The 230,686-nt window shown below is 73.8% G+C and carries 183 protein-coding genes, 1 tRNA gene, 2 pseudogenes and 1 riboswitch (2 of these 187 only partly in view); of the genes and pseudogenes, 82 read left to right on the top strand and 104 right to left on the bottom strand.

From position 1 onward, the window contains the following. On the bottom strand, positions 1–67 hold the start of the coding sequence (locus tag ACSTA4_RS16690) for a LysR family transcriptional regulator (protein ID WP_416028142.1). 872 nt of this gene lie to the left of the window's left edge; only the first 67 of its 939 coding nucleotides appear in the window; the start codon lies at positions 65–67; its stop codon lies beyond the left edge, outside the window. Positions 68–276: 209 nt separating this feature from the next. Between ACSTA4_RS16690 and bla (ACSTA4_RS16695) the strand changes: the two genes are divergently transcribed. The 4 genes from bla (ACSTA4_RS16695) (at position 277) to ACSTA4_RS16710 (ending at position 4,056) form a co-directional block, all read left to right on the top strand. Next, positions 277–1,194 (top strand): class A beta-lactamase, encoded by a 918-nt coding sequence (gene bla, locus ACSTA4_RS16695; protein WP_444960076.1) that lies wholly within the window; start codon positions 277–279, stop codon positions 1,192–1,194. Positions 1,195–1,256: 62 nt separating this feature from the next. Next, entirely contained in the window at positions 1,257–2,210 is a 954-nt protein-coding gene (gene bla, locus ACSTA4_RS16700) for a class A beta-lactamase (RefSeq protein ID WP_444960077.1), read from the top strand. A 320-nt stretch (positions 2,211–2,530) separates the two neighbouring features. Further along, entirely contained in the window at positions 2,531–2,881 is a 351-nt protein-coding gene (locus ACSTA4_RS16705) for a DUF3817 domain-containing protein (RefSeq protein ID WP_378642365.1), read from the top strand. A 143-nt stretch (positions 2,882–3,024) separates the two neighbouring features. Then, entirely contained in the window at positions 3,025–4,056 is a 1,032-nt protein-coding gene (locus ACSTA4_RS16710) for a phosphatidylinositol-specific phospholipase C domain-containing protein (RefSeq protein ID WP_444960078.1), read from the top strand. A gap of 24 nt (positions 4,057–4,080) precedes the next feature. Here the strand turns inward: ACSTA4_RS16710 and ACSTA4_RS16715 are convergent, their stop codons facing one another. Next, complete coding sequence (locus ACSTA4_RS16715; protein WP_444960079.1) at positions 4,081–4,557, bottom strand: hypothetical protein; 477 nt, start codon at positions 4,555–4,557, stop codon at positions 4,081–4,083. A gap of 446 nt (positions 4,558–5,003) precedes the next feature. Here ACSTA4_RS16715 and ACSTA4_RS16720 point away from each other — a divergent pair, with 446 nt between their 5' ends. Next, positions 5,004–5,810, top strand: coding sequence for a peptidoglycan recognition protein family protein (locus tag ACSTA4_RS16720; RefSeq protein ID WP_444960080.1), 807 nt, complete (start codon positions 5,004–5,006; stop codon positions 5,808–5,810). Between the two features lie 60 nt (positions 5,811–5,870). Here ACSTA4_RS16720 and ACSTA4_RS16725 read toward each other — a convergent pair whose 3' ends face one another. Next, a complete protein-coding gene (locus ACSTA4_RS16725) occupies positions 5,871–9,056 on the bottom strand; it encodes an ATP-binding protein (protein WP_444960081.1) in 3,186 nt (1,061 codons plus the stop codon). Positions 9,057–9,163: 107 nt separating this feature from the next. Between ACSTA4_RS16725 and ACSTA4_RS16730 the strand changes: the two genes are divergently transcribed. From ACSTA4_RS16730 to ACSTA4_RS16750, 5 genes are all read left to right on the top strand, one after another. Next, positions 9,164–9,925, top strand: coding sequence for an SDR family oxidoreductase (locus ACSTA4_RS16730; RefSeq protein WP_444960082.1), 762 nt, complete (start codon positions 9,164–9,166; stop codon positions 9,923–9,925). Between the two features lie 72 nt (positions 9,926–9,997). Beyond that, positions 9,998–10,444: a MarR family winged helix-turn-helix transcriptional regulator gene (locus tag ACSTA4_RS16735; RefSeq protein ID WP_416028157.1), complete on the top strand. Its 447-nt coding sequence runs from the start codon at positions 9,998–10,000 to the stop codon at positions 10,442–10,444. A gap of 122 nt (positions 10,445–10,566) precedes the next feature. Next, a complete protein-coding gene (locus tag ACSTA4_RS16740) occupies positions 10,567–11,076 on the top strand; it encodes a hypothetical protein (RefSeq protein ID WP_444960083.1) in 510 nt (169 codons plus the stop codon). Positions 11,077–11,178: 102 nt separating this feature from the next. After that, positions 11,179–12,264, top strand: coding sequence for an S-(hydroxymethyl)mycothiol dehydrogenase (locus tag ACSTA4_RS16745; protein WP_248770756.1), 1,086 nt, complete (start codon positions 11,179–11,181; stop codon positions 12,262–12,264). Beyond that, entirely contained in the window at positions 12,261–12,893 is a 633-nt protein-coding gene (locus tag ACSTA4_RS16750) for an MBL fold metallo-hydrolase (protein ID WP_444960084.1), read from the top strand. Before ACSTA4_RS16745 ends, ACSTA4_RS16750 begins: the two co-directional genes overlap by 4 nt. Positions 12,894–12,977: 84 nt before the next feature. On the opposite strand, the gene ACSTA4_RS16755 is transcribed toward ACSTA4_RS16750, so the two are convergent. Next, positions 12,978–14,051 (bottom strand): hypothetical protein, encoded by a 1,074-nt coding sequence (locus tag ACSTA4_RS16755; protein ID WP_444960085.1) that lies wholly within the window; start codon positions 14,049–14,051, stop codon positions 12,978–12,980. 584 nt (positions 14,052–14,635) lie between these two features. On the opposite strand from ACSTA4_RS16755, the gene ACSTA4_RS16760 reads away from it, so the two are divergent. From ACSTA4_RS16760 to ACSTA4_RS16770, 3 genes are all read left to right on the top strand, one after another. After that, a complete protein-coding gene (locus tag ACSTA4_RS16760; RefSeq protein ID WP_444960086.1) occupies positions 14,636–16,009 on the top strand; it encodes a multidrug effflux MFS transporter in 1,374 nt (457 codons plus the stop codon). A 59-nt stretch (positions 16,010–16,068) separates the two neighbouring features. Beyond that, entirely contained in the window at positions 16,069–16,581 is a 513-nt protein-coding gene (locus ACSTA4_RS16765; RefSeq protein WP_248770761.1) for a pyridoxamine 5'-phosphate oxidase family protein, read from the top strand. A gap of 141 nt (positions 16,582–16,722) precedes the next feature. Beyond that, the gene (locus ACSTA4_RS16770) at positions 16,723–16,932 is read left to right on the top strand and encodes a hypothetical protein (protein WP_017567061.1); all 210 of its coding nucleotides are present in this window, start codon (positions 16,723–16,725) and stop codon (positions 16,930–16,932) included. A 39-nt stretch (positions 16,933–16,971) separates the two neighbouring features. On the opposite strand, the gene ACSTA4_RS16775 is transcribed toward ACSTA4_RS16770, so the two are convergent. The 5 genes from ACSTA4_RS16775 to ACSTA4_RS16795 form a co-directional block, all read right to left on the bottom strand. Next, positions 16,972–17,724: a nucleotidyltransferase domain-containing protein gene (locus tag ACSTA4_RS16775; protein ID WP_444960087.1), complete on the bottom strand. Its 753-nt coding sequence runs from the start codon at positions 17,722–17,724 to the stop codon at positions 16,972–16,974. Positions 17,725–17,755: 31 nt separating this feature from the next. Continuing rightward, entirely contained in the window at positions 17,756–18,475 is a 720-nt protein-coding gene (locus ACSTA4_RS16780) for a DNA alkylation repair protein (RefSeq protein ID WP_248770763.1), read from the bottom strand. Between the two features lie 91 nt (positions 18,476–18,566). Beyond that, on the bottom strand, positions 18,567–19,424 hold the full coding sequence (locus tag ACSTA4_RS16785; RefSeq protein ID WP_444960088.1) for a SigB/SigF/SigG family RNA polymerase sigma factor: 858 nt from the start codon (positions 19,422–19,424) through the stop codon (positions 18,567–18,569). A 503-nt stretch (positions 19,425–19,927) separates the two neighbouring features. Then, positions 19,928–20,854, bottom strand: a complete 927-nt coding sequence (locus ACSTA4_RS16790; protein WP_444960089.1) for a cation diffusion facilitator family transporter — start codon at positions 20,852–20,854, stop codon at positions 19,928–19,930. Between the two features lie 190 nt (positions 20,855–21,044). Beyond that, positions 21,045–21,788, bottom strand: coding sequence for a TetR/AcrR family transcriptional regulator (locus tag ACSTA4_RS16795; RefSeq protein WP_444960090.1), 744 nt, complete (start codon positions 21,786–21,788; stop codon positions 21,045–21,047). A gap of 79 nt (positions 21,789–21,867) precedes the next feature. On the opposite strand from ACSTA4_RS16795, the gene ACSTA4_RS16800 reads away from it, so the two are divergent. Beyond that, positions 21,868–23,772, top strand: coding sequence for a CPBP family glutamic-type intramembrane protease (locus ACSTA4_RS16800; RefSeq protein WP_444960091.1), 1,905 nt, complete (start codon positions 21,868–21,870; stop codon positions 23,770–23,772). Between the two features lie 76 nt (positions 23,773–23,848). Here ACSTA4_RS16800 and ACSTA4_RS16805 read toward each other — a convergent pair whose 3' ends face one another. Together ACSTA4_RS16805 and ACSTA4_RS16810 are read right to left on the bottom strand one after the other, a co-directional pair. Continuing rightward, positions 23,849–25,378 carry an acyl-CoA synthetase gene (locus ACSTA4_RS16805; RefSeq protein WP_444960092.1) on the bottom strand — a complete coding sequence of 510 codons (1,530 nt, stop codon included), beginning with the start codon at positions 25,376–25,378 and terminating at the stop codon, positions 23,849–23,851. 223 nt (positions 25,379–25,601) lie between these two features. Further along, entirely contained in the window at positions 25,602–26,429 is an 828-nt protein-coding gene (locus ACSTA4_RS16810) for an alpha/beta fold hydrolase (RefSeq protein WP_444960093.1), read from the bottom strand. A gap of 259 nt (positions 26,430–26,688) precedes the next feature. Here ACSTA4_RS16810 and ACSTA4_RS16815 point away from each other — a divergent pair, with 259 nt between their 5' ends. The 6 genes from ACSTA4_RS16815 (at position 26,689) to ACSTA4_RS16840 (ending at position 32,452) form a co-directional block, all read left to right on the top strand. Next, the gene (locus tag ACSTA4_RS16815) at positions 26,689–27,609 is read left to right on the top strand and encodes a ketopantoate reductase family protein (protein WP_444960094.1); all 921 of its coding nucleotides are present in this window, start codon (positions 26,689–26,691) and stop codon (positions 27,607–27,609) included. A 247-nt stretch (positions 27,610–27,856) separates the two neighbouring features. Beyond that, a complete protein-coding gene (locus tag ACSTA4_RS16820) occupies positions 27,857–29,140 on the top strand; it encodes a VCBS repeat-containing protein (RefSeq protein WP_444960095.1) in 1,284 nt (427 codons plus the stop codon). Positions 29,141–29,277: 137 nt separating this feature from the next. Continuing rightward, positions 29,278–29,697, top strand: a complete 420-nt coding sequence (locus ACSTA4_RS16825; RefSeq protein WP_444960096.1) for a spore-associated protein A — start codon at positions 29,278–29,280, stop codon at positions 29,695–29,697. A 50-nt stretch (positions 29,698–29,747) separates the two neighbouring features. Continuing rightward, the gene (locus ACSTA4_RS16830) at positions 29,748–30,161 is read left to right on the top strand and encodes a spore-associated protein A (RefSeq protein ID WP_444960097.1); all 414 of its coding nucleotides are present in this window, start codon (positions 29,748–29,750) and stop codon (positions 30,159–30,161) included. Positions 30,162–30,215: 54 nt separating this feature from the next. Continuing rightward, the gene (locus tag ACSTA4_RS16835; protein WP_248774602.1) at positions 30,216–30,632 is read left to right on the top strand and encodes a spore-associated protein A; all 417 of its coding nucleotides are present in this window, start codon (positions 30,216–30,218) and stop codon (positions 30,630–30,632) included. A 287-nt stretch (positions 30,633–30,919) separates the two neighbouring features. After that, positions 30,920–32,452, top strand: coding sequence for a BTAD domain-containing putative transcriptional regulator (locus tag ACSTA4_RS16840; protein WP_444960098.1), 1,533 nt, complete (start codon positions 30,920–30,922; stop codon positions 32,450–32,452). Between the two features lie 64 nt (positions 32,453–32,516). On the opposite strand, the gene ACSTA4_RS16845 is transcribed toward ACSTA4_RS16840, so the two are convergent. Further along, the gene (locus tag ACSTA4_RS16845) at positions 32,517–33,374 is read right to left on the bottom strand and encodes an SDR family oxidoreductase (protein WP_444960099.1); all 858 of its coding nucleotides are present in this window, start codon (positions 33,372–33,374) and stop codon (positions 32,517–32,519) included. A gap of 112 nt (positions 33,375–33,486) precedes the next feature. Here ACSTA4_RS16845 and ACSTA4_RS16850 point away from each other — a divergent pair, with 112 nt between their 5' ends. Then, positions 33,487–33,873: a winged helix-turn-helix transcriptional regulator gene (locus tag ACSTA4_RS16850; protein ID WP_444960100.1), complete on the top strand. Its 387-nt coding sequence runs from the start codon at positions 33,487–33,489 to the stop codon at positions 33,871–33,873. Here ACSTA4_RS16850 and ACSTA4_RS16855 read toward each other — a convergent pair. Continuing rightward, positions 33,845–34,612, bottom strand: a complete 768-nt coding sequence (locus ACSTA4_RS16855) for an SDR family oxidoreductase (RefSeq protein ID WP_248770775.1) — start codon at positions 34,610–34,612, stop codon at positions 33,845–33,847. The two genes, ACSTA4_RS16850 and ACSTA4_RS16855, sit on opposite strands and share 29 nt — an antisense overlap. A 129-nt stretch (positions 34,613–34,741) precedes the next feature. Between ACSTA4_RS16855 and ACSTA4_RS16860 the strand changes: the two genes are divergently transcribed. Further along, positions 34,742–35,578, top strand: coding sequence for a helix-turn-helix transcriptional regulator (locus ACSTA4_RS16860; protein ID WP_444960101.1), 837 nt, complete (start codon positions 34,742–34,744; stop codon positions 35,576–35,578). Between the two features lie 93 nt (positions 35,579–35,671). On the opposite strand, the gene folE is transcribed toward ACSTA4_RS16860, so the two are convergent. The 5 genes from folE to ACSTA4_RS16885 all read right to left on the bottom strand — a co-directional run bounded on the left by folE (position 35,672) and on the right by ACSTA4_RS16885 (position 41,930). Beyond that, positions 35,672–36,250 carry a GTP cyclohydrolase I gene (folE, locus tag ACSTA4_RS16865; protein ID WP_444960102.1) on the bottom strand — a complete coding sequence of 193 codons (579 nt, stop codon included), beginning with the start codon at positions 36,248–36,250 and terminating at the stop codon, positions 35,672–35,674. Then, a complete protein-coding gene (locus ACSTA4_RS16870) occupies positions 36,247–36,915 on the bottom strand; it encodes a 7-carboxy-7-deazaguanine synthase QueE (protein ID WP_444964199.1) in 669 nt (222 codons plus the stop codon). Before ACSTA4_RS16870 ends, folE begins: the two co-directional genes overlap by 4 nt. A gap of 331 nt (positions 36,916–37,246) precedes the next feature. Continuing rightward, positions 37,247–37,978, bottom strand: a complete 732-nt coding sequence (gene queC, locus ACSTA4_RS16875) for a 7-cyano-7-deazaguanine synthase QueC (protein WP_444960103.1) — start codon at positions 37,976–37,978, stop codon at positions 37,247–37,249. Positions 37,979–38,131: 153 nt separating this feature from the next. Continuing rightward, positions 38,132–40,930 (bottom strand): AAA family ATPase, encoded by a 2,799-nt coding sequence (locus ACSTA4_RS16880; protein WP_444960104.1) that lies wholly within the window; start codon positions 40,928–40,930, stop codon positions 38,132–38,134. 100 nt (positions 40,931–41,030) lie between these two features. Further along, positions 41,031–41,930 (bottom strand): class I SAM-dependent methyltransferase, encoded by a 900-nt coding sequence (locus ACSTA4_RS16885; RefSeq protein ID WP_444960105.1) that lies wholly within the window; start codon positions 41,928–41,930, stop codon positions 41,031–41,033. A 1,349-nt stretch (positions 41,931–43,279) separates the two neighbouring features. On the opposite strand from ACSTA4_RS16885, the gene ACSTA4_RS16890 reads away from it, so the two are divergent. After that, positions 43,280–43,804, top strand: coding sequence for a 6-pyruvoyl trahydropterin synthase family protein (locus tag ACSTA4_RS16890; protein ID WP_444960106.1), 525 nt, complete (start codon positions 43,280–43,282; stop codon positions 43,802–43,804). Positions 43,805–43,963: 159 nt separating this feature from the next. On the opposite strand, the gene ACSTA4_RS16895 is transcribed toward ACSTA4_RS16890, so the two are convergent. Then, the gene (locus tag ACSTA4_RS16895) at positions 43,964–45,454 is read right to left on the bottom strand and encodes an MDR family MFS transporter (protein ID WP_444960107.1); all 1,491 of its coding nucleotides are present in this window, start codon (positions 45,452–45,454) and stop codon (positions 43,964–43,966) included. A gap of 386 nt (positions 45,455–45,840) precedes the next feature. Next, positions 45,841–46,290, bottom strand: coding sequence for a hypothetical protein (locus tag ACSTA4_RS16900; protein WP_444960108.1), 450 nt, complete (start codon positions 46,288–46,290; stop codon positions 45,841–45,843). A 349-nt stretch (positions 46,291–46,639) separates the two neighbouring features. Here ACSTA4_RS16900 and ACSTA4_RS16905 point away from each other — a divergent pair, with 349 nt between their 5' ends. Then, on the top strand, positions 46,640–47,665 hold the full coding sequence (locus ACSTA4_RS16905; RefSeq protein ID WP_444960109.1) for a phosphotransferase family protein: 1,026 nt from the start codon (positions 46,640–46,642) through the stop codon (positions 47,663–47,665). 51 nt (positions 47,666–47,716) lie between these two features. Here the strand turns inward: ACSTA4_RS16905 and ACSTA4_RS16910 are convergent, their stop codons facing one another. The 7 genes from ACSTA4_RS16910 to ACSTA4_RS16940 all read right to left on the bottom strand — a co-directional run bounded on the left by ACSTA4_RS16910 (position 47,717) and on the right by ACSTA4_RS16940 (position 55,191). Then, the gene (locus ACSTA4_RS16910; protein ID WP_444960110.1) at positions 47,717–48,874 is read right to left on the bottom strand and encodes a glycerol dehydrogenase; all 1,158 of its coding nucleotides are present in this window, start codon (positions 48,872–48,874) and stop codon (positions 47,717–47,719) included. A gap of 370 nt (positions 48,875–49,244) precedes the next feature. Next, positions 49,245–50,735: an aminopeptidase P family protein gene (locus tag ACSTA4_RS16915; RefSeq protein ID WP_444960111.1), complete on the bottom strand. Its 1,491-nt coding sequence runs from the start codon at positions 50,733–50,735 to the stop codon at positions 49,245–49,247. A gap of 230 nt (positions 50,736–50,965) precedes the next feature. Further along, positions 50,966–51,502, bottom strand: coding sequence for a GNAT family N-acetyltransferase (locus ACSTA4_RS16920; RefSeq protein WP_248770782.1), 537 nt, complete (start codon positions 51,500–51,502; stop codon positions 50,966–50,968). Between the two features lie 132 nt (positions 51,503–51,634). Continuing rightward, a complete protein-coding gene (locus ACSTA4_RS16925; RefSeq protein WP_444960112.1) occupies positions 51,635–51,853 on the bottom strand; it encodes a hypothetical protein in 219 nt (72 codons plus the stop codon). Between the two features lie 140 nt (positions 51,854–51,993). Further along, positions 51,994–52,950 (bottom strand): oxygenase MpaB family protein, encoded by a 957-nt coding sequence (locus ACSTA4_RS16930; protein ID WP_444960113.1) that lies wholly within the window; start codon positions 52,948–52,950, stop codon positions 51,994–51,996. Between the two features lie 184 nt (positions 52,951–53,134). Next, positions 53,135–53,836: a response regulator gene (locus ACSTA4_RS16935; protein WP_444960114.1), complete on the bottom strand. Its 702-nt coding sequence runs from the start codon at positions 53,834–53,836 to the stop codon at positions 53,135–53,137. After that, positions 53,803–55,191 carry a sensor histidine kinase gene (locus tag ACSTA4_RS16940; protein WP_444960115.1) on the bottom strand — a complete coding sequence of 463 codons (1,389 nt, stop codon included), beginning with the start codon at positions 55,189–55,191 and terminating at the stop codon, positions 53,803–53,805. The genes ACSTA4_RS16935 and ACSTA4_RS16940 overlap by 34 nt, the downstream gene beginning before the upstream one ends. A gap of 194 nt (positions 55,192–55,385) precedes the next feature. On the opposite strand from ACSTA4_RS16940, the gene purB reads away from it, so the two are divergent. Then, positions 55,386–56,816 carry an adenylosuccinate lyase gene (gene purB / locus ACSTA4_RS16945; protein WP_444960116.1) on the top strand — a complete coding sequence of 477 codons (1,431 nt, stop codon included), beginning with the start codon at positions 55,386–55,388 and terminating at the stop codon, positions 56,814–56,816. Between the two features lie 193 nt (positions 56,817–57,009). Further along, a complete protein-coding gene (locus ACSTA4_RS16950) occupies positions 57,010–57,234 on the top strand; it encodes a histidine kinase (protein WP_416028211.1) in 225 nt (74 codons plus the stop codon). Positions 57,235–57,294: 60 nt separating this feature from the next. Here ACSTA4_RS16950 and ACSTA4_RS16955 read toward each other — a convergent pair whose 3' ends face one another. Next, positions 57,295–58,254: a threonine ammonia-lyase gene (locus ACSTA4_RS16955; RefSeq protein WP_444960117.1), complete on the bottom strand. Its 960-nt coding sequence runs from the start codon at positions 58,252–58,254 to the stop codon at positions 57,295–57,297. Positions 58,255–58,396: 142 nt separating this feature from the next. Then, positions 58,397–58,576, top strand: a riboswitch (cobalamin riboswitch). A 25-nt stretch (positions 58,577–58,601) separates the two neighbouring features. On the opposite strand from ACSTA4_RS16955, the gene ACSTA4_RS16960 reads away from it, so the two are divergent. Genes ACSTA4_RS16960 through ACSTA4_RS16970 form a run of 3 tightly spaced genes read left to right on the top strand, consistent with a single transcriptional unit; the run spans position 58,602 to position 61,806 of the window. After that, positions 58,602–59,648 carry an ABC transporter substrate-binding protein gene (locus tag ACSTA4_RS16960; RefSeq protein WP_444960118.1) on the top strand — a complete coding sequence of 349 codons (1,047 nt, stop codon included), beginning with the start codon at positions 58,602–58,604 and terminating at the stop codon, positions 59,646–59,648. A gap of 8 nt (positions 59,649–59,656) precedes the next feature. After that, positions 59,657–60,748, top strand: coding sequence for a FecCD family ABC transporter permease (locus ACSTA4_RS16965; protein WP_444960119.1), 1,092 nt, complete (start codon positions 59,657–59,659; stop codon positions 60,746–60,748). After that, positions 60,745–61,806 carry a FecCD family ABC transporter permease gene (locus ACSTA4_RS16970; RefSeq protein ID WP_444960120.1) on the top strand — a complete coding sequence of 354 codons (1,062 nt, stop codon included), beginning with the start codon at positions 60,745–60,747 and terminating at the stop codon, positions 61,804–61,806. Before ACSTA4_RS16965 ends, ACSTA4_RS16970 begins: the two co-directional genes overlap by 4 nt. 47 nt (positions 61,807–61,853) lie before the next feature. Here ACSTA4_RS16970 and ACSTA4_RS16975 read toward each other — a convergent pair whose 3' ends face one another. After that, positions 61,854–63,128 carry an MFS transporter gene (locus ACSTA4_RS16975; protein ID WP_444960121.1) on the bottom strand — a complete coding sequence of 425 codons (1,275 nt, stop codon included), beginning with the start codon at positions 63,126–63,128 and terminating at the stop codon, positions 61,854–61,856. A gap of 263 nt (positions 63,129–63,391) precedes the next feature. Here ACSTA4_RS16975 and ACSTA4_RS16980 point away from each other — a divergent pair, with 263 nt between their 5' ends. The 4 genes from ACSTA4_RS16980 to ACSTA4_RS16995 all read left to right on the top strand — a co-directional run bounded on the left by ACSTA4_RS16980 (position 63,392) and on the right by ACSTA4_RS16995 (position 66,675). Next, positions 63,392–64,111 (top strand): methyltransferase, encoded by a 720-nt coding sequence (locus ACSTA4_RS16980; protein WP_444960122.1) that lies wholly within the window; start codon positions 63,392–63,394, stop codon positions 64,109–64,111. Beyond that, a complete protein-coding gene (locus ACSTA4_RS16985) occupies positions 64,108–64,899 on the top strand; it encodes a Rossmann-like domain-containing protein (protein WP_444960123.1) in 792 nt (263 codons plus the stop codon). Before ACSTA4_RS16980 ends, ACSTA4_RS16985 begins: the two co-directional genes overlap by 4 nt. 93 nt (positions 64,900–64,992) lie before the next feature. Further along, positions 64,993–66,015 (top strand): pyridoxal-phosphate dependent enzyme, encoded by a 1,023-nt coding sequence (locus tag ACSTA4_RS16990; RefSeq protein WP_444960124.1) that lies wholly within the window; start codon positions 64,993–64,995, stop codon positions 66,013–66,015. A gap of 66 nt (positions 66,016–66,081) precedes the next feature. Next, positions 66,082–66,675: a flavin reductase family protein gene (locus tag ACSTA4_RS16995; RefSeq protein WP_212644062.1), complete on the top strand. Its 594-nt coding sequence runs from the start codon at positions 66,082–66,084 to the stop codon at positions 66,673–66,675. 186 nt (positions 66,676–66,861) lie between these two features. Here the strand turns inward: ACSTA4_RS16995 and ACSTA4_RS17000 are convergent, their stop codons facing one another. The 6 genes from ACSTA4_RS17000 to ACSTA4_RS17025 form a co-directional block, all read right to left on the bottom strand. After that, a complete protein-coding gene (locus tag ACSTA4_RS17000; RefSeq protein ID WP_444960125.1) occupies positions 66,862–67,530 on the bottom strand; it encodes a maleylpyruvate isomerase N-terminal domain-containing protein in 669 nt (222 codons plus the stop codon). Between the two features lie 100 nt (positions 67,531–67,630). Further along, entirely contained in the window at positions 67,631–68,701 is a 1,071-nt protein-coding gene (locus ACSTA4_RS17005; RefSeq protein ID WP_444960126.1) for a lytic polysaccharide monooxygenase auxiliary activity family 9 protein, read from the bottom strand. Positions 68,702–68,874: 173 nt separating this feature from the next. Further along, positions 68,875–70,215 (bottom strand): cellulase family glycosylhydrolase, encoded by a 1,341-nt coding sequence (locus tag ACSTA4_RS17010; protein WP_444960127.1) that lies wholly within the window; start codon positions 70,213–70,215, stop codon positions 68,875–68,877. A 201-nt stretch (positions 70,216–70,416) separates the two neighbouring features. Continuing rightward, the gene (locus ACSTA4_RS17015; protein WP_444960128.1) at positions 70,417–71,850 is read right to left on the bottom strand and encodes an endo-1,4-beta-xylanase; all 1,434 of its coding nucleotides are present in this window, start codon (positions 71,848–71,850) and stop codon (positions 70,417–70,419) included. Positions 71,851–71,921: 71 nt separating this feature from the next. Continuing rightward, positions 71,922–74,606: a glycoside hydrolase family 48 protein gene (locus ACSTA4_RS17020; protein WP_444960129.1), complete on the bottom strand. Its 2,685-nt coding sequence runs from the start codon at positions 74,604–74,606 to the stop codon at positions 71,922–71,924. 436 nt (positions 74,607–75,042) lie between these two features. Continuing rightward, on the bottom strand, positions 75,043–76,818 hold the full coding sequence (locus ACSTA4_RS17025; protein WP_444960130.1) for a glycoside hydrolase family 6 protein: 1,776 nt from the start codon (positions 76,816–76,818) through the stop codon (positions 75,043–75,045). Between the two features lie 505 nt (positions 76,819–77,323). Here ACSTA4_RS17025 and ACSTA4_RS17030 point away from each other — a divergent pair. Further along, positions 77,324–77,944 carry an FMN reductase gene (locus ACSTA4_RS17030; protein ID WP_444960131.1) on the top strand — a complete coding sequence of 207 codons (621 nt, stop codon included), beginning with the start codon at positions 77,324–77,326 and terminating at the stop codon, positions 77,942–77,944. 22 nt (positions 77,945–77,966) lie between these two features. On the opposite strand, the gene ACSTA4_RS17035 is transcribed toward ACSTA4_RS17030, so the two are convergent. Beyond that, positions 77,967–78,692 carry an SDR family oxidoreductase gene (locus ACSTA4_RS17035; RefSeq protein WP_444960132.1) on the bottom strand — a complete coding sequence of 242 codons (726 nt, stop codon included), beginning with the start codon at positions 78,690–78,692 and terminating at the stop codon, positions 77,967–77,969. 83 nt (positions 78,693–78,775) lie between these two features. Between ACSTA4_RS17035 and ACSTA4_RS17040 the strand changes: the two genes are divergently transcribed. Then, positions 78,776–79,705, top strand: coding sequence for a LysR family transcriptional regulator (locus tag ACSTA4_RS17040; protein ID WP_444960133.1), 930 nt, complete (start codon positions 78,776–78,778; stop codon positions 79,703–79,705). A gap of 106 nt (positions 79,706–79,811) precedes the next feature. Here ACSTA4_RS17040 and pdxA read toward each other — a convergent pair whose 3' ends face one another. The 3 genes from pdxA to ACSTA4_RS17055 are packed head-to-tail and all read right to left on the bottom strand — an operon-like array spanning position 79,812 to position 82,436. Further along, the gene (gene pdxA / locus ACSTA4_RS17045; RefSeq protein ID WP_444960134.1) at positions 79,812–80,834 is read right to left on the bottom strand and encodes a 4-hydroxythreonine-4-phosphate dehydrogenase PdxA; all 1,023 of its coding nucleotides are present in this window, start codon (positions 80,832–80,834) and stop codon (positions 79,812–79,814) included. Further along, complete coding sequence (locus tag ACSTA4_RS17050; protein ID WP_444960135.1) at positions 80,827–81,066, bottom strand: hypothetical protein; 240 nt, start codon at positions 81,064–81,066, stop codon at positions 80,827–80,829. Before ACSTA4_RS17050 ends, pdxA begins: the two co-directional genes overlap by 8 nt. A 47-nt stretch (positions 81,067–81,113) precedes the next feature. Further along, positions 81,114–82,436 (bottom strand): RNA-guided endonuclease InsQ/TnpB family protein, encoded by a 1,323-nt coding sequence (locus ACSTA4_RS17055; protein ID WP_444960136.1) that lies wholly within the window; start codon positions 82,434–82,436, stop codon positions 81,114–81,116. Between the two features lie 23 nt (positions 82,437–82,459). Between ACSTA4_RS17055 and tnpA the strand changes: the two are divergent. Next, positions 82,460–82,841 (top strand): annotated as a pseudogene (tnpA, locus tag ACSTA4_RS17060) (IS200/IS605 family transposase); the annotation flags it as partial. 85 nt (positions 82,842–82,926) lie between these two features. Here tnpA and ACSTA4_RS17065 read toward each other — a convergent pair. Continuing rightward, positions 82,927–83,700, bottom strand: a complete 774-nt coding sequence (locus ACSTA4_RS17065) for a DeoR/GlpR family DNA-binding transcription regulator (RefSeq protein WP_444960137.1) — start codon at positions 83,698–83,700, stop codon at positions 82,927–82,929. Between the two features lie 232 nt (positions 83,701–83,932). On the opposite strand from ACSTA4_RS17065, the gene ACSTA4_RS17070 reads away from it, so the two are divergent. Beyond that, the gene (locus tag ACSTA4_RS17070; protein ID WP_444960138.1) at positions 83,933–84,931 is read left to right on the top strand and encodes a dihydroxyacetone kinase subunit DhaK; all 999 of its coding nucleotides are present in this window, start codon (positions 83,933–83,935) and stop codon (positions 84,929–84,931) included. Between the two features lie 38 nt (positions 84,932–84,969). Next, positions 84,970–85,611 carry a DAK2 domain-containing protein gene (locus tag ACSTA4_RS17075; protein WP_444960139.1) on the top strand — a complete coding sequence of 214 codons (642 nt, stop codon included), beginning with the start codon at positions 84,970–84,972 and terminating at the stop codon, positions 85,609–85,611. Positions 85,612–85,697: 86 nt separating this feature from the next. On the opposite strand, the gene ACSTA4_RS17080 is transcribed toward ACSTA4_RS17075, so the two are convergent. The 7 genes from ACSTA4_RS17080 to ACSTA4_RS17110 all read right to left on the bottom strand — a co-directional run bounded on the left by ACSTA4_RS17080 (position 85,698) and on the right by ACSTA4_RS17110 (position 94,202). Continuing rightward, positions 85,698–87,164 (bottom strand): family 43 glycosylhydrolase, encoded by a 1,467-nt coding sequence (locus ACSTA4_RS17080; RefSeq protein WP_444960140.1) that lies wholly within the window; start codon positions 87,162–87,164, stop codon positions 85,698–85,700. 310 nt (positions 87,165–87,474) lie between these two features. After that, positions 87,475–87,798 carry a putative quinol monooxygenase gene (locus tag ACSTA4_RS17085; RefSeq protein WP_444960141.1) on the bottom strand — a complete coding sequence of 108 codons (324 nt, stop codon included), beginning with the start codon at positions 87,796–87,798 and terminating at the stop codon, positions 87,475–87,477. A 127-nt stretch (positions 87,799–87,925) separates the two neighbouring features. Continuing rightward, complete coding sequence (locus ACSTA4_RS17090; protein ID WP_444960142.1) at positions 87,926–89,026, bottom strand: peptidase C39 family protein; 1,101 nt, start codon at positions 89,024–89,026, stop codon at positions 87,926–87,928. A gap of 37 nt (positions 89,027–89,063) precedes the next feature. Then, positions 89,064–91,166 (bottom strand): iron ABC transporter permease, encoded by a 2,103-nt coding sequence (locus tag ACSTA4_RS17095; RefSeq protein ID WP_444960143.1) that lies wholly within the window; start codon positions 91,164–91,166, stop codon positions 89,064–89,066. Next, a complete protein-coding gene (locus ACSTA4_RS17100; RefSeq protein WP_444960144.1) occupies positions 91,163–92,218 on the bottom strand; it encodes an iron-siderophore ABC transporter substrate-binding protein in 1,056 nt (351 codons plus the stop codon). The genes ACSTA4_RS17095 and ACSTA4_RS17100 overlap by 4 nt, the downstream gene beginning before the upstream one ends. Then, positions 92,215–93,105, bottom strand: coding sequence for an ABC transporter ATP-binding protein (locus ACSTA4_RS17105; protein ID WP_444960145.1), 891 nt, complete (start codon positions 93,103–93,105; stop codon positions 92,215–92,217). The genes ACSTA4_RS17100 and ACSTA4_RS17105 overlap by 4 nt, the downstream gene beginning before the upstream one ends. A gap of 176 nt (positions 93,106–93,281) precedes the next feature. Further along, entirely contained in the window at positions 93,282–94,202 is a 921-nt protein-coding gene (locus ACSTA4_RS17110) for a helix-turn-helix domain-containing protein (protein WP_444960146.1), read from the bottom strand. Positions 94,203–94,619: 417 nt separating this feature from the next. On the opposite strand from ACSTA4_RS17110, the gene ACSTA4_RS17115 reads away from it, so the two are divergent. Beyond that, complete coding sequence (locus ACSTA4_RS17115) at positions 94,620–96,218, top strand: BCCT family transporter (protein WP_444960147.1); 1,599 nt, start codon at positions 94,620–94,622, stop codon at positions 96,216–96,218. Between the two features lie 111 nt (positions 96,219–96,329). On the opposite strand, the gene ACSTA4_RS17120 is transcribed toward ACSTA4_RS17115, so the two are convergent. After that, positions 96,330–97,439: an LLM class flavin-dependent oxidoreductase gene (locus tag ACSTA4_RS17120; protein WP_444960148.1), complete on the bottom strand. Its 1,110-nt coding sequence runs from the start codon at positions 97,437–97,439 to the stop codon at positions 96,330–96,332. A 270-nt stretch (positions 97,440–97,709) separates the two neighbouring features. On the opposite strand from ACSTA4_RS17120, the gene ACSTA4_RS17125 reads away from it, so the two are divergent. Beyond that, positions 97,710–97,868, top strand: coding sequence for a hypothetical protein (locus tag ACSTA4_RS17125; protein ID WP_013153496.1), 159 nt, complete (start codon positions 97,710–97,712; stop codon positions 97,866–97,868). A gap of 105 nt (positions 97,869–97,973) precedes the next feature. On the opposite strand, the gene ACSTA4_RS17130 is transcribed toward ACSTA4_RS17125, so the two are convergent. Next, on the bottom strand, positions 97,974–98,348 hold the full coding sequence (locus ACSTA4_RS17130; RefSeq protein WP_444960149.1) for an ADP-ribosylation/crystallin J1: 375 nt from the start codon (positions 98,346–98,348) through the stop codon (positions 97,974–97,976). 652 nt (positions 98,349–99,000) lie between these two features. Between ACSTA4_RS17130 and ACSTA4_RS17135 the strand changes: the two genes are divergently transcribed. From ACSTA4_RS17135 to ACSTA4_RS17145, 3 genes are all read left to right on the top strand, one after another. Further along, positions 99,001–100,443, top strand: coding sequence for an amidohydrolase family protein (locus ACSTA4_RS17135; protein ID WP_444960150.1), 1,443 nt, complete (start codon positions 99,001–99,003; stop codon positions 100,441–100,443). A gap of 123 nt (positions 100,444–100,566) precedes the next feature. Next, positions 100,567–101,586, top strand: coding sequence for a LacI family DNA-binding transcriptional regulator (locus tag ACSTA4_RS17140; protein WP_248770813.1), 1,020 nt, complete (start codon positions 100,567–100,569; stop codon positions 101,584–101,586). 366 nt (positions 101,587–101,952) lie between these two features. Continuing rightward, positions 101,953–103,155, top strand: a complete 1,203-nt coding sequence (locus tag ACSTA4_RS17145) for an MFS transporter (RefSeq protein WP_444960151.1) — start codon at positions 101,953–101,955, stop codon at positions 103,153–103,155. Positions 103,156–103,357: 202 nt separating this feature from the next. Here the strand turns inward: ACSTA4_RS17145 and ACSTA4_RS17150 are convergent, their stop codons facing one another. Beyond that, entirely contained in the window at positions 103,358–105,604 is a 2,247-nt protein-coding gene (locus tag ACSTA4_RS17150) for a protein kinase domain-containing protein (RefSeq protein ID WP_444960152.1), read from the bottom strand. Positions 105,605–105,771: 167 nt separating this feature from the next. On the opposite strand from ACSTA4_RS17150, the gene ACSTA4_RS17155 reads away from it, so the two are divergent. Next, a complete protein-coding gene (locus ACSTA4_RS17155; protein ID WP_444960153.1) occupies positions 105,772–106,764 on the top strand; it encodes a hypothetical protein in 993 nt (330 codons plus the stop codon). A gap of 85 nt (positions 106,765–106,849) precedes the next feature. Here ACSTA4_RS17155 and paaI read toward each other — a convergent pair whose 3' ends face one another. The 10 genes from paaI to ACSTA4_RS17205 form a co-directional block, all read right to left on the bottom strand. Continuing rightward, the gene (gene paaI / locus ACSTA4_RS17160) at positions 106,850–107,257 is read right to left on the bottom strand and encodes a hydroxyphenylacetyl-CoA thioesterase PaaI (RefSeq protein ID WP_013153503.1); all 408 of its coding nucleotides are present in this window, start codon (positions 107,255–107,257) and stop codon (positions 106,850–106,852) included. Further along, positions 107,254–108,357: a 1,2-phenylacetyl-CoA epoxidase subunit PaaE gene (paaE, locus tag ACSTA4_RS17165; RefSeq protein ID WP_444960154.1), complete on the bottom strand. Its 1,104-nt coding sequence runs from the start codon at positions 108,355–108,357 to the stop codon at positions 107,254–107,256. The genes paaI and paaE overlap by 4 nt, the downstream gene beginning before the upstream one ends. Before the next feature lie 2 nt (positions 108,358–108,359). Next, complete coding sequence (gene paaD, locus ACSTA4_RS17170; protein WP_444960155.1) at positions 108,360–108,881, bottom strand: 1,2-phenylacetyl-CoA epoxidase subunit PaaD; 522 nt, start codon at positions 108,879–108,881, stop codon at positions 108,360–108,362. Then, positions 108,875–109,753: a 1,2-phenylacetyl-CoA epoxidase subunit PaaC gene (paaC, locus tag ACSTA4_RS17175; RefSeq protein WP_444960156.1), complete on the bottom strand. Its 879-nt coding sequence runs from the start codon at positions 109,751–109,753 to the stop codon at positions 108,875–108,877. Before paaC ends, paaD begins: the two co-directional genes overlap by 7 nt. A 225-nt stretch (positions 109,754–109,978) precedes the next feature. After that, on the bottom strand, positions 109,979–110,296 hold the full coding sequence (gene paaB, locus ACSTA4_RS17180) for a 1,2-phenylacetyl-CoA epoxidase subunit PaaB (protein ID WP_061082429.1): 318 nt from the start codon (positions 110,294–110,296) through the stop codon (positions 109,979–109,981). Continuing rightward, complete coding sequence (paaA, locus tag ACSTA4_RS17185; protein WP_444960157.1) at positions 110,293–111,267, bottom strand: 1,2-phenylacetyl-CoA epoxidase subunit PaaA; 975 nt, start codon at positions 111,265–111,267, stop codon at positions 110,293–110,295. Before paaA ends, paaB begins: the two co-directional genes overlap by 4 nt. Positions 111,268–111,365: 98 nt before the next feature. Beyond that, positions 111,366–112,175: an enoyl-CoA hydratase-related protein gene (locus ACSTA4_RS17190; RefSeq protein WP_444960158.1), complete on the bottom strand. Its 810-nt coding sequence runs from the start codon at positions 112,173–112,175 to the stop codon at positions 111,366–111,368. 4 nt (positions 112,176–112,179) lie between these two features. Continuing rightward, positions 112,180–113,073 (bottom strand): 3-hydroxyacyl-CoA dehydrogenase family protein, encoded by an 894-nt coding sequence (locus ACSTA4_RS17195; protein ID WP_444960159.1) that lies wholly within the window; start codon positions 113,071–113,073, stop codon positions 112,180–112,182. Then, positions 113,070–113,843, bottom strand: a complete 774-nt coding sequence (locus ACSTA4_RS17200) for an enoyl-CoA hydratase/isomerase family protein (RefSeq protein ID WP_444960160.1) — start codon at positions 113,841–113,843, stop codon at positions 113,070–113,072. The genes ACSTA4_RS17195 and ACSTA4_RS17200 overlap by 4 nt, the downstream gene beginning before the upstream one ends. Then, positions 113,840–115,075 carry a thiolase family protein gene (locus ACSTA4_RS17205; protein WP_444960161.1) on the bottom strand — a complete coding sequence of 412 codons (1,236 nt, stop codon included), beginning with the start codon at positions 115,073–115,075 and terminating at the stop codon, positions 113,840–113,842. The genes ACSTA4_RS17200 and ACSTA4_RS17205 overlap by 4 nt, the downstream gene beginning before the upstream one ends. 244 nt (positions 115,076–115,319) lie before the next feature. Here ACSTA4_RS17205 and paaK point away from each other — a divergent pair, with 244 nt between their 5' ends. Then, positions 115,320–116,672 carry a phenylacetate--CoA ligase PaaK gene (gene paaK / locus ACSTA4_RS17210; protein WP_444960162.1) on the top strand — a complete coding sequence of 451 codons (1,353 nt, stop codon included), beginning with the start codon at positions 115,320–115,322 and terminating at the stop codon, positions 116,670–116,672. Positions 116,673–116,832: 160 nt separating this feature from the next. Next, positions 116,833–118,164: a hypothetical protein gene (locus ACSTA4_RS17215; RefSeq protein WP_444960163.1), complete on the top strand. Its 1,332-nt coding sequence runs from the start codon at positions 116,833–116,835 to the stop codon at positions 118,162–118,164. Positions 118,165–118,303: 139 nt separating this feature from the next. On the opposite strand, the gene ACSTA4_RS17220 is transcribed toward ACSTA4_RS17215, so the two are convergent. The 3 genes from ACSTA4_RS17220 to ACSTA4_RS17230 are packed head-to-tail and all read right to left on the bottom strand — an operon-like array spanning position 118,304 to position 120,533. Next, positions 118,304–118,675, bottom strand: coding sequence for a VOC family protein (locus tag ACSTA4_RS17220; RefSeq protein ID WP_444960164.1), 372 nt, complete (start codon positions 118,673–118,675; stop codon positions 118,304–118,306). Between the two features lie 47 nt (positions 118,676–118,722). Beyond that, positions 118,723–119,400 carry a response regulator gene (locus ACSTA4_RS17225; RefSeq protein WP_444960165.1) on the bottom strand — a complete coding sequence of 226 codons (678 nt, stop codon included), beginning with the start codon at positions 119,398–119,400 and terminating at the stop codon, positions 118,723–118,725. After that, a complete protein-coding gene (locus tag ACSTA4_RS17230; RefSeq protein WP_444960166.1) occupies positions 119,388–120,533 on the bottom strand; it encodes a sensor histidine kinase in 1,146 nt (381 codons plus the stop codon). Before ACSTA4_RS17230 ends, ACSTA4_RS17225 begins: the two co-directional genes overlap by 13 nt. Before the next feature lie 289 nt (positions 120,534–120,822). Between ACSTA4_RS17230 and ACSTA4_RS17235 the strand changes: the two genes are divergently transcribed. Genes ACSTA4_RS17235 through ACSTA4_RS17245 form a run of 3 tightly spaced genes read left to right on the top strand, consistent with a single transcriptional unit; the run spans position 120,823 to position 122,389 of the window. After that, the gene (locus ACSTA4_RS17235) at positions 120,823–120,993 is read left to right on the top strand and encodes a histidine kinase (RefSeq protein ID WP_444960167.1); all 171 of its coding nucleotides are present in this window, start codon (positions 120,823–120,825) and stop codon (positions 120,991–120,993) included. Next, positions 120,990–121,661, top strand: coding sequence for an ABC transporter ATP-binding protein (locus ACSTA4_RS17240; RefSeq protein WP_444960168.1), 672 nt, complete (start codon positions 120,990–120,992; stop codon positions 121,659–121,661). The genes ACSTA4_RS17235 and ACSTA4_RS17240 overlap by 4 nt, the downstream gene beginning before the upstream one ends. Further along, positions 121,658–122,389: an ABC transporter permease gene (locus ACSTA4_RS17245; RefSeq protein WP_444960169.1), complete on the top strand. Its 732-nt coding sequence runs from the start codon at positions 121,658–121,660 to the stop codon at positions 122,387–122,389. The genes ACSTA4_RS17240 and ACSTA4_RS17245 overlap by 4 nt, the downstream gene beginning before the upstream one ends. A gap of 69 nt (positions 122,390–122,458) precedes the next feature. Here the strand turns inward: ACSTA4_RS17245 and ACSTA4_RS17250 are convergent, their stop codons facing one another. Continuing rightward, positions 122,459–122,998, bottom strand: a complete 540-nt coding sequence (locus ACSTA4_RS17250) for a class IV adenylate cyclase (protein WP_444960170.1) — start codon at positions 122,996–122,998, stop codon at positions 122,459–122,461. Positions 122,999–123,323: 325 nt separating this feature from the next. On the opposite strand from ACSTA4_RS17250, the gene ACSTA4_RS17255 reads away from it, so the two are divergent. Next, entirely contained in the window at positions 123,324–123,821 is a 498-nt protein-coding gene (locus ACSTA4_RS17255; RefSeq protein ID WP_444960171.1) for a hypothetical protein, read from the top strand. A gap of 40 nt (positions 123,822–123,861) precedes the next feature. Here ACSTA4_RS17255 and ACSTA4_RS17260 read toward each other — a convergent pair whose 3' ends face one another. From ACSTA4_RS17260 to ACSTA4_RS17280, 5 genes are all read right to left on the bottom strand, one after another. Beyond that, a complete protein-coding gene (locus ACSTA4_RS17260) occupies positions 123,862–125,061 on the bottom strand; it encodes an L-talarate/galactarate dehydratase (RefSeq protein ID WP_444960172.1) in 1,200 nt (399 codons plus the stop codon). A 31-nt stretch (positions 125,062–125,092) separates the two neighbouring features. After that, the gene (locus ACSTA4_RS17265) at positions 125,093–126,418 is read right to left on the bottom strand and encodes an enolase C-terminal domain-like protein (RefSeq protein ID WP_444960173.1); all 1,326 of its coding nucleotides are present in this window, start codon (positions 126,416–126,418) and stop codon (positions 125,093–125,095) included. Beyond that, positions 126,415–128,070 (bottom strand): aldehyde dehydrogenase (NADP(+)), encoded by a 1,656-nt coding sequence (locus tag ACSTA4_RS17270; RefSeq protein ID WP_444960174.1) that lies wholly within the window; start codon positions 128,068–128,070, stop codon positions 126,415–126,417. Before ACSTA4_RS17270 ends, ACSTA4_RS17265 begins: the two co-directional genes overlap by 4 nt. Then, positions 128,071–128,976 (bottom strand): 5-dehydro-4-deoxyglucarate dehydratase, encoded by a 906-nt coding sequence (gene kdgD, locus ACSTA4_RS17275; RefSeq protein ID WP_444964200.1) that lies wholly within the window; start codon positions 128,974–128,976, stop codon positions 128,071–128,073. A gap of 136 nt (positions 128,977–129,112) precedes the next feature. Next, complete coding sequence (locus ACSTA4_RS17280) at positions 129,113–130,006, bottom strand: LysR family transcriptional regulator (RefSeq protein ID WP_444960175.1); 894 nt, start codon at positions 130,004–130,006, stop codon at positions 129,113–129,115. Positions 130,007–130,164: 158 nt separating this feature from the next. On the opposite strand from ACSTA4_RS17280, the gene ACSTA4_RS17285 reads away from it, so the two are divergent. The 4 genes from ACSTA4_RS17285 to ACSTA4_RS17300 all read left to right on the top strand — a co-directional run bounded on the left by ACSTA4_RS17285 (position 130,165) and on the right by ACSTA4_RS17300 (position 135,565). Beyond that, positions 130,165–131,172 carry a Bug family tripartite tricarboxylate transporter substrate binding protein gene (locus ACSTA4_RS17285; protein ID WP_444960176.1) on the top strand — a complete coding sequence of 336 codons (1,008 nt, stop codon included), beginning with the start codon at positions 130,165–130,167 and terminating at the stop codon, positions 131,170–131,172. A gap of 116 nt (positions 131,173–131,288) precedes the next feature. Then, on the top strand, positions 131,289–132,008 hold the full coding sequence (locus ACSTA4_RS17290; RefSeq protein ID WP_444960177.1) for a tripartite tricarboxylate transporter TctB family protein: 720 nt from the start codon (positions 131,289–131,291) through the stop codon (positions 132,006–132,008). A gap of 9 nt (positions 132,009–132,017) precedes the next feature. Next, the gene (locus ACSTA4_RS17295) at positions 132,018–133,622 is read left to right on the top strand and encodes a tripartite tricarboxylate transporter permease (protein ID WP_444960178.1); all 1,605 of its coding nucleotides are present in this window, start codon (positions 132,018–132,020) and stop codon (positions 133,620–133,622) included. A gap of 656 nt (positions 133,623–134,278) precedes the next feature. Next, positions 134,279–135,565, top strand: a complete 1,287-nt coding sequence (locus ACSTA4_RS17300) for a DUF222 domain-containing protein (protein ID WP_444964201.1) — start codon at positions 134,279–134,281, stop codon at positions 135,563–135,565. Between the two features lie 582 nt (positions 135,566–136,147). Here ACSTA4_RS17300 and ACSTA4_RS17305 read toward each other — a convergent pair. The 10 genes from ACSTA4_RS17305 to ACSTA4_RS17350 form a co-directional block, all read right to left on the bottom strand. Next, positions 136,148–137,188 carry a transketolase family protein gene (locus tag ACSTA4_RS17305; protein WP_444960179.1) on the bottom strand — a complete coding sequence of 347 codons (1,041 nt, stop codon included), beginning with the start codon at positions 137,186–137,188 and terminating at the stop codon, positions 136,148–136,150. Beyond that, positions 137,185–138,060: a transketolase gene (locus tag ACSTA4_RS17310; protein ID WP_019611505.1), complete on the bottom strand. Its 876-nt coding sequence runs from the start codon at positions 138,058–138,060 to the stop codon at positions 137,185–137,187. The genes ACSTA4_RS17305 and ACSTA4_RS17310 overlap by 4 nt, the downstream gene beginning before the upstream one ends. A gap of 68 nt (positions 138,061–138,128) precedes the next feature. Then, complete coding sequence (locus ACSTA4_RS17315) at positions 138,129–139,625, bottom strand: GntT/GntP/DsdX family permease (RefSeq protein WP_444960180.1); 1,497 nt, start codon at positions 139,623–139,625, stop codon at positions 138,129–138,131. A gap of 136 nt (positions 139,626–139,761) precedes the next feature. Further along, positions 139,762–140,658 carry an NAD(P)-dependent oxidoreductase gene (locus ACSTA4_RS17320; RefSeq protein ID WP_444960181.1) on the bottom strand — a complete coding sequence of 299 codons (897 nt, stop codon included), beginning with the start codon at positions 140,656–140,658 and terminating at the stop codon, positions 139,762–139,764. Between the two features lie 50 nt (positions 140,659–140,708). After that, the gene (locus ACSTA4_RS17325) at positions 140,709–141,431 is read right to left on the bottom strand and encodes a FadR/GntR family transcriptional regulator (RefSeq protein ID WP_248770846.1); all 723 of its coding nucleotides are present in this window, start codon (positions 141,429–141,431) and stop codon (positions 140,709–140,711) included. Between the two features lie 206 nt (positions 141,432–141,637). Then, complete coding sequence (locus ACSTA4_RS17330) at positions 141,638–142,987, bottom strand: transporter (protein ID WP_444960182.1); 1,350 nt, start codon at positions 142,985–142,987, stop codon at positions 141,638–141,640. Beyond that, on the bottom strand, positions 142,984–143,709 hold the full coding sequence (locus tag ACSTA4_RS17335) for a hypothetical protein (RefSeq protein WP_444960183.1): 726 nt from the start codon (positions 143,707–143,709) through the stop codon (positions 142,984–142,986). Before ACSTA4_RS17335 ends, ACSTA4_RS17330 begins: the two co-directional genes overlap by 4 nt. Further along, positions 143,706–145,910 (bottom strand): hydantoinase/oxoprolinase family protein, encoded by a 2,205-nt coding sequence (locus ACSTA4_RS17340; RefSeq protein WP_444960184.1) that lies wholly within the window; start codon positions 145,908–145,910, stop codon positions 143,706–143,708. The genes ACSTA4_RS17335 and ACSTA4_RS17340 overlap by 4 nt, the downstream gene beginning before the upstream one ends. Before the next feature lie 121 nt (positions 145,911–146,031). Further along, positions 146,032–147,654 carry an FAD-dependent oxidoreductase gene (locus tag ACSTA4_RS17345; RefSeq protein ID WP_444960185.1) on the bottom strand — a complete coding sequence of 541 codons (1,623 nt, stop codon included), beginning with the start codon at positions 147,652–147,654 and terminating at the stop codon, positions 146,032–146,034. 12 nt (positions 147,655–147,666) lie between these two features. Continuing rightward, positions 147,667–148,740, bottom strand: coding sequence for a LacI family DNA-binding transcriptional regulator (locus tag ACSTA4_RS17350; protein ID WP_416030316.1), 1,074 nt, complete (start codon positions 148,738–148,740; stop codon positions 147,667–147,669). A 209-nt stretch (positions 148,741–148,949) separates the two neighbouring features. Between ACSTA4_RS17350 and ACSTA4_RS17355 the strand changes: the two genes are divergently transcribed. After that, the gene (locus ACSTA4_RS17355; protein ID WP_444960186.1) at positions 148,950–149,999 is read left to right on the top strand and encodes a hypothetical protein; all 1,050 of its coding nucleotides are present in this window, start codon (positions 148,950–148,952) and stop codon (positions 149,997–149,999) included. Between the two features lie 79 nt (positions 150,000–150,078). On the opposite strand, the gene ACSTA4_RS17360 is transcribed toward ACSTA4_RS17355, so the two are convergent. Both ACSTA4_RS17360 and ACSTA4_RS17365 read right to left on the bottom strand, forming a co-directional pair. Beyond that, positions 150,079–150,879 carry an SAM-dependent methyltransferase gene (locus ACSTA4_RS17360; RefSeq protein ID WP_444960187.1) on the bottom strand — a complete coding sequence of 267 codons (801 nt, stop codon included), beginning with the start codon at positions 150,877–150,879 and terminating at the stop codon, positions 150,079–150,081. Between the two features lie 97 nt (positions 150,880–150,976). Further along, the gene (locus ACSTA4_RS17365) at positions 150,977–151,789 is read right to left on the bottom strand and encodes an SAM-dependent methyltransferase (RefSeq protein ID WP_444960188.1); all 813 of its coding nucleotides are present in this window, start codon (positions 151,787–151,789) and stop codon (positions 150,977–150,979) included. A gap of 240 nt (positions 151,790–152,029) precedes the next feature. On the opposite strand from ACSTA4_RS17365, the gene ACSTA4_RS17370 reads away from it, so the two are divergent. From ACSTA4_RS17370 to ACSTA4_RS17380, 3 genes are all read left to right on the top strand, one after another. Then, positions 152,030–152,803, top strand: a complete 774-nt coding sequence (locus tag ACSTA4_RS17370) for a nucleotidyltransferase domain-containing protein (RefSeq protein WP_444960189.1) — start codon at positions 152,030–152,032, stop codon at positions 152,801–152,803. 654 nt (positions 152,804–153,457) lie between these two features. Further along, a tRNA-Arg gene (locus tag ACSTA4_RS17375) sits at positions 153,458–153,531 on the top strand. Position 153,532: 1 nt separating this feature from the next. After that, positions 153,533–155,830, top strand: coding sequence for a transcriptional regulator (locus tag ACSTA4_RS17380; protein WP_444960190.1), 2,298 nt, complete (start codon positions 153,533–153,535; stop codon positions 155,828–155,830). 965 nt (positions 155,831–156,795) lie between these two features. Here the strand turns inward: ACSTA4_RS17380 and ACSTA4_RS17385 are convergent. Next, the gene (locus ACSTA4_RS17385; RefSeq protein WP_444960191.1) at positions 156,796–157,653 is read right to left on the bottom strand and encodes a helix-turn-helix domain-containing protein; all 858 of its coding nucleotides are present in this window, start codon (positions 157,651–157,653) and stop codon (positions 156,796–156,798) included. Between the two features lie 173 nt (positions 157,654–157,826). Between ACSTA4_RS17385 and ACSTA4_RS17390 the strand changes: the two genes are divergently transcribed. Further along, entirely contained in the window at positions 157,827–158,579 is a 753-nt protein-coding gene (locus ACSTA4_RS17390; RefSeq protein WP_013153548.1) for an SDR family NAD(P)-dependent oxidoreductase, read from the top strand. A gap of 171 nt (positions 158,580–158,750) precedes the next feature. On the opposite strand, the pseudogene ACSTA4_RS17395 reads toward ACSTA4_RS17390, so the two are convergent. The 3 genes and pseudogenes from ACSTA4_RS17395 to ACSTA4_RS17405 all read right to left on the bottom strand — a co-directional run. Continuing rightward, positions 158,751–158,867 (bottom strand): annotated as a pseudogene (locus ACSTA4_RS17395) (IS481 family transposase); the annotation flags it as partial. Positions 158,868–158,930: 63 nt separating this feature from the next. Continuing rightward, a complete protein-coding gene (locus ACSTA4_RS17400; RefSeq protein WP_013153549.1) occupies positions 158,931–159,284 on the bottom strand; it encodes a hypothetical protein in 354 nt (117 codons plus the stop codon). Between the two features lie 42 nt (positions 159,285–159,326). Beyond that, a complete protein-coding gene (locus tag ACSTA4_RS17405) occupies positions 159,327–159,719 on the bottom strand; it encodes a hypothetical protein (protein ID WP_013153550.1) in 393 nt (130 codons plus the stop codon). 793 nt (positions 159,720–160,512) lie between these two features. On the opposite strand from ACSTA4_RS17405, the gene ACSTA4_RS17410 reads away from it, so the two are divergent. The 5 genes from ACSTA4_RS17410 (at position 160,513) to ACSTA4_RS17430 (ending at position 186,874) form a co-directional block, all read left to right on the top strand. Beyond that, positions 160,513–183,201 carry an ADP-ribosyltransferase gene (locus ACSTA4_RS17410; RefSeq protein ID WP_444960192.1) on the top strand — a complete coding sequence of 7,563 codons (22,689 nt, stop codon included), beginning with the start codon at positions 160,513–160,515 and terminating at the stop codon, positions 183,199–183,201. 13 nt (positions 183,202–183,214) lie between these two features. Beyond that, positions 183,215–183,640: a hypothetical protein gene (locus ACSTA4_RS17415; protein WP_444960193.1), complete on the top strand. Its 426-nt coding sequence runs from the start codon at positions 183,215–183,217 to the stop codon at positions 183,638–183,640. A gap of 8 nt (positions 183,641–183,648) precedes the next feature. Continuing rightward, positions 183,649–184,146, top strand: a complete 498-nt coding sequence (locus ACSTA4_RS17420) for a hypothetical protein (RefSeq protein ID WP_071622251.1) — start codon at positions 183,649–183,651, stop codon at positions 184,144–184,146. Between the two features lie 410 nt (positions 184,147–184,556). Next, positions 184,557–186,368, top strand: coding sequence for a hypothetical protein (locus ACSTA4_RS17425; RefSeq protein ID WP_444960194.1), 1,812 nt, complete (start codon positions 184,557–184,559; stop codon positions 186,366–186,368). 332 nt (positions 186,369–186,700) lie between these two features. Continuing rightward, positions 186,701–186,874, top strand: coding sequence for a hypothetical protein (locus tag ACSTA4_RS17430; protein WP_017566809.1), 174 nt, complete (start codon positions 186,701–186,703; stop codon positions 186,872–186,874). Between the two features lie 22 nt (positions 186,875–186,896). Here the strand turns inward: ACSTA4_RS17430 and ACSTA4_RS17435 are convergent, their stop codons facing one another. Beyond that, complete coding sequence (locus tag ACSTA4_RS17435; protein WP_416030349.1) at positions 186,897–187,475, bottom strand: TetR/AcrR family transcriptional regulator; 579 nt, start codon at positions 187,473–187,475, stop codon at positions 186,897–186,899. 269 nt (positions 187,476–187,744) lie between these two features. Further along, a complete protein-coding gene (locus ACSTA4_RS17440) occupies positions 187,745–189,151 on the bottom strand; it encodes a GH1 family beta-glucosidase (RefSeq protein WP_444960195.1) in 1,407 nt (468 codons plus the stop codon). A gap of 255 nt (positions 189,152–189,406) precedes the next feature. On the opposite strand from ACSTA4_RS17440, the gene ACSTA4_RS17445 reads away from it, so the two are divergent. Together ACSTA4_RS17445 and ACSTA4_RS17450 are read left to right on the top strand one after the other, a co-directional pair. Then, entirely contained in the window at positions 189,407–190,993 is a 1,587-nt protein-coding gene (locus ACSTA4_RS17445; RefSeq protein WP_444960196.1) for a hypothetical protein, read from the top strand. 15 nt (positions 190,994–191,008) lie between these two features. Further along, positions 191,009–191,776, top strand: coding sequence for a DUF1266 domain-containing protein (locus ACSTA4_RS17450; RefSeq protein WP_444960197.1), 768 nt, complete (start codon positions 191,009–191,011; stop codon positions 191,774–191,776). Positions 191,777–191,789: 13 nt separating this feature from the next. Here ACSTA4_RS17450 and ACSTA4_RS17455 read toward each other — a convergent pair whose 3' ends face one another. From ACSTA4_RS17455 to ACSTA4_RS17470, 4 genes are all read right to left on the bottom strand, one after another. Further along, positions 191,790–192,809 (bottom strand): methyltransferase, encoded by a 1,020-nt coding sequence (locus tag ACSTA4_RS17455; RefSeq protein ID WP_444960198.1) that lies wholly within the window; start codon positions 192,807–192,809, stop codon positions 191,790–191,792. Positions 192,810–192,831: 22 nt separating this feature from the next. Beyond that, complete coding sequence (locus ACSTA4_RS17460; protein ID WP_444960199.1) at positions 192,832–194,004, bottom strand: magnesium and cobalt transport protein CorA; 1,173 nt, start codon at positions 194,002–194,004, stop codon at positions 192,832–192,834. Positions 194,005–194,134: 130 nt separating this feature from the next. Next, the gene (locus ACSTA4_RS17465; protein WP_444960200.1) at positions 194,135–194,845 is read right to left on the bottom strand and encodes an alpha-ketoglutarate-dependent dioxygenase AlkB family protein; all 711 of its coding nucleotides are present in this window, start codon (positions 194,843–194,845) and stop codon (positions 194,135–194,137) included. A gap of 62 nt (positions 194,846–194,907) precedes the next feature. Further along, positions 194,908–196,710, bottom strand: a complete 1,803-nt coding sequence (locus ACSTA4_RS17470) for a hypothetical protein (protein ID WP_444960201.1) — start codon at positions 196,708–196,710, stop codon at positions 194,908–194,910. A gap of 189 nt (positions 196,711–196,899) precedes the next feature. On the opposite strand from ACSTA4_RS17470, the gene ACSTA4_RS17475 reads away from it, so the two are divergent. Continuing rightward, positions 196,900–197,322 (top strand): hypothetical protein, encoded by a 423-nt coding sequence (locus ACSTA4_RS17475; protein ID WP_444960202.1) that lies wholly within the window; start codon positions 196,900–196,902, stop codon positions 197,320–197,322. Continuing rightward, positions 197,322–197,642, top strand: a complete 321-nt coding sequence (locus ACSTA4_RS17480; RefSeq protein ID WP_444960203.1) for a winged helix-turn-helix domain-containing protein — start codon at positions 197,322–197,324, stop codon at positions 197,640–197,642. Before ACSTA4_RS17475 ends, ACSTA4_RS17480 begins: the two co-directional genes overlap by 1 nt. A gap of 10 nt (positions 197,643–197,652) precedes the next feature. Here ACSTA4_RS17480 and ACSTA4_RS17485 read toward each other — a convergent pair whose 3' ends face one another. Next, the gene (locus ACSTA4_RS17485; RefSeq protein WP_444960204.1) at positions 197,653–198,639 is read right to left on the bottom strand and encodes an EamA family transporter; all 987 of its coding nucleotides are present in this window, start codon (positions 198,637–198,639) and stop codon (positions 197,653–197,655) included. 92 nt (positions 198,640–198,731) lie between these two features. Between ACSTA4_RS17485 and ACSTA4_RS17490 the strand changes: the two genes are divergently transcribed. Then, the gene (locus ACSTA4_RS17490) at positions 198,732–199,634 is read left to right on the top strand and encodes a LysR family transcriptional regulator (RefSeq protein ID WP_444960205.1); all 903 of its coding nucleotides are present in this window, start codon (positions 198,732–198,734) and stop codon (positions 199,632–199,634) included. A gap of 65 nt (positions 199,635–199,699) precedes the next feature. Here the strand turns inward: ACSTA4_RS17490 and ACSTA4_RS17495 are convergent, their stop codons facing one another. Beyond that, positions 199,700–200,629, bottom strand: coding sequence for a LysR family transcriptional regulator (locus tag ACSTA4_RS17495; protein WP_444960206.1), 930 nt, complete (start codon positions 200,627–200,629; stop codon positions 199,700–199,702). 284 nt (positions 200,630–200,913) lie between these two features. Here ACSTA4_RS17495 and ACSTA4_RS17500 point away from each other — a divergent pair, with 284 nt between their 5' ends. From ACSTA4_RS17500 to ACSTA4_RS17510, 3 genes are all read left to right on the top strand, one after another. Then, a complete protein-coding gene (locus tag ACSTA4_RS17500) occupies positions 200,914–201,456 on the top strand; it encodes a GNAT family N-acetyltransferase (protein ID WP_444960207.1) in 543 nt (180 codons plus the stop codon). A 222-nt stretch (positions 201,457–201,678) separates the two neighbouring features. Then, positions 201,679–202,920, top strand: a complete 1,242-nt coding sequence (locus tag ACSTA4_RS17505) for a hypothetical protein (protein WP_444960208.1) — start codon at positions 201,679–201,681, stop codon at positions 202,918–202,920. A 137-nt stretch (positions 202,921–203,057) separates the two neighbouring features. Further along, positions 203,058–205,133: an FUSC family protein gene (locus ACSTA4_RS17510; protein WP_444964202.1), complete on the top strand. Its 2,076-nt coding sequence runs from the start codon at positions 203,058–203,060 to the stop codon at positions 205,131–205,133. A 42-nt stretch (positions 205,134–205,175) separates the two neighbouring features. Here ACSTA4_RS17510 and ACSTA4_RS17515 read toward each other — a convergent pair whose 3' ends face one another. Continuing rightward, complete coding sequence (locus ACSTA4_RS17515) at positions 205,176–205,826, bottom strand: cyclase family protein (protein WP_274973574.1); 651 nt, start codon at positions 205,824–205,826, stop codon at positions 205,176–205,178. 238 nt (positions 205,827–206,064) lie between these two features. On the opposite strand from ACSTA4_RS17515, the gene ACSTA4_RS17520 reads away from it, so the two are divergent. The 6 genes from ACSTA4_RS17520 to ACSTA4_RS17545 all read left to right on the top strand — a co-directional run bounded on the left by ACSTA4_RS17520 (position 206,065) and on the right by ACSTA4_RS17545 (position 213,047). After that, positions 206,065–206,763 carry a lysophospholipid acyltransferase family protein gene (locus ACSTA4_RS17520; RefSeq protein ID WP_444960209.1) on the top strand — a complete coding sequence of 233 codons (699 nt, stop codon included), beginning with the start codon at positions 206,065–206,067 and terminating at the stop codon, positions 206,761–206,763. A 379-nt stretch (positions 206,764–207,142) separates the two neighbouring features. Beyond that, positions 207,143–208,489: an FAD-dependent oxidoreductase gene (locus ACSTA4_RS17525; protein WP_248774611.1), complete on the top strand. Its 1,347-nt coding sequence runs from the start codon at positions 207,143–207,145 to the stop codon at positions 208,487–208,489. Between the two features lie 377 nt (positions 208,490–208,866). Next, entirely contained in the window at positions 208,867–211,317 is a 2,451-nt protein-coding gene (locus ACSTA4_RS17530) for a penicillin-binding transpeptidase domain-containing protein (protein ID WP_444960210.1), read from the top strand. Positions 211,318–211,711: 394 nt separating this feature from the next. Then, complete coding sequence (locus ACSTA4_RS17535) at positions 211,712–212,032, top strand: hypothetical protein (protein ID WP_444960211.1); 321 nt, start codon at positions 211,712–211,714, stop codon at positions 212,030–212,032. 87 nt (positions 212,033–212,119) lie between these two features. Next, a complete protein-coding gene (locus ACSTA4_RS17540; protein WP_047870821.1) occupies positions 212,120–212,368 on the top strand; it encodes a hypothetical protein in 249 nt (82 codons plus the stop codon). Between the two features lie 103 nt (positions 212,369–212,471). After that, positions 212,472–213,047, top strand: coding sequence for a CAP domain-containing protein (locus ACSTA4_RS17545; RefSeq protein ID WP_444960212.1), 576 nt, complete (start codon positions 212,472–212,474; stop codon positions 213,045–213,047). Between the two features lie 105 nt (positions 213,048–213,152). Here ACSTA4_RS17545 and ACSTA4_RS17550 read toward each other — a convergent pair whose 3' ends face one another. The 6 genes from ACSTA4_RS17550 to ACSTA4_RS17575 all read right to left on the bottom strand — a co-directional run bounded on the left by ACSTA4_RS17550 (position 213,153) and on the right by ACSTA4_RS17575 (position 218,671). Beyond that, positions 213,153–213,494, bottom strand: coding sequence for a DUF3040 domain-containing protein (locus ACSTA4_RS17550; RefSeq protein WP_444960213.1), 342 nt, complete (start codon positions 213,492–213,494; stop codon positions 213,153–213,155). Between the two features lie 219 nt (positions 213,495–213,713). Continuing rightward, positions 213,714–214,802 (bottom strand): ABC transporter ATP-binding protein, encoded by a 1,089-nt coding sequence (locus ACSTA4_RS17555; protein WP_444964203.1) that lies wholly within the window; start codon positions 214,800–214,802, stop codon positions 213,714–213,716. Further along, the gene (locus ACSTA4_RS17560) at positions 214,802–215,650 is read right to left on the bottom strand and encodes an ABC transporter permease (RefSeq protein ID WP_444960214.1); all 849 of its coding nucleotides are present in this window, start codon (positions 215,648–215,650) and stop codon (positions 214,802–214,804) included. Before ACSTA4_RS17560 ends, ACSTA4_RS17555 begins: the two co-directional genes overlap by 1 nt. Then, positions 215,647–216,453 carry a molybdate ABC transporter substrate-binding protein gene (gene modA, locus ACSTA4_RS17565; RefSeq protein ID WP_444960215.1) on the bottom strand — a complete coding sequence of 269 codons (807 nt, stop codon included), beginning with the start codon at positions 216,451–216,453 and terminating at the stop codon, positions 215,647–215,649. The genes ACSTA4_RS17560 and modA overlap by 4 nt, the downstream gene beginning before the upstream one ends. Then, positions 216,446–216,847 carry a TOBE domain-containing protein gene (locus ACSTA4_RS17570; protein WP_212643985.1) on the bottom strand — a complete coding sequence of 134 codons (402 nt, stop codon included), beginning with the start codon at positions 216,845–216,847 and terminating at the stop codon, positions 216,446–216,448. Before ACSTA4_RS17570 ends, modA begins: the two co-directional genes overlap by 8 nt. A gap of 204 nt (positions 216,848–217,051) precedes the next feature. After that, entirely contained in the window at positions 217,052–218,671 is a 1,620-nt protein-coding gene (locus ACSTA4_RS17575) for a glycoside hydrolase family 10 protein (protein ID WP_444960216.1), read from the bottom strand. A 324-nt stretch (positions 218,672–218,995) separates the two neighbouring features. Here ACSTA4_RS17575 and ACSTA4_RS17580 point away from each other — a divergent pair, with 324 nt between their 5' ends. Further along, positions 218,996–220,276, top strand: a complete 1,281-nt coding sequence (locus ACSTA4_RS17580; RefSeq protein ID WP_444960217.1) for an isochorismate synthase — start codon at positions 218,996–218,998, stop codon at positions 220,274–220,276. 165 nt (positions 220,277–220,441) lie between these two features. Further along, the gene (locus ACSTA4_RS17585) at positions 220,442–220,891 is read left to right on the top strand and encodes a GNAT family N-acetyltransferase (RefSeq protein ID WP_444960218.1); all 450 of its coding nucleotides are present in this window, start codon (positions 220,442–220,444) and stop codon (positions 220,889–220,891) included. 111 nt (positions 220,892–221,002) lie between these two features. Here ACSTA4_RS17585 and ACSTA4_RS17590 read toward each other — a convergent pair whose 3' ends face one another. From ACSTA4_RS17590 to menB, 4 genes are all read right to left on the bottom strand, one after another. Further along, on the bottom strand, positions 221,003–223,027 hold the full coding sequence (locus ACSTA4_RS17590) for a PhoX family protein (protein ID WP_444960219.1): 2,025 nt from the start codon (positions 223,025–223,027) through the stop codon (positions 221,003–221,005). Between the two features lie 528 nt (positions 223,028–223,555). After that, positions 223,556–225,268, bottom strand: a complete 1,713-nt coding sequence (menD, locus tag ACSTA4_RS17595) for a 2-succinyl-5-enolpyruvyl-6-hydroxy-3-cyclohexene-1-carboxylic-acid synthase (protein ID WP_444960220.1) — start codon at positions 225,266–225,268, stop codon at positions 223,556–223,558. Between the two features lie 185 nt (positions 225,269–225,453). Then, a complete protein-coding gene (locus tag ACSTA4_RS17600; RefSeq protein WP_444960221.1) occupies positions 225,454–226,437 on the bottom strand; it encodes an o-succinylbenzoate synthase in 984 nt (327 codons plus the stop codon). Next, positions 226,434–227,273, bottom strand: coding sequence for a 1,4-dihydroxy-2-naphthoyl-CoA synthase (gene menB, locus ACSTA4_RS17605; protein WP_248770885.1), 840 nt, complete (start codon positions 227,271–227,273; stop codon positions 226,434–226,436). The genes ACSTA4_RS17600 and menB overlap by 4 nt, the downstream gene beginning before the upstream one ends. A 220-nt stretch (positions 227,274–227,493) precedes the next feature. Between menB and ACSTA4_RS17610 the strand changes: the two genes are divergently transcribed. Further along, positions 227,494–228,750: an AMP-binding protein gene (locus ACSTA4_RS17610; protein ID WP_444960222.1), complete on the top strand. Its 1,257-nt coding sequence runs from the start codon at positions 227,494–227,496 to the stop codon at positions 228,748–228,750. Positions 228,751–229,335: 585 nt separating this feature from the next. Next, a protein-coding gene (locus tag ACSTA4_RS17615; protein WP_174547966.1) for a sigma-70 family RNA polymerase sigma factor crosses the window boundary here: on the top strand, positions 229,336–230,686 show its 5' portion. 56 nt of this gene lie beyond the right edge of the window; only the first 1,351 of its 1,407 coding nucleotides appear in the window; its start codon is at positions 229,336–229,338; its stop codon lies beyond the right edge, outside the window.

Consider the following 230,686-nt stretch of genomic DNA (forward strand, 5'->3'; position numbering starts at 1 on the left):
CTCCGAGGGTGAAGCTGCCCCTCTCGCTCACGTTCACGAACGCCTTGCAGGCGCCGACGAGGTCCATGACCCTCATGGTATGCCGTTTTGGCATGGAACTGGTCGTTTCTGTCTTGGACAGCATCAGTGCCAGCGGTCAGACTGCTGGTCGAGGCCGCCCGGCAGGGCGGCGCGTGCGGGTTCCCGCACGGCTGACCGGGGGTCCTTCCGTGTCCGGGCCGCCTTCGGGCCCGGCCGAGGACCCGCGCACACCCAGGACAGGAAGAGCAGGCACACATGGTGTTCTCATCCCACCGGCGCACCGGACTCGCGGCCCTGGCCGCGGTCGTCCTCGTCCCCGCCACCGGCTGCGCGGCGGCCAACGGCGCCGCGACCCCCGAGGCGGAGCAGTCGGCCTCTCCGGCGGCCTCCGGCGGTCCCGCCCGGGAGTTCGAGCGGCTGGAGGAGGAGTTCGACGCGCGGCTGGGCGTCTACGCGGTGGACACCGGCAGCGGCGAGGAGGTCGAGCACCGCCCCGACGAGCGGTTCGCCTACGCCTCGACGCACAAGGCCCTGACCGCGGCACTGGTACTCCAGCAGAACACGCCCGAGGAGATGGAGGAGGTCGTCACCTACACCGAGGAGGACCTGGTCGACTACTCGCCGATCACCGAGCAGCACGTGGACACGGGCATGACGCTGATGGAGGTGGCCGACGCCGCCGTCCGCCACAGCGACAACACCGCCGCCAACCTGCTGTTCGAGGAACTGGGCGGGCCGGACGCGTTCGAGGACGAGCTGGAGGCGATCGGCGACGACGTCACCGACCCGGAGCGGCTCGAGACCGAGCTGAACGACTGGACCCCCGGGGACACCAGCGACACGAGCACGCCGCGCGCCATGGCCGGGAGCCTGCGCGAGTTCACCCTCGGCGACGCCCTGCCCGAGGACCGGCGCGAGGTGCTCAACGACATGCTCGTCAACAACACCACCGGCGACGAGCTGATCCGCGCCGGGGTGCCCGAGGACTGGAGGGTCGGCGACAAGACCGGCGCCGGGAGCCACGGCACGCGCAACGACATCGCCGTCATCTGGCCTCCGGAGGGCGACCCCATCGTCCTCGCCGTCATGTCCAGCCGTGACGAGGAGGACGCCGAGTACGACAACGCCCTGATCGCCCGGGCCGCCGAGGTCGTCGCGGAGGAGCTGGCCTGACGCCGCTCCGTGCCGACCGGGCACGGAGACCGGACGTCCCCAGGACAGAAGGAGCAGGGAAGATGTTGCTTTCACCCCTACGGCGCACCGGACTCGCGGCCCTGGCCGCGGTCACCCTCGTTCCCGCCGCCGCCTGCGGGGCGGACGGTTCCGGACCGGCTCCGGGGACGGAGCCCTCGGCCGGGCCCTCCGCCGAGGGCTCGGCCGGGCGGTCGGCCCCGGCCGACCTCTCCTCCGGATTCGCCGACGAGTTCGCGGACCTGGAGGAGGAGTTCGACGCGCGGCTGGGCGTCTACGCGGTGGACACCGGCAGCGGCGAGGAGGTCGCGCACCGCCCCGACGAGCGGTTCGCCTACTGCTCCACCCACAAGGCCTTCAGCGCGGCGCTGGTGCTCCAGCGGAACACGCCCGAGGAGATGGAGGAGGTCGTCACCTACGACGCCGACGACGTGTTCGGCCACTCACCGGTCACCGAACAGCACGTCGACACCGGGCTGCCCCTGGCGGAGGTGGCCGACGCCGCCGTCCGCTACAGCGACAACACCGCCGCCAACCTGCTCTTCGACGAACTCGGCGGACCCGACGGGTTCGAGGAGGCGATGGAGGAGATGGGCGACGACGTGATCGAGGCCGACCGCGTCGAACCCGGCCTGAGCCGGTGGGCTCCCGGTGACACCCGGGACACGAGCACGCCGCGCGCCATGGCCGGGAGCCTGCGCGAGTTCGTCCTCGGCGACGCCCTGCCCGAGGACCGGCGCGAGGTGCTCACGCGGATGCTCGTCGACAACCTGACCGGGGACGAGCTGATCCGCGCCGGGGTGCCCGAGGGCTGGGAGGTCGGCGACAAGACGGGGAGCGGGAACTACGGCACGCGCAACGACATCGCCGTCCTGTGGCCCCCGGAGGGCGACCCCATCGTCCTCGCCGTCATGTCCAGCCGTGACGAGGAGGACGCCGAGTACGACAACGCGCTGATCGCCGGGGCCGCCGAGGTCGTGGTGGAGGCCCTGGGCTGACGGCGCCGGGCTCGGTGCGACCCGGCTGAGGCGACTCGGCCGGGAGAGCTCGGCCGAAGAAGCCCGGTCGAAGGGGCCCGCTGAGGACCCGGGGGCGCGTGCCCCCGGGTCCTCCGTCTCCCCCGGCCTGTGCCCACCAACACGGGCCGGGCCGGAGAGGCCCGTCACCGGTGCGCGCGGAACGCCCGAACGTGTGCTTCCGCACCTTCCGCCCCGGATTCGGCCACTCGAAAACGTGTCCTAGCCTGGGAGCGGTCCGGGCCCGGCGGGCGCCGGGAAACTCCCCTCCTGTCCAGAACCGAGCGAGTCCGAGGAACAGCGTGAGCATCAGTCCCCGTGTCACAGCGATCGTCTTCCGCGTGGTGGCGGTCATCGAGGCCCTGACCTGGATCGGCCTCCTGGGCGGCATGTACGTCAAGTACCTGGGCAGCGGCAGCGAGGCGGGCGTGCACCTCTTCGGCCCCCTGCACGGGGGCGCCTTCGTGCTCTACGTGGTGGTCACCCTGGCCGCCGCCCTGCACCTGCGCTGGAACCTGTGGGCGACCCTGGTGGCCCTGGCCGCCTCCGTGCCTCCCCTGGGCACCCTGGTCGCGGACTGGTGGCTGCACCGCACCGGGCGTCTGGCCCCCCGCGCCGAGGAGCGGGACCGCGCGCCCGAGCCCGTGGCCTGAACCCCCGGACTTCGCGGGGCCCGACGGGACTTCATCCTCCGTTGGGCCCCGCGCCACCTTCCGGAGCATGACCCTTTGCGCACGAGCGGTGACCTGTGGTTGATTGACCACCAGTCAGTGACCCCCAGCGCCGAAGGACCCCCATGCCCTCCGCCCGCACCGCCGCGCTGACCTGCGCCGCGCTCGCCCTCGCCCTGACCAGCGCCCCCTCCCCCGCCTCCGCTGCCGAGCAGGCCCTCTCCCGGACCACCTCCGTGGGCGTGCACAACGCCTACGAGACGGCGACCTTCCCCCACTTCGCCGACGCCCTCGACTCCGGTGCCGGGCTCCTGGAACTGGACGTGTGGACCGACGAGTGGTTCGGCACCTGGCGGGTCAACCACGAACTGGTCGGCCAGCACAACAACTGCGCCGGGGCCACCAGCCCCGACGAACTGCGCCGGGGCGGCGACGGCGACCTCGCCGACTGCCTGCGCGACGTGCGCACCTGGCACGAGACCAACCCCGGCCACCCGCCGCTGCTGCTCAAGGTCGAGATGAAGAAGGGCTACCACGCCGAGGCGGGTCTGGGCCCCGCCGAGTTCGACGCGCTCGCCGACCAGGTCCTGGGCGACGCCCTGTTCCGGCCGGACGACCTGCTGGCGGGCGCCCACGCCACCCTGGACGAGGCGGTGCGCGCCGACGGATGGCCCTCGCGCGGCGCTCTGGCCGGGAGGGTCGTCGTCTACCTGACCCCGGGCACCTTCGAGCAGGGCAACCCCTTCGACGACCTGTGGACCGACGAGGAGCAGGCGTCGCGCCTGCGCGACCTGGCCGCCGAGGGCCGCCTGGACGAGGCGGCCACCTTCCCGGCGGTGCTCGGCGCACGCGGCGGCGACCCGCGCGAGCGCTACGCCGAGGAGCTGCGGCCGTGGTTCGTGGTCTTCGACGGCAGCGCCCCGACCTACACCGGGGGGATCGACACCTCCTGGTACGGCGAGAACGACTACCTGCTGGTGATGACCGACGCCCACGCGGTGTCCCCCGCGATCGACGCGCGCACCCCCTCCCCGGAGGAGGCCGCCGCCCGCGTGCGCGAACTCGCGCAGGCCGGGGCCACCACGGTGACCAGTGACTGGGCGGGCCTGCCCGGGGTGCTGTCCATGGTCGTCCCGCACGGCCCGGGCGTCGGCTGACGCCGGGGCCGTCCGCCGCAGCGCCTACTCGGCTCGCGCCCCGCGCGAGAAGTAGGCGTTGGACGCGGGCAGGAACAGCAGCACGAGGGCGGACAGCCCCAGCAGTCCCGGAACGGCGTAGCCGAGGACGTCGTAGGCCGACATCCCGGCCGGCGGCCACACGATGGCGTCCATGTTCGCGGTGGCCAGGTCCATGAGCACGACGAGGGCAGCGGCGGCGGCGATCAGGAGGCGCGCCCAGTTGCGGCCCCGGCGCACCAGGACGGCGAGGAGGACGCCCACCGCCGCGAACAGCAGCGTGGCGGCGCCGGACACGGCGGCCTGGCGCAGGCCCCCCTCCTCGCCCGAGGCCGCGCGCATACTGTCCAGCCCGGTGGGGGCGACAACGAACACGTTCAGCACCCACAGCACGAGGTCGACGGCGATCAGGGCGAGCAGGAGCAGGAAAGCCGCCTCCACCGTCCCGGGGCGCCCGGTCTTCTCGGCGGTCGTACTCGTCATGGGTCCTCTTCTTCTTCCGCTGGTTCTCCGGGTGGGGGAGAAGGAGCCCGGGGGCACGGGACGCCTGAGTAGTCAGGAACTGTACAGCAAACGCCCGGGCCGGGCAGCGGCGCAGGTAAGGGCGTCGGCGGCGCTCCGGGAGACACCGCCCGGCCCCGACGGGGACCGGCGCCGGGCTCGGGCACCGCGGTTCGGAAAAGACCTGTCGAGGACGACGGAAAAGACGCGCAAAGAGCCGGGGATGGAACAGCGGAAAACGCGCATTCCCGCTCTATCGTTTCTCCGCCGTCTTGTACACCAACGACCTACTTCTACCCATGGGGTCAAAGAGTGGCGTTCTGGCCGGTCACGGCCATGAAAATTCACCGCGTCACACTTTGTGCACCGTGGGTGGTCCGTGTTCTCTTATGGACTGGCAAGTCATGACACGAGCCGAAGGATCACCCATGACCAGAACCCACCGGTCAGGTCCGGACAGACGCACCGTCCTGCGCGGGGCCGCGTTGGCCTCCGGCGCCGCCGTTCTCGGCGGGGCGCTCACCGCGGGGGGCGCGAGCGCCTCCGCGGGGGCGGCCGAACCGCCCCTGCACACCCGGGCCGACTGGGGAGCGCGCTCACCCGCGGGCCGGGTCCAGATCCTGACCACCGCGCCCAGCTACATCGTGGTCCACCACACCGCGACGGCCAACAGCACCGACTACTCGCTCAGCCACGCCTACTCCTTGTCCAGGGCGATCCAGAACTACCACATGGACTCCAACGGCTGGCTCGACACCGGCCAGCAGCTCACCATCAGCCGCGGCGGCCACGTCATGGAGGGCCGCGACCGCAGCTTCGCCGCCATCCGCGAGGGCAGCCACGTCGTGGGCGCGCACGTGGCCAACAACAACAGCACCTGCATCGGCATCGAGAACGAGGGCCTCTACACGAGCGTGAGCCCGACCGGGGCCCTGACCGACGCGCTGGTGGCCACCCTGGCGTGGCTGTGCGGGGCCTACCGGCTCGATCCGCACAGCGCGATCCTGGGCCACCGCGACTTCAACGCCACCGCCTGCCCCGGAGACGTGCTGTACGCGCTGCTCCCGGAGCTGCGCGACGCGGTCGCCGACGCCATGCTGGCACCGGTACTGGAACTGGCAGCCCGCCGCGCGCCCGCCGGGAACGGCCCGACCTACCCGACCGTGCCCGCGGACGAGCCGGACCGGCTGTTCTACCACGGTCCCGCCCGGGGCCCCGACGACTTCACCCGCTGACCCGCCCGCCGGAGCGCTCCGGGTCCCGCGCCGCCCGCGGCGCTTCGGGCCCGGCACCGCTCAGGGCGCGTCGCCGACCTCGGTGCCCGTCGCCTCGCGGCGGGCACCACCCGCACCGATCCGCCCGACGACGCGGTCCACGTCCCAGCGCTCGACCGCCGCCAGCGGCGCACCCGCCTCCTCCCGCAGGGCCGCGGCCCGCTCCAGCAACCGCGTCGCCCGGCCGTGCCCGCCCGCCAGCGCGTGCGCTCCGGCCAGCCCCTCCACCGCCAGGGCGACCGCACGCGGGTCGCCGCTGCGCTCGGCCTCACGCCGGGCCCGTCCGTGCAGTTCCAGGGCCGCGTCCGCGTCGCCGCGCTGTTCGGCGACGAACCCCAGCTGGGTGAGGATGAAGGCGGTCCCGATCCGGCCGTCCGCGCGCCGGTTCCACTCCAGGCGGCGCAGCAGCGACCGCTCGGCCAGGTCCAGGTCGCCCCGGCGGCGGGCGGCCAGGGCGATCCCGGCGTCCGCGAACTGCTCGCCCACCGGGTCCGCGTGCTCCTCGGCCACCCGCAGCGCCCGGGCGTGCAGCGCGTCGGCCCGCTCCAGGTCCGCGTTGAGCAGGGCGACCCGCCCCAGGCCGGAGAGCTTGAGGGAGAACGTGTGCCACAGCCGAAGGCCCTCGGCGATGCGCAGCCCCTCCTCGTGGCGCCGGGTCGTCTCCGCCAGATCACCGCGGGCCTCGGCGACCTGGGCCAGGGTGTCGGAGGCGCGCAGGATCCCCCACCGGTCACCGAGGGCGCGCAGTGCCCGCTCGGCCTCCAGTGCCCCCCGCCGGGCCCCGGCGAGGTCGCCCCGGGCGAAGGCCGCCCGCGCCAGGGTCTCCCGGGCGACCGCCGCGCCCCACGTGTCCCCCGCCCGCACGCAGGCGTCACGGGCCCGCTCCACCCGGGCCGCGGCCCGGACCGGATCGCCCAGCCCCCAGCGCGTGAACTCCGTGAACCAGGTCAGGCGGGCGTGCGCGACCGGGTCGCCCACCCGGGCCAGGTCCTCCTCGACGGTGGCGCTCCACCGCCGGGCGTCCTCGGAGCCGGGTACCGCCAGGGCGGCCCGCCACACCCGTGCCCGGGCGCGGGCCGCGGGAGGTGCGCCGGGCACGGACAGGGCGGCGTCCAGGGCGGCTCGGGCCGCCCCCGCGCGCCCGCGCAGGTACCGGTACCAGCACGCGGCCTCGGCCAGGCGCAGGGCCAGGCGGGCGTCCGCCTCCTCCACCGCGAGGGCCAGGGCCGCGTCCAGGTTCGCCGACTCGCGGTCCAGGCGCCGGAGCCGGTGCTCCTGGTCGGCGCCGCGCAGCCCTTCGTCGGCGTGCTCGGCCAGCTCGGCGAAGTGGGCGGCGTGCCGGGCGCGGGTGCGGCGCGCGTCTCCGGCCTCCTCCAGCCTTTCGAGGGCGTAGGCGGCCACCGACTCCCTCAGGAGGTAGCGGGTCGCGCCGGAGCGGTCGGCGGCCACGACGAGCGAGCGGTCCACGAGCGCCCCCACCAGCCCCAGGACCTCGTGGACGGGCACGGTGTCGGGATCGGAGCACACCGCCTCGGCGGCGGCCAGGTCGCAGCCGTCGGCGTGCACGGCCAGGCGGCCGAGCACGGCGCGTTCGGGCGGGGAGAGGGGCTCCCAGCTCCAGTCGATCACGGCGCGCAGGGTGCGCTGGCGTGCAGGCGCGTCGCGGCGGCCGGCCCCGAGCAGGGCGAAGCGGTCGTCCAGGCGGGCGGCGAGGTCGGCCACGCCCATGTGCCGCAGCCGGATGGCGGCCAGTTCGAGGGCGAGGGGGATGCCGTCCAGGCGTCGGCAGACAGCGGCGACGGCGGGAGCGGTGTCGGTGTCGAGCGCGAACGAGGCCGCGGCGGCCCGGGCGCGCGCGGTGAAGAGCCGTACCGCGCCCGAGGCGGCGAGCGCTTCGGGGTCGTCGGTGCCGGGGTCGGGCAGGTCCAGCGGGGGCAGCGCGTACAGGTGCTCCCCGGCCACGTCCAGCGGTACCTGGCTGGTGGCCAGGACGCGCAGGTCGGGCACCGAGCCCAGCAGGCGGGCGACCGTGTCCGCCGCGGGGCCGACGACGTGCTCGCAGTTGTCGAGGACGAGCAGGGCGTCGCGGCCGCGCAGGAGTCCGGCGACGCGCTCGTGCGGGGCGGCCCCCGGCTGCGAGACGTCGTCGCGGACCCCCAGGGCCGCGGCCAGGAGGGGCACGGGGTCGCCTCCGGGGGCGAGCGCGGCCAGTTCCACGAACAGGGCCGTGCCGGGGCCCAGTGCACGGGCCGCCGCCAGGGCCAGCCGGGTCTTGCCGACCCCGCCGGGGCCGGTGAGGGTGACCATCCGCTGGGCGCCGATCAGGGAGCTCAGCGCCCGCAGGTGGTCGTCCCGGCCGATGAGGTCCCCGACCGGCGCGGGCAGTCCGGCGGCGGGGACGGCCGTCCTGTGCGCGGCGGGGAACCCGGCGGCCCCCGGCGGGGGCGCGGGAGCAGGTACCGGGTCCAAGGACGGGTCCTGCGTCAGGACCGCCCGGTGCAGGGCCGTCAGCTCAGGGCCGGGGTCGATCCCCATCTCCTCGGCCAGACGCGCGCGCAGCCGTTCGTAGGCGGCCAGGGCCTCGCCCTGTCGGCCCGCCCCGTAGAGCGCGCGGACGCGGGCGGCGTGCAGGCGCTCGCGGTAGGGGTGGCGGGCGGCGGTCTCGGCCAGCTCGACGGCCAGCGCGGCGTGTTCCCCCAGTTCCAGACGTGCCTCGGCCCGGTCCTCCAGGGCGGTCGCCCGCAGTTCCTCCCAGTGGGCCGCGGCGGACCGCGCCGGTTCGGTGTCGGCGAACTCGGCCAGCACGGGCCCGCGCCACAGGTCCAGGGCGCGGGTGAGCAGGTCCGCGCGCTCGCGGGGCTCCGCGGCCCGCGCGGCCCGGCGCAGCAGTTCCTCGAACCGTGCGGCGTCCACGTCGTCGGCGTCCAGCAGGTAGCCGGGCGCGCGGTGGCGGACCAGGGAACGGGCTCCGGGTTCGGCGCGTTCCAGGGCTCCGCGCAGTTGGGAGACCCGGGCCTGGAGGACGGCCGCGGGGCGGGCCGGAGGGGTGTCGCCCCACAGGTCCCGCACGAGGCGGTCGGCGGGCACCAGGCGCCCCCGGGCCAGGAGCAGGGAGGCCAGCAGGGCGCGCACCTTGGTGTCGCGGATCCGGACGGGCTCACCGTCGTCGGTCCGCACCGTCAGCGGACCCAGCACCCCGAAACGCATGCGGACAACCGTAGCGATCCCGTAGGACAACCGTGGCGGCCGCCGCCACCGTGGTCCTGTGCGGGGCGGTGAGGCGCCGCCCCCGAACCGAAACGGGGTGACCGGTGATGGGGAACTACGCGGGCAAGCGGGCCGTGGTGATCGGCGGGACGCACGGCATGGGGATGGGCGTGGCCGAGGCGCTGCTCGCCGGAGGGGCCCGGGTGCTGCTGACCGGGCGCAGCGAGAAGAACCTGGAGGAGGCTCGCGGCCGCCTGGGGCCGGAGGCGCACGCGGTGCGCGCCGACGTGGCGGACCTGGCCGACACCGACGCGCTGGCCGAGGCCGTGCGCGCCGCGCTGGGCGGGATCGACCTCCTGCACGTGAACGTGGGGACCGCGGAGCTCGGCCCGTTCGGGGAGGTGACGGAGGAGACCTACGACCGCTTGTTCGCGGTCAACACCAAGGGGGCCTTCTTCACCGTCCAGAGGCTGGCGCCGCTGGTCGCCGACGGCGGGGCGATCGTGTTCACCACCTCGGTGACGAACATGACCGGTACGCCGGGGATGAGCGTGTACACGGGCGCCAAGGCGGCCGTGCTGGGTTTCAGCCGGGTGCTCGCCTCGGAGCTGCTGCCGCGCGGCATCCGGGTGAACACGGTCGCTCCGGGCTTCACCGACACCCCCACGATGGGGATCACGGGTCTCGGGGGAGCCGATCGCGAGGAGTTCATGCGGGTGGGCGACGCGGCCACGCCGATGGGCCGCCACGGCACCGTCGACGAGGTGGCCCGCGCCGTGCTCTTCCTGGGATTCGAGGCCACCTTCACCTCGGGCGCGGAGATCCCCGTGGACGGCGGTCTGGGCCTCGGCCTGAGCACCAGCCTGTAGCCGTTCCGGGCCCCGGTCCGGAGGCTGCCGCGCGGGGCGGATCCGCCCCGCGCGGTGGGGGAGACTGGGGAGGTGAGCACCGAGAACAGCCGCCCCGGACCGCCCGTGACCAGTCCCTCGATCATCCTGCTGACCCTGGCGCGCGGTATCGAGACCGAACTGAACGCCGCGCTCGCGCCCCTGGACCTCACGGTCGCCCGGCTCGGGCTGCTCGGCCACATCTCCGGGGTCGCGGGCGCCTCGTTCAGCGACCTGGCGCGGATGTCGGGGATCACGGTCCAGAGCGTGCACGGCTCGGTGAAGTCGCTGGTCGCCGCGGGCCTGGTGCGCGACCGCACGTCGCGGGCCGGGGCCGCCTCGGCGATCGAGATCACCGACGAGGGTGCCCGCCTGCTGGACGCGGCCAGGCAGGCGGTGGCCTCGGTGGACACCGCGATGTTCGGGCCGGAGGCCGACCCCGTTCAGCGGCGGGTGGGCGAGGCCGTGCGGGCGGCCTTCGGCGCCCCGGACGGTTCCTGAGACCGGCGGTCCGCCGCCGCTCCCGTTTTCCGGAAGTTCCCGGGGTCGTGAACCGACCCCTCCTTCAGGCTGCCTGAATCCCGGGATATGCTTCAGGCACCCTGAAGGAAGAAGAACATCCCATGGAACACCTGCTGCTCTCGGTCCACGTGCTCGCCGCCATCGTGTTCGTCGGCGGATCCACCGTCGCGGCCAGCCTCTTCCCGCGGTTCGCCCCCGCCGCCGTGCCCGCCACCGTGGGCGCCGCCGACCCGGGGAGCGCGGACACGCCCACGGGCGCCCGCTCCCCCGACGAGCGCGACCCGGGCGAGCGCGACACCGCCGTGGCCGCCCTGCTGCACCGCGTCACCCGCGGCTACGCCGTCGCCGGAATCGTCGTCCCCGCGGTCGGGATCGCCCTGGCCCTGCTCCAGGGCCGGATGGGCGAGGTCTGGATCATCGTCTCGATGCTGCTCACGGCCCTGGCGGGCCTGATGCTGGCCGCACTGATCCACCCCCGCCAGCGCGAGGCGCTCCGCGAGCCCGGCGACCCCCGCGCGCTGCGCACTCTGTCGATGATCACCGGGATCTACAACCTGGTGTGGGCGTCCGTCGTCGTGCTCATGATCGTCCGCCCGGGCTCGGGGGCGTGACCGGCGCCCCTGGAGCGGGATAGGTGTGACGCGGGTGGGGAATGGTGCCGGAAGCGGCGCACACCCGCGCCGCCTCCGGCCACGTGTGGGGGTATAGCGAAGATGTCTCAGCGGGTACAAGGGGTGGTCTCCCGGTCCAAGGGGGCTCCGGTGGAGATCACCACGGTCGTCGTGCCCGATCCGGGGCCCGGCGAGGCCGTGGTCAGGGTGCAGGCGTGCGGGGTGTGCCACACCGACCTGCACTACCGCGAGGGCGGCGTCAACGACGAGTTCCCCTTCCTGCTCGGGCACGAGGCCGCGGGCATGGTGGAGTCCGTGGGCGAGGGCGTGACCACCGTCGCGCCGGGTGACCACGTGATCCTGAACTGGCGCGCGGTGTGCGGGGACTGCCGCGCCTGCCGCCGGGGGCGGCACCAGTACTGCTTCGACACGCACAACGCCGAGCAGCGCATGACGCTGGAGGACGGCACCGAGCTCTCCCCCGCCCTGGGCATCGGCGCGTTCGCGGAGAAGACCCTGGTCGCCGCGGGGCAGTGCACCAAGGTGGACCCGCAGGCCTCGCCCGCCGCGGCCGGTCTGCTGGGCTGCGGGATCATGGCCGGGATCGGCGCCGCCCTCAACACCGGCGGCGTGGGCATCGGGGACTCGGTCGCCGTCATCGGCTGCGGCGGCGTGGGCAGCGCGGCCGTCGCGGGCGCGCGGCTGGCCGGGGCCGGACGGATCATCGCCGTGGACCTGGAGGACCGCAAACTCGAATGGGCGCGCGGGTTCGGCGCCACCCACACCGTCAACGCCTCCTTCACCGACCCGGTCGAGACCATCCGCGACCTGACCGGCGGTTTCGGCGCCGACGTGGTGATCGACGCCGTGGGCACGCCCAGGACCTACGAGCAGGCCTTCTACGCGCGCGATCTGGCGGGCACGGTCGTTCTGGTGGGCGTGCCCACGCCGGAGATGCGCCTGGACCTGCCGCTGCTGGACGTGTTCGGCCGCGGCGGGGCGCTGAAGTCCTCCTGGTACGGCGACTGCCTGCCCTCGCGCGACTTCCCGGTGCTCATCGACCTCTACCTCCAGGGGCGCCTGGACCTGGACGGCTTCGTCACCGAGGAGATCGGACTCGGCGAGGTCGAGGAGGCCTTCGCCCGGATGGAACGCGGCGACGTCCTGCGCTCGGTGGTGATCCTGTGAGCGGCGCGCGGGTGGAACACCTGACCACCTCGGGGGTCTTCGCCCTGGACGGCGGGGAGTGGGAGGTCGAGAACAACGTCTGGATCGTGGGCGACCGGGACCAGGCCCTGGTCATCGACGCCGCGCACGACGCGGGCGCGATCCTGGGCGCGGTGGGCGACCGCGAACTCGTGGCGGTGGTGTGCACGCACGCGCACAACGACCACGTCAACGTGGCCCCGGCGCTGGCCGAGGCCACGGGTGCGCCCATCCTGCTGCACCCGGCCGACCGGGTGCTGTGGGACATGACCCATCCGGACCGCGCGCCCGACGCGGAGCTGTCCCAGGGACAGGTCGTCACCATCGCCGGGACCGGGCTGACCGTCCTGCACACCCCGGGCCACGCCCCGGGGGCCGTGTGCCTGTACGCGCCCGACCTGGGCGTGCTGTTCAGCGGCGACACCCTGTTCCAGGGCGGTCCGGGGGCGACGGGACGGTCCTACTCGGACTTCCCGACGATCGTGGAGTCCATCCGCGACCGGCTGTTCAGCCTGCCGGAGGAGACGGTGGTCAACACCGGTCACGGCCCGTCCACGACGATCGGTGCCGAGGCGCCCCACCTCCAGGAGTGGATCGACCGGGGGCACTGAGGGCCGCGGTGCGCGGCCCGCGAGCCGGGCCGCGCCGTCGGTGCCGCGGGCCGCGGCCGGGGACGCACCGGCGCGGCCGCCCGCTCAGGCGGTGCGGGCGGAGGTGAGGCCGGCCCCGTACTCCATGGCGGCGAGCACCGCCGGTACGAACCGCCCGGAGAGCCGCGCCAGCGAGTCCGGGTCGAGGGCGACGCGCAGCGCGCCCGGCGCGAAGGTGGCCAGCGCGCGCCCGACCAGGGGATCGTCCCGGCGGGCGCGCAGGCCCGCCACCGTGCCCGGCCAGTGCCGCTCCTGGACCGCGCCGAAGGCGGCGGCGGTGGTCCAGAGCGCGAACAGCGGCCCGGAACCGGCGCCCAGGTGCTCGGCGCAGTCCCGGCGCAGCTCCCCCGGTGAGGCGCCCCACTCCGCCAGGACCCCCGGTGTGGGCCGGTGGGCCTCGGGCACGTCGTCGCCGGTGTCGATGACCACGGCCTCCCCGGTGTTCCAGCGCAGGAACGGCAGCAGCGGGGGCAGGTCCAGGACCGGCCCGTCGAAGCGGGCGCCCTCCGCCGCGAAGCAGGCCGAGTGCCGGAGCCCGTGTTCGTCGTTGCCCTTGATGCTGGGCAGATCCTCGTGCTCGACCAGGTTGGGTGCCGCGACCAGGGCGGGGGTGCCGCGCTCCCGCAGGAACCGCAGGGCGGCGCGGTCGTCGGAGCGGCCCCCGGCGCCGCGCAGGTAGCGGCCCATGTCCAGGGCCAGCTCGCGCGGCAGGAGCAGGGCGGGGGTCGGCATGTACGGGTTGATCACCGGTACCGCCCCGGCGCCGGTGAACACCGCCCACCGGGCCAGGTAGGCGGTGCGCGAGCCCCATTCCACGAAAAGGGAGAGCGCGGCCTCAGGACGCCTTCTCACCGCGTCGCGCACGGAATCGGCGAAATCCGCGCAGACGCGGACGTCGTCCTGGAGGACGAGGTGGTGGGTGGAGTCGAAGCGTTCCGCGCTGGAGAAGGCGACCTGGGAGGCGCGCAGGGAGCTGGGCGGACCGTCGGGCTCGGGGTCCACGGCCAGGCAGGCGTCCGCGATCCCGAGGGAGTCCAGGACGCGGCGCGCGGCACGCATCCGGCGGGGGTGGGTCATGACGGACGCGGACAGCACGACGGGAGAAAGGGGGTTCGGCATATGCCGAGAATAACCGGAAAACGGTCGAAGGCAAGGCCGGTAGAAATTGTTTTTCTTTCCCCATAAACCCTTACCCGGCCAGATTAGCACACGCCTTGGGGTAATTTCCGTTCCGCGGTTCGCGGCGTGCGGCCACCGGAGGGCGCGACCCCGGTCCCGGAGGCCTGTGAGCTCCTGGTACGCACCCCCCGCACCCGCTCCTTTCTTCACAGGACACGTGCCGCCGAAAGGCATGTTTCGCCCATCGGAACTACCATCGGGTAACCAGGGGGAATCGAACGACACGCGGCCGGGGAATGAGCGGAACACGACGACCAGAGGGCTCCCGTCCCCGCATGGGCGTCGTCACAGCGGACCGAATCCCTTTACCAGCAGGGATTTCCAGGACCGTAATTCGGATCACTCGACGTGTTGGGTAAAGCGGGGATTGCCTGCTCCTAGCCTTGTGTTGGAGGCGGAAGTGATCCCGGGACCCTCTGGTCCTCTCATGGGACTTCTGTCGGCGCCCCGCCCGAAGGCGGTTCACGGCGCCCGCCGCGTACCGCGCACCGCTCGTTGTTACTTCTCCCCGCGTTGGAGCCTCGGTGACCCTTGCTTCCGCACGTCCGAACCGCCGTGCCCAGATCACCCCGGACGTCCAGGTCGTCCCGGACACCCAGAACGTCCCTACCGCAGACAACCCCCTGAACCACCACGACGTGCCGCCGCAGGCCGGACCGTCCCGCCAGGAGGCCACGGCCGCCACGGCGCGCACGCGCCGCCGCACGCTGCTGCTCGTCCTGGTCCTCGGCGTGCTGTCCGCGATCGGCCCGCTCGCCACCGACCTGTACCTGCCCGCGCTGCCCCAGATCGCCTCCGACCTGGGCACTAGCGAGGCCAGCGTCAAGCTCACCCTGACCTCGGTGATGGCCGGTCTGGCCCTGGGCCAGCTCGTCATCGGCCCGCTCAGCGACCGGTGGGGCCGCCGCGCGCCGCTGCTGGTCGGCATCGGCGTGTTCACCGCCACCACCCTCGCCATCGCGGCGGTCGACAGCGTGGAGATGTTCAGCCTGCTGCGCTTCGGCCAGGGGTTGTCGGCCGCGGCCGGCCTGGTCATCTCCCGCGCGATCGTGCGGGACGTGTTCGACGGCGACGCCGCCGCCACCTTCTTCTCCCGGCTGGTGCTGCTCTCCGGCCTGGCCCCGATGCTCGGCCCGATCCTGGGCGGTCAGCTGCTCTTCTTCGGGCCCTGGCAGCTGCTCTTCGCCGTGCTCGGCGCCACCGGGCTGGCGACCTTCGCCCTGGTGCTGTTCGGCCTGCCCGAGAGCCTGCCGCCAGAGCAGCGCGAGCGGGTCAGCCCGCGTGCGCAGCTGCGCGTGTTCGGCCGCCTGCTGCGCGACATCCGCTTCACCGCTCCCACGCTCACGCTCGCGCTGAGCTTCGGGATGAGCTTCACCTACATCTCGACGTTCTCCTTCGTGGCCCACTCGCGCTTCGGGGCCAGCGCCCAGGAGTTCAGCCTGGTGTTCGCGGTGACCACGCTCGGCATGATCATCGGCAACCAGCTGAACGCCTACCTCATCCGCCGGGTCGAGATCCACCGTCGCCTGTTCCTGGGCCTGGCCGGGTCGATCGCCTCGGTGGCCTCGCTGGCGCTGCTGGGGTCCGCGGGCGGAGCGAGCCTGGTGACGGTGACCGTCGCGCTGTTCGTGATGATGGTGTTCACCGGGCTGGTGTCGCCGAACGCCACCGCCCTGGCCCTGGACGGGCAGCCGCCGAGGATCGCCGGAAGCGGCTCGGCCCTGCTGGGCACCCTCCAGTTCGGCATCGGCTCCGGTCTGGCCTCGACCGCCGGGCTGACCGGTCCGGTGACCCTGTCCAGCATGACCGCGGTCATGCTCGCCACGGCCGTGGCCGCCGCGGTGGTCTTCACCGCTTTCGCGGTGCGTACGGGACACACCGCGCCGGCCGCCGCCTGAGTGTCGGTGCGCACGGCTAGTGTGATTCGCTCGTTCAGGCCAGACCCGAGGAGCGCGACGTGTTCCCCAGCCCCCAGGCGCAGTCCCTGACCAGTGAGGCACCCGGTGTGTGGGAGGAGGTGCTCCCCCACCTGGCGGAGTCGGCCGCGACGTGCTGGCTGACCGTGACGCGCGCGGACGACCACCCGCACACCCGGCCGCTGCTGGCGGTGTGGGTGGACGGCCAGCCCTTCTTCGCGTCGGGCGAGGGCACCGCCAAGTCCCGGCTGCTGGCCGCGTCCCCGCAGGTCAGCCTGGCCTTCACCACCGGCGTCATGGACGTGGTGGTGGAGGGCGCCGCCGAGCGGGTACTGGACCCGGACCTGCTGGGCCGGGTGGCCGCGGGCTACGCCGAACGCCACGGGTGGGCCCCGCTCGTCGGGGACGGAGGGCTGACCGGCCCGGAGGGGGCGCCGACCGCGGGCCCGCCGCCCTACCGGGTGTTCACGATCCCCCCGTCCACGGTGTTCGCCTTCCCGGTCTCCGAACTGCCGCACGGGCCCACCAGGTGGCGGTTCGACGTGTGGCCCTGAACCGGGGAGGACGGGCCTTCCGTGAAGGCGGGGGTCTCGGGAGAAGCGGGAGGCGGCACCGGGTGAAACGTCGCGTCTCGCGGGTATAGGTCTGCCGCGAAGACAACCGATCCACCGCCCCCCATCCCCTGGAGGCAGAGCGTGCGAGTACGCATCGTTCTTTCGACCCTCGTCGTCCTGTGGTTGCTCATCGGGCTGATCGCCGCGTTCCAGCGCGGTCTGTTCAGCGACGACGAGACCTCGTGCTCGACACTGGGCCACACCGTCGGAACCATCTTCGTCGGGCCGTTGAACTACATGGGGGTCAACCCGACCATCGAGTGCCCGCCCCTGCCCGAACCCTCCGAGTAGCGGATCCGGCGCCGCGTCCCCGCAGGGGTGCGGCGCCGCTCAGCGTCCGCCGACCGAGGTGGCGCGCCGGAGTTCGGGCCCCAGCGCGTCCGCCAGTTCCGTCCGGACCCGCGCGACCTCGGTGATCAGCAGCGCGGTCAGGGCGCCGAGGGCCCGGAGCAGTCCCTCCCCGGTGAGCGCGCGGACGAGCGTGGCCTCCAGGGAGTCGGTGAACTCGGCGGGCAGCAGGTGCACGCCCTTGTTGAACGCCGTGGGGTGGCCCAGCCGCAGGCACGCCAACGCCACCGTCTGCTCGCGCAGACGGCCGATCCAGTGCTCGGCCTGCCACAGGCGTCCGCGTTCGACGCAGACACGGGCGTGCAGGGCGTGGTGCCAGGAGTGGCCGATCAGCGTGTCCGGGTCCGGTTCCGGGAAGGGCTGGAGTTCGCGCGCGTTCCCGAAAACCGTCCGCCACTGGGGGCCGCGGGGGCCGAACTCGCTCTCGGGGACGAAGGCGACGTCCACCTCCAGGCAGCCGGGCAGGAGGAACACCCGGATGAGACGGGGGCCGGGGACGGGCAGGTCCCAGTGGTGCAGCGTGCCGAACTCCCGGTGGAGCCACTCCGTCCAGTCGGCGGGCACCCCGTCGCGGCCGTCGCGCACGGCGAGGACGAGGTCGATGTCGGACCACCGGTCGGCCGCTCCGTCTGCGCCGGAGCCGGTGAGCGCGGCTCCCGCGACGGAGCCGTCGGCCCTGGCGCGCGACAGCAGGCGCTCGCGGAGCCGGTCGCGCTTCGTCACGTCGGGGGGCATGGCAGCATTCCTCACTCGTTCGCCGGCGCGGTCACAGGGAACGGTAGTGGGCGCGCCGGGAGGGGTCGAGCTTCTCGATCGCGGCGCGCAGCAGGGGGCGCGGGGCCCGGGCGGCGTGGGCGTCGAGGAAGGCCAGCAGCCGGTCGCGGTCCTTGTCCCCGGCTGCACGGAGCATCCACCCCACCGCCTTCTGCACCAGTTCGTGGTCGTCCTCCAGGAGGATCTCGGACAGGGCGAAGGCGTCGTCCAGATCGTCGTGGGCGATGAAGTGCGCCGTCGCCACGATGGCGGTGCGCCGCCGCCACGGGTCGTCCGAGCGCGCCAGGGTGTACAGGACCCCGCGGGGGCGCTCCCGCAGATGGCGGCCGAGGACGTGGTGCGCGGCCAGGTCCACCAGGTCCCAGTTGTTGACGCGGTCGTGGCGGCGCAGGTACAGCTCCGCGAGCGCGGCGACCTGTTCGGGCGTGCTGCGCCGGTGGCGGGCCTTCTTCTCCATGATGCTCATCGCCCCGGCCCGGGCCTCGTGCACGGGGCTGTCCATCAGCTCCTCGACCTGGTCGAGGGGCATGTCCACGAACTCCTTGGCCAGGGCGAACACCGTGCCCATGCGCACACCGACGAAGTAGTCGTCCTCGGGCTGGCGTCCGGCCTCGAAGCGGAAGTAGCGCTGGTACTTGCGGAGTTCCCCGTCGCTGCGGTGCTCGTCGAGGCGCGCCAGGAAGGCTCGGGCGGTCAGCGGTGCGGTGGCCATGGCGGCACGGTAGACGTCCCCGGTGACATTCGGCGTGGACGCCGCCGGGAGGACGGCCCCCGTCGGCGTCCTCCCGGCGGCGCGGTCCGCCTCATCCCCGAGCCCGCCTGTCCTGTTCCATCTCCTCGCGCAGCTGCGCCAGGACGCCGTTGAGGAGTCGGGACACGTGCATCTGCGAGTAGCCGAGGCAGTCGGCGATCTCGGACTGGGTGTGGTCGCCGAAGAAGCGCAGCATGAGGATCTCGCGCTCGCGTTCGGGCAGGCGGGCCAGGGCGGGCTTGAGCGACTCGCGCTGGACCACCAGTTCCAGGCCCTCGTCCTCGCTGCCCAGGTGGTCCTCCAGCCGGGTGCCCTCCTGGCCCTCGGAGTCGGAGGCGTCCGGCGCGTCCAGGGACAGGGAGCGGTAGGACTCCGAGACCTGGATGAGCTCGCTGACCTCGGCCTCGGGCAGCCCCATCTCCTCGGAGAGTTCGTGGATCGTGGGCGTGCGCGCGTGTGCCTGCTGGAAGTCGTTGAGCGCCTGGCGCAGCTTGATCCGGTTCTCCTGGTGGCGCCGGGACACGCGCACGGCCCAGGTGTGGTCGCGGAAGTGCCGCTTGATCTCACCGGTGACCGTGGGCATCAGGTAGGAGATGAACGGCTTGCCGCGGTCGGGGTTGAAGCCGTGGATGGCCTTGACCAGCCCGAGCATGGCGGTCTGCTGCAGGTCGTCCAGCGGTTCGCCCCGGCCGTTGTAGCGGCGGGCGAGCTTGTTGACCAGCGGCTGGTAGAGGACCACGACCCGTTCGCGCAGGTCGTCGGCCCGCGGGTCGTCCCTGTCCAGGGCGTGGAGTTCGGCGAGCATGTCCTCGGCGGTGGGGTCCTCGTCCCAGACCGGTCTGCGCGGTCCGGGGACGGCTGGTGTGCGGTCGAAGGTCTCGTGCGTCGCGTGGGGAACGTTGATGGACAAGAGGAAGCCCCCGGTGTCGTGTCCTGTTGGATGCCTGATGTCTGCCTGGACGGCAGTGGGCGGACGGTACGCCCGCACTGCTGATCGAGGTGGGCGGCCGGGATCCGGCGGGGGATGATCGCGATCTGAGGAGTACGTTCCCTAAGAAATGGGCCCAAAAGCCGCCGGGAGAAAATTTTTCGCCATGCGCCATAAACCGGCCTGCCGTACGCACGCGGCGGTCGGAAAAGCACGGGAAAAAGCACCCGCGCCTCGCGGGGCGCACGAACCCCCACCGGAGCCAGCGACATGTTTTCCCTGTTCAGAGGAGTTGTGGGCATCAGATGCGACTCCACGACCCGCGTGGGGCCCACGCGCTTCCGAGCAATGATAATTTTACTCGAACTCTTGTTCGCTTCATTTTTCCGGCGAAAATAAAAGCTGCCTAAAAAGCCAGCGCGCAGGGCGGGTCTTCCTCGGAACGGGTCCCCCGCCCCGGGCACGGCCCGGGAACACGGGGCGCCTCAGTCCGCGGGCCGCGGGCGCAGCAGGTCGGGTTCGATGTAGATGATCGTGGCGATGGGCACCGCCTCGCGGATCCGCCGCTCCGCCTCGTCGATGGCGGCGGTGACGCGGCGGGCGTCGTCCTCGGCGTCCACGGCCACCTTGGCCGCGACCAGGAGCTCCTCGGGACCCAGGTGCATCGTGCGCATGTGGATGACGGCGTCGATGTCCGCGCAGCCCAGGATGGCCTCGCGGATGAGGCGGATGTGCTCCTCGCTGGCCGACTCACCGATGAGCAGGCTCTTCATCTCCACCGCCAGGACCACCGCGAACACCATCAGCAGCAGTCCGATGGCCCCCGAGCCGAGCCCGTCCCAGACGCCGTTGCCGGTGATCAGGGTGAGGCTGACCCCGGCCAGGGCGAAGGCCAGGCCGATGAGGGCGCCGGTGTCCTCCAGCAGGATCACCGGCAGCTCCGGGGCCTTGGTGCGGCGGATGAAGCCGAACCAGCCGACCCGGGCGCGCGCCGTCCTGGTCTGGCGCATCGCGGTGCGCAGCGCCGTCGACTCCAGGACGGCGGCCACCAGCAGCACCACGACGGGGACCCACTGCCAGGAGGTGATCGGGTGCGGGTCGCGGATCTTCTCCCAGGCCTCGTACAGGGCGAACAGCCCGCCGAGGGTGAACAGCACGATCGCCACCAGGAAGGCGTAGACGTAGCGCTCGTGGCCGAAGCCGAAGGGGTGTTCGCGGGTGGCCGTGCGCCTGGCCCGCCGCCCGCCGACCAGCAGCAGGAGCTGGTTGCCGGAGTCGGCCACCGAGTGCACCGACTCGGCGAGCATCGCCGACGAGGCGGTCAGGAGGTAGGCGACGAACTTGGTCGCGGCGATCCCGAGATTGGCCGCCAACGCCATGACCACGGCCTTCGTGCTGTCCTCGCCACTCACCGCGTCGCCTCCTCGTCAGCCGCGGACCGCACGGCCCGGGAACACGGGGCGGGCGGTCGGCGCGGCCGCACCGGCCGGGCTCGCCCGAGGCGGTCGGGTCCGCGCCCCGGACTGTCCCAGGTTCCGGGGAGCCCGGTGCCCGTGCAAGCACCCCCGCGGCCGTGTCGGGTCGCGGGGACCGGTCGGAGCGCTAGGAGTGTTCGGCCGCGCGGGAGCGCACGCGCAGCTCGATCCCGTCCAGGAGCCACTCCAGCCCCCGCGAGAAGGCCTCCTCCGGGGTCGGGCCCGCGGTGGTCATGCGTTCGACGGCCGGGTAGCGCCCCGTCGCACCCGCGCGGGCGGCCAGGAAGGCGTCCTGGACCGTGTCCCACGTGCGACCGTCGGGGGTGGTCCAGGCCTCGGCCCGGTCGGCCTGGACGACCAGGGCGACGTGCCCGCGGACGTAGCCGTTCACGGCCTCCACGACGGTGAACACCTCGTGGCCGCTCAGGCCGGTACCGTCGAAGATCCGCACGGCGGAGTCGACCCAGGCGAAGGTGTGCGGGCCGACCGGCTGCCCGGTGCCCGTGAGTTCGACGAGCCAGGGGTGCTCGCGGTAGGAGCGCAGGTCCTCGTGGGCCCATGCCCGGACCTTCTCCCGCCAGGTGCCGGCGCGGGTGTGCGGCAGGACCGCCTGGCCGACCATCGCGTCCACCATCAGGGCGACCAGGGCCGACTTGTCGGGGACGTAGGTGTAGAGCGTGGCGGCGCCCACCCCGAGCCGGGAGGCGACCCCGCGCATGGACAGCGCGCCGACGCCCTCCTCCTCCGCAACCAGCATGGCGGCCTCGACGACGCGCTCCACCGTGAGGTTGTGCCGGGGGCCGCGCCGGGGCCGCCGGGGGCCGTCCCACAGCAGTTCGAGCGTGGCCGTGGGGTCGTGGACGTAGGCCACTCTTGCCTCCTCGGGAAAACTCCGTACACTGTTCGAAAAATACCGAACACCGTACGGAGTTTACCCCCGGAAGGCGGCCATGACGGACGAGCCCCGCTCCACGCCCCCATCCGACACCGCGCCCCGCGCCCCCGGGGCCGCACGCCCCCGGGCGGGCCCCGTGGCCCTGGCAGTCCTGGTCTCCGCCGCCGCCACCCTGGTCGGTGTGCTCGCCGCGGCCGCCTCGATGTCGGTTCCGGGCCCGGCAGGAGACCCCGACTCCCTCGCTGCCCTGGCCGTGCGGGCGGCGCTGTGCACGGCGCTGGTGCCGCCGCTGCTGTGGGCCGCCCGCCGCTTCCTGGACCGCGCGCCGACCCCCGTGTTCGGCCTCGTGCCCCGGGGATGGCCCGTCCCGCTGGCCGCCGCCCTCACCGTCCTGCTCGCCTCGGCCGTACTCCTGGGCGCGGCGTGGGCCTTGGGCGCGGCCACCCCGGACACCGGCGCGGTCGGGGACGCCGCCTCGGCCCTGGCCGTGGCCCTGCCCCTGCTCCTGGCGGCCCAGATCCTGCCCGAGGAACTGGTCTTCCGCGGCTACGCGCAGCACCACCTGGGGCTACGGTTCTCCCCGTGGGCGGCTCTCCTCGGCCAGGCCGCCCTGTACACGCTCTTCGCCGCCGCGGTCACCGGCTCGACGGCGCTCTCCGGCGAGGTGTTCCTCCTGGGCCTGTTCCTCGGGGCCCTGAGAACGACCACCGGGGAGGTGTGGACGCCGCTGGCCGCGCGAACGGCCCTGACCGCCGTCGGCGTGCTCGCCGACGACCTCGGTCTGCTCCTGTCCTCCGCTCCGGGTCCGTGGCAGACGGTGCTCTCCCTCGGCCCGGGCGTGGCCGCCTTCTGGGTCGTGTACACGTTGCGCGGACGCACCAGCGGCCGGACGGGCGACCCGTCACCCGACTCCGGCGGGCCGCGCCGCTCCCTGGCGCAGAAGGGGATCCTGTACGACGTCGGCTCCAGCTACCTGCCCGGCCAGCACTCCCGGCCGCGGTGGCGCCCGGAGGTGGTGGACCGGGAGATGCGGGTGATCCGCGAGGACCTGCACTGCACGGCGGTCACCGTCTTCGGCGAGGACGTCGGGCGGCTGGAGGAGGCGGCCCGCCTGGCGCTGGACCGGGGGCTGTACGTGTGGATCCAGCCCCGCCTGGTCGACGCCGCGCCGGGCGAGCTGACGGCCAACCTGGGCCGGGCGGCGGAGGCCGCCGAACGGCTGCGCCGCGACCACCCCGGACAGGTGGGCCTCAACGTGGGCTGCGAGATCAGCCTGTTCGCCACCGGGGTGCTGCCCGGCCGCGACTTTGACCGACGCACGCGCGCGCTGGGGCTGCTCTTCCCTCTGCTGCCGTGGTTCGACCGCAGGCTCAACCGGCTGCTGCGCGAGCTGGCCGGCACCGCGCGCGCGAGGTTCCACGGGCCGCTCACCTACGGTTCTGGCGCCTGGGAGACCGTGGACTGGACGCCGTTCGACGTGGTCGGCGCGGACTACTACCTGGACGAACTCACCCGTGGCACCTACCGGCAGGGGTTGCGGCGGCTGCGCGCCCACGGCAAACCGGTGGTCGTCACCGAGTTCGGCTGCTGTTCCTACGAGGGCGCCCGGGACAAGGGCGGCTCGGGCGCGGACATCCTGGACTGGAGCGACCTGGGGGACCGCAGGATCAGAGGCGGCCACGTGCGCGACGAGCGCGTGCAGGCCGACCTCATCGGCGACCTGCTGGACGTGTTCGAGACCGAGGAGGTGCACGGGGCGTTCGTGTGCATGTTCATCGAGGGCGACTGCCGTTACTCCCCCGATCCCACCCGCGACCAGGACATGGCCAGTTTCGGGATCGTGCGCCCGCCACCGCTGGAGTCGGGGCTGTCCCCCGACGACGGCCACTGGGAGCCCAAGCTGGCCTTCCACACCCTGGCCGCCCGCTACGCCGAGGAGGGGTCCGACCGCGTGGACTGAGTCGCGGCCGTCCACCCGCCGCCTCGGACCCGCCCCCGGCCCGGGTCCGGGTCCGCCGCGGTCGGCGCGGTGCCGGTCAGGCGGTGCGGTCGCGCAGCTCGCGCTTGAGGATCTTGCCGGAGGCGTTGCGCGGCAGCCCGGCCACCACCCGCACCTCCTTGGGAACCTTGAACGCCGCCAGGCGGGCGCGCACGTGCTCCACCAGGTCGTCGGGCAGGGTCTCGGGGTCGGCCTCCCCGGTGGGCACCACGAACGCGGTCACCGCCTCGATCCACTTCTCGTCGGGCGCGCCGACCACCGCGGCCTCGGCCACCCCGGGGTGGGTGTACAGGGCGTCCTCCACCTCACGGGAGGCCACCAGCACGCCGCCGGTGTTGATGACGTCCTTGATCCGGTCCACCACCTCGATGTAGCCCTCGGCGTCGGCGCGCACCAGGTCGCCGGAGTGGAACCAGCCGTCCCGGAAGGCCTCCCGGGTCTCCTCGGGCTTGTCCCAGTAGCCCTGGCACAGCTGCGGCGACCGGTACACCACCTCGCCCAGCTCCCCGGGGGCGACGTCGCGGCCGTCGTCGTCCACCACCCTGAGTTCCACGAACAGGGCGGAGCGGCCAGCGGAGGCGGGGCGCGCGTCGTGCTCCTCGGGGCGCAGCACGGTGGCCAGCGGGCCGATTTCACTTTGCCCAAAACAGTTGTAGAAACCCAGTCCGGGCAGGGTGGAGCGCAGCTTGTCCAGCACCGGGCCGGGCATGACGGAGGCCCCGTAGTAGGCCTTGCGCAGGCTCGACAGGTCGCGCCGGGCGAAGTCGGGGTGGCCCGCCATCGCCACCCACAGCGTGGGCGCGGCGAAGAAGGCCCGGTGCCCGGCCGTCTCGATCCGCTCCAGCAGGTCGGCGGGGTCGGGCGCCTCCACCAGGGTGTTGCGCGCCCCGACCGCCAGCCACGGCATGAGGAAGACGTGCATCTGCGCGCTGTGGTAGAGCGGCATGGCGTGCAGGGGCTCGTCGTCGGCGGACAGGTCCAGGCCCACCACGCAGGACAGGTACTCGTGGACGAGCGCCCGGTGGGTCATCATCGCGCCCTTGGGGCGGGAGGTGGTGCCGGAGGTGTACAGCAGCTGCACCAGGTCGGTGTCGCGGACCTGGGCGTCCAGTTCGGGCACCGGCCCCTCCAGGCTGTCGGCGAGCAGCGAGCCGGGGCCCTCGCGCAGTTCCAGCACCTGTTCCACGCCGGTCTCGGCGCGCAGCGCGTCCACGGCCGGGCGCAGGGCGGGATCGGTCAGGACGACGGTGCTGCCCGACTGCTCCAGCAGGTAGGCCAGCTCCTCCCCCCGGAGGGCGAAGTTGATCGGCACGTGGACCAGCCCCGCCCGGGCGCAGGCCAGGAACCCGATGAGGTAGGCGTCGGAGTTCCTTCCGTAGGCAGCGACCCTGTCGCCCCGGACGGCGCCGAGGCCGAGCAGGCGTGCGGCGGCGCGGGTGACCGCGGCGTCCAGGTCGGCGTAGGTCCAGTCGCGCCCGCCGAAGACCAGCGCGGTACGCCCCGGGGTGCGTGCCGCGCTGCGCCGGAGGACGTCGTCCACGGTGCTGGATGTCGTCGAACCGGTCATGTCCTGCCTCCCGCCCGTCGGTACGGCCCCTGGAGCCGTCGGCAGCACCCATCCTGTGGCGCACGGGCCGCACTGGCAACACCCGGCGGGAGATCGGGGCCCTCAGAAGGCGCCCGCGCCCTCGCGGACCGGCGGCGCGCTCGCTCCTCACGGCCGCGTCCGGCGTCCGCCGCGGCGGGCGGGTCCCGTCGCTCCCCCGCGCGGTCCCGCCCGCCGGAGCGGGTCAGCTCTTGAGGAACTCCAGCAGGTCCTGGTTGAACCTCTCCTTGTCGCCCGGCACGAGGGCGATGCCGTGGGAGCCGCCCTCGTAGACCTTCAGGGTGGCGTCCGGGATGATCCGCGCCGACTTGCGGCCGGTGGCGTCGATCGGCACGACCTGGTCGTCGTCTCCGTGCACCACCAGGGTCGGGACGTCGAAGCGGCGCAGGTCCTCGGTGAAGTCGGTGTAGCCGAAGGCGTCCACGCAGCGCACACCGGCCTCGATGGCCTGGTGCATGGCCATGAACCAGAAGGCGTCCTTGTTGCCCTGGGTGACCTTGTTCCCGGGGCGGTTGGCGCCGAAGAAGCCCTCCGCGGTCTCCCTCCAGAACTGCGAGCGCTCCCGGAGGATGCCGTCCTTGATCCCGGTGAGGACCTCCTCGGGCACCCCCTCGGGGTTGGTGTCGGACCTGACCATGACCGGCGGGACCGCGGACAGCAGGACGGCCTGGCGCACGCGCCGGGTGCCGTGGCGCCCGATGTAGCGGGCGAGCTCGCCACCGCCCATGGAGTGGGCCACCAGCGTGACGTCCTGGAGGTCCAGGTGGTTCATGAGGTCGTTGAGGTCGTCGGCGAAGGTGTCGAAGTCGTAGCCGCTCCAGGGCTGGCCGGAGCGGCCGTGGCCGCGGCGGTCGTGGGCGAGGCCGCGGAAGCCGTTGTCGGCCACCCACTTCATCTGGTCCTCCCACGCGTCGGCGTTGAGCGGCCAGCCGTGGATGAACACGACCGGCCGGCCGCTCCCCCAGTCCTTGTAGAAGATCTCGACGCCGTCGCGGGTGGTCACGTAAGCCATGGGAACCGTTTCCTCCTCCTCGTGCGGACGGGGCGTCACCCCGGGTCGCGCCGTGCTCGCCCTCCGAACGGGGCGCACGGGCCACGACCAGATTGCCCTCCGCTCCGAACTGCGAAAACAGGGGTTTCCCAAGCATGGAACAGGCTTTGCGGGAGTGCGGCGGTGCCGGGGGCCCGGCCCTCCCGCACCGCGCCCTTGCCAGGCGAGATCCCACGGCCCTAGGTTGTCCGTTGTCGTGCAACCACCGGGCGGGAGCAGCATGAGGATTCTTGTCGTGGGAGCCGGAGCGGTCGGCGGCTACTTCGGAGCGCACCTGGTCCGGGCGGGCCGCGACGTGGACTTCCTCGTCCGCCCCGCCCGCGCCGCGCTCCTTCGCGAACACGGTCTGCGCGTGCGCGACGTGCGAGGACGCGTGGAGGTGGTGCCGGTCCGCGCGGTCACCGCCGACCAGGTGGGCCCCGACTACGACCTGGTGATCGTGGCCGTCAAGTCGTACGGGTTCGACGACGCCCTCAAGGACCTGTCCCCCGCCGTGGGCCCGCGGACCGCGGTGCTGCCCTTCCTCAACGGCATGCGCCACGTCGACGCCCTGGTCGACCGCTTCGGCGCCGACCGGGTCTACGGCGGCGTGGCCATGGTGATGACGCGCCTGGGCGAACAGGGGGAGATCGTCCAGGTCGGCACCATGGGCCAGCTGGTCTACGGGCCTCTGGGCGAACACCCCGTCGTCGCGCCGCAGGACGTGCACGCCGCGCTGGACACCGGGGACCACACCGCCACCTCCGCCGCCGACATCCGCCAGGAACTGTGGGACAAGTGGGTCTTCCTGGCGACCCTGGGCGCGTGCACCTGTCTGATGCGCGGCCCCATCGGCCGGGTCAACAGCGCGCCCGGCGGCCAGGAGTTCACCGCCGCCGTCTTCGCCGAGGCCATCGCCGTGGCCACCGCCTCCGGCCACCCGCCGGGCGAGGCGGCCCGCGAGAGGGCCGACGCGGTCATCGCCAACACCACGTCCTCGACCACGACCTCCATGTACTGGGACCTGACCCACGGCAACCCGGTGGAGGCCGACCACATCGTCGGCGACCTGATCTCGCGGGGCCGGGAGCTCGGCGTGCCCACGCCGCTGTTCTCCCTGGCGTACACGCACCTGAGCGTCTACGAGGCGGGCCGCGGGTAGGCTGCTCCCGTCCGCCGACCGCCCCGGTGGTGCTGGCCCCGCCCCGCGGCACGCCGTGGCCCGGTCCCCCGTCACGATCGGAAGTCCCATAGCCCCCCGCCGTCTCGCTCTGCTCCCCTGCGTCCTCCTGCTGTCCGCGTGCGGAGGTGCCCCGGCTCCGGGGACGGGGGCGGAGACGGAAACGGCCGCTCCAGAGGAGGTCCGGGAGTACGAGACGGCGCCCGTGCCCGAGGGGGAGGGCAGTGCCGTGCCCGACGACGTCAACGGCGACGGCTTCCCCGACCTCCTCTTCACGACCCGCTACGACCCGGACCCCGAGGCGGGGTTCCCCTCCCAGCGCCTGATGACCGTCCACGGCTCACCCGAGGGCCCGGATCCGGCCACCCGCACCGTCTGGAACCCGCACACGGTGCTCCCCGTCACCTCCCCGGGGACCGGGGGAGAGCGCACCCGGCCCGGCACGGCCGACCTGGACGGCGACGGCTTCGCCGACATCCCGGTCCTGGCCCACGCCGACGACGAACTGGGGTTCGGTATGGCCGCCAGCGGGCTGGGACCCAGGGCGATCGTGTGGGGCGGCCCCTCGGGCCCCGACCCCGACACCCCTCCCACCCCGATCACGCTCCTCACCGGGGAGGGGTGGCAGGACACCTTCACGGCCCTGGCGAACGGTGACTTCGACGGCGACGGCACCCCCGACCTGGCCGCCGCCAGGGCGTCGGCGGACGGTGAGGCCTCGCGCCTCATGGTCATGTACGGTCCCTTCGACCGGGACGGCGCTCCGGCGCGCAGCGCACAACGGACGGTGAACGCGGAGGTCGGCGGCCTCGTCGCCGAACCCCCCGCCCCCGACGGCGGCACGTCACGGCTGCTGTTCCAGCACGGCGATGACGGAGGGCAGCCCGAGAACACACTGCTGCTGACCGGCCCCGGCGATCCCGCGCGGTGGGAGTCGGTGGAGCTGGTCTCCGGTTCGCTGGCCGCCTTCGGCGACCTGAACGGCGACGGGGAGGGCGACCTCGCCCTGGGGGACAGCGGCAGCCGCAACGACGAACCGGGGTACCGGACGGAGCCGCCCGAGGTCGACCAACGGGTGAACGTCTACCCCGGCCCCCTCACCGCCGAGGCGGCCGACCCCCTCTCCGCGAAGCTGCCTTCGGGCGAGTCCTCCCCCGGCTACGGCGCCAGCCGCGCCATGGCCGTGTGCGATCTGGACGGCGACGGCACCGGCGTCCTCGCGGTCAGCCGCGACGGCCACGGCGTCGACCTGATGCGCCACGCCGGTGACGGGATCGAGGTGGACAGCGCGGAGCCGCTGGTCCGCCGGGGCCCCGAGGACGGCCCCCTCTCCGCCGGAGACGCGGCCGGGCGGGTGGCCGGTCTCTTCTCCTGCGCGGACTACGACGCGGACGGCGCCGACGAACTCGCCCTGGCCCACGACCTCGAAGGCACCCGGGACACGCCCGTGCGCTGGTGGATCACCGGTGACGGGGGCGAGGACGAGGCCTCCTTCGACAGCGCCGCGTTCTAGGGGGTGTTCCGGGCCCGGAAGCGGCGCACGAAGCCGGTACGAAGCGGAACCGAAGCCGGATCGAAGCGGCCCGTGCCACAGTCCTTCCCGGTGTCCGCACAGAGCGGACGCCGGTAACCAGGACGGAAAGCTCCCCCATGTTCAAGAAGTTCCGTACCGCCGCCCTGCTCACGGCTGCGCTGGCCACCGGCTCGCTGGCACTGGCCTCACCCGCGTCGGCGGCGGCTCCCGTGGCGGACTACAACGGTGTCTGCGGCAGCGGCTACGGCGTGGTCAACTACGCCAACATCGGCTCCAAGGGCACGGTCTTCCTCACCTACAACAACTCCAACGGCTACAACTGCGCGGTGACCGTCCGGGCCAACCCGGGCTCGGCGGTGGAGATGACGGTCGGCCTCAAGCGCACCAGCGACCCCGCCAGCGCGGCCGAGGTGGACAGCGGCCAGTACACGACCTACGCCGGTCCGGTCTACCGCAGCGCGGCCGGTTCGTGCGTGGACTGGTTCGGCAACATCAGCGGCACCAACGCCAACCGCAACGGGACCAACTGCGGCTGACCCCCCGCGCGCCGCGACGGGCGGCGCGCCGACGCACGACTGGGAGCACCATGCGCAACCTCCTGAAGAAGGCCGCCACCCTCGCCGCGGCCTGCGGGATCGCCGCGGCGGGTCTGATGGCCACCGCAGCCCCCGCCTCCGCCGCCTCCTACAACGGGGCGTGCGGGTCCGGCTACGGGGTCGTCAACAAGGTCGAGTTCCCCGACAACCGCGGAACCACCTTCCTGACCTACAACAACTCCAACGGCTACAACTGCGTGGTCACCGTGCGCACGAACCCGGGCGCGGCCGCGCCGATGGAGGCGTTCATCAGGATCAACGGCACCTCGTCCTGGAAGAGGGACAGCGGCAACTACACGACCTACGCCGGTCCCGTCTACCTGTCGGCGGCGGGCCGGTGCGTCGACTGGGGCGGCACCATCGGCACGATCACCGAGACCGTCTACCGCACCAACTGCGGGTGAGCCCCGCCCCGCTCCCCTGTCTCCGCACACCCCCCAACCACGATCGGACATGACATGAAGAAGCTCGCGCAGAGGGCCGCGGCCGTCGTCGCGGCCGCCGGTATCGGTCTGGGCGGTCTGCTCGTCAGCGCCTCCCCCGCCGCCGCGGCCACCTACGGCGGCGAGTGCGGCTCCGGATACGGCGTCGTCAACCAGGACAACATCGGCTCCAAGGGCACCGTCTTCCTGACCTACAACAGCTCCAACGGCTACAACTGCGTCGTGGCCAAGCGCAACAACCCCGGCTCGGCCGTGCTCATCGAGGCGGGTCTGTCGATCAGTCCGGCCGGAAGCCACTGGGACGTCTTCGACGGCGGCTACTACACCACCTACGCCGGTCCGATCTACCTGAACGCGGCCGACAGGTGCGTGGACTGGATGGGACGCATCACCGGCACCGAGGGCGGCAAGCGCGGCACCAACTGCGGCTGACCGGACCTTTCACGGGCGGCTCCGGCCGGTGTTGGACCCGGGGCCGCCCGACCCATGCCCGCCTCAGCAGCATTTGTGTCGGTTAGCGCAACAAGCCCGGCATGGGCCGAAACCCAAATTCCCAGGTCACCCCAGAGCCGCTCCGGACACTCTCCGCACTCCTCCCCCGCGCAGGTGGACGGTGCGCCGACGAGTGCCGTATGCTCCGCGACGTTGCGCAGCGGAGCGTTCATCGTGCGTCAGGGAGTTCATGAGTGGAGACCGATCTGTCAGGGATTCGGTATCGCATGCTCGGTTCTGTCGAGGTTCACTCCGAAGGACGTCCGGTCAGCACGGGAGGGCCCAAAAGGCGTACGGTCCTGGCCGCGCTCCTCCTGCGGCCCGGCACCGTCGTCTCCGACAACCGGCTCATCGACCTGGTCTGGAGCGAACGCCCTCCGCGCAGCGCACGGTCCCAGCTCCAGGCGCACGTGCACGGGCTCCGCAAGGTCCTGGGCGCGGACACTATCGTCCGGAGCGCCTGCGGCTACCGGATGACCGTGGCGGCCGAGGCCACGGACAGCGGCGTGTTCGAGCGGCTGCTGGTGCGCGCGCACTCCGAGCGCGCCGCCCACCGCCCCGCCGAGGCGGTCCGGACCCTGCGCACCGCGCTCTCGTTGTGGACGGGCCCGGCGCTGGGCGGCGTCACACCGGCGCTGGCCGCCCACGCGCGCCCGGCTCTGGAGGAGAGGCGGCTGCACGCCCTGGTGGAACTGTACGGCGCCGAGATCGACCTCGGCCGCGGAGCCTCCGCCGTCCCCGAACTGCTCTCGCTGTGCGCGGAGCACCCGACCCACGAACGCTTCGCGGGCCTGCTGATGTCGGCCCTGCACGCCTGCGGACGCACCGGGGAGGCACTGGAGGTCTACGCGACGCTGCGCGAGAGGCTGGCCGACGAGCTGGGCACCGGCCCCGGCGCCCGGCTCCGGCAGCTGCACCTGGACCTGCTCACGGCCGAGCCGGACGGCGGGAGCACGCACGGCGGCGCGCCCGTCGTCCACCGGGTCCGCCCCGCCGAACTGCCCTACGGCGTCGGTGAGTTCGTCGGCCGCGCGGCGGAGCTGTCCGTGCTCGACCAGGCGCTGGACGACGACCGGGGACCCGACAGCTGGCCCGCGGTGTTCCTCCTCACCGGGGTCTCCGGCGTCGGTAAGACCGCGCTGGCCCTGCACTGGAGCCACGCCGTCCGGGAGCGCTTCCACGACGGCCAGCTCTACGTGGACCTGCGCGGTCGCGCCTCCGGGGAGGGGCCCACCCGGCCCGAGGACGCGCTGCGCCAGCTGCTGCGCGGACTGGGCGCGGCCCCCGGGGCCCTGCCGACCGGCGTCGATGAGCTCGCCAAGCTCTTCCGGTCGGTGACGGCCGACCAGCGTCTGCTGTTCCTGTTCGACGACGCCGCCTCGGTCGAGCAGCTCGCTCCCCTGCTGCCCACCGGCCGGGGCAGCGTCGTGCTCATCACCAGCCGGCACCCGTTGACGGGGCTGGTCGCGCTGTTCGGCGCCCGCCCCCTGCCGCTCGACGTGCTGTCGGAGGAGTCCTCGGTCGAGTTGTTCCTGTCCGTGGCCGGGATGTGGGCCCGGGCCGCGGAACTGGCGCTGGTCACCCGGATCGCCGACCGCTGCGGGCGGCTGCCGCTGACGCTGAGGCTGGCCGCGGCCGCCCTCGCCGCCGGGACCTCCGCGGTGGACCTGCCCTGGTCCGACGTCGTGGCCGACCCCGTTCCGGGGCCGTCCGCCGGGCCGCCGCTGACCCTGGCCCCCTCCGACCCGGGCTCCGGCTGAGGGGCGGCGGTCCCGGCCGCTCGCTGGACCCGTCCTCCCCCGGGCGGGGAGGACGGGGCGCGGGTCAGAGCAGGGCGCGCAGGGTCTCGCCGACCGGGGTGGTCGGCCGGCCGATGACGCGGGACAGCTCCCCGGTGGTGGCGGACAGTTCGCCGTCGCGCGTGTTGGTGTCCAGCGCGGCCACGAAGCGCGCGGTGTCCTCGTCCAGCCCGGCCCCGGTCAGGGCCGCCACGTGCTCCTCGGTGGTCAGGTCGCGGTAGACGACCTCGCGGCCGAGCAGTTCGCCCAGGGTCGCGGCGAGGTCGTCGTAGGTCCACGCGGTGTCGCCGGAGAGCTCGTACACGGCGCCCGCGTGCGCCGCCGGGTCGCGCAGCACGGCGGAGGCGGCCTCGGCCAGGTCCCGGCGCGAGGCGCTGGCGGTGCGGCCCCGGCCCGCGCTGCCGACGAAGGCGCCGGTGGCGCGGGCCTGGTCCAGCTGCCGCGCGAAGTTCTCGTTGTACCAGCCGTTACGCAGGATCGTGTACGCGAGCCCGGAGGCGGTGAGGAGCTCCTCGGTGGCCTTGTGCTCGGGGGCCAGGACCAGCGTGGTGTCGGTGGCCCCGGGCGCGCTGGTGTAGACGATGTGCCCGACACCGGCCTGCGCCGCGGCCTCGATCACGGCGCCGTGCTGGCGTACCCTCTCGCCGATCGCGGTGCCCGAGACCAGCAGGAGGGTGTCGGCCCCCTTGAGGGCCTCCCCCAGCGAGGCGGGCTCGTCGAAGTCCGCGTGGACGGTGCGCACGCCCCGTTCGGCGAGGTCGGCCACGCGGGCGGTGTCGCGCGCGGTGGCGGTGATCCGCTCCGCCGGAACACCCCGGTCGAGGAGGTCCTCGACGACGAGACGGCCGAGGTGGCCGGTGGCACCGGTGATGACGACGGACATGGGAGCTTCCCTTCATTGCGGCCGGGCTTTCCGGCCGTCCAGGCGTCCCAACCCTCCTGCTCACCGGCACATTCCAAAAGTCGGGTACCCACCTTTTGGTAAGTTCGCTTCCATGAGCGTGCCACCCGGTTCCCCGACCCCTCCGCGCGGACAGGTCCTGTCCGCCGACTGCCCCTCCCGGCGGCTGCTGGCCGGTATCACCAGCAAGTGGGGGGTCCTCGTACTGGTCTCCCTGTCGCACGGGCCGCTGCGCTGGAGCGAGCTGCTGCGCACGATCGGCGGGATCAGCGAGAAGATGCTCGCCCAGACCCTGCGCACCTTCGAGGCCGACGGCCTGGTGCTGCGCGAGGCCAGGCCGGTGGTGCCGCCCCACGTGGAGTACCGCCTCACCGGGGACGGCCGCGAGGTCACCGACCTGCTGCTGCCGATGGTGGAGTGGGTTCAGGACCACGTCGGCGACGGACCCCGGCTCAGCGCTGGGCGGCGGGACGGACGATGATCTCGTTGACGTCCACGTCCGCGGGCTGGTCGAGGGCGAAGGCGATCGCCCGGGCGATCGCGTCGGCGGGCAGCGCGTTGCGGCGGTAGGTGCGCATCGCCTCCCGCGCGCCCGGGTCGGTGATGTGGTCCGCCAGCTCGCTCTCGACCACGCCCGGGGAGACCGTGGTCACCCTGATGCCCGGGTCGAGTTCGAGCCGCAGCCCCTCGGTGATCGCCCACGCGGCGAACTTGGTCCCCGAGTACACCGCCGACGTGGGCACGACCTCGTGCGCGCCGATCGAGGCGACGGTCACGAAGTGCCCCGAGCCCTGGCGCTGGAAGTGCGGGAGCGCCGCGGCCACACCGTGCAGCAGCCCCTTGACGTTGACGTCGATCATCCGCTCCCACTCGTCCACCAGAAGCGCGTCCATCCGGGACAGCGGCATGACCCCGGCGTTGTTGACGAGGGCGTCCACGCGCCCCCGCTCGCGCACGGTGGCGTCGAGCGCCTCCCGCACGCTGTCGGGGTCGGTGACGTCCAGGCTCCGGTGCTCGGCGCTGCCGCCCGAGTCGCGGATGCCCTGGACGAGTGCGCGCAGGCGCTCCTGCCGCCTGGCCCCGAGCACCACGTGGTGCCCCCCGGCGGCCAGGCGCAGCGCCGCCGCCTCGCCGATCCCGCTGCTGGCCCCCGTCACCACGACCACCTTGCGGGCAGTCTCCCGCGCCTGGTCGCTCATGGTCTTGGCCTGGTCGTTCATGGTCGTCCTCTCCCTGTGTTGACCGGACGCCTCCCAGTCTGGGCGGGACGCCGCGGGCCAGGAAGACCGCGCTGTTCCTGGGTGGAGCGCACCCAGGAACACCGGGCCGCCAGGCCCTACCCTGGTCGCATGGACTCACCTTCGCTCGGCGACTTCCTCCGGAGCGCACGCGCGCGGCTCACACCGCGCGCGGTGGGCCTGCCCGTCCACGGACACCGCCGCGTCGCCGGACTGCGGCGCGAGGAGGTGGCGCTGCTGGCCGGAATGAGCGCCGACTACTACACACGACTGGAACAGGGCCGCGAGACCCGGCCCTCACCGCAGATCCTGGACGCGCTCGGGCAGGCCCTGCACCTGGACGGCGACGGCCGCCTGCACCTGTACCGGCTCGCCGGGCTGGTTCCGCGGCCGGAGGCGCCCGCACCCGCCGAGCGCGCCGACCCCTCGCTGCTCGGCCTCATGGACTCCTGGCACGACACACCGTCGCTGGTCCTGGGCCGCGCCTACGACGTGCTGGCCTGCAACCCCCTGGCCGAACAGCTCTTCCGGGGGTTCCCCTTCTCACGGAACCTGGCGAGGACGGTGTTCCTGGACCCCGCCTCCCGCGCGTTCTACCCCGACTGGCCGGCCGTCGCCGCGAACACCGTGGACGGCCTGCGCCTGGCCGAGGGGGCCTGGCCCGACCACCCCCGCCTGCGCGAGGTCGTCGGGGAGCTGGAGGCGGAGAGCCCCGACTTCGCCCGACTGTGGCGGCGCAACGGCGTGCGCGGCAAGAGGCTGGAGACCAAGCGCTTCGCCCACCCGGAGGTGGGCCCGCTGGAGCTGAGCCTGCACGCCTTCGATGTGCGGTCGGCGCCGGGCCAGGAGCTGGTGGTCTACCACGCCGAGCCGGGTTCGGCCAGCGCGCAGGCGTTGTCCCTGCTGGGCACGCTGGCGGCCGAAGCGGCACGGTCGCGGACGCGGTAGCCGGGAGGGGCGCCGGGGAGCCGGTCCGCGAGAACCGGTCCCCCCGGCGCCCCGGCACCGCTCCGGTCGAACGGGGGGGGGCGTACGCGGCGGTCAGTTCCCGGACAGGGCGATCCTGACCAGCTCGTCGCGGGGCGGACCGTAGTCGCGGAAGATCCCGTCGAAGGCCGAGCACGTCATGAGGGCCGGGGTCCGGATGCCCCGCATGGACATGCACAGGTGCTCGCCGCGACCGATGACGGCGACGTCGTTCGTGTGGGCCACCTTGGAGACCTCCTCGGCGATGTCGCGTACCAGGCGTTCCTGGACCTGGAGGCGGTGCGCGTGGCGATGGGCGATCCGAGCGAACTTGGACAGCCCCAGCACGCGTTCGTCCGGCCGGTACGCGATGGTGAGCACGCACGAGAAGGGCAGGAGATGGTGTTCGCACAGCGACCACACGGTGACGTCGGAGACCATGACGATCTGTCCGTCGGTGTGCAGCGGGAAACTGGTCTCGACCCGGCCGGCCCGGTAGTCGCTGAACTCCCTCCACCATCGGGCGAAGCGCTGCGGGGTGTCCCGCAGCCCACTGCGGTCCGGGTCCTCACCGATCTCGATGAGGAGCTGCCGCGCCACGTCCTCCAACGGATCGCGCACGGCGGGGTCATGGGGTAGGTCTGCCAGCGTCATACACCTCTCCGATCGCCCCACAGCATGATGTGCAGTCTGGTGGTCAGATTCCAACCGCGGGCCATGACGGGATCCCGCAGCCGGACGAGGGACCTGTCCAGTGCCTCCCGGGTCCGCCCTTCCGGCATCACCCAGACCGGCCCGATGCCGTACCGTTCGACGAGCGCCCCGACCTCGTCGAGGTCGGCCTCGGTACGGCAGACGAACTTGAAGGCGGTTCCCGGCACCGCGGCGAGGGCCGCCAGGGCCGGGCCGACGATGCGCCTGTCCTCCGGGTCCCCCGAGTGGGCCAGTTTCGGTGACACGTTGAACCTGACCAGCTCCGCCAGTCGGGGTTCGGGGATGATCGTTCCGTTGGTCTCCACCTCGATGTCGTGTCCCGAGTCCCGCAGGTCCCGCACCAGCGGACGGAGCCTGGCCTGCTGGTTCAGCGGTTCACCGCCGGACACGACTACCAGGGGGACCTCGTAGGCGACCAGGCGGTCACGGACCTGCTGGTAGGGAACCGCTCTCAGCTCTTCCCTGGGGTCGTAGGCGACCTTGGTGTCGCCCAGACCGGTCCAGTCCCAGGTGTAGGGCGTGTCGCACCAACGGCAGGAGAGGTTGCACCCGCCCAGCCGTACGAAGGCGCAACGGCGCCCGAGTGAAGGCCCTTCTCCCTGGATGGTTCAAGTAGGGCCGAATATCTCGTTCACTACAAGACTCGGCGTTCCCACGGCCTCACCTCCTTTCGCTTCGCATCCCGTGGCCGCGCTCGCGGCCCCCGCTCCGCCCCGCCCGGAGCCCGCCCGTCGCGGGAGAGCGCGGGTTGCGCGACGCACCCGTGGTCGTGCGAGCGGTGGGGCCGACGGGCGGGGCCGGGACGGTCGGTGCGGCGGCCCGCCGAGAGAGCGGACCGTTCCGGGATGCCCGGGGTCGATCGGCCGACCCCCCTTGTTCCCAGGTTCACCGAGGCGGGCACGGAGCGCATCACGGTGGTCACCGAGAGATCCGGGATCAGGGTGCCGAGAAGCGCGTGACTCCGTCGAGGTAGTCGGTGGGGTCGGGGAGTCCGGCCTCCTGGAAGGCCTCGCGGCGCTCGTAGCAGGTCCCGCACGTGCCGCAGTGGACGTCGCCCCCCTTGTAGCAGGACCAGCTGCGTTCCAGGGGCGCTCCCAGGCGCACGCCGTGCCGTGCGATGTCGGCCTTGGACCACGCCATGAAGGGGGCCTCCACACGCGGCGCGGCGAACCCCTCGTTGGCCACCCCCACCAGGTGGCGCAGCGCGTCGACGAAGGCGGGACGGCAGTCCGGATACACGAAGTGGTCGCCGGAGTGCATGCCCAGGGCCACGGTGCCCGCCCGCCTGGCCACCGCCACCGAAGCCGCGAGGTTGGCCAGCACGGCGTTCCGGTTCGGGACGACGGTGTCGCGCATGGACTCCTCCGCGTAGTGCCCGTCGGGCACGTCCACCCGGGCGTCGGTGAGGGCCGAGCCCCTGAGCAGGGGCCCGAAGCCCGTGACTCCCAGAACGTGGTGCTCCGCGCCGTAGTGGCGGGCGACGGCCCGGGCCGCGTCGACCTCCTTCCCGTGCCGCTGCCCGTACTCCACCGTCACCGCGACCAGTCGGAACCGCAGCGCGGCGAAGTGGGCGAGCAGTGTCGTGGAGTCCATCCCGCCGGAGAACACCACGACCACGGTGAAGGGGTCCCCCTCGGTCTCGTCTCGCGGTGTGTCCTGCACTCGCATCGGCGTCTCCGTCCACACATGGGGGCGATCCGGCAGTCAGCGCCCCGATCGGGACGCCCGTCCTGTGGTTCCACTCTCGTGCGCGCACGTCGGCGTGACATCACGGACGGCGACCGAAGTGTTCGCGCGTCCCACCGCAGTCCCGGGTCCGGCTCACTCCCCGCCGACCAGGATCTCCCACCTTCCGGGACTGCCGAGGATCTTGCCGAACTCTCCCCTCCCGGAGATGCCCAGCTTGCGGTAGGCGCTCGACAGGTGCAGTTCCACCGTGCGACGGGTGATGTGCCGACGGCCGGCGATCGTCTTGTTGGCCTGGCCCAGCAGCGCGTCGATGAGGATCTGCCGTTCGCGCGGGGTCAGGGCGAGGATGCCCCGCACGGAGACGTCGTGCGAGGTGCACGCCTCCAAGGCCACCAACTGGAGCCGTACCCGGTCGGCGAGGTCGCGCGCGCCCTGTCCGGCGGCCAGACCGGCCGAACGGCTCAGGGCCGCCACGGCCTCCCCGTGGCGGCCCATCCGCGCCAGCACCGTGCCCAGCTCCGCCGTGGTCCGCGCGGTTTCGAGGTCGTGTCCGGTGCCCTTGAGCAGGTCCACCGCCGAGCTCAGCGCCTCCGCCGAAGCGGGCTCCCGGGCGAGCGCGCCCCACACCCGCAGCGCGCGGGCCCGCTCCTGCGGCGAACCGGTCTCCTCCGCGAACTCCACCTGTCGACGGGCGTCGCGCACCGCCTCGTCACGGGCGCCCGCCTTGGCCAGAAGGAGGGCGCCCTCACTCCGCCAGCAGAGCGTGCCCGGCCCCCGGACCCCCGCCGCGTCCCGGCGTCGGACGACCTCCAACAGGTCCTCGACGCCCTGGGACAGGGCGCCCGCCCTGATCCTCAGCCGCGCTCGGGCGAGTGGCACGTCGGCGTCGTGCCACGCCGTCGGCGGGTGGCCGTCGTGGTGGTGACGGCGCAACAGCGCCTCCGCCGCCTCCGGGTCGCCCAGGTCCAGGTGGACGTTGGCCAGGAGGCCGACGAGGCGGGTCCGGAACCCGCTGTAGCCCTGACCACCGTGGGCGGGCAGTTCCGAGAGCTGTTTGGTGAGCGCGTGCCGGGCCGCGGACAGGTCGCCCGCGGCGTAGGACCCCGTCGCCTCGGTGAGCCGGACCGCCGTGCCCACCCAGCGGGGCAGCCGGTCCGGGTCGGCGACGAGCGAGCGCCGACGCGTGGACGCCTCCGCCTGGTGACCGCAGCCGACCAGCACCGACAGGGCGGCGGGCAGGGCGGGCGGTTGGAGGAGGAGCTCGTCGAGGCCGTGGTCCAGGGCCCGCCTCGCGTCGGCGAGCGCGGCCGACGGCGGCCCGCCCATGAGGTAGGAGGAGAAGGCGCTGACGGCCGTGACGGCGGGAGAGCGCGGCACGTCGGCGGGGCCGGGAGCCCCTCCGGCCGGATGGGCGGCCGTCGGCTCGGGCGGCAGGGACCGGCCGTGGGCGAGGAAGGTCCGCGGCCAGGCCTCCCGCTCCGTTCCGGCGACGGCCTCCCCCACCGTCCGCAGGACGGCGGACGCGTCGTCGCCGCGTTCGCCCTCGCAGAGCGTCGCGCCGATCAGGCCGAGCAGGCGGCGACGGACCGCGTCGTCGGTGGTGCGACCGAGTGCCTCCACCGTGGCGCGCAGGCCGCCCCGCCGGTCGAGCGCGATCCGGGCGGCCGCCAGTTCGGGGGCGACACCGGGCCACGCACCCGTTCCCCCGGCCTGGACGGCGTGCTCCAGGTAGCGCACGCGGTCCCGCGCGGCCGTGTCGGGGAGCCGTGCGGCCGTGATCAGGGCGGCGGACGACCACGGGGCGTCCAGGGGCACCGTCGACTCCGTGAGGTGGCGGGCCACCCGCCGCTCCGCGCCGGGCCTGCGGCGCAGGAAGTCGGCGGCGGCCAGGTGCGCCGCGTTGCGGCTCATCACGGTCATGGAGCCGAGCAGCGCGGTGTGGAGCAGCGGATGGCGCAGCGTCACCGCGTGGTCGTCGGTGACCAGGCGCATCCGCGCGAGGAGGTCGAGCGCGGCCAGCGTCTCCCCGAGCCCGGTTCCGCTCAGGTGCGCGACCAGAGCGGGGTCGGCCTCGCCGGAGGCCGTCGCGACCACGACCGCCTCGGCCACCGCCCGGGTCCGCGGGTGGAAGCGGTTCGCCCGGCCGATCATCGCGTCGGCCACGGACGGGAGCGCGGCGCTTCGCAGCTCTGCCGGTGAGCGCACCGGGGACTCGCGGGCCCGGATCCAGTCGCACAGGGCTCGCGTCAGGAACGGGTTGCCGACGGTGATCTCGTGGGAGGCCGTGACGAGGTCCGCGTCGAACCGGCGGCCCAGCCGCTCGCGCATCAGCGCGCCGGTCTCCTGCTCCGACAACCCGCGCAGGGTGATGGTGCGGGCGCCGGAGAGCAGATCGGCGAGTTCGGTCGGCGCCGCGGCCGGTTCGCCGCTCCGGGTCGAGACGACGAGCGTCACGGGAAGGTGTGCGACGTCGCGCAGGACGCCCCGCAACCGCACCAGTGACTCGGGCCCCGCCTGGTCGACGTCGTCCAGCGCGATCACCAGGGGGGCGTCCCGGGTCAGCGCCTCCACCAGCTCCCGGGGGCCGGTCGGCCCGCCTCCCGATCCCCGGGCGCGGGGCGGAGCGGTGCCACCGCCTTCCTCCCCCTCCTCGGCGGGGTGTCCGTCGGCGGCCGGGCCGAGGGCGTCGGTGAGGGCGGTGACCAGGCGGTTCACGTGCCGGGAGCACGCGATGTGCACCGCGGGTCCGGTGCGGGACGGTGCGGGGCGGCACACCAGGGAGAGCAGGGTGGTCCGCCCCACACCGGGCTCTCCCGTCACCACGTGACAGGTGAGCCCCGTACGGCGGCTGTGTCGACGGGCCGAGAGCAGCCTCGCGAGCGGTTCGGACCTGCCCACGATCCCGCTGCGCCGCGTCCGGGGCTCGGGCATCCTCATCCTCGTGTTCGGGGGGAACTGGCCTCGGAGACGGTCCGACCACCCCGGACGGGTGTCCGTCGGCGGACGTGCCGCGACGGCCCGGTCACCGGGGTCAGGCTCCCGGTCGAGCGACCAGAACCGCCGACTGGTCGCCGATCGCGTGGGGTCTGAGCGCGAAGTGGCCGGTCAGGGCGGACGCCAGCGCGCTCCTGATCTCCTCGGCCCTGGGGTGCCGCTCGTACCAGAACCCGGTCAGGACGGCCGCCGCGGTCGCGGCCCGCTCGGCCGGTTCCTCACCGTCGAACCGGATCGAGGACTCGGCACGGTGCAGGGAGAAGTCGCCGAAGCCCCGGGCGGCGAGCGCACGGGCGGCCTGCGTCAGCAGGTAACCGTGATGGTCGTAGGGCTCCTCGGCGATCGGCACGCAGACCTCGTTGACCAGCCTCATGAGCTCGTTGCCCGCCCCTGCGGCGAACAGCACGATCTTGGACTCCGGGTCGCCCGGGTCGCAGACCCGGACCATCTCCGCGACGGCCCGCTCGATGTCCTCGACGTACTGGAGGACCCAGGCGCTGTAGACGGCGTCGAACGAGTCGTCGGGGAAGGGGATGTCCTCCGCGGTTCCGGGGCGGACGTCCACCACACCGCGGGTGGCCTCGTCGCGGATCGCCTCCACCAGCTGGGGGTGGGGCTCGATGGCCGTGCAGGAGCCCGTCCTCGCCGCGACGGTGCGCGCCATCTCCCCGATCCCGCCGCCGACGTCGAGCACGCGGCGGTTGGTTGCCGTGAGGCTCCGGATGAGGGCGAGCTCCTCACCGCGCTCCAGCCGGGTCGCGAACTCCACCCACCCGTCGCCGGTCACGCTCCGCGGCCCCCGGTACCGCGTGGGCATGAGGTCCGCGGGTCCCAGGGCGTCGTGCTCCAGGAGTTGGTCCAGGGACAGCCGTGCGGGGTCCCCGGACCCCTCGGGCGCGTTGCCGGGTACCGGTGTTCGGGTTCGTGCTCGTGCCATGTCTGACTCACCTCTCGTGGTCGTGGGGAGGGGGCGGGCGGGGTCCGCCGACGCCGGGGAGTCCCGGTGCGCGCCGTCAGGGGTCGGTGCCCCGGGGCGGGCTCCCGCCCGACGGCGGGCGGGCGGGCGGCGGCCGTTCCGGCCCGGTGTGTCGGCCGCCGTGGTCGGTGCGGGCGGGCTGGGCCGCGCCGTCCCGGGGTTGAGGGGGAAGGCGCGGGGATCGGTGGGCGTCGGCGTTCCCGTCCGCCGGAGCCCGTGTTCGCCGTGCGCCTGTCCGGACCGCGTCGGCTCTCGCCGGGTGGACGAGGTCGCTCTCATGGACAACGGGACCTACCGCCTCCCGGAATTCACCCTCGAAAAGATCACCCCAGGAGCATTACAGCGAAATCACCAAGACGCCACCAGAGTACATTCCCGTGGAAACGATATCCACCCCTCCAGGAAAAATGAAAGGCGCCCGGAGCGGCCCGACACGAAAACCTCTGGCCATCATGAGAACAGGGCATAAAACAGTCTTTTGTGTGTCATTCAGCGTCATCTGACATGACCTTGCGACACGCGCACCCCGACACAACCGGTTTCTCGCCGACGCGCACAGCCGCTCCCGCGGGGGGCGCGGCCGATCCCCGCGACGCGGCCCCGACCCAGGGCGGCCCGGCGTTCCCGCACGACCGGAAAAGGGGGTTCTGACCCTTGCGAAAATTCGGGAACCAGCAGCCCCGGGCCCCTTCTCCGCGAAGGACGTGGACCCCGCGGAGCCACCGTACCGCCGGTGGACCGCGTCCCGGGCGCCTTCGGAGGCGAACGCCGACGCACGGCGGGGGGGCGTTCCCGACCTCGCGCTACACGCCCGCGGCGCCGCCGCGGAGCCGCGTGGACCCCGTCATGCGAACTCGGACCTTTCACCCCGAATTTCCGTTCGCACGATTTTTCCTGACATGGTGATATTCGAAGAGAGCGGCCCCGGACCCCGCCGGAAAAACGATCCCGAACGCCCCTCCTGCTGTGCCGAATAATCAACTATGGTTTTCCTGGGAGCGGCAAGGAGATGTCATCGTGTCAATCGTCGGCGCGAAGGACGGAACCGGGACGGCACGAGCGCACGTGTCATGGAAACGGCCGGCCCGCCGGCTTTCGGACCACCGTCGATGCCGGCCCCGCTCCGCCGTGACCGAGCCGCCCACCGTGTCGTCCGCCCACCGTGTCGTCCACCCCACCCGGCCGGAGCCGGACCCGCCGCCCGGACGGCCGCGCGCGGTGCGGTCGGCGCCTCACCCGCCCGGCCCGGCGCCACGCCCTCCCGGACGCCGGGGCACCCGACCCGACCGCGTACGCGAAGGAGAGTCCCGATGACGCACCGCATCCGAGTCCGGCACAACTTCGAGACGGCCCACCGGCTCCCCCACCTGAGCGGCAAGTGCATGAACCTGCACGGCCACTCCTGGTGGGCCGAGGTCAGCGTGAGCGCCCCCGCCCTGGGCGAGGACGGCACCGTCGTGGAGTTCGGCGCCTTCAAGAAGGCGCTGCGCGCCTTCGTCGACACCCACCTCGACCACGGGGCCATGCTCGGCGCCGGGGACCCGCTGGCCGCGGTCCTGGCGGAACACGGCAGCAAGGTCTACCGGTTCGGGGCGGCCTCGCCCGGCGACACCGAGCGCTACGCCCGCGACCTGCCCTACCCGACGGTCGAGGCCGTCGCCGTGATGCTGGGCCGGGTCGCCCAGGACCTGCTCGACGGCGGGGACCGGGCGGCGGGCGCACGGGTGACCGGTGTCGAGGTCACCGAGACCCACGTCAACACGGCGGCGTACCACCCCGCGGCCTCCTCCCAGGCCGGTGAGCGCTCCTTCGAGCGCGTCCTGGCCGCCGACTGACCCGCGGCGCGGCCCCGGACGCCGTGGCCGGGAGGGGGCGGCCGTCCGCGCACGGGGCGTGAAACCGACGAGGGGCGTCGGGGGGCCGGTCCTAGCGGACCGGCCCCCCGACACCCCTTCTACTTGCGCCCACGGCCCTCACAGGCCCCGCGGCGGCCCCTAGTGGGCCGGGGCGGGAGCGCCGCCCTCCGGGGCGGCGGCCTGCGAGCGCCGCACGAGGAAGGTCAGCGCGAAGGCCACGACGGAGACCACCGCGCCGACCACGAAGGCCGCGTGGACGCCGCCCGCCTGGGCGTTGACCTCGGTGAGGCCGTCGGTGAGCAGGCCCGCCGAGGTGCCGGACATGATCGCGACGAAGATCGCCGTACCGGCCGCGCCCGCGACCTGCTGCACGGTGCCGACCACGGCGCTGCCGTGCGAGTACAGCTCGGGCCGCAGCGAACCCAGCGCGCCGGTGAGCAGCGGGGTGAACATGAAGCCGAGGCCGACGCTGAGCGCCATGTGGGCGGCGATGACGAAGCCGACCGGCGTCTGGGCGTCGAGCAGGGTCATGCCCCACAGCACCAGGGACACCAGCGCCGAGCCCGGGATGACCAGGGGGCGCGGGCCGACGCGGTCGTAGAGGCGGCCGACCACCGGGGCGAGCAGGCCCATGACCAGACCGCCGGGCAGCAGGGCCAGGCCGGTGACGAGCGTGTCGTGGCCCAGGACGTTCTGCATGTAGACCGGCAGCAGGATGAGGGTGCCGAACAGGGCCATGAAGCTGATCACGACCAGGCCGATCGAGACGCAGAACTGCCTGGAGCCGAACACCCGCAGGTCCAGCAGGGCGCGGTCGCGGCGCTGGAGGCGCAGCTGGCGCCACACGAACAGCACCAGCGCGACGGCGCCGACCCCGATCGAGGCGAAGGGCGGGACCACGGCCGTGGCCTCGCCCTCGCCCAGGCCGGAGAAGCCGTAGACGAGCCCGCCGAAGGCCAACGCCGACACCAGGAGCGAGAGGACGTCGATGCTGGCGGTGCGCGGCTCGGTGACGTTGCGGATGAAGAGGGCGCCCAGGACCAGGCCCAGGATCGCGATGGGCAGGACGAGGCCGAACATCCACCGCCAGTCGAGCACGCTGAGGATGAGGCCCGCCAGGGTCGGACCGACGGCGGGCGCGACCGACATGACGATGGAGATGTTGCCCATGGTGCGGCCGCGGCGGTCCGAGGGGACCATGTTCAGCACGGTGGTCATGAGCAGCGGCATCATGATCGCCGTTCCCGCCGCCTGGACCACGCGGCCCACGAGCAGGAAGCCGAAGCCGGGGGCGAGGAAGCACAGCAGCGTGCCGATGCTGAACAGGGTCATCGCGGTGATGAACACCTGGCGCACGTGGAAGCGCTGGAGCAGGAAGCCGGTAGCGGGGATCACCACGGCCATCACGAGCATGAAGGCCGAGGTCAGCCACTGTCCGGTGGAGACGGAGATGCCGAGGTCCCGGTTGAGCGCGGGCAGCGCCACGCCCATGATCGTCTCGTTCAGGATCACCACGAACGCCGAGACCAGGAGCAGGGGGATGATGAAGCGCCCCGCCCGCGCGCTCTTGTCGTCCTGCGGTGGGGCCGAAGCGGTCTCGGCCGTGGATGGAGTGGGCTGCCCGGTCACAGATGTCCTCAGATTGTGGTGTTCGAAAGGGTTCGTCCGGAGGGTTCGCGGAACCTCCCCAGAGGTACCCCAACGCTCCAGACCATCCGCCCGTTCCCGGAACAGCGGTGTGTTCTGGACCATAACCGCGCCGTCGGCGCAGCAAACCCGCCGCGGGGGCCCCGCGCCGGTTCCGGGTTCGTGGCGTGTTGGGTGTGACCGGTGTTGATGTCGGATTCGACCCGACCGTAAACGGAGTGTGACCGGAGCGGGAGCCGGGCCCGGCCCGACGCCGGGAGGAAGGGGGCCGGGGCGCGCGCCGGGACCGGCCGGGCGTCACGCGGTCCGCGACCGGGGCGCGCCCCTCAGCCGCGGGTTCTCGGTCGCGGGTCCCCGGACGCCGGTCCTCAGCCGCGGGCGGAGCCGTCCGCGGGCAGTCCCCGGCAGGCGGTGCGCGCCAGGGCGAGCGCGCAGGCGTCCTCCACGACGCCGCCGATCCAGGCCGGGTAGCCAGTACCGCTCCAGTACCGCCGCCATCCCACCCCCGCCAGGGTGCCGACCGGCGCGGCCGCGGCGGCGAGGACGGTCGCCAGGACCGGCGACGTGCCCGCTCCCCGGGCCAGCAGGGCACCGCCGGTGCCCGCGCTCACCACCCTGGCCGTCAGGCTCGGCGCGGCCGTGCGGCTGGGGATGCCGGGGAGCTTGTCCCCGGAGAACTCCCCGAGCGCGGCCAGCGCCATGAGCGCGCGCTTGCCCCTCCCCGCGGAGTGCCACAGCGGCGCGCCCCCGAGCGTGCTCCGCGACCCCGCGGCCAGCCCCAGCAGCAGTGCGTGGCCCGCGCCCGATGATGCGCCCATGGTCGGTGTCCCCTCGTTCTTAGGCCGCCGCACGCGGCCGGGTGCTATCCCGGCTATCCCGTTCGGCCCCGGCGAAACCTCGGGGGGACGGGGGCCGCGGTCGCTCGCGGCGGCCGGAACCGCCGGACCGTCCGGGCCCGCGGGGGCGACCTCGGACGACATCCGCACGGAGGTGTACGCCTCCTCCGAAGGGCCGTTAGGGGGCTCCGACCAGAAATGTTGGCGATGTGACGCAAGGGGTTTCGCTCCGGTGGCCTTCCGGTCCCCAGCGTTGGTTTCGGCGCGGAGGCGGCCGCGGGCCAACCGGACCGTCCCGCGGGGTCGGGCCCGGCAGGACTAGGGTGCGGGCATGCCCCTCCCCTCCCCCGCCACCGGCCCCGACGACGCCCTCCTGGACGCGCTCGTGCGCGCGGCCTTCGGCGGCGGCGCCCGCGTGCGCGAACGCGCGGTGCTCACCGGCGGCACCTACAACTCCGTGCACCGCGTGGTCCTGGCCGACGGCCGCCGGTCGGTGCTCAAGCTCGCGCCCCCTTCCGACCGGCCCCGGCTCACCTACGAGCACGGCATCACCGCCACCGAGGCCCTGGTCCACGAGCGGGCACGGCCCGTGTGCGGCCCGCTCGTGCCCGAGGTGCTGCACCTGGGCGCCGTTCCGGGGGATCCGGGCCGCGCGTACCTGTTCCTCAGCCACCTGCCCGGGGTCCCCCTGGACGCGGTCCGCGCCGACCTGGGGCCGGAGCGGACCGCCCGGGTCCGCGGGGAGTTGGGGAGGGCCGTGGCCGCGCTGCACACCGTCACCGGTGACGGGTTCGGCTACCCGGGACGGGACGGACTGCGCGCGCCCACCTGGCCGGAGGCCTTCGGCGCGATGGCGGAGGCGGTGGTGGCCGACGCCGACCGGTTCTCGGTCGCGCTGCCCGGCGGCGGCGCGCGGATCCTGCGGCTGGTCTCGGCCAACCTCGTGCACCTGGCCCCGGTGCGCACGCCGGTGCTCACCCACTTCGACCTGTGGGACGGCAACGTCCTGCTCACCGGGACCGGCGACGGCGGGGGCGCGCCCCGCCTCAGCGGGATCGTCGACGCCGAGCGCGCCTTCTGGGGCGACCCGGCGGCCGAACTGGTGTCCCTGGCGCTCTTCGGCGACGTCCGCGACGACACCGCGTTCCTGGCGGGCTACCGCGAGGCCGGGGGCCGCGTCGACTTCTCCCCCGGGCTGCTGCGCAGGCTCGCGCTCTACCGGGTCTACCTGTACCTGATCATGTTCACCGAACCCACCCCGCGCGGGCACGCGCCGGACGAGGCGGCCCGGACCAGGGCGTTCCTGGCCGGGCACCTGGAGGCCGACCTGGCCCGGCTGGCCGGGCCGCTGGACTGAACCCGGCGGGGCCGGACCGGCCCCGCCGGGGAGAGCGGCGCCCGGGTGCGGTCAGTGGGCCCCGGGCGCCTGCGGCTCCCCGAGCCCGGCCTCGCGGCGGGCGCGGCGGCCGACCCCCTCCACCGCGCGCAGGGCGTCGCGCACGTCCCGGGCCGAGGGCGTGAACGCGAGGTTGTGGATGGTCTCCTCCGGCGCGGTCGCCGCGGCCACGACCCGGTCGAGTACCTCGTCGTCCGCGTCGCCCAGCCCCGCCTCGGTCAGGGTGGTCGGCAGGCCCACGCGCGCCGTGAACCGCGCGAAGTCGTCCACCTCCGAGGCCGGAGCGCCCTCCAGCAGGAGCTGGGTGAGCGAGCCGATGTTGACCTTCTCCCCGTGGGCGAGGTGGTGCGTCTCGTCCACCGCCGTCAGCCCGTCGTGCACCGCGTGCGCGGCGGCCAGACCGCCGGACTCGAAGCCCAGGCCGGACAGCAGCGTGGTGGCCTCCACGACGGCCTCCACGTCCGGGGTCACCAGGCCGCGGTCCACCGCCTCCAGCGCGGGCAGGGAGGACTCCCACAGGATGTCCCAGGACAGGCGCGCCAGGGTCGTGCCCGCACGGGTCGGCAGGCCCTCCACCATGTTCGTGCTGTGCGCCCGCTCCACCGCGCGCGCCTCGATCCAGGTGGCGAGGGCGTCGCCGACCCCGGCGGCCAGGAACCGGGTGGGCGCCTCGGCCACGAACTGCGTGTCGACCACCACCAGTGCCGGGTTGCGGTCGTAGAAGCGGTAGGACTCGAACGCCCCCGACTCGGTGTAGACCACCGACAGCGCCGACGTGGGCGCGTCGGTCGAGGCCACCGTGGCCGCGCTGACCCAGGGGACCCCCGTGTTGTCCCCCGCGGCCTTGGCGGTGTCGATCGCGGCCCCGCCGCCCAGGCCGATGACCACGTCGTGGCCGCCGTCGCGGATCGTCCCGGAGACGCGTTCGGCCTCGGCCCTGGTCGGAACGCCGCCGAAGCGCTCGAAGACCAGGGGCAGGTCCGCCTCGCGGAAGGAGGCGGTGAGGACGTCCTCGGTCAGCCCGCGGACGACGTCGTCGACCAGGACGAGCGGGCGGGAGCCGTGGTCGGAGACGAGCGGGCCCAGCCGGGCCAGGGCGCCCCGTCCCTGGACGTAGCGTCCCGGCGAGGCGAAGACGCGCGGCCGGGTTCCGTGGGTGTGCTCTGCCATGGGGTGGAACCTCCTCCTCGGTGGATTTCCCTCCCCCTCCCGCTGGCCGCGCACCCACCTGCCCAAACGTGCTGTGGCGAGGCATGGGCCACTCTTGGGCGCGGGGAGGGGCGCGTACGCGTTCCTCCCACCCGCCGCACACGAAGGCGGGACCGCCCCCGAGGAGGCGGTCCCGTCGTGTGTCCGGAAACTAGGGCCCGTTTCGGCCAACCTCAGCTTGTGGGGGTTGGTTCGGGCGCCCACGGGGTTCTGGAGGTGGCGGAGGCGGGTTCGTGAGGAACGAGCGAACCCGCCGGAGACACCGAAGGTTCCCGTGCTCCGGGCGCCCGAACACGGACCAAAGCGAAGCGGAGGTCCAAAGAAGCACTGCCTAGCGCGGCAGGCGCTCGGCCAGCCAGGCCTCCACCTCGGCGGAGGAGCGCGGCAGACCGGCCGACATGACCGTGCGGCCCTCCTCGGTGACCAGCACGTCGTCCTCGATGCGCACGCCGATGCCGCGCAGCTCCTCGGGGACGGTCAGGTCGTCGGGCTGGAAGTACAGGCCCGGCTCGACGGTGAGCACCATGCCCGGCTCCAGGTCGCCGTACAGGTGGACCTCCTGGCGCGAGACCGCGCAGTCGTGCACGTCCATGCCCAGCATGTGGCCGGTGCCGTGCAGGGTGTACCGGCGCTGCAGGCCCAGCTCCAGGACGCGCTCGACCGGGCCCTCCAGCAGGCCCCACTCGACGAGGCCCTCGGCCAGCACCCGCTGGGACGCCTCGTGGAAGGCCGTGAACGGCCTGCCCGGGGCGACGGCGGCGATACCGGCCTCCTGGGCGGCGTACACCAGGTCGTAGACGCGGCGCTGCACGTCGGTGAAGGTGCCCGACACCGGCATGGTGCGGGTGACGTCGGCGGTGTACAGCGTGGTGGTCTCCACGCCCGCGTCCAGCAGCAGCAGGTCGCCCTCGCGCACCGGGCCGTCGTTGCGGGTCCAGTGCAGGGTGGTGGCGTTGGCGCCGGAGGCCGCGATGGTGCCGTAGCCGACGTCGTTGCCCTCCACCCGGGCGCGGAGGAAGAACGTGCCCTCGATGAAGCGCTCGGAGGTGTCCTTGGCCTGCGGCAGCGCCTTGACGACGTCGCCGAAGCCGCGCACGGTGGCGTCCACGGCCAGCTGGAGCTGGGCGATCTCCCACTCGTCCTTGACCAGCCGGTGGTCGGCCAGCGTGACGGAGAGGTCCTCGTCGAGCTGGGCGTACTTGGCCCGGGCCTCCTCGTCGGCGTCGGCGCGCAGCCCGTCGACGACCGCGTCGAGCTCGGCGTCGTGGCCGCGCACGATGCGGGTGGTCGCGCCGCCCGCGCGCAGCACGCCGGACAGCGTGGTCACGTCGGCGGTGGCCACGCCCAGCAGGTCGGCGGCCTCGGAGAGGCTGTTGCGGCGGCCGGTCCACAGCTCGCCGTAGCCGCCCAGCCAGAACTCGCCGTTGTCGCGGTTGGAGCGGGGCTTGAGGTAGAGGACCACGTCGTGCCCGCCCTCGGCGCGGGGCGTGAACACCAGGCAGCCGCCGTCGGAGGTGTCGCCGGTGAGGTAGGCGTAGTCGGTGGCCGCCCGGAACGGGTACTCGGTGTCGTTGGAGCGGGTGAGCAGCTGCCCGGCCGGGACGACCAGGCGGTCGCCGGGGAAGGCCGCGCTGAGCGCGGCGCGGCGGCGGGCGGTGTGTCCGGCCTGCTCGACGGGCTCCAGGTCGCGCCGCTCGGTGTCGGCCCACCCGGTGGTCATCCACGCGGCGAGCTCGTCGGAGACCGACTGCGCCTGCCCGTTCTTGCGGGGACTGAACACGGGGGCGTTCGTCTCGTCCTGGGGGCGCTGCTGCTCGCTCACGTCGTGCGTCTCCTCGCGGGTCCGGCGTCGTGGCCGCTTGTGGCGGCCCTGGCCATCCATCGTACGGGGAGGCCCCGGGGCGCGGCCGTCGCGCGGACATACCGGAAGCCATAACGCGTCCGTCCTCGTCGGAGGCCGTCACCCCCCGGCGCGGACCCCTCCGGCGGCCGGGCACCGGCCGTGGACGCCGCCCTCAGGGGAACCCCTCCGGTGGCCGGTGGCCCGCCTCCTCACACGAGGTCGTGGGCGAAGGGGATGGCCGTGCGGTGGGGCAGCTCGTCGATGTCGGCCGGGTCGACCGGCCGGTAGCCGATCCGCGTGTAGAAGGCGACCGCCTCGGGCTGGGCGGGACCGGTGAACAGCAGGACCCGGGTGTAGCCGAGGTCGCGGGCGGCCTCCTCCAGCGCGGTCATCACCCGGCTGGCCAGTCCGAGGCGGCGGTGGCGCCCCGAGGTCCAGACGCGCTTGAACTCGGCGGTGTCGGCCATGGCCGCCCGGTCCTTCTTGTAGGGGCGCACGGCCCCTCCGGCGACGATCTCCCCGTCCAGTTCGGCCAGCACGAGGCGGCCGTGGGGAGCGGCGAACTCGGTCACCGGGTAGCGCGCGAGCTCGTCGGCCGCGCCCTCGGCGCCGTAGCGCTCGGTGTACTCCTCCAGCAGCCCGTCGAGCAGCCCCCGCACGCGCGGGTCGTCGTGGCGCACGCGCAGCATGCGGACCGCGCTGGTCCGCGGGTCCGCCGCGACGTCCTCGGTACCGGTGTGGGTCACGTGTTCCTCCCCCTGGACGGCGGGGCACCCCGCAGCGGTGGCGACGGGATGTCCGGTTCCGCCCGAATAATACGCGTCGGATCATCGGACCCGTGACGGGGGCCGGGCGCCTCGCCGGACCGGCGGGGGCGGTCAGTCGGCGTTGGGCCCGTACCTGTTGTCGCGGTCCTCCGGGTCGTCGGGGTCGGCGATGCTGCCCAGGGCGGCGGCCACCGGCGGCAGGACGGCCGCCACCGCGCACATGGCCACCGCCCATCCCGCGCCGAAGAGGTAGTAGACGGGCAGCGCACCGGCGAACAGGAGCAGGCACGCTCCCATGACGAGGCCGTACTGGCGTACTCGGCGCTTCATCGCGGCCCCCTCGGTCCACGGGAACCCCTCCACGCTACCCGGGACGCTCCCCCTGCCCGGGCCGCCGGTTGCGCGAAGGCGCGACCGCCCGTGCCGGGGTCCGGGCACGAACCCCTCCGCTCCCGGGCCGCAAGCCCGCCTCAGGCCTCCGCGGCGGTCCGGTCGTCCGCGGGCGGCGGGGAGGACGCCGCGGCGGAGGCCGACGGCGCCCGGAAGAGGGTGCGGGCCCGCATCGCCCGGAACCCGTTCTCGACCTCGTACCCGGCCTCCAGCAGCCGCTGTCTGGCCTCCTCTGCGCTGCGCACGGTGGCCTCGTCGAAGAGGAGGTTGTAGTAGCGCTCGGGCACCCGGTTGAGCACCGCCCTCAGGGCCCGCAGCGAAGCGGTGGCCGCCGCGTCCCCGCCGGGGGCCTCGGGCAGGATCGCGTAGGCGCGGCGCGCCCACGCGGGCAGGGTGGCGTAGGACAGCGCGCCGACCGGGAACCACAGGGGCTTGAGCGGGGCCAGCCAGGACAGGCGCTCGGGCACCTTGGGCCACAGCAGGAAGCGCACCGCCTGGCGGGCCTCGGGGGTGACGCGCAGGGCGGGCCGGACCGAGGCCAGGTAGCGGCGCAGGTCGGCGACCGAACGCGGCACGTCCTCGCGCGACAGTCCCACGTAGGCGGCGGTGCGCGACTGCTCGTCGAGGTAGCGGTCCGCGTCGCGGGCGGTCAGCGCGACGCCCGCGCGCACGGCGTTCTCCAGGTAGGAGGAGACCTCCGCGCAGTGCACCCACACCAGCAGGTCGCGCTGGTCCACCCGGTGCGTGCGGCCGGTGTCCGGGTCGGTGAAGGACAGCGCGCGGTGCACCCGGCGGACGCGTTCGCCGAGCGCGTCGGCCTCGGCGGGGCTGCCGTAGGTGGTGACGGCCACGAAGTGGGCGGTGCGCATCAGGCGGCCGGTGGGGTCGGAGCGAAAGTCCGAGCGCTGCCACACCCCCCGCATGGCCACGGGGTGCAGGGCCTGGAGCATGAGGGCGCGCACGCCCGCCACCCACATCGACCGGTCCAGGTGGATCTTCCAGGTGACGCTGTCGGGGGCGGCGACGGTCGGCTGCATCCGGTCTCCTACGGGCTGCGGGGGGAGTTCGCACCGTGACGGCTCTGCACCTCCACGATAGGTCCGGTGCTCCTCCGCCTCACGGCGGGTCCGCGGCGCGGCCGGGCGGACCCGCCTGCCCCGCACGCCCGGAAGGGCGCGGGCGCGGAGCACGGCAGGCGGAGACGGCCCCGTTCCCGCGCGCTCAGGCGGGGCGGCCGCGCAGGTAGGCCAGGACCGCCTGGACGCGGCGGTGCACGCCCTCGTCCTGGGGCAGGTCGAGCTTGGCCAGGATGTTGCCCACGTGCTTGCCGACGGCGGCGTCGCTGACCACCAGGTGGCGGGCGATCGCCCCGTTGGAGCGGCCCTCGGCCATCAGGGCGAGGACCTCGTGCTCGCGCGGGGTCAGGCGCTCCAGCGGGTCGGCGCGGCGGCGCAGCAGTTGGCGGACCACCTCGGGGTCCACGAAGGTCTCGCCGTCCACCACCCGGCGCAGCACGGAGGCGAACTCGCGGACGTCGCCCACCCTCTGCTTGAGCAGGTAGCCCACGCCCTGGCCGCTGCCGGAGTCGAGCAGGTCGGTGGCGTAGCTCAGCTCCACGTACTGGCTCAGCGCGACCACCGCCAGGCCCGGGCGCTCGCGGCGCAGCCGGACGGCGGCCCGCAGCCCCTCGTCGGTGAAGCCGGGCGGCATGCGGATGTCGGTGACCACGAGGCCGGGCTCGTGCTCGGCGACGGCCGACACCAGCGCCTCGGCGTCGCCGACCGAGGCCACGACGGGGAAGCCGAAGCGCTCCAGGATTCCCGACAGCCCCTCTCTGAGCAGGACGCCGTCCTCGGCCAGGACGGTGGGCACCGGGGGCGTGTCGGGGGTCACGCCGGCGGTGTCGGGGGAACGGGTCCGCACGGAAGCTCCACTCGGATTCGGGTAGGTCCGCCCTCGGGACTGGACAGCTCCATTGTGCCGCCCATGACGGCGACGCGGTCTGCGAGCCCGGTGAGCCCGGACCCGCGGGCGGGGTCGGCGCCTCCCCCGCCGTGGTCGGTGACCTCCACCAGCAGGGTGTCGGGGCGGCCCGGTCCGCCGGGTGCCGTGCCGGCGTGCACGGCGGCGGCGTCGGCCGCGGTGTGCTTGCAGACGTTGGTGAGGGCCTCGGCGACCACGAAGTAGGCGGTGCCCTCCACGTGCGCGGGCAGGCGTCCGCCGATCCGCGTGTGCACCGTCACGGGCACGGGGCATCGGTCGGCCAGCTCCTCCAGGGCCGCGGGCAGTCCCCGGTCGGTGAGGACCCGGGGGTGGATGCCGCGCACCAGTTCGCGCAGCTCGGTGATGAGCTCGTCGGCCTTGGCCTGCGCGGCGACCACGCGCTGGTCGGCCTCGCTGCCCTGCTCCAGGTCCAGGCGGGCCACGCCCAGGTCCATGGACAGGGCGACCAGGCGCTGCTGGGCGCCGTCGTGCAGGTCGCGTTCGATGCGCCTGCGCTCGTACTCGAAGGCGTTGACCAGGCGGGCCCGCGACTCGGTGACCTGGTTGAGCTCGGCGTGCAGGACCCCCTTGGGCGGGCCGACCAGCAGGGTGCGGGCCAGCAGGGAGTGCAGGCACGCCAGGGCCGCCGACGCGTAGAGCAGGACGACGAGCAGCGGCGGGGCCAGGAGGGTGTAGGGAGCCGCCTCGGCGCTGGAGGTGAGCGTCACGGGGCCGAGGTCGATGACGGAGCCGGGGCTGTCGTCCAGCAGGAGCGGACCGGAGGCCAGGACGATCGCGAGCAGCAGCAGGAAAACCGTGATCATGGCGGTGACCCCCGACAGGGGGAGCATCAGCCCCGCGTAGGCCACCTCCCGCCAGGTGGCGGCCTCGGTGTAGCGGGTGCGCACCCACCCCCACAGCCCGGGGACCGGTTCGCGGTGCCCGCTCCCGCGGGGGCCGCCCCCGACCAGGCCCAGGCGCCAGCGCTCCAGCGCGCCCAGGGGGATGGCGACCAGCGGGCCGAACAGGAACGTGAACGTCAGGCACAGGGCCAGCACCAGCACGATCCCGCCGTAGTCGGCGGAGGCCTCGATCCCTCCGGTCCACGCCATGAACAGCGCGGCCCAGGGGGCCAAAACGGGAGAGGCGAAGAAGAACAGGACGGAGGCCACCAGGACGGTGCCGCCGCTGTAGGCGAGGCCGCGCCAGGGCCAGGGGGTGAGCAGGAAACGTCTGGTGCCGAGCGCCTGGAACAGGGTGCGCGGCGCGTTCGGGGACTCCGCGGGAGTGGTCATGATCCAAAGTTAGGCAGGTCCGGCGCGCACCGGAATCGGCTGCGCCACCGGGTGGGAGGTGGGGCTGGCCCTACCTCCCGGGCCCCGGTCCGGGCGCTCGTCGGCCTCCCCGCGTCGCCGCCGGTGCGGGCCCGGGGCCTTCGGGGGGAGTGGCCGCGCGCCCGTCGCAGCTCAGGACGATAGGGTCGGACGACGTGAGTGCGAAACCGCTGATCCCTGATGTCCTGGCTGCCCGCTACGCGTCCGCGGAGCTGACCCGGCTGTGGTCCCCCGAGTACAAGGTGGTCGCCGAGCGGCGGCTGTGGCTGGCCGTGCTGCGCGCCCAGGCGCGTCTGGGCGTGGACGTCCCGGCCGGTGTGGTCGAGGACTACGAGAAGGTCCTGGAGCAGGTGGACCTGGCCTCCATCGCCAAGCGCGAGCGGGTCACCCGCCACGACGTCAAGGCCCGCATCGAGGAGTTCAACGCCCTCGCCGGGCACGAGCACGTGCACAAGGGCATGACCTCGCGCGACCTGACCGAGAACGTCGAGCAGCTCCAGGTGCGCGACAGCCTGCTGCTGGCCCGCGACCGGGTGGTGGCGCTGCTGGCCCGGCTGGGGAGGCTGTCGGCCGAGTACGGCGAGACGGTGATGGCGGGCCGCTCCCACAACGTGGCGGCGCAGGCCACCACGCTCGGCAAGCGGTTCGCGTCGATCGCGGACGAGGTGCTGGTCGCCCACGGGCGGCTGGAGGAGCTGATCTCCCGTTACCCGCTGCGCGGGATCAAGGGCCCGGTGGGCACCGCGCAGGACATGCTGGACCTGCTGGGCGGGGACCGCGCCGCGCTGAGCGCGCTGGAGGACGAGGTGGCCTCCCACCTCGGGTTCGAGCGGCGCTTCACCAGCGTGGGCCAGGTCTACCCGCGCTCGTTGGACTTCGAGGTGCTGACCGCGCTGGTGCAGCTGGCCGCCGGTCCCTCGTCGCTGGCCAAGACGATCCGCCTGATGGCCGGGCACGAGCTGGTCACCGAGGGGTTCGCCGAGGGCCAGGTGGGCTCCTCGGCCATGCCGCACAAGATGAACACGCGCTCGTGCGAGCGGGTCAACGGGCTGACCGTGATCCTGCGCGGGTACGCGTCCATGGCCGGTGAGCTGGCCGGGGACCAGTGGAACGAGGGCGACGTGTCCTGCTCGGTGGTGCGCCGGGTGGCCCTGCCGGACGCGTTCTTCGCCTTCGACGGGCTGGTGGAGACGATGCTGACGGTGCTGGACGAGTTCGGCGCCTTCCCCGCGGTGGTCTCCGCCGAGCTCGACCGCTACCTGCCGTTCCTGGCCACGACCAAGATGCTCATGGCCGCGGTGCGCGCCGGGGTGGGCCGCGAGACCGCCCACGAGCTGATCAAGGAGCACGCGGTGGGCTCGGCCCTGGCCATGCGCCAGGAGGGCGCGGGCAACCGGCTGCTGGACCGCCTGGCCGAGGACGGGCGTTTCCCGCTCGGCCGCGAGGAGCTGGACGCGCTGCTGGCCGACCGGATCACCTTCACCGGTGCCGCCGCCGACCAGGTGGCCGCCGTGGTGGAGCAGATCGACGCGATCGTGGCCGCGCACCCGGAGGCGGCCGCCTACTCCCCGGGTTCGATCCTGTAGGGGGCTCGGGACTCGCCCGGCGAGGGCCCGGGACGGCACGTGACGCCGTCCCGGGCCCTCGCCGTGTGCGGCGTGCGGACGTGCGGCGACGTGTGTATGACCCAGTTCACTGCCGCTAACAGTCGGTCCGAAAGTTAACGCCTATTACGGTTGTGCTGTCGGCACGTCCACCCCCGAGCCCCTCGGAGCACCCATGATCGACCCCGATTCCTTCGGTACCGCGCTGTGGACCGTGCTGATCGTCGCCGCCGTCGTCATCGCCTTCGGTCTGGCCGCCCTGTCGGACATGGCCATGCGCCGCCGCGAGGACCGCGCCGCGCGCGCCGCCCGGCGCGCGAACCCCGTGGCGGCGCGCGCGGACGAGCGGGAGCGGGTGAACGGGAGCGGGCCCGCCGGCGGCGGGGGCTCCCGCGCCTGAGAACGGCCCCGCCAGGGCGTGGCCCCGGCGGGCGGCCTCCGCCCCGTCCGGTCGCGCGGCTCACGCCACCAGGCGGGCGAACAGCTCCGGGTCGGCGTTGCCCCCCGAGACGACCGCGACCGTCTCCTGCGGGCGTCCGTGCGCGGTGGGCACCCGGCCCGCCAGGACCGCGGCCGCGGCCAGGGCCCCGCTGGGCTCGGCCACCAGACGCGCCCCGTGGGCGAGTGCGGCGACGGCGCGGGCGATCTCCTCCTCGGTCACGGTGACGACCTCGTCCAGGCGGGCGCGCAGGTGGGCGAAGGTCAGCTCGGACAGGCACACGCGCACCCCGTCGGCCATGGTGCGGTGGGTGCGCTCGGGCGGCCAGGCGACCAGGCTCCCGGTGCGCAGGCTCTCGGCGGCGTCGGCGGCCAGTTCGGGCTCCACCCCCACGACGCGGACACGGCGCGGGCCCGCGGCGGCCAGCGCGGCGGTGGCCACCCCCGAGGCCAGCCCGCCCCCGCCCACGGGCACGACGACGGTCGCGACCCCGGGCGACTGCTCCAGGATCTCCAGGCCGACCGTGCCCTGGCCCGCGATGACGCGCGGGTCGTCGAAGGGCGGGACCAGGGTGAGCCCCTCCTCGTCCCGGAGCCGCCGCGCGGTGGCCTCCCGCTCCCGGGGGGCGACCACGACGATGCGGGCGCCGAGGGCGCGCATGCGGTCGACCTTCACCCCGGGCGCGCCCTCGGGGACGACGACGGTGCATGGCGCCCCCTGCCGGGCAGCGGCGTAGGCGAGCGCCTGGCCGTGGTTGCCCGAGGAGTGGGTCACCACACCGCTGCGGCGCCGGGCGGGGTCGAGCAGGGCGACGGCGTTGGTGGCGCCGCGCAGCTTGAAGGCCCCGGTGGGCTGGAGGCTCTCGGGTTTGAGCAGGAACGGCGGCCCTCCGGCGGGGCCCGCCGTCAGCGGGGTGCACACCACCTCCCCGCGCAGGCGCTCCTGAGCGGCGCGGACGTCCTCCACCGTGATCAGTTCCATGCGTTCCCTGTTCCCGGTCCCGGACCGGCCACGCGTGCGGACCGGCGGCCCCCGGGACCGCGGCCGTCGGCCGGGAGGGGGAGCGGGTCTCGCGGAGGGGGCCCGCGTGCACTACCGTGGCCGGTTGACTGTCAGCACAAGTCCATATCGTCGACGTCGCAGTGCACGGGAAGCCGGTGGAAGTCCGGCGCGGTCCTCGCCACTGTGACCGGAGGGCGCCTCCCGCACGCCACTGGGCCGGACACGGCTCGGGAAGGGTGGGGGCGCGGGGCCAGAGCCCGACTCCGGGAGCCAGGAGACCGGCTGCGACCGTCCGCGTCATCAGACCACGAAGGATGGTTTGTTCGATGAAGCCCACCGGGGCACGCGCGGTCCGGTACCGCCTGCCCGCCTGCGCCGCCCTCGCCCTGCTCCTGGCCGCGACCGCCTGCGGCGGGGGCACCGCCGACCCCTCCCCCGAGGCCGCCGGGGAGACGATCCGCAACTGCGGCGTCGAGGTGGCCGCGGACAGCCCGCCGGAACGGGTGTTCGCCGCCTACCAGCCCGCCATCGAGACCGCCCACGCGCTGGGCCTCAGCGACCGCCTGGTGGGGACGGCGTTCCTGGACGCCGCCGTCCTGGAGGAGTACGCCGACGCCCAGGCCGGGCAGGAGTACTACCCCAACCTGCCCAGCCGCGAGGAGCTGCTCAGCCACAGGCCCGACTTCGTGCTCGCCGGGTTCAACGACGTGTTCACCGACGAGAACCTCGGCACGCGGGCCTCCCTGCGCGAGCTGGGCGTCGGCAGCTGGATCCCGGCACCGCTGTGCCCGAGCGGGGACGGCCGCACCGACGCGACCATCGACCCGGCCTCGGTGACGATGGACAGCGTCTACGCCGACCTGCGGGACCTGGGAGCGCTGTTCGACGCGCGCGAGCGCGCCGAGGAGGTCGTCGCGGACATGGAGGGCACGGTAGGCGGGGTCGCCCGGGCCCTGGAGGGCCGCGTGCCCGAGGAGGACCGGCCCACGGTGATGGTCGGCCGCCCCAGCGACCAGGGGTTCCGGGTGGCAGGCGGGCAGGACTTCTCCACCGAGATCATCCGGCTGGCCGGCGGCGTCAACGCCTTCGCCGACTTGGACGGCGGGCGCAACCACGACGTGGCCGTCGAGGACGTGATCGCGCGCGACCCCGACTTCATCCTGGTCGACGTGTGCTGCGACGCGCGGATGACCGCCGCCGACGCCGCCCCGGACGTGGAGCGGATCACGGCCGACCCCGTGCTGGCCAACCTGACCGCGGTCACCGGGGGGCAGGTGGAGGAGTTCACCTTCGCCGACCGCTCCGCGGGTGTGCGCAGCGCGGCCGCGGTGGAGACGGTGGCCCGGATCCTGCACCCCGGCCTGTTCGGGTAGGCGGGCCGATGGCCCCCCATGTGGCCGAGAGGCCCGTGACGACCGTGCCCTCGGGGGTCCGGCACCGGCTGCGGGCCGCCGCCGACGGTTCCGGGGTGCTCGCCGGAGCCCGCGCCCGCGCGGCCGGGCTGGCGGTGGCCCTGCTGGTCCTGGCCGCGACCCTGCTGGTATCGGTCCTGGTCGGCTACGAGCGGCTGTCGGTGTCCGACGTGTACCTCGCCTACGCCGGTTTCACCGGTTCGGACACCGACCTGGTCGTGCGGCACCTGCGTGTGCCGCGCACCCTGGCCGGGCTGGCGGTCGGCGCGGCCCTGGGCGTGTCCGGGGTCCTGGCGCAGGGGGTGACCCGCAACCCCCTCGGCGATCCCGGCGTGCTCGGCGTCAACGCGGGCGCCTCCCTGGCCGCGGTCCTGGCGATCAGCGTGTTCGGTGCGTCCTCGCTGCTGGGCTACGTCGGCTTCGCCTTCGCGGGCGCCGCGGCGGCCGTCTGCGCGGTCTACGCCGTCGGGTCGCTGGGCCGGGAGGGCGGCGGTCCGGTCAGGCTCACGCTCGCCGGAGCCGCGGTCTCGGCCCTGCTGGGCTCGCTGACCTCGGCGATCGTCCTGCGCGACCGCGCGAGTCTGGAGGAGTACCGGTTCTGGGTGGTGGGCTCGCTGGCGGGCGCCGACGGCGCGGCGCTGCTCCAGGCGCTGCCGTTCCTGGCCGCGGGGCTGGTGGCGGCGGTGGCGGTGGCCCGGTCCCTGAACGCGGTGGCGCTCGGCGACGAGCTGGCCCGCTCCCTGGGGACACGGCTGTGGCTGGTGCGCGGGGCGAGCGCTCTGGCGGTGGTGCTCCTGGCCGGGACGGCGACGGCCGTGGCGGGTCCGATCGGCTTCGTCGGGGTCGCCGTGCCGCACGTCGCGCGGGTCCTGGTCGGCCCCGACCACCGCTGGGTGCTGCCCTGGTCGGCGGTGCTGGCGCCCGTCCTGCTGTTGGCGGCCGACGTCGCGGGCCGTGTGGTGGCGCGTCCCGAGGAGTTGCAGGTCGGCGTCCTGACCGCTCTCATCGGTGCGCCGTTCTTCGTCCTCCTGGTGCGCGGGCGAAGGGTGGCGGGGCTGTGACGGCGCGTTCCGGGCTCCTGGGCCCCCGGACGGGGGTGGCCCGGCTGGGCGGGCTGTCGGTGCGGGTGTACTGGCCCTCGGTGCTGCTCGGCGGCCTGCTCACCGCCCTGGCCGCGGCGGTGGCCCTGGTCTCCCTGACCCTGGGGGACTTCGAGCTGGCCGTGGGCGAGGTGGTGGACGCGCTCACCGGCCGTGCCGGTGTGATGGTCACCCACGTGGTGGTGGAGATGCGGCTGCCGCGTGTGCTCACCGCGCTGGGCGTGGGCGCGGCGCTGGCGCTCTCGGGGGCGCTGCTGCAACGGCTGGCGCGCAACCCGCTGGTCAGCCCGGACGTCATCGGGGTCAGCGCGGGCGCGACGACCGCGGCGGTGCTCGCCATCGTGGTCTTCGGCGGCACGGCGGCGGCGATCGCGGCCAGCGCGCTGGCGGGCTCCGTGGCCACCGCGTTCCTGCTGTACCTGCTCGCCCACCGGCGCGGTGTCAGCGGGCAGCGGCTGGTCCTGGTGGGGATCGCGGTCACCGCGATGCTGGGCGCGGTGACGTCGTACCTGCTGACCCGCACGGAACTCACCACGGCGCAGCGCGCCGTGCTCTGGCTCACCGGCAGCCTGGCGAACCGGGGCTGGCCGCACGTGGTGACGGTGGCGGTGGCGCTGGCCGTCCTGGCACCTGCCGCGTTCGCGCTGGCCCGGCAGCTGTCCCTGCTCCAGCTCGGCGAGGACGCGGCGACCGCCCTGGGCGGCCGGGTGCGGCCCGTCCGGGGCGCCCTGCTGTTCACCTCCGCCGCGCTCGCGGCCGCGGCCACCGCCGTCGCCGGTCCCGTCGCGTTCGTCGCCCTGGTGGCCCCGCAGATCGTGCGGCGGCTGCTGGGCGGACGCGCTCTGGGGCTGCTGCCCTGCGCCGCCTGCGGAGCGCTCCTGGCTGCCGGTGCGGACCTGGTCGCGCGCACCGCCTTCGGGGGGAGCGAACTGCCGGTCGGGGTGGTCACCGGGGTGCTGGGCGCCCCCTTCCTGCTGTACCTGCTGGCGCGCGGCGAAGGGGCGGGACGGGGCCGGTGAACGCCCGGGGCGCCGCCCCGGCGGGTCCGCCGGGGGCGCCCTCCCGGTCAGGCGGTTCGCGGGGCCGGGGCCCCGCGGCCCCCCATCGCGAAGTGGCGCGAACCGGGGGCGAGCGCCGCGGCCCCCGGGGCCAGGAAGCACAGGGCGGCGCACACGACCAGGACCGCCTCCGTGCCGAAGGCCTGAGTGGCCGGGGCGATGAGCGCGAGCCCGACCGGGGCCAGGCCGTAGGAGAACAGGAAGTCCAGCGAGGAGACGCGGGCGAGCTTGTCGGGCGCGACCTCGCGCTGGGCGGCGGTGAACCACGGGACGTTGAACAGCTCGATCCCGACCCCCGCCAGGGCGTAGGCGGCGAACACCGTCCACGGGCCCACGGGCAGGAGCAGGCTCAGCGGCGCGAGGCCGTACAGGGCCAGGCCCGCCAGCGCCACCCACCCCTGGGAGGAGGGGCGCCAGCGCCCGATCAGCAGCGCCCCGGCCAGCGCGCCGCCGGTGTAGGCGGTCAGCGCGCCCGCCAGCACCGCCTCGGTGCCGTAGGTGTCGCGGCTGACCACGGGGAGCAGCACGCCGGTGGCGGAGTAGCCGGTGGCGATCACCGCCGTCAGGGCGCCCAGCCCCGCGAGGAACCACGTGTGGCGCCGGGCCTCGCGCAGCCCGTCGCGGAAGTCGGCGACCAGGGAGGTGCCGCGCGCGGGCGCCGTCCCCGGGGTGGGCGCGCTCCGGCCCCGGGGCGGGGCCAGGGCGGCTACCGCCCAGAGCGCGGCGGTGACCAGGAGGAGGGCGTGCACGCCCAGGACCGTGGAGAGCAGCGCCGTCGCCCCCGGGGCGACCAGGGTGGTGACCCGCACGGAGATGGTGAGCGCCGCGTTGGCGCGCTGGCGCCGCGGCTCGTCCACGACCTCGGCGGTCAGCGCCTGGAAGGCGGGTCTACAGGCTCCCTGTCCCGCGCCCACGGCCGCCGCGGCCACGGCCGCGAGCGCCAGGGCTCCGGTCGCCACACCCGCGGCGACCAGCGGCGTGGCCGCCGCCGCGAGGACCCCGGCCCACAGCACCACCGCGCGGCGGGAGAGCCGGTCGGCCAGCAGGCCGCCGAGCGGCAGGGCCAGGAGGAACCCGCCGGTGCGGGTGGCCAGGAGCAGGCCGAGCCCCATCGCGGTGAGCGTTCCGTCCAGGACGGCCAGGCCGAGGATGAACGGCATGGCCCACGTGGCCAGCCCTGAGGCGGTGCTCCCCGACCACAGGCGCAGGAAGGCGGGGTCGAGGAGCACGTGCGCGCGCGGTGGGGCCGTGGGCACGGCGCCGGTCTGCTGGGTGTGGGCCACGTCTTTCCACGTCCTCTCCGCGGGTGGTCACCGGCGGGGCGCGGCTGACGCCGCCCTCGCCCGGGTATGTCCGTCACAAGGCCCGCCCCGCCGGGCGGCGGATGGTACTGGCCGGACACACCCCGGGGACGCGAACTCCGACCCCACTAATGACAATGGTTATCGTTTTATCTACAATAGCGCGCGGACTCCGGTACTCCGAACATCCGGCGCTCCCCGTTGGTGTCCCGTGTTACTCCCGATCCCCTTTTGGAAGGACGACCGTGGACCGCTCCCTCGTGGACCAACTGCCCCCACCGCTTCCCGCCGAACAGATCCTCGCCGTCAACCCGCCGCGAGAGGACCTGCACACCACCCGCTCCTACACCTGGAACGGCTGGGGGTTCGAGGTGCCGCCCGGCGTCTTCCTCCCCGGCGGGACCAGCAGGATGATCCACCAGCGCATCCTGGACGACGACATCGACGTGCGCGGACGGCACTACGCCGCCATGGGCGTGGGCCTGGGCGTGGAGGCCGTCGCCGCTGGGGCCCGCGGCGCCCGCCGGGTCCACGCCGCCGACGTCCACGCCCCCAGCGTGGAGGCCGCCGCCGACAACTTCGCGCGCCTGCTCGGGGACGGCACCGCCACCGAACTCGTCCCCGTGACCGGCGACATGTTCGAGGGCTTCCCGGACGGGACCGCGCTCGACGTGGTCACCTTCAACCCGCCCGCGGTCAGCCGGGCGGTCAGCACCGACCCCGACGTCGTGCGCAACGTGTGCGTGGGCGCGCCGATCACGGAGAAGTTCTTCACCCAGCTGGCCGAGCGCCCGCTCCTGGCCCCCGGCGCGGAGGTCTTCCTCATCGCCTCCAACACCGCCGACCTGCGCCGCATCGTCGGGCACGCGGAGGCCACCGGCTTCCGGGCCGGGGTGCACCACCGGCACGACTGGGGCGACGGGGTCCTGACCTACCTGTTCCGTTTCCAGGAGGCCGGCAGATGACCCTGGACGACCTCCTGCGCGACACCGCCGACCGGGTCGGCGACACCGTGGCCACCAGCGTCTTCTGGCTCCACCACGGCACCCGCCTGGCCGGGGGCGACACCACCTACCTCAACCACTACGTCGCCGTGCGCGTCGGCGGGGCCTTCGGGGCCTGCGCCTTCGAGGACGGGCAGATCGCGCCGGACCTGTGCCGCGAGGCCTCGGGCGCCCCGCTGGCCGAACTGATCGCACAGGGGCCCCTCCCCCTGCGGGTGGCCGCCCTGGACGCCTACCTCGCCCACACCGCGCCGCACCGCGAGGACCCCCGGGCCGAGCCGGTCACCCTGCCCGCCGGGACGCCCGAGGAGCGCGCGCTGGCCCGGGACGCCGCCGTCGCCGGCCTCGTCCCCATCACCGAGGGCGCGCGGATCGCGCTGATCGGCGTCGTCAACCCCCTCGTGGCCGCCATCCGCGAACGCGGCGGCGAGTGCCTGCCCTGCGACCTCAACCTGCGCACCACCCGCTGGGGCGACCCCGTCTCGGAGTCCATGGAGGAGGTGGTCGACGCCGCCGACGCCGTCGTGGCCACCGGCATGACCCTGGGCAACGGCACCTTCGACCCGCTCCTGGCTCGGTGCCGCGGGCGCGGCGTCCCCCTGTACGTCTACGCCCAGAGCGCGAGCGCGGTGGCGCGCGCCTTCCTCGGCCGCGGAGTCGACGGAGTCTCCGCCGAGCCCTTCCCCTTCTCCCAGTTCAGCGCCGACCCCACGCGGCTCTACCGCTACCGGGCGACCCCGGCGGCCTGAACACCCCACGCCCTCCTCCCCGGGCGCGCGCGTGCACCGTCGCGCTCCGGCGCACGCGCGCGCCCGCCCCAGCCACCAGTAAGGAGAACGACCGTGGACGAGCACGCCTCGGAAGCGATCGGCCGCCCCGACCTCATCGACCTGGGCGGCGGACTGCTGTGCCTGCGGTTCGAGACCCTCAAGGCCCTCTCGGCCCTGGCCGCCGTCCGCCACCTCGTCGAGAGCGGCGCCGTCCGCCCCGGCGACACCGTGGTGGACAGCTCCAGCGGCGTCTACGCGCACGCGCTGGCGCTGGCCTGCCACCGGTACGGGCTGCGATGTCACATCATCGGCTCCACCACCGTGGACCGCACCCTGCGCGTACAGCTGGAGGTCCTGGGCGTACGCCTGGAGCAGATGGAGTCCACCGACGACCTGCGCCTGGACCAGAGCCGCCGGGTGCGCCGGGTCCGGGAGGTCCTGGCCGCCCACCCGGACCACCACTGGATGCGCCAGTACCACGACCCCCTCCACTACCTGGGCTACCGCGAGGTCGCCGAGACGATCCGCCGGGAGACGGCGGGCGCGGACCTCACGCTCGTGGGCGGTGTGGGAACGGGCGTGTCCACCGGCGCGCTGGGCACCTACCTGCGCGAGGCCGACCCGGGGACCCGTCTGGTGGGGGTGCAGCCGTTCGGCAGCGTCACCTTCGCCAGCGACGGCGTGCCCGACCGGGACATCATCATCGCCGGGATCGGCAGCGCCATCCCCTTCGGCAACGTCGACCACACCCTCTACGACACCGTGCACTGGACCGGTTTCACCGCGGCCCTGGCCGGGACGGTCGACCTGCTGCGGCGGCACGCCGTGTTCGCGGGGCTCTCCAGCGGCGCCGCCTACCTGGCCGCCCGGTGGGAACTCGGGCTCTCCCCCGGCCGGACGGTGGTGTTCGTCGCCGCCGACACCGGCCACCGCTACACCGAGTCGGTGTTCGCCCGCCACCGGGAGGCCGAGGCGGTGGAGGACCTCAAGCCGCTGGACGTCACCGGCACCTCCGAGCTGCGCCTGCCCTGGGCGCGCATGGAGTGGCGCCGGGCCGGGGCGCCGCGGCAGGCGGAGTTCGACCGCACGGCCTGAGGCCGGACGCGCGGGCGCGGGGCGGCGGTGGCCGCGCCCGCGCGCGGGGCGGGATAATCGATGCCGATGCGTACCGAATGGACACCGCAAGACCTGCCCGGACGAGCGTTCTACCAGCTGATGACGGCCGTGATCCTGCCGCGCCCGATCGCGTGGGTCTCGACCACGTCGGCGGCGGGCGTGGACAACCTGGCGCCGCACTCCTTCTTCACCGTCGCGTGCACCCAGCCGCCGATCGTGCAGTTCACCTCGGTGCGGCGCAAGGACTCGCTGCGCAACGTGGAGGAGACCGGCGAGTTCGTGGTCAACCTGGCCCCGGAGCCGATGCAGGAACAGGTCAACGCCAGCGGCACCTCCTACCCGCCGGAGGTGAGCGAGTTCGAGGCCCTGGGGATCGGGCGCGAGCCCAGCGCGTCGGTGCGCCCGCCCCGGGTGGCCGACTCCCCGGTGGCGCTGGAGTGCGTGCTGCACTCGACGGTGGGCCTGGGCGACTCGACGGTGGTGTTCGGCCGGGTGGTGCGGGCGGCCGTGGACGAGTCGGTGCTGGTGGACGGGCACCCCGAGGCGACCCTGCTGCGCCCGCTGGCGCGGCTGGGCCGCAACGAGTGGTCCACGCTGGGCGAGGTGCGGGCCCTCGACCGGATCCCGTACCGGCCCTGACCGGCGGCTCCCGGCGACGACCCCGGCCGACGGCTCCGACCGCCGCCGCCAGGCAGCCGATCCGGCATGCGGAGAGTCCGTCCCGGCCAGCGGAGGCCGTACGGACTGCCGCTTCCGACCCATCCGACCGGGAGCGGCGGGCACGGGTCCCGCACGGGTGATTCGGGCACGCCCGTCGTTCCCCGGTCAGACCCGCAGGTCGGTCTCGGGGAGGGGGAAGGCCGACAGGCGGTACAGGACACCGGAGGGGTCGCCGCTCCAGTCCATGGCGCGCATCTGGGCGGCGCTGCGGCGGCCGGTCACGGCGCGCACCAGTTCGAAGGCCGTGGCCGACCACTCCAGGTCGGCCCGCTCGCCGAAGGCCCACTCCTGGCCGGTGTCCGCGGCCGCCACGCGCACTCCGGGCAGTTCGGGGGACCACGCGCGGGCCGTCGCGCCCAGGACGAAGGCGGCCAGTTCGTCGGCGTGCCCGGTCTGGGCGGGCATCCCCAGCGCGCCCCGGACGTCGTTCTCGTGGTGCCACACGTCGATCGCGGGCAGGGAGTAGCGGGCCCGGGTCCGGGTGGCGAAGACCTCCAGCAGGGCCAGGGTGTCCGCGCGCCAGGCCGCGCAGAGCGCGGCGATGTCCAGGTGCTCGCGCTCGGCCACCTGGCGGGCGGTGACGGCGTCGTCGGCCGGGGGCGTGACCCGCTCCGCGGGCACGTCGGCGCAGAGCCCGGCCAGGTGGGCGTAGGTCTGCCGGACGGTCCACGCGGGCAGGGCGGGGACGGGCGCGGCGAGCTGCTCGGCGCTCAGGTCGTCGGCGAGCGCGAGCATGCGCTCCTGGCAGGAGGTGTAGATCTTCGCGGTGTCCATGGCGCCACGGTACCGAACAGCGTTCGGTACCGTGGCGCCGGGACCGCGCGGGCCGGTGCGGCCCTCATGTGGGGGGTACGGTCCCTCCGGGATGGTCAGGTCACGGCTCCTGGCAGGACACCTGCGGCTCGATGTTCACGTTTCCCGAGGTGGCGGTGAACCCGAAGCTGGCGCTCTCCCCGGCCGCGAGCGAGCCGTTGTGCGCGGCGTTCGTGGCCTCGAAGTGGGCGCCGTGGTTGACGAGCGAGGCGTTCCAGGCGCTGCTGACCGCCTGGCCGTTGGCGAACACCCAGTCCACCATCCAGCCGTCGGTCCCGTTCTCCCCCGCGGTGACCTCGACCTCGGCCTGGAAGCCGCCCTGCCACTCGTTGAGGACCGTGTACTCGGCCGTGCAGTACTCGCCCGTCGGCGGGTCCGTGGGCTCGGGCTCGGGCTCCGGCTCCGGCTCCGGCTCGGGCTCCGGCTCGGGCTCCGGCTCGGGGTCCGGGTTGCCGCCCGTTCCGCCTTCGAAGACCACGTCGGAGCAGTTGTAGAACGCCTCGGGGCTGTCGGAGCGCTCCCACACCACGTAGATGACGTGCTGGCCCTCCTTGTCGGGCAGGTCCACGTCCCAGTAGTACTCGGCCCCGGCGACGCCGCCGCTGCGCAGCGGCGGGTCGGTGACCTCGTCGATGAGCTCCAGGGAATCCCAGGTCAGCGCGTCGGTCGCGGGGTCGAACCCGTCCTCGGTGACGTAGGTGTAGAAGGTGCCCGGGTGCGCGGCCCAGGCGTTGTGGTGGAACTCCACCGTCGTGTTGGCGGGCAGCTCGGTGGTCGGCCAGTCGGCGCGGACCGCGTTGAAGGCCGAGAAGCTGTCGGTGGGCCCGCACAGCTCGCCGTCGGCCACGAACTCCTGGTGGCGCCCGTCGGAGTTGCTGATGAGGTTGCCGAACCAGTTCCAGAACGGGTAGTTGCCGCCCTCGGCCAGCGCGTCGGCGCAGGCGTCGTTGGTCGGCGCGAGCGCGCCGCCGCTGCTGCCGCCGGTGGCGTCCTGGAAGCAGGCGTAGGTGCGGCTGGCCGGGTAGGTGAACGCGCCGTGGGCCTGGGCCGTGTCGGGCAGCGCGACGACGGTGGTGCCGACGGCGAGACCGCCGAGCGCCACGGCCATGGCGAGGGTGCTGCGTGACCGCATGGGCCACTCCAATCTCTGTGGGGGGTGCCCGGCCGCACCGGGGCGGTGCGGCCGGGGCGGGTGGTCTGTTCCCTCAGCGGGATCAGCGGGTGCTTCGGATCACGTGGTCACCGGGTTGTAGTGGCAGTGGGTTGTAGGGGTTGCGGGTTGTGGGGGACAGGGGTGCGGGCCGGTCAGGAGCCGCTGCACGTGAGCTCGGGCGTGGAGACACCGCCGCTGGAGTTGCCGACGAACCCGAACGAGGTCGACTGCCCCGCCGCCAACGCGCCGTTGTAACCCACGTTCGTCGCGGTCACACTCCCGCCACTACCGGACACCGAAGCGTTCCAGGCATGCGAGACACTCTCACCGCTACCGAAGGTCCACTCCACGGTCCACCCCGACAGAGCCGCACCAGCCGTCACCGTCACCTGCGCCTGGAAACCCCCCTGCCACTGGTTCGTCACCGAGTACACCGCCTCACACTCACCCGACGGAGGGTCCGTGGGCTCCTCGGTCGGCGGGTCGGTCGGGTCGGGGCCGCCGCCGTAGACCGGGGCCTCCTCGGCGGTGGCGGCGATGCCGTTCGGTCCGTTGAAGATGCGCTCGCCCCAGGGGGTCAGGCTGTCGACGTCGAATCCCTCCACCATGTCCAGGTACTCCACGGGGCTGCCGTTGCCGCTCCAGGACCAGCCGATGTAGCCCAGGCCCAGGCGCTCGGCATGGGACATGATGGCGTCCTCGTCCGGGTTGCCGTCGGAGTGGTCGTGGCCGAACTCGCCGACGATCAGCGGCAGGCCCGCGTCGACGAAGTGCTCCAGGTAGGAGACGACCGTCGACTCCTGCTGGTAGACGCCGTACATGTGCACGGAGAAGACCGTGTTGGCGTGCGGGTCGGAGTCGAACACCGACTGGGCGTCCTCGCGCATGACGCCCGCCCAGTCCTGGCCCCAGTTCGGCGCGTCCACGACCAGGGTGTGGTCGAAGCCCGCGTCGCGCAGGCGGTTGACGGCGTCGCTGGTGTCGGCGGCCCAGTTCTGGTTGATCGCTGCGTCGTTGCCGTAGGGCTCGTTGCCGATGTTGACGAGGATGTGGTCCTCCTCGCCCTCGACGGCCTCCTGGACGCGCAGCCAGTAGTCGACGGCCTGGTCGAGCGTGGCGGCCCCGGCCTGGTCGCCGTAACCGGTGGTGTCGTGCACCTCCAGGACGCAGATCAGCCGGTTGGTCTTGCACTCGTCGACGACGTTGGCCACGTCGGCGGCGGTGTTCTCCGTCCAGCGCTGGCCGCTGCTGAGGACGACGCGGACGGTGTTGGCGCCCAGGGACTTGATGTCGGCGAACGACTGGGTCTCCTGGGCGTACCAGGTGTGGGCGTGGCTGACGCCGCGGATGACGAAGTCGTTTCCGGCGGCGTCGACGAGGCGGCCGTCGCTGACGCGGAAGCCGGTGTCGGCGTGCGCGGGCAGCGAGTGCACGAGCAGTGCGGCCACCAGGGTGATGACCGACCCGAGGGCGATCAGCAGGCGTTTGACCATGGGGGGCTCCAGGTAGAGGGGCGGACAACGTTGTCGTGTTGCGGGGGTCCCGCCCTGTCGGGCGGGGACCGGGTGGGCGCCGGGGGTAGGCGGCTGCGTTCCCCCGGCGCCCGGTCCTGACACAGGCGCGGCCTGTTCCGGGGCGGTCGCGTCAGCGTCGTTGGGTTCCGGTACTCCCCCGCGGACGGGGTCGGTCGCCGGTCAGGAGCCGCTGCACGTGAGCTCGGGCGTGGAGACACCGCCGCTGGAGTTGCCGACGAACCCGAACGAGGTCGACTGCCCCGCCGCCAACGCGCCGTTGTAACCCACGTTCGTCGCGGTCACACTCCCGCCACTACCGGACACCGACGCGTTCCAGGCATGCGAGACACTCTCACCGCTACCGAAGGTCCACTCCACGGTCCACCCCGACAGAGCCGCACCAGCCGTCACCGTCACCTGCGCCTGGAAACCCCCCTGCCACTGGTTCGTCACCGAGTACACCGCCTCACACTCACCCGACGGAGGGTCGGTCGGGTCCGGGTCGGGATCGGGGCCGGGGTCACCGCCGAGCGCCTCGTGGATCGACCAGTAGGCGGGCTTGGGATCGTAGTTGTCGTCGATGGGCAGCGCCGCACCCTCGCCCGGGAAGGTGCCGGGGACCCAGGAGTGGGCGTCGGTGACGCCCCACACGATCACGCCGGAGCACCCGTCGACCGCGTAGCAGGCGTTGACCACCTGCTCGTAGTCCCTGGCCTGCTGCTCCAGCTTCTGCTGGGTGGCGGGCGTCTGGATGCGGATGTCCAGCTCGGTGATCATCACCTCCAGGCCCAGGTCCACGAAGCGCTGGATGTTCTGCTGGATGCTGGAGGGGACCTGTCCCGCGATGAGGTGGCCCTGGAAGCCGATGCCGTCGATCGGCACGCCCTGCGCCAGCAGGTCCCGGACCAGCTCGTAGTAGGCGTCGCTCTTGGCGTTGATCCCGTCGATGTTGTAGTCGTTGATGAACAGGCGGGCGTCGGGATCGGTCCGGTCGGCCATCCGGAAGGCCTCCGCGATGAAGTCCTCCCCCAGCGTCCGGTAGAAGACCGAGTCGCGGAACTGGGCGTTGTCCCCGATGGGCTCGTTGACGACGTCCCAGGTGGCGATGTCGTCGCGGTAGCGCCCCACGGTGGTGCTGATGTGGGTGTCCATGACGTCCAGCAGCTGGTCCCGGCTGAAGGTGCCGTCCCTCACCCATGGGGGCAGCTGGCTGTGCCACACCAGCGTGTGACCGTGGACCAGCTGGTCGTTCTGCTGGGCGAAGTCCACGATGCGGTCGGCGTTGGTCCAGTTGAACTGCCCGGGCTGGGGCTGGACGGTCTCCCACTTGAGGTCGTTCTCGTGGGTGACGGAGTTGAACTCGGTCGCGGCGGTCCGGGCGTAGTCCGCCTGGTTCAGGTGCTGCGACGCGACCGCGGTGCCCATGCGCAGCCCGCGCTGGTCGGCGAGTTCGCGCAGGGTGGCCTGCTGGGCCCGGGCCGCCTCCTGCGCCGTGAGCGCGGTGTCCTCGGCGTGGGCCGCGGCGGTCAGACCGCCCGTGACCAGGCTGAGGGCGAGGGCGACCGCGGCGGCGGCCCCTCCCCGGAGCCGTCTTCGCCCCTTGGTGAGCGACATGGTGTTCCTTTCTCCTGTGGGGGGTCGGGGGCGGGCGCCGTCGGCGCCCGCCCCCGTGCGGCTACGGCCGGTCAGGCGCCGTCGCCGAACAACTCGCCGTGGGTGGCGAGGGCTGTGGCCACGTCCACCTGCGCCCAGAAGCGGTGGTAGGTGAACTCGGGCACCGGCCCCCCGTTGAGGTACTCCTCGACCTGGGGCCAGTTCGGGTCGTCCTCGTAGAAGGACCGGATGGACAGGAACGTGGAGTCGGAGTCGACCGGGTCCCCGTTGGGCATCTGGCCGGTCCATCCCTCGGGGATGTAGAGGCCGCCGTCGGGGGCGCCGAACTCGTCGTCGAAGCGGGCGTAGTCGGCCCGCGTCTCGGGAACGGCGACGCCCAGGTCGTCCTGGTTGGCCAGGAGGGCGTCGAGCAGACCCTCGGCCGTCGCCCGGGAGTCGGCGTCACCGGTGGCGGCGGCGTAGTGCATGAGGGTCTTGGCCAGGCCCGCGGCGATGCCGACGTCCTGTCCGTGCGAGACGACCTCGACGCTCAGGTCGGGGTTGCCCGTGGACTCGCCCGTCCAGGTGTCGGGCCGGCCGCTCCACTCCATGTCGGCGGGGATGGCGAACTCGCCGTTCTCGCCGACGGTGGTGTTGGCGATCGCCCAGGGCACCCAGTCGTCCAGGATGTCCCCGGCGCGCTCGTCACCGGTGATGCGGTAGTACTCGGCCACCCGCTCCATGTCCCAGACCTGGAAGCCGAACCAGCGGTTGGACGGCGGGTCGTGCCAGACGGGCTTCTCGTCGTAGAACATGCCGTAGAAGGTGGGCGTGCCCGAGGGCGGCTGGGCGTAGGTGCCCTCCCAGCTGTTGGTCGCGCCGCCCGCGATGGCGCCGTCGGAGGACTGGAGCCACTCCAGGAACTCCAGCTGCCGGTCGAGGCTGGTGCCCCAGTCATCGGTGCCGGTGGCCGACTCCGGCTGGAGCGCGGACACCTCCGAGAGCGCGTAGGCCGCCATCACGTTCTGGTAGCCCTGGTGGGCGGAGGATCCGCCGATGCGCCAGGCCCAGGGGTACTGGGCGCTCTCCAGCGCGCCGCCCCAGGAGTAGTACCAGGCCATGAGGTAGTGCGCGGAGTCCTTGCCCGATCCGGGCGGGCAGGACTGGGGGTCGACGCAGTCGCCGATCTCCTTGAAGTACTTGTCGAACATGGCGTAGCGCAGGTAGTCGCCCATCATCGCCGCGTTGGAGACGTTCTCGGCGATCGCGCCCTCGTTGCCCTGCTCCGAGGCCCACTCGTGCGCCAGGTAGGCCACCTGCACGGCGCGCGCGTCGGCGTCGGGGGCGTTGGTGTAGCGCCACTGCTCGGAGTAGTTGTCGTCGTCGGTGAACAGGTCGAGGAACCCGTTCTCGCCGCCGTGCTGGAAGGTCTCGCAGGACGGGTGCGGCACGGTCTCCCAGACCGACTCGTTGGAGCCGCGCTGGAAGGTGTTGACGTAGGCGGGGGCCTCGTCGGTCCCGTCGCCGCAGAACCCGTAGCCGTAGGTGTTGTCCACGTCCAGCAGCCAGTGCATGCCGTAGACCTCGTCGGTGCCGTAGGTGCTGCTCAGCTCCTGGGCGAGCGGGTCCTGCCCCGCCTCGACCGAGTCGTCCAGCGGCATCGGGTAGTCGCTCGGGTCGAGCGACTCGGGGATGTAGGTGGCCGGGGCCGACGGGTCGTAGGAGCCGTTCGTGGGCTGGTCGGCCGTGCCCGGGATGATGAAGGCCTCCATGGACTCCCACGCGGAGTTGAAGGGCTCCCAGTCACCGGTGATCCTGCCGTAGGTCGCCTCCAGCCACAGGTAGTAGCTGTAGGCCTCGGAGGTGGTGGCGTGGCCGTGGTCGGGCGCCTCCACGATCAGGGTCTCCACCGAGTGGTACGGCACGAGGAGGCCGTCGAACTCGCGGAAGTAGCCGCTGTCGGGGTCCTTGATCTTGTCGTACTGGGTGAGGAACTCCTCCTCGTAGGCGTTGGAGGCGCCGGAGAGTTCGCGCGCGGTGACGACCACGGGGTCGTAGCCCTCGGCGGAGACGGTGAACTCGGCCTGGGCCGGGTCGCCCGAGCCGTCGCCGGAGGAGGCGACCGTCACCTCCTGCGGGGTGTCCCAGTCGGCGTCGCCGAAGGTCAGCGAGGCGCCCGAGGCCACCGACAGGGTCGAACTGCCGGAGGTGCGCTCCACGCTGACGGCCACGTCCTCGGCGGGAGCCTCGGACAGGGCCACGTCGAAGGCGGCCTCGCCGCCGGACTCCAGGGTGACCGAGTCGGGGTCCACGACCAGGGTCGGGTCCTCGGGCTCGGGCTCCTCGTCCTCGCCCGCGCAGTCCAGGCCGTTGAGGGTGAACTCGGTGGGTGCCTCGTTGGCGCCGCTGTAGGTGGCCTGGAAGCCGAACGTCGCGGTCTGGCCGGAGGCGAGGCCGGGCGCCCAGGAGGGGCCGCTGGCGGTCACGGAGCTGCCGCTCTGGGAGACCTGCGCGCTCCAGCTGTTGCTGATGCGCTGGTTGCCGGAGAACTCCCAGCCCAGCGTCCAGTCGGAGACGGACTCGGCCTCGTTGGTGACCGAGACCTCGGCCGTGAAACCCGAGCCCCAGTCGTTGAGCTGGTAGTCGACGGTGCAAATCGGTGCGGCCTGCGCGGGCGCGGCCGGAAGGAGGGCGGCTAAGAGCACCGCGCCGAGGAGCGCGGGCGCGGGTCTGCGCCAGCGCGCCGGGCGGCGCGGGCCGGGACGGGGGGTGGTCACGTGTCCTCCTCGGACAGGTTCTCCGTTCCCCTCCGCGGCCCCGCGCGCCGGAGGACGGCGCCGGGGTGAAGCTCTCCGATGGGGGGAGGCGGCGGGGTCGGAGTGCGGGTGTGGGGGGAGGGAGCCGGGTACGACGCTGTGACCTGCGGCTCGTTGCCCGGGTCGGGCCGGTGCGCGTCCGGTGGTTTTCCGGAATTCGGACGCCTGTTTTGCGCACACCTTGCGGGAGCGCTCCCAGGCATCGTGGGGCGAAGTTAACATCCACGACACACGGAGACAACGGGTGCAACCGTGGTGACTGCTCGTTAAGTTCCCGGGGCCCCGGGGCGGGCCGGACCGCCCCGGGGAGCCTCGGGACGCAGCGCGGAGCGGAGGTGCCCGCCCGTGGAGGACGGGCACCCCTCGTACTCACCGCGCCGGCGGGCGGTCGCCGGTCCTACTGGACGGGCGGGTAGGCGTTGGCCAGCAGCTCCTGGAACTGCGCGGAGAACCAGTGCCCCGAGATCGGCGCGTTGGGCAGCGCGCCGCTCATGTTGTTGCCGTTGCGCGGGTTGCCCTCATAGGTGGGGTCGCACATCCGGTCGAAGCCCTTGCCCTCGGGGTTCTCGATGAACTCGCTGGACCCGTCGGACTCACCCGGAGGCTTCATCCACACGTAGGCGTCGATCCCCGGCTCGGGCTCGGCCTGGGGGCGCTCACCCAACCCGGCCCCGGACTGGTTGCACCAGTTCCCGGACTGGATACGGCGGTCGTAGCGGCCCCCGTCCACGTAGGCGTTCACATCCGTGCTCGGCCCCGGCCCGTCCGGGCGGTCCGGCCCACCCCACCCATTACGGGAGGTGTCGATGAGCATCCCGATCCCGGAATCGAAGCCCTGGCCCACCAGCTCCTCACGCAGCGCCTGGGAATAGGACAGCTCGTCGGTGAACTGGTTCCAGTCCACCCAGTCCGACTGACGCACCGGCGTCCCCGCGATGGTCTCGCCGATGGCGAAGTTGTCCTCCACCAGCGCCGAGTAGTTCGCGGTGTTGGCGATGAACCCGTGCACGTCGGCCGGGGTGGCGCCCGCGGTGTTGGCCGCCTCGTAGAACAGCTCCGCCGAGGCGGTGAAGTTGTCCTGCCAGCCGATCCACCCGTGGTGGCCGGCGTCGACGTAGTTGTAGACGTTGGCGACGTCGCCCAGCTGCGCCAGCGCGTAGCCCACACCCTCGACGTAGTTGCCGTTGGCCAGCATCTCGTCGCAGTTCTCGGTCGCGGTCTCGCGCGGGGAGACGTTGGTGACCAGGTTGGGCAGCGAGTCGATCTCGACCGTGGTCACGACCCGCAGGTCGGTGTCCTCGTAGTCGGCCAGGATCTCGGCGATCGGGTCGATGTAGTCGTTCTTGTACCGGTCGATCTCGTCCGGGCCCAGCTCGCCGTTGGAGGCCAACGCGGCGCAGTCACGGCCGGGCAGGTTGTAGATGACCACCTGGAACACCAGAGGCTCACCGTCGGCCTGCACCAGGGCCTCGTCCAGGTGATCGCGCAGACCCATGCTGCCCGTGGTGGGGCTGTCGTTGCCCTCGATGGCGCTGATGCGGTCCAGCCACACCCCGGTGGGTTCATCGGCCACGGCGTCCCCGCCGGGCTCGGCGGCGGCGTTGGCCGACCAGATCGGGTTGACGTAGACGTCAGCGCCCACGTACGGGTTGTCCACCCGACCGTCGTTCCCGGGCTCCTCCGGCTCCTCGGGCTCCTCCGGCTCCTCGGGCTCTTCCGGTTCCTCCGGTTCCCCGACGTCACCGCTGCACAGTACGCCGTTGAGTTCGAAGGCCGTGGGCGCGGCGTTGCTTCCGGAGTAGGTTCCCTGGAAGCCGAAAGTGGCCGTGCCGTCGGTGGAGAGGGAGGCGTTGTGCCCGGCGTTGGTGACCGAGACGCTCTGTCCGCTCTGGGTGACGGTGCCGTTCCAGGAGTTGGTGACCCGCTGGTTTCCGGCGAAGTCCCATTCCAGGGTCCAGCCGTCGACCGCGTCGCCGAGGTTGGTGATCTCCACGCTCGCGGTGAAGCCGGAGCCCCAGTCGTTGAGTTGGTAGTCGACCTCGCAACCGGCCGCGGCACTGGCGGGGGCGGGCACGGCCGTGGCCAGTGCGGCGCCGACGATCAGGGCCGATGTCGCGGCGAGGCCGCGCCGTGCGCCCGGACGTCTGTCCGGAGCGCGCAGGATTCTGCTCATCTCTTGCTTTTCCTCATGGTTGGGGGGTGGTGCCAGAGGGACGAGAGTGTCGGGGCACGGGGCCGTCGACTGATGCGTGGAATCCGGATGGTGTGGGGGGTGGTGCGGGTGGTGCGCGGGGCACGTCGTCCTCCGGGGAGGGTGTGGCGACGCGGGGGGCGACCCCATGGGTGGGAGCGCTCCCAGAACAGGAGCGCGGAGGGCGGGATGGGATGGGTCGGGGATGCGAACACTGACGCTCCCCCGTGCACAACCCGGATCGCGTGTGATCCAAGTCATTCGGGAGCGCTCCCATGAGAATAACCACCACGGCTTCACATGTAAACACCCCGTAAAGAACAGCGTTCGGCAGCGCGACCCGACCTCGGAGAACCCCCGACCGCGCGGCACGCACCCGCCCCTCACCCCGCGGCGCCCCTCAGGGAATAGCCGGGACGGACGCGCCGTTCCTCTGGTAGTTTCATCGCGAAACTACTTCTCAAGAAGCTTTTTACTAGGGGGATAGATGGCGACCCGCACACTGGTGACCGTCTCGGCGGGGATGAGCACGCCGTCCTCGACCCGCCTGCTCGCCGACCGGCTGACCGCCGCCGCCGAGGCGTCTCTGCGCGAGCGCGGCGACGAGGTCCGCGTCCGCACCGTGGAGCTGCGCGAGGTGGCGCACGACATCGTGAACGCTATGACCACCCGGGTGCCCACCGGTGAGCTGCGCGGTGTGCTGGAGGACGTCGCCGGGGCGGACGGGATCATCGCGGTGACCCCGGTGTTCAACGCCTCCTACAGCGGCCTGTTCAAGTCCTTCTTCGACGTGGTCGACCCCGAGGACCTGGACGGCATGCCGGTGCTGATCGGCGCGACCGGCGGCAGCCCGCGCCACTCGCTGGTGCTGGAGCACGCGCTGCGGCCGATGTTCGCCCACACCCGCTCGGTGGTCGCGCCCACCGGTGTGTACGCGGCCTCGGAGGACTGGGGCTCGGGCGAGGGCGGCGGCCGCGAGCTGACCCGGCGCGTCGAGCGCGCCGGACGCCAGCTCGCGGCGCTGGCCGCGGACCGCTCCCCCGCCGCCGCGGACCCCTACGAGGAGCCGGTCCCCTTCGCCGACCTGATGTCGGGCCTGGGCGCCTGACCGGCCCGCCGTCCGGCCGGGATCACCAGGGGACGGCGCCCTCGTCGTCGAAGAAGCCGCCGCGCGGTCCGTCGTCGGGCAGGGTGGCGAGCCGGATCGCGATCGCCGCGCCCTGCTCGGGCGTGCGCGGCGCGTTGAACCCGGTGAAGTCGGTCGCCACGTAGCCCGGGCAGGCGGCGTTGACGATGACGTTCGTGTCGGCGAACCGGCGGGCGTACTGCGCCGTGACGCTGTTGAGCAGGGTCTTGGACGGCGCGTACGCGGCCAGGACCGGGCCGGTCCGCAGCGTCAGCGAGCCCATGTTGCTCGACATGTTGACGATGCGCGGCGAGCTCGCGCGGCCGAGCAGCGGCAGCATCGCGTTCGTCACCCGCACGACCCCGAACACGTTCGTGTCCAGGACCTCGCGGAGGACGTCCAGGTCGAGGGTGGTCGGGTCCTGGGCGCCGCCGTCGGCGCGTCCGGCGATGCCCGCGTTGTTGACGAGCACGTCGAGCCGCCCCGCCTCGCGCTCGATCGTCTTCGCCGCGGCGGAGACGCTGTCGTCGCGGGTGACGTCGAGGGCGACCCCGAACGCGTCGGCGCCCGCCGCGCGCAGCCGCTCGACGGCCTCCTTCCTCCTGGCGTCGTCGCGGGCCCCCACCGCGACCGTGAAGCCCCTCTCCCCCAGGCCCTGGGCGATGGCGAAACCGATTCCCTTGTTCGCGCCGGTGACCAGCGCGGTCTTCGTGTCGTTCACGGAGTCCATGCTCGGCGGAGCGCACACCCGCGGTCCAATACCGGCTCGATCGGCCGTGATACCCGCCGGGTATCGGGCCCTAGGCTGTCGGCGTGGACGAACTCGAAACCCGCGAACTCCGCTACTTCGTCGCCGTCGCCGAGGAACTGCACTTCGGACGCGCCGCCGACCGGCTCGGCATCGCGCAGCCCCCGCTCTCACGCGCGATCGGGCGGCTGGAGCGGCGGCTCGGTGTGCGGCTCCTGGACCGCGACCGCCGCGGCGTGGCGCTCACCGACGCCGGCGGGGTGCTGCTCCGGGAGGCCCGGGCGGCCCTGGCCGCGGTCGCGGCCGCCGCGCGCCGGACGCGGCGGGCCGGGGCCCCGAAGCGGCACCTGGTGCTCGCGACGAAGGCCGGGGCCTCCCACGAGCTGCTGCGACGCCTCCTCGACGCGGCGGGGAGCGCACCCGGCGCGGCGCCGGTCGAGGTCCTGCTGTGCGAGGTCGGTGAGCAGGCGGGGCTGCTCCGCGACGGGAGCGCCGACGTGGCGGTCATGCACCTCCCCTTCGACGACGTCGCCGGGTTCGACACCGAGGAGCTCTGCGTCGAGGGCCAGGTGGCGATCCTCCCCGCCGCGCACCCGCTCGCCGCACGCGACCGGCTCACGCTGGCGGAGGTCGTCGACGTGCCGGGCCTGCCGATCGCCCGGTGGCCCCGGCTCGACGGGACCTATCCGGACGGGCCCGGGCCGGAGGTGCGCACCCAGTCGCAGCTCGCCCAGCTCGTGGCGCTGGGCCGGACGCTGCTGGTCATCCCCGCCTCCAGCCGCGCCTGGCAGTGGCCCGAGCACGTCGCGGTGCCCGTGGTCGACGCGCCGCCGGTCACCACGGTGCTGGCGTGGCCCTCGGGCAGCCGCTCCCGGGAGGTCGCCTCGCTCGTGCGCTCCGCGGACGGGCTCCGCGGCGCCGGGACGTGCGGCGGCTCCGAGCGGTCCGGCCCGGCCCTGTCGCGGTCCCCCGCCACCGCCGCCGGGGAGGGCTGAGGCCGGGCCCCGCCGCCCGTCCGTGCCCCACACGCGGACGGACGACGGGTGGACCTGAGCGGGGCCGGGTCGCGGCGGACGCGGCCCGCGGCGCCCCCGCCCGCGGTCAGTTCCCGTACTCGGCGCGGATGCGGTCGGCGAAGCGGGCGAAGTCGGCCCCGTGCAGGAAGGCCGAGCGCATGGTGCCGTGGTCGGCCCTCCCCCGGCCCGCGATGTCGAAGGCGGTGCCGTGGTCCACCGACGTGCGCAGGATCGGCAGGCCCACCGTCACCGAGATCGTCCCGTCGAAGTCGAAGGTCTTGGCCGCGATGTGGCCCTGGTCGTGGTACTGCGAGAGCACCCCGTCGTAGTGGCCGGTCAGCAGGCGGTGGAAGACCGAGTCCGCCGGGACCGGCCCGACCACGTTCGCGCCCGAGGCGCGCGTGCGCTCCACCGCCGGGGCCAGGTGGCGGATCTCCTCGTCCCCGAAGGCGCCGTTCTCGCCGCCGTGCGGGTTGATCGCCGCCACCGCCAGGGTGGGTTCGTCGTGGCCGAACACGCGCAGCGCGGTGAGCGCCTCGGTGATCGCCCCCACCTGCTGCTCCTCGTTGATCATGTCCAGCGCGCCGCGCAGCGAGACGTGCCGGGTGGCGAAGAAGACCTTCTTGCCGCGCACCACGAACATGGTGTTCTGTCGGGTGACGCCGGTCAGCTCGCCGAGCATCTCGGTGTGGCCGAGGTGGCGGCTGCCCGAGGCCCAGATGGCCTCCTTGTTGATGGGTCCGGTGACGATCCCGTCCACGCGCCGCTCCATCGCCGCCCGCGTGGCCACCTCGATCGCGCGGACCGCGGCGGCCCCCGCGCGCGCGTCGACCACGCCCCACTCCAGTTCGGTGCCGCCGAGCGCGTCGATGTCGAGGCAGTCGATCACCCCCTCCTGCTCCGGCGGCAGGTCCCAGGAGGACAGGGCGCGCACCCGCACGTCCAGGTCCAGGACGGCGGCCGCGCGGCGCAGCACGGCGGGGTCGGCGACGACCACCCCGCGCGCGGGGGCGGCGGCGCCCACCTCGGCCAGGGTGCGCACGGTGATCTCGGGGCCGATGCCGACGGGGTCTCCGACGGTGACGGCCAGGGTCGGGCGTTCAGTCATCTTCTTGTCCTCCTCCGCTCGGAATCCGCGCGGACACCCCGCGCAGCCTGTCGTTGACCGTGTCGCGCAGCCGCGCCAGGCAGCGCGCGATGGTGTCCTGGTCCCCGACCAGCCCGCCCTTGGTGATGATCGGGGTTCCCTCCAGCGGCCCGCCGTCCAGGCGGCCGTGCACGGCCAACGGGACGAGTTCGCCGCCCACGTCCAGGGCGCGCACTTCCACCCGAGGTCCCATGTAGCGCGCTTGAAGTGCTCTCCCGGCTGAAGCTGGGAGATTCCCTCCTACCTCACGGTGGTGGGCTTGACGCGACGAGCGCGCCTGCCGACTGCCCTTCCGGCAGCCGGGACGAGCGCGTGGCCCGCCCTCAACAGGTGGAGAACGTTGCGCGCGGCGTTGAGGTCGGCGTTACCCGACCAGCTGCACGTGGGGTTCTTACACACGAACACCGCCTGCGACTCCCGGCTGCCCGGGGTGGTGAACCCGCACATCGAGCACCGCTGCGAGGTTCCCGGAGCCGGTACCTTGTGCAGGCTACCGCCGCGCCGGGCGAGCTTGTAGCCCAACATGGCCACGGTGCGCCCCCACGCCTCTTGGCCGATGGCCCGGTTGAGTCCAGCCTTCTGCCGAACGTTTCGACCGGGTTGCTCGACGGTTCCCTTGGCCGAGGCCGTCATGTTCGTGATGTCCAGATCCTCCACCGCGACGGCGCCGTACCGGGCGGCGATGTCAGTGGTAGTTTTCTGCTGCCAGTCCAGGTGCCTGCGCGTGGCTTTTGCGCGAAGCGCCCTGATCTGGTCGTAGGTCCGCGACAGGCGACGAGAGGTCTTCTCTCCGCGTGCACGGAAGCTTTTCTGGTGGGCGGCCTGTTTCTCCAGGCACGCCAGCTTCTGTTTCTCGGTGTCGTTGAGCCACTTGTCCCGGTCCGAGCCACCGTCCTCGTCCGTACGCGGACGCTGATGGTCGTAGGTGGTGCCGTCGGACAGGGCGAGGGGAACGGCGATCCCGACGTCGATACCGACCTCGGGGCCGGGGTGGGGTTCGGGGGCTTGTTCCAGGGTCTGGACGCGGAAGGCGATGTGCCAGCCCAGAGCGTTTTTGACCAGCCGCGCGCCGGTGATCCGATGGTCGGCGTTGGCGTGTTTGCCCACCGGCAGGTCCTTGGTCCACCGGAAGCGGACCCGCCCCAGCTTGGGCAGGTTGACCATCCCCCACCGGCGATGCACCCGCGCCACGTGCAGGTCCCGGCCCTGGGGGACGTCCACCGACATGACCGACCGCAGGCGGGACTTGAAGGTGGGTTCTTCGGCCCACCCGTCCCAGCAGTTGCGCCACGCCTGGAAGTAGGTCTTGAGTACGGCCTGGGCGGCTTGGGCGGGCAGGGCCTTGAGGAAATCGATATCCTTGCGGGCCTGCTTGATCGCCGTGTCGGCGTCCTTGAGCGACACGCGCCGGTTCTCACTGGCCATCGTCCACCAGGCGTGTAGGAGGTTCCACGTGGTGCGGGCGGCGTGCGCCTGGTGGTCGAGCACCGACACCTGTTCATACGACAGCGAAAGCCGGGCGCGGTGCCCAACGTGCCGCTTGACCAAGGTGTCGCAATTCATGAAGACAAAAATACCATTGATTTATGCTGACGATAGAGAAACCGAACCCTTATGGGTGCATTAGTCGATATGTCTTTTACCGTCTTCATGTCCATTCGGCCTTCGTCGCGACGTATCGCCGTGGCGTCCTCACCGACACCATGCTGGGCCGGTGCTAGGAGATCATGCGCCAGGTGTGTACCGACTTCGAGGCCGAGCTGGGCGAGTTCAACGGCGAGGACGACCACGTCCACCTGCTCGTGCGCTATCCACCCAAGGGCGGTCTGTCCGAGCTCGTCAACAGCCTCAAAGGGATGTCCTCACAGTTGCTGTGCAAGGAGTACGGCGCGCACGTGAACCGCTATGTGTGGGGGCCGGTTGTGGTCGGGGTCCTACTTCGCCGGGTCGGTCGGTGGGGTGCCGATCATCACGCCCAGGGCGATGAAGAATCCCACGCCCAGGACCAGTGCCGCGAGGAGCTGTACTTCCATACCAGGTGCCTTTCAGGGGGTCACTGCGGTCGCGTGCCCGCGCCGACCGCGACGACGTGGGGGGTGCAGGCGGGATCGGCGTCGAGGGCCTCGCGCTCGCGGGCTCCGATCCCGTCGTCGGTGATCAGGCCGTAGGGTCCGGGCACGACCGCCCAGTACGGGTGGGGGCCGGAGCCGACCTTGGTGGAGTCGGCGACCACGAAGATCCGCCGGGCGCTGCGCATCTGGAGTTCCTTGGCGGCGGCGATCTCGGGGCTGGGGCAGTTGAGCCCCCGGCCGGGCAGGAGTCCGTCGGCGCCGATGAAGGCGATGTGCGGGGTGATGCGGTCCAGCACGCCGTGCGCGTAGTCGCCGACGATGGAGCCGCGCCTGCGCCGCACGCGCCCGCCGACGACGACGAGTTCGATGCCCTCGGCGTCGTGCAGCGCCGCCATGGGGCCGAGGCCGGAGGTGACCACGGTGGGCCCCGAGCGCCGGGCCAGGCGCTCGGCCACGAAGGTGGTGGTGCTCCCGGCGTCCAGCAGGACGACGTGGTCGTCCTCGACCAGCGCGGCGGCGTGGTCGGCGATGCGCCGCTTGGCGGGGGCGTTGCGCAGGCTCTTCTGGGTCCAGGACAGTTCGGCGCCCGCGGGCGCGGGGACCGCGCCGCCGTGGGTGCGGACCACCTTTCCGGCCCTCTCCAGTTCGCCCAGCCCGCGCCGCACGGTGGAGGGGCTGATGCCGAGTTCCCGTGCGAGGTCCTCGACCCTCTGCACGCCGTCGGTGACGGCGTCCAGCAGCCCCTGGTGACGCATGACCACTCCTGCTCGTTTCGCGCATGTGAACAGGGACATACTGCGCGCTTTACGCAAGGAAAAGCAAGAGGGCAATCCCAAGGTGCTCATAACGCGCATATAACGCCCGGGGGGCGCGAATGCGGACACCGGGCCGAGAACAGCGCGGCCGGGGACGTTTGGGCGGGGCGGCGCACGGCTATGTCGCATACGGCGCCGCAGGGGGCCGCAGCGAGGACTACGGAGCGTGCCGATGCGAAGACAGTTCATCAACGAGCCGGGCGACGTGGTGTCCGAGGCGCTGGAGGGGTTCGCCGCGGCCTGGCCGCGGCACGTGCGCCTCAACGCCGACCCCGCCTACGTCGTGCGCGCCCGCCCGGCCGCGGACAAGGTCGCGGTGGTCTCCGGCGGCGGCTCGGGCCACGAGCCCCTTCACGTGGGCTTCGTGGGCACCGGCATGCTCGACGCCGCCGTGCCGGGGGCCGTCTTCGCCTCCCCCACCGCTGTGCAGATCCGGGCGGCCTCGCAGGCGGCCGACACCGGCCGGGGCGTCCTGCACGTGGTCAAGAACTACACCGGCGACGTGCTCAACTTCCGCATCGCCGGTGAGCTGCTGGCCGACGCGGGCGTGCGCAGCGAGATCGTTCTGGTCGACGACGACCTGGCCACCGACACAAGCGACGGCGGGGGCCCGGGACGCCGGGGCACGGCGGCGGTCGTGGCGGTGGAGAAGGTCTGCGGCGCCGCGGCCGAGCGCGGCGCCGACCTGGCGGAGCTGGCCGCGCTCGGGCGCCGGGTGGCCGAGCGCAGCCGCACCCTGTCCGTGGCGCTGGCCGCGGGCGCCCACCCGGGCGAGTCGCGGCCCTCGTTCGAACTGCCCGAGGACGAGGTGGAGTTCGGCGTGGGCATCCACGGCGAGCGGGCCCGACAGCGGCGGGCCTTCGGCCCCTCCCGAGAACTGGTGCCCCCGATGGTCTCGCCGCTGGTGGAGGCGCTGGGCCTGGGCCGCGGGGACCGGGTGATCGCCATCGTCAACGGGCTGGGCGCCACACACGACCTGGAGCTGTACGGGGTGTTCCGCGAGGCGCGGCGCGTCCTGGACGCCGCCGGGATCGGGGTGGCCCGCTCCCTCGTGGGGTCCTACGTGACCTCCCTGGACATGGCGGGCTGCTCGGTCACCCTGGTCGAGGCCGACGACGAGGTGCTGGAGCTGTGGGACGCTCCGGCCGCCACACCCGCGCTCACCTGGTAGAACGTCCGTCCCAGCACAGTCCGAACGGGAGCACCGGCATGGCAGAGCAGCTCAGTCCCTCCGACGTCGAGCGGTGGGTGCAGGCCTTCATCGGCGCGGTCGAGGAGGAGGGCGCACACCTCACCGACCTCGACCGCCGCAGCGGCGACGGCGACTTCGGCACCAACATGACCACCGCGCTGCGCCGCACGCGCGAGGCCCTGGCCGACACCACCGCCACGGGGTCGGCCGGGCAGCCCTTCGAGGTGATGGCGGAGACCTTCCTGGGCCACAGCGGCGGCACCAGCGGCCCGCTGTTCGGCATGTGGTTCCGCGAGTTCGGCAAGGCGGGCGCGGGCGCGCAGGCGTTCACCCTGGCGATGGTGGCCGAGGCCACCGCGAACGGGTGGGCGACCCTGCACCGGCTGGGGTCGGCCGAGGTCGGGGACCGCACCATGGTCGACGCCATCGCCCCGGCGTCGGAGGCCCTGGCCGGGGCGGTGGACAGCGGCGCGGGGCTGCACGCCGGGCTGCGGGCGGCCGCGGAGGCCGCACGGGAGGGCGCGGACGGCACCAGCGAACTGCTCGGCCGCCGGGGGCGCACCAGCTACGTGGGCGAGGCCGCCCTGGGCAGCCCGGACCCCGGCGCGGTGACCGTCGCCCTGTTCTACCGGGCCGCGCAGGGGATCGTCGGCGTCTGAGCCCCGATCGGCCGGGACCGCGCCCGGGGGCGTGCGGCCACGGCTCCACGCCCCCGGGCGGACGCGCGGCGAGGGCCCCGGCCCGCTCAGGCGCCGCCGAGGTACTCCACGAAACGCACGCCGGTCCCGCCCGGGCCGCAGCTCACCCCGACCATACGGCCGGTGAACCCGCCCGCGACCTCGGTCGACAGGTAGCGTCCGTCGATCCGGGCCAGCTCGGTGGCGCCTTCGGGGGTGCGGACCGCGGCGACGACCACGTCCGGTCCCCGTTCGCGGCTGTACTCGGGCGCCGTCGAGGGCTCCGCCCGCAGTTCGAGCACCGTGTCGGCGGACGCGGGCGCCTCCCCCAGCACGCTGGTGAGCGGTCCGATCTGAGCGACGGCGTGCACCCGCCCGCCCCCGACCTCCAGGGCGAACCGGTGGGCGGGGTCGACGCGGACCTCCAGGGCGCCCGCGTCCCCGTCCGCGTCGATCCCGGCTCGGACGGTCATGGTCGTGTGCTCCTGGCGGCGGCCGACGAACACCCGCTCGTCCCCGGGAGGCGACATCCGCCACCGGTCCCCCGACCACCGCAGCACCCGGTCGGGGAAGACCCCGGCGCCGACCCAGTCGGGGCCGGGCGTCCCCTCGCCCAGTGAGGCGCGCACCCGCGGCGGCTCCCCGGGCTCGACCGGTCCGATCACCGCGGGCCAGCCCTCGTGCCAGGCGACGTCGGCGGCGAAGGTCTCCCTGCCCAGCACGTGCCAGCCGGGGAAGGAGCCCGAGGGTCGCACCCCCAGGAACACCGCCGCCCAGGACCCGTCGGGCCGCTGGACCAGGTCGGCGTGGCCGGTGTTCTGCACCGGGCCCGGCGTCCCCCTGGCGGTCAGCAGGGGGTTGTGCGGGCAGGCCTCGAAGGGGCCCTCCGGCGAGGGCCCCCGGGCGACCGCCACCGCGTGCCCGGGACCGGTGCCGCCCTCGGCGACCAGCAGGTACCACCACCGCCCGACGCGGTACAGGTGCGGGCCCTCGGGGTCCCTGCCCCCGGTGCCGCTCCACAGCGAACGCGGTTCGGACAGCAGCTCGCCGGTGGCCGGGTCCAGGACGGCCTGGCGGATGCCGCCGTCGGACCAGGTGAGCAGGCACCTGCCGTCCCCGTCCCAGGCCAGGTCCGGGTCGATGCCGCCCGCGCCGCGGATCCGCACCGGGTCGGACCACGGACCGGCCGGGTCGGTCGCCGTCATCAGCAGGTGTCCGGGGCCGTCGGAGACGTTGGTGGTCACCAGGAAGAAGGTGCCGTCGTGGTGGCGCAGGGTCGGGGCGTAGACGCCCGAGGACGGCGCGGCGCCGGACAGCACCAGCTGGGAGGGCCGGTCCATCACCGCGCCGACCGGCTCCCAGGACACGAGGTCCCGCGACCGGAACAGGGGGACCCCCGGCGCGTACTCGAAGCTCGAACACGCCAGGTAGAACACGTCGCCGACGCGGCACACCGTGGGATCGGGGTGGAAACCGCCGAGGATCGGGCGGGTCGGCAGGACGCCGTCTCCGGGGGGAACTTCGGGCTCGGTCACCCCACGAGTGTGACACGGCCCACCGGGCCGCCCCGGAGCGGGGCGGACGCCCGCCCCGGCGGTTAGGGTCTGTTTTTTGAACCGGTCTCAGCTTGTGGGGGTTGGTTCGGGCGCCCACGGGGTTCTGGAGGTGGCGGAGGCGGGTTCCCGTGGGAGAACTGCGCCGTAGGCGTCGTTTGAGGGTGGTGGGCGACGGGTGGGCACGAGCGAACCCGCCGGAGACACCACTGTGCCTGCTACAACCCCATTCCCGTTCTTCGGGCGCCCGAACACGGACCAAAGCGGAGCGGAGGTCCGAAAAAAACACTGCCTAGGCGTCGATGGTGAGCTCGCCCATCCGGTCCCAGCCCTCGCCCTCCACGACCCGGCTGACGATGAGCGGGGTCTCGGTGAGCAGCGGCTTCATGGCGGCCAGCCCGTCGCGGAAGTGGTCGCTGTTGACGTGCGCCTCGGCGGTACCGTCCTTGAACGCCTCGACGAGCACGAACTCGTTCTCGCGCTCGACGCTGCGGGACCACTCGAACCACAGGTTGCCCGGCTCGGCGCGGGTGGCCGCGGTGAAGTCGGCGACCGCGTCCAGGAAGCCGTCTCCGACCTCGGGCCTGACCCGGAACTTGACGACGATGAGGATCATCGTCCCTCCTCCCTGTTGCTGCTGCGGGACACGGTGTGCCGTGCCCCGTCCCCACTCTCCCAGAACCGGCGGCCCCGGCGGCCACCGGACGGACCTGGGCGAACCGGTCCACGGGCACGGGGCGGTCTCAGGAACGGCGCGGCGGCTCCCCGCCCTCCGGCCCCGCGATGCCCACGGCGCCGCGGTAGCCGTCCCCCTCCAGCGACGACATCGCGTCGAGCGCGGCGTCGGACACGGGCAGCAGGTGGGCGTCGACCCAGGTGTCGCCCGTGGCACCGTTGGTCCAGGGGTCCTCGACCACGAGCGCGCCCGGCACGGCCCCGTGGCAGAGCACCCAGTGCGGCACGTCGAAGCCCTGCATCGCGGCCAGGGAGACTAACAGCAGCACGCGCTCCCCCCGGCCGACCGCTCCGCGGATGTCGGCCGTGGACAGGCGGTGCGGGTCCACCGGGACCCCGGCGCGCGCCGCGTCCGCGCGCGACGCGCACTGGAGGACGGCGCGCCACTCCCTCTCGTCCCCGGCGTAGGAGTCGAGCATGACCGGCCGGTCCACGTCGAGGAACACCGTGACGGGCGACGACGGCCACGCCCGGCGCACGGCCACGCCCAGCCCGACGGGCTCGCAGGCGGGGAAGTTCGTCGCGTCGCGCCACAGCGTCAGCTCCGCCGGGCGGTCCAGCGACTCGCGGGGCACCGCCCCGGCCTGCGCCTGCGCGACCAGGGCGGTGACGGCACCGCACGTGAAGTTCGTGGACTGGCGGTAGTACGGCGGCTCCGCCTCAGCCGGCTCCTCCCCCAGCCACCGCACGTGACCGGCGGGCGGACGGTTCCCGTCCCCGTCCTCCCCGCGCGGGGCCTCCAGCGGCGCGAAACCGGCGGCGGCGGCCTCCTCCGCGCCGACCGTCCACCCCTCCCACTTGACCTGCACGAGCCCCCGGCCCCGCGCGCGGGCCAGGACCGCCGCAGCGGCGGCGGGCACGTCGCCGACGGCGTCGACGATCTTGGCGTAGGCCGTGCGCGGGCGCGCCGTCACCAGCGCGGCGGCGGCCCAGCCCTCCCCCGCCCCGTCGGGGACGGCCACGATCTCGGGTGCGTGGGCCGAGCGGTCGACGGCTCCCCAGCGTTCGAGCACCGGGCCGGGGGCGATCCGGGCCAGCGGCTCGGGCACGGCGGCCGGGTCGAAGGGGACGACGACCGGGGCGGGCGCGTCGGTGCGGTGGGACGGCATTCGGTACTCCTGGTGCGGATCAGAGGGGATCGGCGGTTCACGCGCGGGAGCGGCGCAGCAGCCAGACGAGGTAGGGGGCGCCGACCAGGGCGATCATGAGCCCGGCCGGCAACTGGGCCGGGGCCAGCAGCGTGCGGCCCAGGGTGTCGGCCACGCAGACCAGCAGCGCGCCCAGCAGCATCGCGACCGGAACGCTGCGCCCGTGCCGGGCGCCGACCAGCGCGCGGGCCAGGTGGGGCGCCACGAGCCCGACGAAGCCGACCACCCCGACCGCGACCACGCTGACGGCGGCCAGGACCGCGGCGACGGTGAGCAGCACCAGCCGCATCCGCTCCACCCGCATGCCGAGGATGCGGGGCGTGTCCTCGTCCACGGCGATCAGGTCGAGGTGGCGGGCCATGCCGATGATCAGCGGTGCCGCCAGCACGAGCGCCACCGCGACCGGAACGACCTCCGGCAGGGTGCGCCCGTAGGTCGTGCCGGACAGCCACGTGAAGATACGCGGGGTCTGCCAGGGGTCGGCGCGCAGGAGCAGGAACGTCGTGACCGCGCTCAGGCTGTACCCGCACCCGATGCCGATCAGCACGAACCGGTCCGGACGCAGCCCGCCCCTCCAGGCCAGCACGGCGATCAGCGCGAACGTGGCCAGGCCCGTGAGGAGCGCCGTGGTGACCAGCGACGGCAGGCCGCTGCCGGGGCTGGCGGTCACCACGATCACCGCCCCCAGCCCGGCTCCGGCGGTGATGCCCAGCAGCCCGGGCTCCGCGAGCGGGTTGCGCACGGTGCTCTGGACGGCGCTCCCGGCCAGGGCCAGCGCCGCTCCGGCGAGCACGGCGGCGGCCACGCGCGGGAACCGTTCGTCCAGGGACCGGCCGATCAGGTCCGGTGCGCTCCCCTGGAGCCACAGGGCGATGTCGCCCGTGCGCAGCCACAGGCTGCCCGCGAGCAGGCCCACGAGCACCGCCGAGACGAGCAGGGCCGCCGCGACCAGCAGGACGACGAGGAAGCGCCGCCGCGTGCGCGGCCCGGTCCGCGCGCCCGGCGGTCGGCGCACCGGGCCCGCGTCGCGCAGGCGCAGGGCCAAGACCACGATGAGTAGGCCGCCGAGCACGGCCGTGGGCACTCCCGTGGGGATCGAGGCGGCTCCCTCGGCGCCGAGCAGCGCGCGCAGCCCGGCGTCCGCGAGCAGGATCAGGAGGGCGCCCAGGAGCCCGGAGGCGGTCACGAGCAGCAGGTGCCTCCGCAGCGGCCGGATCCACCCGGCGAGCAGGCGCGCCAGCACGGGCGCGCCCAGGCCGACGAAGGCGATCGGACCGGCCAGCGTCACCGCCGCTCCGGTGAGGAGCACGGCGCAGAGCACCGCGGCGGTCCGGGTCGAGCGCAGGGGCACGCCGAGCGAGGCCGCGGTGTCGTCGCCCAGGCCCAGCACGTCCAGCCTTCGGCTCAGCAGCAGCGCAGCGCCCAGCACGGCGACGATGAGCGGCATCGCGCGCAGGGACGCGTCGATGTTGAGCTGGGCCAGGGAGCCGCTCCCCCAGGCGAAGAGGCCGGTGGTGTTCTCCTTGAACAGGATCAGCAGCATCGCGGTCGCCGCGTCCAGGGCCATCGCGGTCGCAGAACCGGCCAGGATCAGCCGCGTCGTGGCCGTTCCGGCGGCGTTGCCCGCCAGTCCCAGCACGAGCGCGGCGGCCAGGAGCCCCCCGGTGAAGGACACCAGGCCGGAGGCCCACAGCGGGACGGCGAACCCGAACGCGGCCACCAGGGTCAGGGCCAGGTAGGACCCCGCCGTGACCGCGAGCGTGTCGGGGGAGGCGAGCGCGTTGCGCGTGACCGACTGCAACAGCGCCCCGGCGACGCCGAGTGCGAAGCCCACGGCCACACCGGCGAACAGGCGCGGAAGCCGCGATCCGGCCAGCACGTCACCGACCGGCACCCCGTCGACGGCCTCCCGCTCCCCGGCCGCGTAGCGCACCAGGTCCCACCACCCCACGCCGGAGGTCCCCTGCGTGAGGTGCAACACGGCCACCGCGAGGATCGCGGTGACCAGTCCCGCGAGGACCGCCGCCCCGGCGGCGCCGCCGCGCGCGCCGACGCGCGGCAGCGGGGACCGCCGGAGCGGGGCCTGAACCGGTCCGCTCATTCCTGGGTGATCGCGTCGGCGAAGGCGTCGACGGCCTGGGCGGTCGAGCGCGGGCCGCCCGCGCCCCAGATCCGCGGGGGGAAGGCGTGGGCCCGGTCCTCCTCCACGGCCGGGAGGGAGTTCCAGATCGGGTTCTCCTCCAGCGCCTCCACGTAGCCGCCGACGCCCTCGTCGTTGGCGTAGAAGAGGTTGGCCCCGCCCACGGCGGTGAGCCCCTCGACGTCGGTCTGCGCCAGGCCGTAGGAGGGGTTGACGCCGCCGTCCCCGTAGGCCTCGTTGATCTCGTCGGTCCAGACCGGGGTCATCCCGAGCTCCTCACCGAGGGCGGTGAACAGCGCGCCCTCGCCGTAGGGCCGGATGGTGAGGTTGCCGCCCTGGAGCCACCCGTCGAAGTACAGGAAGTCCTTCGTGGGCAGGTCGACGGCGGCCACCCGCTCCTTGGCCTCGGCGAGGTGGGCGTCGAACTCCCCGATCACCTGGTCGGCGCGCTCGGTGCGCCCCGTCGCCTCGCCGATCATCTGGAAGACGCGCCGCATGTTGCCGACGGGGTCGGCCGGGTCGGCGCCCAGCGTGACGAGGACGGGCACCCTGCGCTCCTCCAGCTGCGCGATGATCTCGTCGTCGGCGCTGAAGGCCTCGACGATGACCAGGTCGGGGTTCTGCGCGTACAGGGTGTCGAGGTCGGGCTCCTCGCGGTTGCCGATGTCGGTCACGCCCTCGGGCAGCTCCTCCGCGCTCACCCAGGTGCTGTAGCCCTCGGTGTCGGAGACCGCCACGGGGGTGACGCACAGGGTGAGCGCGTCCTCGACCTGCTGCCACTCCAGGACGGCGATGCGCTCGGCGGGCTGGTCGAGCTCGACCTGTCGGCCGACACCGTCGGTCAGCGACACCGGGCCCGTGGACGTGGTCGTGGTGTCCTCGGCGCAGCTCTCGGAGGCGGGTGCGGCGACGCCGCCGGTCTCGGCCTCCTCGACGCTGGTGGTGCCGCATCCTGTGACGGCGAGGGCGAGGGCGGCGCAGGCCGCGGTCGCGAGGTGGGGGAGACGGGTCATGGGTGGTTCTCTCTGTTCTGTTCTGCGGTGTTCGGGTGGTCCGCGTCCGCGGACCGGGGACGGGCCGTGTGGCGGCCCACGGGGTCGATGCGCAGGCGGCCGGTCCGGGGGTCGTGGGCGACCTCGACCCGGATGCCGTAGACCTCGCTGAGGTTTCGACTGGTGAGGACCTCGGCCGGGTCGCCCGCGGAGTGGACGCGTCCGGCGCTGAGCAGCAGCAGCGTGTCCGCGACGCGCGCGGCGTGGTCGAGGTCGTGCAGCACGACGCCGACGGCGACCCCGTGCTCCTCGGCGAGGTCGCGGATCAGGTCGAGGGTCTCGACCTGGTAGCGCAGGTCCAGGTGGTTGGTGGGCTCGTCCAGCAGCACGACGCCGGTGTCCTGGGCCAGGCAGGTGGCGAGCCAGACGCGCTGCATCTCTCCGCCGGAGAGCTGTCCGGCCGCCCGGTCGGCCATGTCCCGCACGCCGGTGGCGTCCATCGCGTTCTCGACGGCGCGCCGGTCCTGCTCGGAGAGCCCCGCGAGGCCGCGCCGGTAGGGGTGGCGTCCGAACGCGACGACGTCCCTGACCGCCAGGCCCTCCGGCGTGGGCCGGGCCTGGGCGAACAGGGTGACCTCCCGGGCGAACCGGCGTGCGCTGAGCAGGGACGCGGGGCGTTCGGGTCGCCCGTCCCCGCCGCCGAGCGTGACGTGTCCGTCGTCGATGCGGTGCAGTCGGGCGAGCGAGCGCAGGAGCGTGGACTTGCCGCTGCCGTTGGGCCCCACCAGGGCGGTCACGCGCCCGGCCTCCAGGGTCAGCGAGGCCCCGTGGACGACCGTGGCGCTGCCGTAGCTCAGGACCAGCCGGTCCCCGCTCAGGGCGTGCGCGCGCGTCACGGCGCTGGGCACGCCGGGCGTGCCGGGGCCGCGGCGGCCGTGGCGGAGGACGGACGCGGCACTGCGCGGAGCGCGTGCGCACACTGTCCGACCAGCGGATACGGCCGAACACGAGCGCGGGCGCCCGATCGGGAGATTAGGTTAGCCTTCACTCACTCAGGATAGATTCGGCCGCTCCGTGGCTGCAATCAGGACTTCCGGACACCGGATACGGAATTCCGGTCAACGGCCGCCCTGGAAGAGCCGAAGTACGTCCCCGGGGTGGTGCCCATCACGCGCCGGAAGGCGTCGATGAAGGTGCTGGTCTGGGCGTATCCGAGGAGTTCGGCGGCGTCCTGCACCTCGCACCCCTCGCCGAGCAGCATGAGCGCCCGGTGGATGCGCAGTGACTGCCGCCACTGCGCGAACGAGAGCCCGGTGGCGGTGCGGAAGGCCCGGCTGACCGTGCGGGGGCTGACTCCCAGGTCGCGCGCCCACTCCTCCAGGGAGCGGTCGTCGGCGGGGTCGCGCAACAGGGCGTCGGCGATCACGTCGGCCCGGGCCTCTCCGGGCAGGCGCAGCGCGAGCTGGGGCAGCGACGGCTCCAGCACGTCGAACACGACCGCCTCCGCTCGCGAGCGCGCCCCGGCGTCCAGGTCGGTGCGGGCCAGGCGCATCAGCAGCGACTCCAGCACGGGGGTCATCGCGATGGCCGTGGGGCCCTCGAAGGCGACCGGCGTGCGGTCCGGGGCGAAGAAGGCGGTGTGGAGTTCGGCCCCGGCCGTCAGCCGGCCGGCGTGCACCTCCCCCGCGGGCACCCACAGCCCGCACCCCTCGGAGACGGTGAAGACGCGGTCGCCGACGCGGGAGGTCAGCGCCCCGCAGCGCACCCACACCAGTTCGTGCGCGGGGTGCGCGTGCGGCTCCCACTCCGCGGGGGCGCCCGGCGCGTGGGACTCCGCGATGATCACGAAGGGCGCCGCGGCCCCCTCCGGAAGCGGGGCGGCCCGCCGCACCAGGGTGCTCGGCTCGCGCCGCCAGGTCCCCAGGCCCGCGCCCTCCCCGGAGGGCGCGGCCGTCCCTGGCGATGCGCTGCCGGTACGCTCCGGGAGCGGAGAAATGGGCGACATGTCCTTATTGTCGCAGTCAGTGCCGGGCACGGCGTCCGGACGGCCGCACGCCGACCCGACGCGGACGGCTCCCGGACCCCCAGAGGCCCCGACCGCTCCCGGCGAGCCGTCAGCAGTGTTTACCCTCACACGGGCACACGCCGTGGCCTGCGATAGGGTGGAACGTCGTCGTCGCGCCGCCCGCGGTGGGACCCGGGGACAGCTCTTCCCCCTCGTCCCCCGCCGTCAGTGCCCGTCGGCGACCGGGCAGGGCTGCGTTCGACGCTCCGCCCCACTCCATGCCGCGCCTGCCGCGCTGGCCGTGAGACCGGGCGGTCGTTCCCGGCGGCCGCCACGCGCGCACAGCGCATGGAGCTTCAGATACCGGCTGCGGCGTGTCCCGGCCGGTGCTTCCATTCGAGGGGCTTCCTCTACTCCATGTTCTCCACTCTGCGCTCACGCGCGTCCGCGCGAGGCAGACGTACCGACTTCTGGGTCATGGGCGTGTCCGGCGTCTTCATGACCGTCTTCGTCACGGCCGCCCTCGTCTCGCCCGGTGTGGTCGGGACCGTCGTGGACACGGCCTTCACCTGGTCCGCGCGCTGGTTCGGCGCCTACTGGCAGCTGTTGATGCTGGCCACCTTCGCCGTCATCACCGTCCTGGCCTTCTCCCGCTACGGCCGGGTGCGCATGGGCGGCTCCGGCAAGCCCGAGTTCAACCGGTTCACCTGGGTCGCGATGATCACCACCACCCTGCTGGCCGCGGGAGGGGTGTTCTGGGCGGCGGCCGAGCCCATCGCCCACTACTCCTCCCCGCCGCCGCAGTACGCCGACCAGGTGGACGAGGGCTCGGCCGCCGCCGTCGCGATGGCGCAGAGCTTCGTGCACTGGGGCTTCATCGGCTGGGCCATCGGCGGTGCGCTGGCCACCCTGGTCATGATGCGCGGGGTCGAGAAGGGCATGCCGCTGCGCCCGCGCACCCTGCTGTGGCCGCTCATGGGCGAGCGTATCCGCACGCACTGGATCGGCACGGTCGTCGACATCAGCTGCGTGCTCGCCGTGGTGGCCGGAACCGTGGGGCCCATCGGCTTCCTCGGGCTCCAGATCTCCTACATCTGCAGCCAGCTGTTCGGGCTGCCCGACACCTACGCCGTCCAGGCGCTGATCATCCTGGGCCTGACCGTGGTGTCCGCGGTGTCTGTGCTGAGCGGGATCCACAAGGGCATCCAGCTGCTGAGCCGGGCCAACGTCTGGGTGGCGCTGGTCCTCATCCTGGCCGTCCTCGGCATGGGGTCGCTGCCCTTCGTCGCGGACCTCTACATCCAGGCGAACGTGGTGCACGCGCAGGAGTTCCTGCCCATGGCCCTGTACACGGGCGACGAGCAGTGGCTCGGGTACTGGACCCTGTTCTTCTTCGGCTGGTTCCTGGGCTTCGGTCCGATGATGGCGATCTTCTTCGCCCGCATCTCCCGGGGCCGCACCGTGCGCGACATCTACGTCGGGGCGACGGTGCTGCCCACGGTGGTGACCACGATCTGGTTCACCGCGCTGGGCGGCACCGGCATCTGGCTGGAGAAGCAGGACCCGGGGGTGATCACGGGCCCCTACGCCCGGGACGGCCTGCCCGCCGCCGCGCTGGCCATCCTGGAGGCGCTGCCGCTGACGGCGGTGCTGGGCGTGCTGACGGTGATCGTCGCGCTGATCTTCCTGGCGTCCACGCTCGACTCGATGTCCTACGCCATCTCGGTCTCCAGCATGCACGAGGGCGAACCCTCGGGCCTGGTCCGCGCGTTCTGGTGCGTGGGGATGGGCCTGGCCGCCGTCGCGCTGCTCCTGGTGGGGGACGGCGGCATCCAGGCGCTGCAGTCCTTCATCGTGGTGACCGCGGTGCCCGTCGGCCTGATCATGCTGCCGACGCTGTGGACCACGCACCCGCTGCTGCGCGACATGGCGGTCGAGCAGGGCATCGTCGTTCCGCGCCCGTCCCCGGACGAGGACGGGGCCCGTACCCCGCGGGCCGAGGAGCCGGTCGGCTAGGGCCTGCCGTCAGGGTTCCGCCGCGCCCGGGCCCCCTTCCGGGTTCCTGACACGGCGGGGCCCGGGTCGCGGACGTACTCGCGTCCGCGGCCCAGGCCGGAAGTGGTCGTCCTACCGCTGGCTGTCCCCGCCGGGGGCGGTGGCCGCCTCCCCCTTGGCGGCCAGCAGCGAGGCGTGGGTGGGCGCGTCGGGCACGTGCGCGGGCCGCCCGGCGGCGAACTCCTTGCGCAGTACCGGCACGACCTCCTCGCCGAGCAGGTCCAGCTGCTCCAGGACCGTCTTGAGCGGCAGGCCCGCGTGGTCCATGAGGAAGAGCTGGCGCTGGTAGTCGCCGAAGGAGTCGCGGAAGGTCAGCGTGCGGTCGATGACCTCCTGCGGGCTGCCGACGGTCAGCGGGGTCTCGCGGGTGAACTCCTCCAGGGAGGGGCCGCCGCCGTAGACCGGCGCGTTGTCGAAGTAGGGGCGGAACTCCTTCACCGCGTCCTGGGAGTTCTTGCGCATGAACACCTGCCCGCCCAGGCCGACGATGGCCTGCTCTGCCCTGCCGTGGCCGTAGTGCTCGAAGCGGCGGCGGTAGAGCGAGATGAGCTTCTTGGTGTGCGTGGCGGGCCAGAAGATGTTGTTGTGGAAGAAGCCGTCCCCGTAGTAGGCGGCCTGCTCGGCGATCTCGGGGCTGCGGATGGAGCCGTGCCAGACGAACGGAGGCACGCCGTCCAGGGGGCGGGGGGTGGAGGTGAAGCCCTGCAGCGGAGTGCGGAACTTGCCCTCCCAGTCCACCACGTCCTCGCGCCAGAGCCGGTGCAGCAGGTTGTAGTTCTCCAGCGCCAGCGGGATGCCCTGGCGGATGTCCTGGCCGAACCAGGGGTAGACGGGGCCGGTGTTGCCGCGGCCCGTCATCAGGTCCACCCGGCCGTCGGCCAGGTGCTGGAGCATGGCGAAGTCCTCGGCGATCTTGACCGGGTCGTTGGTCGTGATCAGCGTGGTGGAGGTGGACAGGATGAGCCTGTCCGTCTGGGCCGCGATGTAGCCGAGCATCGTGGTCGGTGAGGAGGCCACGAACGGCGGGTTGTGGTGCTCGCCGGTGGCGAAGACGTCCAGGCCCACCTCCTCGGCCTTGAGCGCGATGGTCACCATCGCCTTGACGCGCTCGGCCTCGGTCGGCGTACGGCCGGTGGTGGGGTCGGTGGTCACGTCGCTCACCGAGAAGATTCCGAACTGCATGGCCCGCTCCCCTAGGTATCTTCCAAAGAAGTAGTTTCCGATTAAACTATCATGCGGAACGCCCCGGAACCGCCCCGCATTCCACCGCGCGCAACGCCCGGTGGGCCCGCGTTCATCCACAGGCACGCTCCGTATCCACCGAATGTCACTCTCCCCTGGTATCCCTGGAAAAGCCGACAACGGCACGGTCACCGGGCGTCACGGCGACCGGAACGGCTGAACACGTGAAGGAGGAGGGCGCACACCCCCGGCCCGCGCGCCCGCAGCCCCATGGCCACCACCCTCGATCCCCGACGCCGCCTTCCCCACCAGGACCGAGACCGGACCGACCGCGACCCCGTGGTGCTCGCCGACGCGCTCGGCGACGTCATGACCGCCCTCACCGACGTCGACCCCGACCTGCTCGTCGTCACCGACCCCCGGGCCTGAGCTCCGGGCGCACGGCCGCGAAGGGCCTCCGCGCCGGGGCGGTCCCCTGCGGCGGGACCGCCCCGGCGATCAGCCGTGCGCCGCTCCCACCCGGCGACGGCCCGCTCAGACGGGGGCCACGCCCCCGGGGTGCTCGGGCAGGAAGGAGCGCACCAACTCGATCGGACCGACGATGTGGGCGTTGAACGCGGCCAGCTCCCCGGCGGGCACCCACAGCTCCAGGATCGTGCGCCCGCCGGCCTGCCGCACCGGATAGCGGGAGGCGAAGTCCGCGTCCACGCGAAAGCGTGTGACGTGCCCCTCTCCGTCGCGTGGCAGGTTCCACTCGCGGGCGATGCGCACCGCGTAGTCCTCGTTGAGCACGGGGTAGAAGATCGGCTGTTCAGGCAGGCGCGGCGGCCACTCCCGCCAGCCGGAATCCCCTACCAGGGCGAGTTCCGCGGGCCCGGTGGGCCGCCACAGGGTGAGGGTCGCGGGCATGGGAACCGCCTCCTTGGGTAGGGCGTGGTCAGGAGCTTAGGAAGAGCGGGGACAGTCCGCACCCGCTTTTTACCGGACGAGCCGAAAATCGGTCCGTCCAGCGGGAACACCTCCTACAGACGAAGCGTTCTTACAGGTGAAGCGCCCCAGACCGACCCCGATCCCCGCCACCCGCACCCAACCCGCAGGTCCTGTGAGGCGCACACCACAATCCATGCGCGGATGTCAGCGCTCGTGTCGGCAATGGGGGTTTCCGGCACGTACTCAGTCGCTACATCCGCCTTCCCAGCGGCCAGACCGCACTCAGTGCATCCTGGCCGCGCCCGCTGTGGCCCGCGTTGGGGGACGCGGGCCACAGCCATGTCCGAGGCCTTTCTCCCCCTCTCCCCCACTGGGCCCGCAGTCCGCCCGCGCCCGAACGGGTTCCGGCACCCCACGGTCACCAGAAGTGACACAGTGGGAGAACACACGCATCCCGCTCCTCCGGGCGCCCGGCCGTCCCCACACGCCGGGCCGCACCGGTCCGTCCCCCTTCCTCCCGGCACCGGCGGCCGCCGAGGGCGTGCCCGCCGCACGACCGCGCGGCGGACCCCGACCGCGGCGGCGGAAGCCCGGACCGGTCCGCGAGGGGCACACGGAGAAGGAGCCCTCCTTGAACAGACCGAACGAGTTCCCCCAGGGCCGGCCGGTGGTGCTGCGCGGCGGCACGGTGCTGCCCATGGACGACGCGCGCACGGTCCTGACCGACACCGACGTCCTGGTCGTCGACGACCGCGTGGCCGCCGTGGGACCGCGCCTGCCGGTGCCCGACGACACCGCGGAGATCGACGCCTCCGGCGGCCTGGTCATGCCCGGCATGATCGACACCCACCGCCACATGTGGCAGACCGCCATGCGCGGCTACGGGGCCGACTGGACCCTCGCCCAGTACTTCGTCTGGTACTACCTCGAACACGGCACGCGGTTCCGCCCCGTCGACGTGCACGCGGGCAACACGCTCGCCGCCGTGGAGGCCCTGGAGGCCGGGGTCACCACCGTCGTGGACTGGTCGCACGGCCTCCAGACCCCCGAACACGCCGACGCGGCCGCCGAGGCGCTGCTCTCGGTCCCCGGCCGCCACGTCCTGGCCTACGGCAACATCCAGCGGGCGCCCGCCGAGTGGGCCACCAGCCCCGAACTGCGCGCCTTCGTCGAACGCCACCGGGGCAACGACATGCTGGGCCTCCAGATCGCCTTCGACGTCACCGGCGACCCGGAGTTCCCCGAGAGGCCCGCCTTCGAGGCCGCCCGCGACCTGGGGTTGGCCGTCACCACCCACGCCGGGGTGTGGGGCGCCACGGGCGACGACGGCGTCCGGCTCATGCACGAGCACGGCTTCACGGGGCCCGAGACGGTGTACGTGCACGGCGCCTCCCTGTCCGCGGACTCCTACCAGCGCATCGCCGCCACCGGCGGGTCGGTGTCGGTCTCCACCGAGAGCGAGCAGAGCGCCGGTCAGGGCTACCCGCCCACCTGGGCAATGCGCGCGCACGGCATCCCGGTGTCGTTGTCGGTGGACAGCAGCGTGTGGCAGAGCGGGGACCTGTTCAGCGCCATGCGCGCCACCCTGGGCGCCGACCGGGCCCGCGAGCACCAGGAGGCGCACGGGCGCAGCGACACCGTCACCCACAGCGCCCTGCGCGCCGACCAGGTGGTGGAGTGGGCCACCCGGGGCGGGGCAGCCGCCCTGGGCCGCGACGACCTGGGCCGGATCGCGTCCGGCGCCAAGGCCGACCTCGTGCTGATCCGCAACGACGACTCGCCCGTGTCCTTCCCCCTGCTCAACCCCTACGGCCACATCGCCCTCCAGGCCCAGCGCGCCGACGTGCACACGGTCCTGGTGGACGGCCGGGTGGTCAAGCACGAGCACCGGCTGGTGGGCGTGGACCTGGCGGCCGTGCGCCGTGGCGTGGAGTCCACCGTCGAGCACCTGCGCGCCTCGGTCGGGGAGGAGGCCTGGACCGAGGGGATGAACCCCGACATCCCCGAGTCCAAGGTGCTGGACAATCCCTACACCTACACCGACTACCGCGACTCCGGCACCCGCGGGCGGTGATCGCGGAGACCGGCCGGTGCCAGAATGTGGGTCCCGGCCGGTCCAGAGGCGTCGGCGGCCGGGCCATGAGGCGCGGCGTCCGCCGGTAGGGCACCGGGCGGCGGCGCGAACCGGAGGAGGCAGATGTCGGAGAACGGGGCGGGCGCCCATCGGCACCCGACGATGGCCGACGTGGCCGCGCACCTGGGGGTCTCGCGGCAGCTGGTCTCGCTGGTGCTGGGCGACCGCCCGGGCCCGAGCGCGCGGACCCGGGAGCGGGTCCTGCGCGCCGCCGAGGAGCTGGGGTACCGGGCCGACACCGCCGCACGGCTGCTGCGCCGGGCGCGCAGCCGCCAGGTGGGCGTGCTCTTCGGCCTGGAGTACCCGATGGACGCCCACCTGGTCGAGGAGCTCTACCCGGCCGCCGCCGAACTCGGGTACGGCGTGGTGCTGAGCGCGATGGCCAGCACGCGCAGCGAACGCGAGGCGATCGACGAACTGGTGGGGCTGCGCTGCGAGGCGCTGATCCTGATCGGCCTGTCCGCGGAGGCGCCCGCGGACCTGGCGCGGGTCGCCGAACGGGTTCCCGTGGTGGAGATCGGCCAGCGCACCGGCGCGGAGGGGACCGACAGCGTGGGCACGGACGACGCCGTGGGTGTGGGCCAGGCCGTCGGGCACCTGGTGGAGCTGGGCCACCGGGACATCGTGCACGTCGACGGCGGTGGGCTCCCGGGGGCCGGTGAGCGCGCGCGGGGCTACGCCGAGGCGATGCGCGGGTACGGCCTGGGCGGGCGCGTCGAGGTCCTGCCCGGCGACTACTCCGAGGAGGCGGGCGCCCGGGCGGCGCGGGTGCTCCTGGCACGGGAGGCCCTGCCCACGGCCGTGGTCGCGGCCAACGACCTGTGCGCGTTCGGGCTGTTGGCGACCCTGGTCCGCGCCGGGGTGGGTGTGCCCGGGGACGTATCGGTGGTGGGCTACGACGACAGCCGGACCGCTCGGCTGTCCTTCCTCCAGCTCACGTCGGTGCGCCAGGACGCGGCGCGCATGGCGCGGCTCGCGGTGGAGTCCGCGTCCGAGCGCCTGGACGGCGGGCGCACCGAGAGCAGGCACCTGCTGCTGGAGCCCGCCCTGACGGTGCGCGGCAGCACCGCTCCCCCGCGCTGAGGCCCCTCCGGCCCGGGACGCCCGTGGCCGGTGGTCCACTCCGGTGCCCGCGCGGCGGCGGGGCGCGGCCCGGCGCGCGCAAGGCCTGTCGGCGGGGTGACCGTGTTCTTCCACGGCAGCGGGTGCGGCGGGACGCGTGCGACCGGTGGTCCGCGGCGTTCCCGGGGGTGGGCGCACCGTTAAGAGCCACATCACACGCGCGGACGGTTGGCACAGGTCCGGAAAAGTCCGACACTGGATTTAGCACGTGCCAAATCACCCTCCGCTGTCATCCGGCCCCGCCGGGCCCCGGGAAGCCCGAAACCCCGCGACCCGCCGCGCCCGGTGCCCGTGAACCCCGACCGACCCTTCGAAGGGGACCCACCCATGCCTCTGGCCCTGCTCGCCCTCGCCGTCGGCGCGTTCGCCATCGGCACCACCGAGTTCGTGATCATGGGACTGCTGCCCGAGGTCGCCGCCGACCTCGACGTGTCGGTTCCGACCGCCGGATACCTCATCTCCGCCTACGCCCTGGGCGTGGTGGTCGGCGCCCCGCTGCTCACCGCGCTGAGCACGCGGCTGCCCCGCAAGACGGCCCTGCTGGTCTTCATGGGGCTCTTCCTGGCGGGCAACCTCGCCACCGTCCTGGCCCCGTCCTTCGGCGCCGTGTTCGCCTCGCGGGTCCTGGCCGGGCTGCCCCACGGCGCCTACCTGGGGGTGGGATCGCTGGTCGCGGCGCACCTGGCCGGTCCGGGGCGGCGGGCCACGGGCGTCTCGCGGATGTTCCTCGGCCTGACCGTGGCCAACATCGTCGGCGTGCCCGCGGGCACCTTCCTGGGCCAGGCGATGGGCTGGCACGCGGCGTTCCTGGTCGTGGCCGGGATCGCCCTGCTCGCCGTGCTCGGCGTCGCGGTGTTCGTGCCGCACCAGCCCGCGGCCGCCGGTACGGGCCTGCGCCACGAGATGCGCGAACTGGGCCGCTCCCAGGTCGTCCTGGGCCTGGTCACGGCGGTCTTCGGGTTCGCCGGGGTGTTCGCCGTCTACAGCTACGTCTCGCCGATGATGACGGAGCTGGCGGGCATGTCCGCGTCCGGCGTGCCGATCGTCCTGGCGCTGTTCGGCACCGGCATGACCCTGGGTTCGCTGATCGTGGGGCCCCTGGCCGACCGGGCGCTGCGCCCGACGATCTACGGGTCGCTGGCCGCGCTGGCGGTGGTGCTGGTGGTGTTCACGGTGACCGTGCACAACCCCTGGACGGCCGCGGTGACGGTGGTGGTCCTGGGCGCGGTGGGGTTCGGCGTGGCCACCCCGCTCCAGGTGCTGGTGATGAACAAGGCCGCCGAGGCGCCGACGATGGCGGCGGCCTCCAACCACTCGGCGTTCAACCTGGCCAACGCCGCCGGGGCCTGGCTGGGCGGGATCGGGATCAGCGCGGGTCTGGGGTACACCTCCCCGGCCGCGATCGGTGCGGTGCTGGCCGTGGTGGGCCTGGGCATCGCGGTGTTCGCGGGCGTCCTGGACCGCCCGGGGCGGCGGCGCGACCGTGGGGACCGGGCGGTGGCGGCCCCGGAGCCCAGCGCCCTGCGCTGAGCCCGGGACCGGGAGGAAGCCCCGTTCCCGGGCCTTCGGCCGAACGTGTCCTCGGGCCGGGAGCGGGGCGGCGCAGGCCTACCCGGTGGCCTCCGGCGGCACGGACCTTCCGAGCGGAACCCGGGGACGCGGGCCCGCTTCCGGGCATCCGGCGGCGCAGGACCTCGACGAAGGTCCACGTCGTCCGGGCCCGGCCGTCCGCCTATGCCACCCGGACGAACCCGATGAGGGTGGACTCGGCGAACTCCAGTTCCTCCCAGCCGAACTCGCTCTGGCCGAGGACGGTGGCGGGCGTGCAGCTGATCAGCGACCAGGGGGACTCCGCACCGGGGCGTCCGGGGATCTCCTCCCGTACCCCCGTGCACGCGATCTCGCCGTCCACGAGGTAGGTGACCACGCCGGTGCCGTTGTACCCGATGGGGGTCTCCACCCGTTCGCTCCCCGTCTCCAGCAACCCCGCCGTTTCCATGGCGCGGTCGCAGGACATCTCCCACGCCTCCGCGCGCACCCGCCACGTGCGGCCGTAGAGGCCGATCTCTCCGCAGGCGGGCGCGTGGAGCACCTCCAGGTGTCCGCCGCCGGACTCCTCCCCCTGCTGGGGGTCGGCCACCTCCACGGGGCCGCCGACCCCGGTGAAGTCGGCCCGAACCCGCCACAGGGCTCCGGCGTACTCCATCCGCACCGGGCCGCCCCGCTCGTCGACCTCCACGAAGCCCTGCGCGTCCTCCTCGACCACCTCGCCGTCCACCACGAGCCGGGACGTGAGCGGGCCGGTGTACACCCGGCCGCCCTCCTCCCCTGCTCCGCCCGCCTCCAGGTCCGGCGACTCCGCCATGGCGCGCAGGGGGCCGGTGACCAGCTCGGGACCCAGGTCCTCGGCGGTGGCCTCCCACGCGGGCTCCACCGGCTCGGAGGCCTCGCCCTCCGCCAGGGCGGGCCCGTACACGTACAGCCTTCCGCCGCTGTCGGCGGCCGCGACGGACCCCTGTCCCATCACCTCGCCGCTGGCCAGGAAGACGTCGCGGTCGGCCGCGTAGCGGTACTCGACGGTGGCCGTGCTCTCCTCCAGCACCGCCTCGACCGCCTGGCCTGTCCGCGCGGCGACCTCCTCGGCGTGCGCGTCGCTGAAGCGGCGCTCGACCTCGACCACGAACCCGCCGCCCTCCTCCAGGGTGGTCGCGGCGGCGGTGACGGCCTCCGCAGGGGCACCGCCGACCCGGTCGTAGACCACGTACCCGCCGGTCGCGAGCCCGGCGGCGACCAGCACGCCCGCACCGGCCACCGCCGCCTTGGACCCGGCCAGGGCGGTGAGGGTGCCGCCGGCGGTCCCCGCCGCCGTGGTTCCTCCGGTCGCGGCCTCTGCCGCCCCGCCGGTACCGGCCGAGGCCCCGCCCGCGCCCGTACCGGCCCCCGCGCCGCCCAGCGCGCCCGCGGTGATCCCGGCCGCGGAGAGCACGCCCACGGCGGTCGCCCACGCGGCGGGGTCGTGCCCCGCGGAGTCGACCCCGCGCCAGTAGCCGCGCAGCAGGGCGCGCAGGGTCTCGGCCGCCGGGACCGGGCCGCCGCGTCCGCTCAGGCCGACCTCCTCGGGTTCGGGCAACAGGGCGCGCATGAGCTCGACCGCGCGCGGGCGCCGCGCGGGGTCGGTGGCCAGGGCGGCCTCCACCAGCGGCAGGACGTCGTCGGGCACGCCCGCCAGGTCGTGCCGTCCGGCGGTGACCCGCTGGCGCAGTTGTTCGGGGGTGCCTCGGCCGAAGGGTTCGCGCCCGGTGGCCGCGAGCGCCACCAGGGCGCCCCAGGCGAACACGTCGGCGGCCGGGTCGGCGACCGCGCCGGTGTAGCGTTCGGGCGCCACCCAGCCGGGGGTGCCGTAGGAGGCGCCCCGGTCGTTCGCGCGCCGGGTGCCGACGGCGGTGGCGATGCCGAAGTCGACGATCTTGGGCCCGTCCGGGGCCAGGATGACGTTGCCGGGTTTGATGTCGCGGTGCGCGATCCCGGCGGAGTGCAGCGCGGCCAGGCCCTCGGCGGTGCCCGTCGCGAACGCGCGCAGCATCTCCCCCTCCAGGGGGCCGAAGGCGCGCACGTGGGCGCGCAGGTTCCGGCCGGGAACGTAGTCGAAGGCGAGCCAGGGCACGCGTGCCGTGGTGTCGGCGTCGTACAGCCGCGCGGTGCTCACGCCCCGGGCGCGGGCCAGCATGTCCACCTCGCGGGCGAAGGCCTCGCGGTGGCCGCGCCCGCGCGCGAAGCGGGCGTGCACGGTCTTGACGGCCACGCACCGCCCGCCGCCGTCGATTCCGCCGTAGACGGCGCCCATGCCGCCCGCGCCGATCCGCCCCACGATCCGGTAGGGGCCGAGCGTTCGCGGGTCGCCCTTCTCCAGGGGTTTGAGGCCGGGCGGGAGGCCGGTGTCGCGGGGCGGCGGGGGGACGGGGGCGGGCGTGACGGTCATGGGGTCCTTCTCGTGCGGCGGAGGACGGCGCCCTCCGTACACCCGTGGGACGCGCGATCGCCCCCGGGTGTTCGCGCTCCCGGCCCGGTACCGAGGTGCGGGATCGCCGAAGCTACAACGGAACAGGCCCTGTCGGGGAAGTCGGCGAGGCGACGCGGAGGTGCGGTGTGCGGGACCAGGACAGTTACCGTGAGCGCGCGGCCAGGCTGCGCGGGTTCCTCGCGGAGGACACGGAGCTCTCCGGGACCGTCTCGGCGCGTCGGCGCCTGTCGGTGCTCGGCCGGGCGGTGAACGACGCCGAATCGGGCCTCTCACGGCTCGACCCGCTGTTCCCCGAGGTCCGGGCGCGCTACGTCGAAGCACTCCACCTCGCGAAACCGAGGTCCAGTCGGCCGCGGGCGCTCGTGGGGACCGCGATCCAGGAGGCATGCGAGACGCACGGGCCCGACTCCCCGATCGTGTCCGGGCTGCGGCGGGTCCAGAGGCGGATCCCGGGGCGGTCCGCCAGCAGGAGGATCGAACGGAAGGTGGACCGGGCGGAGGAGAAGGTGGCGGGGCTGCGCGGCGACGGTCCGCACGGCGAGTACGCGTCGGCCTTGTGCAAGCTCGCCGAACTCTACGGTGAGGCGGGTCGCTACGACGCGATGATCGGCGCCTACGACCGGCTGATGGAGGAGCGCGTGCGGCTCGACCTCGCAGAGGACCGCATGACCCGGCTGGAGGAGTCGGTCGCCAACATCTACTACTACCTCCACGCCGAGGCGGCCCGTGCGACACCGCTGCTGGAGGGCCTCTACGCCAAGGACGGCAGCCGCCGTCGACCGGACGTGCCGTTCGACGACCTGCTCGACGGCGCATTCACGTACCTGCTGCTGGCGCGGTGCTACCTGGCGACCGGGCGGCCCGCCGCGGCCGAGAAGATGTTGCGCGAATCCCTGGAGCGGCTCCGGCGGCACGACCACCGGTTGGCCGACGCGCGCTTCCACCGGTTGCGGCACCGCACCACGTACGAACTGGGCTCGGCGCTGTGGAAGCGGGGCCGCGCGCGGGAGGCCACCGCGTTCATCGAAGAGGCGCACGGGTTCGTCGCCGGACCGAAGTTCGCGGACCGGCAGGCGGCGTTGGTCTACCACAGCGCGATGGTCTACACCCTGCTGTGACGTGGCCGGGAACGTCCTCCAGCGCACGTGAAGGGGCCGGGACCGCCCTCGCGGTCCCGGCCCCGCACCCGCCCCGGCCCAGCGGCTAGCCGCGCGGGGGCAGTGTGCGGCTGCGGCCCCGGAACTCGGCGACGACCTCCTCGCCCCGGCGCACCGTGACGTCGTACAGGCCGCTGCGGCCGAACAGCGCCCGCTCCCTCGCGGTGGCCACCAGCACGTCGCCCTCCTTCGCCGGGGCCACGAAGGTCACGTCCGCCCCGGAGGCCACGGTCACCCCTCCCCCGTCCACGTTGCACGCGCACGCGAACGCGGTGTCGGCCAGGGTGAACACGAACCCGCCGTGGGCGATCCCGTGCCCGTTGAGCATCAGCGGCCCCACGGTCATCTCCACGACCGCCAGTCCGTCGCTGGCCTCGACCAGGCGCATCCCCAGGTTCTTGGACGCCATGTCCGCCTCGAACATCCGCCAGGCGGTCTCATTGCGCGCGCTCACGCGTCGTAGTCCACGGTCACGGCGTCGGTCTCGGGCAGCGCCTGGCAGGACAGCGCGTACCCCGCCTCCACCTCGGCCTCGGTGAGCGCGTAGTTGCGCAGCATCCGCACCCCGCCCTCGCACACCTTCACCCGGCAGGTGCCGCACACCCCGCCCTTGCAGGCGAAGGGCAGGTCGGGCCGGTAGCGCTGCGCGGCGTCCAGCACGGGCACCCCGCGCGGCAGCGTCAGGGTGGTGGTGCGCCCGTCCAGCACGAGGGTCACCTCGCTGGCGGGCCCCTCCACGCCGGGTTCCTCGTGGCGCGCCTGGGGCGGCGGCTCCGCGCCCTCCACGAAGAACAGCTCCTGGTGGATCCGCTCCCCCGGCACGCCCCGGCCCGTGAGCACCTCCTGGGCGTCGGTGACCATGCCGTACGGTCCGCACAGCCACCAGTGGTCGACGGCGTCCGCGGCCACGACCGTGTCCAGCAGCGCCTCCAGCTTGGCGCCGTCCAGGCGCCCGGTGAACAGTTCGGCCTCGCGCGGCTCGCGGGAGAGCACGTGCACCAGCTCGAAGCGCGTTCCGAACGCGTCCTTGAGGTCGGCGATCTCGTCGGCGAACATCACCGTGTCGCTGCGGCGGTTGCCGTAGAGCAGGGTGACGCGCGAGTCGGTGCGGCGCAGCAGCGAGGAGGCCATGGACAGCACCGGGGTGATGCCCGAACCGGCGGCGACCATCACGTGGCGTGCCGCGGTGTCCAGGTCGGGAACGAAGCGACCGGTGGGCGCGCCCACCTCCACCTCGTCGCCGGGGCGCACCTCGTTGACCAGCCAGCTGGAGAACAGGCCGCCCGAGACCAGGCGCACGCCCACGCGGGGCGCCTGGCCGACGGGGGCGCACACGGAGTAGCTGCGGCGCTCCTCCACGCCGTCCACCTCGCGGCGCAGGGTCAGCGACTGCCCGGGGGCGAACGCGTACTCCTCGGCCAGGTGGTCGGGGACGTCGAAGGTGACGGCGACGGCGTCGTCGCACAGGCGCTCGACGGCGGCCACGCGCAGCCGGTGGAACGCGCCCCGGCGGCGCGCGGCCGCGGGCGCGGTCTCGGTGACGGGTGTGGTCACGGTCAGATCTCCTTGACGTGCTCGAACGGTTCGAGGCAGGACCGGCATCGGTGCAGGGACTTGCAGGAGGTCGCCCCGAAGCGGGACAGCTCCTCGGTCCGGCCGGACCCGCACAGCGGGCAGCGCGGGGCGGTGCGGGTGGGCAGCAGGGTCAGCGGCACCGGTCCGGCGGCCCGCGCGGGCGCGCCGCCCGGCGGGGAGATGCCGTTCTCGGCGAGCTTGCGCCTGCCCTCGGCGGTGATCCAGTCGGTGGTCCAGGGCGGGGAGAGCTCGGTGCGCACCTCGACCCGGTCGAACCCGGCGGCGCGCACGGCGCGGTCCACGTCCGCGCGCATCTCGGCCAGGGCCGGGCAGCCCGAGTAGGTGGGGGTGATCCACACCGCGGCCGTCCCGTCGCCCTCGACCTCCACGCGGCGCAGGATGCCGAGGTCGGCCAGGGTGAGCATGGGCAGCTCGGGGTCGGTGACCGCGGCGGCGGCGCGCTCGGCGCGCTCGCGGTCGCGCTCCCGTGTGGTGGTCACCATGTCGCCTCCGGGTGCTCGCGGGCCACCTTCTGGAGTTCGTCCAGCAGGGGGGCCAGTTCGGCGGTGTGCTGCCCCCGGCGTCCGGCCAGGGCCGGTGCGGGGAAGGGCGCGGGGGCGTCCAGGCGCGCGGTGGTGAGCACCTGCGCCAGGACGGCGTGCACCTCCTCGCGCACGGTGGCCGGGTCCACGCCCACGCCCTGCTGAGCCATGCGGGCCTCGACGGGGTGGGTGGCGAACAGCTCGCCGGTGAGCGGCCACACCTCGGCGACGGCGGCGGTCATGCGCTCGCGGGAGTAGGGCGTGCCGTCACCCAGGCGCAGGGCCCAGGAGACCGCGTACTCGCGGTGGTAGGCCAGCTCGTTGACCGCCTTGGCCGCGACGGCGGCCAGCACGGGGTCGCGGCTGTCGGCCAGGCGGGCGAACACGGCCAGGCGGGCGCTGGAGAGCGTCAGCAGGGTGACGACGGCGCGGGCGAAGTCGCCGCGGGGCGCCTCGGCCAGGTGGACGTTGCGGAACTCGGCGGGGCCGCGCCGGTAGGCGAAGGCGTCCTCGTCGCGTCCGGTGCCGTCGGCCTGCCCGGCTCGGGCCAGCAGCAGGCGGGCCTGGCCGAGCAGGTCCAGGGCGATGTTGGCCAGCGCGACCTCCTCCTCCAGCTCGGGGGCGTCGGTCACCCAGTGGACGAGCCGCTGGGCCTGGACGAGCGCGTCGTCGCCGAGCATCTGGCAGTACAGCGCCAGGTCGGCTCCGTCGACCCCCTCGGGCAGGGTGGTGTCCACCCCGGCGAGGGCGTCGGTGAAGCCGGTGCCGAAGGCCCAGCGGGTGTCGCCGCCGTGCTCCTCGCTCAGGGCCGAGTAGATGTGGTCGCCACTCAATGTCGTTTCCTTTGGCCTCGTGTGCGCCGGTCGTGCCGTCGCTCCAGGGTCTGCTTTCGAACCGGTCTCGGTCTGCGGGGGTTGGTTCGGGCGCCCGCGGGGTTCTGGAGGTGCCGGAGGCGGGTTCGCGAGGAACGAGCCAACCCGCCGTAGGTGCCGAAGGTTCCCGCTCTTTGGGTGCCCGAACACGGACCGAAGCGAAGCGGAGGTCCCAAAAAACACGCCCTAGATGTGCGGGACGTCCTCGGGGATGGGGTAGAACGTCGGGTGGCGGTAGACCTTGTCCCCGCTGGGCGCGAAGTAGGGGTCCTTCTCGTCGGGGCTGGAGGCGGCGATGTGCTCGGCGCGCACCACCCAGATGCTCACGCCCTCGTTGCGGCGGGTGTAGAGGTTGCGGGCGTTGTGCAGGGCCATGTGGTCGTCCGGGGCGTGCAGCGAGCCCACGTGGACGTGGTTGAGGCCGCGCTTGCCGCGCACGAAGACCTCGTAGAGCGGCCACTCGGGGCGGGCCGCCCCGGAACCGGCCGTGCTGTCGTCGCTCATACCGCTGCCTCCTCGGCGCTGGTGTGCTTGCGGGCGTAGGCGGTGGCGGCCTCGCGCACCCACGCGCCCTTCTCGTGGGCGGCCCGGCGGCGCTGGACGCGCTCGGCGTTCTTGGGTCCGGCGCCGGAGACGACCTGCTTGAACTCCACCCAGTCGGGCTCGCCGAAGTCGTGGTGGCCGCGCTCGGCGTTCCAGACCAGCTCGGGGTCGGGCAGGGTGACGCCGAGCTTCTCGGCCTGGGGGACGGTCATGTCCACGAACTTCTGGCGCAGGTCGTCGTTGGTGTCGCGCTTGATGCCCCAGGCCATGGACTGCTGTGTGTTGGGCGAGTCGGCGTCGGGCGGGCCGAACATCATCAGCGACGGCCACCACCAGCGGTCGACGGCGTCCTGGACCATGGCCCGCTGCTGGGGGGTGCCCTCCATCATGCGCATGAGCAGTTCGTAGCCCTGGCGCTGGTGGAAGGACTCCTCCTTGCAGATGCGCACCATGGCGCGGGCGTAGGGGCCGAAGGAGCTGCGGCACAGCGGGACCTGGTTGCAGATCGCGGCGCCGTCCACGAGCCAGCCGATGACGCCCACGTCGGCGAAGGTCAGCGACGGGTAGTTGAAGATCGAGGAGTACTTCTGGCGGCCCTCGATGAGGCGCTCGGTCAGGTCGGCGCGGTCCACGCCCAGGGTCTCGGCGGCGGCGTACAGGTACAGCCCGTGCCCGGCCTCGTCCTGGACCTTGGCCAGCAGGATGGCCTTGCGCCGCAGGCTGGGCGCGGAGGCGATCCAGTCGCCCTCGGGCTGCATGCCGATGATCTCCGAGTGCGCGTGCTGGGAGACCTGGCGCACGAGCGTCCTGCGGTAGCCCTCGGGCATCCAGTCGCGCGGCTCGATGCGCTGGTCGGCGGCGATCCTGGCGTCGAACTCGGCCTGGAGGAGGTCGGCGTCGGGAGACGCCTCCCGGACCGTCTGGGTGCTCACTGGTTTCTCACCTCATTCATAACCGAACGTTCGGTCAGTAATTAGTATCCCCGGATTCCCCCGCCCGGGCAAGTCCGCCGGGCGGGGAAACCGCCAGCTCAGCTCCCGGAGAAGGTCGGCTTCTCCTTGGCGAGGAACGCGCGGACCGCTCCGACGTGGTCGGCGGTCTGTCCCAGCTGGTTCTGGAGGTCGGCCTCCTCCTCCAGCAGTTCGGGCAGCTCGCGCCCGCCCACGGCGGCCGAGCGCACCTCCCGCTTGGCCGCCACGAAGGCGCTGGTGGGCCCGGCGGCCAGACCCGCGGCCACGGCGTGGGCGCGCGCCTCCCAGGCGTCGTCGTCCACGACCTCGGTGACCAGGCCCAGCTCCAGGGCGCGCTCGGCGCCCACGACCGTGCCCAGCAGCATCAGCTCCATGGCCCGGGCCTGTCCCAGCGAGGCCACCAGGCGCGAGGCCAGCCCGGAGTCCGAGGCCAGGCCGATGCCGGTGAAGGCGGTACCGAACCTGGCCCGGCGGGCCGCGATCCGCACGTCCCCGGCCAGGGCGAAGCCCAGTCCCGCGCCCACGCAGGCGCCGCCGACGCCGACCACGACCGGCACCCGGACGTCCTCCAGGGCCAGCACGATGGGGTTGTAGTGCTCGCGCACGGTCTCCAGCGCCTCCTGGGGGCGCTCCTCCAGGATCCGCGCGTGCTCGACCAGGTTCTGGCCCAGGCAGAAGGCCTTGTCCGAGCCCAGCAGCAGCACCGCGCGGGCGGTGGTGGACTCCGCCGCTCGACGCAGCGCCGCCAGCAGTTCCTCCTTGACCCGCCGGGTCAGGGCGGGCGTGTTCAGCCGTACCGTGGCCAGCCCGTCGGCCTCGGTGAACTCCGCGTCCGCGGACGCCTGTCTAGCCGCCGTGTCCTCGCCCAACGCTCTACTCCCCCTCGTCCCAGGTGTGGAAGCCCTGTCCGCTCTTGCGGCCCAGCCTTCCCTCGGCGACCATACGGCGCAGCAGCTCCGGAGGCGCGAACCGGTCCCCCAGTTCGGCGGCCAGGTACTCGGCGATGGCCAGGCGCACGTCCAGCCCCACCAGGTCGGTCAGGCGCAGCGGCCCCATCGGGTGGCGGTAGCCCAGTTCCATGGCGGTGTCGATGTCGGCGGGCGAGGCCACGCCCTCCTCGACCATGCGGATGGCCTCCAGGCCCAGCATGACGCCCAGGCGGCTGGTGGCGAACCCGGGCGCGTCGCGGACCACGACCTCGGTCTTGCCCAGGGCCGCGACCCAGGCGCGCGCCGAGGCCAGGACGGCCTCGTCGGTCTCGGGGGCCACGACCAGCTCCACGAGCTTGGAGGCGGGGACGGGGTTGAAGAAGTGGGTGCCCAGGAAGCGTGCGGGGCGCTTGAGGGCGGCGGCCAGCTCGGTGACCGACAGCGAACTGGTGTTGGAGGCCAGGACGGTGTCCTCGCCCACGGCGGCCTCGGCGGCGGTGAGCACGGCGATCTTCAGCTCGGGCCGCTCCGGCACGGCCTCCACGACCAGACCGGCGTCGGCCGGGATGTCGGCGGGGGTGGTGACCGTGCGCAGCCGGGCCAGGTAGGCGTCCGGTTCGGCGTCGATCTTCCCGCGCTCGCGGGCCCTGTCCAGCCCGGCCGCCACGCGGGCGCGACCGGCCTCGGCGGCCTCGGCGGTGGCCTCGACCAGCACCACGTCGGCGCCGCGGGTGAGGAACTGCTGGACGATCCCGGCGCCCATAGTGCCGCCGCCGACGACGGCGACGGTGGCGGGGACGCCCCGCGCGGCGCCGCCTCCCTGCTCGGTGGTGCTCAACGCTTCTTCCTCTCCAGGAAACGGGTCATGCGCTCGTGCTTGTCGGCGCTCTCGAACAGCACGGCCTGCGTCAGGTCGTCGGCGAGCGGGTGGGGCCCGTCGGCGTCCAGGACCATCTTGGTCATGCGCAGGGCCAGCGCGGAGGAGGCGGCCATGCGGTCGATCAGGGCGTGGGCGCGTTCGCGCAGCTCCTCGGAGGGCACGACCTCGGCGACCAGGCCGTGGCGCAGCGCGGCCTCGGCGTCCAGGCGGTAGCCGCCCAGCAGCACCTGCTTGGCCACCGAGGCGCCGACCAGCTCCCGCAGCCGCCAGCACGCGCCCGCGCCGGCGATGATGCCCAGTCCCGGCTCGGGCTGGGCGAACACGGCGGTGGGGGTGGCGATGCGGATGTCGCAGGCGTAGGACAGCTCGGCGCCGCCGCCCAGGGCGTAGCCGTCCACGGCCGCCACGGTGGGCGCCTGGAGGCGGTGCAGGCGTTCGAACAGGCGGCTGTTGATCCCGGCCAGCGCCTCCTCCCGACCGCGTTCGCGCAGCTCGGAGATGTCGGCGCCGCCCGCGAACACGGTGCCGTGCCCGGTCAGGAGCAGCGGCCTGGGTTCGGCCTCGATCCGCTCGCACACCCGGTGCAGCTCGGCGATCATCGTCGCGTTGATGGCGTTGCGGGCCTCGGGGCGGTGGAGCTGGACCACCACGCGGTCCTCGCGCCACTCCACGTCCAGGGTGGTGAAGTCCCCGTCGGCCCGGTGCGCGGCGGGCCCGTCGGCGCTCACGGGCGCTCCACCAGCAGTGCGACGCCCTGGCCCACGCCCACGCACAGGGTGGCCAGGCCGCGGGCGGCGTCCTCGCGTTCCATGCGGTTGAGCAGGGTGACCAGGATGCGGGCGCCGGAGCTGCCCAGGGGGTGGCCCAGGGCGATGGCGCCGCCGTCGGCGTTGACGCGCTCCTCCTCCAGCTTGAGCTGGCGCATCACGGCCAGGGACTGGGCGGCGAAGGCCTCGTTGAGCTCCACGGCGCCGATCCCGTCCAGGTCCCACCCGGCGCGGCCGAGCACCTTGCGAGTGGCCGGGACCGGGCCCAGGCCCATGACCTGCGGGTCTACCCCGGCCGAGGCGGAGGCGACCACACGGGCGCGGGGGGTGAGGCCGTAGCGGCGCACAGCCTCGGCACCGGCCAGCACCAGCGCGGAGGCGCCGTCGGAGAGGGAGGAGGAGTTGCCCGCCGTGACGATGCCGCCCTCGCGGAAGACCGGGCGCAGCCCGGCCAGGCTCTCCATGCTGGAGCCGGGGCGCGGGCCCTCGTCAGCGGTGACCTCGCTGGTCTGGCCCTTGCGCCCGCGCACGGTGACGGGGACGGTCTCGGCCTCGAAGCGGCCCGCCTCGGCGGCGGCGACCGCGCGCTCGTGGCTGCGCAGCGCGAAGGCGTCGCACTCCTCGCGGGTGAGTCCCTCCAGGAGCGCGACCTCCTCGGCGGTCTCGCCCATGGACAGGGTGTAGCGCAGTTCGTCGGGGCCCGCGTCGGCGGGCGCCTCGGCGTCGGCCGCGGCGAAGCGCGGATTGGTGAAGCGCCAGCCCAGGGAGGTGTCGGCGACCTCGCCCGGCTTGGCCCAGGGGGTTCCGGGCTTGGCCATCACCCAGGGGGCGCGGGTCATCGACTCCACGCCGCCCGCGACCACCACGTCGGCCTCGCCCGCGCGGATGGCCTGCGCGGCGGAGGCGACGGCGGTCAGGCCGCTGGCGCACAGCCGGTTGACGGTGTAGCCGGGCACGCTCGGGTCGAGTCCGGCCAGCAGCGCCGCCATGCGCGCGACGTTGCGGTTGTCCTCGCCCGCCTGGTTGGCGGCGCCCAGGACGACCTCGTCCACGGCCTCGCCCGGCACGCCCGCGCAGCGGACCGCCTCGGCCACGACCGTGGCGGCCAGGTCGTCGGGGCGCACCGCTGCCAGGGCGCCGCCGTAGCGGCCCTGCGGGGTTCGCACCCCGTCGACCAAGTAGACCTCGCTCACGTGCGGCCTCCCGTGGTAAAGACGGTGGTCGGGGCCACCGTCGCCTGTGAAATCATCGACACTTCTCCTTGACACGGCTGCCCGGAGACTGCGTTAATGCATTAGTAACCGAACGTTCGGTCAGTAAGCAAGTCGGTCCGATCCGCGACGGACCGCACCGCCACGAGATCAGCGCACCCGCCCGCCCACCCCACCCAGGCGCCCGCGCCCCGGCGGGTCCCGCGCACAGTACACGGAGAGGCCCATGGCAATCCACGACACCACCACGCTGTCGGCCGGAGCCACCGCCCGCCTGGGACGGGCGCCCGAGCCCGAGATCCTGGACCCGGCCGAGCGCATGAGTGTCGACGAGCTGCGCGCCCTGCAGCTCAAGCGCCTCCGGTGGACCCTGGAGCACGCCTACGCCAACGTGCCCCTGTACCGCCGCAAGTTCGACGAGGCCGGGGTGCGCCCCGAGGACCTGCGCGAACTGGCGGACCTGCGCCACTTCCCGCACACCACCAAGGCCGACCTGCGCGAGAACTACCCCTTCGGGATGTTCGCCGTCCCCCAGGAGCGGGTCAGCCGCATCCACGCCTCCAGCGGGACCACCGGCCGCCCCACCGTCGTGGGCTACACCCGCGAGGACATCGACACCTGGGCCGAGGTGGTGGCCCGCTCCATCCGCGCCGCGGGCGGACGCCCCGGGCACAAGGTGCACGTCTCCTACGGCTACGGGCTCTTCACCGGCGGGCTGGGCGCCCACTACGGCGCCGAGAGGCTCGGCTGCACGGTCATCCCCGCCTCGGGCGGGCAGACGGCCAAGCAGGTGCAGCTCATCCAGGACTTCGAGCCCGACATCATCATGGTCACCCCCAGCTACATGCTGACACTGATGGACGAGTTCGAGCATCAGGGAATCGACCCGCGTACGACCTCGCTCAAGGTCGGGATCTTCGGCGCCGAGCCCTGGACCGAGAAGATGCGCACCGAGATCGAGGAGCGCTTCGACATCCACGCCGTGGACATCTACGGCCTGTCCGAGGTGATGGGCCCGGGCGTGGCCAACGAGTGCGTGGAGACCAAGGACGGCCTGCACGTGTGGGAGGACCACTTCTACCCCGAGGTGCTCGACCCCGTCACCCAGGACGTGCTGCCCGACGGGTCCAACGGCGAACTGGTCTTCACCTCGCTGACCAAGCAGGCCATGCCGGTGATCCGCTACCGCACCCGCGACCTGACCACGCTGCGCCCGGGCACGGCCCGGCCCATGCGGCGCATGGACAAGGTGACCGGCCGCAGTGACGACATGATCATCCTGCGCGGCGTGAACGTCTTCCCGACCCAGATCGAGGAGATCGTGCTGGGCCTGGACGGGCTGGCCCCGCACTTCCAGCTGGTGCTGACCAAGGAGGGGCGCCTGGACCGCATGGCGGTGCGCATCGAGGCGGCCCCGGACTGCACCGCCGAGCGGCGCGTGGTCCTGAGCGAGCAGATCGTGGCGACGGTCAAGGACAAGGTCGGCGTGAGCGTGACCGTGGACGTGGTCGACCCCGAGCAGATCGAGCGCTCGGTGGGCAAGTTCCGCCGCATCATCGACCAGCGTCCCAGGGAGTGACGGGACGCGGGTGACGCACGGCCGCCGCGGGGCGGATGGGAGGACTCCGCGGTGGCCGTGTCGTGTGCGGGGAGGCGCCGGGTCGGGTCGTCCGGCGGGCGGGAACGGGCGGAGGACTCCGCAAGGCGGGATGTCGCACCGCGCTGGCAGAGTGTCGCCCATGCCCGTGACGCACCCGTTGACCTTCCCCCGCCCGCTCGTGCTGCCCGGAGCGCACGAGGACGGCGCCTACTCCCGCCTCTCCCACGTCGCCGCGGACCTCTCCCCGTCCGGGGACTGCTACGTCCTCTCCGCTCTGCGGCAGTACTCCGCGTGCAAGACGCGGGGTATCAGGGTGTGGACGCTCTCCCGTTACCGTCCCGACGGCACCCTCGCGGCCTGCCTGGTCACCAGCCAGGAGACCGAGGACCACCGCAGGAGGACCTCGTCGGGGACCAACGTGCACGGGAACGACCTGTGCGTCCTGCCGGACGGCACCATCGCCCTGTCCTCCGACTGCAACAGCACGTCCCTGTTGGACGCAGAGCTGACCACGCTCCTCAGGGCCTGGAAGGACCGGCGCACAGGCATTGGCGAAAAGCGGGCAGGCACCGACGAAGACTCGGAGTGTTCCTTCGCCGCCGCGATCCGCACCACCCCCTCGGGACGTCTGCTGTGCGTGGTGTCGGAAGCGGGGGTACACAGGTGGTCGGGCGCTCACCCCAACCTCATCGGCCTGGCGGACGGGCCCCTGACACCCGGCCACCGGCCTACGGTCGAGGTCTTCGCCTGCCTGCACACACCCGAGGAGACCCGCCGGCTCCCCTCCGAAGGCGGCGACACGAGCCTGCCCGTCCCCCACACCGACTACCGCGGCGCCCCGGCCGGAGGCGGTAACCGCCCCTCACCCGGCATCGTGGCGGCGGCACGCGCACGGTGGCCGGAACTGGGCAGGCAGCTCCAGGCGAGAACGTTCCGTGCGCACCTGAACGCCTACGCCGTGGTGGCCGACGACCTCTTCGTCGTCCCGGTCTTCGACGACTGGCGGCCGACCAAGAACAGCAAGTACGCCTACGCCCTCGTCGACGACACCGGGGCGCTGGTCGGGCGGCTCGACGGACCGGGCACCGACAAGCGCTCCCCCGAACCCGGCGACCACCACGCCGTCGCCGCCGACCCCGCCCGCGGGCGGATCTTCCACGTCAACCAGTCCGGCCTGTACGTGTGGTCCGCCAACGGCACGCTCCTGACCGTGCTGCCCACCACCGACAAGGCCTACCGTCCGCTCAGGCACCTCAAGCTCATGGGCTGCGGACCGGAGGGCGACCTGGTGCTCATCCGTCCCGAGCACAACCTCCTCACGCGGGTCGAGGTGCCCGACGACCTGGACCGGCTCGGGGACGCGGTCGCGGCGGCCCTGGCCGACCACACCCGCCAGCGCGCCCGCCTCAAGAAACAGCTGTCGCCGACCGACTGGCTGTGGACCCGCGAGGAGGCCCCGGCCTTCCTGTGAACCGTTCCGCCCGCGTGCCTCACCGGGTTCCCGGGCGGCCGCAACCGTACTTGGTGGCTCGGACGGGGCAGCGGCGGAGGCCGCCGCGAACGCGACACGGGCGGCGTACCAGGTCCGCCGGTACGCCGGGGGCGGCGCCTCAGGAGGCGTCGGCGCTCCCGTGCAGCAGACAGAACTCGTTGCCCTCGGGGTCGGCCAGCACCGTCCACCGGGCGTCCTCGGGCTGGCCCACGTCCACCTTCACCGCGCCCAGTCCCAACAGCCTCTCCAGTTCCTGGGCCACCGTCAGTCCGTCCGTGACGCACAGGTCCAGGTGCAGGCGGTTCTTGACGCTCTTGCGCTCGGGCACGGAGAACACGTCGACCCCCAGGTCCGCCCCCTCGTGCGGAGCGAGGCTGAACCCGTCCTCGGCCTCCTCCACGATCGGCCAGTCCAGCACACGGCTCCAGAACGCGGCCACGGCCTCGGCGTCGAGCGCGTCGATGGCGATCGCGCGGATACGGCTTCCCATGCCCGCACTCTACGGGCCTGCGCCGACAACCCGCCAGGACGCGGCTGTCACGCGCGGCCGTCCTCCAGGCGCGCGTCGCGCACCGCGTTGGCGACGAGCACCCGGTTCGGCGCGTCCAGCTTGGCCATCACCCGGCCGACCACCGCCTTGACGTTGCTGACGCTCATGAACAGGCCCTCGGCGATCTCGGTGTTGGACAGGCCCCGGCTCACGGCCAGGGCCACCTCGCGCTCGCGGTCGGAGAGCGCGGCCACGCGTTCGCGGGCCCGGTCGCGCACCTCGTCGTCCCCGCCGCCGACGGCCAGGCCGATGAGGCGGCGGGTGGCCGAGTCGGCCAGGTGCGGACGCCGCCGGTGGACCGCGAGGACGCCCTCGACGAGTTCGTCCGGGGGCGCGTCCTTGAGCAGGAAGCCGCTCGCGCCCGCGCGCAGGGCGCGCACCAGCGCCCGGTCGGAGTCCAGCGTGGTGAGCACGAGCACGGGCGGCGCGCCGGGAACGCTGCGGATGCGCTCGGTCGCGGCCACCCCGTCGGTCCCGGGCATGCGCAGGTCCATGAGGACCACGTCGGGGGTGTGCTCGGCGACGACCCGCACCGCCTCGTCGCCGTCACCGGCCTCCGCGACCACCTCGACCGCGCCGCCTCCCAGGAGCAGGCGCAGGCCGCGCCGGACCATCGGATCGTCGTCGACGACCACCACTCGCACGGGTTCGCTCACGGCGACCATGGTAGGCGCACCCTCAGTTCGAAGTGGTCCCCCGTCCGGCCCCACAGCAGGGAGCCGCCGCAGATGGCGGCGCGTTCGGCCAGCCCCACGAGTCCGACGCCGGACCCCGCGTCCGGCTCCCCCTCCCCCGGGCCCGCGGCGGCCGGGCGCCGGCGCACGGGGTTGCGGACCTCGATGAGGACCGCGTCGGCCCCGTCCGCGACGACGCGCACGCGCACCGGCCCGGGCGCGCCGTGCTTGCGGGCGTTGGTCAGGGCCTCCTGGACGATGCGGTAGGCGTGGCGGCCGGTGTTGGCGGGGGCCGGGAGGCGTCCGCTCACCTCGTCGTGCACCTCCAGGCGCATCCCGGCCCTGCGATTCTCCTCCAGGAGCCGCCCGAGCCCGTCGAAGGTGGGCTGGGGCCGGTCCTCGTCCTGGCCCGAACGCAGATCGGACAGGATGCCGCGGACCTCCGCGAGCGACTGGCGGGTGTTGGTGAGGATCTCCTCGGCCAGGGCGTCGCGGTCATCGGCGGCCAGGTCGGGGCGGTGGGTGAGCGCGGAGGCGTTCAGCGAGATGAGTGTGAGCCGGTGCGCGAGGACGTCGTGCATCTCCCGGGCGATGCGGTCGCGCTCCTCCATCCTGGCGTTCTCCACGCGGAAGCGCTGCTCCCGTTCGGCGTCCAGGGCCCGTTCCCGCAGCACGCGGACCAGGTCGGCGCGGGCGCCCCGGTAGGCCGAGGCCGCGGCCAGGGCGGCGACGGCGGCGGCCACGAGCAGCAGTTCGACCCACAGGGGCCGGATCGGCTCCACGGGGGTCCAGGGGTTGTGCAGGCCCGCGGCCAGGGCGGCGGCCAGGACCCCGCACAGGGGCGCGGCCGTCCGCCACCGCCTGCCCGACGCCCCGCGGGCGGCCACGAGCGCGGCCGGGCCGACGGAGGCGGTGGAGACCGCCGGTGCCGCGGCGACCAGCCACCGGGCCCAGCCGCGGGACGTCCACCAGCGGCTTCCCGCGACGAGCACGGCCCCCAGCGCGGCGTCTGCCGCCAGCAGGGGCCAGGGGACGGTGATCATGTTGCCGAGGTGGGAGTCGACGGCCGCGAGGACGACGAACACCACGGTCGACCAGGGGAGGAGGCTGCCGAGAATCCGCACGGCCCCACCGTATAACCGCTGTTCACCGGGGCCTCCCGGGACGGCGCCCCCAGCGCGGAAGGGGTACCGGGGCCGGTGCGCGACGGTACCTTCGGCCACCCCGTCCAGACCTTCGGCCACCCCGCCGCGTCCCCGGGTCCACGCTCCCCCGGTCCCTGGCCACTCTGCCCGGCCCCCGCGCCACCGGGCCCGGCACCGGGGACACTGCCCCCGCCGCAAGCCCCTGCCTAGCGTGGTCGTCGCTGCTCGGGAACACCTCCCGGGCACGTCCCCGACGACAAGGAGTCGCATGTCAGCGGTGCTCTTGGTCGCGTCGATGATCGCGTTCGCGGGCGCGGTCACCATCGCGGCGGCCCGTTTCCTCTCACCCGGCGAGACGAGGAAGGGGGCGTACACCCTCCCCGGGGTCCTCCTCCTCGTCTACGCCGTCCTGTTCGGCCTGTGGATCGTGGTCCCGTGAGCCTGATCGACGTCCGCGGCGTCCGCGTGGCCCACGGCCGCCACCGGGTCCTGCACGGGGTGGACCTGCGGGTCGAACCCGGGCGGGTCTACGGGCTGCTCGGCCCCAACGGCTCGGGCAAGACCACCCTGCTCAAGTCGGTCCTGGGCGCCAACGACCACACCGGGACCATCGAGCGCGCGCCGGGCCTGCGCGTGGGCCGCCTGATCGAGTACCCCGCGTTCTACGGCTCTTTGACCCTGCGGGAGAACCTGGAACTGCACGCCCGCTACCTGCGCACCCCCCTGGACGAGGTCCCCGGCCTGCTGGCGGAGGTCGGCCTGGGCGAGCGGGCGGACCTGCGCTTCTCGCGCACCTCCCTGGGCATGAGGCAGCGGCTCGGCATCGCCCGGGCGCTCTTGGGCGAGCCCGGGCTGGTGCTGCTGGACGAGCCCACCAACGGCCTCGACCCCATCGGCATCCGCGACATCAGGGAGCTGGTCCGCGCCGTCCAGCGCGAACGGGGCACCAGCATGATCGTCTCCAGCCACAACCTGACCGAGATCGCCTCCCTGGCCGACCACCTGCTGTTCATGAGAGCGGGCCGGATCGTGCGGCGCATGGACGCCGACGAGGTCGAGGGCGACCTGGAGGACCTGTACGCGACGGTCCTGGGGGAGGGCGCATGAGGACGCTGCTGGCCAACGAACTCCGCAAGATCCGCCGGGAGCGCTTCGTCTGGGCCATCCTCGTGCTCAACGTCGTCCCGCTGGCGATGGTGGTCGTCAACTACGCGGTGAACGGCGGGGAGCCCACCCTGGAGCGGTTCTACTTCACCTTCCACAACCAGTACACGATGGTCCTGCCCCTGGTGGTGTGCGCGACCGTCGCGGCCTGCTTCCACACCGAGTTCCGCAACGGCACCTACTTCGAGTGGCTCACCTGCGGCCGGTCCAGGCCCGCGCTGTGGGCCGCGAAGCTGGCCGTCGCGTGCGCGCTGGTGGCGGTGATGGCGGCGGTGAACCACGTGGGGCTGGTGGTGTTCCTGCTGTTGGAGAACCCCGGCGCGGGGATCGGGCGGATGAGCGCCGCCTACTGGCTGCTGGTCGGCGTGTGCACCGCCTCGGTGGCACTGCTGTGCGCCCTGTTGACGCTGGTGACCCGCAACGTCGTCATCGTGAACGTGTTCGGGATCGGCCTGACCGTGGCCACGCTGGTGTTCATGGCCGCCGACTTCTCGTACGTGGTCCCGACCTGCTTCGCCTACCGGCTCAGCGTGGGCGTGGTGGTGCCCGACGCGGCCTACCCCGACCTCGGGCAGGCGCTCGCGGTCGGCTGGACGGTGACGGCGCTGTCCCTGCTGCTGCCGCTGGCGGCCAACCTGCTGGTCGTCACCCGGCGCCGCTACCTGCACTGACCCGACCCGCCCCCGGAGGCGGTCGCGGGCCCCGGCCGGGCGTCCTCACCCGGCCGGGGCCCGTCCCGGTCAGCGCGTCGCGGCGGCGTGCGCGAGGACGTCGTAGCCGTCGGTGGTGCGCTCCAGGTCCGCGCCCAGCGAGCGCACCCACGCGTCGAGCCGGTCCTGGACCGCCGGGCCGTCGCGGTCGTCGTCCACGGTCAGCTCGACCTCCAGGAACACGCCCACTCCGCGCAGCTCGTCCACGCACACGGTGATCTCGCCCGCCCGGCCGACCCGGCGGGTCTTGACGATGCGCAGGGCCGGGACGTAGCCGAACTGGAGGAGGACCCGGTGCATCTGCTCCCGGTCGGCGACCGCGGTCTCGTGCTCCACGTACTCCAGGGGGTTGGCGGCCGGGGTCTTGGCGGTGAGGACGTGTTCGCCGTCCTGGGTGCGCAGCCGGGCGAAGGCGCGCCCCGCCTTGGGCATGCCGAACTCCCACCCGGGCGGGGCGTAGGCCTGGTCGTCCTGCTCGGCGGGCGCGGAGAGGGCGACACCGGCGGCTTCGAGGGCGGCCAGGAGCGCGGCGGGGTCGGCGACGCGGTACTTGGCCTCGATCTCACGCATGCGTGTGCTCCTGGGCAGAGTGGTACGGGAGTCGTCCAGGAGCTTACCGAGGGTGGGGACCGCCCCCGCGCGACCGCTTCCCCGTCCCTCCTCCGCGATCGACCGGGAGGCCGGGGGCCGCCGCGAAGGCCCAGGTCGCCGGGGTGCGCGAAAACCCTGGCCGCGTCCGGCATGCGCGACCCCGCACCGGGCAGAGGGTAAAGACAGTCCCCCTGAACGGTGTGCTCCACCCCATGTACGGGCCGGTGGCGCCGTCCGCGGACCGGGGGACCACGCCGTGCGACGCGCGGCGCGGCGCGCCACGCCCCCTGAAGGAGTGCACCGGGTGGACGAGACAGTCGGCAGGGCCGGGTCGGGAGGAATGATCGAGGACTACCTCGCCCTGCGCCGCCACAGGTGGTGGCAGCGCGAGGCGCGAAGGCCCCAGGACGCCGTGATGGGCCGGGACTGGACGATCGCTCCGGCGGACGAGGAGACCGAGGTCCCCGTGTCGTCGCTGGTGGTGGAGATGTCCGACCAGGAGGCGTGGTACTGGGGGTTTCGCGCTCCGGACAGCCTGCCCACGAACATGCGCTGGAGGGTGACCGTGCCCTACTCCCTGCCCGAGGGGCACCGGGGGCGGACCGCGGTGCAGGTACTGCTCACCATGGGCAACAGGGCCGAACTGGTGACACCGCTGCACCCGGCGACCGCGCCGCTGGACGTCCCGGTGGAGCGGATCGTGACCGACACCGACGTGCCCGCCGAGGAGCTGCCCGGGATGTGGCTGAGCGTGGCGCTGCTGGGCGGAGCGGACGCGCGGGGGTTTCGCGCACTGTCCTGAACCCGCGCCGCCGGGTCCGTTGGCCCGGCGGCGCGGCGGGTCAGCCCTCCAGGTCCGTGCGGCCGTCGGCGTCCACCCGGGTCTTCTCGGCGGTCCAGGCGCGGGCCTGCTCGCTGATCGTGCAGCCCAGACCCGGCCGGGCCGGAACGAGCATGCGCCCGCCCGCGGTCTCCAGCCGCTCCTCGAACAGGGGCTGGAGCCAGTCGAAGTGCTCCACCCAGGGGTCGAGTTCGTAGGCCGCGGCCAGGTGCAGGTGGATCTCCATGGCGAAGTGCGGCGCCATCCGCACCCCGGCCCTGCGCCCCTGGGCCATGACGTCCAGGAACGGGGTGATGCCCCCGACCCGCGGCGCGTCCGGCTGCATGAAGCCCACGGCACCGGCCTGGATCAGCGCCTCGTGCTCGGCGGGGCTGGTGAGCATCTCGCCGGTGGCGATGGGCGTGGCCAGCTCGCGCGCCAGGTCCGCGTGGCCCCGGACGTCGTAGGCGTCCAGCGGCTCCTCGATCCAGACCAGGTCGAACCGGTCCAGGAGGCGGCCCATGCGCGCGGCCGAGCCCCGGTTCCACTGCTGGTTGGCGTCGACCATGAGCGGGAAGTCGCCCAGTTCCTCGCGCACGGCCTCCACACGGGCCAGGTCCACCCGGTGGTCGGGGTGACCGACCTTGATCTTGATGCCGCCGATGCCCGCGGCGCGGGCGGCCCGGGTGTTGTCCAGCACCTCCTCCAGAGGCGCGGACAGGAACCCGCCGGAGGTGTTGTAGCAGTCGACCGCGTCGCGGTGCGCGCCCAGGAGCTTGGCCAGCGGCAGCCCGGCCCGTTTGGCCTTGAGGTCCCACAGGGCGATGTCCATCGCGGCGATGGCCTGGGTGGCCAGTCCGCTGCGCCCCACGGAGGCCCCGGCCCACACCAGGCGGGTCCACAGGCGCTGGATGTCGCTGGGGTCCTCTCCGATCAGCTCGGGGGCCACCTCGCGGGCGTGGGCGTACTGGCCCGGGCCTCCGGCGCGTTTGGAGTAGGTGAAGCCGACGCCTTCGAGCCCCTGTTCGGTGGTGATCTCGGCGAAGAGCATCGACACCGAGGTGAGCGGCTTCTGGCGCCCGGTGAGCACCTTGGCGTCGCTGATGGGGGTGGACAGGGGCAGGTCCACGCGGGACAGCGTCACCGAGGCGATGGCGTCGGTGGCGGTGCCCCCCGCGGCGCCGGTGCGGGCGTCGCCCCGCGGCTCGGCGGGTGTGTTCATGGGGTCTCCGGAGAAGAGGTGGGACGGGGGGTCAGCGCACCATCGCGGGACGCTTGGGGTCGAAGGCCCAGTCGGGGACGAGGTGTCGCATGGCGGCGGCGTCGTCGCGGGCACCCAGGCCGTGCTCCAGGTACAGCTCGTGCGCGGCGGCCAGGGCGTCGCGGTCCAGCTCCACGCCCAGGCCGGGGGCGGTGGGCACGGTGACGGCGCCGTCCTCGATCCGGAAGGGCCTGCGGGTCAGGGCCTGACCGTCCTGCCAGATCCAGTGGGTGTCCAGGGCGGTGATGTCGCCGGGGGCGGCTGCTCCCACGTGGGTGAACATCGCCAGGGAGATGTCGAAGTGGTTGTTGGAGTGCGAGCCCCAGGTCAGGCCGAAGTCCTCGCACAGCTGGGCCACGCGCACCGAGCCGCGCATGGTCCAGAAGTGCGGGTCGGCCAGCGGGATGTCCACCGCGTTGACGCGCACGCTGTGCGCCATCTGGCGCCAGTCGGTGGCGATCATGTTGGTGGCGGTGCGCAGGCCGGTGGCCCGCCGGAACTCCGCCATGACCTCGCGCGCGGAGTAGCCGCCCTCGGCTCCGCAGGGGTCCTCGGCGTAGGCCAGGACGCCGTTCAGGTCGGAGCAGAGCGCGGTCGCCTCGGCCAGCGACCAGGCGCCGTTGGGGTCGATGGTGACGCGGGCGTCGGGGAAGCGCGCGGCCAGGGCGCGGACCGCGGCGGCCTCCTCCTCGCCCGCCAGCACCCCGCCCTTGAGTTTGAAGTCGCGGAAGCCGTAGCGGCTCCGGGCCGCCTCGGCCAGGGCGACGACGGCCTCGGGGGTGAGCGCGGGCTCGGTGCGCAGGCGCTCCCAGTCGTCGGCGGGGTCCTTGGCCTCGGGGTAGGGCAGCGGTGTGCGGTGGCGGTCGCCGACGTAGAACAGGTAGCCCAGCATGGGCACCCGCTCGCGTCGCCGTCCCTCGCCGAGCAGGTCGCAGACCGGCACTCCCAGGTGCTGGCCCAGCAGGTCGAGCAGGGCCGACTCCAGGGCGGTGACCGCGTGCACGGTGGTGCGCAGGTCGAAGGTCTGCTCGCCCCGCCCGCCCCGGTCGCGGTCGGCGAAGGCGTCCTGGACGCGGCGCAGCAGGGGGTTGAGCTCGGCGACGGGGCGTCCGACGAGCAGTTCGGCGGCGTCGGCGATGGTGGCGCGGATGGGCTCGCCGCCGGGGACCTCGCCCAGGCCGGTGCGTCCCTCGCTGTCGGTGAGGATGGCGATGTTGCGAGTGAAGAAGGGGCCGTGGGCGCCGCTGAGGTTGAGCAGCATGCTGTCGCGTCCGGCCACCGGCACCACGTCGACGGAGGCGATGGTGGGCGTGCTCATGCGTGGTCTCCTCCGGGCACGACGGTGCCCTCGACTCGTCGGTTCAGCCGCCAGGGGTTGTCCCGGCGCAGCGCGGGCGGCAGCAGGGCGTCGGGCACGTCCTGGTAGCTGACCGGCCGCAGGAACCGGTGCAGGGCCAGGCTGCCCACCGAGGTGCCCCGGGCGTCGGAGGTGGCGGGGAAGGGACCGCCGTGCACCATCGCGTGGGTCACCTCCACCCCCGTGGGCCAACCCCCGAACAGGACGCGGCCCGCGCGGCGCTCCAGCACCGGCAGCAGGGCGCGCGCCGCCGTCAGGTCGTCGGCGTCGCCGGTGTCGGCGTGCAGGGTGGCGGTGAGCTGGCCCTCCATCCCCTCCAGTGCGGCGGGCAGCGCGGCGGCGTCGGGGTAGCGCACCACCGTGCCCGCGGCGCCGAAGACCTCCTCGCTCAGGCGCGGGTCGGCCGTGAGGTCGGCCAGGGACACCTCAGCCAGGGCGGGGGCCGGCGCGTTGGGGCCCTGCCCCTCACCGCCCCTGGCCAGCGGCGTGACCTCCGAACGCCCCTCCAGCGCCGCCACCCCGTCGCGGAAGGCCGCGGCGATGGGCGCGGTGAGCATCGTCTGGCCGGTGGCGTCGGCGACCAGGCGCGCGGCGGCCTCCACGAACCGGTCCCCGTCCGGGGTGGAGGGGACGAACACCAGCCCGGGGTTGGTGCAGAACTGCCCCGATCCCAGGGTGAGGGAGGCGACGTAGGCCGCGGCCAGGTCCTGGGCTCCCTGCCCGACGAGCGCGCCGGGCAGCACGAACACGGGGTTGACCGAGGACATCTCGGCGAAGACCGGGATCGGCTCGGGGCGCTCGGCCGCCACGCGCATCAGGGCCAGCCCGCCGCCCCGCGATCCGGTGAAGGCCACGGCCTTCACGCGCGGGTCGGCGACCAGCTCCTGTCCGATGCCGTTGCCCTCCCCGAACAGCAGGGAGAACACGCCGCCGGGCAGGCCGCTCCGGCGCACCGCGTCGGCCACGGCGCGCCCCACGAGTGCGGCGGTGCCGGGGTGGGCGTTGTGGCCCTTGACGATCACCGGGCACCCGGCGGCCAGGGCCGCCGCCGTGTCGCCTCCGGCGGTGGAGAAGGCCAGGGGGAAGTTGCTCGCGCCGAAGACCACGACGGGGCCGACGGGGATGTGCGCCAGGCGCAGGTCGGGGCGGGGCTGGGGGGTGCGGTCGGGCAGCGCCGGGTCGATGCGGGCGCCCAGGGCGTCACCCTGGGCCACCACGTCGGCGAACATGCGCAGCTGGCCGGTGGTGCGGGCCCGCTCCCCCGTCAGGCGCTGGCGCGGCAGGCCGCTCTCGCGCGCCGCCCGGTCCACGAGCGCGTCGCCCAGGGCGTCGATGTTGTCGGCGACGCGGCGCAGGAAGGCGGCGCGTTCGGCGGGCGACTGGGCGCGGAAGGCGTCCAGGGCCTGCTCCGCGGCGCGGGTGGCCTCCTGGATCTGGGCGGAGTCCACCAGGCCCACGGGCTCGCCGAACTCCTCCCCCGTGGCGGGGTCGGTCGCGCGCAGGGTCCCGGCCCCGCCCTCGACGGGAGCGCAGGCCACCAGCGGCCCGAGGACGTCCGTGGCCGCGCCCGTGTCCGTGTCCGTGTGCTCGGGGTCCGGAGTGTGCTCGGCCATTCAGGCAACCTTTCCGACCAGCGCGGCCAGCTCGTCGCGCTCGGTCTGGTCGAGTGCGGTCAGGGGCGGCCGGACGGGTCCGCCGTGGCGCCCCACGGCGTCGAGTCCGGCCTTGACGATGGAGACCGCGTAGCCGCGCATGCGGTCGCGGATGTCCAGGTAGGGGATGACGAAGTCGTTGAGCTTGCGGTACACCGACTCCCTGTCGCGGGCCTGCACGTCGGCGTAGAAGCCCAGGGCGAACTCGGGCGCGAAGTTGTACATCGCGGAGGAGTAGGTGCTCACCCCCAGCTCCAGCAGGGGCAGGGCGAAGGTCTCGGCGGTGGGCAGGCCGCCGATGTAGACCAGCCGGTCTCCGACCCGGGCGTAGATGCGGGTCATCGCCTCGATGTCGCCGACGCCGTCCTTGAAGCCGATGAGGTTGGGATTGCGCTCGGCCAGTTCGGCCACGGAGCGGTCGTCGAGCACGGCGTTGGCGCGGCTGTAGACGACCACACCCAGGTCGGTGGCCCGGCAGACCGCGCTGACGTGCTCGACCAGGCCGGGCTGCCCGGCCTCGGTGAGGTAGGGCGGCATGAGCAGGATGCCGTCCGCGCCCGCCTCCTGGGCGGCGCGGGCCTGCAGGGCGGCGGCCGCGGTGCCGCCGGTGGCCGGGGCGAGTACCGGGACCCGCCCCCCGACCTCGTCGACCGCCGTGCGCACCACGCGGTCGATCTCGGCCGGGGTGAGGGAGAAGCCCTCGCCGGTGCCCCCGGCGGCGAACAGCCCGGCCACGTCGTGGCCGGCCTGCCAGGCCAGGTGTTCCCGGTAGCGCCCCTCGTCGAAGGCGAGGTCGCCGTCGAAGTGGGTCACGGGGAAGGACAGGAGCCCGGACCTGAGCCGTCCGGCCAGGTCGTCTGGGTGCATCGCGTTCACGTGTCGTCCTCGGTTCTGCGGCTCGGGCCCCGGGGGTGGTGGGCCCGCACGGTGTTGCCGCTACCGTACGGAGCGTCGTTCGATGCTGTCCAAGATTCGTTGGGCATCAACTGATACCCACCGGGTATCAGGAGCCTCCGCCGTCGGCGGCGGGCCAGGCCTGGAGCACCCGCGGCACGACGGGGTTGGGCGAATCGTGGGTCCAGATGAGGTGGAGTTCGACGGGGTTCTCGGGTAGCCCCTCCAGTTCTCGGTAGGCCACCCCCGCCACGCCCAGACCGGTCGCCGAGGCGGGAACGAAGGCGATCCCGCGCCCGGCGGAGACGAGCCAGACCATGGTCATGACCTGGCTGACCGTGTGCACCACGTTCTGGTGGGCGATGGGCAGCAGCCCGACCACGAGGTCGTAGAAGTAGCGGGCCTTGATCGGCGAGTGCATGATCAGCGGCACGTCCACCAGGTCCTCGGCGGACAGCGGGCCCGCTCGGCGCGCCAGCGGGTGGGCCTCGGGCACCGCGACCAGCAGCCGCTCCCGGAGCTGGACCCGCGTCCCGAACAGGTCGGTGTCCAGGGGCGGCCGGGCCAGGCCCATGTCGATCTCGCCCGACAGCAGGGCCGCGGCCTGTTCCTTGGTGACCATCTCGAACAGCTCGACGGTGATCTCCGGCAGCTGCCTCTCCACGGAGTTGATCATGTCCCCGAGCAGGCCGTAGGAGGAGGCTGCGGTGAAGCCGATCCGCAGCGTGCCCCGCGACCCCTGGGAGATGCGCCGCGCCAGGTCCGGCGCGCTCTCGGCCAGGGACAGCAGGCGCCGGGCCTCGATCAGGAAGGCCTGCCCGGCCGCGGTCAGGACCACGTGGCGCCGGTCGCGCTCCAGCAGGCGCACGCCGACGGCGCGTTCGAGCTTCTGGATCTGGCGGCTGAGCGGGGGCTGGGTCATGGAAAGCCGCTCCGCGGCCCGCCCGAAGTGGAGTTCCTCGGCGACGGCGACGAAACCGCGCAACTGGTCGAAAGAGAACATGATGCACGGAAGGTATCAGCTTATGCCGTATTCGACTTGGACATGCATGATCGCGTGTTCCTATGCTGCCACTCACCGAAGTACGTGACCGCGTTCACACAGAACCCTCCGACGTGTGCGGACGGCGGCCACAAGAAAGGCGAGGAACCATGACCCATATGCCGCACAGGAGCCGCGCCCGCCGGGGCGCGGCCTCGGTCCTCGCAGCGGGGCTCACCGTGTCGTTGGCGGCCTGCGGCGGGAACCTGTCCGGCGGGGGCTCCGACGAGGGCGAGTTCCCCCGGGGGCCGATCACCGTGATGGTCGGCCAGGACCCGGGCGGCAGCACCGACCTCATCGCCCGCGCACTGGCCGACGGAGCGCAGGAGGGGCTCGGCGTCGCGCTCCCGGTGGTCAACACCCCCGGCGCCAACGGCGCCCTGGCCGCCAACGAACTCGCCTCCCAGGAGCCCGACGGCCAGAACCTGCTCGTCATCAACGCCTCCCTGACCGCGATCACCCCCCTGGCGGTCTCGGAGGAGGAGGCGGTCGACATCGCCGACTACGAGGTCGTCACCGGTGTCTCGCGCGACGACTACGTGCTCGTCACCGCGGCCTCCTCCGACTACGACACCCTCCAGGACCTCGTGGACTCCGGCGACGAGGTCGACTACGGCACCACCGGGGTGGGCACCGGCAGCCAGCTGTCCCAGGCGCTGCTGTTCGAGCAGGCCGGGATCTCGGGCACCCCCGTCCCCTTCGACGGCGGCTCCCCCACCCTGACCGCCGTCCTGGGCGAGCAGGTGGACGTGGCCTCGGTCCAGCTCGGCGAGGCGATCGCGCAGATCGAGGCCGGTGAGATCACCCCCCTGGCCACCTTCGCCGAGGAGCGCAACCAGTACCTGCCCGACGTCCCCAGCGCGGTCGAGGCCGGGTACGACGTGCGGGTCTCGCAGTACCGGGCCGTGGTCGCCCCCCAGGGCACGCCTGAGGAGGTCGTGGAGCGGCTGCGCACCGCGTTCACCGAGGTCTTCGCCAGCGACGCCTACCTGGAGTTCAACGAGAACAACCTGCTCACCCCGCACGAACTGGAGCCCGCCGAGCTGACCGAGGAGTGGTCCTCGTTCGCGCAGGAGTACGCCTCCATGGTGGAGGAGTACGGCATCGACATGGGCGAGGGCCAGTGAGCGCGCCCCGCACACGGCGCGCGCAGGGGTCCGCGTCCGCCGCAGGGGAGCCCATCGCCAGAGAACCCACCGCGCGGGAGACCGCCGGGCGGGAGAGCGCTGCGCGAGAGGACGGCGTGCGGGAGAGCGGGGCTCGGGAGATCGGAGCGGCGCGGGACACCGTGGAGCAGGCCGCCGGAGAGCGTGACGCCGCGGAGCGGGACGCGGCGCCCGCGGGCCCGGAATCCGGCGCGGAGCGGGCCGGTCCGGAGGAAGCCGTCGCGGGACGGTCCGGTCCTGAGCGGAACGTTCCTGAGGGAGCGACGCCTGAGGGAGTCGTTCCGGAGCAGAACGTTCCGGAGGGGGCCGGGTCGCAGGAGACCGCGCCCGACCCGGAGGACGACGAGGAACCGCCGAGGCCCCTGGGCCCCCGGGCCAACACCGCGGTGGCCCTGACCGTCATCGCCCTGGGCGCGGCCGGAATCGCCGGATCCTGGGCACTCGGCCCGGGCACCCCCGCCGACCCCGGCTCGGGCACCTGGCCCCTGCTCGTCAGCGTGGCGGTCGCCGCGCTGGGCGTGGCCCTGCTGGGACTGGCCCACCGCACCGCCGACACCGAGGTCTTCTCCGCCTCCTCCTGGAAGGTCCTGGCCGGGGTCGCCACCATGGTCGGCTTCGTCGCCGTGGTCGGCGTGATCGGCTTCGAGATCCCCTCAGCGCTCCTGGCCTTCGTGTGGCTGCGCTTCCTCGGGGGCGAGTCGTGGCGGCTGTCCGCCATCGCCTCGGTCCTGATCGTGGTCGCCTTCTACGTCGTCTTCGTCGGCCTGCTGGCCGTGCCGATCCCCCACCTCTTCTAGGACACAACGATGGATTCCCTGACACCCATGATCAACGGGTTCGGTGTCGTCCTCGAACCGGCCAACCTGCTCTACTGCCTGATCGGCGTCGTGGTCGGCATGCTGGTCGGGGTCCTGCCCGGGCTCGGACCCGCGGCCACGATCGCGATCCTGCTCCCCCTGACCTTCGGCCTCGAACCGGTGACCGCGATCATCATGCTCGCGGGCATCTTCTACGGCGCCCAGTACGGGGGGACGATCACCTCGGTCCTGCTGCGCCTGCCCGGCGAGGCGTCCTCGGTGGTGACGGTCTTCGACGGCCACATGCTGGCCCGCCAGGGCCGGGCCGGAACGGCGCTGGGCATCGCGGCCGTGGGCTCGTTCGTGGGCGGGACCGTGTCGATCGTGGCCCTGTCCCTGGTCGCGCCCCTGGTGGCGAGCTTCGCCCTGGACTTCGGGCCGCCCGAGTACACCGCGCTGGCGCTGCTGGGCATCCTGCTGGTGTCCACCGTCGGCAACGGCAGCCGGATCAAGGCGATCATCGCCGCCTGCGTGGGCCTGCTGCTGGCCACGGTCGGGCTGGACACCTTCACCGGCGCCGAACGCTTCACCTTCGACTCCATGGCGCTGTCCGACGGGATCGACTTCGTGCCGATCGCGATGGGCCTGTTCGGCATCGGGGAGATCCTGCACAGCCTGGAGGAGCGCCACCGGGCACCGAAGAAGCCCCTCAAGGTCACCAACACCTGGCCCTCGCGCAAGGACCTGCGCCAGTCGTCGGGCGCGATCGGGCGGGGCTCGATCATCGGCTTCGCGCTGGGCATCCTGCCCGGTGGAGGCGCCACCCTGTCCTCCCTGGCGGCCTACGCGATGGAGAAGCGGCGCTCGCGCAACCCCGAGCGCTTCGGCAGGGGCGCGGTGGAGGGCGTGGCCGCGCCCGAGACGGCCAACAACGCCGCCGCCACCTCCTCGTTCATCCCGCTGCTGACCCTGGGCATCCCGGCGAACGCGACGATGGCGATCATCTTCGGCGCGCTGCTCATCCAGGGCGTGCCGCCGGGGCCGGAGCTGGTGTCCCAGGAGCCGGAGCTGTTCTGGGGCGTCATCAACTCGATGTACATCGGCAACATCCTGCTGCTGATCATGAGCATTCCGCTGGTGGGGCTGTTCGTGCGGATCCTGCGGGTGCGCCCGACGATCCTGGCGCCCATCACGGTGTTGATCACCCTGGTGGGCGTGTACACGGTGCGCAACAACGTGTTCGACATCGTGCTGGTGGTGGTCTTCGGACTGCTGGGTTACCTGATGAAGAAGTTCGGCTTCGACCCGGGGCCGCTGGTGCTGGCCTTCGTCCTGGGTTCGCTGCTGGAGAGTTCGCTGCGCCGGTCGCTGCTGCTCTTCGACGGGGACCCCACGGGGTTCCTGACCCGGCCGATCTCGGGAACGCTGTTGCTGCTGCTGGCGGTGGTGATCGTGCTGCCGCTGGCGCGTGCTCTGTGGCGGTGGTACCGGGGCCGGGTCGGTGGCAGTGGCAGTGGTGGTGCCAGTGGCCTTGGCAGTGGCAGTGGTGACGGCGGCGGTAGTGGCGTTGGTGAGGGTAGGAGCGAGGAACCTGTAGGAAGGTCGGACGCCTGACCGATTTCCGTTTCCTCCAGGCAGTGTTCCGGCCCCGGGCGATCGCCCGGGGCCGTTTGCGTGTTTTCCACAGGTGGGGGCTGGGGGTGGTCGTGGGTGGTGTGGTGATGGTTTGCTGGAAATAGGGGGGATCCCACCCGTGGATGTTTCGGCATGCCCTGAAACTCTCGGCGCTCAATAAGGAGAATGGGTTGAGGGGCAGGGAGGGGCCGTTCACGGGGCCCCTCCCTACGCCATTCCTGCTGGGGGTTTCTGGCGGCAACGAAAGCGCGCCAGCTGCCGCGAAGTGGTACAGGCGGCGGGGAGCGGCGTGCGTTGGGTGGGGGCATGGGTGGCCGACGAAAAGCGGCACCAAAGGCAGGAGCGACTACCGGAGGGCGACCAACGCCCGGGGCGTAGGGGTGGTCGAACTCTGCTGCGTCGGCACCAACGGCAAGCGGGCCCTCCGGCCTCGGGTAACACCCCTGGCCCCTGGGGTTGAGGCAGGCGAAGGCATCCAAGGCCAAGGCGTCATTTTGGGTGCGCCTTTTCGGGAACATTTTTACCCGACCCAATTGCAACCCTGAAGCAAAAGCATCCTCCAGAAAGGCGTACATTCGCGCTGCGAATAGTAGAGAAAAGACGGGCGCTCGCCTATAATAAGGAGTATGGAGATGATGATCGCAGCGCCCAAGGCGGCCCCCGGGGAATGTTCCCTGGCCGTGGCCGCGCTGGCCGGTGCGCGCGAGATCATCGACCAAGCGCTGAACGCCGAAGTCCCGCCCGGAGCGGATGAGGCCGCCGCTGAGGAGATCGCGGCGCTGTGGGCGCAACTGGACCAGATCCGCTACCGGGCTCTGTCGCAGATGGCGCGCCTGTATGCGCGGGGTGCGGTAGCCCGCTACAGCGGCTACTCCACGTTGGATAAGTGGTTGGTGCACCACGGCCAACTGCCCACCTCCCAGGCCAAGGATCTGGCGCGGCTGGCCCAGCACGTGCACGAGGAGACCCTGCCCGCCACGGTGGAAGCGGTGGAGGACGGCGCTCTGGCCTTGGGTGAAGCGGTGGTGATCGCCAAGGTCACCGACAAGGCCGTCCAGACCCGCGACGCCCAGCATTTCCCTGAGGAACAGGAGTATCGGGGCGGCTTTGAGTCGGCTCTGGTGGCTGCGAAGGCAGAGCGGCCTGGGTTGTCGGTCAACCAGCTTCAGTCAGTGGCCCGCCAGGTCGCGCATCGTTTGGACCCTCACCGCTTGGACCGCGACCACGAGGCGGCTCACGCCGCCCGTGGCCTGGTCGTGCATGAGACGTTCCAGGGCAGCTACCAGTTGCAGGCCTGGGGCGGGTCCGGGGATGCGTTGGTCGTGCGCGCGGCGATCGAGACCTTCGATGCTCCGCTCTCGGACGAGGACACGCGCAGTCGTGCGCAGCGTGAGCATGACGCGCTGATCGCGGCGTTGCGTTTTGCCACCACCCACACCGGGTGCGATAACGCTCCCGCTCCGCTGGCGCAGATCCGCATCGTCGTACCGGTGCAGACCTACCTGGACGCTCAGGGTCAGGAGCAGCCTGCTCTGGACGAGCACGGCCGGGTCATTCCGGCCGGGGTGGTGCACGAACTCGCCGCTGATGCGGAGGTGGTGCGGATGCTCACCGCCCCACCCACCGGACAGGTCCTGGATGTGAGCCACAGCCGACGGTTGGCCTCAGCCCGGCAACGGGCGGCTGCCTTCCACGGGCACACCACCTGCGCTCACCCGCAAGGGTGCGAGGTACCGGTGGCGTTCTGCCAGGCCGACCACGTCACCTCCTTCTCCCGGGGAGGGCACACGGTGGTGGCGAACCTGCAACCCCTGTGCGGGCCGCATAACCGGGCCAAGTACCAACGCGAACTCCGCACACACCAACGGCGAGGACAGGATCATCCGCCCGACAGGGTCCCGGTTCCACCGCCCCGGGAGTGACCCCGGCCGGGCCGGCCCCCGGTATGCCCGCGCCCCACAGGCGGTCCGGGCCCCGCAGCCAGCCGTCGTCGCTGCCACCGTCGCTCGCCTCCGCCACGGGGGCCGGTAGCGCTGCCCAAGGCCGGAGGGCCCGCTCGCCTTTGGTGCCAACGCAGCAGAGTTCAACCACCCCCGAACGTCAACCGTTGGACGCCCTCCCGCACCACTACGCGGCAGCAGGTGCCGCTGCCCCGGCCACCATCCGCAACCAGGGCGTTGAACGGAGCCCCCGGACACCCGCTGCCTTTGGTGCCAACGCAGCAAAGCCCCACCACGTGCAAGCAGCAAGCGTTGGTCGCAGCCTGCACCACTTCGCGGCAGCTGGCGCCGCAGGAGCGAGCAGCCACGCACGAACGGCAAGCGTTCACCGCCTGCCTCGCATACCCCGCCTCTCCGAACAGGTGCGGCGGGGAACCCCGGAGGACTCCCCGCCGCACCTTCACGGGCCCCGGTTCTCCTCTCCCGGCCGGGACCCGCTCCACCCCGTCACCTCGCACCTCATTCCGCCCGGGCCAGACCGACCCGACCCGTCACCCCGACCCGTCACAGCGAGGCGCGCACCCTCTCCACGATCCTGGGCACGGACACGCCGTAGCGGTCGTAGAGGGTGGGCAGCGCCCCCGCGTCCAAGAACTCGTCCGGCAGCCCGATGTGCTCCATCCGCCGGGCCACCCCGCGCTGGACCAGCGCGGAGGCCACCGACTCGAACAGCCCGCCCACGACCGAGTGGTTCTCCAGCACGAACACCCTGCGGTCCCGGCCCACCTGTTCCAGGACCGTCTCCACGTCCAGCGGCTTGATGGTGGGCACGTGCAGGACGGCCACACCGATCCGGTCGGCCTCCAGTTGCGCGGCGGCGCGCAGCGCGCGCTCGGTCATCATTCCCGAGGAGACGAACAGGACGTCGTCGCCGCCGCGCAGGAGCGCGGCCTCGCCCAGCCGGAACTCGTAGTCGTACTCGTCCAGCACCGTGGGCACCGCGCCGCGCAGGATGCGGGTGTAGGTGGGCCCCTCGTGCGCGATCAGCTGCGGGACCGCCTGCTCGATGTCCACCGAGTCGCACGGGTCCACGATCACCATGCCGGGGATGCCCCGCAGCAGGGCGATGTCCTCGGTGGCCTGGTGGCTGGGCCCGTAACCGGTGGTGAGGCCGGGCAGCGCCGCGACGACGTTGACGTTCAGACGCGGTTCGGCGATGTCCAGGCACAGGAAGTCGTAGGCGCGGCGGGTGGCGAAGACCGAGTAGGTGGAGGCGAAGGGCACGAACCCCTCCATCGCCAGTCCGGCGGCGGCGCCCATCATCACCTGTTCGGCCATGCCCATCTGGTGGAAGCGGTCGGGCATGGCGTCGCGGAAGACGTGCATGTCGGTGTACTTGGCCAGGTCCGCCGACAACCCCACGACGCGCTCGTCCTCACGCGCGGCGCGCACCAGGGCGTGCCCCAGGGGCGCCTGGACGGTGCGGGCGCCCTCCTCCGCGATCGAGGCGATCATGGCGTCCGACGTCAGCTTCCTGCCGCCGCCGCTACCGCTACCGCTGCTACCGCTGCCGGTGCCGACCGTGTTGGCGCTGGTGGTGCTCATGCCGTGTACCCCTCGTATCCCTGGCGCAGCTGCTCGCGCGCGGTCTGCCACTCGTCCTCGGCCACCCGCATGAAGTGCAGCTTCTCCCTGCTCTCCAGCATCGGCACCCCCGCGCCGATCCTGGTGTCGCACACCAGCGCCGTGGGCGAGCCGCGGTGCTCGCGCAGCTCGTCCAGGGCCGCGGCGACGGCGGCCACGTCGTTGCCGTCCACCCGCAGGGTGTGCCATCCGCTGACGCGCAGCTTCTCGTCGGCGGGTTCGGTGCCCATGACCTCCTGGGCGGGGCCGTCGGCCACCTGGCGGTTCATGTCCACGATGGCGGTGACGTTGTCCAGGCGGTGGTGGGCCGCGGCCTGCACCGCCTCCCACGTGGAGCCCTCGCTGAGCTCGCCGTCGGAGAGCAGGTTGTACACGCGGGCGGGGTTGCCCTTGCGGCGCAGTCCCAGGCCGACGCCCACCGCGATCCCCAGCCCGTGGCCCAGGGAGCCGCCGGAGATCTCCATCCCCGGCGTGTAGGTGGCCATGCCCGACATCGGCAGGCGCGAGTCGTCGGTGGCGTAGGTGGTCAGCTCCTCCTCGGGGATGATCCCCGCCTCGGCCAGGGCGGCGTACAGGGCGATGGCGTAGTGGCCGATGCTGAGCAGGCAGCGGTCGCGCCCCTCCCACTCCGGCTCCTCGGGGCGCAGCCGCAGGTGGTCGGCGTACAGGGCGGCGAGCACGTCGGCGAAGCCGAGGGCCTGGCCGATGTAACCCTGTCCCTGGACCTGCGCCTGGGTGAGGGCGTTGAGCCGGATGCGGTAGGCGGCGGCGCGCAGCCGCTCCAGCCTGGCGGTGTCGACGCCGCCTCCGGGTCTGGTGGCGGTCTGGTTCATGGTGACCTTCCTCGGTGTGCGAAGGGTGTGGGTGCGGGGGGCGGCGCGTCCCGTACGGGACGCGGAGTTCAGACCAGCGCCCAGGTGAGGCCGACGAGGGCGAATCCGCTCGCCCCCAGGACCGTGACGAGCACGCTCCAGGTGCGCAGGGCGTCGCGCACCGACAGGCCCAGGTAGCGCGAGACGATCCAGAATCCCGAGTCGTTGACGTGGGACAGGCAGATGGCGCCGCAGCCGATGGCGAGGTTGACCAGGGCGATCTCCAGGCCGCTGTACCCGCCCGAGGCGATGGCCTCGGCCAGGAGCCCGGAGGTGGTCAGGGCCGAGACGGTGGCCGAGCCCTGGGCCGCCCGCAGCAGCGCGGCCAGGCAGAAGGCCAGGAGCAGCAGGGGCAGCCCCAGGCCGAGCATGCTCTCGGAGAGCACCTCGCCGATGCCGCTGGCGGTGAGCACCCCGGCGAACGCGCCGCCCGCGCCGGTCACGAACACGACCACCGCCGCCGGAGCGAGCGCGGCGTCCATGACCGAGCCGACCGAGCGCATCGACCAGCCGCGGCGCACGCCCAGCAGGTACAGGGCCAGCAGGCAGCCGGTGAGCAGCGCGAAGGGCGGGGCGCCGACCATGGTCAGGAAGCGCAGGGCCGCGGAGCCCTCCTCCAGGAAGAGTCCGGCGACGGTCTGGAGCCCGATCATGAGGATGGGCACGGCGATGACCGTGATCACCGCGGCGGCGCTGGGCGGGCGCTGCGGCTCCACCCGGGGGCGGGTGGAGACCTTGGCCGCACCGGAGGCACCCGCGCCGTCCGTCCCGCCGGTACCGCCCGTGTCACCCGGAATCCCGGTGCCGCCGCCCGTACCGCCGGAGGGGTTCGTACCACCGCCCGTACCGCCGGGTCCGGGTTCGCCGGTGTTCTGCTCGTACAGTGCGGCGGTGGAGGGCAGCATGGCGTACGCGCGCCGGTTGAGCAGCTTCGCCGTGTAGTGGGCGACCACGCCCACCGGGAGGATGAGCGCGGCGCCCAGGAGGGTGACCAGGCCCATGTCGGCGCCGGTCAGGACGGAGCTGCCGACGATGCCGGGGTGGGGCGGCAGCACCACGTGGATGAAGAGCATCAGCCCGGCGATGGGCAGGCCGATGCGCATGGGCGAGGGCAGGCGGGCCGCCCGCGAGAAGGCGTAGATGATCGGGACCAGGACGATGAAGGCGACGTCGAAGAAGATCGGGACCGCGATCACCGACGAGGCGATCAGCAGCGCCACGCCCACCCTGGCCGGGCCGAGCAGCGCGCTGAAGCGCTCGGAGAGCGCGTCCGCGCCGCCGGAGTGCTCGACGATGGCGCCGAGCATCGCGCCCAGCCCCACCAGGAGGGCCACGTTGCCCAGAGTGCCGCCCAGCCCTTCCACGATGGTGGGCACCACGTCCTCGAAGGGCATGCCCGTGGCCAGGGCGGTGCCGACGCTGACCAGCAGGAGGGCGACGAAGGCGGGGACGTTGAAGCGGATGATGAGGACGAGTAGCGCGCCGATCGCCCCCAGGGCGATCAGTGCGAGTACGAGGGCGTCCATGGGCTCGGGTTCTCTCTGTCGTGGCGGCGCGGGTCCCGCGCACCGCTCCGGAAGGCGTTTTCCGGGCATGCTGAGGGGACCGTCGGCGCCGCGCGGGGACGGGGGGCGGTGGGGGCCGGGCAGGGGCCCGGCGGGGTCAGTCCCGGTAGACCCGGATGACCTGGGAGTCGTCGTGGTCGGTCAGACCGGCCTCGGCGGCCCTGGTGTAGGCGTCGCGGGCGGCCAGGAGCAGCGGGGCGGAGAACCCGGCCTCCTCGGCGGTGTCGGCGACGAGCCCGGAGTCCTTGACGAAGATCCCGATGGTGCTGGTGATCTCGTCGGGGCCGTCCGGCAGCATGCGCGGGCCGCGGTCGCCGAGCATCCAGGAGCCCCCGGCGCCGCCGGAGACGGCCTCCAGCACGTCGGCGGGGTCGAGCCCGAGGCGTTCGGCCAGGGCCAGCGACTCGGCAGCGGCGGCGATGTGCACCGAGCACAGGAGCTGGTTGACGACCTTGTAGGACTGTCCGCGGCCGGGCTGGTCACCGCAGTCGCGCACCGTGCCCATCGTCTCCAGCACGGGCCTGCACCGTTCGAGGACCTCGGGGTCGCCGGAGGCGAACAGGGTCAGGGCCGCGCGCCGGGCCCCGGCCACCCCTCCGGTGACCGGCACGTCCAGCAGCCGCACCCCGCGCTCGCGGGCGCGGTCGGCGACCGCGCGCACGGGGCCGGGACCGACGGTGCTCATGACCACGAGCACCGCGTCGGCGCGCATGGCCTCCAGGGCGCCGCCCGGGGCGGTGACGGCCGCGCGCAGCTGGTCGGGGGTGGCGACCATGACGATGACGACGTCGGCCTCACCGATTCCGGCGGTGTCGGGCCGGGTGCGCAGGCCCTGGTCGCGGGCCTGCTCGCGGCGGTGCGGCGAGGGGTCCACGCCGACCACGGTGTGCCCGGCCGCGGCGACCTGGAGGGCCATGGGCAGGCCGATGGCGCCGACGCCGACGAACATCACGGCCGTTTTCGGGCATGGCTGTGGAACTGGTGTGGTGTCCATGTGTCTTCCTTCTCCCCCGCGGGGGGTGTTTCGGGCCGGGCGGTGTCCGGCTAGCGCCCGTCGGCGGGCGCGGCGCCCTCGGTGATGCGGCGCCACAGGGTGAAGTGCTCCACCATCGCGGCCGCGGCGGCGCTGCGGTCGTGCGCCTCGACGGCGTCGACGATGGGCGTGTGGACGGTGTCCGTCCTGCGGGGCCCCTCGGGATCACCTTCGGCGGCGCGGGCCTCGATGTCCAGGGCCAGGGCCCGCTTGTGGGCGAGGACGTCCTTGAGCGCTAGGCTCATGCCGTCGACGAAGAACTCGATCACCGGGTTGTCGGCGATCTGGAACAGCTTCTTGTGGAAGGCGTAGTCGGCCTCGTGCCCGGCCTCGGCGTCGCCCGCGGCGGTGGCCCGGACCATGTCCTCGACGTGGCCGCGCAGCACGCGCACGTCCTCCTCGTCGGCGCGGTCGGCGGCCTCCTGGACCACGGCGACCTCCATCATCTCCCGGGCGCGTTCGACGCTGTCGTCGTCGATGTGGCCGAACTTGGACATGAGGCCGAACAGGAACTGGACGAAGGAGGCGTCGGGCTTGGTGAAGAACGTCCCCGCCCCCTGGGTTCGGCGCACCATGCCGAGCATCTCCAGGCTGCCGAGGTTCTCCCGGACGGTGGCCCGGCTCGTGCCCAGCCGTTCGGCCAGCTCCCGCTCCGTCATCAGGCGCGACTCGGTGCCGGCGGCCTTGGCCTCCGGCGCCAGCGCCTCGACCAGGGCGTCGAAGTTCGTGTCCACCGCACCTCCTGATTGGCCTGACCAATGTGAGGAAGCGTACAAGTCGCAGGTCGCGGGCGTCAATGGATTGGTAAGGCCAATATTTCCGCCGTGTGAAGGCCCGGTGTCGTGGGGCCCGAACCCGCTCCCGCAGACACCGCGGCGGGGAGCCCCGAAGGACTCCCCGCCGCCACCTCGGGCCCGGCTCGCGCCCGGCCCCACCGGCCTCACACCAGGTACAGGAACACCGTCAGCACCAGACCGGCGACGGCGATCACCCACGTGTAGGGCAGCGTCGAGAGCATCGACCGCTCCGGGCGCACCCCCGCGTACTGCGCGCTCCACACCGTCTGCGTGCTGGTGGGGTCCGACACCCCCAGCACCTGGCCGTAGGAGGCCATCAGCCCCAGCACCGCCGGAGCCGGGTAGATGCCGCCGGAGATGAGCACACCGGCCACACCCGCGCCCAGGCCGAAGATGTTCATCGGCCCCCGGTACAGGGCCAGCGGCACCAGCACGGCGAAGACCAGCACGAACAGCCACGGGCTGCCGGGGCTGATCGCGGTCACCACCGGCGTGAGCGCCGAGACGGCCCCGGGCAGGTTCACCGCCGCCAGCAGCATGCCGATCGCGATGAACAGCACGATGGGCGGCGCGGCCACGTCGAAGGCACGGTAGAGCGTGCGCAGCGCGGTGGAGGACATCTCCCGCCACGGCACGGCCGTCACCAGCGCGAAGACCACCCCGGCCAGCAGCGAGGGCACGATGGGCACGTGCAGCCCCAGCGCCAGCACGATCGGCACCAGCGGCGTGACCAGCGCGTACCAGGGCGCGTCCCCGCGCCGCCTGCGCCGCTCGGCGGCCCGCTGACGGCGGCTCAGCGGTCTCGTCCCGGCGCCTCCGGAACCGGTTCCACCGGCTCCGGCCCCGGCCGGGACCCGCACCGCCCAGGTGTGCCGGGCTCCCTTGCGGCGCATCTCGATGAGGATGTAGGCCAGCCCGCCCGCCAGCGCGATCGGGAACAGGCGCAGCTGGAAGTGCTGGACGGTGGAGACCGGCACCCCGATGGCGTCGGACAGGAACTGCCAGTTGATCAGCTCCAGGGGCAGTCCGGCGGCGATGCCCACCAGCACGGTCCCGGCCGCAACGGTGGGGGTGACACCGACCGCGATCATCGCGGGGATGCCCACCACACCGGCGAGCATGGCCGCGGGCGCCGAACCGGTGATGCTGCCGCACAGGATCGCGACGACGAAGACGCCGACCGCGACCAGCGAGGGGCGTTCACCGCCGAACTCCACGATCTTGCGCACGAGGGTGGAGGCGATCCCCGCCTCGGACATCAGCGTGCCCAGCCAGCTGCCCAGGAGGATGGCGATCATGGTCGCGGCCAGGCGCGGCGCGCCCTCCTGGACGACCGTCCCGGTGACGCTGCCCTCCTCCCCCGTCAGGGGCGCGCCCGCGATGAGCGCGATCGCGACGGAGAGCAGGACCAGGGCGAAGGCGGTGGGCAGGCGGCGCGTCAGCATCAGGCCGACGCCCACCGCCATGGCGAGGAGGATTGCGAAGGCGGTCACGGGCGTTCTCCGGGGGAGGTTCGCGGGGCGGGCCGGTCGTGGCCCGCGCCCCGGTGGGCAAGGGTGGCGGCGATGGCCGCGGTGAGCGCGATCGGACTGCGGCCCAGCCCCGCGCGGCGGCGGGCGTAGGAGTGCGCGGCGATCTCGTCGGCGCCGACCACGTGGCCGCGCAGGCGCAGCGGCCCCAGGCGCACCAGGACGTGGTCGAGTGCGCGCCGCAGCGCGCGTCCCCGCCCCTCGTGCAGCATCCGGTGGGCGTGCTCGTGGGCCAGCGCGGTCTCGCGCAGGGCCGCGCGGGTGAGCTCGCGCCCCCACCCGGCGTCGCGGGCCACGCGGTGGGCGTGGTCGAGGGCGTCGGCGTAGACGACCACCCGGTCGCCGGAGGCCCGGTGCAGGTACTCGGCGAGCAGGACCTCGCCCGGACGCAGCCCGCCGACGGCCCGCTCCTCCACACGCACGGCGTTCCCGGCGCCCTCCACCGTTTCCGTGCCCCCGGTGTCCACGTCCCCTCCGGCGCTCGCGACCTCCTCGTCGGCCATGCGCTCGCCGAAGCGCAGCGCCGTGGCGGCCCAGGACAGCAGCAGGTCGCGGTCGCGGCCCTCGTGGGTGGCGGTCAGCGCGAGCAGGTCGGCGGCCAGCTCCTCGTCGGAGGCGGTGCCGATGCGCGCGTACTCCCGTGCGAGGTCGGCGTGGACCGCGCGCGGCGGCGTGTGCGCGCTCACCGCCGCTTCTCCATGACCGCGACGACCGTCTCGTCGGGGGCGCGGCGGGCGATCTCCGCCGAGGCCAGCGCGACCAGGTGCCCCGGGTCCAGTACCCCCGACAGGTCGGCGAACTTGGGCCCCAGCAGCAGCCACACCGCCGGGGGCAGCGCCCCGCCGTCGCCGTAGGCGGTGCGCTCGGCCACCAGGTCCTTGAGCCGCCCCTCGGCCTCGGCGGCCACCAGCGTGTCCACCAGGGCGTCGGCGCTGTGCAGGCGCACCACCCCTTCGGCGTCCACCACCCGCACGTGGGTGCGTTCGCGGGCGAAGCGCCCCAGCGGCCCGCCGGGTCTGCGCACCAGCCCGAACACCCGGTACTGGCCGTTGGCCGCGTACTCGGTCAGTTCGTCCGGTCGGGCCCCCAGACTGGCCGCCGCGGCGGCCCGCACCCCGGCCTCGGCGCCGTCGGCGGCGGTGCGGTCCTTGGTGCGCAGTTCGGTGGCGCCCGTGGCCACGGCCGCCACCAGGTTGCGCTGGGGGTCCACGGTGACGTCCACCTCGATCCCCGCCGGGTCCGCGCCCTGGCGCAGCACCGCCTGCTCGGCCTCGGCGCGCACCGCGAGCACGTCGGCGTGGGTCGCGCCGGGGATGATGCGCTCCACCGACTCGCGCACCAGCGCCAGCGCCACGCCCAGGGGGCTGATGACCTCGCTGTGCGCGGCGATGCGCGCGTCCAGCCCGGTGCGCCGGCCCAGGTAGGGGGTGACGGTGGCCGCGCCGCCGCCACCGCCGACCAGGGCGCACACCTGCCGGTCCAGGCCGTAGTCGCCCACCATCTCGTCCACGACCGCGGCCACGCGCTCGGTGGCCTTGTGCAGCACCGCGCGGGCGGCCTCCTCCACCTCCACGCCCAGGGCCTCGGCCAGTGGGGCGAGGGCGGCGCGGGCCGTACGGGCGTCGGCGCGGGCGTAGTCGCCCTCGGGGACGAGCCCGGCGGCGTTGGCGGCGCAGGTCACGGTCAGGGCGAAGCGCCGCCCGCCGCTCTCCAGGACGGCGTGGTCGCCCGGGTCGGAGGCCATGGGGCTGATCCGCACCAGGCGGGCGCCCTCCAGCTCGGCCCGGTCGGCGAAGCAGGCGTAGGGCAGCCCCGCGATGTGGGCGCTGCGCGGTCCCACGTCGGTCAGGCTCGCCCGGCCGGGGCCCTCGCCCCCGCCGACCCGGACGAGGGAGCCGCCGCCGATGCCGACGGTGCGCACGTCCAGCGCCGACAGGTAGGTCTCCTTGCCGCCCAGGCGGGCGTGGCGGATCTGCACCCGCCCGCGCCGGATGACGCTGATGTCGGTGGAGGTGCCGCCGGTCTCCAGGAACACGCCCTCGCTGACCTTCTCGCCCATCAGGGCGCCCGCCACGCCCGCGGCGGGCCCGGAGAGCACGGTGAGCAGCGGCCGGTGGCGCATCTCGGGCAGCGACATCACGCCGCCGTCGCAGCGCATGACCATGAGCGGGGCGGTGACCCCGGCCTTGTGGATGCTGCGCTCGACCAGGTCGGCGGTCTGGAGCATGCGGGGCATGACCCCGGCGTTGAGCGCGGCGGTGCGGGCGCGTTTGCCCAGGCCGTAGAGCTGGGTGATCTCGTGGGTGGCGGTGACGGGGACACCGCGGGCGCGGGCGGCCTCCAGCACGGCCAGCTCGCCGCGCGGGTCGTCCACGCTGAAGGGTTCGACGGCGACGACGACCTCGGCGCCCTCGGCGACCACCTGGTCCACGCTGGCCAGGGCCGCGCCCTCCCGGTCGGGTTCGCGCAACGCGGCGTAGCGCACGGGCAGCGGGTGGCCCGAGTCCAGTCTCAGCTTGCCCAGGGAGCGCAGCCTGCGGGTGGCGAAGGCGTCGTAGCCGCTGCCGACGCCGACGATGCCGATGGTGGCCACATCGCCCTCCAGCAGGGCGTTGGTGGCCTGGGTGGTGCCGTGGGCGAGGAAGCCCACGTCCTCGGCGCGCACGCCGATGTCGCCGAGCAGGCGTTCCAGCGCGGTCATGATGCCGTGGGCCACCCCGTCGGCGTGGTCGTGGCTGGTGGGCACCTTGACCTGGCCCAGCAGGGCGTAGGTGGTGGCGCTGACGGCCACGGCGTCGGTGAAGGTCCCGCCGACGTCGATGCCGATGCGCACGGGACCGGGACTGGAACCGGGGCCCGGGGACGGGGTTGGGGTCGCGTCGCTCATGGTCACCCCTTCTGTGGGGAGTCGGGCGGTGGGGAGTGGGACTGCGGGGGTGCGGGTCGGGGCGGGCCCGGGTGCGCACGACCGGGACGGTTCGGGCGCGCGCACCCGGGGGCGGAAGGGGTCAGTAGCCGCGCACGTCGGGCCAGTGGCGCTCGACGCCGGTGCGGTCCAGCACGGCGGTGAAGGCCTCCAGCAGCTCGTCCTTGGCGCGCACGGCGTGCGGCGTGGTGCCGTGCTCCAGGGCGAAGGCGGCCAGCCGCCCGGCGGCCTCGCCGATGTTCCACTCCACCGGGTGCAGCCGGAAGCAGCCGTTGGTGATGTGGGTGGTGCCGACGTTCTTGGCGGCGGGCAGCAGGTTGCTCTCCCGCTCGGGCAGCAGGGCCCCCAGCGGGATCTCGAACGGGACGCTGGCCACGTCCACGTAGTTGTCGCCGCCCGTGGAGGGGTGCAGGTCGATGCGGTAGCTGCCCACGCCCACCGAGTCGTGGCGGCGCACGATGCCGTGCGGGCCCAGCAGGTCCAGGGACACGTCGTGCTCGGTGACGGTGGTGACCGCACGGATGCGCCGGGACTCGCGCACGTAGGCGGCCTTGGCCAGGCCCGTCTCCGTGCCGGTCACGTCGGGCCGCGGCCTGAGCCCGGGGAAGCCGGTGCCGCCGTCGGCGCGGGGCGCCTCGGTCTGGAGCCAGTACAGCACCGACAGCGACAGCTGGCGGGCCTCCTCGTGGGCCTCGCGGACGGTCCGGGCGTCCACCAGCCCCTCGATCTCCAGGGCGGGCTTGAGCCAGTAGTCGTTGAGCGGCCAGTTGGCCAGGGTGATGTCGGAGTCGAAGGCGCCGGGCAGGTGCATGCGCCGGGCCAGGATGCGCCGGAAGCCCCACAGCTCCTTGTCGCCCGCGTCCGCGCTCTGGTCGGCGGCCACCGCCAGCGGGTCGGTGTCGGGGTTGGGCACGAACGTGCGCGCCACCGGCTCCAGCGTACGCGGGTCGGGCGCCGAGAAGCCCAGCAGCGGCCCCGGCCAGAACTCGGGCGTGTAGGAGCGCCAGAAGTCGTACATCGCCGGGCGCTCGATGGTGTGGTCCTCGCCGTCGTGGTGCGACATGGCGAAGCAGTAGGTGATGCCCTGCAGGTTGGTCGGGTCGGCCGTCTCGGGGGCGTGCGGCTCGCCGTGCTCGGAGCGCGCCTCGGCGCCGGTGACGTGGTCCAGGCCCGCCATCGGCAGCAGGTCGCCGTTCTCGGTGGCGTCCAGGACGTAGGCGGCGCTCACCGTGCGGCGGCGCCCCCGCTCGTCCTCCAGCTCCACCGCGCTCACCCGGTCGCCGTCGGTGTGGGCGGCCACCGGCCGGTGGCGCAGCAGGACGGTCAGGCGACCGGCCGCGCGGTGCGGGCCCACCATCTCCTCCAGCACCGCCAGGGCCACGCGGGGCTCGTGGCACAGCTTGCTGACCCGGCCCGCGCCGGGGTTGAGGGTGAGCGAGGAGGCGGCCTCGGCCCGCAGCGGGTAGGCGCGCCGGTAGTGGTCGCGGATGCCCTCGCGCAGGCGCCGGTAGGAGGCGGTGGAGCCGAAGCGCTCGATCCACGGGTTCTCGTCGGGCGGCACCGCCTGCGCGGTGAGCTGCCCGCCGATCCAGTCGGTCTCCTCGGTCAGCACCACGCGGCGGCCGGAGTCGGCGGCGGCCAGGGCCGCGGCCACACCGCCCAGTCCCCCGCCGACGACGAGGATCTCCGTGCTGGTCTCGCTCATCTGGAGCCTTTCTCAGGTGTGTCGTGTCCGGGGCGCGGCGAGGGTGCCGCCCTCCACCGGCTCGCAGGGCAGCAGGCGCCGGGGGGTCTCCCCGTGGGCGCCCGCGATCAGTTCCAGCAGCAGGCGGACCGCGTCGCGGCCCATCGCGCGCAGGGGCGCGTCGAAGCCGCCGTAGGCCGCGCCGCCGCCCGGGGCGCGGCCCCGGTTCCCGGTCGGCGCGCCCAGCAGGGCCAGGGAGAGGTCGTCGGGGCAGCGCAGACCGGCCCGGTCCACGGCGGCGGCCAGGCCGTCCAGTGCGGCGCCGGTGTCGGTCTGCTCGACCACGACGGCGGTCACGCCCTCGGTCAGCCAGCGCCGCAGCAGCTCGTCCAGGTCCGAGCCGTCAGTGCGCACGACCAGGCGCGCGGTGTCGATCCCGGCCGCGCGGGCGCCGCGCAGCACGCCCCGCTCGCGGTCGGTCGAGGCCGGGGCCTGGTCGTGCTCGCGCAGGTAGCGCAGCTCGCGGTGGCCCAGACCGGCCAGGCGCGCCACCACCTGCGCCGAGGCCGAGACGTAGTCGGCGCCCACGTAGGGCACGCCGGGCTCGTCGCGGCGGCCGATGTAGACGAACGGGAAGCCGTCCTCGGCCAGGCGCCGGATGGGCTCGTCGGGCACGTGGCGGCCGAAGAACAGGCAGCCGTCGGCCACGCGCACCCGCCGCACCGCGGCCGGGTCGTCGGCGCTGGCGGCGGCCCGCGCCGACCCGGTGAACAGGATCAGGTCCTGCCCCTGGGCCGCGGCCTCCTCCTCCACCCCGACCAGGACCGGGTAGTAGGAGTGCGCCACGTCGGTGGGGAAGGTGGCGCTGAAGGTGTACAGCCCCAGCATCGCGTTGCTGGCCGAGGCCAGCCGGGTGGCGACCGGGTCGGGAACGTAGCCCAGCTCCTCGGCGGCGTCGAGTACCCGCTGGCGGGTCTCGCGGGCCAGGGACATCCCGGTGGGGGTGCCCCGCAGCACCAGCGAGACCGTGGCCTGGGAGACCCCCGCCGCCCGCGCGATGTCGGACTGGCGGGGGCGCCGCGGCCCCGCCCTCCTGACGTGCGTCACCTGTTTCTCCTCTTGCGTGCCGTGTTAATGCGCATTAGTTGACGACTGTGAGCCGCGCCACGGCAGATGTCAAGGGGATGACGGGCGGATTTCCACCCGCGGACAGGATCTTTCGTTAATACGTATTAGAACCTTGACCGGCGCATCATCGCTGGTGAAGACTCTGAGCCTCGGAGCCTCCCCCCGACCCGCTCCGGAAGGGAACCGTCATGGCCGACGACGCTCACCCCCGCCGCTCCCCCGCCGCCCCCGACCGCCGCACGGTCCTGCGGGGCGCCGGAGCCGCCGCGGCGGGCGCCCTCCTGGCCCCGGGACCGCTGACCCCCGCGTCCGCGGCCGCCGCGACCGCGCCCACGGCCGTCGGCGGCGCGGCGGCCGACGTCCTGCCCGCCTACCGGTTCCTGCGCGAGGCGCTCGACACCGCCGGACTCGGCTACAACCCGACCGGGGAGCTGATCTTCCCGTGCCTGCGCGGGACCGCGGGCCGCCTGGCCGACGCGCCCGGCCGCTTCCTGCTCTACTACGCCCCGCACGAGAGGCCCGGCGGCATCTGCCTGGCCTACGCCGACAGCCCCGACGGACCCTTCACCGAGTACCCGCACAACCCCGTCGTGGCCAACGTGTGGAACCCCCACTACGACGTCAGCCACGTCTCCTCACCGCACGTGATGTGGAACTCCGAACACCGCGAGATGTGGCTGTACTTCCACGGGGAGAACACCACCACGCGGCTGGCCCGCTCACGCGACGGCATCGACTTCGCCTACGAGGGCGAGGTGCTGACCACGGCCATGGTGCCGGGCACCACCGAGGCCTCCTACGCGCGCGTCTTCGAGTACCGCCTGCCCGACCGGGGCGCGCGCTACGTCATGGTCTTCATGCGCAACGACACCAGCAACCACCGCTCCATCGGATGGGGGTGGTCGGCGGACGGGATCACCTTCGACTTCGACCCCGACCCGCTCGTGGACCACGCCGACGCGGGGGTGTCGAACCTGTCGGGCCCGCACGTGCTCGAACGCGGTGGCAGCACCTACGTCGCCTACCACACCGACCTGGGCGACATCCGCCTGACCGAGGTGGGGCGCGACTTCGGCCTGCGCCGCCACCTGGGCACGGTGCACACCCCCATGGCCGGACCGCCGGACTCGGGCCGCAGCGCGGCGCCCTCCTTCGGCTCCGACGAGGGCGTGCAGTACATGTTCTACGAGGCCGGGCACCGGCTCGGGGCGACCATCGCCATCGCCCGCGCCGACTGAGGCACCGCGGGGACCGCGCCCCGGCCCGGAGCCCCCGCGCCCTGCCCACGGGCGGGCGCCGGGGCCCCTCCCGGCGGGGTCAGACCTTGCGGCCGACACCGCCGTACTGGTCGACCTCGGCCGGAAGCCCCGCGCCCTGCCCCCGCACCGGAGGACGCCAGCGCGTGACCGAGACCAGGCCCGGCTCGACCAGCTCCAGGCCCTCCAGGTAGCCGCCGATCTGCTCGGGGCTGCGCGGGTTGTAGGGCACCGCGCCGCTCTCGTTGTACTCGTCCTGGGCCGTCACGTTCTCCCGGCTGTGGACGTTGCTGCCCTCGCTCACCGTCAGGTAGCTGCCCGGGGGCAGGCCCGCCAGCAGGCGCCGCACGATGGAGACGGCCTCCTCGTACTCCTGCACGTGCCCCAGGACCCCCAGCAGCATCAACGACACCGGCTGGCCCAGGTCCAGCAGCTCCGACGCCTGCTCCAGGATCGCCTCGGGCTCGTACAGGTCGGCGTGGAGGTACTGCGTGCGCCCCTCGGGGGTGCTGGTCAGCAGCGCCCGCGCGTGGGTGAGCACCAGCGGGTCGTTGTCGACGTAGACCACCCTGGACTCGGGCGCCACCGACTGCGCCACCTCGTGGGTGTTGTTGGCCGTGGGCAGACCGGTGCCCACGTCCAGGAACTGCCGGATGCCCACCTCGCCCGCCAGGTGGCGCACGGCCCGCTCCTGGAAGGCGCGCGAGGCCCGCGCCATCCGCGCGATGCCGGGGAAGGCCTCCAGGAACTGGTCGCCCGCCTCACGGTCGACGGGGTAGTTGTCCTTGCCGCCCAGCCAGTAGTTCCACACCCGTGCCGAGTGCGGCACCGTCGTGTCGATCACCGGTCGCTCAACGCTCATCGGTCTCTGCTTTCACTGCTCGTCACTTGCCGGGCCCGGAGTCGTCCGGGCCCGTCCTCGGTCACGGACGCGCGGCCGCGGCCCGCCCCCGCGGGGATCAGGCCTTGCGGGCCACGCCGCAGTACTCGGCCACCGGACGCGCCCCGCCCACCTCGGCGGGGGCCGGACGCCACAGGGAGCAGGAGACCACGCCCGGCTCCAGCAGTTCCAGCCCGTCGAAGAGGGCGCTGATCTGCTCGGCCGTGCGGATGGTCAGCTTGGGGGTGCCGCGCTCGTTCCAGGCCGCGGCCACCTGGTGGGCGCGTTCGCGGTCGATGTCGTCGGTGGGGTGGGACAGGACCAGGAAGCTGCCCGGGGCCAGCGCCTCCAGGAGCCGGTCCATGATCGCGCGGACCTCGGCGTCGTCGGCGACGAAGTTGACCACGCCCAGCAGCATCAGCGCCACCGGCCGCTCCAGGTCCAGGGTGCGGGAGGCCTCCCGCAGGATGGCCCCGGGGTCGCGCAGGTCGGCGTCGACGTAGTCAGTGGCCCCCGGGCCGCTGCCGGTGAGCAGGGCGCGGGCGTGGGTGAGCACCAGCGGGTCGTTGTCGACGTAGACCACCCTGGACTCGGGCGCCACCGCCTGGGCCACCTCGTGGGTGTTGTTGTGGGTGGGCAGACCGGTGCCCACGTCCAGGAACTGCCGGACGCCCTCCTCGCGCGCCAGGTGGGTCACGGCGCGCACGAGGAAGCCCCGGTCGGCGACCGCGTTGTCCACGATCTCGGGGAAGAAGGAGCGGATCTGCTCGCCCATCTCCCGGTCCACCGGGTAGTTGTCCTTGCCGCCCAGCCAGTAGTTCCAGATCCGGGCGTTGTGGGGGACGGAGGTGTCGATCCGGGGGGCGGAAACCTCAGGGTTCTCAGGGGGCACGGGCCTGCCTTCTACGCTCGTTCTGGGGAGAAAAGGGGCGTACCCGGACAAGTAAAGGGCTCTCGGAGCCCACCGGCAAGCTCCCCGGGGCGTGTCCCCCGACCACCGGAACACCGGCCGGCCAGGCCCTCCCGCACCACCGAAAAGCACTCGTCCCCCCGGCCCCGCGGCCGATAGCGTGCCCGGCAGCGCCCCGACCAGCGCACCCAGCACCCCACACCCGACAGAAGGGAGCCGCGGGTGAAGCACTCCAGCCCCGAGTTCGCGCGGATCGCGCACGAGGGAACCGTCCTGCGGTGCCAGGTGGGCTCCGAGGCCCACGGCCTCGCCCTGCCCGGCCAGGCCGACCGCGACGAGATGGGCATCTGCGTCGAACCCCCCGAACACGTCATCGGCCTGCGCCCCTTCGAGCAGTACATCCACCACACCCGCCCCGAACACACCCGCTCCGGCCCCGGCGACCTGGACCTGACCGTCTACTCCCTGCGCAAGTGGACCCGCCTGGCCCTGGACGGCAACCCCACCGTCCTGCTCCCCCTCTTCGTCCCCCCGAACGAGATCGTCGCCATCACCCCCACCGGACACGACCTGCGCGCCAACGCCGCACGCTTCCTCTCCCGCCGGGCGGGGGAACGCTTCCTGGGCTACCTGCGCGCCCAACGCGACCGCATGGAGGGAACCCGCGGCGGCAAACACACCAACCGCCCCGAACTCGTCGAACGACACGGCTTCGACACCAAGTTCGCCTACCACATGGTCCGCCTGGGCATCCAGGGCGTGGAACTGATGGAGACCGGCCGCATCACCCTGCCCATGCCCGAACCCGAACGCACCTGGCTGCTCGCACTGCGCCGCGGCGAACACGGCCGCGCCGACGCCCTGGACCGGGCACGCGAACTCGAACAACGCCTGGCCGGGCTGTGCCGGACCTGCGACCTGCCCGCCGAACCCGACCACGCCTGGGCCGACCGCTGGCTGGTCAGCACCTACCAACGGGCCTGGGCCCGACGCTGACCCCGCCCCGCGCCCCTCCTCCACGCCCCGCCCCCGCGACCGTGGCCACGACCACGCTGGTCACAGCGGCCACCCGACGCAGGACCAGCGCGGGACCGGGATAGGGTGAACCCCCGAAGAGGTAGGCGCCGCTCCCGGCTCCTCCGGGCGCCACCCGCACGGCGGACGCCGCGCACCGCGCCCGGGAACGACGAACACTAAGGAAACACCATGGTCGGAACCATCGCCTTCGTCCTCATGATCGTGGGCCTGACGATGATGCTCGCCACCGGACTCATCGCGGCCGTGATCAAGACCCGCTAGGGCAGCACGACCCGGCTCGGTGACGGGTGCGTCCCCACGGCCGCACCCGTCAGACCGTCCCCCCGCGAACCCCGCAGCCCCGCAGCCCCGCAGCCCCGCAGCCCCGCAGCCCCGCAGCCCCGCAGCCCCGCAGCCCCGCAGCCCCGCAGCCCCGAAAAACACTTTCAGCCCCCACCCCCGAACCGCTACCGTGATCCCCGCGAACGACGTGCAGCTCAACAGCAGAGCACCCGGCTCGGGACTCCCCCCGCGGCGGCCTGTTCCGCCACGTCGGCCGACCACCGGACCACGGCACGCCGAACCCCGCACCGGAGCACCCGCCCGGGACCGGGGACACGCGCACCGCCCGGACAGCGTGTGGCTCAAACAGCAAGAGCGCCCGGCTTCGGTCCGGGAGGGTGCGGGGGCAGGTCCCGCCACGCTGGCATGGACGACATCACCCCCACCCGCGCCGACCGGGGCTACGCCGCCGCACGGCTGGCCGAGGAACTCACCACCGCCCTCACCCACCAGGACGCCCGCGTCCGCGAGGCCGCGCGCGCACGCGCCGACTCCTGGGAACGGGTCGTCACCGGAATGGGGGACGGCACCCTCACCATCGGCTCCCGCACCCCCGTCGAGGACCTGCCCGCCTGGGTCACCCCCGAGGTCGTCCACGGCGGCTTCGCCACCGGCCTGCCCGCCGCGGGCGGCCCCCTGCGCCCCCACGAGCGCGAACTGGCCCGCCGCCACGGCCTGCCCGAACAGCGCGCCGCCCTCCACGCCCACCACCTCACCGAACAGGGCCTGGCCGACCTCAACACCCTCCTCGACAGCGGCGAGTACGAACTGGACCTGCCCGAACAGGCCGTCCCCCTCACCGTCGCCTGGCTGCTGCGCAACGGCGACACCGAGGGCGCCCTGCACCTGCTCGCCACCGTCGAACCCCTCGCCGACACCCTGTGCCTCACCCCCCGCCCGGCGCCCCGCCAGGACCTGCCCGCCCACACGGTCTTCCGACAGAGCGTCGGCGACGCGCGCGAGGCCCTGTCCGAACGCGCCGCCCGCGACCCCGCCACCAGCCGCCCCCGGGCCCAGCAGGAGGCCCTGGCCGTGTGGAACCCCTTCGCCGACCGGGTCCTCACCCACTGGCTGGAGACCGTCCGCGACGGCCGCGCCGACGCCCACCGGCCCGCGGACTGGACCCGCCGCGGCGCCGCCCTGCTCGCCGAGTACGAGCGCCTGGCCGCCGAGCACACCCTGTGCACCAAGCACCGCAAGCCCAAGGAGAACCTCGCGATCCTGCTCGCCGCGCTGCGCGAGGCGGTCGCCGAACCCGGCGCCGAACTCACCCCCCGCCGCCGCGGCCTGCTCCGCCACGCCGTGGACTCCATGGTGGCCAAGCGCGGCCTGCCCGGCTCCGACCGGCACACCGCCCTGCGCGCCGGGCAGGCCGAGCACGCCGCCCGCCCCACCCACGACGTGCTCGCCGCGCTGCTGGCCGACCGCCTCGCCCCGCTCCCCCAGGCCTTCGGCACCCCGCACACGACGGAACTGCTCACCCCCGTCTCCGCCGAGGAGGCCCGCGAGCGCGCCGTGCCCGAGGGCTGGCCCATCCCCGAGGCCCTGGGCGACGTCGCCCGCAGGGCCACCGCCGCCCCCCTGGACGACCTGGTGGAACTCGGCGTGATCCCCTCCGCCGAGGTGATGGCCGAGGTCGTGCCCGCCCTCACCGCGGAGGCCGAGGCCGCCTCCGCCGCGGACCCCGCCCTCGCCCGACTGGTCGCCGCCCACCACCGGGCCTTCAGCCGCAGGCGCTCCCTGCTCCTGCTCAACCTGGAGAGCCAGGTCCGCGCGGACGAACTGCCCTGGACGCGGGCGCTGCTGCCGCACCGTTCCAGCCCCGAGGCGCGCCGCGAGGCGGTGGCCGAGCTGCTGCCCGCGCTGGGCTCCTCCGTGCTCGCCCACTTCCCCGGCACGATCGTGCCCAACCCGATGGTGAGCCAGCTGGCCGCCCTGTCCCGCTCCGCGGACCTGCGCCTGCCGCTCGTGGAGGAACTGGCCGCCGACATCTTCATGGGCGGGTTCTCCCCCAAGTTCACACGCGCCGCCAAGACCGCAGCCGACCTGCTGGGCGAGGGCCTCTACAACCGCTACTACGGCATCGACCCCGACCGGGTCCTGGCCCTGGAGGAGGAGCCGCCCCGGACCGGCGGCGGGGCCTCGGACTTCGCCCGGCTGTGCCGCGAGCGCGCGGGCGACCCGCGGCCGAGCGTGACGGGCAACGGGATGGTCATCGAGCAGGCGCAGATCCTCACCACGCACAACCTGGCCGTCCTGGTCGGGGCCGGGGCGCGGCCCGCGTGCGGGTGGGCGGAGCTGGCCCGGCGCGCCCACGCGGTGACCGTGCGGACCGTGGAGAGCCTGCCCCGGGTGTTCCCGCCCCGGCCCCACGTCAAGAACGCGGCCTTCGCCTGGCGGCAGACGGTGTTCTTCCTGTCCCTGTGCACCGGGGCCGAACAGCGCGAGGTGACGGCGTGGATGGAGGGGCTGGCCGCCGACCAGCCCCACCACACGCGCGAACGCCTGGAGCCGGTGCTGGCCGGACTGCGCCGGGTGGTGGAGGGAGGGCCCCTGGAGGAGACCGAGGCCCCTACGGGAAGGCGCCGCTTCCTGGGCTGGGGCGGGAGGCACTGGATGCTCCAGATCGCCCCGCGGGCCCTGCACGGCGCGGGCCGTTCCTGAGGTCCGGCCCGCCGACAGCACGGAATGACCGGTGCGGGGCATCCGTCCACGCTGCCCCGCACCGGCGGTACGGGCGCACCCGCACGGACCCATTTTACGGACCTGGGGGGAAGAGGAACCAGCGGTCCGGGAAATTCGTGCGGTGTTCGGTTCCCCGAAGCGAGGCCGCACCGGAGGCGCGCGAGACGGAGGGCGCCCGATTCCCGCCCCCTTCTCCCGGTTCCTGCCCCCTGACACCGAAGACCGTTTTCATTTGCGCTGTCACCGCTTGTTCCCCCTTAGTGACAATACGAGAAAGCCCTACCTTTATTATGTAGATTCGTAGTTGCCGAAACCCGGGAGAACCCCCGGCCCCGGGTTCGCGCCGTGCGGACGCGCCGCGGACCTGGGGCCGACCCGGGCCGCTGGCAGGTGTGCACGCGGCCCGGTCGGCCGTGGTCCGTTCGGGTTCGCAGGGGAAGGTCGGGGCTCGTTGGCGCGGCTGGCATGGACCCGGGGCGCCCGGGTACGGCCCTGAGGCCGCCACGGGGTCCCCTGGAGCGCGAATGCCGGCTCCGTCTCCGACACGCTCCCCCGACCAGCCGCGCCGGTCCGGTGGGTGCCGCCAGCATCCAACGGCATGCCCCCGGCAGACAACCCCAACGGCACCCCGGTGCACAGGCGCAGGCACCCTTCCCCCGCGCGGACCAGGGCCCCAGGAAGGTTCAGGGCCGGTCAGTAGCACACTTGTGAGGGCATGACCGAAAGGAGGGCGTCTCCTCCGCTTCCCCCGTTCCCGTCGGTTCCCTCCCCCCGCGATGTCCCGACGGCGGAAAGGACGCGGAACAACGAAGGACACCGAGCGGATATTCCCGGTGCAAAGGACGGAAAACGGTGGACGTCGGGCCCGGGCGCAGCCGGTGTAGGCCCCGAAGAAGATCGCCGTTCCGCTATCGGTACGCGGCCGGGGAAAGCCCGCCCCGGCCTCAGCGGTCTCCGGCCGGCGCCTGCGGGGCAGGCGTCGTCCGCCCCGCCGGGGAGGCCAGGAGCGCGAGACGGTCCGCGCTCTCCGGATGTGCGCGGTCGGGGTGGTAGATGACGAGCAGTTGCTCGTCGGTGTCGTCGATGGCGAGTTTGGACACGTTCAGGTCCATTGGGCCGACCTGGGGGTGGTCGACGCGGACGAGGCCGCCGCGGGGTGGACGGACATCGTGACGTGCCCAGGCCCGCCGGAAGGCCTCACTCGCCAGGGACAGCTCCTCCACCAGTTGCGCGACTCGCGGATCGCGCGGATCCGTTCCCACACGCCTGCGGAACATCGCGACCATCTCCCGCCGGTCGAGGTACAGGTGGTTGTCCGTGTCGAGGAAGGCCGCGCGCAGCAGGTTCACGCCCGGCCTCAGCTCCGGGGAGAGCGTGCGTGCCAGAGGGTTGCTCGCGAGCACGTCCGCGTACCGCCCGGCGACGAACGCCGGTGCGTCGACCGTGCGGAGAAGGTCGAGGACCCGGGGAGCGAGGGTCTCCCCCCGACGGGGTTCACCACGCGAGGGCCGCGGAGCGGTGCCCAGTCCGAGCAGGTACTGGGTGGAGGGTCCGTCCAGTCGCAGCGCCCGCGCGATCGACCCGAGTACCTGGGCCGAGGGGTTGCGGTTACGTCCCTGCTCCAGCCGCAGGTAGTAGTCGGAGCTGATGCCCGCGAGCAGGGCGACCTCCTCGCGGCGCAGCCCGGGAACACGGCGGCGGGAGTCCTCGGGGAGGCCGACCGCCTGGGGGGTCACCAGCTCCCGTCGGGCACGCAGGTACTCACCCAACGGGTTCTGTCTGTCGGTTCCGCGTCCTGTCATCACCCCGGATGGTATCCGCCCGGACGGGGGGAGCGCCTGGTCCTGTCACTCCCAGGATGAAGGCGGCCTACCCGGGACTGGCGGCGATAGCGGATCGTCGCTGGGGAGCGCGGCGCACGCCGACAGGTACCCGCGCTCGGCCCGTATGTCCGACCCGAACAAGGGAGGTCCTCGTGTCCTCGGATCGCATCGCTCTGGTTACCGGAGCCAACCAAGGTATGGGCAAGCAGGTCGCGAAGGAGCTGACCGCCGACGGGGTGACCGTGTTCGTCGGTTCCCGCGACGCCGCCCGTGGCGAGGCGGCCGCCGCCGAGATCGGAGCCGGCGCGACCCCGCTCCAGCTCGACGTGACGGATCCTGAGTCGGTCGCCTCGGCGGCCCAGCGGCTCCGCGAGGAGGCCGGTCGGCTCGACCTCCTCGTCAACAACGCCGCCGTCTCCACCACTCGGCAGGGTGTCGACATGGCCGAACTGCGCTCCTTCGCAGCGGCGAGCGTGGTCCCGCTGGAGGAGGTGCGGGCTGTCTGGGAGGTGAACGTCTTCGGGCCTGTGGCGGTGTACCAGGCCGTGCTCCCGCTGCTCCGCCTGTCATCGGACGCACGTATCGTCAACGTCACGAGCGCGCTCGGTTCTCTGACGACCGTCACCGACCCGACTCTCCCCTACCACGCGCTCTTCGAGCCGGTCTACGCGGCGTCGAAGGCGGCGCTCAACGCCGTGACGGTGGCGATGATGGCCGAGCTCCGGGACTCCGGTGTCAAGGTCAACCTCGTTTCGCCGGGGTTCGCGAACACCTCGCTGGTCAACTTCGAGGGCACGGAGTCGGTCGAGGACGCCGCTCGTGAGATCGTGCGTGTCGCCCGGCTCGGGCCCGAAGGGCCCTCCGGCACCTTCACGACGTGGGAGGGAGCGAACCTCCCGTGGTGAGTCCACAGGGCTGATCCGTCAGCGCCGCGTGCTCTCAGCCGTACGGGCACGGCCCAGCGATGACAGGGTGCGACACCTGTCACACGGGACTTCTGGGGGCGTGGGCGGCGGGTTCCGGCGTTTCCCGGCGTTCCCAGACGGTATGCGGGGAGGGTTCGCCGAAGGGCCGCCGATGCGGGCCGGGCCCCATCGGCGGGTGCGGCGGAGTTCGATCACGCGGCGTTCGCGGCGGGCGGGGGCGCGCTGGGGTGAGCGGCGCGGGCGGCTGGAGGCGCCGTCCATCCCGGCCCTGGCCTTGGGCGCGGCAGCGGTCGGCCCAGCATTTGGCGGTGGACCGCGTGCGTGCGACCGTCAGCGGCGTCCGCCGCGCGTGCGCGGGTCGAACGAGCCGGGGACGTCGGCGTTGGCGTCATCGGCGGCGGAGAGACCGTGGACGGTGCGGACCACCCCGTCGGCGGCCTGCCTCTGCGCCACGGCGACGTAGTCGAGGAGCTGCCAGAGGATCTTCTCCGCCTCGCCCAGGGTCTCCTGCATCCGCTTCGAGTACTCCCCCTCGACCCCCCAGGGCGCCTCCTCGAAGGACGTGATCGCGTCGCGCGCGTCGGCCACCACCTCGTCCGTGAAGTCGGCGGCCTCGTAGACGAGCTTGTTGTGCCGCCCGATCCCGTCTACGTCGACGGAGAGCCGGCCGTGTGATGCGGACATCGTTCTCCTCCTGTTCGCTGTCTGATGGCTGCGGTCGGACCGTCACTCCAGGTCGCGCGGGGAGAAGCCCAGTGCGCGCAGGGTCTCCTCGACGTCCACCTCGCCGCGCAGCACGGCGGACGCGTCGACGCCTTCGGGGGAGGCGAAGTCGTACGCCTGCACGGCCCGCTCCGCCATCCGCCGCTGGGCGCGGGCGATCACCTCGACGATCGTAGCCGACAGCTCTGCGGCGGCCATGCCCCGGTACCCGTCGGTGTGGAACACGAGCCCGGCGAGGTCACCGGTCGCGTCGACCTCCGCGGTCACCAGCCGGTTCCTGGACGTGGCCTCCTCGGTCTCCGACTCCAGGCCCTCGCCCGCCTCCATGAGCTCCCTCAGTGTCGTATCGAGCCGCCGCAGTTCGGCTTCCATCTGCTCCCGTATCGGTGAACTCATGCCTTCAGGATCTCCTTCAAGGTTTTACTCAGGTCGTTCACGACAGGGACGGCCCGTGGAAGCGCGCTGCCGACGGCACTCCGGACGGCGGCCGGAACACCACCCGGCCCCGCTGTTGCGCGGCGGCGCCCCGGACACCCGCCGAGCACCGCCGGCGCGACCGCCCCGGGGCCGGGGAAACCGACACGCCGGAGATCCGGTCTCGGTCACGCAGCCCAACGCGACAAAGGACACCGCACCGGCACGCCTTCCGAATGGGATGGAGAACTCCGTTCGCGGTCGGTTCCCACCCGGCCTCCCGAGTGGGCGGTGCCGCCCCGCCCCGGGAGGTCGGAGGCGCTCCCGGGCCGGCCCCGGCCAGCGATCCCGGTAGCCGTGGTCAGGCCGGGTCCCGACAGGAGGCCCTCCCCCGGCGACGCACACCTGAGAAAGGAACAGGAAAGCGATCACGGGCAACAGAACAGGGAAAGGAGGAAGGGGGGATCACCGCACGGGACCGGGCCGCCCCGGCGAATCATTCCCCTCCGCCCGACACAACAGGTACCGCACCGGGTGAGGTGAATGCAACCCGCGGAGTCGTGACTATACATAGGGGTCATCCCCCTCCGTATTCGGCACCCGATCGGAAAAGCCCGGAAACACGGACGCAACAAAATCCCGCGTCCGCACCCGCGGAACACCTCGAAACCAGAGGGGCGGGTTCCACTCCTGCGCGCGATGATGTTACCTTTACCCTCGCTTCAGATGCGCGTGGTGGGGAAAGGGGTCGGGAATGCTGTTCGACCCCCAGAAAATGGGTGACTCAGCACACGATTTCGTCAAAGTGGTGCTGGGCATCGACCTTCCCCGGGCCAGCGCACCGGCCATGCGCGCCGCTTCGGAGGTCTACGACCTCCTCGACAAGCAACTGCACGAGCTCTCCGACGTCATGGACACGACGCGCACCAACGTCCGGAGGCACTTCGGCGGAGCGGCCTCCGACTACTACAACCGCTCCCTGGCCGCCTTCACCAGCGGCGACAGGGACTACATCGGCAACGCGGCGAGCACGAGCCGCATGCTCTCGACCGAGCTGCGCAAGGCGGCGGCGAACGTCGACTACATGGTGGCGATGGTCTGGGTCCAGGTGGCCCAGCTCATCGCCGAGATCACCTGGGCCATCGCGACGGCCAAGTTCACCTTCGGCGCCTCCCTGAAGTGGATCCCGGTCTTCAAGGCGATCCGGAGCCTGGCCATCCGGCGTCTCATCGCCTGGTTCCTCGTCACCGTTCCGAGTCACCAGGTCGTCAGCCAGGTCTTCGCGAGCTTCGGCGCGCTGATCCAGCGCGTCCAGATCGCCAACGGCGACCGGGACGGGTTCGACAAGCGCTTGGCGCACGACGCGCACGTGGGGGCCGTGATCGAGGGGCTCGTCTCCGCCGGCATCTCCGGGGGTGTCGGAGCGTTCGTCAGCAGCGGTTTCGCGAACGCCTTCAGCCGCAGCATGGACGACCTGCGCGGTCTGCCGGACCCCGTGCCCCCGCCACAGGTCAAAAACGGCGTGCCGGACCCCGTACCCCCGCCGAGCACGCTCAACGACGACCTCGCCGACCTCTTCACCCGCCACCGGGACGAGATGCTGGTCCCGTTCCACCCCAACTCCCCCACCGGGGCGCGCTCCTGGGACAACGCGGTCGAACAGAACGCGTTCCGCGCGGAGGTGGCGGACGTGTTCCAGCGCTCCTTCGCCGAACGCATGGGCGCCGACCAGGCGCGACGGCTGGGCGACGACTACGCCGACACCCTGATCCGCTCGTGGGGCGACCCGGACCTGGGCTCCCGGCTCTCCCGGACGATCGGCGACCGGTTGCCCCCGCCCCTGCGCGAGCACCTGTCCGACGTCCCGCAGAACCTCGCCGGAACACTGCACCAGAGCGCGCAGGGGTTCCTGCCCTACGTGCGGGGCCTGGGACTGGGCGCGGGGACCGGGGCCGCGGAGGGCTTCCTCAGCGAGGGCCTGGGCAGTCTCGCCAGCGGCCAGGGGTTCGTCGTCACCCCCTGGTCCGCCACGTCCGGCGCGACCATGAACACGGCCCACCAGCTGACCACCGACTCGGCGCTGGCGGGCATCGACGCGCTCAGCGGCCCCGGCGGCACCCTCCTTCCGCCCGACCTCCCCCCGCCCCCGGAGCCGGAGCGGCCCGACCGGGCCGAGGGGGACCCGGTACGGGGCGCGGCTCCCACGGTGTGGCCCGCCGCCGGAGACGGCGGTGGGAGGCCCACGTCCGCCGACGGTCCCGACGCCCCCGACACCACCGTCGTACCGCCCGTCGGCGTCGATGAGCCCGCCCCGGTACGGGGTGACGGAGACGGAACGCACGACGGCGGGGACGAAGCCCCGGCGAGCGGCACGGACGCGCACCGCCCCGGCGGCTCCCCGGCCGCCGGAGACCAGGGCGCCCCTGCGGCCCGGAGGCAGCAGGACCACGGCCCGGACGGGGCGGACCACACCGATGCCTACCGTCGAGGAGACACCCCCGGTCCGCTCACCGGTGATTATGACGCCACGGGCGCCGGGGCTTCCCGGGACCGGACCCCGGCGCCCCCGCACGAGGAGGGAACCGAGGTCCCCCCACCGGCCCCGGCCGCCGTGACGCCCCCGGTCGGCGCCGACCGCGCCGCGCCGCCGCAGGGTACGGCTCCCCCGGGCCGCCCGTCCGGCGAGGCGGGCCAGCCGTCCCGCCCGGGAGCACAGGAGACGACGCGGTCCGATCCGGAACCGGCCCCCGCCGGAGAGGCCGGTCCCGAGCGGAACGACTCCCCCTCCCCCGTCACCGCGGAGTCCCCCGACCCGGCCGACATCCGGGAGATCGCGGCCCCGCCGACGGCCGCCCCCTCCGGGAGCGCGTCCCCGTACTCGTTCGACGCCTCGCTGAACCCCGTCGACGGCGTCCCGGACACCCCGGGCGAAGCCGACGACAACTCCTCCCTCGGCGACACGGACTCCGACGCGTCGTCGCTGTTCGACGACGCCGCCTCCGAAACGTCGAGTCTGGACACCGCGTGGTCGGACGCCGAGGACGCGCCGCCCGTCGAGGCCGCCGCCTCGCACCCGGCCGTGAAGGACGCGAAGGCTCCGGAGGGCGTTCCCGGCATCCCGGACGCGGTTCCCGGGTCCGGCCTCCTGGCCTTCCCCGTGACCGAGAGCGGTCCGGCGGGGCGCGTTCCCAGCGCTCCCGCCCTCTCGGACGGACCGGTCCCGGAGACCGTGCGCACCGACCCGCAGACACCCCCGCCCGGTGCGGCCGTCCCCTCCGCGGACCGCCACGACGCCATCCGGAGCACCGGGGACGCCGATGCGACCGGAGGATCCGGAACCGGACGTGACACCGTCCGCGACCAGGGCGGCGACGGTGCTCCTCCGGCCCGCTCCGGCACCGGTCCCACACCGTCCGAGGAGGACTCGCCCGGGAGCGCGCCCCCGGAGACGGACAGCGGCGAGTCGGCACCCGCCGCCGACCCCGCGGACGCACGAGCCGATCGCGCCGCGGACCTGGTCGCGCAGGCCCGACGGCACCTGGATGACGGGGACGTCGCGCGGGCGCGGGCGGTGGGCGCGGACATCCAGAACCTGCTCGCCCCGCGGCCCGACGACGGCTCCCCGCAGAACCCCTCCGTGCGCAGGGCCCGCACCCTGGCGCTCGGGCTGGTCTTCACCCTGTCCGACCCGGCGAACCCGCGGGTTCCCGCCGCCCCGGACGCCTTCCCTGCGGACAAGGCCGAGGACGCCGCCACACTCCTGGGGGGCGTCGAACGCAACCTCCGGGACCGCCACGACCCGGCGCGTGCACGGCTCTGGCTCCCGGGCGGCAGCCTGACCACGCAGTACGTCCGCGACACCCTGCCCTCCGCTCCTTGGGCGAGCGCGACGCGGAACAGCGGGGCGCCGGTAGCGGGTGCCGGGGACCCCGCGCGCGCCGCCGAGGCCACGACGTCCGACACGGCCGAGGGCACGCCGGCCCCCACGCGGAGCGCGGACGCGGACGCGCCTGCGGCACCGCCCGCTCCCGGGCCCGAGCGCGCGGCGGACAGCGGCTCCGACACCCCCGCGAAGACGCGCACCGACCCCACCGTCTCCGGGATCGACCCGAGGGCCGACGCCCGCGCCGCGTCGGTCCTGGACCGCCTGCCCGAACTCACCCGGGCCCTCGCGGACAACGACGTCCCCAGGGCACGGGCGCTGGGCGCCGAGTTCTGGAGATCACTGCGACCGGTCGGCGGTCCGGTCCCGGAGAACCGCTCCATCCGCGAGGCGCGCACGCTGGCGCAGGCACTGGTGTACGTCCTCTCCGACCCGTCCGACAGGCGCGTCCCGCTGAGCGGCGGGTCCATCCCTCCCGGACGCGTCCGGGACGCCGAGGTCCTGGCCCGCGGTATCGGCCGCCACCTCCGGGACCGCCACGACCCGGTCCGCGCCCGGCTCTGGCTGCCCGGCGGGCGGCTCACGACGGACTACGTCCGCTACGCGATGCAGGACCCCGCGGACCGGGGCCCCTCCCCCTACGGCGCACCGGCCCCGGTGACGACCGTGAACACGGCGCTGGTGGACGGCGACGGAGACGCACCGGCCCCGCAGGGACGGTCCGGGGAATCGTCGACGCCGGACCGGACCGGGGACCCCGGACCGCGCGCGACAGACGCGGACACCGAGACCCCGCCGGCCCCGCTCTCCCCCTCCGAGGCCGAAACCGTGGCGCAGCGGGCCCGTGAGACGGCGGAGAATGCCCTGGGCCTGGCGCGCGGGGCCGCGGACCGGGTGTCCGCGGCGGCCCGGACGGCGGCCGACGCCGCCACCGGGACCGCGGACGCCGTGACCGCCGCCGAACAGGCCGCCCGGGCGCGCGAGGAGACCGCCCGCGCGGCCGGAGCGGCGCGGGACGCGGCGCGCCTGGCCGCCGAGGCCGCCCGCGCGACGTCCGCCGCCCTCGACCGTGCCGAGCAGGCGGTCCGGGAGACGGCTCCGGACACGGACGCCCACCGCGCCGCCGCCGACGCCGAGGCCGCCGTCCGCGCCCGCCACGAGGAGACGGTGCGGCTGCGGGAGGGGGCGCAGCGCCACGCGCGGGACGCCGACGCCGCGTTCCGCGACGCCGCCGCGACCGCGGACGGCGCCCTGACGGCCGTCTCCAGCCGCGTCGCCGGGGAAGCCGAGCGGACCGCGGCCGCGACCGAGCGCGCAGCCACCGGAGCCGCCAACGCCCTGCGCGTCACGCGCGAGGCCGCGGACCGGGCCGCGCGGGCGGCGCGGGACGCGGCCGACGCGGACGACACCGCGGCCGCCGTCACCGCGGCGGAACAGGCCGTGCGGGAACGGGACACCGCCGCCAACGGGGCCGGATCGGTGCGGTTGGCCGCGGACCAGGCCGAGGGGTTCGCCGGTCGGACCGCCGCGTCGGTCGCGCTGGCGGAGCGGATCGCCCGGGCGGCCGCCCCCGGCACGGACGCCCACCGCACCGTCACGGGCGACGAGGCGGCCGTCCGGTCCGGTCGCGACCGGGCGGACCGGCAGCGGGCCGAGGCGCGGGCGCGCGTGGAGGAGGCCGCCACCGCACGCCACGACTCCACCACCGCGGCCGTGGAAGCCCTCACCGCGGCCGCGCACCGCGCGGCGTCCGACTCCGCCGGTACCCGGATGGCGGCCGACGACGCCTACCGGCGGTCCGGGATCGCGCGGAACCGGCTCGCGCGGGCGGAGGACGCCGTCCGGACCGCGGTCCTGGCCGACACCGCGAGCCCCCGCCGTCCGCAGGAGTCCCGGGACGCGGTCCGGCGCCTCACCGATGCCGTCGGTGAGGCGCGGGAGGCCGCGGACTCCGCGCTGCGGGCGCGTACCGACGCGGAGGCCTTCGCGGGGTCCGCACGCGTCGCCGGCACCGGCGCCGCCCTGGACTCCCTGGGCCGGGCGTCCGCCGCGCTGCGTTCAGCCCCGGACAGCGCCCATCCGGCGGCCACGCGGGTCGAGGCGGACCTGCGGCGGACGGACGCACTGGTGGGGGGCGCCCGCGACCTGCTCGGACGCACCGCGCAGGACCTCTCCGACGCCCGGCGCCACGCGCAGGACACCGTGCTCTCGGCCGAACGCGCCGAGGCGCTGCTCCCCTCGGACCTGCCGTCGGCGTCCCGCCTGCGCGAGAAGACGGACGCCCGGTACGACCTGGACTACCTCGTCACCTCGCGGCTGAGCGGCCCCGACCGCCTGTTCACCAGGGCGGTCCACCAAGCGGTCGCGGGCATCGTCGGACAGCGGATCGCCGACCCGCCGCCCGATCTCCCCCGGCTGGTGGACGCGGCCCTGAACCGGGTGGCGCACGAACACGGCATGTCCGCCTTCTTCGCGCCCGGGGGCCGGGAGATCACCGTCACCGACCCCGGGACGGACGGCGCCGTCCCCAGGTCCTGGACCGTCCGGGTCTCGCTGGCGTCCGAGGACCCCGCCGGGTACCGGCACCTGGACGTCGAGCACCGGAAGTCGGGAGCGCCCCTGGAGTCCCGGGAGGAGGAGCGCAGCCGCTCCGCCACCACCGGGGGCTCATCGTCCTACGACCCGCGCCGTATCCTCGCGGCGCGTTTCACGGGAAGCCCGCTGCTGCTCGGCGACGTCACCGGGTCCGCGGTGGGACCGTGGGTGACGGCCGGCGGCAGCTTCTCCCGCGGGCAGCGCGCGGCGTCCCACGGCGGGACGACCACCGCCGCCTCCAAGATCGAGTACACGACCTTCGCCAAGCCCGAGTTCTACGCCAACGACCTGCGAGTGTGGGCCGAGGTGACCGCGCGGCCGGAAGGGGACGGGACGGCACCCGCCGCGGGCGGAACCAGCGGGAGGGACACCGGTGAGGCCCCTGCGCCCGCCGTGGACCTCCCCGTCGGCTCCTCGGTGATCCGTGACGGCATGGTGTTCACCCTGGCCGGCGAGGTCCAGGGGCGGCCCGACGGGATGCCGGGGCGCATCGACCTCGCCCCGGGCACCGGGGAGGGGGACGGCCCCGGCCGCCGGCCCCGCAACCTCGGCCCGACGGGCGGTCTGCCCATCGCCGTCCACAGCGTCACGCCGAACGCCCCGGACGGGAGGGGCCCGGCGCACACCGACCTGGGCTCCTGGGTCGCCGACTACCTGGTTTCCGACGCCTACCGGCTGAACAGGGAGGCGACCAGCGAGAACACCGCGGTCCAGTGGATGAAGGACCTCACCGGGCCGGGCACCGGCCAGGACATCGCGCGGTGGCAGCACGAGATTCGACACGTCCTCGACAACGACTCCTTCCAGGAGTACCTCCCCCACCTGGACCGGGGTCCGGTCACCGTGAGCGCCTCCCACCCCCGCCTGGGCGAGGTGATGATGGAGTTCTCCGCGAGGCCGCGCGACTACCGGATCAAGGACCACAGCCCGCTGATCGACGACGCGACCTTCAAGGAGAGCGTCAAGGACGGCACCAGCCTCACCCAGAGCCGCAACACGAGCTTCACCCTGACGGGAGGGACCGGTTTCGGCCTGGTGGCCGAGCTCCCCTCCGGAGGAACCCTGCGTGTCAACGCCCCCCATGTGGAGGCCACCTGGTGGCAGTCGCTGCACTCCGAGAGCCACAACGCCTCCGGCTCGGGCGAGCACCGGTCCCTCAGCCGCTACGTCTCCTCCACGGAGAGGTTCGCCGCCTACGAGGCTTCCCACGACCTGTTCGTCCACGTCCAGGGCGAGGCGGCGCCCCACCACTTCACCGTCACCGGTGTGGAGCTGCTCCCCGGCGAGACCGCGGGCCGGCTGGACCGGGCGGCACGGGGCGAGGGGCCCGCCGACAGCGGGGGCGAGGGCGAGCGGCGCCCGCCCTTCCCGCACCTGGACACCGAAAACCCCGTCCACTTCCGGGGGTCCCACTTCCTCGGCCTGGAGTGGAGCTCTCCCGCCCCCGGCGACGGGAGCGACGGGGACTCCGACGGCTCCCGGGGGACCGGGGCCCCGGACACCTCCGGGGCATCGGCACCGCCGGTCACGTCGGACGACCGGCGCGGCGTCCTGGACCGGTACCTGGACGACGTGCTGGCCGGGATCGCACGCGAGCGCCCTGGCCTGGTCATCCCCGAACTGGCCCGCGACCGGAACACCTACGCCCGCAGGCCCGGACGGGAGGAGGCCTCCTACTTCGAGCGTTCGTTCCGTGAGCGCTGGGGGTTCCGCCGCTCCTACGACACCGCCTACAAGAACACGATGCTGGTGCGCGACACCCTCCAGAGCACCCTGGGCAAGGACGGCCTCGAAAGGCTCGCCCGCCCCGGGGAGGGCCTGCCCGTCCGGCTCCGGGAGTCGGCGACGGTGGACCCGACCCTGATGGCGAGGCTGAAGGAGTTCCTCCGCCCGAACACGGTCACCGTCCGGCTGCACGCGGAGTTCGGCCGGCTGTCCCACGACGGGAAGAGCACCGCCGAGACGGGCCTTCGGGTGCGCGGCACCGCCTCGGCCTCCACCGAGTCCGCGACCGGGAGCGCGTTCACCCTCGCCGTCTCCGCCGGTTCGGGCATGGTGCGCTCGGCCGAGGGCGACGCCCGCGGGTTCGCCCGGCTGCTCGGCGGGTTCATGGCCTCGATGGGCTGGAACCGGGTCGACCACTTCGACGCGGCGTACGGCCTGGAGCACAAGTCCGACGCCCGCCTGTTCTTCCCCGAGGGCTCGGACCGGTGGAGCGGCGAGGTGGTGCTCAGCGCCCGCCTGCACGACCACGACGCCGATGAGCAGGCCCGCGGCACCAGCCGGGGGACGGACCTGCTGGACAGGCCCATCAAGGCCACCTACTCCGTGGTCACGCCCACCACCGTCGGCGACAACCTGGTCTCCGCGCGGCCGGAACCGGGGCAGGCCGACCGGGAGCGGTCGGAACTGACCCCCGAAGAGGCCCGGGAGATGCTCGACCCCCGTCCGGGGCGCCGCGACTCCCCCGGGGAGGACGCCCCGGGCGCCGAGGACGGGGCCGCGCCGTCCGAGGGGACCGCCCGGACCTCCGGGGCGGAGGGGGAGGCCCCCGCCGACCCGCCGACCGACAACACGCGTGTCCTGCTGGACCACGGCGCGATCATCGAGCACGTCAACCCCCTGCTCCGGGAGGCGGGCGACACGGGACCGGGCCGCAACCTCCTGCGCCGCACCCTCGATGTGTTCTCCCGTCCGCGCCGGTTCTGGTCGGACGGGGGGCGGATGAAGCTCTCCTCCTTCCTGGACGGCGTCGGCGGATCGGCCCTCCTCGCCAACCTCGTGTCCCCCACCGCGGTGGCCTCCGATCCCGCCTCCTTCGCGGAGTCGGGCCGCCGCAGGCGGATCGAGATGCGGGGCACCTGGCTGTCCCCCAACGACATGCGGGCCACCGGGGTCACCAAGGTCACGGTCGGCGAGATCACCGACCTGAGGCTGACCAAGGCACAGGCCACCGTCCAGGCCGAGACGTCGTCGACGGCGTCCGCCGCCGTCACCAGGATCAGCGGCTTCTTCGCCCGCTTCACGGGCTTCGCCGGTGGGACCACCAACTCCATCGAGGAGGGCGGGGCCGAATCCGGCGCCGACCGGTCCACCGCCGACGGCATCATCCCCATGGCCGGTCCCTCCCACATCAGGAGCTTCCTCCGCCGCGGCGAGACGACGGACTCCGGGGTCTCCTCCGCCTCGGGGCTCCTCCTGCTGCCCAAGGCGGCGGCCGTCTACGCCTTCACCGCCGCGGGCGCGATCGCGCAGGCGTGGGAGTTCAAGAAGCACCGCGGCCTCAACCTCCCCAACTGGTGGACCCACAGGTACGCCGGGTGGAGGGCCCGGGTCGACGACCTCGTCTCGGGCTACATCACCGCCCGCGACGCCGAACAGGCCGGCGTCATCACCGACGCCGTGACCCACGGGGACGACGGCGCGCCCGAACCCTCGACCCAGGCCAACCCCGCACCACCGCCCCACGCCCGCGTCCGCGCCGGATTCGACAGCGCGGGCAGGCAGGCCCTCCCCGTCGACCCGGCCCGCGCCGTGGACGCGCTGGAGACGAGGCTTCGCGCCCACGGGCTCACCCTCAGCCGCGGGGGCAAGGAGCGCCTGCTCGTGACCCTCTCCGAGCAGCTGGGGACCGCGACGGACGCGCTCCCGCCCGTTCCCGTCAACGTGGTGTCGACGGACCGCAACGCCCACTTCTCCAAGCCCGCGCGGGTCCTGGTGAAGTTGGACAGGACCAACCCCCGGGTGGACTACGTCACCTCGGCCGCCGCCACCGTCGAGGCCCACTCCTGGCAGGCCGAGCACTCGCACGAGGACTCCCGGCAGGCCTCGCACACCACGGGCCTGGACTTCGTCCCCTGGCAGCCCAGCGGCACGAACGGCGGCAGCGACCGGCCGCCGGACAGCAGCCTCCTCTTCGTCTCGCCCGCCGCGGGGGCCGGTGGAACCCGGAACGCGTCCGAGGGGTTGTCCTCGTCCGCGGAGACCACCCACACCATCGTGATGGAGTCCTCCGGCCCCTACGTGAAGATGACGGAGGACGCGTCCCTGACCCTGACCATCGAGGTCGACGGCGACGGGCTCGTGCCCACCGCGGGGGTCAGGCGGGGGGAGAGGGCGCCGTACCTGGAGTACAAGTCGCCGGTCGTGGAGACGGCGACGGTGGACGGAGGACGGATACGCACCTTCCACCTGGGTTCGTCGCTGGACTTCACCCCGCCCGCGGCGCCCGCCGCACCGCTGGACACGGTGCCCGCGCCTCCCACCGCCACCCCCCGCGCGGGCGACACCCTCGCGGGCGCCCTCACCACCGCCACCGGGGAGCTCGCCCCGCCGCCGGACGCGCTGCGCGACGCCGTCATCATGCCCACCGCCGTCCACGGACCCGACCTGCGCGACACCGCGCTGCGGACCGTCGCCGCGTCGCTCGGCTGGGAGCCCCCGGTCGCCCCCGACTTCGGAGGCGACCCGACCGCCGAGCAGCTCGACCAGCTCCGCGCCCACCACGCCCGCGCCACCGACGACGCCCGCCGCCACATCGCCGACCGCCTCGAACTCGACCCCCGCTACACCCCCATCGACAACTCCCTCAACCCCGTGGCCCTCAAGGGCCTCCTCTCGCACAACCTCGGCCGCCCCTCCGGTACCGACATCCTGCGGATCGGGCGCACCCAGTGGCGTGTCGCCGCCACCCCCGACTTCACCGGCGCCCGTATCGTCACCGCGCGCCCCGACGCCAGGCTCGTCCACAAGGAGGCCGAAGGGCGGAGCGTCTCCCACAGCCGCTCCCAGGGCGGCGGAACCACCGCCACCACGGCCTTCCGGCCCACCGGCCACCACACAGTGGACCCCGACGACAACGACCGCAACGCCTACCTCACCGGCTCCGGGGAGGCCACGGCGCGCACCATCACCGGTGACTCGCCCACGGGCGACGGCCTGGCCAGCGGAGAGCCCTCCGACATGGAGCGCCAGCGGCTCGGCACCGCCTACCTGGTGGAGTTCGACACCACCTGGACCACCGGCGCCCGAACCGAGGAGAAGGCGTTCTTCGGTGGCACCGTCCCCCGGCAGTTCACCTCCCACCACACCAACAGGACCAGCGCCTGGATCTCCCGGAGCGACGCCGTAGCCCTGGGCGTCCTCACCTCCGAACAGGCAGACGCCGCCGAAGCGCCCATCACCGCCGAGTACGACGCCGCCAAGGCCATGGCCGACGCCGAGGCCGCCTACACCGAGCAGCGCGCCAAACTCCCCGCACTGGTCAAGGCCTACCTCGACGCGTACAAGGCCCACGCCGCCGACCCCACACCCGCGAACCGCGCGGCCCTCGACGACGCCCGCACCGCCTACGGAACCCAGACCACCGCCTACCGGACAGCCCTGGGCGCCTACAACGACGCCGTGACTGCCTGGACCACCGCGACCAACGCCACCGCCGCCCACCTCGCCGATATCACCCCGCCCGACGCCCCGCCGCCGGCGGCCCCCCGTTCCACACCCAGCGCGCCGCTGGAGGAGCAGCTCCGCCCGCTGTTCGGCCTCACGCCCCGGGAGGCTCCGGCCGCGCCCGACCCGAGCGGCACGACGACGGAACCGGACTCGCGCACCCCGGCCCCCGCGGCCGGGCCGCAGCACCCGGGGACCACCTCCCGCACGACCGTCTTCGCCATGACCGACATCGCCGGAGAGGTGCGGGATCCGGACGGGGACGGCACCGGGATGAGCGGCGCCGACCTCGACTCCCTTGCCCGCGGACTGGGGCTGGCGGACACCGACGACCCCGCCGTGTCCGGGACGATCCGCCGACTGCCCACCGGCGCCGAAACCGACCGCTACGGCACCCTCCTGCACGACCCCGCCTACAACCCCAACACCTTCGACGCCCTCCCCACCGCGACCCAGGACGCCGTCTCCGCCTACACCCGCTCCTCCTGGCTCAACCGCTTCGCTCGCCTGAACCCGCTCAACGAAGCGACCGTGCAGGCCGAACTGGACCGCATCCGCGACCAGAGCCGACCCCACCCCGGATGGCAGGTCTACGAGATCGGCGGCGGCCGCTGGCCCGACCTGGCACAACTACGAGAAGCCGCGCAGCAGGGGACACTGAGCCCCGAGCAGACCCGGATCGTGCGAGGCGTCCTGGACAACCCCTATCCGCAGGCCGCACTGGACAACCTCCAGGTAAGCTCCGGAAACGCGGGCCGGATCGCCGAATCCCTCGCCCTGCACGGGGAACCGGCGCACTTCCCCGACGCCCCGGAAGTCCTGGCGCTGCTCCGGCGCCTGGACCGCGCCACCGGCCACCCCTTCCCCGAGGGCTTCGAGGCCGTGCACGGCATGTACCACCACCAGCACCTACTGGGCGAGGGCAGCACCGACCCCCACACCCTCGCGGGAACCACACACGTCGAACAGGGCTACCTGTCGGTCTCCCTGGGGACCGTCCCCTCCGCGGCGGGCGGCTCCCCCGTCGACCTGATGCGGCTGACCGTGCCGCACGGCTCCCACGGGCTGTGGGTCGGCGACCGCAGCCAACACCCCGGCGAACGCGAGGTGATCCTCGCCCGAGGGACCCGCTACCAGATCACCGCGGTCGAACCCTGGGGGCGCGGCTACCTCTTCCACGCCCAGATCCTGCCCCCCACCCACGACAACGGGCCCACCACCACGGCCCCGGCCTGGACGGGCCAGGCGCTGGAGCGCATCGACCAGGCCCTGAACGCGAATGACACGGCAGCGGCCCTGATCGGGATACACCAGGCGGCGCAACGCCTCACCGCGGACCTGGCCTCCGCGCTGCGGGACGCCAACGGCCCCGACCCGACCGCGGCGATCGACCGCCTCGAACAACTACAGGACACCGCCGAGCACCTGGCGGACCGGGCCTGGGAGATCGCCGGCACCGCCCCCGAAGCGGTCACCGCCGCGGTCGCTCTGGCCGCGGACCTGGCCGCCGCCGCGCAGAGCGTGGCCGCGCGCGCTGGCGCCGACGCGGCCGCGGCCCGCGACGCGATCCCCGAACCGCCCGAGGTCGACCCCGAGAACCCGGACCGGATCACCGACGCCGCACGCGAGCGCGACACGGCCCTGACCCGGGCCGGGGAGGCCGACACCGCCCGCCAAAACGCCGAACGCGCCGCCCACATCGCCTACGAGGCCGCCGACACCGCCGCCCGCACCGCCGGGGCCGGGGTCCGGGTCGAGGAGGCCCGCGCCGCCGCCCAGAGCGCGGACACCCATCGCCGCGACGCAATCACGGCCGCCCAGGACGCGGCCGACCGGCACGAGAGCCTGACCCGTACCGTCAACGTGGCCGCGAACATCGCCGTCGGTATCGCGCTCGGCGACGCGGCCTCCTCCCGCGACGACGCCGCCGCGCGGGCGGCCGCCCTGGACCGGGCCCGGTCCATCGCCGAGCTGACCCCTCCGGGCTCCGTCGCGCGCGCGAGGCTGGACATGCGCATGAACATGCCGGGGTTCTCCGGCTCGTTCGGCTCCAACAACCCCGTCGTCATGGCCGTGACCGACATCGCCGGGCAGGTGCGGGACCCCGACGGGGAGGGCGCCGGGATGAGCGGCGCCGACCTCGACTCCCTGGCCCGCGGCCTGGGGCTGACCGGCACCGATGACGCGGAGTCAGCCCGGTCGGAGGCGTCCGGGCCCGCGACCGGCACACCCCCCAGCGCCCCGGCGGACCCGCTCCTGGACACGTTCCACAGCGCCCTGAACACGCAGACCCCGCCCGGCCGGAGCGGACCGGTGACCGGTGAGGAGTCCTCCGACCCCGGGACCGCGCCGTCCCCGCGGCCGGTTCCGACCCGGTCTGCGCCCGAGCCGAACACGGGCGACGAGACCACCGTGTTCCTGATGGAGACGGCCGACGAGGACCCGGCCGAGGAGGGCGGACGCCTCCCCGAACCCGGCTGGACGCGCGAGCGCGAGGACCGGATGGCCGACCTCCTGGGGCTGGAGGACCCGGCCGCCCGCGCCGCGGAGCTCAACGATCCGGGCACCAACCCGCACACCTTCGACGCGCTGCCCCGGGAGCAGCGCGAGGCCGTCGTCGCGCAGGCGGCAAGCGGCTGGCTGTCGTCCCTCACATGGATCCCCTCACTGGACACCGACTCCGTCCAGAACAGGCTGGAGGACCTGACGTACGACGCGGGCGACAACGCGAGCGGTGACGACCTCAACGGCTGGCCGCTCTACGAGAAGAACGGGAACCGGTGGCCGACGCTCACCGAGATCCGGGAGATCCACTCCGACGGCGGGTCCACCCGCACCTTCGACCGGCTCGTCAACGACATCTTCAGGGCGCCCGACCCCAGCCGACGGCTGCGCCACTGGTACGACAACGCGGACGACGCCGGAGCCCTGGCCAAGGCCGCCGGCGGCGCCTACCCGACGGCCGACGAGGTCCTGGACACCCTGCGCATCCTGGACGCCGCGACCGACCGCCCGCTTCCCGGCCCCGTGGAGGTGACCTTCGCGCTGAGCGGGGACGAAGGCCTCCACGGACTCGTCGGATACGTCGAGGGCGACCCCTCCTCGCTGGTCGGCACCGAGCAGCGGGAGGCGGGGTACCTGCGCACCTCGCTGGACCGCTCACCGGCCACCGTAGACGACACCGCGGCCCTGGTCCGCCTGACCGTGCCCGAGGGCGGGCGCGGCCTGTGGATCGGCGACCGGGCGGACGCCTCCGACCCGTACACGCTCCTCCTCACCCGCGGCACCGGCTACCGCGTCACCGGCGTCACGGAGTCGGACGGGATCGTGGAGATCACCGCCGTGGCCCTGCCCGCGGAACCGCGACCGGTGGCCGCACCCCCGGCGGAGCCCGCCGCCGTCCACGACGACGCGGGCCACGGAGGCGACGACACCGGCGACGGCACGGAATCGGACACCTCGGACACGGATTCGGACGCCTCGGACGCGGACACCGACGGCAGGGGCACCCTCGACGAGGACGGCATCCGCCGCTTCGACTCGCCCGGGGAGGTCGACGGGCAGGACCGGTGGCTCCAGGACCCGGCGAACAACCCCCACGCCTTCGACACCCTCACCCCCGACCAGCAAGGGATGGTCGACGTCTACACCAGGTCGGCCTGGATCACCCGTGTCGCCCGCATCCGGCCCTTCCTGCCCCAGACCGTCGCGCGGCAGCTGATGGAGTGGCGCTCCCAGTCCCGGGCCGAGGCCGCCGACCCCGACACGGCGCAGACGGCCCACGGCTGGGACCTGTACGAGGCCAACGGACTGGCCTGGCCGTCCGTGGAACGGCTGCGCCAGATCGCGGCCTCCCCGCGGCCGCTGCCCCCGCGGACCCGGGGGCTCATCCGGTACATCCTCGACGCCCCCGACCCCCGTACCGAACTCGACCACTGGTTCCACAACGCCGGTTACGCGGGGGTCATCGCCCGGCTCAACGGAGGCGTCTACCCCGACGCCGCCGCGACCCGGCGGCTGTTCCGCCTCCTGGACGGCGCGGTGGACCGCCCGCTGCCCGAGGGCATGGCCGTGTCCCGCGGCATGCAGTCGATCGACCACCTCCTGCGCACGACCGGGGGCGCGGACCCCCGACTGCTGGTGGGCACCGTCCACACCGAACCCGGCTACATGTCCACCACCCTGGGCGACTCCCCGTTCAAGACGGACTCGGGCGGATTCCCCTTCCTGCTGCGCCTGGACGTGCCCCAGGGGAGCCGCGGCCTCTGGATCGGTACGCGCAGCCACGACCCGGAGCAGATGGAGCTCACCCTCGGCCGCGGCACCACGTACCGCATCACCGGCGTCCAGGACGGGATCGACCCCGAATCCGGCGGCCCGCAGACAGTGCTCACCGCGACCGTGGTCGCCCTGCCGAGGGCGGTGCCCGACCTCTTCTCGGAGGGGAGCACGGGCGGGGACGGCGTCCGCAGGTTCTGGAACCCGGAGGAGGCCCACTGGTACGGTCACCGCCTCCACGACCCGGCGCACAACCCGTACGCCGTCAACGCGCTCCCCCGGGCGCGGCACGACCTCGCCCGCGCCCTCAGCGCGCTCGCGGGCGGGTTCGACCTCACCCGAACGGACCCGGACGGCGCCCGGGAACTGCTGGACTCCCTGCGCGCGGCGAGCCGTGTCACCCCGGCCTCCACCCCGGCGGACCGGCAGCGGAACCTCGGGTGGGAGCTGTACGAGGCGAACGGCCTCACCTGGCCCTCCCCCGACCGGCTGCTCCAGCTCCTGCCCGTGGAGCAGGGGCGCAACCCGGCGCGGGCGCGGTTCATCACCGACATCCTCAGGCACGGCCCCCAGGAGGCGGCACGCAGGCTCGGCGGGCTGTACAACACGGCCGGGGCCGCCGGGGTCCTGGCCCGCGCGAACGGGGGCGCCTACCCCTCGCCCGAGAGGCTGCTGGACATGCTGGCCTCCTATGAGGACGCCGTCCGCCGTCCGCTGCCCGAGGCGGTCGAGAGCACCTGGTACCTGGGCCACGCGGCGGCGCGGGAACAGTTGCGCGGATTCGACCCGCGCGACCCCTCCGCGCTGACCACCCGGGGGTACACCGCGGTCGCGCTCAACCCGCGGCCGACCGGGCCGGGCGACGGGGCGGCCGCGGTCGTCCGCCTCGTCCTGCCGTCGGGGGCGCACGGGCTCTGGCTGGGCGACGCGGGCCCCCGCCCCCAGAACCAGGAGGTCGTCCTCCCGCCGGGAACCGCTTTCCGGATCGACTCCGTGGACGCGTCCGGCGGCCTCCCCGTGATCACCGCGCGGGTGCACGCGCCGACGGGCGGCGCCCCCGCTCCCACGGTGGCGGACAGCGCCCCCGCACCCGCGGTGGTGGGCGCGCCGCCCGCCGCCGAGGCCGCGCCCGGCGGGACGAACGACGCCGCCGGCGGGCCGGACGCGCTCCGCGCCGGGCACGGGCCCGGCGACGGACGGGGGTACGTCGACGGGAACGGGATCCGCAGGTTCCGCACCGAGGAGGAACTCGACGCCTACGACCTGTGGCTCCACGACCCGGCCAACAACCCGCACGCCTTCGACGCCCTGGACTCCGAGCACCGGGACCGGGTCATCGGCTACACGATCGAGGGCTGGCTCAACACCGTGGCCCGGGAGTCCATGAACGCGGACCAAGTGGCGATCGTGCTGGACCTGATGCGCCAGGACACCGTCGCGGCGTTCGAGACCAACCCCATGGGCTCGCGCGGCTGGGAGCTGTACGAGATGAACGGCCTCGCGTGGCCGACCCTGGACCGGCTGCGGGAACTCCTGGCGCAGGGGCGCGTTCCGGAGAGGGCCGAGGGCTTCGTCCGGTACATCCTGGACGCGCAGGACCCGCAGGAGGAACTCGACCACTGGTACGTGCACGCCGGTGAGGCCGGGGAGATCGCCAGGTCGAGCGGCGACGTGTTCCCGACCCCCGAACGCGCGCTCGAACACCTGCGGACCCTGACGGAGGCCATCGACAGGCCCCTACCCGAGGGGATCGAGGTGATCCGCGGCCTGGAGGAACTGGACCACCTCGAAGGCTTCGACGGCAAGGACCCCTACTCCCTCGTGGGGACCGTCCACACCGAGCGCGGGTTCATGTCCACGTCGCTGGGGAACGAGCTCGCCGGGGTCACGGCCAGGTACGCCCACGCGGTGCACCTGGTCCTCCCCCGCGGTTCCCGGGGCCTCTGGATCGGTTCGAAGAGCAGGTACCCCGGAGAGCGCGAACTGATCCTCCCCGCGGGTACGACCTACCGGATCACCCGGGCGGGCTGGGGAGGCTCCCGCGGGCTGGAGGGCCTGTACATCGAGGCCGAGGTGATCGTGCCGCCGCGGCCGGATGCCGACCCGGCCCCGCCGCGGGTCGAGGAGTCCGCCGACCTGCACGTGTTCACCGTGGAGACCGACACGGACGCCACCGTCACCGATGCCGACGAACCCGGCCTCGGCGCGGACGAGGAGGCCGGGCTGGCGGCGCTCCTGGGACTGGAGGACTCCGGGCACGAGAGCGCCGACGACGCCTACGACGACCGGCCGCTCCTGGACCGCTACGACTCCGACGACGACGCCTACGACGACCGCCCCCTCCTCGACCGCTACGACTCCGACGACGACACGCCGACGGCCTCGGCCGCGCGCACCGACCGGACCCCGCTCGACCGCACGGACGACGGCGACACCGCGGTCGCGGCCCCCGAGACGAGCGGCGGGGAGGCCCGCGTCTTCCGCACCCGGGAGGAGCTGGACGCCTACGCGGAGCGGATGGACGACCTGGACGGCGCCCCGCACACCTACGGCGCCCTCCCGCCGGAGCTGCGCGCCCTCATCGGCGCGCACACCGCGAACCCCTGGCTCAGCGAACTCGCCCGGCTCGCGGCCTCCGACCCGGCGTTGGTCCAGGACCGGCTCGACCGGTGGAGCAGGACCAGCCTGGAGAAGGCCGCCGACCCGGACCGTCCCAACGGGTGGGTGCTCTACGAGGCGAACGGCCTGTCGTGGCCCCCGCTCGAACGGGTGCGGGAACTGTACGCCGAGGGAGGCCGCTCCCCGGCGTTCGCGGCGATCGCGGCGGACGTCTTCGGGTCGTCCGAGCCGCGGGCGCGGCTGGACCACTGGTACGAGAACGCGGACGAGGCGGGGGAGATCGCCCGGGCCAACGGCGGCGTCTACCCCACCGGGGACAGGGCCCTGGAGATCATCCGGGACATGGACGCGGCCGTGGACCGGCCCCTGCCCGGCCCGATCGCGGTGTCCTTCGCGTTGGATGTCGACCGGGACCTCGCCGAACTCGACGGATACGACTGGGACGACCTGACCGCCGTGGTGGGCAGGGACCAGCGCGAGCGGGGATACGCCACCGTCTCCCTGGGCGACTCGCCCTTCACCGCCGCGCCGCGCGACACCGTGGCGGTCGTCCGCATGGTCCTCCCCGAAGACGCCCGGGGCCTGTGGGTCGGCGACCGGGGCGCGACGGGCGACCGGTACGCGCTGGTCCTGCCCCGGGACTTCGGCTACCGCGTCACCGACGTCCGGATCACCGACGACGGGATGGAGATCGACGCCGAGCCGGTACCCCCGGACATGTCGGCGCGGGAGCCGTCGGCGGAGGACCGGGACGACGACTCGGACGCCTCCACGGTCGTCGACGAGGGGACGCGCCTTCCGGCGGGCGACGGCCGCGGACACGTCGGCGACGACGGATACCGGCGCTTCCGCTCCCTGGACGAACTGAACGCCTACGACTGGTGGCTCCACGACCCGGCCAACAACCCCCATGCCTTCGACACCCTGCCCGCCGACCGGCAAGGGATGGTCGACGCCTACACCAGGTCCGCCTGGATCACCCGGCTGGCCCGGATCCGGCCCCTGTCCCCGGCCGGTGTGGCGAGCCAGCTGGAACTGGTGCGGGCCGGGGCCCGGCACGAGGCCGGGCGGGCGGCGACCGTGGCGACCGCCCACGGCTGGGACCTGTACGAGGCCAACGGGCTCTCCTGGCCCACCCTCGACCGGCTGCGCGAGATCCGGGCGAACCCGGACGGCCTCCCCCCGCGCACCGCCGGACTCGTCGACTACGTCCTCACCGCACGCGACCCCGCCGCGGAGCTGCGCCACTGGTTCCACAACGCCGGGTACGCCGGGGTCATCGCCCGCCACAACGGCGGGACCTATCCCGACGTGGACCGCGTCCTGGAACTCTTCCGCCTCCTCGACGACGCCGTCGACCGCCCCCTGCCCGAAGGCCTGGTCGTCTCCCGTGGCATGCACTCCATCGACCACCTGCTGCACGCGGTGGGCGGGTACGCCGCCAACGACCTCGAAGGCACGGTCCACACCGAGCCCGGGTACATGTCCACCACCCTGGGCGACCAGCCCTTCAAGACCGACTCCGCCCCCTTCCGCTACCTCCTGCGGCTCAACGTCCCCCAGGGAGCGCACGGCCTCTGGATCGGCTCCCGCAGCCACGATCCCGGGCAGCGCGAACTCACCCTCGCCCGCGGTTCCACCTACCGGATCACCGGTGTCCGGGACGCGTTCGACCCGAACACGGGCGGGGTCGTGACCGTGCTCTCCGCGGAGGTGGTCCTGGGTCCGGAGCCCTTCGCGGACCCGCTCTCGGACGGACGGGTGGACGCGTCCGGTGTCCGGCGGTTCCGAACGCCCGCCGAGGCCGACTGGTACGCGCACCGGGCCGCGCGCGCGGAGCGCGGTATGCCGGTACTGGACACCCTCCCCGCGGAGGCGCGCCGCGTCGTCGCCGCGTTCTCGGACACCCCGTGGCTCGCGGACCTGGCGCTGGTGCCCCCGGACGACATGCGGACGCAACTCGACCGGTTGCGCTCGATGAGCCGTATCGAGCGGCCCTCGGTCGTGGACCCCCACGGCCGCAGCGGCTGGGAGATCTACGAGGCCAACGGCCTCGCCTGGCCCACCCCGGAGCGGCTGCGGGAGATCGTGGACGCCGCGGAGGAGGGGGTTCCCAGGACGCACTTCCTGCGGACGGTCCTCACGCTGGGGCGACCCGAGGACCGGCTGGCCGAGCTGTACCGCAGGAGCGGTGCGGCCGGGGCGCTGGCCGCGGCCAACGGGGGGACCTACCCCTCCGCCGAGGGTGTGCGGGAACTGCTCGGGACCTACGACGAAGCGGTGGGGCGCCCGCTCCCCGGGGCGATCGAGACGACGTGGGTCCTGCCCCACACCCGCGGCCTCCGGTTCCCGGAGGGGTACGACGAGGGGGATCCCTCCGGCCTCGTGGGCACGGTCCAGAGCAGTCCGGGTTACACCACGGTCTCCGTGAACCCGGAACCGGTGGGCCCGGGACACCCCGCGGCGACCGTCCGGCTGACCCTTCCCGAGGGCGCGCACGGGCTCTGGCTGGGGACGCAGGGCCCGCGGCCGTCGAACCACGAGATCGTCCTGCCCCGGGGCATGTCCTATCGCGTCACCGGCGCGGAGAGGACCGCCCACGGCCTGCTGCTGTCCGCCGAGGCCATCCTTCCGGAACAGGCCGGCGCCGCGTCCGGGGCCCGGCCGCCGACCGTGGAGGACGCCCCTCCCGCGACCGGCGGGACCGGGCAGGACACGGCCGCTCCCGGCGGGGAGGAGGAACACACGGCCCGCACCGACGCCTCCGCGGACACCTCCGTCGCCGGGACCGGGCTCCCGGTCGGCACCGTTCCCGCCGACGACGGCAGGGGGTACGTCGACGACCGGGGCGTGCGGCGGTTCCGCTCCGTGGAGGAGACCGACGCCTACGGCCGCTGGCTCCACGATCCGGCGAACAACCCGCACGCCTTCGACACCCTCCACGAACGGCAGCGCGAGGACGTGCGCGGGTACACGGCCGACGGATGGCTCAACGCGGTCGTCCGCGACAACCTCCCGGCCGAACGGGTCCAGGACGCCCTGGACAGGGTGCGCGAGTCGACCCGCCTCCAGGTCCGCACGGATCCGATGGCGGCCCGCGGCTGGAGCCTGTACGAGCTGAACGGCCTGTCCTGGCCCACCGTCGAACGCCTTCGCGAACTCCTGGCGCGGGACCTGGTCCCCGGACACACCGCGGGCTTCGTCGGGTACATCCTCGACGCGCCGGACCCGGAGGCGGAACTGGCGGGCTGGTACGCGAACGCGGGCGGGGCCGGTACCGTGGCGCGGTCCAACGGGGGCGTGTTCCCCACCGCGGCCGATGTGGCCGCGTCCCTGGGCCGCCTCGACCGAGCCGTCGACCGCCCCCTGCCCGAGACTGTCGAGATGGTCCGCGGCCTGTCCGACGTCGCGTTCCTCGACGGGTTCCGGGACATGGACCCCTACTCCCTGGTGGGCACCGTCCAGACCGAGCCCGGTTTCATGTCCGTGTCGCTGGGCAACCGGCTGGCCGGGCACCACAAGGCCGAATCCCGGCACGTCGTCCACCTGACCGTGCCCGCGGGCAGCCGCGGCCTGTGGATCGGCGAGAGGAGCGACTACCCGGAGGAGCGCGAGGTCGTCCTCGCCCGGGGCACCACCTACCGGATCACCCGCGCGGGCTGGGGCGGATCGTTCGGACTGCCGGGGTTCCACATAGAGGCCGAGGTGGTGGTCCCGCAGCGGCCGGAGACCGCTCCGGCCCCGGAACAGCAGGCGGGGGACACCTCGGACCTCCAGGTGTTCAGCGTGCAGACCAGCACGTACACCACCGTGACCGACCCCGAAGCGGCAGGACTCGGCGACAGCACCGAAACCTTCCTGACCGCGCTCCTGGGGCTGGACGCCGCCGCCGGAACCGATGCCGCGGCCTCCGGGGGAGGTCCCGCCGGGCCGGACCTGCCCGACGACCGCCCCGGACACGTCGGCCCCGATGGCGTGCGCCGGTTCGCCACCGACGGCGACGGCGCGGGGTACGGGAAGCTCGTCCTCGGCCGCCGGTTCCCGTCCCTGACCGCGGAGCAGCAGAACTCCGCCCGGGCCTACACGAAGAACGCGCAGTTCTACAACGACTTCTCCCGGCACGCCAGCCCCGAGTCCGAGGTCCTTCGGCTCAGCGAGCACCGGTTCTTCGGCGCGTGGGTCGAGAAGTGGTTCGGCGGGCACACCCCGTCCAAGGAGAACGCGGAGGAGACCTGGGACCTCCTGCGCGAGGGGATGGACATGCTGGACCGGGCCGTGGAGCCGGTTCCGGAGGCGGTCGAGGTACGGCGCTCGGTGTTCGACGTGGGCTTCATGGCCCCGCCGGGGCGGCCCTTCCACGACGCCACGGACCTGATCGGCACGGAGTTCGTCGAACGGGGCTTCCTCTCGGGGTCGCTGGGGGCCGAGACCGTGAACCGGACCGCCGCCTACCAGTTCCACCTGGCCGTGCCCGCGGGGCACCCGGCCCTGTGGATCGGCGACGACAGCGTGCACCGCTCCGAGCGGGAACTCCTCCTGCCGCGCGGAACGCGCTTCAGGATCGACGACGCGCTCCAGGACCCCGACACCGGGCAGTGGACCCTGCGGGTCACCGTGCTGCCGTTCACACCGCGACCGTGACGAAGGAGGGGAGATGGCCGACGAGGAGCGGGCCGCGCGGGACGGGTTCCGCCCGGACTTCGCGGGCGCCGAGCCCAGGTTCGCCGCCGACACCGACGGGCCGGTGCTGCACGTCCCGGTGCTGCGGGGGGACGGGAGCGTGCTGGGCCGCCTCTGGGCTTCGCGGGACGGGGCCGCCGCGGGGTTCCTGCCCGCGCCCGGTCCGGCGGGGCTGAACGCCAAGGGCGCCTGGGTGCGCCGCCTGATCCTGGCCCGGGCCCAGGGGCTGGACGCCCTCGGCGCGCTGGCACGCTGGACCGGGGCCCCTCAGGACGACCGGGCCGGGGCGGTCCCACCGGGGAGCGTGCCCGAGCACGCCGACCGCCTGCTCGGAATCCCTCCCCCTGATCCGGGCGGGGCCCACGACACCGAGGTGACTGATGGAGACGAGAGGAAGTGAGGACGGCCATGGACGGTGGGAGCTCACCCGAGGACGGGTACCGCACGGACCGGGGTGGGACGGACTCCGAACCGTCCCGCGGGGCCGACGGCGCCGGGGGCTCTTCCCTTGCGCCGGGTGCGGGGCAGGAGGTGTTCGACCGGTGGAGCGACGAGGCGCTGGCCCCGGTGCTGGTCGGCCGCTCCTACGCCCCGACCACGGCAGGTCCCGTGCTGTACCTGCCCGTGCACCGGGACGGCGTCCTCATCGGCTACCTGTGGGCCTCGGACACCGAGGAGGCCAGCGACTTCCAGCCCCTCCTGCCGCCCGACGCGGCGGGCAACGCCGCCCGCGGCTGGTGGACGATGGAGCACGTGCGCCTGCGCGGTGAGGGGCTGACCGCGCTGGAGGCGCTCCGGTCCTGCGCCGGGAGGGTCGACGACCCCCAGGGGGGACGGGTGGACGCCGACGCCCCCGAGTCCCGTGCCGCGAGCCTGGAGGAACTGCGCGCCCTCGCCCGGGGTTGAGGCACCGGCCCCGGGCCTGCTAACGAGTTGGTGCGTGACAGCAGGTGAAGGTCTCGCTGGAGGACGATGGCATGCTCCGGTCGTGAGTCCCAGCCAGGGACCGGCCACAGCACAAGCAGGCCCAAGCCCACGCGGACAGGGTGCCGCTGTGGTGGTGCACGCACGGCGGACGGCCTCCTCGACCACGGTGCGCGATCAAGGGGGGAGAGTCTTCTCAGGTCTGCTCGTCTCGGTGGCGAAGGTTCCGCGCCAAGGCGCAAGGCCCTGCGCGGCACCCACCCGGACGGGTGACATCCGGGAAACGCCTCTTACACAGGACTTTCAGGGCATAGGCGGCAGGTTTCGGCGTTTCCCGGGTGCGGCGGTCCCGGCCTCCCTAGGCTCGCTCGGAACCGTCCCGAGGAGTCCCGATGCCCGCCCTGCCCGAGCCCGAACCGCCCCGCCACCCCTACCGCAACCTCGTCCTTCTCTCCTTCCTGACCCTGTCCGGCAGCCGCCCCCCGCACGGCCTGCTCGAACACGCGCACCGGCTGGTCACCGGAGCCCTGCCGCGCGGGCGGCGCCGCCCACGCCCCCAGGCCTACCCGCGGGTGCGCCGCCGGGTGCTGCGCCGCTCCCTGCGCCCGCTCCGATGGCACCTCAGAGGCGGTGCGGCGGGGCTGCGCCTGTCCCCCGTGGACGGCTCGGGCGGCGAGGCCCGGCTCCTGGAGGGGCTGGAGGGCCTGGACTCGCGGGAACGGGCGGCCTACGGGCTGCTGCGGGTGGAGGGCCTGTCCGCCGAGGAGGCCGCCGCCCTGCTCTCCTCGGTCGGCGTGCGCGACGCGTCCGGCGCCGTGGCGCGGGCCCTGGAGGTAGGGGGCGAACACCGGCTCCCCGACCCCACGGTGGTCCGGGTCAGCGGCCGGGGCCCGCTCCTGGAGCGGCGCGCGCTGGCCGCCGTCGCGGCCCTGGCCGGGCTGGCCCTGGTCGCGCTGTCCCTGGGCACCGCCAGGACGGTCGCGCCCGTGCTGTCCCCGGGCCCGGCGCCGGTGGCCCTGGCCGACGCCCCCGACGGGCAGGTCTGGCGCGAGCGCTTCCGGCTGGACCTGACCGCCTGGCACCCGCGGGGCGACGCGGTCGGCGACGAACAGCTCGTCCAGCGGGCCCTGCGCGCGTGGTCGGCGCACAGCGCCGGGGGCGGCGCCGACGCGGGCCCGGTGCGGGGCCGGACGGCGGGGGTCGCGGCGCGGGCCGCGGAAGGCGCCGCGGTCCCGGCGCCGCGCGCACCCCGTCTGGTGTTCGCGGGCGACGTGGACGGGCAGGAGGTGGTGCTCCTGCACGACGCCCCGTGGGTGGCGCGCTACACCGACGACGGCTCGCGGGAGCGGGTGGAGGTGTTCGACGAACCCGGCAACGGGGTGGCCAACTGGCCCGCCCTGCGCCTGGCCGACACCGCTGAGGGCGCCCGCTACCTGCTGCCGCCGTGGGTGACCGAGGCCGCCTACGCTCCGCTGGGCGGACGGGAGCCGGACTGGACGGAGCTGGCGCACGGGGACGGCGTGACCGGGCCCGTGCCGACCGGCGAGCGGTGCGGCGTGGGACCGGCGCTGCGCCTGCGCGCGCCGGAGGTGGCGCACGGGCAGCCCTACACCGCGATCGACCTGGGCGGTCGGGACACCGCCCACCTGGGGTACATGCCGCCCCCTCCCGGTGAGATCCGCCGCCTGGGCCCGCACGAGGTGCTGGACGCCGACAGCGGCTTCGGACTGTGGGGGCTGGCGGCCTGCGCCGGGGAGCCGCCCGCCGAACCGGTCCGCACGGCCACGGCCTGGGAGTTCGCCCGCCAGGAGCTGCCCGGCGGCGGCACCGGCCGGTGGGTGTGCGTGCGCTACGGGGCCCACGACGGCAGCGGCCTGGCCCGCACCCTGCTGGTGACCGACACCGACGCGGGCACCGACACCGTGGTCGCGGGCGAGCGCGAGGGCGGCTGGGAGTGCAGCAACCTCGACCGGCAGGTGGCGGCGGGCACCTGGTGGCAGGACGGGGACGAACGGTGGCACTACCTGGCGGCGGCCTCCCGGGAGGCGGACCGGATCAGCGTGCGGGGCGCCGCCAGCGGCAGCGCGGAGGGCGGCGAGGCCCTCGCCGTGGAGGGGCCCGAGGGCGGTGAGCCGCCCGCCGAGGAGGTCGGACTCGTCGCCGTGGACGCGCGCGGGGAGGAGATGACCGTGCTCGCCCGCTGAACCGGCCGGGGCCCGGGGAGGACAGGTCCGGCCGCGCGCCCGGAGCCGTGGGATCGGACGCCGCCCGGGGCCCGGGGGGCCGGACGCCGCGCGGCGGTGGCCGGTTCCGGCCAGCACGCGTGTGAGCGGGCGCCGGAATACCCCGGGCCGCCCGGTGGTATCACTGGTCTGGACTCCCCCGCGCAGACCGGAGCCGACTACCGAAGCGCGACAGGGCCGGGTTTCCCGGCCCTGGGAACAGTGGACTGCCCGGCCCCGGCCGTAGTGAGGTGTGACCTATGTCGATCTGGTCCCGTGGTGACCGTACCGGAAGGGTCGAGGAAGCCCTTCTGATGCTGGAGGGACAGGGGATCATCGACGGCCTGGAGATCCTGCCGGGCGAGGCCAAGCCCTACCGCGTGCTCGTGCCCGCGGGCCTGGTCCACATGGACGAGGACGAGGCGTCGATGTTCGCGCTCGGCGCGGTCGTGGGGGCGTTCGGCGCCATCGCCCGACAGCACGCCTGAGGCCGGGCCCGGCCGGAACCCGCTACCGGGCTGCCTCCGTGCGGCCCATGGTGCGCAGCACCGCGTCCAGGAGCAGGTCCCGGACCATCGCGCGGTGCTCCTCGGTGTGCGCCGCGGTCAACTCGTTGTTGAACGTGGACAGGCACAGGCCCACCACCATCTCGGCGAGCGGGCGGGCGGGGCGGCCGTCCTCGGGCAGCTCCTCCACGAGGCGGGCGATCTCCAGCGCCTCGCGCACGGCCTCCACCCACGGTTCGGTGCGCCGGCGCCACCAGTCGCGCTGCGGCCCGGGCTCGGAGCCCAGGCCCGTGGCGGCGGCGAGCAGCCCGCCCGACTCCAGCCACAGTCCCATCCAGGCGTCCACGACGCGGCCCATGTAGCCGTCGATGGTCTCCATGCGGCCGAAGGTGAGGTCGAGCCGGGAGGCGAACGCGGTCAGCCGCACGTCCACGGCGGCCTGGAGCACCTGGTTCTTGTGGTTGTAGTACCGGTAGACGGTGGAGCGGTCGATGTCCACGCCCTCGGTGATCTCCTTGTAGGTGATCTGGCTGAAGGGCTTGGCGCGCAGCAGCTCGACCAGGCTGCCCTGCAACTGGAGCATGCGCCGCGCGGCGCGCGGGCTGCCGCTCGTGCTCCGCTCCGCCTCCCCCGGCGCCGCCGTGCCCGACCCCTGCTCCGCCATCCGTCCCCACAGCCCTCGTCGACCGAACCTCCCCCAGCTTGCCGCACCGGGCGGGCTTTCTCCAACACGGCGTTGGGGAGGTCGGACACGTGGTCCCGCGCGGTAACGCCCCGCGCGGGCGGGTCGGGCGGGGGCGGGCTCGCCCCTGGAGACGGGCCCCGCCCCCGCGCGGGGGCGTCGGAGGGCGGCTAGCCCTCCCACTTGGTGGCGAGTTCCTGGACCCTGCGGGCGCGGTGCGAGGTCAGGAAGTCGCGGTACCAGTGGTAGCTGTCCTTGGGGTGGCGCTCCAGGCGGTCGTAATCCACGCGGACCAGCCCGAAGCGGCGGTCGTAGCCGTAGGCCCACTCGAAGTTGTCCAGCAGCGACCACACGAAGTAGCCGCGCACGTCCACCCCCGCGTCGATGGCCGTGGCCAGGGCGTCCAGGTGGTCGCGCAGGTACTCGATGCGGTTGGTGTCGCGGACCCGGCCGGTCTCGTCGGGCTGGTCGTCCTCGGCCGAGCCGTTCTCGGTGATGAAGATGGGCGGCAGGTTCGGGTAGCGCCGGTTGAGGTCGATGAGCAGGTCGGCGAAGGTGGACGGGACCACCGGCCAGCCCATGGTGGTGTGCCGCACCCCCTCGACCTGCACCTGCTCGGTGCGGATGTCCACGGCGGTGCGCGCGGCCGGGTCGGCCTCGCTGTGGGGGGCGTCGCGCAGCATGATGGGCCGGTAGAAGTTGACGCCCACGAAGTCCAGCGGCTGGCCGATGATGCGCAGGTCGCCGTCGGCCCGGTAGGAGCCGTCGGCCATGCCCTCCCAGACCTCGTCCTCGTTGTCGGGGTAGGCCCCGGCGAAGATGGGGTCGAACCACACGCGGTTGTGCAGGGTGCGGGCCCGCTCCACGGCGGCGCGGTCGGCCTCGGAGTCGGTCGCGGGCAGGAAGTGGTCCGGGTTGAGGGTGATGCCGACCTCCCCGGCGGCGGCCGCGCGCAGTTCGCCGGTGGCCATGCCGTGGGCGAGCAGCAGGTGGTGCGCGGCGGCCAGGGCGGGCGTACCTTCGCGGGTTCCGGGCGCGTGGCGGCCGACGGCGTGGCCGACGAAGGCCGAGCAGAAGGGTTCGTTGAGGGTGATCCACCGGTTGACCCGGTCGCCGAGGCGGTCGGCGACGATGCGGGAGTACTCGGCGAAGCGGTAGGCGGTGTCGCGGACCCGCCAGCCGCCCTCGTCCTCCAGCGCCTGGGGCAGGTCCCAGTGGTAGAGGGTCAGGGCGGGTTCGATCCCGGCGCCCAGGATGGTGTCCACCAGGCGGTCGTAGAAGGCCAGCCCTTCCGGGTTGGGGCGACCCTTGCCCGTGGGCTGGACGCGCGGCCAGGCCACGGAGAAGCGGTACAGGTCGACGCCCAGGTCGGCGAGCAGGGCGACGTCCTCGCCGTAGCGGTGGTAGTGGTCGCAGGCGACGTCACCGCTCTCGCCGCGGGCGACGCGCCCCGGCGTCCGGCAGTAGGTGTCCCAGATGGAGGGGCCCCGCCCGCCCTCGTGGACGCCGCCCTCGATCTGGTAGGCGGCGGTGGCGGTGCCGAAGAGGAGGCTGGCGGGCAGTCTGGGGTCTTCCATGGTGTTCCTTTCGCGGGAGCGCTCCCAATCGTACAGAAGGTGACCCCTGACACCAATCATCCTTAAGTAGTCGAACAAACACCCTGAGCACGCGAAACGCCGGTGCGCGGCCTCCTCCCGCCGCCTCCGCCCGCCCCGGCCCGGCCGGCGGCACAGCGGCGTCACGCGGACCGGGCGGCCTCCCGTATCGTCGCACTGCACGGCGCTCCCCCTTCCCCCGTCGGCCCCCGCCTCCCCCGCGCGAGAAAGGACCCCATGAGCGACTGGATCGACTACTCCCAGAACCGGAAGATCCGGGAACTGGAGGAGAGTCTGGGCTCGGCCCACTACCAGATGGCCGCCGAACGCCGCAGGATGCGCTCGGAGCTGTCCCGCGTCCGGGGCACCCTCGAACAGAGGCTGGACCGCGTCTCGGCCTCCCTGGACGCCTTCATCGAGCTCAGCGACGTGCGCGCCGTCCTGGCCATGTTCGACGGAGCCGCCCTGGCCCGCCACCGCACCCTCCAGATGCTGGACGGCGTACCTCTCCCCAGCCTGGATCTGGAGGACGTCCCCGGCTACTGGCTGGTCCCGGCCGCCCTCGGCCTGCACGCGCTGCTGGAGGGCGACACCGCCGCCGCCCGCCTCCGCTTCGACGAGGCCGCCCGGCGCGACGCGGAGCGCGCGGGCCACTTCGCGGCGCTGGCCACCGCTCTGACCAGCGCGGACCACGCCCGCGCCATGGACGCCGCCGCGACCGCCGGTCTGCTCCCGCGCCTGCCCTCCCCCGACGAGGAGGTGACCCGGGGCCAGCGCGCCCTGTGGCTGCTCACCGCCGACGGCTCCTTCGGCGACGACGCCCGGCAGCACCTGCTGCTGTCCACGCTGCGCGCCTGGTCCGAGGCTGGGGTCGGCGTCCCGGCCTCCGCGGGCCTGTCCGCCCTGGCGGCGGACGCCTCCGGCGCCTCCCCCTCCCCCTCGCCCTCCCCGGCCTCCGGCGGGAAGGCGTCCGGCGGTCTGGCCGGGCGCGCCGGGGCCGCGCGGCGCATCACCGCGCTGCGCGAGGGCGTCGCCCGCGTCGTCGCGCTCGACGGGGAGGGCGCCTCCCCCTCCGCGCTCGCCCCCGACGAGGTCAGCGCCGCGTTCCTCAACGACACCCTGCGCCTGCTCGTGGAGGAGGGCAGCACCGAGGAGGCCCCGCTGCTGACCCGTGCCCGCGAACTGCGCGCGGTCATCGAGAGCAGCGGCGAGGGCGGGCCGCCGCAGCGGTGGACCGACCCCGTGGGCACCGTCGCCGCCCTGCTCGGCGACGACCTGGTCCGCCAGGACGCGCCGCCGCACCGCCGCACCTTCGCCCTGGCCCTGCAGCGCCCGACCGTGGCCGAGCTCGCCGAGGAGCTGGTGCGCGAGGCCGCCGCGCCGGTGGAGGACTCCACGACCCTCCAGGCGCAGGGCGTGCGGGTGACGATCTCCTCCCACGGCGCCGAACCCCGGGAGCTGGAGCGCGCCCGCACCCGGCTGCGCGAGCGCTGGCACGACACCGGCTCCGCCCGGACCTACGCGTGGGGCCTCCTCGCCATGGCGGGCCTGCTGGCGCTGCTGGGGCTGACGTCGGGCAGCGGCCTGGTCTGGTTCCTGTGCGTGGCCGCCGCCGCGGGCGCCGGGGTCGCGCTGGTGGTCGACCACTCCAGGCGCGCCGAGGCCCGCGACACCGCCGAGGCGACCGTGCGGCGGCTGGACGTCCAGATCGCCGAGGCCGCCGAGAGGTGGCGCGAGTCGCTGCTGGCCTCCGAGGAGCACGCCGTCACGGCCAGGAACGAGGCGGGACGGATCGACCGCCTGCTCAGCACCGGAGAGAAGTAGAGGACACGAGGGGACATGGGACTGTTCTCCGCGCGGATCAAGCTCCGCAGCGACCCGCAGGGCTTCTTCCAGGGCCCGATGGCGCACGCGCTGGCCTCCGGCGCGCACATGCCCACGGCCAACGGCGGGGTGTGGAACGCGGTGCACTCCTCGTGCTCGTGCTGCGACGCCCAGGACGAGCGGGACAAGCTCCGCGACTCCTGGGGCGTCACCGACCACGCGGGCTGGGACCGGACGCTGCGCCTGCTGACCGACGACGCGCGCCCCGCGACGGCGCTGTCGATCGTGCTGGACCTGCGCACCCGGGCCATGGCGCAGGCCCCCGGGTGGCCCTTCGACGCGGGGATCTGGCCGGACCTGATCGTGCGCTGGTGCCAGGAGCAGGGCGCCGCCCCGGGCCTGTACGAGGAGCTCGTGACGGCGGCCGCGCAGGTCTGGGAGTACGAGGAGCGCATGGTGCGGGACGGGGTGCTGCCACCGGGCACGCCGGTGCGCACGGCGCGCGCCTACGACTTCGGACGGGCGGTCAACCTCGCGCGGTGGGGCGTCAACGCCGGGTACGCCGACGAGCGCGTGGCGCACGCGCACATCCTGCGGGCGGGCGCGCAGTCCATGCGCTACCACGGGTCGTGGCAGGAGATGTCCGCCGGGTTCGTGCTGGGGCGTGCGATGGCCTTCGACGGGGGCGCGTTCGGCCCGTACTACACCGACTCGGCGCGGGCGCACGCGGTGCTGGCCGAGGACCCGCGGAGCCCGTGGCTGAACCTGCCCTGGCGCATGTGAGGGGCGGTGCGGGTCAGGCCTCGCCGCGCACCGGCTCGGCCACGAGCAGGCGCATCTCCAGCGGCAGGTCGCGGATTCCCCGGGTGGTCAGCCCGGCCGAGCGCAGCAGCGCCTCGTACTCGCGCTCGGTGCGCTCGGCCCCGGTGGTCATCACCATCATGTGCGCGTCCAGGACGGCCGTGAGCCAGGGGACGCCCTCGTCGGGCAGGACGCGCTCGGCGATCAGTACCAGCCCGTCGGGGGCCATCGCCTCGCGGCAGTGGCGCAGCACGGTGCGGACGTCGTGGTCGGACCAGTTGTGCAGGACCCGGCTGAGCAGGTAGGCGTCGGCGCCCCGGGGCACACCCCGCAGGAAGTCGCCCTCCACCAGTTCGCACCGCCCCGCCTCGACGTACGCGCCGAGGCGGGCGCGGGCGGCGGTCAGCGCCGGCGGGCGCTCCACCAGCACCCCGCGGGCGTGCGGCGCCCGGGCCAGGACGGTGGCCAGGAGTTCGCCGTCCCCTCCCCCGAGGTCGACCACCGTGCGGGCGCCGGTGAAGTCGTGGACGTCGGGGACGGCGGTGGAGAAGCGGCCGCTCGCGGCCATCCCGGCCGTGTAGCGCGCCGCGTCGGCGGGGTGGCGCTCCAGGTGGGTGAACACGTCGGTGCCGTGGGCGGCCTCGAAGGCGGTGCCGCCGGTGCGCACACTCTCGCCCAGGCGCGCCCACGCGGCGGTGAACATGTCGCTGTCGTAGAGCAGCGCCAGGTCGGCCATGCCCGAGGGGTGGTCCCGGCGCAGGGCGGCACCGACCTCCGTGGGCCGGTAGCGCCCGTCGCGGTGCTCCACGACCCCCACGGCCGCGAGCAGGCGCAGCAGGCGTTCCAGGCGGTCGGGGCGCAGGTCCAGTCCGGCGGCCAGGGCCGCGGCGTCGGCGGCGCCCCCGGCGAGGCGGTCGAGCACGCCCAGTTCGACCGCGGTGGCCACCGCCCGGGCCACCCACGGTCCGGTCATGAGCCGCAGCACCTCGCGCTCGGCGGGTCCGTCCCCCGTCATTCCCACCTCCGTCAACAGACTCTCAGAGCCAACCGTTGCGACGGAAGACAAGGTAGAGGCTCAGGCTCGTCAGCGCCATGAGGGCCAGGGACAGCGGCCAGCTGAACGCCCAGTGGTAGTCGCCGCCCGGGGAGATGTTCATGCCGTAGACGGAGGAGATGAGGGTGGGCACGACCAGGATGCCGCCCCAGGAGGAGACCTTCTTCATCGCCTCGTTCTGCGCCTGGTCGATGAGGGCGCTGTTGACCGACATGATGTTCTGCAACAGCTGGCGGAAGCCGTCCACGCGCTCGCGCACGGCGGCGACGTGGTCGGCGACGTCGCGCAGGCGGTGGTGCAGTTCGCCGCGCCGTTCGGCGGGGATGCGGAAGGGGTCGGCGGAGGCGAAGCCCTGTCGGCGCGTCGGGGGGCGGGCCCCCTCCGGCTCGACGAGGGCGTCGGCGAACGGCCGCGGGTCCGGTGGACCGGGGCGTTCGGGGTCGTGGGCCAGCGGACCCATGAGCCTGTCCAGGACGGTTCCGAGGGGTTCCACGGCGCGGGAGAGCAGGATGACCTCGCGGGCGAGGCGGTAGGTGCGCCGCGAGGCCCGGGAGTCGCCGCCGAAGACCTGGTTCTCCACCTCGTCGATGTCGTCCTGGAGTTCGGAGACGACGGGCGCGTAGCCGTCCACGACCAAGTCCAGGACGGCGTGCACCACGGCCAGGGTGCCGTGTGCCAGGACGCGGGGCTCGGCCTCCAGGAAGTCGCGGACGCTCTCGAAGTCCACGTGCTCGGTGTGGCCGATGGTGACCACGAAGTCCCGTCCGGCGAAGAGGTGGATCTCGTCCACCTCGACCGACTCGCGCACGGTGTCGTAGCGGGCCGGGCGCAGCACGAGGAAGAGCACGCCCCGGTAGACCTCGGCCTTGGGGCGCTGGTGGGCGACGATGGCGTCCTCCAGGGCCAGGGAGGGCAGGCCGAAGAGGCGGGCGACCTCGGTGAGCTGGTCGCGGTGGGGGGCGGTCATGCTGATCCAGGCCATGAGGCCGGGGTCGCGCTCGGCGGCGCCGCGCGCCTCGGCGACGGTGTCGGTCTCGCGCTCGCGGCGCCCGTCGCGGTAGAGGACCGCGCGGACCGGGCCGGGCGAGCCGCGCTCGGGCAGTGCGGCCCTCCTGCGGCCCAGGTCCATGATGCGTTCCGGCGCGGAGTCGCTCATCCGTGGTCTTCCCTCCCGTGCGTGGTCGGACGACGCGCTGTCCCGTCGGCACCGGACCGGCGGGCGAGCGCTCTCAGGAGGGACTGCCCCGAACCGGGCGGGGCAGTCGGGTCGGCCCTGAGCGGGGGCCTCAGCCGCGCAGCCCCGAGGCGCGGACCGTGATGTTGAGCCGTCCGTCCAGGCCCAGGCCGGGCGGCGCGGTGCCGGGCCTGGTGCGGGGGACGCCGTGGTAGGCCATGCGGGAGGGGCCGCCGAAGACGAACAGGTCCCCGCTGCGCAGTTCGACGTCGGTGTGGGGGCGGTTGCGGGTCTCGGTGTTGCCGAAGCGGAACACGCAGGTGTCGCCGAGGCTGAGGGAGACCACGGGTTCGCCGGAGAGTTCGTCGCGGTCCTGGTGCATGCCCATGCGCGCGTCGGCGTCGTAGAAGTTGACCAGGGCGACGTCGTAGGGGTCGGCGTCCGGGCCGGGCGGGGCGCCGTAGGCGGCCTCCACGGCCCGCGCGGCCAGGTCGCCGAGCAGGTCGGGGAAGGGCTGGACGGGTGTGCCGTCGGGCAGGAGCCGCGCGTAGGAGTAGGCCTGCCGGTGCCGGGAAGGCCCGGAGCCCCGCCGCTCGGCGTGGGGGTTGGGCCCCGGCGACCAGTGCCAGCCCAGGCTGACCGTCCGCACGCTCATCACCCCACCGCGCGGCATGGCGTGGCGGCGCATCCCGGCGGGCCCGCGCGCCCAGTCGCGGCAGCGCCGGACCAGGTCGGCCTGCTCCTCGGGGTCCAGCCAGCCGGGCACGTGCACGGCGCCGGGCGCCACCTGCGCGGGCGGGCGGTCGAACAGCGCGTCGCTCATGGGTCCCATGCTGCCCCGCGCGGGCTGTGGGCGCCAGCGCGGGGCGGAGCGGGCGGGGCGGGTCAGCGGCGCAGGAGTTCGCGGACGTTGACCACGAGCAGCAGCACCACGATCACCGCGACGGGGACGGTGATGGCGATGCGCCAGTTGACCACGAACGCGGCCACGACCCCCACGACGAGTCCGACGACCACCGCGATGACCGCCAGCCCGATGAGGTACTGGACGAACTTGCGGCGGGCCACGGAGTCGACGGCGGCGAAGACCACGACCACGCCGATCATCGCGTAGAAGGTGTACTGCCCGTTCAGGACGAACATGGGCAGCGCGAGCGAGATCAGCAGGAGCGGGGTGCTCAGGGCCACCCACAGGTGCAGGAAGCGGGTGGAGCGCTGCGTGCCCGAGGAGTAGGGCAGGTGCGGGGCCTTGAGGTGCCCGGTGGGCGAGGGCACCAGGGGGGTGTCCGCGGCCAGGGCGCGCAGGTGGGTGTCGCGCTCGTCGGCGGTCAGCACGCGGGTCTCGTAGACCTCGCCCAGTTCCATCTCCAGGGCGGCGATGCGTTCGGCGTACTCGCGGGCGCGGGGACGCGAGTGGGCCTCGCGCTCCAGGACGATGCGGGCCGAGTGGAGCTGGCGCAGGCGGTCGCGGCGGCTGATGACGTCGGCGTCCAGGGTGCGCAGCCGATCGTCCAGGGCGCGCACGTGGGCGCGCAGCTCGGCGCGGGCGGCGGGTTCGGTGGGGGCGACCTTCTGCAGGCCCACCCACGCCAGCGGGTCGGCCCAGGAGCGGCGGATGGTGCCGTCGCGTTCGTAGCGCGGGCCGCTGGGGGCGCGCTCGCCGTCGAAGAAGTCGCCGGTGTCGCGTCCCCACAGGCCGCGGAACCCCGTCAGCCAGGGGGTGTCGTCGTCGATGAGGACGGCCGACCACTCGCGGTCGCCGCCGGGGCCCAGGCGCATGCCGTCGCCGCGGGCGTAGTCGACGAAGGGGACGCCGATGCCGTGCCGGTTCAGGACGCTGTCGGCGCGGAAGATGCGGTGGGTGATCCACCGCCAGGCGCGCATGGGGCCGCGCAGGAAGGAGGGGTCGACCTGGATGAGGTAGTCGCCGGGCAGCATCTGGTGGGAGTGCGATCCCGCGCCGACGTAGACGATGGGGTGGTCGCCGTCCCGGTGCAGGTCCGGGTCCTCCCAGCTGCGGCGCAGGTCGTCGCCGTGGTACTCGTGCGAGGAGGCGCCCACCCAGACGGGGCGGGTGGTGCCGTCGGGGTTGTCCACGACGTAGACGGTGACGCGCTCCCAGTCGGCCTCGTGGTCGTTGACGCCGCCGTAGATGGTCCGCCAGTCGTTCATCGCGTAGAAGAACCAGTACTGGAGGATGGTGTAGCCGCCCTCGCGGGTGACGCGGCCGTAGTAGGTGACGCCGCCGTTGTCGACGCGCTCGCGGTAGCGGGTCACCGCGGCGAAGGTGAGGCCGCCGGGGACGGCCCCGCGGATGAGCAGGGAGAGCTTCATCAGGATGTCCAGGACCCGGCCCAGGACGCCGACGGCGGCCAGGCGGCCGCTCTTGGGGATGACGGTGCGGGCCACGCCCTTGTAGCGGCGGGCCTCCTCGCGCAGGGTCTCCTCCTGGACGAAGCGCAGGTGCTTGTGGCGTCCGGGCCACTCCTCCTCGGCCCGGCCGAGGCGGTCGAGGGTGAGTTCCCCGGCCGGGACGAGGCGGCGCTCGCCGCCGCCCGGCTCCTCGATCCACAGGCTGCAGTTGCGTACGTAGGCGTCCACGTCGGTGGGGAAGAAGAGCTCCCCCTTGGTGCACATGAGCACCGGTTCGTAGGCGCGGAGGAGTTCGAGATCAGATTTCGCGGCCATGGTTCGCACCAAGCTAGTGCATTCCGGAGACGCTCCGTACCGGTGCGGTGAAGTGGCGCGGGTGACGGATGTCGCTTGTGGGACGGGGCTTGCGTGTGCGCCCCAGTCTTGCCTTCCGGTGAGGCAATCACTTGCCAAGTTGGAAAGTGAGTGCCATGCTGACAACAGGTTGAGCGAACGGAGAACGGCATGCGCAGGAACGAGGCGCTGGACGCGCTGGAGCGGGCGGAGACGGTGGGGACGCGGACGCGCTCGCGGGGCGGGTGGTACGCGGTCTACGGCGCGGTGTTCGGCGTCGCGACGCTGGCCCTGGTGCTGGTGGTGGGCCTGCTCCCCTCCCCGTGGGCCATCGCCGCCTCCACCGCCGGGTTCGGGGCGGCCATGGCGGTGATGACGGTGTTCGCCGTGCGTCAGCCGGTGCAGCCGCGGGGGTACGCGTCCCTGCACCTGTGGACGATGGGCGTGTGGGGCGTGCTGTACGCGGTCACCCTCTTCGTCGGCATGTACGCCTTCCCCGGGGAGCCCGCCTGGTGGGTGCCCGCGGCCCTGGTCTGCGCGGCGCCGCCCCTGGTGGCGGCCTACGTGTCCCTGCGCCGGAGCAGGAGCGCCTGATGGAGCACCCCCGCGGCAGGCTGGACGAGGTGATCCACTCCCCCGTGCGCTTCTCGGTCGTGGCGGCGCTGGCCGCCGTGGACCGCGCGGAGTTCCGCTTCGTGCGCGACACCGTCGAGGTCTCCGACTCGGTGCTGTCCAAGCAGGTCACGGTGTTGGAGAACGCGGGCTACGTGAAGGTGCACAAGGCCGCGGTGGGACGGCGCACCCGCACCTCCCTGTCCCTGACCGCCGAAGGGCGGGCCGCCTTCGACCAGCACGTCCGTGCGCTGCGCGAGATCGCCTCGGGAACCCACGTCCACGTCCCCGAGGCCGAGTGATCCCGCCTCCTCAGACCGCCCGGCCCGACGCCGCGCCGACCTCCTCCGACCGGGCTCCCTCCCCGGGCCGGTGCGGGTCGGCGGCGGTGGCCGCCGCCCGGTCGGGCACGGCGGGCCTCCGGGAGCCGTCGCCCCGGGCCGCCCCGGCGCCCGCGACCACCACCAGCACCATGCCGACGACCTGGATCAGGGCGGGCGCCTGGCCGATGACCACCAGGCCCATCACCAGGGCGACCGCCGGTTCCAGGCTGGAGAAGGTGCTGTAGGCGGTGCGGCTCATCCGCTGGAGGGCCACCATCTCCAGCAGGAAGGGCACCATCGGGAACAGCAGTGCGATGAGCAGGGTGAACAGCACCAGGTCGAGGTCGAAGTCGGCGACCAGGCCGGGGGCTCCCAGCGGCGCGCTGACCAGCGCGCCCACGGTCATGGTCAGGGCCAGGCCGTGCACGGCGCCGAAACCGGCGCCCACCCGCTGGGTCAGCACGATGTAGCCCACCACGCACACCGCACCGGCCAGGGCGAAGCCGACCCCGACCAGGTCGAGTTCGCCCTGCCAGGGGCGGGTCAGGCAGAGCACGCCCGCGACCGCGGCGAGGATCCACACGAGTTCGCGGCGTCGGCGCATGGCGGCCACGGCCACCACGAGGGTGCCGAGGAACTCGATGGAGGTGGCGGTGCCGAGTTCGATCCGCGCCGTGGCCTCGGAGTAGAACAGCATCATCCCCGCGCTCGCTGTGCCCAGGATCACCACGGCGCCCAGTTCGCGCCGCGACGCCGCGCGCACCGCCCGCCACAGGGAGCGGCCGCCCAGGGCCAGCAGCAGGAGCGCGGCCCAGCTCAGCCGGAGCCAGGTGACGGTGGCGGGGCTGGCCTGGGCGAAGGCCGTGACGGCCAGCGCACTGCCGGTGTGCAGGGTGAACATGCCGATGAGCAGCATGAGGGGCGCCGGGACCCCGAAGCGGGCACGGCGGAGCGAGGGAGCGAGAGAGCGGATCACCCGACCATTGCACCGACGCGGTTCGTTTCTGTCCACGGACCGTTGGTTGACGGATCGTGTAGTTCCGGTGGACGGTCGGGTAGTCTCCGCGGATGGACTTCACCCGGTTGCGCCTGCTGGTCGAACTGGAACGGCTCGGCACGATGGCCGCGGTGTCCGAGGTCACGGGCATGAGCACGTCGGCGGTCTCCAAGCACTTCGCCGTCCTGGAGCGGGAGGCGGGCGTGCAGCTGATCGCGCCGGACGGGCGGCGGGTGCGCCTGACCCCGGCCGGACGGCGGCTGGCCGAGCACGCGGTGGGCATCCTGGCGCGGGTGGAGGCGGCGCGTGCGGAGTTCGACGGCGAGGGCGAGCCGGTCGGCCGCGTCGACCTGGTGATGTACACCACGGCGGCGCCCCTGGTGCTGCCCGCGCTGCGCCGTCTGCGGCGCGACCACCCCGGGATCGACGTCCACCTGACCGAGCACGAGTCCGAGCACGCGCTGGAGCTGCTCCAGGACGGGCGGGCGGACCTGGGGGTGGTGTACCAGTACAGCCTGCTTCCCCGGGATTTTCCGGGGACACTGACGGTGCACCCGGTCGGGAGCGAGGACCTGCTGCTCGCCCAGCCCTCGGAGGGCGCCGACAGCCGCACCCTGACCCGGCGGCGGCTGCGGGAGCTGGCGGACGCGGCGTGGATCGTCAGCCCCTACCGGCGCGACGAGGAGGCGCTGGTGCAGCGCATGTGCGCCGAGGCCGGGTTCACGCCGCGCGTCGTCCACCGGATCGACAACCTGGAGCTGTTCGAGCAGCTGGCGGCGGAGGGCCTGGGGGTGGGCGTGGTGCCGCGGTTGTCGGCGGTGACCCGGCGCGGGGTGGCGCACGCGCCCCTGGGCGAGCTGGGCGGGGTCCGCCGCGTCCACCTGGCGGGCCGCACCGGCGGATGGGCGTGGAAGCCCATCCGCCTGGTGGCGGAGTACCTGCGCGAGTCGGCCGCGGGCGTGCTGGCCGGGTAGGCCGGAGCCCGGGCGGGCCCGAACGGAGCGCGGCGCCCGGACGGGCGGCCGGGTGGGGCGGTGCCTCAGCCCGCGATGGCGAAGGGCCCCACCGACGGCACGGGGACCTTGCTGGCGGCCTCGCGCATGGCGGTGAGCAGGGGTTCGGGCGAGGAGCCCGCGCGGGAGAGGGCGACGATGTGCCGTCGGGCGCTCTCGCGCACCCCCCGCACCACGATCCTCGGCGTGCTCAGTCCGGTCCAGGCAAGGCGCGGCATCAGGGCGACGCCCAGCCCTGCCTGCACCAGGGAGAACACGGCGCTGAAGTCGTCCACGGTGTGCGCCACGCGGGGCTGGAAGCCCACCTGGTGGGCGGCGCCGGACACGCACTCGTGCCAGGCGGTGCCGGGCGCGGACAGGATCCAGTCCTCGTCGGCGAGGTCCTCGGCCAGGTGGAGGCTGGTGCGGGCGGCCAGCGGGTGCTGGTAGGGCAGGATCGCGTCGAACAGCTCGACCATGACCGGGTCGACGCGAAAGTCCAGGTCGCCACTGGCGGGCATGTGGCCGGTGGACATGGTCAGGGCCATGTCCAGGCGGCCCGAGCGCACCATCTCGGCGCTGTGCTCGGGTTCGGCCTGGACGACCTGGAAGGACCAGTCCGGGTGGCTCGTGCGCAGGCGCGCCAGGGCCGGGGCGATGAGGTCGCTGATCCCGGTGGAGAAGGCGCCGATCCGGACGACGCCGCGGTCGCCCTCGGCGTACTCGGCCAGGTCGGCGGTGGCGCGCTCCATCTCCGCGAAGATGACGTGCGCGCGCTTGAGCAGGACCCGGGCGGCGCCGGTGAGCAGGAAGCGGCGGCCGTTGCGTTCGACGAGGGGGACCCCGGCCTCCTTGGCCAGGGCGGCGAGCTGCTGGGAGACCGCCGACGGGGTGACGTTGAGCGCCTCCGCGGTCGCCGCCACCGTGTGGTGGCGGTCCAGTGCCTGGAGGAGCTGTAGCCGCCGAACGTCGATCATGATTTCCAACTTATGGCAGCGCGTACAGATTTCAGGGTGGTTTCGTACACGTTGCGCAGGTTAGGGGCGTGATTCCCTGCACATCGTCAGCGGGCTCCACATCCAAAGAAAAAACCGCGCTTCTTCTCTTTCGGCAATCTCCGACACCTCTTTCTCCGTGTCGGGCACGTTCCGGTCGATACGGACACGTACAGTCGGTGACACAGCTCAACCAGGGGCGAGCCCCGGGGGGATCAGCACCCAATGCTGGTGAAACGGGTGAGAAAAAGATGCAAAATTCGCTGATGACCAAACCTCGACAGTCCGACGTCGGTGTGCTCAGCTTCCGCTACCTGGGAGCTCACGAGGTGGAGGAACTCGCGGACCTGTGGGGCGCCCTCCACCAGCAGCACACCCTGACGGCCCCGCACCTGGCGGACATCATCGGCCCCGTGAGCCTGGACGAGTCCTGGAGGCGCCGCCGCGCCCAGTACAGGGCCTGGCTCGCCGACCCCGAGACCCTGGCGATCCTCGCCGAGAGCGACGGCGACCTGGCCGGGTACGCGATGGTCACCATCCGCGAGAACGCCCAGGGCAGCTGGGACCGCGGCGCGCGGGGCGCGGTGGTGCAGACCTTCGCCATCGACCCCGAGTACACCGGAAGCGACGTGGGCTCCAAGCTGCTGGAGGAGGTGCGCCGCCAGCTCGCGGGCATGGGCGTGCGCGACATCGAGTTCTCCGCGCTGGCCACCGCCTCCGAGGACATCCGCTTCCTGGAGGAGGAGGGCTTCCGCCCCTTCGTGACCACGATGGTCTGCCGCGTGGACGCCTTCGGCGCCCACGACTAGCGCCCGCGGGAGCCCAAGCCCCCCTTCCCGGCCTCCGGGGCCGGGAAGGGGGCTTTCGCGTCGGCCCGTGCCCACGGGCCGCGGTCGGCGGCCCGCCCGAGGGGGCTGGCGCGGAACCACCGGCGGCCGTCCACCCCCGGTGGAGCGCGGGTGCGCGGGTGCCCGGTCGCCGTGCCCGACACACCTCCGCGCCGCGCGGGGGCGAACCGCTACGCTCACCCCGTGGCCTCCGACTCCAACACCTGCAACTTCCCCGGCTGCGACCGGCCCGTGCCCCGCGCCTCCTCGCCCGGCCGCCCGCCGCAGTACTGCGACCTCCCCGAGCACACCCGCTGGCGCGCCTGGAAGGAACGCCAGCGCCAGACCCAGGAGGCCGAACGCCAGGAGGAGCTGGCCCGCGCCGCCCAGGAACCCTCCGCCGCCGACTCCGCCGCGCCCTCCCCCCACGCCCCCGGGTCCTCCCCCTCCTTCAGCACCGAGCCGGTCACCTCCGCCCGCCTGCGCGCCGACGACCTGCTCACCCGCTTCGCCGTCCAGAGCGAGCAGCTCACCGCCACCCTCCGGTCGGCCACCGAGGCCTTCTCCACGATGACCGACCCGGCCGCGGCCGAGGCCCAGGTGGAGGCCGCCCGCCTCGCCGGGGCCCGGCACGCCGCCGAGGCCGACGCCGCCCGCCTGGAGGCGGAGAACCGCCGCCGCGAGGCCGAGAGCGCCCGGCGCGTGGCCGAGGACGCCGCCGCCTCCGCCGTCTCCGCCACCCAGGAGGCCGAGCGCATCGCCGAGGAGGCCCTGGCCGCCCGGGACGCCGCCGAGGCCGAGCGCGACCGCCAGCGCGCCCTCGCCGACCGGGCGCGGACCGAACGCGACGCCGCCGTCGCCGAGGCCAACGCGGGGCTGGCCGCCGCCGAACGCCGCATCGCCGAGCAGTCCGCCCGCGCCCGCGAGGAGCTGGAGCACGAGCGGGCCGAGGCCTCCCGGCGGCTCCAGCACGCCCGCGCCGAGGCCGAGGGGCTGCGCGCCGAGACCGCCGAGCACGCCCGCCGGCGCGACGAGGCCCTCCTGGCGGCCGAGAGCGCCCGGGCCCGCGCCGAGACCGCCGAGGAGCGCGCGGGCGAGGCCGCCCGGACCCTGGCCGCCGACCGGGAGCGCTTCGACGCCGAACTGGAGCGGACCCGCGAACGCCTGGAGTCGGACCGCGCGGCGGCCGCCGCCGAGCGCGAACGCCTCACCGCCGAGCTGGAACGGCTCCGCGCCGACCGCGAGCGCCTGGCGGCCGACCTGGACACCCAGCGCCGCAACGCCGAGATCACCCTGGCCGAGTCGCGGGAGGCCGCCGCCGCGCGCCTGGCGCTGGCCGAGGAGGCGCGCGAGCGGGCCGTGGCCCGCGCCGAGCTGGCCGAACGGCGCGCGGAGCGGGCCGGGGCGCCCCCGGCAGGGCAGGACGCGGAGCACACCGCCACGTAACGGTCCGTGCTCCGAACGGCCCGGCCCCCGCCCACGGCCCGCCCCACGGATGTTCAGTAAGTCACCTAAGTGCCGGTTCGTCCCGGTCTAGGATGGGAAACGTGCGAGATCTGGGAACCACTGGAGACACCGGACCGATGAACGTGGGTGGTTCCCCCGGCGAAGGGCACGGAGCCGAACGCGTCGAGGTGGCCGAACGACCCCACCCCAGGGTCGACCTGCGGGCGCTGTTCGGACTCCAGTCCGGCGCCTGGGCGTGGACCACCGCGGTCAAGGCCGCCGTGTCCATGTCGCTCTCCTTCGCCTTGGCCACGTGGCTGTTCGGCTCGGAGGTCGGCACCCTGGCCGCCCTGGGCTCCATGACCGTCCTGTACGAGAAGAAGACGCCCTACGCCTACCGGTCGGCGGCCCTGGCCCTGGTCGGCCTGGGCTTCGTCGCCAGCGTCACCCTCGGCTCCCTGGCCTCGGCCCTGGCCTCCTGGGCGCCCGTGTTCTCCATCGGCCTGACCGCCGGGATCGCCACCTGGCTGTGCGCGGCCTGGCGGGTGGACAGGCCGGGCCCCCTCTTCTTCGTCCTGGTCGGCGCGATCTCCACCATCGCCCCCGGCGGCCTGGCCGACGTCCCCCTGCACGCCCTCGTGGCCGCCCTCGGCGCGGCCATCGGCTGGTCGGTGTCGATGTCGGGCGCGCCCGTGCGCGCCCGCCACCCCGAGTACCGCGCCGTGGCCGGGGCCTACCGCCAGCTCGCCTCCCTGCTGCGCGCCGTGGGCACGCCCGACCTGGACCACGCCCAGCACGAGGCGTCGGTGGCGGTGGCCGAGGCCTGGCGGATCGTCCTGCTGGCCCAGACCCGCGGCTACCGCACCAGCCCCGAGGCCGCCCGGCTGCGCTCCCTGCTGCGGTGGGTCTCCGACGTGCACCTGGCCACCACCCAGGTGTGCATGGCGCGCCCCACGACCCTGCCGGAGAAGGCCGCCGACTTCGCCGAGCGCATGGCCCCGGCCGTGGCCGACCCCTCCCTCGGACCCGACCCCGACGAGCTCGACGAACTGCGCCGGGGCCTGCGCCCCCGTTCCCTGGAGGCCCGGCTCTACGGCCAGCTGGCCCGGGCCGCGCAGGCCGCGCGCCGCTCCACCCACGATGACGACGAGCACGCCGCGACCCTGCACGACCAGCGCTATCCGGCGTTGTGGGACGCGCTGCGCTCCAGCCTGGGCTCGGACTCGCTGGTGCGCCCCACCGCGCTGCGCATGTGGATCACGGTGACCGCGGCGGGCGCGTTCAGCCTCCTGCTGGGCCTGGACCACTACTACTGGGTGGGCCTGACCGCGACCGCCGTCCTCCAGGCGGGCAGCGTGGTCCTGACCATGAACCGGGCACTGCAGCGGTCGCTGGGCACCCTCGTGGGCGTGTTCATCGGCGCCGCGCTGATCGCGACGCACCCGCCGCTGGCCGTGGTCATCGTGCTCGCCGGACTGTTCCAGGGACTCACCCAGCTGGTGGTGGGCCGCAACTTCTTCTACGCCTCGGTCCTGGTGACGCCGATGGCGCTGCTGCTGGCCGCGACCGCCGCGCCCGACCCGATCACCGACCTGGCCGGGTCGCGGATCATCGACACCGTCGTGGGTTCGGTGTTCGGCCTGCTGGGCTCGCTGCTGCTGTGGCGCAGGGCGTCGGCGACCCGTCTGCCCCAGGCCATCACGAGCGTGCTGGAGACCTCGCGCGAGTGCATCATGGCGGTCCTGGACCAGGACGTGGAGATCGGCCCCGAACGGCGCTACCGGTTGCGCAGGGACATGCGCGCGGCCCTGGTCAACCTGCGCGGGGTCTACGACAGCGCGATCGGGGACGCGCCGCGCGCGGCGTCCACGCTGCCGCTGTGGCCGGTGGTGGTGGCCACCCAGCGCACCGGCTACCTGGCGCTGTCGGCGCTGGCCCGGGACCGGCCCGAGTCGGCGGGCGTCATCACCCTGCAACGGGTGGACCTGGCCTTCGGCGAGCTCATCTCCTCGATGAGGGAGCGCCGCACGCCCCGCATGGGCGCGATCCCCCGGCTGCCCGCCTACCCCAGGATCAACATGGAGCTGCGGGCGCTGTCCAACGCGATGACCAGCGCGGTCGCCCAGGACGAGCGCGCGGCGCGCCAGGAGGCCGAGCGGCGGGCCCAGCGCGAGCACCGCCGGGCCCAGAAGGACCTGGACGCCGACCTGTGATCCCGCTCCGCGCCCGCCCCCGGCCGCCGGGGGCGCGGCCGGTCACTCCACGAGGGCGAAGGCCCGCACGGGGAAGGCGGCCATCCCGCGGATCTTGGCGGGCACCGCGAAGAAGGTGAAGCCCTCCTCGGGGAGCTGGTCGAGCAGGCACAGGTGGGAGACGACGGGGACACCGGCGGCGAGCAGGACGGCCAGCGCCGGGCGGGCGCCCTCGGCGGCGGGAGAGGGGTCGTCCACGCCGACCGCGTCGATGCCCACCAGGGTGGCGCCGCCGTCCACGAGCGCCTTGGCCGCCTCCTCGGTCAGGTAGGGGTGCTCGGGGTGGCCGTAGGACTCGGTGCGCCAGTGCCGGTCCCAGCCGGTGCGCACCAGCACGGCGCGTCCGCGCACGTCCAGGCCGGAGAAGGCCTCCGGGCCGATCCGGGCGGAGCCGACGGCGACGACCACGCCGGGCAGATCCGCCACGCGGGCCAGATCCAGGTCGGCCAGGTCCGCGCCGTCACGGTAGCGGTGGGCGGGCGTCTCCACGTAGGTGCCGGTGGCACCGACCATCGTGACGCGGCCGCTGCTGGTGCCGTGGCCGGGGACGGAACCCGGAACGGCGGTGCTCTCCTCGACGGCGGGTTCCGGCAGGCCCGGAGAGGTGGTCATCCCGTCGGTGATCTGGTGGCTGACGTCGACCAGTTTCGGCATGGCTGTTCTTCCTCGCTCGCGCGTCCGGGGAAAGGACCCCTGACCTGCACCAGAGGTCTAGACCATAGCCTAGCGCGTGTGACCGTCGCCACGGCACCCGCGCCCGGCCCTCATCACACCCTCCGGCCACGTCCTCCGCCCCGCGACCCCGATAGGCTCGCAGGACACGGACACGGGAGCCCTCCGTACGTCCGTCACCCCCGCCCGGACCCATCCCACCCCGAGAAGAGGCGACCGAGTGACCCTGTACGGAGCGGCCAAGACCGTCATCGCGCCCGCCACCCGTGTCGTGTGGCCCCAGCGCGTGGAGGGCGCGCACCACGTCCCCCGTCGCGGTCCGGTGATCCTGGCCGTCAACCACCTGGCGCTGATCGACCCGCTCTTCATCGGCGTGGCCTGCCCCCGGCCGGTGCGCTTCATCGCCAAGCAGGAGCTCTTCGACGAGGGGACCCTGCCCCGGCGGCTGTTCACCCGAGCGCTGCGGGCCATCGGCCAGCTCTCGGTGGACCGGCGCCCGGGCCAGAGCGCCCAGGAGGCCATGGACAACAGCCTCGGGGTGCTGGAGAGCGGCGAGGTCTTCGGGATCTTCCCCGAGGGGTCGCGCTCCCCCGACGGCCGCCTCTACCGCGGGCAGACCGGGCTGGCCTGGCTGGCGCTGACCACGGACGCCCCGGTGGTACCGGTGGCCCTGGCCGGCACCGAGCGGATCCTGCCCCCCGGCCGCAGGGTGCCCTCCCTCAACCGCGTGGGCGTGCGCTTCGGCGAGCCGGTGGACCTGTCGCCGTGGAAGGGCCAGGCGGACAGGGCCCGCCCGCGCCGCGAGGCCACCGACGCCATCATGGCCGCCATCGCCAAGCTGTCCGGGCAGGAGCAGGTACCCCGGTTCGCCGCCTCGGTCAAGGCCGAACTGGAGCAGGGCCGACCCTCGGGCAAGTAGGGTCGGTTTTCGGGGGAGTCGGCTCCCCCTCCCCCGGCACGGCCCCCTGGACGCGGGACCGCCCCGGCGGGCGGTGACTTTCTTCACAGCCCGTTCGGAACTGGGGAACCGGTGACAGGGCGTTGACCTCTTGTTGAGGGACCTCTCAGGGCACCGGCGGCAGCCTCCCTACCTGGTCCTACCGGGTTCTGCCTGGGCCTACGGCCCCGCGGGACCTCCGGGGCCCGCCATGCGGGCCCGGGACTGGGGGCGGAATTCTCTACCTTTATAGTAGGTTTTCCCGGTGCCGACACCGGATAGATTAGGCAAGCCTTACCTTTTGATGGCGTCCGACTCTGGCGCGAAGACTTGGAGCTGTGCGATGACGCGACCACTGCGAGTGGGAATCGTGGGTGCGGGCCCCGCGGGGATTTACGCCGCGGACCTGCTCACCAAGGACGAGACCCTGTCCGCGTGCGGCACGTCCGTCAGCATCGACATCCTCGACAAGCTGCCCTCCCCCTACGGCCTGGTCCGCTACGGCGTCGCCCCGGACCACCCCCGGATCAAGCAGATCCAGGGGGCGCTGCACAAGATCCTGGACAAGCCGGAGATCACCTTCTACGGCAACGTCGAGTACGGCGTGGACCTCAAGCTGGAGGACCTGCGCCACCACTACGACGCGGTCGTCTTCGCCACGGGCAGCGACCGCGACCGGCCGCTGGACATCCCGGGCATCGACCTGCCCGGCAGCCACGGCGCCGCCGACTTCGTCTTCTGGTACGACTCCCACCCCGACGTGTCGCCGTCCTGGCACGTGGAGGGCACCAGCGTCGCCGTGATCGGCGCGGGCAACGTCGCCGTCGACGTCGCCCGCATCCTCGCCAAGAGCGCCGAGGACCTGCTGGAGACCGACATCACCGACAACGTGTACGAGGGGCTGCGCGCCAAGCAGATCACCGACGTCCACGTCTTCGCCCGCCGCGGCATCGCCCAGTGCAAGGCCACCCCCATGGAGCTGCGCGAGCTGGACAAGCAGCCCGGCGTCGAGGTCATCGTCTACCCCGAGGACTTCGACATGGACGAGGGGAGCCTCCAGGCCTGCGAGGACTCCAACCAGGTCAAGACCAACGTCAAGGTCCTGCAGAACTGGGCGATCCGCGACCCGCGCGGCGCCGAGCGCCGCCTGCACCTGCACTTCCTGCACAGCCCGGTGGCCGTGCTCGGCGAGGACCGCGTCACGGGCTTCCGGACCGAGCGCATGGAGCTGACCGGCGACGGCGGCGTCCGGGGAACCGGCGAGTACGTGGACCACGAGGTCCAGGCCGTCTACCGCGCCATCGGCTACCTGGGCTCGCCCCTGGCCGACCTGCCCTTCGACGAGGAGCGCGGCGTCGTCCCCAACGCCGAGGGCCGGGTCCTGGACCTGGACGAGAAGCCGATGGACGGCGTCTACGCCACCGGCTGGATCAAGCGCGGCCCCGTGGGCCTCATCGGCCACACCAAGGGCGACGCCCTGGAGACGGTCACCAACCTGGTGGCCGACCGCGAGGCCCTCACCCCCGCCTCCGAGCCCGACCCGGTCGCCTTCCGGGCCCTGCTGGAGGCGCGCGGCGTCGACTACACCACGTGGGAGGGCTGGCAGCGGATCGAGGCCCGCGAGGAGGAGCTGGGCGCCGAGCGCGGACGCAAGCGCCTCAAGCTCCTGTCCCGGGACGAGCAGACCAGCATCGCGCGCCAGGGGTGACCCCGGTTCGCGGGCTTCCCGGCCGGTCCCGCGCCCCTCTGCGGGACCGGCCACCGCATTCCCCCCTCCGCCCGCGGATACCGTGAGATTGCGCATGCGCGGCATCCGGCGGTGACGGAACAACGGCTCGGCCCGATGGGTTAGAGTCACTGTTGGTCGGTGTGGTAGCAAGTGTCCCCCGGGCCTCAACAATTGCCTTCGCGGAATACCGCGTCCGGCCCCGCCTCCGGGTGGGTGACCGTACGGCCAGGAGCCCCGTTGTGCCCCGCGCCGAGAGGCGACCGCCATGCCGACCCTCACTCTCGTGCCCCGCTCCCACCGAGGTGGGAGCGGGGCATCTTGGTATCTCCAGCCAACCCAGTGAAGGACGGTCAGGCGTGGACGAACGGTCCCCCCGGCAGCCGGATTCCTCCGGACCGCCCGAAGCATCGCACGAGCCCCCGGCGCACCCCCCGCGCCCCGGCAACCCCTACCGCATCCCCCAGCGCACCCAGGGGCCCCCGCCCGAGGAAGCGGCGGCCCCGTCCGCGCCCGTTCCTCCCCCGCAGCCCGACCCCCCGCAGCGGTCGGCCGGGTCCTGGGACTCCCCCTCCTCGTGGGACGAACCCCCGCGCGGAGGAACCGCCGACGACGGATGGGGCGCCCCGTCCGCGCACGCCTGGGAGCCCTCCCGGCACGAGGGCTCCGGCGCCCACGGCAACGCGGGACGCCCGCAGGAGCCCGCCTCGTGGGACGAGCCCCCGCGCGGCCCCGACCGGGGCGGCGCCGAGGACTGGAACGCCCCCTATCCCTCGGCCCAGGGCCCCTCCGGCGGCTGGGACGGGTCCCGAGGCGACGGGGCGCACGACTCCTGGCAGGAGGCCCCGGCCCCCCGGCACGGCGTCCGCGGGCCCGCCGCCGGACACGGCCACCCGGACGGGCGCACCGACACCTGGGACGACGACCCCTACCCGGGCCAGCCCGTCCACCACGGCGACACCCCCTACCCGGGCGACGCGCCCTATCCTGCGCCGGACCGCGGCGGCCGCGGGGAGACCGGCCCCCAGCACGGCCAGGGTTCCCCGGACGGCTTCGAGTACCTCTACAGCGGCGGCGGCCCGGGCGCGGGCGGACCGGACGACCCCGACCGCCACGGGGACGACGGCTACGACCCCGGCCCCCCGCCGCGCAAGTCGCGGCGCGGACTGCTCATCGGCGTGCTCTCCGCCGTCGTGGTGCTGCTGCTCGTGGGCGGCGGCGCGTCCTGGTACGTCCTGACGATGCCCGAACCCGAGGAGGCCGCCGCCGAGTACGAGGCCGCCTGGGAGGCGCAGGACTACGAGCGCCTGGCCGCGGTCACCCGGGGCGGCGACGCCGCCGCGGTGCTCGGCGGGATCGACTCCGGGCTGGGCGTGGACTCCATCGCGGTGGAGGTCGGCACGGTGACCGCCGACGGCGGCGCCGGCAGCGCTCCCTACGAGGTCACCGTGTCGCTGACCAACGCCGACGACTGGGGCTGGGAGGGCGAACTGCCGCTGGTCCGCGAGGACGGCGAGTGGTGGGTGGAGTTCTCCCCCGAGGTCGCCTACCCCGGCCTGGGCGAGGGCCAGGTCCTGGCCCGCACCGCCGTGTGGGGCGAGCGCGGCAGCGTCCTGGCCGCCGACGGCACCGCCCTGGACGGCACCGTCTCCGGTTCGCTGCAGATGATCGCGGGCTCCCTGGGCGAGGCCACCGCGGAGGACGTCGAACGGCTGGGCCCGGCCTACAGCGTCGGCGACACCGTGGGCGTCAGCGGCCTCCAGCGCACCTACGAGGAGCGACTGGCCGGTGAGGCCGCCACGACCATCCTCATGGTCGACGCGGCCGCCGCCGAGGACCCCGACTCCCTGGAGGCCACCGCGGAGAACACGGTGGCCACCCTGGACGGCGCCGACGGCGAGGACGTCGTCACCAGCATCGACATGGCCGTCCAGAACGCGGCCTCCAACGCCGTCATCGACTCCGCCGACCCGGCCGGCCTGGTGGCGGTGCGCCCCTCCACCGGCGAGATCCTGGCCGCGGCGAACGTGCCCGGCGGGTTCAACCGGGCCTTCGAGGGCCAGTACCCGCCCGGTTCGTCGTTCAAGATCATCACCTACAGCTCGCTGCTGGACAACGGGATGAGCGTGGACGCCACGATGAACTGCCCCAAGGAGTACGACCTGGGCGGGTGGCCGTTCGTCAACGCGGGCGACGCCGAGTACGGCGCCCAGACGGTGACCGAGGCCTTCGCGACCTCCTGCAACACCGCGCTGGTGGAGCAGGTCGGCGACCGGCTCAGCTCGGACACGCTCCAGGCCAGCGCCGAGCAGTTCGGCATGAACGCGCCGCTGGACATCGGCGTGCCCACGCTCGAACCGTCCTTCCCGCCGGTGGACAGCGCCACCATGCTGGGCGCCCAGAGCATCGGCCAGGGCCAGATCCTCACCTCGCCGCTGCACATGTCCACGGTGCCCGCCGCGGTCGCCGACGGTTCCTGGCGCCACCCGGTGCTGGTGACCGAGCCCGCCCAGGAGGGCCTGCCCGAGCCCCGCGCGATCGCCCAGGCCGAGGCGCTGCGGACGATGATGCGCGCGGTCGTCACCGAGGGCACCGCCGAGGACGTGCCCTTCCAGGGCGAGGTGTACGCCAAGTCGGGTACGGCCGAGTTCGGCACCGCCGAGGACGCCGACGAGGACGGGGAGCTGCCCAGCCACGCCTGGATGGTCGGCTTCAAGGGCGACGTGGCCTTCGCCGTGGTGGTCGAGGGCGGTGGCGGCGGCTCGTCCGTGGCCGGTCCCCTGGCCGCCAGCTTCACCAACGGCCTCTGAGGCCGGTCTCCGACGCGACGGCGCGTACCGGCCCCGCCGGTGCGCGCCGTCGGCGTCGGGGCCGCACCGGCGTGGCCGGTGTCGGCGCCGGTTCCCGGCGTCTACGATGCTCCCGGATCGCGCGGCGTGCCTCGGCCCCGTCCCGGCCTCTTCGGGGACCGGTCGGCCCCGTGTCCCCGGTCGCGGGCATGGGCCCACCTCAAGCAGGAAAAATCCGACCCAAAACAAACAAGTATTACTTTAAGCTATTTAGTGACTACTAAGAGTTAGCGAGCGGGAACCCGGGGGCAGATCTACGGATGGCGCCAGGAGAACGGTTCTCCCGAGGGTCGAGCTGGGGGGGATCGGTGCCACCGGACCGACAGATCGTCGGTCCGCCTCGAAAGGACACAGGATGAACCGCAAGACTCTCACTCGGATCGCCTTCGCCTCCGTCGCCGTTCCGGCCCTGGCCTTCGGCGCCCCGGCCACCGCCATGGCGGACAGCTTCTTCTCGGGTGAGTCCAGCGCCGCCGGCATCGAGGGCGCCGCGAGCCACAACGTGACCGCTGTCGCCTTCGACGGCAACGGCGGCGGCCACGACCACGGCCACGGCCACAAGGGCGACAAGGGCCACGACCACTGGGACAACGGCGGCTCCTTCTACAAGAAGAGCGCCACCTGGGCGGGCCACGACGGCGCCGCCTCCCACAGCATCGTGAGCGGTGCGAACTAGGCATCCCGTTTCCGTCGGGCGCGGCGGCCGTGTCGGCCGCCGCGCCCGGCGGGCGTGACCCGACCCAACCCGAGGAGGGGAAGGACGATGGTCCGACTACGACGAGCGCTGTCCCTGACCGGCGTGGCCTTCGGCCTGGCGCTGGGCGCGCCCTCGGTCGCGATGGCCGACGCGGTCTTCGAGAAGGACTTCGGCAGCGCCAGCGCCGAGGGCGCCACCATGACCGTGGTCCACAGCCGCGTCGGCGACGACGGCAAGGTCTACTACGAGTACGTGACCTACACCGCCTCCATGCACGGAGCCACGGTGGACAGGACCACCAGCAAGGCGAACTGAGTTCCCGCGAGGTTGCGGGCGGACGGCCTTCACGGCTGTCCGCCCCTGGTGTGCGCGGGCGCGGCGCGGTACACGCGCCCCCGCGCACGGGAGGTGGAAAGACATGCGAAACCTGCTTCGAGGCCGTGTCCTCGCGGGGATGGCCGCGGCGGCCGTGTGCTGCGCGGGTGTGACCGGCGCGGCCGACCCCGGCGACGTGTTCGCCGGCGGTGGGACCCCGTCCGCGGTCCAGGGGACGGGCTCCGGGGGCGGCTGGCCCCCGCCGTGGTCCCAGGAGGAGCCGGCCGACCCCTGGACCGAGGCCGAGGCCGAGGTCGTGCGGCTGGTCAACGACAAGAGGCCCGGGTACGGCTGCGAGAAGCTGAGCGCCCACGAACTGCTCACCCAGGCCGCCCGGGAGCACAGCCAGGACCAGGCGGGCGACAGCGGTTTCCCCGGCGGCGGCTTCTTCGGCGGCAGCTCGTCGGCCAGGGACCGGGCCCGCGGCCTGGGCTACGCGAACCCTTCGGGCGAGATCGTGGCCAGCGGCTTCGAGACGGCCGAGGAGGCGGTGGAGGCCTGGACGCGCCGCGGCCACAACCAGGTGCTCGCCGACTGCGAGTCCGAGCACATCGGCGTGGGCGTGGTGAAGGGCGACGGCGGCCCCTACTGGACCGTCGTCCTGGGCAAGGGCGCCTGAGCCGGACACGCGGTACGCGGGGCGCGTGACGGGCGGTGTGCAGCGGACGCACACCGCCCGTCACGCGTCCCGGGCGGCACCGCACGGCGCGGACCGGGGCTGCGGTCAGGAGGTGCCGACGGTCTCGGGCCCCTCCGGCGCGGGCTCCGGGTCCGGTTCGGGCGCCGGGCCCCCGGTGGTCTGCGAGGTGTCGGTCGGCACCGCGGGCGCGGACGGCTGCGGCGTGCTCGGGGTGAGGACGAACAGCATCACGAGCAGGCCCGCGGTGACCGCGGCGATCAGGCCGCACGCCACCCACGGTTTCCATCCGCCCAGGCCGGGGTCGGCCGGAGCGTCGGGGTCCCCCGACCCGAAGGACTCCAGTCGTCCGGCCAGGTCAGGTTCCTCCTCGCTGAGCTGCCGCTCGATCTCCGCGAGGATTCTTCTCTCGTGCTCTCTCAGGGACATGGCACCCTCCTCGGCCACGGGGGGAAGGACAGTCGTCGCCAGACTTACAGTCTCCCCCGGGTGTACCTGAGATATCCAGGTGTACACAGCTTTTCCGATGTGGGTTTCTATGCCCGATTATGGGTAGAAAAAATCGGTTCTCTTCACAGGGTACGCCGCCGCCCCGGACCCGAACGCGCTCCGCGCCGACGCGGCCCCGCGGGCCGGAGCGGCCGGGGGTCAACCCGGGTAGCACTCGACCTCGGCGGCCTTGACCCCGGCCCACACCGCGTCCCCCCGGGCCAGCCCCAGCTCGGCCAGGGCCGCCGGGCTGATGTCGGCGGCCAGGGAGGGGCTCCCCGCCAGGTGCACCCGCACCTGGTCACCGAACCGCTCGATCCCCTCCACCGTCAACCGCCACACGTTGCGCGGGCTGCCGTGCGGACGGTGCGGGTACAGGGCCACGGCGCGCGGCGGGAAGGCCACCAGGGCCGGTCCCCGGTGCGCCTCGTGCGCCTCCACGCGCACCGGACCGCCGGGCCCGTCGCCGTCCAGGGTGACGGTGGTGCCCTCGGCCGCGCCCCGGAAGAGGTTGAGCCCCACCAGCCGCGCGACGTAGGAGGTGCGGGGGCGCCGCGCCACCTCGGCGGGTTCGCCCTGCTGGACGACTCGGCCCTCCTCGATCACCGCCACCCGGTCGGCGAGCACCATGGCGTCGAGCGGGTCGTGGGTGACCAGCACCGTGGCCCCGTCGAACTCCTCCAGCAGGTGGCGCAGCCGGGCGCGCACGTCGATGCGGGTGCTGGCGTCCAGGGCGGCCATGGGCTCGTCGAGCAGCAGCAGGCGCGGGCGCACGGCCAGGGCGCGGGCCAGCGCCACACGCTGGGCCTGCCCGCCGGAGAGGCGGCGCGGCCGCACGCGCGCGTGGGCGGACAGGCCCATGTGGGCGAGCAGTCCGGCGGCGCGCTCGCGGGCCGCCGCCCGCGACAGGCCCTGGCGGCGGGGGCCGAAGGCCACGTTCTCCAGGGCGCTCATGTGCGGGAAGAGCAGGTAGTCCTGGAAGACCATGCCGATGGGGCGGTGCTCCACGGGCGTCCTGGTATGGTCGCGCCCGTCCACGAGGACGCGCCCGCCGGTGAGGGGCACCAGTCCGGCCAGGGCGCGCAGCGCCGAGGACTTGCCCGCGCCGTTGGGCCCCAGCAAGGCGAGGATCTCCCCCGGGCGCACCGTCAGGGCGGCCTCCAGGGTGAAGGCGCCCCGGCTCAGGCGCAGGTCGGCCTCCAGCGCGGGTGCGGACACGGTGGCGGCGGGGTCGTGGTCGGGGGCCATCAGGCGTTCGTCCACCTCTCGCGCAGGGTGGCCAGGACGGCCAGGCAGACCGCCAGCAGGATCAGGCTGAGCACGATGGCGGCCTCGGGGTCGCGCTGCATGGCCACGTACACGGCCAGCGGCATGGTCTGCGTGGTGCCCGGGAAGTTCCCGGCGAAGGTGATGGTGGCGCCGAACTCGCCCAGGGCACGCGACCAGCACAGGACCGCCCCCGCCGCGATGCCCGGCAGCACCATGGGCAGGGTGACGTGGGCGAAGACGGCCGCCCGCCCGGCGCCCAGGGTGGCGGCGGCCTCCTCGTAGCGGCGGTCCGCGCCGCGCAGCGCGCCCTCCACGCTGATCACCAGGAACGGCATGGCGACGAACACCTGGGCCAGGACCACGGCGGCGGGGGTGAAGGGCAGGGTGATCCCGAACCAGGCGTCCAGGTACCGGCCCACGATCCCGTTGCGCCCCAGGACCAGCAGCAGCGCCACTCCGCCGACCACGGGCGGCATCACCAGCGGGACGGTGACCAGGGCGCGCACCAGGCGGCGTCCGGGGAAGTCGGTGCGGGCCAGCAGCCAGGCCAGCGGCACCCCGAGGAGCAGGGACACGGCCGTGGCGGCGGTGGCGGTGGACAGGGACAGCCACAGCGCCGCCAGCACCTCGGGCTCGGCCAGGCGGCTGCCCATGGTGGACCAGGGCGCGCTGGCCAGCAGGCCCGCCATGGGCAGCACGAGGAAGGCCGCGCCCACGAGCGCGGGCAGCAGCAGGATCCAGGGCGCCCGACCGAAGCGCCGGGCCCGAGGCGAGCGGCGCGGCGCCGCGTCGGCGGCGGGCGCGGCGGGGGCGTGGTCGGGCGTCATGGCACCTCGAACCCGGCGGCCCGCAGGACCTCCCCGCCCTCGGGCGAGCGCACCAGGTCCACCCAGGCGGCGGCGAGCGCGGCGTCGGAGGTCGTGGAGACGACCCCGATGGGATAGTCGTTGACCACCTCGTCGGACTCGTCGAACACGACGCCCTCGACCCGGTCGCCCGCGGAGACGACGTCGGTGGCGTAGACGAGTCCGGCGTCCACCTCACCGAGCTCGACCTTGGTCAGGACCGCGCGCACGTCCTCCTCGTAGGTGTCCGGGGTGATCTCCAGCCCGGCCTCGTCCAGGACCGCGGCGGTGGCCGCGCCGCAGGGGACCTCCTCGGCGCAGAAGGCGACGGCGGTGCCCTCGTCCGCGAGGTCGGCCAACCCCTCCACACCGGCCGGATTGTCCGGGGGCACGGCGATGCGCAGGGTGTTGGCGGCGAAGACGACGCCCCGCGCGCCGTGCTCCGCGGCCCAGTCGGGCTCCAGCCCCTCGCCCTCGACGACCCGTTCCATGGTGGCGGTGTCGGCGGAGGCGAAGACGTCGGCGGGGGCGCCGGAGTTGATCTGCAGGGCCAGGTCGCTGCTGCCCGCGAGGTTGAGGACCACCTCGGTGCCGGGGTGCTCGGCCTCGAACTCCTCGGCCAGGTCGGTGAAGACGTCGGTGAGGGAGGCCGCGGCGAAGACGTTGAGCCGGTCGCCGGACTCCTCCCCCGGGGAGCAGGCGCAGAGTACGAGCGCGGCCGCGGCCAGGGCGCGGGTCAGCCGGAAGGCGCCGGACCGGGGGTCGCGGGGGGCGGGCTCACGCATGGCGCTCCCCGGTGGTCTCCACGACCACGTTGGTGGACTTGACCACCGCGGTGGCGATACTGCCCACCTCCAGGCCGAGTTCGTCGGCGGCCTCGCGGCTCATCAGCGAGACCACCCGGTGGGGTCCGGCCTGGATCTCCACGCTGGCCATCACCCGGTCGCGGACGACGTCGGTGACCAGGCCGCGGAAGCGGTTGCGGGCGGAGGACAGGTGCCGGGCCGGGTCCTCGTCGGCCCCCGTGCTCATGAACCCGGCCAGGTCCGCGCCCTCGATCAGACGCCTTCCGGAGGCGTCGCGGGTGGCGGACAGGCGGCCGGAGTCGACCCAGCGCCGGACGGTGTCGGCGCTGACGCCGAGGAGGTCGGCGGCCTCGCTGATGTGGAAGGTCGGCATGGGGCCAACCTACCCCTGGCATCTGCTGGGGCAAAAGGGACTTTCCGCTAGCAGATGCTTACTTTTTCGCCCTTGTTCTGGGATTCTGCGGCAGAAGGCCGCGCCGGACCCGAGCGGCGCCCGACCGGGTACCCCGGCGCACGGGAGGGGCTCCGACCCGGGGACGCCTCCCCCGGCCGGAGCCCGCACGCTCCCCGTCCGCGGTCAGCCGCGCACGTCGGCGGCCTCGCCGAGCGGCCCCTGGGCGCGGTAGTCGTCCAGCGCGGTGACCACGTACCCGGCGCCGTCCTCCAGCGGCTCGGTGTCGGTCAGCGCGGTGCGCCCGGTGAGGCCCACGAGGTTGTCCGCGGTGAGCGCGGCGCAGCGCTCCTCCTCGGTCCCGGCGGCGGCCGCGTCGGCGGGCAGCCGGTAGACGGCGTAGAAGCGGGCGCCGTCCACGGCCTCCCACGCCACGTCGACCCCCTCGTCGGCGGCCCGGGCCGTGACGCCGCCGACCGCGCCGACCAGCGGCTCCTGCCCCTCGGGCGCGTCGGAGAGCGGCGGCAGGGCGGGGGCGCCGTAGTGCTCGTCGGCCAGCGCGGCGTAGGCGTCGGCGGCCTGCTCGCGCAGGTTCTTGATGGAGAAGTAGACGTCGCCGTCCACCTGGGGCAGCTCGCCGGAGTAGTCCAGCTGGGTGCTGAGCGCGTCCTCGCCGGTCCAGCCGTCCTCGCCCACCCGGTAGGCGGCCTGGCCGATGTACAGGTCCACGCCGGTGCCCTCGACCTCCCGGGCCCACCAGTCGGCCAGGACCTCGTAGTCGGCGGTCTCGAAGCCCCGCTGCCAGTACAGCTGCGGCGCGACGTAGTCGACCGTGCCCTCCTGGATCCAGGTGCGGGTGTCGGCGTGCTGGGCGTCGTAGGACTGCAGGCCCGAGCTGGCCGAGCCGCTGGGGTCTGTGGAGTCGTTGCGCCAGATGCCGAACGGGGAGATGCCGAAGCTCACCCAGGGCTTGGTCGCCTCGATGCCCTCGTGGACGCCGGCGATGAGCCGGTCGACGTTGTCGCGGCGCCAGTCCTCGCGGTCGTCGAAGCCCTCGCCGTGCTCCTCCCAGGAGGCGTCGTCGTCGAACTCCTCGCCCTCCTTGGGGTAGGGGTAGAAGAAGTCGTCGAAGTGCACGCCGTCGACGTCGTAGCGCTCCACCACGTCGAGGATCACGCGGGTCACCCACTCGCGGACCTCGGGGTTGCCGGGGTCGAAGTAGGCCTCGACGCCGTAGTCGACGAGCCACTCGGGGTTCTCCCTCGCCGGGTGGTCCTCGGCCAGGTTCTCGACGTCGGGGTCCTGGAAGCCCACGCGGTAGGGGTTGAACCAGGCGTGCAGCTCCAGGCCGCGCTCGTGCGCCCCGGCCACCGCGTACTCCAGCGGGTCGTAGCCGGGATCGCCGCCCTGTTCGCCGGTGAGGTAGCGCGCCCACGGCTCCAGGTCCGACTCGTAGACGGCGTCGGCGGTGGGCCGCACGTGCAGGAAGACCGCGTTGAGCCCCATGGCGGAGGCGTCGTCGAGGTAGGCGTCGAGCTCGGCCTTCTGCTCCTCGGCGGACAGTCCCGGCTCGGAGGGCCAGTCGATGTTGCGGACCGTGGTCAGCCACGCCCCGCGCATCTGCCGCTGCGCCCCGCCGTCCCCGCACCGGGCGGAGGCGGCCGCCCCGGACGCGCCGTCGGCCGGCGGCTCCCCCTCGGAGCCCCCGCCGGTGCATCCCGCCAGCAGGACGGTGGCCGCGGCGGCCGTCGCGGCCCACCGCAGCGCGGCGCGCGACGGGGTCACGGCACGGGCCACTGAATCCATGGAACAGGTCTCCTCTGAGGGGGAATCGGGACGCGCACCGCCGTCACCGTGACGTCGCACCGCGAACCAGAGTAGGCCAGACAGTCAATTTTCGGACACGATCGAGGCGATCTGTGGACAACCTCGCATCCCCGGTGCCGGGGGCCGCCGCGACGGGTCCACGGAGCTCCCGCGCGGACGGCGGCGGAGCACGATCCCCGCCGGGCGGCGGCGGAGGCCGGGTCACGGCGGCGGCCCCGGCCCGGGAGGGGGCACGTGCGCACCCCGGCCACCACGGCCGATACCGGACACACCGTCCCAGACGAGGTCCTAGACTCGGGGACCGTGAACGCCCTCCTGAGCCCGCCCCGCCTGTCCGTCCGCACCGTCGCCCTGCGCGACGACACCGCCAGCCTGGTGGACCGCCTGCCCGCGGACTCCCCTCTGGCCTGGCTGACCGGCGACGAGGGCATCGTGGGCTGGGGACGGGCCGCGCGGCTGGACCTGGCCGGTGAGCCCGAATCCGCCGAGCCCACCGACACCACCCGCTTCACCGAGGCGGCCCGCTGGATCAACGCCCTCACCGAGCGCGCCGAGGTCCACGACGAGGTGGGGGTGCCCGGCACCGGCCCGGTCGCGTTCGGCACGTTCGCCTTCTCCCCCTCCTCCGCGGGATCGGCCCTGGTGGTGCCGCGCGTGCTGGTCGGGCGGCGCGACGGCCGCTCCTGGCTGACCACCGTCACCGAAGCGCCCGGGGAGCACCCGGCCGAGCCGCTGGGCCCGGCGTCGGCGCCGCGGCCCGTGGGTCCGATCTCCTGGAGCCAGGGGTCGCTGACCGGCGAGCAGTGGATGGGCGCCGTGGCCGGTACCGTCGAGCGCATCCGCGCGGGAGAGCTCGACAAGGCCGTGCTGGCGCGCGACGCCCTGGCCGAGGCCGACGCCCCCATCGACGTGCGCACACTGCTGGAGCGGCTGCGGCTGCGCTTCCCCGGTTGTTTCACCTTCTCGGTGGACGGCATGGTCGGAGCCACCCCCGAGCTGCTGCTGCGCCGCGAGGGCGACCAGCTCTCCTCGCTGGTGCTGGCCGGGACCCGCCCCCGGGGCGAGGACCCCGAAGGCGACCGGCTCCTGGCCGAGGAGCTGCTGGCCTCGGCCAAGGACGTGGACGAGCACCGCATGGCCGTGGACTCCCTGCGCACCGCGCTGGAACCGCTCACCGAGGAACTGGACGTGCCCGCGCGGCCCCGCCTGCTCGCGCTCGCCAACGTGCAGCACCTGGCCACACCGGTGCGCGCCCGCCTGTCCCCCGGTGTCTCGGCGCTGGACGCGGTCGCGGCCCTGCACCCCACGGCGGCCGTGGGCGGCACGCCCACCGCGGCGGCCATGCGGCTGATCGCGAAGTCCGAGGGCATGGACCGGGGCGGCTACGCCGGTCCGGTCGGGTGGCTGGACGGCGCGGGCAACTCCGAGTGGGGCATCGCCCTGCGCTGCGCCCGCGTGGAGGGCGCGCGCGCCCGGCTGTTCGCCGGAGGGGGCATCGTCGCCGGTTCCGAGCCGGAGTCGGAGCTGGCCGAGACCGAGTCCAAGTTCCGGGTCATGCGCGAGGCCCTGACCGACCCCGTCTGAGCCGGGGCGGGAGCGGGGCCCGCGCTCCGGTCCGGGCTCCGCGGCGCGCACGCGGGCGGCGGTCCGTACGGGGCGGCGTTCCGCAGGGGGTGGCGCCGCGCACAGCGGCCGCCGTCCGGGCGGGATTTCACGGCCCCGAAACACGGCGCCGCTAGCGTGGCGCCCATGCGTGTCCACGAGGTTTCCTGGGACGATCCCGACGCCGCCGCCCTGCGGGCCGGTCAGCGGGCGGAGATCGCCGAACGGTACGGCACCACCGACTCCGAGCCTGGGATGGCCCCCTCCGCCGGGGACATCGCGGTGTTCGTGGTGGCCCGCGACGCCTCGGGCGCGGCCGTGGGCTGCGGCGGCCTGCGCGACCTCGGTGACGCGGCGGGCGAGGTCAAGCGGATGTACGTGCGGCCCGACCGGCGCGGATCGGGCGCGGCGGCGCTGGTCCTGGCGGCCCTGGAGGAGTGGGCCCGCGAGCGGGGCTGGAAGTGCCTGCGCCTGGAGACGGGCGACCGACAGCCCGACGCGGTGCGGTTCTACACCCGTTCGGGGTACACGCCCATCCCCGGTTTCGGCGCCTACGCCGACGAGCCCTCCTCGCTCTGCTTCGAGAAGACCCTCTGAGGCCCGCTCGCCCCGGGCCGGGGCCCGAAAACGAGGAACCGGCCCCGGCAGCCCCCACGATGGAAGCCGGGGCCGGTGGTCTTCGTCCCTACCGGCGGGAGGAGGGCGGGGCTACCTGCCGACCTCGCGGCCCGCGGTGTGCCAGATGCACACCACGGACGGGCGCGGGAACTCGCCGTCGGGCCAGGTGCTGGTGGGAGCCTCGAAGGTGCCGCCGTCACCGGGGTGCTGGGGGCCCAGGAACACCGTCTTGCTGTCCTCGGTGACGAAGGGGCCGCAGGCCTCCGCGCCGACCGGGACGGTGGCGAAGGTCTTCAGCTCACCGCGGAAGCGGCCCTCGACCGGCATGACGTGCAGGCCGTCGTTGATCCCCAGGGCGCCCGGCTGGCCGTCCGTGGAGATCCACAGGTTGCCGTCCTTGTCGAAGGTCAGGTTGTCCGGCGCGGAGATCGGCATGACCTTGGACTTGTCGAAGCCCGCGTAGTAGGTGTCGTCGTCCTCGGGGTTGCCGCACACCAGCGGCACGTTCCAGGCGAAGGAGGTGGCGGCCGCGTCGTTGCCGGACTCGACGATCTCCAGGATGTGGCCGTGCCGGTTGGGGCCGCGCGGGTTGGGCTCGTCGGCCTGGCCGGGCTCGCGGGCGGAGTTGTTGGTCAGCGCGCAGTAGACCTTGCCGGTGACCGGGCTGGGCTCGAAGTCCTCGGGGCGGTCCATCTTGGTGGGGCCCACGACGTCGGCGGCCAGACGGGTGTGGATGAGCACCTCGGCGACGCTGAAGCCGGGGACGAAGCTCTCGGTGTCGGTGCACAGCGCGACCCACTCGCCGGAACCGTCGAACTCGCCGTCCGCGGGCAGCGCGCCGGAGCCGTCGAACTCCTCGGCGGGGCTGTTGCCGGACAGGCGGGCCACGTACAGCGTGCCGGTGTCCAGCAGGGAGAGGTTGTGGCGCCGGGAGCCCTCGACGTACTTCTTGGCGCTGACGAACTTGTACATGTAGTCGAAGCGCTCGTCGTCGCCCATGTAGGCCACGACCCGGCCGTCGTCGGCCAGGCGGGTGGTGGCGCCCTCGTGCTTGAAGCGGCCGAGCATGGTGCGCTTGACCGGCTCGGACTCGGGGTCGAGCGGGTCGACCTCGACGATGTAGCCGAAGCGGTTGATCTCGTTGGGGTGCTTGGAGAGGTCGAAGCGCTCCTCGAAGCGCTCCCAGCGGCGTCCCGTGGTACCGGTGCCGACGCCGTAGCGCCTGGTCTCGGCGGATCCGGAGCCGTTGGCGAAGTACTGGTTGAAGTTCTCCTCGGCGGTGAGGAAGGTACCCCACGGGGTCATGCCGCCCGCGCAGTTGTTGAGCATGCCCCGGACCAGGGTGCCGGTGGGGTCCTCCGCCGTCTTGAGCAGGTCGTGCCCGGCGGCGGGGCCGGTGATGCGCATGGGGGTGTCGGCGGTGATGCGGCGGTTGAAGGAGCGCTCGCCCGTGGAGAGCACCCACTTGCCGGTGCGGCCCTCGCGCTGGAGCTCGACGATGGAACCGCCGTGGGCGGCCATGGCGATGCGGACCTGCTCCTCGGTGGCGGCGTCGCCCCCGGCGTACCCCGGGAACATGAGTTCCTCGTTGGTGTACTCGTGGTTGACCCACATCAGGGCGTGGTCGTCGTCGAGCTGGTGGAAGCCGACGTAGTCGCAGTTGTAGCCGAACTGCTGGGCCTGCGCCTCGGCGGTCTGGTCGTACACGTCGAACTCGGGCGCGCCGGGCAGGACCGGCTCGCCCCAGCGGATGATGACGTGCTGGTCGTAGCCCCGGGGGATGGTGATCTTGTCGTCGTTGTTGGGCTGGACGCTGGTGAAGGTGGGCCGCGGCGAGGGGTGGGGGCGGTTGGGGCCGCGGCGGTCGGCCGAGGCCGGGCTGAGCGCGGCGAGTCCGAGCGCACCCGCTCCGGCGCTCACGGCACCGGCCTGGATGATGGAGCGGCGGGAGAGCGCCTTGGCGAAGATGTCCCCGAAGTAGGGGTTGTCGCTGGTGTTGGGAGCCGGGTGGAAACAGGCGTCGCCGCAGCGCAGTCTGCATGTCGCACGGGAACGACCGCCACCGACCTGGCCGATCAACGGCAGCTGGCGGCGGCGGGGCGCGGATTCGGGCACACCTTCTCCTTGGGGATCGTGCTGCTCACACGCGCTCCGTCGGTGCGGGGTCTGACCGGGGCGCGCGGATTGTCTCCTGGTCCGGCGGGGTGCTCCCCCGGACGCTCTCGACCTTGGCCGAAATTCCGAACGCGCAGGTGAAACCAAGGTGAACGCGCCTACAACTCCGGCGCATGCCCTGGTAGGTCACGCTGGGAATCCGGAGGGACACACATCGTCGGGTTCCGGTCGTGATCATGGCGCACCGTACCCGCCGGGTCCACGTGACACGCCCGTAACCGTCTCCGGAGTTGTCGCCCCTCCCGTGATTCGGCGCCGGGCGAAGCGGTGTTCCGCGGGGGCGGGGCCGGGGCGGAGGCGGGAAAACGGTTGCCGGTCGAAGGGGTTTCCGGGCATGCCGACAGCGGGGCGCACGGGAGGTCGAAAAGGGGCGGGCCCGGTGCCCGGTGCCGCGGCGGACGGGCTCGGGCGGGCCGACCGCCGCTGGAACACGGGGAAGGGCCGCACGCCCCCGTCAGGGGCGTGCGCTCAGAGCGCCCCGTCCACCGCGGCGTCGATCGCGGCCTGGATACGGCGGCGCAGCGCGGCGCTGCCCGCGCGGTGCGTGCGCACCTCGATCAGGCGCGGCCCCTCGCCCAGCAGCGCCTTGGGCAGGTCGGTCGCCCACTCCAGGCGGGTGTAGGGCACGTCGGCCACCGCCGCCACACGTTCCATCGACGCCCCGTGCGGGGTGCCGAACACCCGCTCGAAGTCGGGGTGCCCGGCCTGCTCCAGACCGGAGAAGATCCCGCCGCCGTCGTTGTTGACCACCACGATCGCCAGGTCCGGGCGCGGCTCCCCCGGGCCGATCAGCAGCCCGTTCTGGTCGTGCAGCATGGCCAGGTCGCCCAGCAGCGCGTAGGCGTGCCCCCCGCCCCCGGCCTGGTGGGCCAGCGCCGCGCCGATGGCCGTGGAGACCGACCCGTCGATCCCGCTCACGCCCCGGTTGCCCACCAGGCGCACGCCGCAGCGCGCCCGCATGGTGGCGTCCAGGTCGCGGATGGGCATGCTCGAACCGGCGAACAGCAGCGAACCGGCGGGCATGTGCGCGACCAGGTCGCGGGCCAGCCTCGGCTCGCTGAGCACCTCCTCCTCGTCCAGCACCGCGTCCAGGGCGGCACGGGCCACCGTCTCCGCCTCCGACCAGGCCCGCGACCACTCGGTGCGCCGCGGGGCGCCCGGGTCCGCACCGGCGGGCGGCGCGACCGCGGCCACCACGTCGGTGGCGGTGCGCACGGGGTCGGAGAAGGCGTTGAGCGCGCTCGCCGACGGGTCGCCCAGCGCGCCCGCGCTGACCACCACGTGCCGTTCGGCCCGGCGCAGGTAGGCCAGGATCTGCCGGGACAGGTTGGGGCGGCCCACGCTCACCACCAGCTCCGGCGCCGGCCGCGCGGCCACGCGCGGCGAGGCCAGCAGCTGCCGGTAGGTGGACAGCGCGTCCGCCCGGCGGGCGTTGGAGGTCGGTTCGGCCAGCAGCGGCCACCCGGTCGCCTCGGCCAGCGCCAGGAACGGCACCGGGTCGTAGTCCCCGTCGCCGCACACGATCACACCGCGTTCGACGTCGGGCAGGGCGAACGGCGCGGGTTCGGTCAGCGGCCCCGGGCGGCCGATCCACGCCCGGCCGCCGTCGCGCCCCTCCAGGGGCTCGGGCCAGGCTCCCGTGTCGGCGTCGGGGGTCAACGGGTCGCGGAAGGCCACGTTGAGGTGGACGGGGCCGGGGCGCCCGCCCAGCGCCGAGCCCCACGCGCGGCAGGCCAGCGACCGCCAGTAGGCGACCATGCCGGGCACCGGGTCGGGGGTGCCGACCTCGGCGAACAGACGGACCGCGCCGCCGTACAGGCCGATCTGGTCCACGGTCTGGTTGGCGCCGGTGCCGCGCAGCTCGGGGGGCCGGTCGGCGGTGAGCACCAGCAGCGGCACCCCGCTCTCGTCGGCCTCCATCACCGCCGGGTGGAAGTTGGCCGCGGCCGTGCCGGAGGTGCACACCACCGCGACCGGGCGGCGCGAGACGCGGGCCAGGCCGAGGGCGAGGAAGGAGGCCGAGCGCTCGTCGATGCGCACGTGCACCCGGATTCCGGGGTGGGCGACCAGGGCCAGGGCGAGCGGCGTCGAGCGCGACCCCGGCGCGACGACGGCCTCGGCCAGGCCGCAGCGGGCCAGCTCGTCGACCAGGACACGCGCCAGGGCGGTGGACGGATTCATCAACTCTCTCGATCGTCTCAAGGTGTACCCAGTATCACCATGTGGACCCGGCCCCTACAGTCAACCCCCACCTGGGACCCGCGGAGGACGAACACGGCTGTTACACCTCACACACGCCGACCGGGCATCCGGTACCCCCGTCACCGTGCGCCCCAGGCGTAACACCAACGCCGGTCACGGCGTGGTCATCCGGCGCCGGGAACCTCGTCGGCGGCCGACCGCGCGGCCTCGGCGCGGGCCCGCCAGGCGGCGGGGTCGACCTCCACCGCGCGCAGGCTCGCCTCGTCCACCGTCACCGGGCGCACGGGCAGGAACCCGTTCTCGGGCAGCAGGGGGTCGGCGGTGACGTCGGCGGTCAGCATCTGCATGGTGGCCAGGCCGCACGCGTGGGGCAGCTCCGGCAGCGCGGCGGCCAGGGCCACCCCCGCCGCCAGGCCCACCGAGGTCTCCACGGCGCTGGAGACCACCACCGGCAGGCCGCACGCCTCGGCCACGCGCAGCGCGGCGCGCACCCCGCCCAGCGGCTGGACCTTGAGGACCACGATGTCGGCGGCGCCGGCGGCGCGCACCCGCAGCGGGTCCTCGGCCCTGCGGACGGACTCGTCGGCGGCCACGGGGACCGACACCCGGCGGCGCACGGCGGCCAGCTCGTCCAGGGTGGCGCACGGCTGCTCGACGTACTCCAGGCCGAAGCGGTCCAGTCCACGCACCATCCGCACGGCGGTGTCGACGTCCCAGGCGCCGTTGGCGTCCACCCGCACCAGCCCGGAGGGGCCCAGGGCGTCGCGGACCGCCTCGACGCGGGCCAGGTCCTCGGCCGGGTCCTGCCCGCGTTCGGCCACCTTGACCTTGGCGGTCGTGCAGCCGCCCGCGGAGACGATCGCGTGGGCCCGCTCGGGGTCCACGGCGGGCACGGTCACGTTGACCGGCACCCGGTCGCGGACGGGAGCGGGCCAGCCGTGGTGGGCGGCCTCCTCACAGGCCGCCCACCAGCGGGCGCACTCGCGCGGGCCGTACTCGGCGAAGGGGGAGAACTCCCCCCATCCGGCGGGCCCGCGCACGAGCATGCCCTCGCGGACGGTGATGCCGCGGAAGCGGTTGCGCAGGCCGATCGCGAAGGCGCGTCCCCCGGCGGGCGAGCCCGCCGGGTCGGGTTCGGCAGCGGTCACGGACGGCGCGGGAACTTGTCGAACCCCGGGCGGCGCTTCTCCTTGAAGGCGTCGCGGCCCTCCTGGGCCTCCTCGCTCATGTAGTAGAGCATCGTGGCGTCACCGGCGAACTGCTGCATCCCGGCCGCGCCGTCGCTGACGGCGTTGATGGCGCCCTTGAGCATGCGCAGCGCCAGCGGGGACTTCTCCAGCATCTCCCGGGCCCAGGCCACGGTCTCCTTCTCCAGGTCCTCCAGCGGCACGACCGTGTTGATCATGCCCATGTCCAGGGCCTCCTGCGCGCTGTACTGGCGGCACAGGTACCAGATCTCGCGGGCCTTTTTCAGGCCGACGGTCTCGGCGAGCAGCCAGGAGCCGTAGCCGCCGTCGAAGGAGCCGACCTTGGGGCCGGTCTGGCCGAACTTGGCGTTGTCCGCGGCGATGGTCAGGTCGCAGCAGACCTGGAGCACGTTGCCGCCGCCGATGGACCAGCCGGCGACCATGGCGATGACGGGCTTGGGCAGGCGGCGGATCTGCACCTGGAGGTCGAGCACGTTGAGGCGGCCGATGCCCTGGCGGGCCACGGCGTCGTCGCCCATGTAGCCGTCCTCGCCGCGGATCTTCTGGTCGCCGCCGGAGCAGAACGCCTGGTCACCGGCGCCGGTGAAGATGATCACGCCGACCGAGGAGTCGTCGCGGGCGAGGTTGAAGGCGTCCTGGAGCTCGAACAGCGTCTGGGGCCGGAAGGCGTTGTGCCGCTCGGGGCGGTTGATCGTGATCTTGGCGATGCCCTCCGCGGTCTCGTAGATGATGTCGGAATACTCGCCCGACCGCTGCCAGTCGATCACGCTGCTCACGGCTACTGCTTCTCCTCAACGGGGACACTGTGGACGGCGCGGACGTGTCACCACGTCCACGCGACAACCCTACGCATTGTGCCAGGCGGGCGGGGACGCGCGGTCAGGGCGGTACTCCTTGCGGACGTGTGCGCACTCCTTGCGAACGTGTGCGCCGCCGCCCGGCGCCGGACCCGACCCCCGGGGTGGGCGCGCCGGACACGGGCGTACCCTTGCCGTCGTGGCACGCGAGAGACAGGTCGAGGCAGGCGGAACGCACCCCCGTGACCTGGAGGGGCGCCCCCTCCAGGCGGTGCGCGGACTGGCGCCGGAGCGCTTGGGCGACCTGTTGGCCCGGGCCCTGGACGGGCACGGCCCCGCTCTGCTGCCGATCCCCGACGGGACCCCCGACGCGCGCGTGGACGAACTCCTGGCCGCCATGCGCCCGGCCTCCCTGCGCACCCCGGACGGGGTCGCCGCGCTGGACGGCGCCCGCCCGGCGGGCGGGGACACCGCCCTGGTCATCACCACCTCGGGCTCCACCGGCGCGCCCAAGGGCGTGGAGCTGTCGGCCGCCGCGCTGCGCTCCTCCGCGCGGGCCTCGGTGGCGCGGATCGGCGCCGCCCCCGGAGACGCGTGGCTGTGCGTGCTGCCCGCCGGGCACATCTCCGGCATCCAGGTGATCATGCGCGCCCTGGCCACGGGCGGCCGGATCGAGCACGCGGCCTTCTCGGTGCGGGCGGTGGCCGAGCTCGCGCGCGGATCGCGACCGCACGTGTCCCTGGTGCCCACCCAGCTGCGGCGGCTGCTGGCCGCCGGGACCGACCTGTCGGTGTTCGGGACCATCCTGCTCGGCGGTGCCGCCGCCGACCCCGCCCTGCTGCGGGAGGCCCGCGGGGCCGGGGGCCGGGTGGTCACCACGTACGGCATGAGCGAGACCTGCGGCGGGTGCGTCTACGACGGCGTTCCGCTGGACGGGGTGCGGGTGCGCGTGGAGTCCCCCTCGGCCGACGGGGCCGGGCGCGTCCTGCTGTCGGGGCCGGTGCTGCTGAGCGGCTACCGCCTGGCGCCCGGGGCCGGTGCCGATCCGGGCGCGCTGGCCACCGACGCCGACGGGACGCGGTGGCTGCGCACCAACGACCTGGGCCGTCTGGACGGGGACGGGCGCCTGAGCGTGCTCGGACGCGTGGACGAGGTGGTCAACACCGGCGGCCACAAGGTGGTGCCGGGGCAGGTCAACGCCCGGCTGCTGGAGCACCCCGCCGTGGCCGACTCGGTGGTGGTGGGTCGGTCCGACCCCGAGTGGGGCGAGCGGGTGAGCGCGGTCGTCGTGCCCGCCGACCCCGACGCGCCGCCCTCCCTGGAGCAGTTGCGCTCGTGGGTGCGCGAGCGCCTGCCCGCCTACGCCGCTCCCCGTGAGCTGGAGGTGCGCGCCTCCCTGCCGATGCTGGCCTCGGGCAAGCCCGACCTGGTGGCCCTGCGCGGCCCGCGCGGCTGAGGCGCGGGGTCCGGTCAGGGGATTCCCGCCGGAGGACGCACGCGCTCCGCGCGGCTGAGCGGCGGCAGCGTTCCCGGGCGCGTGTACCGGCGCGCCTTCGACCCGTGGGACCCTGGGGCGCGTCGGGTGCCGCGCCCCACCACGTCGGTGCCCGTCGAACAGCAGTGACGGCCCAGGGTCGGGCGGTCCGGCTGCTCCGCGCGGAGCGGCCGGTCACGGACGTGTCGGACAAAAGGCGGGGAACTTCCCCGGGCGCTCCGACGTCTACCTGAGTAATCCGGCCCCTCGGCCCCTCTCCCAAGGAGGTCCGCAGTTGGTGACAGCCCTCGGCCCACACGTTCGTGCCCCTGCGCTCTCCCCCCAACCGGCCCCCCTTCCCCGCCCGCAACGGTTCCGGGCACGCTCCTTTACCCGCTCCCTGCAGCGTTTGGCCACTTCCGTCGCAGTGATCTACGCCACTTCGGCTGATATCCAATCGAGACAGGGAACATTTGACTCCCCAACACGTTGGACATATTGGCGCGTCCAGCCGGCGGGAACCGTCCGCCGCGTGCCACACGTCTTGGAAGGGAGGGAGGTGCCCCGATGACGAGCACTGCCCCAGCCGCTCCGGCACCCACCGCCGGAGCCCCCGCTGACACCGCTCGCAGCGACGACGCGTCCGCCGACGCGGTCCTGACCGACCTGCTCGACCGCGGACGCGCCCAGGGGCACCTGTCCCTCTCCGAACTGCGTGCCGCTTTCACCGCGGCCGCCGTCTCCACCGGCGACGGCCGTTCCATCCTGCGTGAACTCACCGAGAACGGGGTCAGGCTCGCCAACGGGGGCGACGACTCCGCACCGGTGGCCGATCCCGACGCCGAGGACGACGTGCTGGAAGACACTCTCATCGCCACGGTGCCCGACACCGACGAGGCACCCAGGGCCGAAGGCAAGACCGCGCCGCGCAAGGGCCCCTCCCCCCGGAGGAAGACCCGCTCCACACGGCGCGTCAAGAAGGCCGAGCCCGCCCAGACCACCACCGACGCGGAGACCGGCGAGGCCGACCTCGACGACCAGTCCCCCGCCATGGGCGACTCGGTCCACACCTACCTCAAGGCCATCGGCCGACGCCAGCTCCTCACCGCGGAGCAGGAGGTCGACCTGGCCAAGCGGGTCGAGGCAGGGCTCTACGCCGAGTACCGGCTCGGCCTGCACGGCGAGGTGGACGGCTCCGCCCCGCTGGCCGAGGTCGAGGTCGAGGAGCTGGAGTGGGTGGCCGAGGACGGCCGCAAGGCCAAGTCCCACATGCTGGAGGCCAACCTGCGCCTGGTGGTGTCTGTGGCCAAGAAGTACAGCGACCGGGGGATGTCGCTGCTCGACGTGGTCCAGGAGGGCAACCTCGGCCTGATCCGCGCCGTGGAGAAGTTCGACTACACCAAGGGCTTCAAGTTCTCCACCTACGCCATGTGGTGGATCCGCCAGGCCATCCAGCGCGGTTTCGCCGACTCCGCGCGCACCATCCGCCTGCCCGTGCACGTCCTGGAGCTGCTGAGCAAGGTCAGCCGCCTGGAGCGCGACATGCACCAGGCGCTGGGCCGCGAGCCCACGCCGGAGGAGCTGGGCCTGGAGCTGGACAAGACCCCGGCCCAGATCGAGGAGCTGCTGCGGGTCACCCGCCAGCCCATCAGCCTGGACTCCACCATCGGCGAGGACGGCGAGACCCGCATCGGCGACCTGATCGAGGACGTGGACGCCTCGGAGGCCTCCGAGGTGGTGGACCGCCAGCTCATGGCCGACCAGCTGCGCAACGCGCTGTCGGACCTGGAGCCGCGCGAGGCCACCATCATGTCCCTGCGCTTCGGCCTCATGGACGGCCGTCCGCGCACCCTGGACGAGATCGGCAAGCACCTGGGGCTGACCCGCGAGCGCATCCGCCAGCTGGAGAAGCAGTCGC

This window comes from Nocardiopsis sp. M1B1 (assembly GCF_052466615.1).

Coding starts and splice junctions, on each gene's coding strand:
- ACSTA4_RS17030 (WP_444960131.1), top strand. CDS start 77,324: ATGGCGACCCGCACACTGGTGACCGTCTCGGCGGGGATGAGCACGCCG.
- ACSTA4_RS17070 (WP_444960138.1), top strand. CDS start 83,933: ATGCGAAGACAGTTCATCAACGAGCCGGGCGACGTGGTGTCCGAGGCG.
- ACSTA4_RS17405 (WP_013153550.1), bottom strand. CDS start 159,719: ATGAGTTCACCGATACGGGAGCAGATGGAAGCCGAACTGCGGCGGCTC.
- ACSTA4_RS17555 (WP_444964203.1), bottom strand. CDS start 214,802: ATGGCCCCCGACCACGACCCCGCCGCCACCGTGTCCGCACCCGCGCTG.
- ACSTA4_RS16715 (WP_444960079.1), bottom strand. CDS start 4,557: ATGACGAGTACGACCGCCGAGAAGACCGGGCGCCCCGGGACGGTGGAG.
- ACSTA4_RS16985 (WP_444960123.1), top strand. CDS start 64,108: ATGACCCTGGACGACCTCCTGCGCGACACCGCCGACCGGGTCGGCGAC.
- ACSTA4_RS17515 (WP_274973574.1), bottom strand. CDS start 205,826: ATGCCGAAACTGGTCGACGTCAGCCACCAGATCACCGACGGGATGACC.
- ACSTA4_RS17125 (WP_013153496.1), top strand. CDS start 97,710: ATGGCCACCACCCTCGATCCCCGACGCCGCCTTCCCCACCAGGACCGA.
- kdgD (WP_444964200.1), bottom strand. CDS start 128,976: ATGCACCCAGACGACCTGGCCGGACGGCTCAGGTCCGGGCTCCTGTCC.
- ACSTA4_RS17510 (WP_444964202.1), top strand. CDS start 203,058: ATGAACGTGGGTGGTTCCCCCGGCGAAGGGCACGGAGCCGAACGCGTC.
- bla (WP_444960076.1), top strand. CDS start 277: ATGGTGTTCTCATCCCACCGGCGCACCGGACTCGCGGCCCTGGCCGCG.
- ACSTA4_RS16965 (WP_444960119.1), top strand. CDS start 59,657: ATGGCCCCCCATGTGGCCGAGAGGCCCGTGACGACCGTGCCCTCGGGG.
- ACSTA4_RS17090 (WP_444960142.1), bottom strand. CDS start 89,026: ATGCCGTCCCACCGCACCGACGCGCCCGCCCCGGTCGTCGTCCCCTTC.
- ACSTA4_RS17015 (WP_444960128.1), bottom strand. CDS start 71,850: ATGTCGCTCACCAAGGGGCGAAGACGGCTCCGGGGAGGGGCCGCCGCC.
- ACSTA4_RS17315 (WP_444960180.1), bottom strand. CDS start 139,625: ATGGACGCCCTCGTACTCGCACTGATCGCCCTGGGGGCGATCGGCGCG.
- ACSTA4_RS17250 (WP_444960170.1), bottom strand. CDS start 122,998: ATGCGTGAGATCGAGGCCAAGTACCGCGTCGCCGACCCCGCCGCGCTC.
- ACSTA4_RS16775 (WP_444960087.1), bottom strand. CDS start 17,724: ATGCCCCCCGACGTGACGAAGCGCGACCGGCTCCGCGAGCGCCTGCTG.
- ACSTA4_RS16830 (WP_444960097.1), top strand. CDS start 29,748: ATGCGCAACCTCCTGAAGAAGGCCGCCACCCTCGCCGCGGCCTGCGGG.
- menD (WP_444960220.1), bottom strand. CDS start 225,268: ATGAATCCGTCCACCGCCCTGGCGCGTGTCCTGGTCGACGAGCTGGCC.
- ACSTA4_RS17115 (WP_444960147.1), top strand. CDS start 94,620: ATGTTCTCCACTCTGCGCTCACGCGCGTCCGCGCGAGGCAGACGTACC.
- ACSTA4_RS17220 (WP_444960164.1), bottom strand. CDS start 118,675: ATGGGAAGCCGTATCCGCGCGATCGCCATCGACGCGCTCGACGCCGAG.
- ACSTA4_RS17130 (WP_444960149.1), bottom strand. CDS start 98,348: ATGCCCGCGACCCTCACCCTGTGGCGGCCCACCGGGCCCGCGGAACTC.
- queC (WP_444960103.1), bottom strand. CDS start 37,978: ATGCGAGTGCAGGACACACCGCGAGACGAGACCGAGGGGGACCCCTTC.
- ACSTA4_RS16835 (WP_248774602.1), top strand. CDS start 30,216: ATGAAGAAGCTCGCGCAGAGGGCCGCGGCCGTCGTCGCGGCCGCCGGT.
- ACSTA4_RS16720 (WP_444960080.1), top strand. CDS start 5,004: ATGACCAGAACCCACCGGTCAGGTCCGGACAGACGCACCGTCCTGCGC.
- ACSTA4_RS17245 (WP_444960169.1), top strand. CDS start 121,658: ATGAGGACGCTGCTGGCCAACGAACTCCGCAAGATCCGCCGGGAGCGC.
- ACSTA4_RS17460 (WP_444960199.1), bottom strand. CDS start 194,004: ATGAGCGACTCCGCGCCGGAACGCATCATGGACCTGGGCCGCAGGAGG.
- ACSTA4_RS17450 (WP_444960197.1), top strand. CDS start 191,009: ATGGGACTGTTCTCCGCGCGGATCAAGCTCCGCAGCGACCCGCAGGGC.
- ACSTA4_RS16740 (WP_444960083.1), top strand. CDS start 10,567: ATGGAACACCTGCTGCTCTCGGTCCACGTGCTCGCCGCCATCGTGTTC.
- ACSTA4_RS17420 (WP_071622251.1), top strand. CDS start 183,649: ATGGACGGTGGGAGCTCACCCGAGGACGGGTACCGCACGGACCGGGGT.
- ACSTA4_RS16805 (WP_444960092.1), bottom strand. CDS start 25,378: ATGACCGGTTCGACGACATCCAGCACCGTGGACGACGTCCTCCGGCGC.
- ACSTA4_RS16810 (WP_444960093.1), bottom strand. CDS start 26,429: ATGGCTTACGTGACCACCCGCGACGGCGTCGAGATCTTCTACAAGGAC.
- ACSTA4_RS16755 (WP_444960085.1), bottom strand. CDS start 14,051: ATGCCGAACCCCCTTTCTCCCGTCGTGCTGTCCGCGTCCGTCATGACC.
- ACSTA4_RS17445 (WP_444960196.1), top strand. CDS start 189,407: ATGAGCGACTGGATCGACTACTCCCAGAACCGGAAGATCCGGGAACTG.
- ACSTA4_RS16780 (WP_248770763.1), bottom strand. CDS start 18,475: ATGGCCACCGCACCGCTGACCGCCCGAGCCTTCCTGGCGCGCCTCGAC.
- ACSTA4_RS17000 (WP_444960125.1), bottom strand. CDS start 67,530: ATGGACACCGCGAAGATCTACACCTCCTGCCAGGAGCGCATGCTCGCG.
- ACSTA4_RS17005 (WP_444960126.1), bottom strand. CDS start 68,701: ATGCGGTCACGCAGCACCCTCGCCATGGCCGTGGCGCTCGGCGGTCTC.
- ACSTA4_RS17575 (WP_444960216.1), bottom strand. CDS start 218,671: ATGGATTCAGTGGCCCGTGCCGTGACCCCGTCGCGCGCCGCGCTGCGG.
- ACSTA4_RS17465 (WP_444960200.1), bottom strand. CDS start 194,845: ATGAGCGACGCGCTGTTCGACCGCCCGCCCGCGCAGGTGGCGCCCGGC.
- ACSTA4_RS17235 (WP_444960167.1), top strand. CDS start 120,823: ATGTCAGCGGTGCTCTTGGTCGCGTCGATGATCGCGTTCGCGGGCGCG.
- ACSTA4_RS17295 (WP_444960178.1), top strand. CDS start 132,018: ATGGATTCCCTGACACCCATGATCAACGGGTTCGGTGTCGTCCTCGAA.
- ACSTA4_RS17550 (WP_444960213.1), bottom strand. CDS start 213,494: ATGTCCCTGAGAGAGCACGAGAGAAGAATCCTCGCGGAGATCGAGCGG.
- ACSTA4_RS17470 (WP_444960201.1), bottom strand. CDS start 196,710: ATGGCCGCGAAATCTGATCTCGAACTCCTCCGCGCCTACGAACCGGTG.
- ACSTA4_RS17480 (WP_444960203.1), top strand. CDS start 197,322: ATGGAGCACCCCCGCGGCAGGCTGGACGAGGTGATCCACTCCCCCGTG.
- ACSTA4_RS17440 (WP_444960195.1), bottom strand. CDS start 189,151: ATGGAAGACCCCAGACTGCCCGCCAGCCTCCTCTTCGGCACCGCCACC.
- ACSTA4_RS17140 (WP_248770813.1), top strand. CDS start 100,567: ATGTCGGAGAACGGGGCGGGCGCCCATCGGCACCCGACGATGGCCGAC.
- ACSTA4_RS16900 (WP_444960108.1), bottom strand. CDS start 46,290: ATGGGCGCATCATCGGGCGCGGGCCACGCACTGCTGCTGGGGCTGGCC.
- ACSTA4_RS17500 (WP_444960207.1), top strand. CDS start 200,914: ATGACCAAACCTCGACAGTCCGACGTCGGTGTGCTCAGCTTCCGCTAC.
- ACSTA4_RS17035 (WP_444960132.1), bottom strand. CDS start 78,692: ATGGACTCCGTGAACGACACGAAGACCGCGCTGGTCACCGGCGCGAAC.
- ACSTA4_RS17535 (WP_444960211.1), top strand. CDS start 211,712: ATGAACCGCAAGACTCTCACTCGGATCGCCTTCGCCTCCGTCGCCGTT.
- ACSTA4_RS16710 (WP_444960078.1), top strand. CDS start 3,025: ATGCCCTCCGCCCGCACCGCCGCGCTGACCTGCGCCGCGCTCGCCCTC.
- ACSTA4_RS17320 (WP_444960181.1), bottom strand. CDS start 140,658: ATGGACACCACACCAGTTCCACAGCCATGCCCGAAAACGGCCGTGATG.
- ACSTA4_RS17280 (WP_444960175.1), bottom strand. CDS start 130,006: ATGTTCTCTTTCGACCAGTTGCGCGGTTTCGTCGCCGTCGCCGAGGAA.
- ACSTA4_RS16930 (WP_444960113.1), bottom strand. CDS start 52,950: ATGCAGCCGACCGTCGCCGCCCCCGACAGCGTCACCTGGAAGATCCAC.
- ACSTA4_RS17225 (WP_444960165.1), bottom strand. CDS start 119,400: ATGGTCGCCGTGAGCGAACCCGTGCGAGTGGTGGTCGTCGACGACGAT.
- ACSTA4_RS17380 (WP_444960190.1), top strand. CDS start 153,533: ATGGACGACATCACCCCCACCCGCGCCGACCGGGGCTACGCCGCCGCA.
- ACSTA4_RS17215 (WP_444960163.1), top strand. CDS start 116,833: ATGCCCGTGACGCACCCGTTGACCTTCCCCCGCCCGCTCGTGCTGCCC.
- paaB (WP_061082429.1), bottom strand. CDS start 110,296: ATGAGCGACGACAGCACGGCCGGTTCCGGGGCGGCCCGCCCCGAGTGG.
- ACSTA4_RS17545 (WP_444960212.1), top strand. CDS start 212,472: ATGCGAAACCTGCTTCGAGGCCGTGTCCTCGCGGGGATGGCCGCGGCG.
- ACSTA4_RS16960 (WP_444960118.1), top strand. CDS start 58,602: ATGAAGCCCACCGGGGCACGCGCGGTCCGGTACCGCCTGCCCGCCTGC.
- ACSTA4_RS16910 (WP_444960110.1), bottom strand. CDS start 48,874: ATGGCAGAGCACACCCACGGAACCCGGCCGCGCGTCTTCGCCTCGCCG.
- ACSTA4_RS17455 (WP_444960198.1), bottom strand. CDS start 192,809: ATGACGGGGGACGGACCCGCCGAGCGCGAGGTGCTGCGGCTCATGACC.
- ACSTA4_RS17435 (WP_416030349.1), bottom strand. CDS start 187,475: ATGCTCCAGTTGCAGGGCAGCCTGGTCGAGCTGCTGCGCGCCAAGCCC.
- ACSTA4_RS16825 (WP_444960096.1), top strand. CDS start 29,278: ATGTTCAAGAAGTTCCGTACCGCCGCCCTGCTCACGGCTGCGCTGGCC.
- ACSTA4_RS17270 (WP_444960174.1), bottom strand. CDS start 128,070: ATGGCCGAGCACACTCCGGACCCCGAGCACACGGACACGGACACGGGC.
- ACSTA4_RS16995 (WP_212644062.1), top strand. CDS start 66,082: ATGCGTACCGAATGGACACCGCAAGACCTGCCCGGACGAGCGTTCTAC.
- ACSTA4_RS17585 (WP_444960218.1), top strand. CDS start 220,442: ATGCGTGTCCACGAGGTTTCCTGGGACGATCCCGACGCCGCCGCCCTG.
- ACSTA4_RS17495 (WP_444960206.1), bottom strand. CDS start 200,629: ATGATCGACGTTCGGCGGCTACAGCTCCTCCAGGCACTGGACCGCCAC.
- modA (WP_444960215.1), bottom strand. CDS start 216,453: ATGCGTGAGCCCGCCCCCCGCGACCCCCGGTCCGGCGCCTTCCGGCTG.
- ACSTA4_RS17425 (WP_444960194.1), top strand. CDS start 184,557: ATGCCCGCCCTGCCCGAGCCCGAACCGCCCCGCCACCCCTACCGCAAC.
- ACSTA4_RS17050 (WP_444960135.1), bottom strand. CDS start 81,066: ATGGGACCTCGGGTGGAAGTGCGCGCCCTGGACGTGGGCGGCGAACTC.
- ACSTA4_RS17415 (WP_444960193.1), top strand. CDS start 183,215: ATGGCCGACGAGGAGCGGGCCGCGCGGGACGGGTTCCGCCCGGACTTC.
- ACSTA4_RS17355 (WP_444960186.1), top strand. CDS start 148,950: ATGGCCGACGACGCTCACCCCCGCCGCTCCCCCGCCGCCCCCGACCGC.
- ACSTA4_RS16860 (WP_444960101.1), top strand. CDS start 34,742: ATGGACTCACCTTCGCTCGGCGACTTCCTCCGGAGCGCACGCGCGCGG.
- ACSTA4_RS17055 (WP_444960136.1), bottom strand. CDS start 82,436: ATGAATTGCGACACCTTGGTCAAGCGGCACGTTGGGCACCGCGCCCGG.
- ACSTA4_RS17100 (WP_444960144.1), bottom strand. CDS start 92,218: ATGACCCGTCTCCCCCACCTCGCGACCGCGGCCTGCGCCGCCCTCGCC.
- ACSTA4_RS16745 (WP_248770756.1), top strand. CDS start 11,179: ATGTCTCAGCGGGTACAAGGGGTGGTCTCCCGGTCCAAGGGGGCTCCG.
- ACSTA4_RS17095 (WP_444960143.1), bottom strand. CDS start 91,166: ATGAGCGGACCGGTTCAGGCCCCGCTCCGGCGGTCCCCGCTGCCGCGC.
- ACSTA4_RS17145 (WP_444960151.1), top strand. CDS start 101,953: ATGCCTCTGGCCCTGCTCGCCCTCGCCGTCGGCGCGTTCGCCATCGGC.
- ACSTA4_RS17065 (WP_444960137.1), bottom strand. CDS start 83,700: ATGCGTCACCAGGGGCTGCTGGACGCCGTCACCGACGGCGTGCAGAGG.
- ACSTA4_RS16890 (WP_444960106.1), top strand. CDS start 43,280: ATGACGCACCGCATCCGAGTCCGGCACAACTTCGAGACGGCCCACCGG.
- ACSTA4_RS17265 (WP_444960173.1), bottom strand. CDS start 126,418: ATGAGCACGCCCACCATCGCCTCCGTCGACGTGGTGCCGGTGGCCGGA.
- ACSTA4_RS17075 (WP_444960139.1), top strand. CDS start 84,970: ATGGCAGAGCAGCTCAGTCCCTCCGACGTCGAGCGGTGGGTGCAGGCC.
- ACSTA4_RS17340 (WP_444960184.1), bottom strand. CDS start 145,910: ATGAGCGACGCGACCCCAACCCCGTCCCCGGGCCCCGGTTCCAGTCCC.
- ACSTA4_RS17475 (WP_444960202.1), top strand. CDS start 196,900: ATGCGCAGGAACGAGGCGCTGGACGCGCTGGAGCGGGCGGAGACGGTG.
- ACSTA4_RS17310 (WP_019611505.1), bottom strand. CDS start 138,060: ATGAACCAGACCGCCACCAGACCCGGAGGCGGCGTCGACACCGCCAGG.
- folE (WP_444960102.1), bottom strand. CDS start 36,250: ATGACGCTGGCAGACCTACCCCATGACCCCGCCGTGCGCGATCCGTTG.
- ACSTA4_RS16950 (WP_416028211.1), top strand. CDS start 57,010: ATGATCGACCCCGATTCCTTCGGTACCGCGCTGTGGACCGTGCTGATC.
- ACSTA4_RS17430 (WP_017566809.1), top strand. CDS start 186,701: ATGCTGGAGGGACAGGGGATCATCGACGGCCTGGAGATCCTGCCGGGC.
- ACSTA4_RS16885 (WP_444960105.1), bottom strand. CDS start 41,930: ATGGCACGAGCACGAACCCGAACACCGGTACCCGGCAACGCGCCCGAG.
- ACSTA4_RS17360 (WP_444960187.1), bottom strand. CDS start 150,879: ATGAGCGTTGAGCGACCGGTGATCGACACGACGGTGCCGCACTCGGCA.
- ACSTA4_RS17285 (WP_444960176.1), top strand. CDS start 130,165: ATGCCGCACAGGAGCCGCGCCCGCCGGGGCGCGGCCTCGGTCCTCGCA.
- bla (WP_444960077.1), top strand. CDS start 1,257: ATGTTGCTTTCACCCCTACGGCGCACCGGACTCGCGGCCCTGGCCGCG.
- ACSTA4_RS17490 (WP_444960205.1), top strand. CDS start 198,732: ATGGACTTCACCCGGTTGCGCCTGCTGGTCGAACTGGAACGGCTCGGC.
- ACSTA4_RS17010 (WP_444960127.1), bottom strand. CDS start 70,215: ATGGTCAAACGCCTGCTGATCGCCCTCGGGTCGGTCATCACCCTGGTG.
- ACSTA4_RS17120 (WP_444960148.1), bottom strand. CDS start 97,439: ATGCAGTTCGGAATCTTCTCGGTGAGCGACGTGACCACCGACCCCACC.
- ACSTA4_RS16725 (WP_444960081.1), bottom strand. CDS start 9,056: ATGCGTTTCGGGGTGCTGGGTCCGCTGACGGTGCGGACCGACGACGGT.
- ACSTA4_RS16850 (WP_444960100.1), top strand. CDS start 33,487: ATGAGCGTGCCACCCGGTTCCCCGACCCCTCCGCGCGGACAGGTCCTG.
- ACSTA4_RS16730 (WP_444960082.1), top strand. CDS start 9,164: ATGGGGAACTACGCGGGCAAGCGGGCCGTGGTGATCGGCGGGACGCAC.
- ACSTA4_RS17385 (WP_444960191.1), bottom strand. CDS start 157,653: ATGACAGGACGCGGAACCGACAGACAGAACCCGTTGGGTGAGTACCTG.
- ACSTA4_RS16905 (WP_444960109.1), top strand. CDS start 46,640: ATGCCCCTCCCCTCCCCCGCCACCGGCCCCGACGACGCCCTCCTGGAC.
- ACSTA4_RS16880 (WP_444960104.1), bottom strand. CDS start 40,930: ATGCCCGAGCCCCGGACGCGGCGCAGCGGGATCGTGGGCAGGTCCGAA.
- ACSTA4_RS16815 (WP_444960094.1), top strand. CDS start 26,689: ATGAGGATTCTTGTCGTGGGAGCCGGAGCGGTCGGCGGCTACTTCGGA.
- ACSTA4_RS17025 (WP_444960130.1), bottom strand. CDS start 76,818: ATGAGCAGAATCCTGCGCGCTCCGGACAGACGTCCGGGCGCACGGCGC.
- ACSTA4_RS17150 (WP_444960152.1), bottom strand. CDS start 105,604: ATGACCGTCACGCCCGCCCCCGTCCCCCCGCCGCCCCGCGACACCGGC.
- ACSTA4_RS17570 (WP_212643985.1), bottom strand. CDS start 216,847: ATGCCGACCTTCCACATCAGCGAGGCCGCCGACCTCCTCGGCGTCAGC.
- ACSTA4_RS16800 (WP_444960091.1), top strand. CDS start 21,868: ATGACGGACGAGCCCCGCTCCACGCCCCCATCCGACACCGCGCCCCGC.
- ACSTA4_RS16845 (WP_444960099.1), bottom strand. CDS start 33,374: ATGTCCGTCGTCATCACCGGTGCCACCGGCCACCTCGGCCGTCTCGTC.
- ACSTA4_RS17305 (WP_444960179.1), bottom strand. CDS start 137,188: ATGAGCACCACCAGCGCCAACACGGTCGGCACCGGCAGCGGTAGCAGC.
- pdxA (WP_444960134.1), bottom strand. CDS start 80,834: ATGACTGAACGCCCGACCCTGGCCGTCACCGTCGGAGACCCCGTCGGC.
- ACSTA4_RS16855 (WP_248770775.1), bottom strand. CDS start 34,612: ATGAACGACCAGGCCAAGACCATGAGCGACCAGGCGCGGGAGACTGCC.
- ACSTA4_RS17345 (WP_444960185.1), bottom strand. CDS start 147,654: ATGAGCGAGACCAGCACGGAGATCCTCGTCGTCGGCGGGGGACTGGGC.
- ACSTA4_RS17260 (WP_444960172.1), bottom strand. CDS start 125,061: ATGAACACACCCGCCGAGCCGCGGGGCGACGCCCGCACCGGCGCCGCG.
- paaD (WP_444960155.1), bottom strand. CDS start 108,881: ATGGTGACCACCACACGGGAGCGCGACCGCGAGCGCGCCGAGCGCGCC.
- ACSTA4_RS17110 (WP_444960146.1), bottom strand. CDS start 94,202: ATGTCGCCCATTTCTCCGCTCCCGGAGCGTACCGGCAGCGCATCGCCA.
- ACSTA4_RS17085 (WP_444960141.1), bottom strand. CDS start 87,798: ATGATCCTCATCGTCGTCAAGTTCCGGGTCAGGCCCGAGGTCGGAGAC.
- ACSTA4_RS16955 (WP_444960117.1), bottom strand. CDS start 58,254: ATGGAACTGATCACGGTGGAGGACGTCCGCGCCGCTCAGGAGCGCCTG.
- ACSTA4_RS17400 (WP_013153549.1), bottom strand. CDS start 159,284: ATGTCCGCATCACACGGCCGGCTCTCCGTCGACGTAGACGGGATCGGG.
- ACSTA4_RS16940 (WP_444960115.1), bottom strand. CDS start 55,191: ATGACCACTCCCGCGGAGTCCCCGAACGCGCCGCGCACCCTGTTCCAG.
- ACSTA4_RS17540 (WP_047870821.1), top strand. CDS start 212,120: ATGGTCCGACTACGACGAGCGCTGTCCCTGACCGGCGTGGCCTTCGGC.
- ACSTA4_RS17560 (WP_444960214.1), bottom strand. CDS start 215,650: ATGACGCCCGACCACGCCCCCGCCGCGCCCGCCGCCGACGCGGCGCCG.
- ACSTA4_RS16840 (WP_444960098.1), top strand. CDS start 30,920: ATGCTCGGTTCTGTCGAGGTTCACTCCGAAGGACGTCCGGTCAGCACG.
- ACSTA4_RS17410 (WP_444960192.1), top strand. CDS start 160,513: ATGGGTGACTCAGCACACGATTTCGTCAAAGTGGTGCTGGGCATCGAC.
- paaK (WP_444960162.1), top strand. CDS start 115,320: ATGGCAATCCACGACACCACCACGCTGTCGGCCGGAGCCACCGCCCGC.
- ACSTA4_RS16925 (WP_444960112.1), bottom strand. CDS start 51,853: ATGAAGCGCCGAGTACGCCAGTACGGCCTCGTCATGGGAGCGTGCCTG.
- ACSTA4_RS17300 (WP_444964201.1), top strand. CDS start 134,279: ATGATCGCAGCGCCCAAGGCGGCCCCCGGGGAATGTTCCCTGGCCGTG.